Annotated in this window: 149 protein-coding genes and 3 tRNA genes (1 of these 152 running past the window's edge); 61 read left to right on the forward strand and 91 right to left on the reverse strand. The window is 65.1% G+C overall.

The genetic code is table 11. The features are described 5' to 3' along the window. A protein-coding gene (locus LR961_RS06065) for a ferritin-like domain-containing protein (RefSeq protein WP_232147520.1) crosses the window boundary here: on the reverse strand, window positions 1-116 show its 5' portion. Its footprint begins 463 nt before the window's first position; 116 of the gene's 579 nt are visible here — the first part of the coding sequence; its start codon is at window positions 114-116; its stop codon lies beyond the left edge, outside the window. Between the two features lie 26 nt (window positions 117-142). Then, complete coding sequence (locus LR961_RS06070) at window positions 143-625, reverse strand: peroxiredoxin (RefSeq protein WP_232147521.1); 483 nt, start codon at window positions 623-625, stop codon at window positions 143-145. Between the two features lie 152 nt (window positions 626-777). Here LR961_RS06070 and LR961_RS06075 point away from each other — a divergent pair, with 152 nt between their 5' ends. Both LR961_RS06075 and LR961_RS06080 read left to right on the forward strand, forming a co-directional pair. Then, window positions 778-1,206 carry an Hsp20/alpha crystallin family protein gene (locus LR961_RS06075; RefSeq protein WP_232147522.1) on the forward strand — a complete coding sequence of 143 codons (429 nt, stop codon included), beginning with the start codon at window positions 778-780 and terminating at the stop codon, window positions 1,204-1,206. Between the two features lie 128 nt (window positions 1,207-1,334). Next, window positions 1,335-2,216, forward strand: a complete 882-nt coding sequence (locus tag LR961_RS06080; RefSeq protein ID WP_232147523.1) for a DnaJ C-terminal domain-containing protein — start codon at window positions 1,335-1,337, stop codon at window positions 2,214-2,216. Between the two features lie 150 nt (window positions 2,217-2,366). Here LR961_RS06080 and LR961_RS06085 read toward each other — a convergent pair whose 3' ends face one another. The 3 genes from LR961_RS06085 to LR961_RS06095 all read right to left on the reverse strand — a co-directional run bounded on the left by LR961_RS06085 (window position 2,367) and on the right by LR961_RS06095 (window position 5,909). Continuing rightward, window positions 2,367-3,617, reverse strand: a complete 1,251-nt coding sequence (locus tag LR961_RS06085; protein WP_232147524.1) for an alkaline phosphatase family protein — start codon at window positions 3,615-3,617, stop codon at window positions 2,367-2,369. 316 nt (window positions 3,618-3,933) lie between these two features. Next, window positions 3,934-4,443: a methylated-DNA--[protein]-cysteine S-methyltransferase gene (locus LR961_RS06090; protein ID WP_232147525.1), complete on the reverse strand. Its 510-nt coding sequence runs from the start codon at window positions 4,441-4,443 to the stop codon at window positions 3,934-3,936. Between the two features lie 2 nt (window positions 4,444-4,445). Continuing rightward, window positions 4,446-5,909 carry a DNA-3-methyladenine glycosylase 2 gene (locus LR961_RS06095; protein WP_232147526.1) on the reverse strand — a complete coding sequence of 488 codons (1,464 nt, stop codon included), beginning with the start codon at window positions 5,907-5,909 and terminating at the stop codon, window positions 4,446-4,448. Between the two features lie 161 nt (window positions 5,910-6,070). Here LR961_RS06095 and LR961_RS06100 point away from each other — a divergent pair, with 161 nt between their 5' ends. The 3 genes from LR961_RS06100 to ubiM all read left to right on the forward strand — a co-directional run bounded on the left by LR961_RS06100 (window position 6,071) and on the right by ubiM (window position 9,195). Then, the gene (locus LR961_RS06100) at window positions 6,071-7,213 is read left to right on the forward strand and encodes a hypothetical protein (protein WP_232147527.1); all 1,143 of its coding nucleotides are present in this window, start codon (window positions 6,071-6,073) and stop codon (window positions 7,211-7,213) included. 103 nt (window positions 7,214-7,316) lie between these two features. Beyond that, a complete protein-coding gene (locus LR961_RS06105) occupies window positions 7,317-7,817 on the forward strand; it encodes a DUF4019 domain-containing protein (protein ID WP_232149232.1) in 501 nt (166 codons plus the stop codon). Window positions 7,818-8,016: 199 nt separating this feature from the next. Next, window positions 8,017-9,195, forward strand: coding sequence for a 5-demethoxyubiquinol-8 5-hydroxylase UbiM (gene ubiM, locus LR961_RS06110; RefSeq protein WP_232147528.1), 1,179 nt, complete (start codon window positions 8,017-8,019; stop codon window positions 9,193-9,195). A 145-nt stretch (window positions 9,196-9,340) separates the two neighbouring features. Here the strand turns inward: ubiM and LR961_RS06115 are convergent, their stop codons facing one another. Beyond that, window positions 9,341-9,565, reverse strand: a complete 225-nt coding sequence (locus tag LR961_RS06115; RefSeq protein ID WP_232147529.1) for an RNA-binding S4 domain-containing protein — start codon at window positions 9,563-9,565, stop codon at window positions 9,341-9,343. 184 nt (window positions 9,566-9,749) lie between these two features. Here LR961_RS06115 and LR961_RS06120 point away from each other — a divergent pair, with 184 nt between their 5' ends. From LR961_RS06120 to LR961_RS06135, 4 genes are all read left to right on the forward strand, one after another. Next, a complete protein-coding gene (locus LR961_RS06120) occupies window positions 9,750-11,705 on the forward strand; it encodes a DEAD/DEAH box helicase (RefSeq protein WP_232147530.1) in 1,956 nt (651 codons plus the stop codon). A gap of 396 nt (window positions 11,706-12,101) precedes the next feature. Continuing rightward, window positions 12,102-13,775 carry a diguanylate cyclase gene (locus tag LR961_RS06125; RefSeq protein ID WP_232147531.1) on the forward strand — a complete coding sequence of 558 codons (1,674 nt, stop codon included), beginning with the start codon at window positions 12,102-12,104 and terminating at the stop codon, window positions 13,773-13,775. Window positions 13,776-13,821: 46 nt separating this feature from the next. Beyond that, on the forward strand, window positions 13,822-14,544 hold the full coding sequence (locus LR961_RS06130) for a pseudouridine synthase (RefSeq protein ID WP_232147532.1): 723 nt from the start codon (window positions 13,822-13,824) through the stop codon (window positions 14,542-14,544). A gap of 92 nt (window positions 14,545-14,636) precedes the next feature. After that, window positions 14,637-15,701 (forward strand): diguanylate cyclase, encoded by a 1,065-nt coding sequence (locus LR961_RS06135; protein WP_232147533.1) that lies wholly within the window; start codon window positions 14,637-14,639, stop codon window positions 15,699-15,701. Between the two features lie 69 nt (window positions 15,702-15,770). Here the strand turns inward: LR961_RS06135 and LR961_RS06140 are convergent, their stop codons facing one another. The 3 genes from LR961_RS06140 to LR961_RS06150 form a co-directional block, all read right to left on the reverse strand. Beyond that, complete coding sequence (locus LR961_RS06140; protein ID WP_232147534.1) at window positions 15,771-16,706, reverse strand: DMT family transporter; 936 nt, start codon at window positions 16,704-16,706, stop codon at window positions 15,771-15,773. A 47-nt stretch (window positions 16,707-16,753) separates the two neighbouring features. Continuing rightward, window positions 16,754-17,581, reverse strand: coding sequence for a DUF72 domain-containing protein (locus LR961_RS06145; RefSeq protein ID WP_232147535.1), 828 nt, complete (start codon window positions 17,579-17,581; stop codon window positions 16,754-16,756). A gap of 226 nt (window positions 17,582-17,807) precedes the next feature. Next, entirely contained in the window at window positions 17,808-18,242 is a 435-nt protein-coding gene (locus LR961_RS06150) for a VOC family protein (protein WP_232147536.1), read from the reverse strand. Window positions 18,243-18,387: 145 nt separating this feature from the next. Between LR961_RS06150 and LR961_RS06155 the strand changes: the two genes are divergently transcribed. Beyond that, window positions 18,388-19,932 (forward strand): serine hydrolase, encoded by a 1,545-nt coding sequence (locus LR961_RS06155; protein ID WP_232149233.1) that lies wholly within the window; start codon window positions 18,388-18,390, stop codon window positions 19,930-19,932. 325 nt (window positions 19,933-20,257) lie between these two features. Further along, window positions 20,258-22,090: an ABC transporter ATP-binding protein gene (locus tag LR961_RS06160; protein ID WP_232147537.1), complete on the forward strand. Its 1,833-nt coding sequence runs from the start codon at window positions 20,258-20,260 to the stop codon at window positions 22,088-22,090. 138 nt (window positions 22,091-22,228) lie between these two features. On the opposite strand, the gene LR961_RS06165 is transcribed toward LR961_RS06160, so the two are convergent. The 9 genes from LR961_RS06165 to LR961_RS06205 form a co-directional block, all read right to left on the reverse strand. Continuing rightward, complete coding sequence (locus tag LR961_RS06165; protein ID WP_232147538.1) at window positions 22,229-22,741, reverse strand: DUF1993 domain-containing protein; 513 nt, start codon at window positions 22,739-22,741, stop codon at window positions 22,229-22,231. A 168-nt stretch (window positions 22,742-22,909) separates the two neighbouring features. Beyond that, window positions 22,910-23,341 carry a DUF1801 domain-containing protein gene (locus LR961_RS06170; protein ID WP_232147539.1) on the reverse strand — a complete coding sequence of 144 codons (432 nt, stop codon included), beginning with the start codon at window positions 23,339-23,341 and terminating at the stop codon, window positions 22,910-22,912. Between the two features lie 74 nt (window positions 23,342-23,415). Beyond that, entirely contained in the window at window positions 23,416-23,685 is a 270-nt protein-coding gene (locus LR961_RS06175; RefSeq protein WP_232147540.1) for a hypothetical protein, read from the reverse strand. A 56-nt stretch (window positions 23,686-23,741) separates the two neighbouring features. After that, entirely contained in the window at window positions 23,742-24,080 is a 339-nt protein-coding gene (locus tag LR961_RS06180) for a tRNA-binding protein (protein WP_232147541.1), read from the reverse strand. 68 nt (window positions 24,081-24,148) lie between these two features. After that, on the reverse strand, window positions 24,149-24,532 hold the full coding sequence (locus LR961_RS06185; protein ID WP_232147542.1) for a hypothetical protein: 384 nt from the start codon (window positions 24,530-24,532) through the stop codon (window positions 24,149-24,151). A 58-nt stretch (window positions 24,533-24,590) separates the two neighbouring features. Next, window positions 24,591-25,013, reverse strand: coding sequence for a GNAT family N-acetyltransferase (locus LR961_RS06190; RefSeq protein WP_232147543.1), 423 nt, complete (start codon window positions 25,011-25,013; stop codon window positions 24,591-24,593). A 37-nt stretch (window positions 25,014-25,050) separates the two neighbouring features. Continuing rightward, on the reverse strand, window positions 25,051-25,449 hold the full coding sequence (locus LR961_RS06195; protein WP_232147544.1) for a nuclear transport factor 2 family protein: 399 nt from the start codon (window positions 25,447-25,449) through the stop codon (window positions 25,051-25,053). A gap of 189 nt (window positions 25,450-25,638) precedes the next feature. Next, the gene (locus tag LR961_RS06200; RefSeq protein WP_232147545.1) at window positions 25,639-26,070 is read right to left on the reverse strand and encodes a PH domain-containing protein; all 432 of its coding nucleotides are present in this window, start codon (window positions 26,068-26,070) and stop codon (window positions 25,639-25,641) included. Window positions 26,071-26,296: 226 nt separating this feature from the next. Then, window positions 26,297-26,551, reverse strand: a complete 255-nt coding sequence (locus tag LR961_RS06205; protein ID WP_232147546.1) for a hypothetical protein — start codon at window positions 26,549-26,551, stop codon at window positions 26,297-26,299. A gap of 325 nt (window positions 26,552-26,876) precedes the next feature. Here LR961_RS06205 and LR961_RS06210 point away from each other — a divergent pair, with 325 nt between their 5' ends. The 3 genes from LR961_RS06210 to LR961_RS06220 are packed head-to-tail and all read left to right on the forward strand — an operon-like array spanning window position 26,877 to window position 30,023. Continuing rightward, window positions 26,877-27,566: an HAD family hydrolase gene (locus LR961_RS06210; RefSeq protein ID WP_232147547.1), complete on the forward strand. Its 690-nt coding sequence runs from the start codon at window positions 26,877-26,879 to the stop codon at window positions 27,564-27,566. Next, window positions 27,563-28,858, forward strand: a complete 1,296-nt coding sequence (locus LR961_RS06215; RefSeq protein WP_232147548.1) for a DUF5690 family protein — start codon at window positions 27,563-27,565, stop codon at window positions 28,856-28,858. The genes LR961_RS06210 and LR961_RS06215 overlap by 4 nt, the downstream gene beginning before the upstream one ends. Before the next feature lie 10 nt (window positions 28,859-28,868). Beyond that, window positions 28,869-30,023, forward strand: a complete 1,155-nt coding sequence (locus LR961_RS06220; protein ID WP_232147549.1) for a TIGR03364 family FAD-dependent oxidoreductase — start codon at window positions 28,869-28,871, stop codon at window positions 30,021-30,023. 33 nt (window positions 30,024-30,056) lie between these two features. Here the strand turns inward: LR961_RS06220 and phnF are convergent, their stop codons facing one another. Beyond that, on the reverse strand, window positions 30,057-30,806 hold the full coding sequence (gene phnF, locus LR961_RS06225; RefSeq protein WP_232147550.1) for a phosphonate metabolism transcriptional regulator PhnF: 750 nt from the start codon (window positions 30,804-30,806) through the stop codon (window positions 30,057-30,059). Window positions 30,807-30,903: 97 nt separating this feature from the next. On the opposite strand from phnF, the gene LR961_RS06230 reads away from it, so the two are divergent. Together LR961_RS06230 and LR961_RS06235 are read left to right on the forward strand one after the other, a co-directional pair. Beyond that, window positions 30,904-32,046, forward strand: coding sequence for an alpha-D-ribose 1-methylphosphonate 5-triphosphate diphosphatase (locus LR961_RS06230; RefSeq protein ID WP_232147551.1), 1,143 nt, complete (start codon window positions 30,904-30,906; stop codon window positions 32,044-32,046). Between the two features lie 129 nt (window positions 32,047-32,175). Beyond that, window positions 32,176-34,794, forward strand: coding sequence for a TonB-dependent receptor (locus LR961_RS06235; protein ID WP_232147552.1), 2,619 nt, complete (start codon window positions 32,176-32,178; stop codon window positions 34,792-34,794). A 166-nt stretch (window positions 34,795-34,960) separates the two neighbouring features. On the opposite strand, the gene LR961_RS06240 is transcribed toward LR961_RS06235, so the two are convergent. From LR961_RS06240 to LR961_RS06255, 4 genes are all read right to left on the reverse strand, one after another. Then, window positions 34,961-35,584 carry a GyrI-like domain-containing protein gene (locus LR961_RS06240; protein ID WP_232147553.1) on the reverse strand — a complete coding sequence of 208 codons (624 nt, stop codon included), beginning with the start codon at window positions 35,582-35,584 and terminating at the stop codon, window positions 34,961-34,963. A gap of 32 nt (window positions 35,585-35,616) precedes the next feature. Beyond that, a complete protein-coding gene (locus LR961_RS06245) occupies window positions 35,617-36,108 on the reverse strand; it encodes a hypothetical protein (protein WP_232147554.1) in 492 nt (163 codons plus the stop codon). A gap of 57 nt (window positions 36,109-36,165) precedes the next feature. Further along, window positions 36,166-36,969 carry a hypothetical protein gene (locus LR961_RS06250; RefSeq protein WP_232147555.1) on the reverse strand — a complete coding sequence of 268 codons (804 nt, stop codon included), beginning with the start codon at window positions 36,967-36,969 and terminating at the stop codon, window positions 36,166-36,168. 149 nt (window positions 36,970-37,118) lie between these two features. Continuing rightward, entirely contained in the window at window positions 37,119-38,918 is a 1,800-nt protein-coding gene (locus LR961_RS06255; RefSeq protein WP_232147556.1) for a DUF885 domain-containing protein, read from the reverse strand. A 245-nt stretch (window positions 38,919-39,163) separates the two neighbouring features. On the opposite strand from LR961_RS06255, the gene LR961_RS06260 reads away from it, so the two are divergent. Further along, window positions 39,164-39,970 carry a DUF4349 domain-containing protein gene (locus tag LR961_RS06260; protein ID WP_232147557.1) on the forward strand — a complete coding sequence of 269 codons (807 nt, stop codon included), beginning with the start codon at window positions 39,164-39,166 and terminating at the stop codon, window positions 39,968-39,970. A 186-nt stretch (window positions 39,971-40,156) separates the two neighbouring features. Here LR961_RS06260 and LR961_RS06265 read toward each other — a convergent pair whose 3' ends face one another. The 3 genes from LR961_RS06265 to LR961_RS06275 form a co-directional block, all read right to left on the reverse strand. Next, window positions 40,157-40,405 carry a hypothetical protein gene (locus LR961_RS06265; RefSeq protein ID WP_232147558.1) on the reverse strand — a complete coding sequence of 83 codons (249 nt, stop codon included), beginning with the start codon at window positions 40,403-40,405 and terminating at the stop codon, window positions 40,157-40,159. A 14-nt stretch (window positions 40,406-40,419) separates the two neighbouring features. Then, the gene (locus LR961_RS06270; RefSeq protein WP_232147559.1) at window positions 40,420-40,812 is read right to left on the reverse strand and encodes an OsmC family protein; all 393 of its coding nucleotides are present in this window, start codon (window positions 40,810-40,812) and stop codon (window positions 40,420-40,422) included. Window positions 40,813-41,053: 241 nt separating this feature from the next. Next, window positions 41,054-41,923 carry a peptidylprolyl isomerase gene (locus LR961_RS06275; RefSeq protein WP_232149234.1) on the reverse strand — a complete coding sequence of 290 codons (870 nt, stop codon included), beginning with the start codon at window positions 41,921-41,923 and terminating at the stop codon, window positions 41,054-41,056. 189 nt (window positions 41,924-42,112) lie between these two features. On the opposite strand from LR961_RS06275, the gene LR961_RS06280 reads away from it, so the two are divergent. The 5 genes from LR961_RS06280 (at window position 42,113) to LR961_RS06300 (ending at window position 45,075) form a co-directional block, all read left to right on the forward strand. Then, window positions 42,113-42,475, forward strand: a complete 363-nt coding sequence (locus tag LR961_RS06280; RefSeq protein WP_232147560.1) for a PadR family transcriptional regulator — start codon at window positions 42,113-42,115, stop codon at window positions 42,473-42,475. Continuing rightward, the gene (locus LR961_RS06285; RefSeq protein WP_232147561.1) at window positions 42,475-43,458 is read left to right on the forward strand and encodes a sensor domain-containing protein; all 984 of its coding nucleotides are present in this window, start codon (window positions 42,475-42,477) and stop codon (window positions 43,456-43,458) included. Before LR961_RS06280 ends, LR961_RS06285 begins: the two co-directional genes overlap by 1 nt. Before the next feature lie 323 nt (window positions 43,459-43,781). Further along, the gene (locus LR961_RS06290; protein WP_232147562.1) at window positions 43,782-44,351 is read left to right on the forward strand and encodes a TetR family transcriptional regulator; all 570 of its coding nucleotides are present in this window, start codon (window positions 43,782-43,784) and stop codon (window positions 44,349-44,351) included. Between the two features lie 51 nt (window positions 44,352-44,402). Beyond that, window positions 44,403-44,759 carry an SMR family transporter gene (locus LR961_RS06295; RefSeq protein ID WP_232147563.1) on the forward strand — a complete coding sequence of 119 codons (357 nt, stop codon included), beginning with the start codon at window positions 44,403-44,405 and terminating at the stop codon, window positions 44,757-44,759. 1 nt (window position 44,760) lies between these two features. Continuing rightward, window positions 44,761-45,075 (forward strand): multidrug efflux SMR transporter, encoded by a 315-nt coding sequence (locus tag LR961_RS06300; RefSeq protein ID WP_232147564.1) that lies wholly within the window; start codon window positions 44,761-44,763, stop codon window positions 45,073-45,075. Between the two features lie 157 nt (window positions 45,076-45,232). Here the strand turns inward: LR961_RS06300 and phaZ are convergent, their stop codons facing one another. Together phaZ and LR961_RS06310 are read right to left on the reverse strand one after the other, a co-directional pair. Next, entirely contained in the window at window positions 45,233-46,549 is a 1,317-nt protein-coding gene (gene phaZ / locus LR961_RS06305; protein WP_232147565.1) for a polyhydroxyalkanoate depolymerase, read from the reverse strand. A 97-nt stretch (window positions 46,550-46,646) separates the two neighbouring features. Beyond that, window positions 46,647-47,243 carry a class I SAM-dependent methyltransferase gene (locus LR961_RS06310; protein WP_232147566.1) on the reverse strand — a complete coding sequence of 199 codons (597 nt, stop codon included), beginning with the start codon at window positions 47,241-47,243 and terminating at the stop codon, window positions 46,647-46,649. A 63-nt stretch (window positions 47,244-47,306) separates the two neighbouring features. On the opposite strand from LR961_RS06310, the gene LR961_RS06315 reads away from it, so the two are divergent. After that, on the forward strand, window positions 47,307-47,762 hold the full coding sequence (locus tag LR961_RS06315; RefSeq protein WP_232147567.1) for a CopD family protein: 456 nt from the start codon (window positions 47,307-47,309) through the stop codon (window positions 47,760-47,762). Window positions 47,763-48,021: 259 nt separating this feature from the next. Here the strand turns inward: LR961_RS06315 and LR961_RS06320 are convergent, their stop codons facing one another. The 3 genes from LR961_RS06320 to LR961_RS06330 form a co-directional block, all read right to left on the reverse strand. Beyond that, the gene (locus LR961_RS06320; protein ID WP_232147568.1) at window positions 48,022-48,981 is read right to left on the reverse strand and encodes an acetyl-CoA carboxylase carboxyltransferase subunit alpha; all 960 of its coding nucleotides are present in this window, start codon (window positions 48,979-48,981) and stop codon (window positions 48,022-48,024) included. A 72-nt stretch (window positions 48,982-49,053) separates the two neighbouring features. Continuing rightward, a complete protein-coding gene (gene dnaE, locus LR961_RS06325; protein WP_232147569.1) occupies window positions 49,054-52,647 on the reverse strand; it encodes a DNA polymerase III subunit alpha in 3,594 nt (1,197 codons plus the stop codon). 301 nt (window positions 52,648-52,948) lie between these two features. Further along, window positions 52,949-53,596, reverse strand: a complete 648-nt coding sequence (locus LR961_RS06330; RefSeq protein ID WP_232147570.1) for a hypothetical protein — start codon at window positions 53,594-53,596, stop codon at window positions 52,949-52,951. A 150-nt stretch (window positions 53,597-53,746) separates the two neighbouring features. Between LR961_RS06330 and LR961_RS06335 the strand changes: the two genes are divergently transcribed. Next, a complete protein-coding gene (locus LR961_RS06335) occupies window positions 53,747-55,951 on the forward strand; it encodes a winged helix-turn-helix domain-containing protein (protein ID WP_232147571.1) in 2,205 nt (734 codons plus the stop codon). Window positions 55,952-56,001: 50 nt separating this feature from the next. Further along, window positions 56,002-56,460, forward strand: coding sequence for a hypothetical protein (locus tag LR961_RS06340; protein ID WP_232147572.1), 459 nt, complete (start codon window positions 56,002-56,004; stop codon window positions 56,458-56,460). A gap of 18 nt (window positions 56,461-56,478) precedes the next feature. On the opposite strand, the gene LR961_RS06345 is transcribed toward LR961_RS06340, so the two are convergent. The 19 genes from LR961_RS06345 to LR961_RS06435 form a co-directional block, all read right to left on the reverse strand. Further along, a complete protein-coding gene (locus tag LR961_RS06345) occupies window positions 56,479-57,096 on the reverse strand; it encodes a ribonuclease HII (RefSeq protein WP_232149235.1) in 618 nt (205 codons plus the stop codon). 38 nt (window positions 57,097-57,134) lie between these two features. Then, entirely contained in the window at window positions 57,135-58,352 is a 1,218-nt protein-coding gene (gene lpxB, locus LR961_RS06350; RefSeq protein ID WP_232149236.1) for a lipid-A-disaccharide synthase, read from the reverse strand. A 50-nt stretch (window positions 58,353-58,402) separates the two neighbouring features. After that, window positions 58,403-59,194 (reverse strand): acyl-ACP--UDP-N-acetylglucosamine O-acyltransferase, encoded by a 792-nt coding sequence (gene lpxA / locus LR961_RS06355; RefSeq protein WP_232147573.1) that lies wholly within the window; start codon window positions 59,192-59,194, stop codon window positions 58,403-58,405. Between the two features lie 18 nt (window positions 59,195-59,212). Next, entirely contained in the window at window positions 59,213-59,671 is a 459-nt protein-coding gene (gene fabZ, locus LR961_RS06360; RefSeq protein ID WP_232147574.1) for a 3-hydroxyacyl-ACP dehydratase FabZ, read from the reverse strand. After that, window positions 59,668-60,690, reverse strand: coding sequence for a UDP-3-O-(3-hydroxymyristoyl)glucosamine N-acyltransferase (gene lpxD, locus LR961_RS06365; protein WP_232147575.1), 1,023 nt, complete (start codon window positions 60,688-60,690; stop codon window positions 59,668-59,670). The genes fabZ and lpxD overlap by 4 nt, the downstream gene beginning before the upstream one ends. 328 nt (window positions 60,691-61,018) lie before the next feature. Continuing rightward, a complete protein-coding gene (gene bamA / locus LR961_RS06370; protein ID WP_232147576.1) occupies window positions 61,019-63,448 on the reverse strand; it encodes an outer membrane protein assembly factor BamA in 2,430 nt (809 codons plus the stop codon). Between the two features lie 71 nt (window positions 63,449-63,519). Further along, a complete protein-coding gene (gene rseP, locus LR961_RS06375; RefSeq protein WP_232147577.1) occupies window positions 63,520-64,878 on the reverse strand; it encodes an RIP metalloprotease RseP in 1,359 nt (452 codons plus the stop codon). 26 nt (window positions 64,879-64,904) lie between these two features. Continuing rightward, window positions 64,905-66,101, reverse strand: a complete 1,197-nt coding sequence (locus tag LR961_RS06380; protein ID WP_232147578.1) for a 1-deoxy-D-xylulose-5-phosphate reductoisomerase — start codon at window positions 66,099-66,101, stop codon at window positions 64,905-64,907. Window position 66,102: 1 nt separating this feature from the next. Further along, complete coding sequence (locus LR961_RS06385) at window positions 66,103-66,924, reverse strand: phosphatidate cytidylyltransferase (protein WP_232147579.1); 822 nt, start codon at window positions 66,922-66,924, stop codon at window positions 66,103-66,105. Continuing rightward, the gene (gene uppS, locus LR961_RS06390; RefSeq protein WP_269670650.1) at window positions 66,921-67,655 is read right to left on the reverse strand and encodes a polyprenyl diphosphate synthase; all 735 of its coding nucleotides are present in this window, start codon (window positions 67,653-67,655) and stop codon (window positions 66,921-66,923) included. The genes LR961_RS06385 and uppS overlap by 4 nt, the downstream gene beginning before the upstream one ends. A gap of 42 nt (window positions 67,656-67,697) precedes the next feature. Beyond that, entirely contained in the window at window positions 67,698-68,255 is a 558-nt protein-coding gene (frr, locus tag LR961_RS06395; protein ID WP_232147580.1) for a ribosome recycling factor, read from the reverse strand. A gap of 76 nt (window positions 68,256-68,331) precedes the next feature. Beyond that, entirely contained in the window at window positions 68,332-69,060 is a 729-nt protein-coding gene (gene pyrH, locus LR961_RS06400; RefSeq protein WP_232147581.1) for a UMP kinase, read from the reverse strand. A gap of 108 nt (window positions 69,061-69,168) precedes the next feature. Further along, a complete protein-coding gene (locus LR961_RS06405) occupies window positions 69,169-70,674 on the reverse strand; it encodes a GGDEF domain-containing protein (RefSeq protein ID WP_232147582.1) in 1,506 nt (501 codons plus the stop codon). A 247-nt stretch (window positions 70,675-70,921) separates the two neighbouring features. Beyond that, window positions 70,922-71,800: a translation elongation factor Ts gene (gene tsf / locus LR961_RS06410; RefSeq protein WP_232147583.1), complete on the reverse strand. Its 879-nt coding sequence runs from the start codon at window positions 71,798-71,800 to the stop codon at window positions 70,922-70,924. Between the two features lie 133 nt (window positions 71,801-71,933). Continuing rightward, complete coding sequence (gene rpsB, locus LR961_RS06415) at window positions 71,934-72,743, reverse strand: 30S ribosomal protein S2 (RefSeq protein ID WP_232147584.1); 810 nt, start codon at window positions 72,741-72,743, stop codon at window positions 71,934-71,936. A 313-nt stretch (window positions 72,744-73,056) separates the two neighbouring features. Continuing rightward, window positions 73,057-74,058: a spore coat protein U domain-containing protein gene (locus LR961_RS06420; protein ID WP_232147585.1), complete on the reverse strand. Its 1,002-nt coding sequence runs from the start codon at window positions 74,056-74,058 to the stop codon at window positions 73,057-73,059. Then, window positions 74,055-76,367 (reverse strand): fimbria/pilus outer membrane usher protein, encoded by a 2,313-nt coding sequence (locus tag LR961_RS06425; RefSeq protein ID WP_232147586.1) that lies wholly within the window; start codon window positions 76,365-76,367, stop codon window positions 74,055-74,057. Before LR961_RS06425 ends, LR961_RS06420 begins: the two co-directional genes overlap by 4 nt. Before the next feature lie 37 nt (window positions 76,368-76,404). Further along, window positions 76,405-77,202 carry a molecular chaperone gene (locus tag LR961_RS06430; RefSeq protein WP_232147587.1) on the reverse strand — a complete coding sequence of 266 codons (798 nt, stop codon included), beginning with the start codon at window positions 77,200-77,202 and terminating at the stop codon, window positions 76,405-76,407. A 15-nt stretch (window positions 77,203-77,217) separates the two neighbouring features. Continuing rightward, on the reverse strand, window positions 77,218-77,724 hold the full coding sequence (locus tag LR961_RS06435; protein WP_232147588.1) for a spore coat U domain-containing protein: 507 nt from the start codon (window positions 77,722-77,724) through the stop codon (window positions 77,218-77,220). Between the two features lie 369 nt (window positions 77,725-78,093). Between LR961_RS06435 and map the strand changes: the two genes are divergently transcribed. The 5 genes from map (at window position 78,094) to dapE (ending at window position 84,337) form a co-directional block, all read left to right on the forward strand. Beyond that, window positions 78,094-78,870, forward strand: a complete 777-nt coding sequence (gene map, locus LR961_RS06440) for a type I methionyl aminopeptidase (RefSeq protein WP_232147589.1) — start codon at window positions 78,094-78,096, stop codon at window positions 78,868-78,870. After that, window positions 78,867-81,515 carry a [protein-PII] uridylyltransferase gene (locus LR961_RS06445; protein WP_232147590.1) on the forward strand — a complete coding sequence of 883 codons (2,649 nt, stop codon included), beginning with the start codon at window positions 78,867-78,869 and terminating at the stop codon, window positions 81,513-81,515. The genes map and LR961_RS06445 overlap by 4 nt, the downstream gene beginning before the upstream one ends. Further along, entirely contained in the window at window positions 81,515-82,588 is a 1,074-nt protein-coding gene (dapD, locus tag LR961_RS06450; protein ID WP_232147591.1) for a 2,3,4,5-tetrahydropyridine-2,6-dicarboxylate N-succinyltransferase, read from the forward strand. Before LR961_RS06445 ends, dapD begins: the two co-directional genes overlap by 1 nt. A 169-nt stretch (window positions 82,589-82,757) precedes the next feature. Further along, the gene (locus LR961_RS06455) at window positions 82,758-83,114 is read left to right on the forward strand and encodes a Spx/MgsR family RNA polymerase-binding regulatory protein (protein WP_232147592.1); all 357 of its coding nucleotides are present in this window, start codon (window positions 82,758-82,760) and stop codon (window positions 83,112-83,114) included. 95 nt (window positions 83,115-83,209) lie between these two features. Next, a complete protein-coding gene (gene dapE / locus LR961_RS06460; protein WP_232147593.1) occupies window positions 83,210-84,337 on the forward strand; it encodes a succinyl-diaminopimelate desuccinylase in 1,128 nt (375 codons plus the stop codon). On the opposite strand, the gene LR961_RS06465 is transcribed toward dapE, so the two are convergent. Further along, a complete protein-coding gene (locus tag LR961_RS06465) occupies window positions 84,334-85,017 on the reverse strand; it encodes a pentapeptide repeat-containing protein (RefSeq protein WP_232147594.1) in 684 nt (227 codons plus the stop codon). The genes dapE and LR961_RS06465 overlap by 4 nt on opposite strands. Before the next feature lie 104 nt (window positions 85,018-85,121). Beyond that, window positions 85,122-86,006, reverse strand: a complete 885-nt coding sequence (locus LR961_RS06470) for a tetratricopeptide repeat protein (RefSeq protein ID WP_232147595.1) — start codon at window positions 86,004-86,006, stop codon at window positions 85,122-85,124. A 371-nt stretch (window positions 86,007-86,377) separates the two neighbouring features. Here LR961_RS06470 and asnB point away from each other — a divergent pair, with 371 nt between their 5' ends. Together asnB and LR961_RS06480 are read left to right on the forward strand one after the other, a co-directional pair. Then, window positions 86,378-88,063, forward strand: a complete 1,686-nt coding sequence (gene asnB / locus LR961_RS06475; RefSeq protein WP_232147596.1) for an asparagine synthase B — start codon at window positions 86,378-86,380, stop codon at window positions 88,061-88,063. A gap of 87 nt (window positions 88,064-88,150) precedes the next feature. Continuing rightward, window positions 88,151-88,582 carry a RidA family protein gene (locus tag LR961_RS06480; RefSeq protein WP_232149241.1) on the forward strand — a complete coding sequence of 144 codons (432 nt, stop codon included), beginning with the start codon at window positions 88,151-88,153 and terminating at the stop codon, window positions 88,580-88,582. A 79-nt stretch (window positions 88,583-88,661) separates the two neighbouring features. Here the strand turns inward: LR961_RS06480 and LR961_RS06485 are convergent, their stop codons facing one another. After that, the gene (locus LR961_RS06485; protein WP_232149242.1) at window positions 88,662-91,043 is read right to left on the reverse strand and encodes a penicillin acylase family protein; all 2,382 of its coding nucleotides are present in this window, start codon (window positions 91,041-91,043) and stop codon (window positions 88,662-88,664) included. Window positions 91,044-91,313: 270 nt separating this feature from the next. Here LR961_RS06485 and bfr point away from each other — a divergent pair, with 270 nt between their 5' ends. Beyond that, on the forward strand, window positions 91,314-91,802 hold the full coding sequence (gene bfr / locus LR961_RS06490) for a bacterioferritin (protein ID WP_232147597.1): 489 nt from the start codon (window positions 91,314-91,316) through the stop codon (window positions 91,800-91,802). A gap of 136 nt (window positions 91,803-91,938) precedes the next feature. Here bfr and LR961_RS06495 read toward each other — a convergent pair whose 3' ends face one another. Then, complete coding sequence (locus tag LR961_RS06495; RefSeq protein ID WP_232147598.1) at window positions 91,939-92,595, reverse strand: thiopurine S-methyltransferase; 657 nt, start codon at window positions 92,593-92,595, stop codon at window positions 91,939-91,941. A 45-nt stretch (window positions 92,596-92,640) separates the two neighbouring features. Between LR961_RS06495 and LR961_RS06500 the strand changes: the two genes are divergently transcribed. After that, on the forward strand, window positions 92,641-93,009 hold the full coding sequence (locus LR961_RS06500) for a hypothetical protein (protein WP_232147599.1): 369 nt from the start codon (window positions 92,641-92,643) through the stop codon (window positions 93,007-93,009). A 6-nt stretch (window positions 93,010-93,015) separates the two neighbouring features. Here the strand turns inward: LR961_RS06500 and parC are convergent, their stop codons facing one another. Next, on the reverse strand, window positions 93,016-95,259 hold the full coding sequence (gene parC, locus LR961_RS06505; RefSeq protein ID WP_232147600.1) for a DNA topoisomerase IV subunit A: 2,244 nt from the start codon (window positions 95,257-95,259) through the stop codon (window positions 93,016-93,018). Window positions 95,260-95,457: 198 nt separating this feature from the next. Here parC and LR961_RS06510 point away from each other — a divergent pair, with 198 nt between their 5' ends. The 4 genes from LR961_RS06510 to LR961_RS06525 are packed head-to-tail and all read left to right on the forward strand — an operon-like array spanning window position 95,458 to window position 100,130. Further along, on the forward strand, window positions 95,458-95,901 hold the full coding sequence (locus LR961_RS06510) for a MarR family transcriptional regulator (protein ID WP_232147601.1): 444 nt from the start codon (window positions 95,458-95,460) through the stop codon (window positions 95,899-95,901). Next, the gene (locus LR961_RS06515) at window positions 95,898-97,373 is read left to right on the forward strand and encodes an efflux transporter outer membrane subunit (protein WP_232147602.1); all 1,476 of its coding nucleotides are present in this window, start codon (window positions 95,898-95,900) and stop codon (window positions 97,371-97,373) included. Before LR961_RS06510 ends, LR961_RS06515 begins: the two co-directional genes overlap by 4 nt. 8 nt (window positions 97,374-97,381) lie before the next feature. After that, window positions 97,382-98,563, forward strand: coding sequence for an HlyD family efflux transporter periplasmic adaptor subunit (locus tag LR961_RS06520; protein ID WP_232147603.1), 1,182 nt, complete (start codon window positions 97,382-97,384; stop codon window positions 98,561-98,563). Window positions 98,564-98,570: 7 nt separating this feature from the next. Continuing rightward, the gene (locus LR961_RS06525; protein ID WP_232147604.1) at window positions 98,571-100,130 is read left to right on the forward strand and encodes a DHA2 family efflux MFS transporter permease subunit; all 1,560 of its coding nucleotides are present in this window, start codon (window positions 98,571-98,573) and stop codon (window positions 100,128-100,130) included. Window positions 100,131-100,351: 221 nt separating this feature from the next. Here the strand turns inward: LR961_RS06525 and LR961_RS06530 are convergent. Further along, a tRNA-Leu gene (locus LR961_RS06530) sits at window positions 100,352-100,438 on the reverse strand. Window positions 100,439-100,618: 180 nt separating this feature from the next. Here LR961_RS06530 and LR961_RS06535 point away from each other — a divergent pair. Beyond that, window positions 100,619-100,948 carry a hypothetical protein gene (locus LR961_RS06535; RefSeq protein ID WP_232147605.1) on the forward strand — a complete coding sequence of 110 codons (330 nt, stop codon included), beginning with the start codon at window positions 100,619-100,621 and terminating at the stop codon, window positions 100,946-100,948. Between the two features lie 4 nt (window positions 100,949-100,952). Here LR961_RS06535 and LR961_RS06540 read toward each other — a convergent pair. After that, window positions 100,953-101,039, reverse strand: a tRNA-Leu gene (locus tag LR961_RS06540). A gap of 142 nt (window positions 101,040-101,181) precedes the next feature. Then, a tRNA-Leu gene (locus LR961_RS06545) sits at window positions 101,182-101,268 on the reverse strand. Between the two features lie 114 nt (window positions 101,269-101,382). Here LR961_RS06545 and rnr point away from each other — a divergent pair. The 3 genes from rnr to LR961_RS06560 all read left to right on the forward strand — a co-directional run bounded on the left by rnr (window position 101,383) and on the right by LR961_RS06560 (window position 105,986). Further along, window positions 101,383-103,833, forward strand: coding sequence for a ribonuclease R (rnr, locus tag LR961_RS06550; RefSeq protein WP_232147606.1), 2,451 nt, complete (start codon window positions 101,383-101,385; stop codon window positions 103,831-103,833). Window positions 103,834-104,044: 211 nt separating this feature from the next. Further along, window positions 104,045-104,788 (forward strand): 23S rRNA (guanosine(2251)-2'-O)-methyltransferase RlmB, encoded by a 744-nt coding sequence (rlmB, locus tag LR961_RS06555; protein WP_232147607.1) that lies wholly within the window; start codon window positions 104,045-104,047, stop codon window positions 104,786-104,788. Window positions 104,789-104,798: 10 nt separating this feature from the next. Continuing rightward, the gene (locus LR961_RS06560) at window positions 104,799-105,986 is read left to right on the forward strand and encodes a P1 family peptidase (RefSeq protein ID WP_232147608.1); all 1,188 of its coding nucleotides are present in this window, start codon (window positions 104,799-104,801) and stop codon (window positions 105,984-105,986) included. A gap of 470 nt (window positions 105,987-106,456) precedes the next feature. On the opposite strand, the gene LR961_RS06565 is transcribed toward LR961_RS06560, so the two are convergent. Genes LR961_RS06565 through LR961_RS06575 form a run of 3 tightly spaced genes read right to left on the reverse strand, consistent with a single transcriptional unit; the run spans window position 106,457 to window position 111,182 of the window. Further along, window positions 106,457-107,896 carry a TolC family protein gene (locus LR961_RS06565; protein WP_332311018.1) on the reverse strand — a complete coding sequence of 480 codons (1,440 nt, stop codon included), beginning with the start codon at window positions 107,894-107,896 and terminating at the stop codon, window positions 106,457-106,459. Beyond that, window positions 107,893-109,845, reverse strand: a complete 1,953-nt coding sequence (locus tag LR961_RS06570; RefSeq protein WP_232147610.1) for a MacB family efflux pump subunit — start codon at window positions 109,843-109,845, stop codon at window positions 107,893-107,895. Before LR961_RS06570 ends, LR961_RS06565 begins: the two co-directional genes overlap by 4 nt. Beyond that, window positions 109,842-111,182 (reverse strand): efflux RND transporter periplasmic adaptor subunit, encoded by a 1,341-nt coding sequence (locus LR961_RS06575; protein ID WP_232147611.1) that lies wholly within the window; start codon window positions 111,180-111,182, stop codon window positions 109,842-109,844. Before LR961_RS06575 ends, LR961_RS06570 begins: the two co-directional genes overlap by 4 nt. A gap of 222 nt (window positions 111,183-111,404) precedes the next feature. On the opposite strand from LR961_RS06575, the gene LR961_RS06580 reads away from it, so the two are divergent. The 3 genes from LR961_RS06580 (at window position 111,405) to LR961_RS06590 (ending at window position 114,559) form a co-directional block, all read left to right on the forward strand. Continuing rightward, a complete protein-coding gene (locus LR961_RS06580) occupies window positions 111,405-112,115 on the forward strand; it encodes a response regulator transcription factor (protein ID WP_232149243.1) in 711 nt (236 codons plus the stop codon). Further along, the gene (locus LR961_RS06585; protein ID WP_232147612.1) at window positions 112,112-113,524 is read left to right on the forward strand and encodes an ATP-binding protein; all 1,413 of its coding nucleotides are present in this window, start codon (window positions 112,112-112,114) and stop codon (window positions 113,522-113,524) included. The genes LR961_RS06580 and LR961_RS06585 overlap by 4 nt, the downstream gene beginning before the upstream one ends. Before the next feature lie 261 nt (window positions 113,525-113,785). Continuing rightward, on the forward strand, window positions 113,786-114,559 hold the full coding sequence (locus LR961_RS06590) for a GGDEF domain-containing protein (protein WP_232147613.1): 774 nt from the start codon (window positions 113,786-113,788) through the stop codon (window positions 114,557-114,559). 15 nt (window positions 114,560-114,574) lie between these two features. Here the strand turns inward: LR961_RS06590 and rnt are convergent, their stop codons facing one another. From rnt to LR961_RS06670, 16 genes are all read right to left on the reverse strand, one after another. Beyond that, on the reverse strand, window positions 114,575-115,219 hold the full coding sequence (gene rnt / locus LR961_RS06595; RefSeq protein ID WP_232147614.1) for a ribonuclease T: 645 nt from the start codon (window positions 115,217-115,219) through the stop codon (window positions 114,575-114,577). Between the two features lie 273 nt (window positions 115,220-115,492). Then, window positions 115,493-116,242: a putative DNA-binding domain-containing protein gene (locus LR961_RS06600; RefSeq protein WP_232147615.1), complete on the reverse strand. Its 750-nt coding sequence runs from the start codon at window positions 116,240-116,242 to the stop codon at window positions 115,493-115,495. Further along, window positions 116,235-117,080, reverse strand: a complete 846-nt coding sequence (locus LR961_RS06605) for a DUF692 domain-containing protein (protein WP_232149244.1) — start codon at window positions 117,078-117,080, stop codon at window positions 116,235-116,237. The genes LR961_RS06600 and LR961_RS06605 overlap by 8 nt, the downstream gene beginning before the upstream one ends. Before the next feature lie 16 nt (window positions 117,081-117,096). Continuing rightward, window positions 117,097-117,450, reverse strand: coding sequence for a hypothetical protein (locus LR961_RS06610; protein WP_232147616.1), 354 nt, complete (start codon window positions 117,448-117,450; stop codon window positions 117,097-117,099). 346 nt (window positions 117,451-117,796) lie between these two features. Next, a complete protein-coding gene (locus LR961_RS06615) occupies window positions 117,797-118,153 on the reverse strand; it encodes an RcnB family protein (protein ID WP_232147617.1) in 357 nt (118 codons plus the stop codon). Window positions 118,154-118,310: 157 nt separating this feature from the next. Then, window positions 118,311-119,018 (reverse strand): phosphate signaling complex protein PhoU, encoded by a 708-nt coding sequence (gene phoU, locus LR961_RS06620; protein WP_232147618.1) that lies wholly within the window; start codon window positions 119,016-119,018, stop codon window positions 118,311-118,313. 87 nt (window positions 119,019-119,105) lie between these two features. After that, entirely contained in the window at window positions 119,106-119,936 is an 831-nt protein-coding gene (pstB, locus tag LR961_RS06625; protein WP_232147619.1) for a phosphate ABC transporter ATP-binding protein PstB, read from the reverse strand. A 17-nt stretch (window positions 119,937-119,953) separates the two neighbouring features. Further along, window positions 119,954-120,832, reverse strand: coding sequence for a phosphate ABC transporter permease PstA (gene pstA, locus LR961_RS06630; protein ID WP_232147620.1), 879 nt, complete (start codon window positions 120,830-120,832; stop codon window positions 119,954-119,956). Next, the gene (gene pstC, locus LR961_RS06635; RefSeq protein ID WP_232147621.1) at window positions 120,832-121,800 is read right to left on the reverse strand and encodes a phosphate ABC transporter permease subunit PstC; all 969 of its coding nucleotides are present in this window, start codon (window positions 121,798-121,800) and stop codon (window positions 120,832-120,834) included. The genes pstA and pstC overlap by 1 nt, the downstream gene beginning before the upstream one ends. Before the next feature lie 205 nt (window positions 121,801-122,005). Then, window positions 122,006-123,094: a phosphate ABC transporter substrate-binding protein PstS gene (gene pstS / locus LR961_RS06640; protein ID WP_232147622.1), complete on the reverse strand. Its 1,089-nt coding sequence runs from the start codon at window positions 123,092-123,094 to the stop codon at window positions 122,006-122,008. Between the two features lie 317 nt (window positions 123,095-123,411). Further along, complete coding sequence (gene pstS / locus LR961_RS06645; protein WP_232147623.1) at window positions 123,412-124,431, reverse strand: phosphate ABC transporter substrate-binding protein PstS; 1,020 nt, start codon at window positions 124,429-124,431, stop codon at window positions 123,412-123,414. A gap of 113 nt (window positions 124,432-124,544) precedes the next feature. Further along, entirely contained in the window at window positions 124,545-125,321 is a 777-nt protein-coding gene (locus LR961_RS06650; protein WP_232147624.1) for a hypothetical protein, read from the reverse strand. 374 nt (window positions 125,322-125,695) lie between these two features. Continuing rightward, window positions 125,696-126,904, reverse strand: coding sequence for an OprO/OprP family phosphate-selective porin (locus tag LR961_RS06655; protein ID WP_232147625.1), 1,209 nt, complete (start codon window positions 126,902-126,904; stop codon window positions 125,696-125,698). A gap of 169 nt (window positions 126,905-127,073) precedes the next feature. Next, window positions 127,074-127,712 (reverse strand): endonuclease III, encoded by a 639-nt coding sequence (gene nth, locus LR961_RS06660; protein WP_232147626.1) that lies wholly within the window; start codon window positions 127,710-127,712, stop codon window positions 127,074-127,076. Window positions 127,713-127,807: 95 nt separating this feature from the next. Continuing rightward, on the reverse strand, window positions 127,808-128,158 hold the full coding sequence (locus tag LR961_RS06665) for a hypothetical protein (RefSeq protein ID WP_232147627.1): 351 nt from the start codon (window positions 128,156-128,158) through the stop codon (window positions 127,808-127,810). A 10-nt stretch (window positions 128,159-128,168) separates the two neighbouring features. Further along, the gene (locus LR961_RS06670; protein ID WP_232147628.1) at window positions 128,169-128,951 is read right to left on the reverse strand and encodes an enoyl-CoA hydratase-related protein; all 783 of its coding nucleotides are present in this window, start codon (window positions 128,949-128,951) and stop codon (window positions 128,169-128,171) included. A gap of 168 nt (window positions 128,952-129,119) precedes the next feature. On the opposite strand from LR961_RS06670, the gene LR961_RS06675 reads away from it, so the two are divergent. The 4 genes from LR961_RS06675 to LR961_RS06690 all read left to right on the forward strand — a co-directional run bounded on the left by LR961_RS06675 (window position 129,120) and on the right by LR961_RS06690 (window position 132,698). Then, entirely contained in the window at window positions 129,120-129,821 is a 702-nt protein-coding gene (locus tag LR961_RS06675) for an FKBP-type peptidyl-prolyl cis-trans isomerase N-terminal domain-containing protein (RefSeq protein WP_232147629.1), read from the forward strand. 197 nt (window positions 129,822-130,018) lie between these two features. Further along, window positions 130,019-130,834, forward strand: a complete 816-nt coding sequence (locus LR961_RS06680) for a CoA pyrophosphatase (protein ID WP_232149245.1) — start codon at window positions 130,019-130,021, stop codon at window positions 130,832-130,834. Then, window positions 130,831-131,730, forward strand: a complete 900-nt coding sequence (locus LR961_RS06685) for a sulfurtransferase (protein WP_232147630.1) — start codon at window positions 130,831-130,833, stop codon at window positions 131,728-131,730. The genes LR961_RS06680 and LR961_RS06685 overlap by 4 nt, the downstream gene beginning before the upstream one ends. A gap of 53 nt (window positions 131,731-131,783) precedes the next feature. After that, window positions 131,784-132,698 carry a DUF1684 domain-containing protein gene (locus tag LR961_RS06690; RefSeq protein ID WP_232147631.1) on the forward strand — a complete coding sequence of 305 codons (915 nt, stop codon included), beginning with the start codon at window positions 131,784-131,786 and terminating at the stop codon, window positions 132,696-132,698. A gap of 75 nt (window positions 132,699-132,773) precedes the next feature. Here the strand turns inward: LR961_RS06690 and LR961_RS06695 are convergent, their stop codons facing one another. Further along, on the reverse strand, window positions 132,774-133,358 hold the full coding sequence (locus LR961_RS06695) for an N-acetylmuramoyl-L-alanine amidase (protein ID WP_232147632.1): 585 nt from the start codon (window positions 133,356-133,358) through the stop codon (window positions 132,774-132,776). A gap of 51 nt (window positions 133,359-133,409) precedes the next feature. Here LR961_RS06695 and LR961_RS06700 point away from each other — a divergent pair, with 51 nt between their 5' ends. The 3 genes from LR961_RS06700 (at window position 133,410) to LR961_RS06710 (ending at window position 136,773) form a co-directional block, all read left to right on the forward strand. Beyond that, on the forward strand, window positions 133,410-133,937 hold the full coding sequence (locus LR961_RS06700) for a YqiA/YcfP family alpha/beta fold hydrolase (RefSeq protein ID WP_232147633.1): 528 nt from the start codon (window positions 133,410-133,412) through the stop codon (window positions 133,935-133,937). 138 nt (window positions 133,938-134,075) lie between these two features. After that, the gene (rlmKL, locus tag LR961_RS06705) at window positions 134,076-136,217 is read left to right on the forward strand and encodes a bifunctional 23S rRNA (guanine(2069)-N(7))-methyltransferase RlmK/23S rRNA (guanine(2445)-N(2))-methyltransferase RlmL (RefSeq protein WP_232147634.1); all 2,142 of its coding nucleotides are present in this window, start codon (window positions 134,076-134,078) and stop codon (window positions 136,215-136,217) included. A 31-nt stretch (window positions 136,218-136,248) separates the two neighbouring features. Beyond that, a complete protein-coding gene (locus tag LR961_RS06710; RefSeq protein WP_232147635.1) occupies window positions 136,249-136,773 on the forward strand; it encodes a GNAT family protein in 525 nt (174 codons plus the stop codon). Between the two features lie 162 nt (window positions 136,774-136,935). Here LR961_RS06710 and LR961_RS06715 read toward each other — a convergent pair whose 3' ends face one another. The 8 genes from LR961_RS06715 to LR961_RS06750 all read right to left on the reverse strand — a co-directional run bounded on the left by LR961_RS06715 (window position 136,936) and on the right by LR961_RS06750 (window position 145,506). Then, complete coding sequence (locus LR961_RS06715; protein ID WP_232147636.1) at window positions 136,936-137,271, reverse strand: DUF3325 domain-containing protein; 336 nt, start codon at window positions 137,269-137,271, stop codon at window positions 136,936-136,938. After that, complete coding sequence (locus LR961_RS06720; protein WP_232147637.1) at window positions 137,268-138,890, reverse strand: PepSY-associated TM helix domain-containing protein; 1,623 nt, start codon at window positions 138,888-138,890, stop codon at window positions 137,268-137,270. Before LR961_RS06720 ends, LR961_RS06715 begins: the two co-directional genes overlap by 4 nt. After that, a complete protein-coding gene (locus tag LR961_RS06725) occupies window positions 138,887-139,213 on the reverse strand; it encodes a DUF3649 domain-containing protein (RefSeq protein WP_232147638.1) in 327 nt (108 codons plus the stop codon). The genes LR961_RS06720 and LR961_RS06725 overlap by 4 nt, the downstream gene beginning before the upstream one ends. Before the next feature lie 107 nt (window positions 139,214-139,320). Continuing rightward, a complete protein-coding gene (locus tag LR961_RS06730; protein ID WP_232147639.1) occupies window positions 139,321-141,552 on the reverse strand; it encodes a TonB-dependent siderophore receptor in 2,232 nt (743 codons plus the stop codon). 654 nt (window positions 141,553-142,206) lie between these two features. Then, window positions 142,207-143,493 (reverse strand): DUF445 family protein, encoded by a 1,287-nt coding sequence (locus LR961_RS06735; protein WP_232147640.1) that lies wholly within the window; start codon window positions 143,491-143,493, stop codon window positions 142,207-142,209. Window positions 143,494-143,496: 3 nt separating this feature from the next. Then, window positions 143,497-143,934: a hypothetical protein gene (locus LR961_RS06740; protein WP_232147641.1), complete on the reverse strand. Its 438-nt coding sequence runs from the start codon at window positions 143,932-143,934 to the stop codon at window positions 143,497-143,499. Beyond that, a complete protein-coding gene (locus LR961_RS06745) occupies window positions 143,931-144,575 on the reverse strand; it encodes a DUF5671 domain-containing protein (protein ID WP_232147642.1) in 645 nt (214 codons plus the stop codon). The genes LR961_RS06740 and LR961_RS06745 overlap by 4 nt, the downstream gene beginning before the upstream one ends. A gap of 52 nt (window positions 144,576-144,627) precedes the next feature. Next, the gene (locus tag LR961_RS06750) at window positions 144,628-145,506 is read right to left on the reverse strand and encodes a plasmid replication/partition related protein (RefSeq protein ID WP_232147643.1); all 879 of its coding nucleotides are present in this window, start codon (window positions 145,504-145,506) and stop codon (window positions 144,628-144,630) included. Between the two features lie 155 nt (window positions 145,507-145,661). Between LR961_RS06750 and LR961_RS06755 the strand changes: the two genes are divergently transcribed. Continuing rightward, the gene (locus tag LR961_RS06755; protein WP_232147644.1) at window positions 145,662-147,164 is read left to right on the forward strand and encodes an aldehyde dehydrogenase; all 1,503 of its coding nucleotides are present in this window, start codon (window positions 145,662-145,664) and stop codon (window positions 147,162-147,164) included. 595 nt (window positions 147,165-147,759) lie between these two features. Here the strand turns inward: LR961_RS06755 and LR961_RS06760 are convergent. Together LR961_RS06760 and LR961_RS06765 are read right to left on the reverse strand one after the other, a co-directional pair. After that, window positions 147,760-148,191, reverse strand: coding sequence for a PepSY domain-containing protein (locus tag LR961_RS06760; protein WP_232147645.1), 432 nt, complete (start codon window positions 148,189-148,191; stop codon window positions 147,760-147,762). 355 nt (window positions 148,192-148,546) lie between these two features. Beyond that, window positions 148,547-150,514: an oleate hydratase gene (locus LR961_RS06765; RefSeq protein WP_232147646.1), complete on the reverse strand. Its 1,968-nt coding sequence runs from the start codon at window positions 150,512-150,514 to the stop codon at window positions 148,547-148,549. 215 nt (window positions 150,515-150,729) lie between these two features. Here LR961_RS06765 and LR961_RS06770 point away from each other — a divergent pair, with 215 nt between their 5' ends. Then, entirely contained in the window at window positions 150,730-152,019 is a 1,290-nt protein-coding gene (locus LR961_RS06770) for an MFS transporter (protein WP_232147647.1), read from the forward strand. 390 nt (window positions 152,020-152,409) lie between these two features. On the opposite strand, the gene LR961_RS06775 is transcribed toward LR961_RS06770, so the two are convergent. The 3 genes from LR961_RS06775 to LR961_RS06785 all read right to left on the reverse strand — a co-directional run bounded on the left by LR961_RS06775 (window position 152,410) and on the right by LR961_RS06785 (window position 155,804). Beyond that, window positions 152,410-152,871: a bacteriohemerythrin gene (locus LR961_RS06775; protein WP_232147648.1), complete on the reverse strand. Its 462-nt coding sequence runs from the start codon at window positions 152,869-152,871 to the stop codon at window positions 152,410-152,412. A 138-nt stretch (window positions 152,872-153,009) separates the two neighbouring features. After that, window positions 153,010-154,356, reverse strand: coding sequence for a diguanylate cyclase (locus LR961_RS06780; protein WP_232149246.1), 1,347 nt, complete (start codon window positions 154,354-154,356; stop codon window positions 153,010-153,012). 155 nt (window positions 154,357-154,511) lie between these two features. After that, window positions 154,512-155,804 (reverse strand): FAD-binding oxidoreductase, encoded by a 1,293-nt coding sequence (locus LR961_RS06785; protein WP_232147649.1) that lies wholly within the window; start codon window positions 155,802-155,804, stop codon window positions 154,512-154,514. Between the two features lie 314 nt (window positions 155,805-156,118). Between LR961_RS06785 and LR961_RS06790 the strand changes: the two genes are divergently transcribed. From LR961_RS06790 to LR961_RS06820, 7 genes are all read left to right on the forward strand, one after another. Next, a complete protein-coding gene (locus LR961_RS06790) occupies window positions 156,119-156,877 on the forward strand; it encodes a gamma-glutamyl-gamma-aminobutyrate hydrolase family protein (protein ID WP_232147650.1) in 759 nt (252 codons plus the stop codon). A 6-nt stretch (window positions 156,878-156,883) separates the two neighbouring features. Then, entirely contained in the window at window positions 156,884-158,272 is a 1,389-nt protein-coding gene (locus LR961_RS06795) for a glutamine synthetase family protein (RefSeq protein ID WP_232147651.1), read from the forward strand. 182 nt (window positions 158,273-158,454) lie between these two features. Further along, on the forward strand, window positions 158,455-159,579 hold the full coding sequence (locus LR961_RS06800) for a polyamine ABC transporter substrate-binding protein (RefSeq protein ID WP_232147652.1): 1,125 nt from the start codon (window positions 158,455-158,457) through the stop codon (window positions 159,577-159,579). A 495-nt stretch (window positions 159,580-160,074) separates the two neighbouring features. Continuing rightward, window positions 160,075-161,217, forward strand: a complete 1,143-nt coding sequence (gene potA / locus LR961_RS06805) for a polyamine ABC transporter ATP-binding protein (protein ID WP_232147653.1) — start codon at window positions 160,075-160,077, stop codon at window positions 161,215-161,217. Continuing rightward, on the forward strand, window positions 161,214-162,140 hold the full coding sequence (locus tag LR961_RS06810; protein ID WP_232147654.1) for an ABC transporter permease subunit: 927 nt from the start codon (window positions 161,214-161,216) through the stop codon (window positions 162,138-162,140). The genes potA and LR961_RS06810 overlap by 4 nt, the downstream gene beginning before the upstream one ends. Next, window positions 162,137-162,982: an ABC transporter permease subunit gene (locus LR961_RS06815; RefSeq protein ID WP_232147655.1), complete on the forward strand. Its 846-nt coding sequence runs from the start codon at window positions 162,137-162,139 to the stop codon at window positions 162,980-162,982. Before LR961_RS06810 ends, LR961_RS06815 begins: the two co-directional genes overlap by 4 nt. Before the next feature lie 200 nt (window positions 162,983-163,182). Next, the gene (locus LR961_RS06820; protein ID WP_232147656.1) at window positions 163,183-164,550 is read left to right on the forward strand and encodes an NAD-dependent succinate-semialdehyde dehydrogenase; all 1,368 of its coding nucleotides are present in this window, start codon (window positions 163,183-163,185) and stop codon (window positions 164,548-164,550) included. Window positions 164,551-165,040: the final 490 nt, after the last annotated feature.

The following is a 165,040-nucleotide window of genomic DNA, read 5'->3' on the forward strand; positions in this document are numbered from 1 at the left end:
GTGACCGCGCCGTCCTCGATGCGCTTGCGTGCGTTGGTACGCAGGATCTTGCGATCGGTGATGCCGGCGGGCGGCGTGCTGGGTGACTTCGATCGGGTGGCGGGCTGTTTGCTCATGGCTGGCCATTCCTGTGGTTGGGATATCAGCTGGGCAGATGCTCCAGCACGTATTGGGCCGAGGAGACCTCGAACTGGCCGGGCTCCTCGATGTAACAACCGCGCACGATGCCGTCTTCGACATACAGCGCGAAACGACGCGAACGGATGCCCATGCCGGAGCTGGTTGCATCCAGTTCCAGGCCCAGCGCACGGGTCAGGTCGCCATTGCCGTCGGACAGCATCTGCAGGCCATCGGGTACCGATTGCGTTTTGGCCCAGGCCTGCATCACGAACGGATCATTGACCGCCACGCAGAACACTTCGATGCCACGGCTGCGGAACTGGTCGAACAGCTCAACGTAACCGGGCAGGTGGCGCGCCGAACAGGTTGGAGTGAATGCGCCGGGCACGGCGAACATCACCGCCTTGCGCCCGTCGAACAGCGTGTAGGTGTCAACCGTTTCCAGTCCCTCACGCAGACGCTTGAGGGTTACTTCCGGAATGCGGTCGCCAACTTTGATGGACATGCGGAACTCCTGAGCCTGAATTGCAGTTTAGTGATGGGGTGGAAGGGCAGCGTCAACGGCTTGAAAAGGCCACCTTCACACAACACCTCGTGGGCATGGGAACGGCAACGCCATTCCGGCCTGCCACTCCCGCAACCTTGCAGGAGGACATGATGAGCATCGTACGTTACCGCCAGTGGCCGACGCAGTCCGAGATCCGCCATCTGCTGGCACCGTTGCTGGAGACGCAGCCGTTGGCACGCGATGGCTGGGTGCCGGCGGTGGATATCCGCGAAGAACCCACGCAGTTCGTGCTGCTGGCCGATCTGCCCGGCGTGGAGCCGTCCAGTATTGACGTCCAGATGGACAAGGGTGTGCTATCGATCAAGGGCGAGCGCGCGGCGGCTGCCACGGCCGAGAATGGCTTGTTTGCCCGCAGCGAGCGTGGCCATGGCGCGTTCAACCGTCGTTTCACACTGCCCGATACCGCCGATGCCGAGGGCATCGTGGCGCGCAGTCACAACGGCGTGCTGGAAATCCGCATTCCCAAGCGCAGCGAGGCCGCGCCCCGGCGCATCCAGGTGGAGCAGGCCACCGCCTGAGCAGCGTGAGCATCTTTCCACCAGCGTGACCGTCGTGGCCCGTTAGAATGGCGCCACGGCGGTTGCCGGTTGCATGACGGCCCGTTGCCGAAAGGTGGCGGGCCTGACTTTTTTGCAGAGGTGTATGGATGGAATTCAAGGATTACTACGCAACGCTGGGCGTGGAACCCAGTGCCGGCGATGCCGAGATCAAGACCGCTTACCGGCGGCTGGCGCGCAAGTACCACCCGGACGTGAGCAAGGAGGCCGGGGCCGAGGACAAGTTCAAGGCCATCAACGAGGCCTACGAGGCGCTGCGTGACCCGGCCAAGCGCCAGGCCTACGACCAGCTGCGCGCGCAGGGCTACCGGCCAGGCGAGGAGTTCCACGCACCGCCCAACTTCGGTGGCGGCCAGGGCTTCGACTTCGAGGAAGTGTTTGGCGGCGGTGGCGCCGGTGGTGGCTTCAGCGATTTCTTCGAAAGCCTGTTCGCACGCCAGCGCGGTGGGCGCCCGCAGGGCGGCTTTGGTGGTGGTCCGCAGCCGATGCGCGATACCCGCGCCAAGCTCTCGGTACCGCTGGAAGCGGCCTACAACGGCGACAACCTGCGCATCACCGTCGACGGCAAGCAGCTGGACGTGCGCGTGCCCAAGGGCATCCGCCCGGGCCAGGTGATCCGCCTGGTCGGGCAGGGCAACGGCGGCGGCAACCTGATGCTGGAAGTGGAATACGCCGCGCATCCGCGTTTTGAAGTGGATGGCCGCAACATCCTGTACACCTTGCAGGTGACGCCATGGCAGGCGGCATTGGGCACCACCATCAGCGTGCCGACGCTGGGCGGTGCGGTGGAACTGAAGGTGCCGGCCGATTCGGACAGTGGCCGCAAGCTGCGCCTGCGCGGGCGCGGACTGCCTGGCAAGCCCGATGGCGACCAGATCGTCGAACTGGAAGTGGTTGCACCGGTGCCGAGCAACGAGGAGCAGCACGCGGCGTATCGCGAGCTGGCAAAGGCGTTCGGCGAGCAGATCTGAAGCTTCACGCGTAGTGCCGAGTCATGCTCGGCACGATTTGCCGGTAATGCCCCAGCGGAGCACGGCTCCGCTCTACAGGGGCGGGATGTAGTGCCGAGCAACGCTCGGCACGGGTTTATCTAACCTGCCCCCGCGGAGCATGGCTCCGCTCTACTTGGCGTTGGCGCGCAAGGCCGGTTGTAGGGTCTGCGGGTTGCCATCGTTCGGGCGCGGGGTTACCCCGAGCAGTTGGGTCAGCAGCGGGTAGACGTCGACGTTGTCGAACACCGGCAGCTGTTTGCCTTGCACGAACGACGGGCCGCGGGCCACAAACACCGCCTGCATCGATGGCAGCGCCGGGTCGTAGCCGTGCGAACCACGGTCGCCGGGCGGACGCTTGGCCAGGTTCGCGCGGCTGATCGCATCCCAACCTTCCTGCATCTGGCAGACGATGGCCGGCACGCGCGGGTTGCTGCCGTAGTGCCAGCGCGTTGGCAGGTTGGCCTTGTTCCAGCATTGGTAGTGCGCATGCTCGCCGAGCAGCGCTTTTTCTGCTTCGGCCTGCTTGCCGGGCAGGGGCGCAAAACCCACCGACTGACCGTACGAAACCACCTGCGCGATTTCCGGCGCCACCATGTCCTCGGTGGCGACGGCCTGGCCCTGCTTGACCGTGGCCATGCCGTGGTCGGAAACCACCACGATGTTGGTGCGGTCGAGCAGCCCGTCGCTGGCCAGCCCGTCGATCAACTGGCCGATGGCGGTATCAACTTCGCGCAGTGCCGCGGCGTATTCCGGTGAATCCGGGCCGTGTGCATGACCGGCCTGGTCCACGTGTTCCATGTAGGTGGCGACCAGGCGTGGCTGCACGCCATCGGGTGCGCCGTTCAACCACGAACGCACCAGCTGCACGCGCTCGCTCATCGGTGCGCCTTCCTGATACGGGCGCCACTGGCTGGCGTGGTGTCCCTGGATCGGCGCTTCGCTGCCGGGCCAGGACCAGGTGGCGCTCTTGTAACCGGCTTTTTCGACCGTCACCCAGATCGGTTCGCCGCCTTCCCACCAGGCCGCGTTGGTGACCGCGTGGCGGTCGCTGAGACGGAAATCGCCCAGGTTCTCGACACTCATCGCGTTGTGGATCAAACCGTGGTGATCTGGGCGCAGGCCGGTGACCAACGTGTAGTGATTGGGAAAGGTGAGCGAAGGATAGGACGGCCGCATGCCCGCCGCGCGCACGCCTTCGCGAGCCAGACGCAGCAGGTTCGGGCTGTTGCCACGGTCGAGCATGTCCGCGCGCAGGCCGTCGATGGACAGCAGCAGCACCGTCGGCGGTGCCGGCGGAGGGGTTTGTGGGGCGGGTGAGGAAGCGCAGGCGGCGAGCAGGGCAGTGGCCAGTGCTGCCGCAGGGAAGCGTAAGGAATTCATCGCGACATGATAAATCCGCCGCATGACGTGACGAATACGACTTTGGGTCCGCAGCCGTGCTGGGGCCGGTGGCTGGCTTTGCCGGAAGTTGTCGATCGGGTGGTTGCGGGGATGCTGAAGCAAGAAGCAGAAGCAACGGCACCCCTCCCCAGCCCTCCCCTGCGCCTGTGGCGCAAGGGAGGGGGGTGGTACGTGCAGGCTGTTGCTGGTTGCTGGTTGCTCTTGCTGTTGCCCCCTCCCTTGCGCCACAGGCGCAGGGGAGGGTTGGGGAGGGGTAAGGCACTGACTTCCGCGCTCAGTCACTCAATCCGAGAACTCAACCAAACAGATCCGCCTCCGGCTCCTCGTCCACCTGCACACCTTCCAGCTTCAACAGCGCGACCTTGGTCGGCAGGCCGCCGCCGAAGCCGGTGAGTGCACCGTTGTTGCCGATCACCCGATGGCAGGGCAGCACGATGGGCAGCGGATTGCGGCCGTTGGCCGCGCCAACGGCGCGCGTGGCGGTGGGCTTGCCGATGCGTTCGGCCAGCTCCTTGTAGCTCCAGGTCGCGCCGAACGGAATCTGCGCCAGCATCTGCCAGACATCGAGCTGGAAGTCGGTGCCGGCCGGCGCCAGGATCAGGTCGAAATGGCGGCGTTTGCCCTGCAGATACCCCAGCAGTTGTCGGCGCGGCTCGGCGACCGCGTCCGGATCGTGCTGCCAATGCTCGCGGCCCTTGGCGTCATGCCGGTTTTCGGCGAACAGGATATGGCGCACGCCGTTTTCATCGGCGGCGACGGTGAGCGGGCCAATGGGCGTGTCGAAGCGGTCGTAGTAGATGCTCATGGTCAGGACTCCTTGGGGGTCGCAGCGGCCAGATGCCACAGATGCAGTACGGCGTAGGCGCGCCACGGGCGCCATGCCTGCGAGCGGGCCTCGGTCTGTTTTTCGCTCAGGCGCTGGCCCTGGCCCAGCACCTGCTGCAATACCAGGTCGCCGGCAGGGAACGCGTCGGGCATGCCCATCGCACGCAGCGCCATGTAGTGCGCAGTCCATGGGCCGATGCCGGGCAGGGCAACGGCGCGTTGAACGAAATGCTCCAGGGTCTGCGCGCGGCTGAAATCCAGGCGGCCTTCGGCACAGGCGCGGGCCACCGCGCGCAGCGTCGCCGCACGGCTGCGCGGCAGGCCGATCGTTTCCAGCGGTGCTTCCATCAACACTTCTGGCGTCGGGAACTGGCGGTCCAGTCCTTCGGGCATGCCCGGCAGGTGCTGGCCGAAACTGTCGACCAGCCGTCGTGCCAGGGTGGTGGCCGCAGCCACGCTGACCTGCTGGCCGAGCACTGCGCGCGCGGCCACTTCAAAGCCGTCCCAGCCACCGGGAATGCGTAGGCCGGGGCGCTCGGCGATACCGCGCGCCAGCAACGGCTCCTGGGCCAGGCTGGCGTGGACCACCGACAGGTCCGCGTCCAGGTCGAACACGCGGCGTACGCGCGCGACGATGGCCGGGATGGCGCGCGGGTCGGTGGTGCCCAGTTGCAGGCGCAGTTCCAGGCGGCGCGGATCGGCGCTGACCCGGATCAGGCTGGCCGCACCATTGCTGACGATCACCCGCTGGTAGCTGTCCTCGGTGATCTGCTCGATCCCCGGCAGCGAGCGCTTGCGCAGGAACGCCAGCATCGCGCGGAAATCCAGTGGCGGCCGGTATGCCAGGCGCAGCACCGGCTCGCCGCCCTGCACCGTGCCGTGCTGCCGGCGCAGCGCACTGGGCGGCATGCCGCAGCCGGCCAAGAACGCACTGTTGAAACGGCGCAGGCTGTTGAAGCCGGCCGCCAGCGCCACCTGGGTAACCGGCAGGGCGGTTTCGGTCAGCAGCTGCTTGGCCAGCAGCAGCCGGCGCGTGGCATGCAGCTGGGCCGGGGTGGCCCCCAGCCGGGCCACGAACAGCCGCTGCAGCTGGCGCGCGCTCAGCCCCATCGCCTCGGCCAGCGCTGAAGCGGCCTGCTCCTGCAGGATGCCTTCGTTGAGCAGGGTCAGGGCGCGGTGCAGGGTGTGGTCCTGCAACAGGCTGGCGTCATCCGGGGACAGTTCCGGCCGGCAGCGCAGGCAGGGCCGGAAGCCGGCCGCGGTGGCCGCGGCGGCGCTGGGGAAGTAGCTGACATTGCGCGGGCGCGGCGGCGGCGCCGGGCACACCGGCCGGCAGTAGATGCCGGTGCTGCGCACGGCGGTGAAAAACAGCCCGTCAAAGCGCGCGTCGCGGGCCAGTCGCGCCTGTTCGCATTGCTCGTAGCTGGGGAGGGAAGGGTTGTGCATGGCGCCAGTCTAGGCCCGTCGGCGGCCCGGTACTGGCCAAATCCGGACATCAATGCTCATGGCGATCGGTTGTTTAGCAACGATTGCGGTGAACGTGGGCTTGGGCACTAGACTGTGGCCTTTCCGGCGCGTGCGCCGTTGTACGGATTTGATTGCTGCCCATGTTGCCCAGATTCTGGTGGTCGCCGCTGTTGTGTCTCGGGCTGTTGGCCTGCAATAAGGTCGAGCCCGGCAAGGCGCCTGCCACCGAAGCGGTCGTTGGCCCAGCCGCCGATGGCGACCACATGGTGTCGATCAACGTCGCTGACGCACCGCGGCCGACCCCGGCGACCGTGCCGGCCAAGGATCGCCCATGGGCGGATGTACAGCTGGAGAACGGCAAGGCCTGGATCAGCTGTGGCACCGACTACGCCGGCGAACACGGCGATGGCCTGGCGCTGGAATCGCTGGATCGTGACACCCTCAATGCCGCGCTGGAGCCCTGCACGGAGCGCGGCCTGATGCGCGTGCGCTACGTGGGCAAGATCAACCCGTCCTTCGCCGAGATGATGACGCGGCTGGCGATCGTGGCCGACACGAAGAAGATCGCTCGCCGCATCCTTGACCTGGACTCCAGCGGCGGCCAGGTGGAAGCGGCCATCGTGGCCGGCGACAGCATCGGTGAATCGGGCTGGACCATGTGGGTGCGCGAAGGCTCCATCTGCCACAGCGCCTGCGTGTTCGTGCTGGCGGCCGGCGACAACCGGCTGATCTCCGGCAAGGTCGGCATCCACCGCATGATGCGCATCAGCTCCACCGCCACTTCGCGCGCGGAGTTGAACAAGGAGCTGCACGAGGTCTACGACAACGTGAAGGACTACCTGCAACGCAATGGCGTGGCGGTGGGCGTGGCCGACCTGATGATGACCGTGCCCAACCGCAGCCTGCGCCTGCTGACCAGCGAGGAACTCAAGCAGTTCGGTCTGGACGGCACCAACGCCGTGCAGGACGACCTGGAGCGGATCAAGCAGATGCGCAAGTGCGGCGACGATTTCGTACGCCGCAAGGATGCCTTCCTGGTGGCCTTCGACCGCGAGTGCAAGGTGGAAGGGGTCGACCTGGAAACGGTGAACAGCTGCGGACAGGCCTTGAAGGAGCGCTTCGGTTTCCCGGATGAAGTCTGTCCGGACGAAAGCCCGCTGTCGGAAACCGACATCGCCCTGCTCACGCCGGAACCGGCCGCCACCCCGGCGCCGGAAGCTGCCGCAGCCACGGCTGCGCCGGCTGCGGTCGTACCGCCGGTCGTACCCGCCCAGCGCCACTGAGAGCGCTTGTGCTGCACGCGGCGCCGAATCGTGTTGGGATGGCGCCTCCTGATCCACAGCAAGTGCCAAGGAGAGAGCCATGCGTAGGTTGCCTGTATTGCTGATGTTGTCATTGGGCCTGTCCACCAGCGCGGTCCTCGCGCAAACGGCGCCGGCAGCAGCGCCGCCGGCTGCAACGCCGGGTGCGCGTGCGCCGGCAACCCCTGCCATCGCCCCGGCCCAGCAGGCGCAGCTGGCAAAGCAGGATGCGGACATGACCCGCGCGGCGCAGCAGGTGGCGCAGCTGGTGGATGCCCAGCAGGCCGGACAGGTCTGGGATGGCGCCTCGGCGGTCGCGCGCAAGGCGGTGACCCGCGAGGCCTTCGCCAATTCGGTCAACGGCGACCGCAGCAAGCTAGGCGCGCTGGTATCGCGTGGCAAGCCATCGATCACCCGCGTGCAGTACCCGGCCGGCGCCGCCGTGCCGGAGGGCATCTACCTCAACGTCAGCTTCCCGACCCGCTTTGCCAACAACGCCCAGCCGGTGCGCGAACTGGTGTCCTTCCGGCTGGATGAGGACAAGGTGTGGCGTGCATCCGGGTACAGCGTGCGCGCGGCCAACTGACAGCCCGACGGTAGAGCGGAGCCATGCTCCGCTGCGGCTGTGCCGATGAAGTCCCTGCCGAGCACATGGCTCGGCACTACCGTTCGCCGGGCTGCGCGGCGGTTTTTGTCCGGCCGGAACGCCTCGCGCCTGATCCAGATCAATGTTTCCTTACAACGCGTTGACTAGGCTTGAGCGCCATCGGCATCGCGGAGTGGACATGCACAAGGTGGACGTAGTGGTGGTGGGCGCAGGTCCGGCCGGATTGAGCCTGACCCGCAGCCTGGCAGGCAGCGGTCTGTCGATTGCGCTGGTGGAGCTGCAGTTGGCCAGCACCCTGGCCGAGCCGGCCTTCGACGGGCGCGAGATCGCGCTGACCCACGCCTCGCGCCAGATCATGCAGGCCATGGGCATGTGGCAGCGCATTGATCCTGCCGAAATCTCGCCGCTGCGCAGCGCCAAGGTGATGAACGGCAACTCGCCGTTCGCGCTGGGCTTTGCCGCCGAGCGCGAGAACGTGAGCGAGCTGGGCTGGCTGGTTCCCAATCACCTGATCCGCCGCGCCGCCTGGGAGGCGGTGCAGGGCCAGGCGGGGCTGGAGCTGTTGGACGGCGTTTCAGTCACCGCCATCGAAACCGGCGATGACGCCAACCTGATCACCCTGTCCGATGGCCGGCGTCTCGCCGCGCGGCTGGTGGTGTCGGCCGACAGCCGCTTCTCCAGCACCCGGCGGATGATGGGCATCGGTGCGCAGATGCGGGACTTCGGCAAGTCGATGATGGTTTGCCGCCTGCACTGCGAGCGCCCGCACCGGCACGAAGCCTGGGAGTGGTTCGGCTACGACCGCACCCTGGCGATGCTGCCGCTGCCAGGCAACCAGGCCTCGGCGGTGATCACCCTGCCGCCACAGCAGATGCAGGAACTGGTGGCAATGGACGATGCCCGCTTCGGGCAGACGACCACCGGTTTCTTTGAACGCCGGCTGGGTGCGATGGAGCCGGTGGGGACGCGCCACGTCTATCCGTTGGTGGGCGTGTACGCGCACCGCTTTGCCGGCCCGCGCTACGCGCTGGTGGGTGATGCAGCGGTGGGCATGCACCCGGTCACCGCGCACGGCTTCAACTTCGGTCTGCAGAGTCAGGAGCGGCTGGCGCGGCTGGTCAACGAGGTGGCCGAGCAGGGTGGCGATATCGGCAAGGCGTCGATGCTGGCCCGTTATGAGCGTGGCCACCGGCTGGCAACGCGCCCGTTGTACGAGGCCACCAATGCCATCGCCGCGCTGTACAACGACAACCGCCTGCCGGCACGGGTGCTGCGCGGCGCGGCGCTGAGGGCCGCCCATGGCGTGGCTCCATTCAGGAAGATGATTGCCGGGCACCTGACCCAGCGGATGGCGTGACCGCATTCACTGCTGGATCGGCGGGAGACGCGGGCCGGGGATGACTCCGGCCCGGGACGGTCAGCGTTAGCAGGTGGCAACAGGACCGATGCGCTTCCTGCTTGGCGGCTCGAACCGCTGCTGCGGAGCCGGCCGGGGCGCCGGCTTACTCGGCGGCTGCCAGGACGCGGATCTGCACCTCGCCCAGCACCACCTGTTGGCCGGCGCGGATCTTGCACGCCTTGCGCAGTTCGACCTCGCCGTCGACGGTCACATGGCCTTCACCGATGATCATCTTGGCCTCGCCGCCGCTGGAGACCAGGTCGGTCAGCTTGAGCAGCTGTTTCAGTTCCACGTACTCGCGGTCCAGTTCAAAATCGATGGTCTGCATGGGATTCACAGGAAAAATGCGGGCATTATTGTGCGCCAATGGCCGCCGGGAAGGGAGCCGGGCGGGCGCTCGTGTAGTCGCCAGCTGAACGGACATTCGCAGCCACGCGACAGCAAGGGGGTTCAGGGCGCACAATATGCGTCTTTTCGCCCGCCCGTTCGCGGCGGTGCCCCCGGAGTTCCCCATGTCCCAAGAATCCCCCGCGCCGCTGCTGTTCGCAGATCTCGGCCTCTCAGAGCCTGTGATGAAGGCGGTGGCCGACGTCGGTTACGAAACCCCGTCGCCCATTCAGGCTGCAACCATTCCGGCGATGCTGGAAGGCCGTGACGTGCTTGGCCAGGCGCAGACCGGTACCGGCAAGACCGGTGCCTTCGCGCTGCCGGTGCTGTCCAACATCGATCTTTCCGCCACCAAACCGCAGGTGCTGGTGCTGGCTCCGACCCGCGAACTGGCCATCCAGGTCGCCGAGGCGTTCCAGACCTACTCCGCCTCGATGCCGGGCTTCCGCGTGCTGCCGGTGTACGGCGGCCAGCCGTACGGCCAGCAGCTGTCGGCGCTGCGCCGTGGCGTTCACGTGGTGGTCGGTACCCCCGGCCGCGTGATCGATCACCTGGATCGCGGCACCCTGGACCTGTCCCAGCTCAAGACCCTGGTGCTGGACGAAGCCGACGAAATGCTGCGCATGGGCTTCATCGACGACGTCGAAGCCGTGCTCAAGAAGCTGCCGGAAACCCGTCAGGTTGCGCTGTTCTCGGCCACCATGCCGCAGCAGATCCGCCGCATCGCGCAGACCTACCTGCGTGACCCGGTGGAAGTGACCATCGCCTCCAAGACCACCACCTCGGCCAACATCCGCCAGCGTTACTGGTGGGTGAGCGGCATGCACAAGCTTGATGCGCTGACCCGCATCCTTGAAGTCGAGCCGTTCGACGCGATGATCATCTTCGCCCGGACCAAGGCCGGCACCGAGGAACTGGCCGGCAAGCTGCAGGCGCGTGGCATGGCGGCAGCCGCCATCAATGGCGACATGCAGCAGGCCCAGCGCGAGCGCACCATCGCCCAGCTCAAGGAAGGCAAGCTCGACATCCTGGTCGCCACCGACGTGGCTGCCCGTGGCCTGGACGTGGAGCGCATCAGCCACGTGCTGAACTACGACATCCCGTACGACACCGAAAGCTACGTGCACCGCATCGGCCGTACCGGCCGTGCCGGCCGCAGCGGCGAGGCGATCCTGTTCGTCACCCCGCGCGAGAAGGGCATGCTGCGCCAGATCGAGCGCGCTACCCGCCAGCCGATCGAAGAAATGCAGCTGCCGAGCGTGGATGCGGTCAACGACCACCGCGTCAACAAGTTCATGGAGCGCATCGGCCAGGCGCTCAACAGCGGCGACACCGATTTCTACCGCGATCTTGTGCAGCGTTACGAGAACGAGAACAACGTGCCGGCCGTGGATATTGCCGCCGCGTTGGCCAAGCTGCTGCAGGGTGATGCCCCGTTCCTGCTGAGCACGCAGCCGCGTGAGCGTCATGAATCGCGCGGTGACCGCCCGGAACGTTCGGAGCGTCCGCAGCGTGATGGCGGCTTCCCGCGCCATCGCGAGGACCGTGGTGATCGTGGTGATCGCCCGGCACGCTTCGAGCCGCGCTTCGAGCGTGGCCCGCGTCAGGACGATGGCGAGCGCGCACCGCGTCCGCCGCGTGGTGAAGGCGAGTTTGGTGAGCGTCCGCGTCGTGAAATGCCGCCGCGCAGCGCGCCGGAGTTCGGCATGGAGACCTACCGCATTGAAGTGGGCCACCAGCATGGCGTGAAGCCGGCCAACATCGTCGGCGCCATCGCCAACGAGGCGGGCCTGGAAAGCCGTTACATCGGCCGCATCGACATCCACGACGGACATTCGGTGCTGGACCTGCCGGCGGACATGCCCACCGATGTGCTGCAGCACCTGAAGAAGGTGTGGGTGTCCGGCCAGCAGTTGCAGATGCGCCGGCTTGAGCCGGGTGAAGACCAGGGCAGCAGCCCGGCAGCGCCTGCGTCCAAGCCGCGCTTCAGCAAGGGCGGCCCCAAGCCGGCCGGTCGTCCGGGTGGCCCGGGTGGCCCGCGTCGTGACGGCTTCAAGCCGCGCGGTCCGCGCAACTTCTGATCCCGCACCGGATCAGGCCTGAAAACAGCCCCGCATTGCGGGGCTGTTTTTCTTTGTACGGACAGGCGGCGAACGACCACGGTTTTTGTAGGAGCGGCCTCGGCCGCGAAGCTGGTAAAGCCAGCAGGCCCGGCAGAATCTGGAATTGCAGGCATTGCCCGGGCGAAGCGGATGTCAGCCTCGCGGCTGACGCCGCTCCTACAACAGCCCGGCACCGGCACACCTGCGTTGCACACCCTCCTTGCAGACACCGCTGTCACATCGCGGGGCTGTTTTATCTGCGTTGGCGGTCGATAACGAGAGAAGCGCAGCCGGTCCATGTCTGTTTTCACATGCGGTTGCGGGTGGGTTGTTGCGATAATTCACGGCAGAACGCCAGGGGGCGCGAGGGAAGTCATGGCAGAGGCTGGGGGGGCGGTGCTTGCGGGCAGCGGCAGATGGGCGGCGCGGATGGTGTTTGCGCTGTTGGCCATGCTGTGGTCCGGGCTGAGCGTCGCGAGCACACCCCGGGTCGATCAGGATTTCCTGCTGGTGGGCGCGGCCACCGACCAACAGGCACCGCTGCGTGCCTGTACGCCGCATGCGACCGCCCGGCTGTTGAACCGGGTTGAAGTGATGCCACCACAGGGCGGCTGGTCGGGAGCACCACAGGCACTGGACGTATTCAACGTGTTTGCCGGCGAAGTGATGATTTCGCATGGCGAGCGCGAAGTGTGCGGGCACATGCAGGACGCGCGTACACGTGATTCCCGCTTCCGTGCCGGCGTCGGCATGGTGGTGGTGCCCCAGAAAGGCAATCTGGACCCGATCCTGGTGGCCTGGGAGCCACCGTTGAAGCCGCGCTGGATTCCGACCATCCGCCTGGGCGCGCCCAGTCCGGTGCAGCAGATCGATACCGCCCGGCTGCTGGTGCGTACCGCCTGCGTGGCCATTGCGCTGGCGCTGGCGGTGTCGGCGTTGATGGGGTTCGTCACCACGCGCGGCCGGGACTTCCTGACCTACGTGCTGGTCTGCGCGCTGCTGGTGGTCTGGCAATCGGTGCTCAGCGGGCTCAGCGGTTATCCCGAACCCTGGCTGCCGGTGGGCCGCGATGCCCCGGTGCTGATGGTGAGCATCACCGCGCTCAGCTACGCGGTGATGACCTGGGTGATGTGGCGCCTGTGCGGTGGCCGTGAAGTGCTCAGTGGGTCGCGCCGCTGGATGATGTGGCTGGCGCTGGGCCTGTGTGCGGTGGCGATCCTGGCGCCGTGGTTGCCGTGGCATCTGCTGGCACTGACCGCCGTTGCGATGGACAACGTATTCGCGGTGGCCTGCGTGCTGGCCCTGGTGGCCGGGCTGGTGTCGCTGCGCCGTGGCGATTACCAGGTGCTCGATGGCATGGTCGCGGTGGTGCCGTTGCTGCTGCTGACCCTGGCCGACATCTTCGACAGCCGCCTGCTGGTGGAATACCGGGTTGAAGCGGTGCAGCTGTCGGTGACCTGGTTCCTGATGATGGCGGCCTATTCGCTCAACCGCAGCCTGGGCCACCTGCGCCAGCAGCGCGATGAAATGCGCCAGCTGGCCGATACCGACACACTCACTGGCCTGTCCAACCGGCGCGCCGGGCTGCGCCAGCTGGAGCAGTACCTGCAGCAGGCCAAGCTGGCCGGGCAGCCGCTGTCCATCGGCTTCCTGGACATCGACCTGTTCAAGCAGATCAACGATCGCTACGGTCACGACGTGGGCGATCAGGTCCTGGTGTCGGTGGCAAACACGCTGGAAGCGGGAGTGCGCAGCCGCAGCGACGTGATCCGCATGGGCGGCGAGGAGTTTCTGATCCTGCTGCCGGGCAGCAGTGCCGACGCGGCCCTGCCGCGCCTGGAACAGTTGCGCGAGCGCGTCACCGTGAACGCCAGCGGGCTGGAGCACGACGGCCTGCATGTCACCGCCAGCATCGGCCTGGCCGAACTGCAGCCCAGCGATACCGACATGGCGGCCCTGCTGCGTCGCGCAGACAACGCCATGTACCGGGCCAAGCGCAACGGACGCAATTGCGTGGTCGATGCGCGCGACGAGCTGGAAGTGGTCTGAACCACGCGCGCTGTTCCGGCTGTGGGCAATGGCGGATAATTCGCCGATGACGAATCGACTCAACAAACACATCGCCGAAACCGGCTTCTGCTCCCGCCGCGAGGCCGACCGGCTGATCGGCGCCCGCCGCGTCACCGTGAACGGCGTGGTGGCCGGTACCGGCGCGGTGGTCGGCGAGGGTGACGAAGTACGCGTGGATGGCCAGCCGCTGCGCGCACGCGCGGTGCAGAAGAGCACCGGCCGCAAGCATGTCTACATCGCACTGAACAAGCCGGTGGGCATCACCTGCACCACCGAAAGCGCGGTCAAGGACAACATCGTCGACTTCGTCGGCCATGAGCAGCGCATTTTCCCGATCGGCCGCCTGGACAAGGAATCCGAAGGCCTGATCCTGATGACCAGCAATGGCGACATCGTCAACCAGATCCTGCGCGCCGAGAACGGTCACCAGAAGGAGTACCTGGTGGCGGTGAACAAGCCGGTCACCGACGAATTCCTGCGTGGCATGGCACGTGGTGTGCGCATCCACAACCAGATGACGCTGCCGTGCCGCGCCAGCCGCATTGCCAAGTTCGGCTTCCGCATCATCCTGGAGCAGGGCTTGAACCGGCAGATCCGCCTGATGGCGGCCGAGTTCGGTTATCGGGTGACCCAGCTGCGCCGCGTGCGCATCGACAACATCAAGATCGGCGCACTCAAGCCCGGTCAATGGCGCAACCTCACCGAGCAGGAATTGCGCGGCCTGCTGCCACAGCAGCGCGAGTGGTGAAATGTGATGGCCTCACCGCGCGTTGCGCGTGGTGAGGCTAGACTCTTCCGCGTTCAAACGGTGCCCACCCCCGCCTGATCCGGAAACTGCACATGATCAAACCGCCGATGCCCGTCAACGAAAGCGAGCGCGTGGCTGCCCTGCAGCGCTACCGCATTCTCGACACGGACCGCGAGCAGGAGTTTGATGACCTGGTGACCATCGCCCGCACCCTGTGCGGTACCCGCATGGGGGCGGTGACGCTGATCGACCGGGACCGGCAATGGTTCAAGGCGCTGCAGGGGCTGGAGGGCGTGCAGACGCCCCGCGACGAAGCCTTCTGCGCCCACACCATCCTCAAGCCCAAAGAGCTGACCGTGGTGGAGGATGCGCGCCATGACCCGCGTTTCAGTGGCAATCCTTCAGTGCTGGGCGATCCACACATCCGCTTCTACGCCGGTGCGCCGCTGTTGAGCAGCGACGGCCATGCGCTGGGTTCGCTGTGCGTGTTCGACTCGACTCCCAGGGTGCTGGATGACCTGCGGGCCGAGGCGCTGCGCGCGCTGTCGCGGCAGGTCGGCAAGCTGCTGGAAATGCGTGTGCTGCGGCGCGAGATCGACCACCACCAGTCCGAACACGACTGGTACGAGGCGCGGCTGGCCGAGTATTACCAGCAGCTGGAACAGATGAACCTGGAACTGTCCGAGCAGACCCGTACCGATCCGCTGACCGGTTTGCCGAACCGACGCGCGTTGGCGGCGGCATTGTCCGAGGCGGTGGAGCGTGGTGGTGCGGTGATGCCGGCAGTGGCCATTGTCGATATCGATCACTTCAAGATGGTCAATGACATCCATGGCCACGGCGAGGGCGACCGCGTGCTCACCGAACTGGCAGCCGCGCTACGTGCACAGTTCGCCGGGCGTGGCATGGCCGCGCGCTTCGGCGGTGAGGAGTTCGTGATCCTGATGCCGGAGACACCGCTGGCGCAGGCGGAGCTGCAATGCCAGTACCTGCGCGAAACGGTGGCGATGCTGCCGGTGGGGTTGCCGGTCACGGTGAGCATCGGCCTGGCCGCGCACCGGCCCGGCGAAACCACGCAGCAGACCCTGCAGCGTGCCGACGCGGCGCTCTACCAGGCCAAGCACCAGGGTCGCGACCGGGTGGTGCTGTCGGGTTAGCCCCGGCCACCCCGGCGTGGCGGAGTGCCGTCAGCGGCGGTCAGCAGCGCGGGCGCGTCGCTGACGGGATCAGTGGCTGATGCGCGGGCCGTCGCCAGTGGCCGTATTGCCCGGGCGCACACGGTTGAGCAGCGGATGCAGGAACACGCCACCGATGATGATCGCCACGCCCAGGTAGAACTGGGTGGTCAGTTCGTGCTGTTCGCCCAGGAACAGCATCGCCAGCACGATCGCGTAGACCGGCTCCAGGTTGGTCACTAGCTGCACGGTGTAGGCGCTGAGGTGGTTCAGCGCGACCAGCGCCAAGGCGAACGGCAGCAGCGTGCACAGGCCGGACAGGGCCAGCAGCAACAAGCCGTCATGCAGGTTGGGCAGCACCCACAGATCGCTGGCCAGGGCCGGCAGCAACAGCGGTAGTGCCGGTGCCAGCAGGGTGAGCGTGAGCGTGCCGGCGCCCAGTTCCAGCGCGGTGACGGTCAGCGGGTCGGCATGGCTGACCAGCCGCTTGTTGAATGAACCGAACAAGGCCACCAGCAGCGCCGACGCTGCACCCACGGCCACGCCCAGACGCATGCCATCGGGTACGCCGCCAACCACCAGCGCCACGCCCGGCAGCACCACGATGCCCAATGCCAGTTCCTTGAGCTGGAACGGCCGGCGTGCGATCCACGGTTCGATGATGGAAGTGAACACCGGCGCCAGCGCGATGCAGGTGGCCGCCACCGAGGCGTTGGCCAGCTTCACCGCGCCATAGAAAGTGAGCCAATGCAGTGCCACCAGTGCGCCCACGCCGGCATAGCCGAGCACCAGCTTCAGGCTGAGCGTGGACAGGCCGCGCCAAACGCGCGGCAACAGTGCCAGCATCGCCACCACCAGCAACATGCGCCACCACACCAGCGGCAGGGCGGGCAGGGTGATGAGCTTGCCGAGGATGGCGGTGACGCCCCACAGCAGCACGCAGAAATGGATTTGAAGCAGGGCTTTGCGGGTTTCGGGCGTCGACATGGCGCGAATTGTCGCCGATATGAATACGTGTTGCCGCCCGCGTTGCTTCAGGTTTGTTCGAGCAGGCCGGACAGTTCGCGCGCGGCAGCCGGGTTGCGGTGTTTGGCGGCGCTGATGAAGTACAGATAGACCTCGCGGGGTGTCTGGGTGGCCGCGGCGGTCGATGCGTGCGGCAGGTCCTGCGGATCGTTGCCCTCGCGCCAGGTGCGCGCACGCGCCTTCCATTGCGTCAGTTCCGCAGAGGGATAACCGGTGAGGTGCTCATCGCGGCTGCGCATCAGGCGTGCATAGACGAAATCGCTGCACAGGTCGGCGGCGTTGGGGTACTCGGGTGAATCGGTGTAGCTCAGCGCCACGTTGTGCTGGCGGAGCAGGGCCACGGTTTCCGCGTCGAGAAAGGCCGGGTCGCGGATTTCCACGGCATGTCGCTGGCGGCGGCCGTTGACCTGCGCCGGCAGCAGGCCCAGGAAGCTGGCGACGTCATCGCGGTCCAGCGTGCGCCCGGCTTCGAACTGCCACAGCAGCGGCCCGAGCCGGTCGCCGAGGTGGCTGATGCCGTCGATGAAATCCTCGATCTGGCCACCGGTACCGGCCAGCCTGCGCGCGGTGACGATGCGCTTGGGCGCCTTGGCCGAGAACACGAAACCGTCCGGCGTGGCGTCACGCCAGCCGGCGTAGATGGCCGGCTTCTGGGTGCCGTAGTAGGTGCCGTTGATCTCGATGCTGGTCAGCTGGCGGCTGGCGAACTCCAGTTCACGACGCTGCACCAGCCCGACCGGATAGAACATGCCGCCGCGCCACGGCACATAGGTCCAGCCGCCGATGCCGATGTGGAAGCCTGAAGTGGTAGCGGTGCTGGCAAACAGGTCGTCCATGATCGTCGTCAGGATTGGGGCGGCCCTGGCCGCGAAGCCGACAATGTACTCGCCTCGGCACTGTTTGTAGGAGCGGCGTCAGCCGCGAAGCTGACCAGGCGGATGCCATCGTGATGCTTGAAATCGCGCGAACACCTGAACGGGTTTTCGGCTGCAACCGATAGGCCAGGATGGAGCAGCGCGCAGTTCTGGCGCCTCTCTGGGAAGGCCTGTTGCCCCGCCTGCATCAAGCAGTCGCGGTGTCCTTCCACGGGTCATAGGTGCCGAACCACCAGATGTGCCCTTCGATGTCGCGGCAGCCGTAGCCGCGTCCGCCGTACTCCTGGTCGGCGATGTCGATCAGGATTTCCGCGCCGGCAGCCTTGGCGCGGGCGTAATGCGCGTCGGCATCACTGATGATCACGCAGGCGCTCTGCGTCTCCATGCCGCCGACTTCGTCGGGCTGGATCATGTTGGTGCCCCAGGCGCTGGGCTGGACCGAGCTGAGCATCAACATGCCGTTGCCGAACACCAGCTGCGCGTGCTGGACGATATCGCCCTCCTGGTACACCGCCTGGCGCTGGAAGCCGAAGGCGTTGCACAGCCAGTCGATGGCGGCCGGGGCATCGCGGTAGCGCAGGCAGGGGATGACGGTGGCGGTGGTGTGGGCGGCGAGGTCCATGGCGGCCTCCGGGCAACGTTGGAAAAGCGAGCGTGGGCGCGCCCGCGTTACCATCGCGAGAAGGCCGCACCCGGGCATGGGGCGGCATCGAACCTGAGGGAGAGTGCATTTGAACAAGTGGTTTGGGGGCGGGCTGGTGCTCGCGATGGGCGTTGCGGCACCCGTGGCCAGCGCGCAGGAGACCGCCGTGCCGGCGGAGTTGCAGCAGCTTGACGCAACGGTCGAGCGCGTACGCCAGCAGTTCGACGTACCGGGTGTGGCCGTGGCCGTGGTCAAGGACGGCAAGGTGCTGCTGGAGCGCGGTTGGGGCGTGCGTGAATTGGGCAAGCCCGAACCGGTGCAGGCCGATACGCTGTTCGCCATCGCCTCCAATACCAAAGCGTTCACCGCTACCGCTCTGAATCTGCTGGCCGAGCAAGGCAAGCTGAAGATGGATGACCGGGTGATCGACCACCTGCCGTCATTCCGCATGTCCGACCCCTACGTCACTGGCGAGATGCGCATCCGCGACCTGCTCTCGCACCGCAGCGGCCTGAGCCTGGGTGCCGGCGACCTGCTGTTCTGGCCGACCACCACCTACAGCAACGCCGACGTGGTGGCGCGCCTGGCGCAGGTGCCGCTGAAGAACGGTTTCCGCGATCGTTATGCGTACGACAACATCCTGTATGCGGTGGCGCAGCAGGTGATCGAGAAGGTGTCCGGGCAGTCCTTCGCCGATTTCCTGCAGCAGCGCATCTTCGACAAGGTGGGCATGGGCGGCACGCGCTACAACGCCGATCACCTCAAGCCCGCTGACAAGGCCGCCGTTGGCCATGCCAAGTACGACTTCACCGACCTGCGCCCGGTGCCGCCGCTGACCTGGTCCAACAACGCCGGTGCCGGCGGCATCTACTCCAGTGTGCGTGACATGGCGCGCTGGATGAACGTGCAGCTGGCCGAGGGCAAGCTTGCTGACGGTACGCAGCTGTTCAGCGAGAAGACCCAGCAGCAGATGTGGCAGATGCAGATCCCGCAGGTGGTGCCCAAGCCGTCGGTGCCGGAGCTGGAAGCCGCGCGGCCGAACTTCGCCGGCTATGGTGAAGGCTGGAGCCTGAGCGACTACCGCGGGCAGAAGCTGGTGTGGCACACCGGTGGCTGGCCGGGCCAGGTGTCGCGGCTGACGCTGGTGCCGGGGCAGAACCTGGGCGTGGTGGTGCTGACCAACCAGGAATCCGGTGCCGCCTTCAATGCGATCACCCTGAGCGTGCTGGACGCGATGCTCGGTGCGCAGGGCAATGACTGGGTGGCCGCTTATGCCGCCAGCGTTGCCAAGGCACAGAGCAATGCCGACGAGGCTTGGGCCAAGCACCAGGCGGCACGCAGCGCGAAGTCCACGCCGTCGCTGCCGCTGTCCGGCTATGCAGGCACCTATCGCGACGCCTGGTACGGCGATGTGTTCGTTGAACACAAGGGCGGCAAGCTGCGCCTGCGCTTCGGCGCCACGGCCGACCTGGTCGGCACGATGGAGCATTGGCAGTACGACACCTTCATCGTGCGCTGGGACAACCGTTCGCTCAACGCCGATGCGTTCGTCAACTTCAGCCTGGACCCGGATGGCAAGGTGCGTGATGTGCGCATGCAGGCGGTGTCGTCGCTGACCGATTTCAGCTTCGATTTCCAGGACCTGTTGCTCAAGCCCAAGGCGGAGTGAAACACCGCTGTTTGTAGGAGCGGCGTAAGCCGTGAAGCCGGTGATGGTGAGAAGGGGGCATCATCGGCTGCTACAGATATTTGTCCAGGATTCTTTAGTTGGAATCACGAGCCCTTGTACGCTGCGGAACGTCAGCCTCGCGGCTTGCACAGCTCCTGCAGGTACAGAAATCCACAGACTGGGATGTCATCCCCCGCCTGGCGCTGCAGGGATTGTCAATGCAGGCGGTGAACTGAATCCCGGCGTGCAGCCCCGTTTGTAGACAGGCACAACACAGGCCGCGATGGGACAATCGCGGCCTGTTCTGTTTCTGCAGGCCGTTGCGATGCTTCGCTGGTTCGAGTCGTTGATTCCCGTGTTTCCACCGGTGGACGGGCGCACACCGCCGCGCGGTGTGGTGCGCTTCTATCTGTACTACCTCACGCCGGTATGGCCGGTGCTGCTGGCCACGCTGATTGCAGGCCTGCTGCTGGCGCTGGTGGAAGTGGCGATGTTCGACTTCCTCGGCCGCATCGTCGACATGCTGGCCGACAAGCCGGGGGCGGGTTTCTTCCAGCGCCATGCCAATGAGCTGCTGTGGATGGCGGCGATCACGCTGCTGGTGCGACCGGTGCTGGTGGCGCTGCACAACCTGCTGGTGAACCAGTCCATCGTGCCGGGCCTGAGCAACCGCTCGCGCTGGTTGATGCACAACTACGTGGTGCGGCAGAGCCTGACCTTCTTCCAGAACGACTTCGCCGGCAGCGTCGCCAACCGGGTGATGCAGACCGGTACCTCGTTGCGTGAGTCGGCGGTGCAGATGGTGGATTCGCTCTGGTACATCGTCGTCTACACCGGTACCGCGCTGTATCTGTTCGCGCAGGCCGACTGGCGGTTGATGCTGCCATTGGCGGTGTGGCTGGTGGCCTATGTCGGTATCGGCGTGTACTTCGTGCCGCGCATGAAGCACCGTGCATGGATTGCCTCCGATGCGCGCTCCAAGGCAATGGGACGCATCGTTGATGGCTATACCAACATCGCCACGCTCAAACTCTTCGCGCACAGCGGGCACGAGCAACGTTATGTGGCCGAGGCGATCCAGGAGCTGGCAGACAAACACCGCGCGCAGACCCGCATCACCACCAGTCTGGAAATGGTGATCGCTGTTCTCAATGGTTTCCTGATCGTCGGCACCTGCGGGCTGGCGTTGTGGCTGTGGAACGGCAGCCTGATCAGCGTGGGGGCGATCACGCTGGCCACTGGCCTGGTGATCCGCATACACAACATGTCCGGCTGGATCATGTGGACGATCAACGGCATCTTCGAGGACATCGGCACCGTGCAGGACGGCATGGAAACCATCGCGCAGCCGCTGACGGTGCAGGACCGCAGCGATGCCACACCACTGCAGGTGACGGCTGGCGCGGTTGACTTCCAGAACGTGCATTTCCACTACGGCAAGCGCGGCGGCGTGATGGCCGGGCTGAACCTGGCGGTGAAGCCTGGCGAGAAGATCGGCCTGGTTGGGCCATCAGGTGCAGGCAAGTCCACATTGGTCAACGTGCTGTTGCGGCTGTACGACCTGGAGAGCGGGCGCATCCTGATCGATGGCCAGGACATCGCGCATGTCACCCAGGAGAGCCTGCGTGCGCACATTGGCGTGGTGACGCAGGACACCTCGCTGCTGCACCGCTCGATCCGCGACAACCTGCTGTACGGCCGCCCGGATGCGACGGAGGCGCAGTTGCGCGCAGCAGTGGCCAAGGCACGTGCCGATGGCTTCATTGATGCATTGACTGATGGGCAGGGCCGGCAGGGTTACGACGCACATGTCGGCGAACGCGGGGTGAAGCTGTCCGGCGGCCAGCGTCAGCGAATCGCCATAGCCCGTGTGCTGCTCAAGGACGCACCTATCCTGATTCTGGATGAAGCGACATCTGCGTTGGATTCGGAAGTGGAAGCGGCGATCCAGGACAGCCTGGACGAACTGATGGGCGACAAGACAGTGATTGCGATTGCGCATCGCCTCTCCACCATTGCGCGGATGGACCGGTTGGTCGTGATGGATCAGGGGCGGATCGTGGAGACCGGCACGCATGCCGAACTGATTGCCGCAGGTGGCTTGTATGCACGGCTGTGGGCGCGGCAGACCGGTGGCTTCGTGGCGGTCGAAGGCTGACCTTGCCGGATGGGAAAAACCGGTGCGGCAATTCCGCACCGGTCTGTCTCTGATGGCAGCGGGCTGGATCACAACCGTGATCATTCAACGCCCAAGCCAGTGGACGCCGTTGCACGGCGTCCGGTATTGCACAAGGGCTCAGTAGCTGCCCATGTAATCGCGCTTGCCGATCTCAACGCCGTTGTGGCGCAGGATGGCGTAAACGGTGGTCACGTGGAAAAAGAACTGCGGCAAGCCGTACTGCAACAGGTAGACGTTGCCCTGCAGCTTCTTTTCCTTCGGGGTTCCGGCGCGCAGCACGATCTCGCGCGATTCGCTGCCATCGAACTGCTCCGGTGTGAACGCGCTTACATGGGCCAGCGCCTTGGCGATCAGTTCCTGCAGGTCGGTGAAGCCGGCATCGGCCTTGTCCGGCCACGACGGCACCTCGGCATTGGCCAGGCGCGAGCTGATGCCCTTGGCGAAATCAGCCGCGATCTGCACCTGACGCACCAGCGGGAACATGTCCGGGAACAGGCGTGCGCCGAGCAGCGCGTTCGGCTCGATGTTCTTCGCGGTGGCGTGGGCTTCGGCTTTGTTCAACACATCGGACAAGGCAGAGAGCATCTGCTTGAGAACGGGAACCGACGCGCTGTACATGGAAAGGGTCATGATGGAATTCCGTGTGAGTGGTGACCAGCGTGGCGGTTGCCACGCGAATGCTGAAACGTGGATAGCATAGGCGGTCTACGGTCGATGCGCCGCCGTTGAGACGCGCACGCCGCATCGCCGCGCGCGGCACCTGGGGCACGGCACGCGCAGATGCCGGGCAGGCTTGGTTCAATGCACTGCTTTTTTCACCAATGCCGCGATTTTCTTCTCGACGGCCGCTGTCAGGTTGACTACGGCAAACACCGTCGGCCACATGTCGCCATCATCCAGTGCGGCGCTGTCATTGAAGCCCAGCGTGGAATAGCGTGAGCCGAATTTGCTGGCGCCCTGGAAAAAAACCACCACCTTGCCGTCCGTGTTGGCATAGGCCGGCATGCCGTACCAGGTCTTGGGCGAAAGTGCAGGGGCGGTGGTGGTAATGATCTCGTGCAGCCGCTTGGCCATCTTGCCTTCGGCCGCTGGCATCTGTCCGATCTTGTCCATGATGTCGGCTTCGCCCTCAGCCTTGAGCTTGCCGGCCTTGGCTTCGGCTTTCAGCTCACGGGCGCGCTCTTTCATGGCGGCACGTTCTTCAGCGGTGAATCCGTCGGACTTGGCCATCGCGCTACCTGCACTCGCTGTTGGGAAGGCGGATTTATACCGCGGCGGCGGCCGTCACGTGTAAAGGCGTGCATTCAGCCGAACAGGCTGTTGAAGCCCCGGACGTGATACCAGACGGCACCGGCTATCACGGCAGCACACACCAGAACCGCCACGATCAGGCGTCGTGCTTCACGACGGCTGGCTTCAACCTGTGCTTGAGCCGCCGCGGCGATGCGCTGGTTGTGCTCGAAGGCCGCGGCAGCCTGCGCCATCGACTTCTCGTTCATCGCCACGATGTGCGCCATCAAACGGTTCTGCTCGATCAACAGATCGCGGACTTCACTCAGTACCTGGTCGTTCACCGGCTGTTTTCCTGGTTGTCGTTGTGATGAGGGAGCGAGCCTTGCGTGTCGGCGGATTACAGCAGTCGCGTGCCCAGCGGGACGTCGTGTTCGGGCATGCACAGGGTCACGTGGCCATCGCTGTTGTGGAAGCCGGTGACCAGGCATTCGGACATGATCGGGCCGATCTGCTTGGGCGGGAAGTTGACCACCGCCACCACCAGTTTCCCGAGCAGTTGCTCGGGCGTGTACAACGCGGTGATCTGCGCGCTGGACTTGCGCGTGCCCAGCTCCGGGCCGAAATCCACCAGCAGCTTGTACGCGGGCTTGCGTGCTTCAGCGAACGGCTCGGCGGCGATGACGCGGCCGACGCGCAGTTCCACCTTGGTGAAATCACTCCAGTCGATGGTTTGCATGTTGAATCCGTTGTACGAGGTTGCGAGGGGAATGCGTTGCTGCGGAGCGCGGGCCTGGCCTGGCCGCCTCAGTCATCGTAGGGAAGGTCATCCGGGTCCACGCCGGTGTAGTCCGGCGGCGGCAAGTCGCGCAAGCGATATGCCTGGACGTCGGTGGCCCCGGCCAGCAACGCCTTGATGATGCGATGCATGCCATCCATCACCCGGCCCTGTGGGCAGAGGATGACGGGGTAGGCGAGGTCGGCGTCGTTCACCAATTGCATGTGTGCGGCGATGGAACGGCAGGTGGGCCTATCGCCCTCGCTGTCGTACCAGTACGTTTCATCCAGCTCCCGGATGGCGGCCAGCGGCACGTGTTCGATGGGTAGTTCTGCGGTCAGCGCGATCAATCGATGCACGTCCCAGGCGCGCAGGCCGGCAGCGGAAGGGCGAAAGTGATATTGCTTGCGCATTGGGTTCTCCATCGGTGGAGCGCAGGCTGGGCGCCTTGATGCACGCAGGGCAGGTGAATCAGGGCGCCGGCTTCTTCAGCGCCATGCCGACACTGGCCGGTGCGGTAAGGGCGAAACCAAACTGCTGGTAGAGCCGGTACGCCTCGCCATCGGCCAGCAGACTGACGTAAGCCGACGGCGGCACTTCACGTTCGATGTAGGCGGAGATCTCGCGCATGACGGTCTTGCCCAGGCCGCGGCCCTGGTGCTCGGGGAGTACCGAGATGTCGACCACCTGGTAGAACGTGCCGCCATCACCGATCACGCGGCCCATCGCCACGGTCTCGCCCGCGCACAGTACCTGCACGGCGAACAGCGAGTTGGGCAGCCCCCGGCTCGCTGCCTCCAGCGTTTTCGGGCTCAGCCCGCTGGCCTGGCGCAGGTGCCGGTAGGTTTCGACCGTGGGGATGTCGTGGGTGATGGTGTACGTGGATTCAGTCATGGTCATTGGATGGAGCGGATGTGGATGGGTGCGTTGATCAGCCCGCAAGAGGCAGCGGCACATAGACCTCGTGCCACAGTGTGACCTTGCCGGCGTCATCGAAGCGCATCAGCAGCATTGCGCGGAAGCTTTCGACTCGACCATCGCTGTAGGCGATGCGGGCGCGCATGGAGAACACCACCGCCGCTGCGTCAACGATCGTGTGATCGACCTCGTAGGTGATGCCGTCCATGTCGGCTTTCATTCCGTTGAGGAACTCCAGGTAGTTCGCATGGTTGGCCTCGTAGTGGCGGCCATTGGGCTCGACGATGAAATGCTCGGCAAAGCATTCGCCTATCAGTGCCTCGGTGAGCGTGGAGTTCCTGTTGAGGTGCCGCCGGTTCCAGTCGAGCACGGCATGGGCCAGCTGAAGGTGGTGGTCGCGTTGGCTTGTCATGGGGTGCTCCGGGTGTTGGGTGTTGCCTGGCGCGGCCTCGTTACGGGACGACGCAGGGCTGCGTCGTCCCGGTTGCAACGGGCAATAACTACCCAGTCGGGCTGTAGGGCCTGACATTGCCGCAGGTGGGAACGTCAGGCCCTGCGCAGGGTGATCCGTCCTTCTGGATGAGGAGTTGCCCTTGTCCGGTTACGGCAACGGCGGTGGGTTGTTGGGCGTGGTCTGCCTGGTGTCGGCGACCGGCGCTGCGGCGCTGCCCAGCACAGCCTGGGCGATCAGGTTGTCCAGGCGGCGCACGTCCAACCCCTTGTTGAGGTTGACCTTGATGTGGCCAGCCTTGGTCCACAGCTCGATCTCGGAGTTGAAGTTGAACAGGCCGTGGCCGTTCTCCGAGGACCACATGTAGATCGACGAATACGGCAGCGAATAGATCTCCACCTTCTTGCCGGTGATGCCTTGCGCATCGCGCACGATCAACCGCTTGTTGGTGAACACGGCCGAGTCGCGGAACGTCTTGTAGGCGGCCACAGCGGTTTCGCCGGGAACCAGGATGTTGTTTACGTCCGGGGGGATCGGGCACTCCGACACCAGCGTCCAAGCCAGGATTGCATTGGTTTCCATCTTGAAGCCATCTCCATTTCAGGCAGGTGCATCGTTTGATGCGGTTTGGGGTAATGAGCGGGCTGCCATTCTTACCGGAATCGGGCGGCGAAGGGAGGGGGATGAGGGCAGTTTGATGCGCCCGCAGCGGGGCGACGACCGGCGTTGTGATCACCCGCCGCGTGCACGCGATTCCGGTTGCGTGAGCGGCCTTGCCGGCGGCATCACGCCCGCAACGATGCACGGCTCAAAGACGCGTGTGGATGCGGGTGGCGTTGAGCTGCGGGAAGCGATCGATGATCTGCACCGCTTCATCCCAGCGGACGTGGTTGTCTACCGGAAGAAACACGGCAGGCAGGTCCTTGAAACGGAATTCCACGCCGCTGTCGGGCGTGAGCTGACGCGTGATGAGAGTGGGCATGCGCCCATTGCGCAGGTGCCAGACCAGTTCATCGATCACGTCGTTCCAGGTTTCCTTCTCCAGATCATCGATCCATTCCATCAGTGCACGACGCCCGGTTGAACCGGGTCTGGAAAGCACCCCGGCTTGGAGAAGGTTGGGCGACGTCTGGCGGTATACCGATCCTGTGCCGAAGCCGCTCGATGGGTACTGCGCAATGCCGGCCGATCATGCCACAGCTTCCGGTGGCGGGCCTGTGCCGCAGGCGTGGGGCGCGGCCCGGTGCCATTGGCATGGCCGGGCCTTTCTCGGCAGGAGCGGGCCGGGGCCCGCTAGACAGGTCTGTTCGCCTGTCCGGCTCCTGTCATCAGCCTTTGGTGCGGGGCAGGGATGCTGTAAGCCCCTTGGTTACCTACCGCTTGCCGCCATGCGCTACCGCCTCGTTGTCCTTGATATCGCCGGCACCACGGTTGCCGATCCCGGGCTGGTTGCCCGCGCCTTTGTCGAGGCGATGGCCGCGGCGGGGTGTCGCATCGAAGAGGCGGCGGTGCGGCCGCTGATGGGGTATCGCAAGCCCCAGGCCATCGCCCAGCTGCTGGGGCGCAGCGAGGACGATGCGCTGGTTGAGCAGGTGCATGCCGACTTCGTTGCACGCATGCTCGAGTGCTACCGCAGCGGGCCGGGCATCGAACCGCTGCCCGGCGCCGAGGCCCTGTTCGAGCAGCTACGTGCGCAGGGCCTGCGGATTGGTCTGGATACGGGTTTTTCGCGTGACATCGCCGAGGTCATCATCCAGCGGCTCGGTTGGCAGGGGCGGATCGATGCATTCGTGGCCAGTGACGAAGTGCCTGCCGGTCGCCCTGCGCCGTACATGATCCAACGGCTGATGCAGCTGCTGGACGTCACCGACGCCGGACAGGTGGTGAAAGTCGGTGACACCGAGGTGGACGTCAATGAAGGCCGCAATGCCGGGGTCGGCCTCACCGTGGCGGTCACCACAGGTGCCTTCAGCCGCGCCGAGCTGTTGCCGTATCAACCGGACCACATCATCGACCACCTGCAGCAGTTGCCGGCATTGCTTGGCCTGCCCATCGCCGTTGAGGAGACCGCAGCATGAAACGCGCCTGGTCGCGGTCGTCGCTGCAGGGTCATCCCTGGGCATTGACCGTGTTTGCCGGCGCCGCGGCATTGTCCACGTATGCGTGCATGTATGCGTTCCGCAAGCCGTTCGCCGCCGCCTCGTTCGATGGGCAGCAATGGTGGGGCGCGGACTACAAGGTCTGGCTGGTGGTGGCGCAGGTGCTGGGCTACATGTGCAGCAAGTTCATCGGCATGCGGGTGATCGGCGAACTGCGCATGGAACGCCGTCAGCACCTGCTGCTGGGCCTGATCGGAGTGGCGTGGTTGGCGCTGCTGGGCTTTGCGCTGGTGCCGGCGCCATGGAACATCCCGTTCCTGTTCCTCAATGGCTTGCCGCTGGGCATGGTGTGGGGCCTGGTCTTCAGTTACCTGGAAGGGCGGCGCACCACCGAGGCGATGGGAGCGATCCTGGCATCGAGCTTCATCATGGCCTCCGGGTTGGTGAAAACGGTCGGCAAGTGGCTGCTGTTGCAAGGTGTCAGCGAGTACTGGATGCCGTTCCTGTGCGGGCTGGCGTTCCTGCCGCTGCTGGTGCTGTCGGTACGCATGCTCGAGCGCATCCCGCCGCCGGATGCCGACGACCTGCGTGAGCGCTCACCGCGCCAGCCGATGGAACGGGAAGAGCGTCGCGCGTTCGTGCGCCGCTTCCTGCCTGGCCTTGCGTTGATGATCCTGTGCTACGTGTGCCTGACCGTGGTGCGCGATTTCCGCGACAGTTTCGAAGCCGAGTTGTTCCGTGACCTGGGCTACGGCAATTCGGCGGGCGTGTTTGCCGCGATCGAAACCCCGGTGGCAATCGCGGTGCTGGCATTGACGGCGGGCCTGACCTGGTTCCGCAGCAACCTCAAGGGGCTGATGGCCCTGCATCTGCTGATGCTTGCCGGCCTGGTCACCGCCGGTTTGAGCACGTTGGCTTTCCAAGAGGGCGCGCTGCACCCGCTGGTCTGGCTGGGCCTGGTGGGCTTTGGCCTGTACCTGGCCTACGTGCCGTTCAACTGCGTGTTCTTCGAGCGTCTGATCGCCACGTTCAAGGTAGCCGGCAATGTCGGCTTCGTGATGTATCTGTCCGATGCATTCGGTTACCTGGGCAGCGTGCTGGTGCTGCTGGCCCGCGAGTTCTCCGGGCTGCAGTTGTCCTGGGTGAATTTCTTCTCCAGCGCGGTGGTTGCGCTGTCGCTGCTCGGTGGTGGCTGCGTGCTGCTGTCGGCGTTCTATTTCCATTACAAGGCGATGCGCCAGGCCCGTGTGCCGGCCTTTGCCTCTGCCTGAGTCCTCCATCATGAAAAATGAAACAGCGCTGGTCGTGGGTGCCGGCATCGTCGGTCTGGCCGTGGCCCGTGCCCTGGTCGCGCGTGGTTGCAAGGTGCGCGTATTGGAGCGTTACGACCGTGCGGTCGGTGCATCGGTGCGCAACTTCGGCATGGTCTGGCCGATCGGTGTGCCCAACGGGCCGTTGTACGAACGCGCATTGCGCTCCCGTCAGTTGTGGCAGGAGCTGCTGGATGCCACCGGCGCCTGGCATGACCCGAGCGGCTCGCTGCATGTGGCCCATGCCGATGATGAGTGGGCCGTGTTGCAGCAGTACGCGGCCGCCAATGCGGCGCTGCGGCCCTGCCGCGTGCTCGATGCGGATGCCACGCGGGCGATGTCGCCGGCCGTGGTGGCCAAGGATTTGCGCGGCGCGCTGTTCAATGCCGATGAACTGGTGGTGGACCCGCGCGAAGTGATCGGCGTGCTGCCGGCCTATCTGAGTGAGCGTCACGGCGTGGAGTTTCATTGGCGCACCCCGGTGACCTGCGTGGAAAGTGGCAAGGTGTGGTCGGGCAGCCGTTGCTTCGAGGCGGACCAGATATTCGTGTGCAGCGGGCCGGAGTTCGAGCAGTTGTATCCGGAGTTGTATGCGGCTGCTCCGTTGACCCGCTGCAAGTTGCAGATGCAGCGCCTGGTCGCGCAACCGCAGGGTTTCCGCCTGGGTGCGGCGCTGTGCGGCGGCCTGTCGCTGGTGCATTACGCCGGCTTCCGCGAGGCGGCGGACGTGGCGCCGTTGCAGGCGCGTTATCAGGCCCAGCATGCGGACCTGATCGAGCTCGGCATCCACGTCATGGCCACGCAGAATGGCCTGGGCGAAATCACGATCGGCGATTCGCATGCCTATGCGCATACGCATGACCCGTTCGACGAACAGCTGATCAACCGAAAGGTGCGCGACTATCTGTCCGGTTTCATGCAGGTGCCGGACAACACCATCGCCCAGACCTGGCACGGCATCTATCCCAAGCTCACCGACGGCAGTACCGAGTTCATCGCTGAGCCGGAGGCGGGTGTGACCATCGTCAATGCAGTGGGCGGTGGCGGTCTGGGAATGACTTTGAGTTTCGGCCTGGCAGAAGAACTGGTCGAAGGCCGTTACACGCACGTGCGCCACGCGGCGTGAGGTCAGCCGCCTGAGCGGCGGCTTGGTCGCCGCTCAGGGATCGCTGCTGACCATCAACTGCACCCAGTCACCTGCAAAGCAGGTGATGCCGAACTGCACCGGCACGCCTTGCGGATCCACGTTGAGCGAGTGCACACACAGCACCGGACGGCGGGTTGACTGCGCCAGCACCTGGGCCACGTCGGCATCTGGCAGGCGTGCCATCACCGTGGTGTAGCGGCGCAGGTAATCGGTCACGCCGAATTCGGCCAGGGTGCGGGTCACTGAAGGATGGCGGCGGAACACCTCGCCAAGATCGGGGAAACGCTGCGCCGGAAAATAAGCCTGGCTGTGGTCCACCGTGCGGCCTTCCACCTGGCTGGAATACACCAGCCGATGCACCCGCTCACCGGCACCGAGCCCCAGCGCCCTTGCCACCTGGCGGCTTGGCACCTGCACCCGTGCGTCGAGCAGGGTGTAGCGGCTTTCCACGTTCAGATCATTCATCGCACGGCCAAAGCGTGTGCGACGGCTGATCGGGTAGTGGTAGGGGTGTTCCTGCACGAAGCTGCCGCGACCGGTTTCGGTGCGGACATAACCGCGGTCTTCCAGCGCCTCGATGGCCCGGCGCACGGTGTGCCGGTTCACCCCGAATCGCTGCGCCAGCACCTGTGCCGATGGCAACGGGTCGCCTTCGACCAGCACGCGCTCCTGGATCTGCCGAAGCAGGCTCTGTTCGATCTGCTGCCACAGCGGCAGCGCGGCGTAACGCTGGCGTTCCAGCGGGGGCATGGATTCGGTCATGAAACCTCCATCTACGGCTGCTGGACTAGACAGGTGCACTGCTGAGGCAGGCATATCAACGCGTGATGGTTGCAATGACATGACAGGACACTCCGCAATGACCGAATGCATCCTTTCCAACCTGCGGCTGGTGCTTGCCGAGGAAGTCATCCACGGCCACATCGTGCTGGACGGGGATCGGATACGCGCGATCGGTAGCGGGCCGGTGCGCAGCCCGGCCGCGCAGGACTGTGCCGGTGACTGGTTGTTGCCCGGCTTCGTCGAGGTGCATACCGACAACCTTGAAAAGCACCTGCTGCCGCGTCCCGGGGTGAGTTTTCCCGCCGCGGCGGCGGTGCAGGCGCACGACGCCCAGTTGTTGGCCGCTGGCATCACCACCGCCTGTGACGCGTTGGCCGTGGGCGACGTGGAGCCGGGCAGCGTGCGGATACGCACGGTGCAGGCCGCCTATGCCGCCCTGCGCGAGGCAAGGGAGGCCGGCGTGTTGCGCTGTGCGCATTACCTGCATCTGCGCGCCGAGTTGCCGTGTCCGGAGCTGCTGCAGATGTTGCAGTCACTGATGGATGACCCGACGCTGCGGCTGGTGTCGCTGACCGACCACACGCCAGGCCAGCGTCAGTTCCGCGACATGCAGCGCTATCTCACCTATTACGGGCAGGACGCAGCCAACTTTCCCGGTGGCGTACCGGCGCTGCTGGCTGCACGCCGCGCGCAGCAGACGAGGTATCGACACGCCCATCGCGATGCGGTGCTGCGCATGGCGCAGGCACGTGCAGTGCCGGTGGCCAGCCACGATGACACCGAGCCGGCGGATATCGAGGAGGCATTGGCCTGCGGCGCAGGCACCAGCGAATTTCCCACCACGCTGGAAGCGGCACGCGCGGCGCGCGATGCCGGCCTGTGCATCGTGGCCGGCGCGCCCAACCTGGTGCTGGGCGGCTCGCATTCGGGCAATGTCGCCGCGCTGGACCTGGCGCGGGCCGGATGCCTGGACGTGCTGTCCTCGGACTACGTGCCGGCCAGCCTGCTGCCGGCGCTGACGGTATTGAACGAACACGTCGGCTGGACCTGGCCGCAGGCTGTGGCGGCGGTCAGTCGTGCACCGGCACGGGCGCTGGGCCTGCATGACCGTGGCGTCGTCGCGGAGGGAATGCGCGCGGACCTGCTGCGCGTGCGTGGCGCCACCCCTTCCCACATCAGCGAAGTGTGGATCGCTGGCCGCAGGCTGTTGGCGCACTGATCCAACGATGACCTAGACAACCCACATCACCTGCCTAGCGCTTGCCGCCGCCGCTTCACCCTGCATCGCGAAAGTGGTCGTCATGCCCGTCCTGCCGGATGGCCCTCTTTCCTTCAGCTGCGACCGCCAATGTCCATTCAACCCAAGCGCCACCCTTTGACCCTGGGCCTGCTCCTGTTGCTGCATGCCCCCCTCGCTGCGCACGCGGCTGACGTTTCGCCGGCTCCAGCGCCCGCGCCGAATGCCACGCCTGACCCGGTGCAGCTGGACACGATCACCGTGACCGGCGCCATCGTCAGCGGGGAGCGACAGGCACTTCAGGCCCAGCGTGAAGCCGTCAACCTGCTCAACGTGGTCAGCGCGGACGGCATGGGCAAGTTGCCCGACCACAATGCGGCCGAGGCCGTGCAGCGCGTGCCCGGCGTGTCGATCGAGCGCGACCAGGGCGAAGGCCGGTTCGTCGCGGTGCGTGGCCTGCCTGCGCAGTGGAGTTCAACCACGCTCAATGGCGACCGCCTGCCCACCGCCGAAGAGGAGACCACCAGTCGCGCCACGGCGTTCGACTTCTTTCCCACCGAGCTGATCGAACGCATCGAAGTCAGCAAGACGCTGACGCCGGACCGCGAAGGCGACGCCATCGGCGGCCAGGTCAACTTCGTCACGCGCACCGCGCCGTCCGAGCGCACTGTCTCGGCCAGCTTTGCTCCGAACTACAACGACAAGGCCGGCGACACCGGTTACAACGCGAACCTGCTCTACGGTGACCGCAGCGAAGACGGCCGTTTCGGTTTCATGATCAACGGCATGTACTGGAAGCGGCCGTGGGCAACGGACAACTTCGAGCCGCGTCGTGGTGCCGATGGCAAGGGCGTGTATCGACTGGAGTTGCGCGATTACACCGGTGAGCGCATCACGCGCGGCGTCAATGGCGGCATGGAGTTCCAGCCTTCGCCGGGGAATACGCTGTATCTGCGCGGGCAGTACGGCGAGCTCAGCGATGACGAGACCCACTATAAGCATCGCTACCGTTTCGACCGCGATCGTGTCGAGGTGCAGAACATCCACAACGAGCTGATCACCGAGTTCAAGAACTTCGAGATCGGTGGCCGGCACACGCTGGGTCAGGGCGAGTTGGGTTGGAAGCTGGCGCAGGCCGAGAACCAGTTCAGCTACGGCTGCATTCCCACCTGCCAGGACAACGCCTACTTCGTGGTCCAGTTCAACCAGGGCGGCGTGGGTTACCAGGGCCTGGAGAACCGTGGTTCCGGCGCGAACTCGTACAACGAGATCGATGGCGGAAGCACGCCGGGCAACAGCCCGGACACGCATCTGCCCGATGGCTTCCGCATGGACCCGAGCAAGACCAAGCTCAGCACCGTGGAGCTGTACCGGGTGTTCGTCGATGAAAAGGACAAGGCGGTCGCACAGCTGGACTACGACTTCGATGCCAGCAGCAGCCTGCGACTGAAGTTTGGTGCCAAGTACCGCGACAAGGAGCGTCGTGCGCGCTTCAGCGACGAGTTCTACGCATGGAATACCAGCACCGGTGGCCCGGTGCCGACGCTGGCCGATTTCGCCCTGATCGACCAACCGGGCCGCAATGGCTACGACATCGGCGGCAGCGGCGATTACAGCACCGATTTTTCCAAGGTCGTACCGGTAGACGTGCTGTCGGAGTGGTACCGCAAGAACAAGGGCAATCTGGTGCTGGTGCCGGGCGATTCAGCACTGATTTCCAACGGTGCGGCGCTGGGCCGCAATTTCGACGTGGCCGAGAAGCAGTACGCCGCCTATGGCATGGGAACCTGGCAACCGGACGCGCTATGGACCGTGGTCGGTGGCGTGCGTGTGGAGCGCACCGAGACCGACGTGCGCGGGCAGGTGCTGGAGGAGGGCGCCGATGGCCAGAGCGAGCTGCGCCCCAGTCTGGGCCGCAAGCGCTACACCTCGGTACTGCCACAGCTCAACGTGCGCTGGTCGATCCAGCCGGATCTGAACCTGCGTCTGGGTTTGACCCGCAGCTTCGCGCGGCCGGATTTTGGCGACATCAATCCGGGCGGTTCGTACATGGAGGCGGACGGCACCTTCACCTCGGGCAACGCCGACCTCGATCCCACCTATTCCGACAACCTCGACCTGATGGTGGAATGGTATGCGGGCCCGCTGGGGCTGATCTCCGCTGGCGCGTTCTACAAGAGCATCAGCAACCCGGTGTTCGAAAGCAGCAGTACCGGCACCTTCAACGGCAACAGCAACGTTACTTTCTACCGGCCTGAGAACGGCGATGACGCCAAGCTGTGGGGCGCGGAGCTTGCCTTCGTGCGTCGCTTCGACTTCCTGCCGGGTTGGCTGGGCAACTTCGGCGTCAATGCCAACCTGACGCTGATGGATTCACGCATGCGCATTCCGGGCCGTGCCGATGATGTGCAGATTACCGGCCAGGCTGATCGCCTGTACAACGTCACCCTGTACTACGACGATGGCGCGTTCGCTGCGCGGCTGGCGACCAATCACAAGGGTGCCTACATCGAGTCGCACGGAAGCAGCCCGGATAGTGACGCGTGGTATGGAAAGAACACCACGGTGGACTTCAGCACCTCCTATACGTTTGACCGCTGGACGGTGTTTGCCGAGCTGAGCAACCTTACCGACGAGCCGCTGACGTACTACCAGGGCAGCCCGCAGCGGCCGTTGCAGGTGGAGTACTACGGCCGTCGCGCACAGATCGGTCTGAAGTATCAGTTCTGATCCAGACCGCGCCTGGGCGCAGGAGTTTGGCGGCGTCCAGGTCCGGCGCCGTCGCTTTGGAGTTCAGAGGGCTCGTCAGCAGGCTGGGAGAAATCCCGGCCTGCGTGTTTGTGGCTCGATCAGCAGTGAATCCGGTAGGCGAGCATGTTGCTCGTGCTGCCGCGCTTCATCCATCTCCGTGAGGCTGCAACGGCTGCCGGATGATGGTCTTCCAGCGTTCCGGCGCCGCGCGGCGGATGTCGCTCAGATAGATTTCGTGGTGCTTGCCACGCAGCGTTCCCTGCGTGGCGATGAAGTCGTGCAGGCGCTGGATCGTCGGGCCTTCCTCGCTGAAGGGGCCGACATGCAGCAGCTGCGCGCAGCTGCCTTCGGTAAACGTGTCCAGGCGCAGCGCATCGATGGCGGGCAGCGCTTTCTTCCGTCTCACATCGGCGATGGCCTGCATGAGCGTGGCGTCGTCGGCGATGTCCGGCTGCATGATCATCATCGTCCACTGCCAGCGCGAGCGGTCGTTGCGTTCGAAAGCGGACAAGTCATCGGACCACCACAAGCCTTCCAGCGGCATCACCGCGTAATCGATGGCCCGTGGCCCCTTCTTGAGCAGGAACCTGGCGGTGTAGGAAACGCTGAACAGTGCTTCCACGGCCTGCGCGTAAGCTGGCGTGGTGTTGGGGTCGCCTTGGCCGTCGATCATCAGGTAGCGCAAGGACGGCACGTCCAGCGGCGTGGGCGTTCTGCTCGAAGCCTGATAAAGGTGCTTGTAGTCCTTCTTCGTGTCGATCTTGAGCATGGCGGTGCCTTGTGGAGTGGTGCGCCCGTGGCCTATCCGAATACCAGTATTGCCAGGCCGCCGAACGCAAACAGGCTCACGACTCCGGCCTTGATCCACAACAACGCAAGCAGGATGCTATTCCCGGCGCTGCGGGTGTGTCGGCTGTGTGCCAGCAGCCGTCGCACGAGAATGGACAGATAGACGAGGAAGGTGGCGAACACCGCGATGCTCGCGATCCGCGGACCAGTGCTGCCAACCAGCATTGTGTACAGCGCCGTGCCGAAAACGCCGCAGCCGAACGGCAGCAGCATGCCGTACACCACGAAGGTATCCCTGATCGAAAGCGGCTTTGGCAATGGCGGCGCCTGCCTCAGTTGGCTCGCTTTCTGCAACGCTTCGTCGTCGATGCCACGGGCCTGCAATTCGCCCTGCAATACGGCTTCAGCCCATGGCTCAAGTGCCTGCTCACGCCATATCTGCATCAATGCTTCGGTATCCATCGCGCTGAAACGGGAGCGCAATGCTGCATGCGGTTGTTCCATCATTTCGTCCTTGTTGTGAAGCGGTGCTGCCTTCCATGTCTTTCCTGCAGCGCGTTGTCAGTATGCGCACAGGCCTGTGCAATCGGGCGTGCTCATTGCCTTGATGATAGCCTCGATATCCGCGCGGCTTTCGGCCGGTGCGTCGTGAATCAGGTTGGTGGCGATCTGGGCAATCTGTTGCCGGGTCGGCCGCTGCAGCGCGGATGCGAACGCCGGCGAACTTTCCGCCATTGCCCGCAACACCTGCCTGCGGTAACTCGGACGCAGGGCTGGGTTGCCGGCGCTTATCAGGTGCCCGCTGTAGCTGTTCAGCAGGCCGCCGCGGAATTGGTTCAGCCCCGCCAATCGCGTGGGCGTCAATTCCTGCGGCGGTAGTGTTGCCATGAATGCGGTCAGCGGCTGGACCTCCTTGGCCAGGCAGCGCAGCAGGAAGGGATGCAACTGCTCAAGCTCCGGCTGGAACGACAGGACGTTCTCCTCCATCAGCATGGTCATCTGTCGCGCAATGTCGTCCGTGGTTCGCTGCGTGGCGATGCGTTCCTTCAGTCCGGACAGTGCATAGGCCATCGACACGCGGTTGGCCTGGCCGCAGATCTCCATCAGCTCGCCCATGTTGTCCACGGTGTAGGTCCGTGACTCCAGGAACTGATGACTGTCGGAGAGGACATCAATCAGTGCGCTGGTCTCCGGCTCGGTGATGCGGGGCATGCCGCCTTCGGCTGAACGCTGTGCAATGCGCTGATCCATCTTCGCAGCCGCCTCCATGTACGCCGCCGGGGAGTTGGCGGGGGGGTGTCCATGGGCCTGCATCGAGGCAAGCGCAATCCAGGCGGCGGCAAGGCAGGTGAGCAGCGACTTCATGTCAGATGGGTCCAGGTGGCAGGAACAGCAGGTATCGACAATCGTTGTCGGCCGGGCGGAGATGATAGTTGAGCGGTACGCGATGCTGCGAAAGCAGAAGCCCGGGATTTCCCGGGCTTCCGTGGTGAAACGTCAACGCTGGCCGAGCATTACTCGATCGGCTGCTCCAGCATCAGCTGGCGTGCGAAACGCACCGGCGGTGCGCCGTAGGACAGGATCTGGTCGTGGTAGGCCTTCAGGTTGAAGTTGGCGCCTTGCTTCTCTTCCACGGCCTTGCGGGTGTCGAAGTGTTCCTGCGCACCGACGAAGTAGGTCGGCAGCTGTGCCGACGTCAGCTGCGCGCGCACCCACTTGCCGGACGCTTCGCTTTCCTGCTGGAACGCGTCGTGGGTCATCAGGTGCATGGCCTGCTCACGGCTCCAGTTGTCCACATGCACGCCCTGGTCGAGGATGGCATTGGCAATCGTACGTAGGTAGAACTTCAGCTGCACCAGGTGGAACAGCGGGTCCTTATCCAGGTAGCCCTGTTCCTGCATCATGCGCTCGGTGTAGACCGCCCAGCCTTCGGCAAACAGGCCCGAACGCAGCACGGCGCGCAGCGTCGACGGGAACTTGCCCGAGTGCCAGCCTTCCAGGTAGTGGCCCGGCGTGCCTTCGTGGATCGACAGCAGGTGGATCATGCGGCTGTTGTATTCGCGCAGGAACGAATCGACCTGCTTGTCGTCCCAGTCTTCAGGGATCGGCGAGACCGCGTAGAAGGTCTTCAGGTTCTTGTCCAGCGGGCCCGGCGAATCGCAGTAGGCCACGGCCACGCCGCGCTGGAACTCCGGCATCAGGATGATGTCCACCGGCGCATCGGGCAGGGTCATCAGGTCATGCTTGCGCACGAACTCGGTGGACTGTTCCAGCGACACCTTGGCGTCGTCGACCACCTTGTCGCGTGCCGGCTTGTCGGCATAGGCCAGTTCCAGTGCGGCCTCGATGGCCTTCTGCTGCTGGTCGTCGGTGGGGTTTGCCGGCATTTCCGGTGCACCCGGCTTGTCCTTCAGCACCACCTGGGCGATGCCGTACATGTCGGTGCGCACGCGGGCCAGCTCGGCGCGGGCACGCTCGCCGATCTCGGCGCGCGAGAGCGAGGAGTTGAGCGAGAACTTCAGCTTCTGGTCGTACTTTTCCGCACCAACGCGGAACTCACCCTTGGCGTTGGGCACCAGGGTCTTGTCCAGCCAGTCCTGCTGCTCGGCCACGGCCTTCTTCAGGTTGTCGATGGCGGTGTTCAGGCGCTGCTGGTCGGCCGCTTCCAGCTGGCCGATGTTCGGCGTGATGAAGGTGTCGACCAGGCTGAGAATGCCCTTGTTCTGCTTGGACACGGTTTCGGCGTGGATCTTCGGCACGCGTGCCGGGTCAAGATTGGTGCGCGCGGCGGCGAAGATCTGCGGGATCAGTTCGATGCGCGCGGTGGCCGACTTCAGGCGCTCGGGCAGCGGTGCGAACTCACGTGCCATCAGGCCGTAGATGGCACTGCCGGCCAGACCGTTGTAGACCTGCGGATCCCACTTCCACGACTGCAGGGTTTCGTTGTTCCAGATGTCGGACTGCAGCTGGTTGCGCAGGATGGCGGCATCCACCTGGTTCTCGCGGCCCAGCTTGCTGACGTCGATCTTCTCCAGTTCGGCGAGCAACGCCTTGCTGGCTTCCAGGCTCTTTGCCTGGCCGGCGGCGCTGAGGTCGTCGAGCTGGCTGTCGTAGCGGTGGTCGCCGATCTGGGTGGCGCTGACCGGGGACAGCTGCATCCAGGTGTCCAGTGCCTTCTTCGACAGCTCTGCGAACTGTGCGTCGGCCTGACCTTGGCCAGCCTGCTCGGTGGCGGCGGAAGGCGTGGTGGGTGCTTCGCTGTTGCAGCCGGCAAGGCTGGCCAACAGGGCGGCGGCGAGCAGGTGCTTGCGCATCGGTAATCCTGGGGCTTCGGGGAAACCCTGAGCATAGGTGGGCGTGCGATAGGGCGCACCTGCCGTTGGTTGGGCGCAGGCCTTGCCGGATCAGGCCGTTGGCGCGAGCCGAAGCCGCTGTTGCCCCGAGATGCCGGGCTGGAGGGCCGTTACAGCGCAGGGGAGTTGCCCACAAATTCTTAGCGCTCGTATTCAGGCATGTCGCTATGCTGCCGGCAGTACCCAGGCGCGGAGAACACGGAAGCATGAAGGCTTTGCAGGGAAACATCTGGATGGTGGGGGTGGCGGCGCTGCTGGTACTGGGCGGCTGCGCCAAACATGAAATGGCTGCAGATGCCGGCGCAGTAGCGGCTGCGGCGGTGGAGTCTCCGGAAGGCGCATTCCTGGCCTATGAGCACACCGTGCAGCTGCAATTGCCGGGCGAGGCGATCGCAGCGCGGGTCAAGGCAGTGGCCGATGCCTGCCAGAGCGCGAAGTTCGGTGATTGCTCGGTGCTCAACGTGTCGCAGCAGGCCGGCGACATGCCCAGCGGTTCGGTGCAGGTGCGCATTGCGCCGAAAGGCGTGGAGCCGATCATTGCGTTGGCTGCCGACAAGGGCGAGGTGACCACGCGCAATACCCAGGCCGAAGACCTGGCGCAGCAGGTAGCCGATACCCGGCTGATGCAGGCGCGCTTGAAGAACGAACACGAACGCCTGCTCGAGTACCAGCAGCGGCGTGACCTGGCGGTGGCGGACCTGTTGACGATTTCGCAGCGCATGTCGGAAATCGAAGCGGGGTTGGAACAGGCCAATCGGGATGCAGCCCAGCAACACCGGCGCATCGACACGCAGTTGGTCACCATCAACATTGAATCGACCAGCAGCCAGCGCAGCCGCAGCGAAATCGGGCGTGCGTTCGGTGACTTCGGCGACATCTTCACCACCAGTCTGGCCTACCTGATCCGTGTTGCCGCGGGCCTGTTGCCGGTGCTGATCGTCGGTGGTCTCGCGCTGTGGGGCGTTCGCGTCTGGTGGCGTCGCCGACGTCGGAATAAGGTCGGCAATGCGTGATGCATGAAACAACGGCGCCGAAAGGCGCCGTTGTCTTTTACCGTCCGTAGGAGCGGCTTCAGCCGCGAAGCTGGTTGCTGATTCCGGTCCTCCTGCAACCTGCCATCACGCGTTCTGCGGTTGCGGAGTTCCCGATCTCAGATGAACCGTCAGCTTCGCGGCTGAAACCGCTCCTGCGAAAACCGATCAGGAATGCAGGTTCAACTCGGGAACATGCTTGCGGTGCACGTCGAACAGTTCCTGGAATTCCTCTTCGGTCAGTTCGTCAGGCAGATACACCGCCACCTGGCTGGCAACGCCATGGTCATCCACGCGCTCGCGAGGGCCGGCACGCAGCGATATCTCACGGTCCTTCAAGGTGGTGACCATGGGCACGTCGTCCCACTGCACCACTTCGGCGTTGTTGCTGTCCCACAGGATCACGATCGTATACATGCGGTTCCCTGTTTTCAGTTGCGGCGTTCGCTGGTGATGGTGGCACCCTCGCGCATCACCAATGTGACGGGCGTGCGGGCGACCACGTCGAGCAGGCGTTCCCACTGAGCGTCGGTCAACGGGCCGCTGGCCGAGAGCACGCGGTGCACCTGCAGCTTACCGGCTTCATCGCGGCTGGAGGTCAGCTCGGCGCTGAACTTGCCCAGCTCCCAGCCTTTCTTCTGCGCATACATGCGCAGCGTGATCGCGGTACAGGAGGCCAGTGATGCCAGATAAAGATCGAACGGCGCCATTCCCGCGTCCTGGCCACCGAGCGAGGGCGGTTCATCGGCAATCAGCTGGTGCTTGCCGTTGCTGACGCTGTGTGCGTAATCGGTATCGGTCGATTCAATGATGACGTGGGCCATAAGGCGACTCCGGCGGTGCAGGTGCAGCCACGTTAGCGGCTATGCCGGCACGCCGGTAGTGCGTGGCGATGGCCGCACCGTTCCGTGGGGTGAACGATGCAGCTGTTGCGCTGTTGTAGGAGCGGCGTAAGCCGCGAAGCTGATACCCGTTCCCTGAAGCCCGTGCCTGCAATTGCAGAATTCTCCGATCACGGCCCCATCTCCAGCTTCGCGGCTTACGCCGCTCCTACAAACGCTGTGGTTACTTGCCGATGCGCACCGGCAACGGGATGTTGCACAGGTCGATATGCCCGGCCGCGCGCTTGTAGAAACCGTCCACGCGGTTGCGACGTGCTTCCACCGTGTCGGCGAAGGTCTTGGAGTCGGTGCGCAGCACCTGCAAGGCAACGCGCTGATCGGCCGGCAGCTCGCTGGCCAACTGGATGGAGGTGATCGGCGTGCGCTCGGCAGCGTTTGCATAGAAGCCCATCGGCTCCGGGCCACGCTTGATGCTGCTGAGCAGTTCCATGCCCTTGAGCACGCGTCCGACCAGGGTGATGTTGCGGTCGAGCTGGCGCGGTGACTGGCCGGTCACCACATACAACTCGGCGCCCAGGCTGCTGTCCTCGTCATTGTTGCGGCCTGCGCCCAGCGCGCCGTAGCAGTGCGCCAGCCAGGTGTGTTCGCCATCGCTGCCAACGGCGAAGTCACCGACGAAGCCGGTCTTCGGCGCCCAGCCGTCGCGGTCGGGCAGGGCGGTGAATGCCAAACCCTGTGTCGGGCGCTGGAACTCGGCCGGCAGATGCGTCTTGGCGCTGCCCATCGATTTGGCCTTGGCCTTGTCGTCAGCATCGGCGTCACCGAACTGCACGACGAAGTTGTCCTGCGAACGATAGATCGCCAGCCCATCCCAGAAGTGCTCGCGCGCCATCGTGCGGATGTTGCCGACGTGTTCCGGCGCGAACACCGGCGCCAGCTCGATGATGACGCGGCCGCCTTCCAGGTTCATGTACAGGGTGTTTTCCGGCGCGGGCGTGTGCCAGTCGCTGGCCGGCGAGGCGTCGATGATCTCCTGCGCGCTGCGGTACTTGGCGGGTGCATCGGCGGCCAGCAGCGGCAGCGGGGACAGCATCAGGGCCAGAGCCAACAGCGAAGGGCGAAGCGTCATCGGGCGCATTCCAGATTGGGTGTGGGCCGATTCTGAACGATTGTCAGGTTCACCGACCAGCGTCGTGACCAGAGGGGGGATGACTACCGGCACATTCGCTATAGCGAACTGAGTAATAGTGTTGGCTTCAGGCTAGTCCACGGGAGTGAGGTCATGAGCGACTTGGATGCCCATCTGCGCAAGTTCCAGAAGGAGTTGAGTACCGGCACGGTGTCGCTGGCATTGCTGGCGGTGCTGGCCAAGGCGCCGGAGCCGCTGTACGGCTACCTGATCGCCAAGGAGCTGGAGAGGACCGGTGAGGGTGTTCTCAGTGGCAAGCAGAGTGCGTTGTACCCGGTGCTGCGCAACCTGGAAGGCGCCGGCCTGCTGGAAAGCCACGTGGAGCCATCGGTAGCCGGACCGCCGCGGCGCTACTACCGCATCAACGAGGACGGTCGGGCCGCGCTGCGGCAATGGATCGCAGCCTGGACTGCCACCCGGGACTCGCTGGAGTCCGTACTGGAGGGAATCAACTGATGAACGCCGAACACACCCCAAGAGCGCTGCCGACCACGATTCCCGAATATCTCGAGCAGCTGCGTGCCGCATTGAGTGGCGCCGACCCGGCGATGATCCAGGACGCGCTGTACGACGCCGAGGAATACCTGCGTTCGGAACTGGCCGAGCAGGTCGGCAAGAGCGAGGCCGAGGTGATTGCCGGTGTGGCCGGCAGCTACGGCGCACCGGAGGAGGTGGCCGAGATCTACCGCGAAACCGAAGTGACGGTGAATCGCGCGCTGCGTGCACCGGGCATGCGGTTGACGCCTGCGGCGGTGGCTTCGGCTGCTGCCGCGTCGGTGGGCACCGCCATTCCGCTGCCCCCGGCAGCGGACAAGCCGCGCTCGTTGCTGGCGCGCTTCTTCGGCGTGGCCCTGGACCCGCATACCTACGGCTCGCTGTTCTACATGCTGCTGGCATTGGCCACCGGTACGTTCTTCTTCACCTGGGTGGTCACCGGCGTGTCGTTGTCGGTATCGCTGCTGATCCTGATCATCGGCATCCCGATCCTGCTGCTGTTCCTGGGTTCGGTACGGGTGCTGTCGCTGGTGGAAGGACGCATCATCGAAACCATGCTTGGTGTGCGCATGCCGCGTCGTCCGGCCTACACGGACAAGAGCCAGGGTTGGCTGGCCCGCATCGGTGCGATGTTCGCGGACGTGCATACCTGGCTGACGATGCTGTATTTCCTGCTGATGCTGCCGCTGGGCATCGCATACTTCACGATTGCCACGACGCTGCTGTCGCTGTCGTTGGCGCTGGTGTTCGCCCCGCTGGGTGAGCTGCTGTTCGATCACCCGGCCGGTATCTGGATCGATGGGGTGAACGTGGCCAGCGCGTTCTGGTTGTGGCCGGTATCGGTGACCGTGGGCGTGCTGCTGCTGTTTGGCACGATGCATCTGGCCCGTGGCATCGGCAAGCTGCACGGTGCGATGGCCAAGCACCTGCTGGTGCGGCTGTAACGGTCCAGGCAATCGGATGAAGCGAGCGGGGCGCCCAATGGGCGCCTCGTTTGTTTTGGGACGTTGAGGTGGGTTCGTTGCTGGGTGGGCCTTTATGGTGGCTTTGCAGGAGCGGCGTCAGCCGTGAAGCTGGCAATGCAACCGCAACCGGATGAACCGCAATCGCAGGTATCTCCATGGCTGGTGCTACATCAGCTTCGCGGCTGACGCCGCTCCTACAGACCCTTTCCGTTCCTAAACCCCCAATTACCCGCAACCAGCCTTCGGCTTGACCCGGCAGTGCCAACTCCTAAAATGACTGACAGTCAGTCAGTGGTGATCCCATGGACAAGCGCGCCGCCATCATCGAGGCCGCCATCGCCGTGTTCGGCGAAAAGGGCGTGGAGAAAACCACGGTCTCGGACATCGTCAGCCGCGCCGGTATCGCCCAGGGCACGTACTACCTGTACTTCCCGTCGCGGCTTTCGGTGATGGGCGGGATTGCCGAACAGGTGGTAGCGCGCTTGCTGCAACGCCTGCATGAGCGGCTGGACGGGCTGCCGGCGGCAACGCAGTTGGACAGCCTGGCCGAGGCGATCTTCGCGGTGGTCGAGGAACAGCACCAGGTGGTGGCGCTGCTGTACAGCGGCATGACCCAGACCGACGAGATGCGCCGTTGGGAAGTCATCTACACGCCGCTGTATGACTGGTTGCAGCAAGTGCTGGAACAGGCGCGTGCCGAAGGCGCGGTGGCGGCGGTGGTGCAGCCGCGTTATGCCGCGCGGGTGCTGGTCGGCGCCATCGAGGCAGCCGCAGAGCAGGTGCATCTGTACGCATCGACACCTGCTGACGAGGCACAGGCCCACCGCGCGGAGCTGGAGCGTTTCATCCGCGCCGGACTGGGCCGCAATTGATCTGCCGCGCCAAGGCGCGGTGCACATTCGTAATGCGTAAAGGAGAACGACATGGCCGGGAAAGGCTGGTTGTATGTTGCCCTGACCTGTTTGTTCGAGCTGGTCTGGGTGTATGGCTTCAACGTGGCATCGGCATGGTGGCACTGGATACCGATCATCGCGGTGATCGTGATCGACTTCCAATGGCTGGCCCGAGCCTGTGAATCACTGCCGACCGGCACCGTGTATGCGGTGTTTGCAGCGGTGGGCACGGTGGGCGCGGCGTTGATGGATATCTTCCTGTTCGATGGCAGCTTCAATGCCGCCAAGGGCGGCTTCATGGCGCTGCTGGTGGCCGGCGTGATCGCGCTCAAGCTGGCCGACGGCAAGGAAGCCAAGGACGCCGGCGCGACCGGCCAGGGAGGTTGATATGGGGTGGTTCCTGGTAGTGGCCGCAGCCCTGATGGAAACACTGGGCGTGGTCGGCCTGAAGCGTTACAGCCAGAACAAGAACGCGCTCAACGGGCTGCTGTTCTTCGGCGGTTTTGGCGCATCGTTCGTGCTGTTGTACCAGTCGTTCCGCTATCTGCAGTTGAGCGTTGCCTACGCGGTGTGGATCGGCCTGGGCACGGCGGCGGCGGTGCTGGTGAACATGGCGTTCTTCGGCGAATCGCGCAGCATTGCGCGCCTGTTGAGCCTGGGTGTGATCGTGGCTGGCGTGGTCGGATTGAAGGCAGTGTCGTAAGCGCAGAAGGCCCCGGTGATTGTCGGGGCCTTTGGCTTTTGATTTCCCTTCTCCCACCGGGAGAAGGTGCCCCGTAGGGGCGGATGAGGGTGTGCTACGCAAGAGGCTGACCCTCACCCCAACCCCTCTCCCGGAGGGAGAGGGGCTTCAAGCGTACTCAGCGCTGCGCGCGGCGACGCAGCGGCGTGACGTTGCTGGTCGCAGCCTTGCGGCTCTTCTTTGCAGCAGCCGGCTGCGATTGCGCGATGAAGAAATCGCGCATGGTCGGGTACACCACTTCGCGCCAGCGACGGCCACTGAAGATGCCGTAATGACCGGCGCCTTCAACAATGAAGTGGCTGCGGCGCGAGGCCGGAATGCCGGTGCACAGCGCCTGCGCCGCTTCGGTCTGACCGAGGCCGGCGATGTCGTCCAGCTCGCCTTCGATGCTCAGCAGCGCGGTGTCGCGGATGGCCGAGGGGTCCACGCGCTCACCACGCACGTACCACTCGCCACGCGGCAACAGGAACTCCTGGAACACCACGCGGATGGTGTCCAGATAGAACTGCGCCGGCATGTCCAGCACCGCGTTGTATTCGTCGTAGAAATGGCGATGCGCGTTGGCATCGTCCATGTCGCCCTTGACCAGGTCGGTATAGAAATCCCAGTGCGACATCAGGTGGCGGCTGGGGTTCATCGCCACGAAGCCGGCGTGCTGCAGGAAGCCCGGATAGACGCGACGCCCCTGGCCCGGATACGGCGCCGGGATGGTGTGGATGACGTTGTTCTCGAACCACGACAGCGGGTTGCGCGTGGCCAGGTTGTTGACCGCGGTGGGGCTGTGGCGGGCATCGATCGGGCCGCCCATCATCACCAGCGAGCGCGGCGTGGTTTCGCCCCGGCTGGCCATCAGCGACACCGCTGCCAGCACCGGTACGGTCGGCTGGCAGACGCTGACGACGTGCACGTTCTCGGCGCCGAGATGGCGGATGAACTCCTGCACGTACTCGATGTAATCGTCCAGGCCGAACTCACCCTGTTCCACCGGCACCATGCGCGCATCGACCCAGTCGGTGACATACACACGGTGATCGCGCAGCAGCGTGCGCACGGTATCGCGCAGCAGCGTGGCGTGGTGGCCAGACAGCGGCGCTACGACCAGCACGATCGGCTGCGCGAGCAGGGCTTCGACCTTGGAGGTTTCGTTGCTGTGGCGTTTGAAGCGCAGCAGCTTGCAGAACGGCTTTTCCATTTCCGTGAGCTGGGCGATGGGGACGATCTCGCCGTCCAGCTCCAACTCATGGATGCCCCATTCGGGCTTTTCGTAATCCTTGCCGAGGCGATGGAACAACTCGTTCATCGCCGCGAAGCGATCGGCACCCGGCATGGTCGACCACCAATGCCCCGGTTTGTTGAAGAACGCCGCATTGGCTTGCGCCTGGTGAACCCAGGGCGCGAGCAGGTTGCGGGTCAACTCATGCAGTTGATAGAGCATGGGATCCGAATATGTATGGTCATATGGTGCTGCGCAGCATAGCGCACTCGGTCAATAGTGACGTTAAACGCGGCCGCTGCGTATTCAGTGAGCAGGTTCAGCCCGCGTGTTCAAGGGCTGAAACGTCCTCACCCAGGCTTGGGCCGAGCCAGCAATGCGAGCCCACCGACTGGAAGCCGGCACTCTGCAGTTGGCGGCGATACCAGCGGGCCGGGCGGTTCTGGAAGCCCTCGTGATCGCCCTGGAAATCATCCTCGGCCGCAAAGGTCTCCAGGAAGGCAACGCCGCCGCACAGTTCGGCCAGGCCTTCCAGGCCAGCCTTCAGCTCGCGGCTGGGCACGTAGTGCATCACGTCCGAGCAGATCAGCAGGTCAACCGGCGCGCACGGGCGCAGCCACTGGAAATCACCGAAGCTTGCCAGGTGCATGTTGCGGGTGCGGCCATAGCGGCGCACCGCGTACTCGCTGCTGTCAAAGCCCATGTACTGCAGCTTGGGGCGCAGCTTGAGCAAGGGCGCGCGCCAGGCGGCTTCGCCACAGCCGACATCCAGCACGCTGCGGATCGGGCGTTCGAGGTAGTACTCGGCGCTGGCAACGGCCAGTTGCACCTTGCGCGCCAGGCGCGCGGCGCCGCCGATATCACCGCGCCGGTACCAGCGCTGGAAGTAGGCGGCGTCGTATTGCTTGTCCTGCATGTGCGTGTCTTGTGCGGATGGGTGAAAATGGCGCTCATCCTACGCCGCCGCTGGAGCCCGTGCATGCAGTCATATTTCTGGGTCAAGACCTTCCATCTTGTGTTCGTGGTGGCATGGATGGCGTCGGTGTTCTACCTGCCACGCATCCTGGTCAACATCGCCGAGGCGGCCGGACAGCCGGCGGTGGTGGAACGGCTGCAGTTGATGGGCAAGCGTCTGTACGGTTTTGGCCACAGCATGTTCGGCATCGCGTTCCTGCTGGGGCTGGTGTTGTGGCTCGGTTACAAGGTGCTGCCGGAGTTCCCGACCATGGTCGCGCCCGGTGCTGCGGGCTGGCTGCATGCCAAGCTCGGATTGGTGGTGCTGCTGCTGGTGTACTTCATCTTCACCGGGCGCTGGTTGGAGGGGACGATCAAGGGCAGGTCGCTGCCGTCCTCGCGCGCGCTGCGCTGGTTCAATGAGCTGCCGCTGGTGTTGTTCATCGCCATTGTTTACCTGGTGCTGGCCAAGCCGTTCTAAGCCGGAATGTAGATATGTGAAATGAAGAAGGCCGGCTATGCCGGCCTTCTTCATTTACGGGCTTTCCCCCTCTCCCCAACCCCTCTCCCGCGCGGGGAGAGGGGCTTTAAAGCTGCAGTCTCTGGAATAGCCTCAACTTGACGTAAGCCGAGCCCCTCTCCCCTCGCGGGAGAGGGGTTGGGGAGAGGGGGCTGGGTGTTTTTCAGCCAAACAAAAGGCCGGCAATGCCGGCCCCTTGTTCAAGCACCTTGCAGCAGCCTTACGCCGCTTCGTACGCACCGTAGCTGCGCAGGCGCTTGTAACGCTGCTCCAGCAGTTCTTCGACGCTCAGCTTTTCCAGCGCATCCAGCTCGTTGAGCAGCACGGCCTTCAGGCGCTTGCCCATCTGCGTCGGGTTGCGATGTGCGCCGCCGATCGGCTCGCGGATCACCTTGTCGATCAGGCCCAGGCCCTTCAGGCGCGGGGCGGTCATGCCCAGCTGCTCGGCGGCGTCCTTGGCCTTGCCAGCGTCCTTCCACAGGATCGAGGCGCAGCCTTCCGGGCTGATGGTCGAGTAGACGCTGTACTCCAGCATCAGGGTGCGGTCGCCCACGCCCAGCGCCAGTGCGCCACCAGAACCGCCTTCGCCGATCACGGTGCAGATCACCGGCACCTTCAGTTCGGCCATTTCCATCAGGTTGCGGGCGATGGCTTCGGACTGGCCGCGCTCTTCGGCGTCGATGCCCGGCCAGGCGCCAGCGGTGTCGATCAGGGTCAGCACCGGCAGCTTGAAGCGCTCGGCCATCTTCATCAGGCGCAGCGCCTTTCGGTAACCCTCAGGCTTGGGCATGCCGAAGTTGCGGCGCACCTTTTCCTTGGTGTCGCGGCCTTTCTGGTGGCCGATCAGCATCACCGGGCGGCCGCCGATACGGGCCAGGCCACCGACAATGGCCTTGTCGTCGGCGAAGGCGCGGTCACCGGCCAACTCCTGGAACTCGTCACAGAAGATGCGGATGTAATCCAGCGGGTACGGACGCGAGGGGTGGCGTGCGACCTGCAGCACCTGCCAGGAGGAGAGGTTGCGGAAGATCTGCGCGGTACGCAGGCGCAGCTTGCCTTCCAGCGCCTTCACCTCGGCATCGACATTGACCGCCGGCCCCGCGCTGGCACTGCGCAGGTCCTTGATCTTGGCCTCCAGATCAGCGATGGGTTGCTCGAAGTCGAGGTAATTCGGATTCATCGGAAACCGTCATGAATTAAAGAGGGGAAGTGTAGCCGAACGCGCCCGGGCAACCCGTACGCGTCCGTCCGGTCAGTTGGCCCAGGGCGGGCTGTACTTGACCTTGACCCGGCGCACGGCGGGGTCTTCGCGCAGGGCGTCGAGCAGTTGCGTGCTGACCCGCACCGCACCGCTGCCGCCCAGGTCGAGCATGCCGGCGATACTGCCGTCGGGCTTGCCGTTGAGCAGCAGGTCCAGCCGCAGCGGGGTGCGGCCGGGGCGGGCGGTGGCAAGCAGGGCATCGATGCGCTGCCAGGTCGGGCCACCGCGGCCGTCCACGCGCAGCGACAGGCGCAGTGCATGGTCGGCGCACAATTGCTCGTAATCCCAGCACTGGCGGATGCGCAACGCATAGCCGCCGTTGAATTCGTCTTCGCGCAGGCCGCCCTTGACCACCAGGATGCGGTCCTTGGTCATCAGGTGCCCGAACTCGGCCAGGCCATCGGTGAAGGCGCTGCATTCCACGCGGCCCTTGCCGTCTTCCAACTGCATGAAGACCTGGCTGTCGCCCTTGCGGCGCACGCCCACCACCATGCCGGCGAGAATCACCGGTGACTCCTGGCGCCAGGCGCGCTTTTCGCCGTCCTTGGACGGGAAGGCGGGCGCGATCAGCTTGTCCAGCGCGCCCAGATCGGTACCGACCAGTTCCTTGACGTCCTCGGCATACGGGTCGAACGGATGGCCACTGAGATAGAAGCCCAGCGTTTCGCGTTCGCCATTGAGCAGTTGTGCCAGCGGCCATTCCTTGCTTTCAGGAAGGTCCAGCTGACGCGCGGTGCTGACCGGGTCGGGCGCGCCGAACAGCGAGTTCTGCCCGGAGGCCTTCTCGCGCGCCATCTGATCGGTGGCCTTGAGCACTTCCGGTAATTGCAGCATCAGCGTGGCGCGGTTCTTGCCCAGGCCGTCGAGCGCGCCGCAGTTGATCATCGCTTCGAGCGTGCGACGGTTGAGCTTGCCCGATTCGATGCGCACGCAGAAATCCAGCAGCGTGCTGTACTCGCCGCTGCGTTGGCGTTCTTCGACCACCGCTTCACACGCACCCTGACCAACGCCCTTGATGGCGCCCAGCCCGTAGCGGATGGTGTCGGCGTTGGCCGCTTCGAACATGTACGCCGAATCGTTCACGCGCGGCGGCAGCACGGTCAGGCCGAGATTGCGCACCTCGGCCAGGAAGCCCACCACCTTGTCGGTGTTGTCCATGTCCGAGGACAGCGTCGCGGCCATGAACTCGGCCGGGTAATGACGCTTCAGCCATGCGGTCTGGTAGCTGACCAGCGCATACGCGGCGGCGTGCGATTTGTTGAAGCCGTAGCCGGCGAACTTTTCCATCAGGTCGAAGATGGCATCGGCCTTGGCTTCGTTCACGCCGTCCTTGGCGGCGCCCTCGCGGAAGATTTCGCGGTGCTTGGCCATTTCGGCCGGCACCTTCTTGCCCATCGCACGACGCAGCAGGTCGGCGCCGCCCAGCGAGTAGCCGCCGACGATCTGCGCCATCTGCATCACCTGCTCCTGATACACCATGATGCCGTAGGTGTCTTTCAGGATCGCTTCGGTGCGTGGATCGGGATAGATGATTTCTTCCTGGCCGTGCTTACGCGCGTTGAAGGAAGGAATCAGGTCCATCGGGCCGGGGCGGTACAGCGACACCAGCGCGATCAGGTCTTCGAAACGGTCAGGGCGTGCGTCCTTCAACAACCGGCGCATGCCCGAGGATTCGAACTGGAACACCGCACCGGTGTTGCCGTTGGCGAAGATGTCCTTGTAGGTCGGTGCGTCGTCGAGCGGGATGGCAGAGATGTCGACCGGCGGAATGCCCGCGCGCTCATGGCGCTTGTTGATCGCCTTCACCGCCCAGTCGATGATCGTCAGGGTACGCAGGCCGAGGAAGTCGAACTTCACCAGGCCCACTTCTTCCACGTCGTTCTTGTCGAACTGGGTGACCGGATTCTTGCCGAGCCCACCTTCGTCATGTTCGGCGTACAGCGGGCAGAACTCGCTCAGCGGCTCGGGGCCGATCACCACGCCACCGGCATGCTTGCCGGCGTTGCGGGTGAGGTCTTCCAACTGCAGCGCCAGGTCGATCAGGTCGCGGACGTCGTCTTCGGTTTCATAGCGCGAGATCAGCTCGGCCGAGGCCATTTCCGAATTGGCGCCTTCCTTGCCCATGCCCAGCGCATCCTTCAGATGGATGCCCAGGATGTTGGGGATCAACTTGGAAACGCCATCCACCAGGCCGTACGGGAAACCGAGCACGCGGCCGGTATCGCGTACCACTGCCTTGGCCGCCATGGTGCCGTAGGTGATGATCTGGCTGACGCGCTCGCGCCCGTACTTGCGCGCGACGTAGTCGATCACTTCATCGCGGCGGTCCATGCAGAAGTCGATGTCGAAGTCGGGCATCGACACGCGTTCGGGGTTGAGGAATCGCTCGAACAGCAGGTTGTACGGCAGCGGATCCAGATCGGTGATCTTCAGCGCCCATGCCACCAGCGAACCGGCACCCGAACCACGGCCTGGGCCGATCGGAATGCCCTGGTTCTTACCCCACTGGATGAAGTCGGCCACGATCAGGAAGTAGCCGGGGAAGCCCATCTTGATGATGGTGTTGAGTTCGAATTCGAGCCGCTCGAAATAATCCTCGCGGCTCATGCCCGGCGCCAGCGGATTCTTCTGCAGGCGTTCTTCCAGGCCGTCGCGCGAGATCTTCTGGATCCAGGTGTCCAGGGTTTCGTCGTCGGGCACCGGATAGTTGGGCAGGAAGTAGGTGCCCAGCCGCATCTCGACGTTGCAGCGCTGTGCCAGCGCCAGCGTGTTGTCGATCGCATCGGGGATGTCGGCGAACAGTTCGCACATCTGTTCGGGCGACTTGAGGTACTGCTCGCGGCTGTATTCGCGTGGACGCTTGGGGTCGTCAAGCACGCGGCCGGTGGAAATGCATACGCGCGCCTCGTGCGCGTCGAAGTCTTCCGGCGCGAGGAAGCGCACGTCGTTGGTCGCCACCACCGGCAGGCCACGTTGGCCGGCGGCCATCAGGGCGAACTGGTTGAACGGCTCTTCGCCTTCGCGGCCGGTGCGGGTCAACTCCAGGTGCAGGCCGTCACCGAACACGTGCTGCCAATCGGCCAGCTGCTGCTCGGCCAGATCATGGCGGCCTTCGGACGCCAGACGCCCGGCCAGGCTGTGGCGCCCGGCCAGCGCGAACAGGTTCTTGCAGCCGTCCTTGAGCCATTGCGGATGCACGGCCACGCCACCTTCGTTGCGATGGCCTTCCATCCAGGCGCGGGTCAGCAGCCGTGACAGGCTCAGATAGCCTTCACGGTCGCGGCACAACAAGGTCATGCGCCACGGATCGTGGCCTTCCTCGGCGATCAGCAGGTCGGCGCCGGCGATCGGCTTGATGCCCACGCCTTCGGCAGCCTTGTAGAACTTCACCAGCGCGAACATGTTGTTCAGGTCGGTGACGGCCAGGGCTGGGGCCTTCATCTCCACCGAGCGGCTGAGCAGGTTGGCCTGCTTGGCCTTCTTGGGATCGGCCTGATCCGGTTTGGCGGGCACGCGGATGGTGGAGTCCACCATCGAGAATTCGGTGTGGACGTGAAGATGGACGAAGCGGGAAGAAATAGACATGCCGGGCCAGAAGTGTGCCGACGCAGGGTAGCGACGGGGGCGGGGATGGACAAGGCTTGACATGAAAGCCCGTGGTTGCCGGCCCGGGGAACTCGGCAAGGTGCTCCATCCTGACAGGAACCGGGCACGGCTGGGGTAACGGAGAAGCTGCGACGGGCATGCCAGCGCTGCAACCGCCGCCACATCGACCGCAGGCACCTTCTGCGAGGTGGCATTCCATCCGTCTGGCCGGCGGGGCTGCGCCTGAGGCAGCCCCGGGGTGAACAGGTTGATCCGGGCAAGGTTCTGGCGGTGTTGCCTGTCAGTGGATGCGGAAGTAGCTGGGCGTTTCAGGCGCGTAGCTGCTTTCGCGGACCCGCTGCTGGTGCTCATGCAGGCGGGCTTCGATTTCCCGCAGTTCCATCCAGATCTGGCGGTTGAAGGCGATATCCGCATAGCCACGGCCCTGGCGATCAGCCTCAAGCTGACGCAGGCGCTGGTAATCGATGAAGTTGATCACTTCGTAGACCAGCTTCGGCCAGGCGGTGTCGATCACGATGGCCTGGTCCAGGTGGCCGACGCCGGGCACCGAGTCGGGAATCAGCTGCCGGCTTTCGTGCAGATAGCCGACCACTTGCCGGGCTTCGGAGAGCACGTCGTCGGCGGGCTCCCAGTCAGCGTCCTGAAGCATCTGTTCCAGGACCCGCGCGTGCTGCAGGCGCTGCTGGATGCACGGCGACGGGGCCGCGTCCGGCGCCTGGTCGTTCAGGCTTCGGGCGGCGGTGGCCAACTGGTCGGTCTGCAGTGGCGGGCGGGTGCGGCCGAGGCGGGCGAGCAGCTGGTTGAACAGTTCCACCTCGCGATGAACCAGCACGAAGTCGTTCACATGACTGCGGCGATGGGGGATGCCGGCCGGGTACTGATCCAGGACCTGCGGCAGCGGAAGGCGGGTGTCGAAGAAGGTGTTCATGGTGCTGCTCCTGGCGTGACTGGGGGAGGCGTCCGTGAAGGTCAGGACGCAGCGTCAGCATCCGCTTGGGCGTAGCATGTGTCCTGATGGCAGGCGGAGCCTTCAGACAGTCATTGCGCTGGTTTCTGAGGTTTTCGTGAGGGCTTGCCGATGGGTTCAACCGAAGACCCTGGTGACACTGGCCAAGTGGTCGAACGGTACCGTTTCGACGGGATCGTGGTGGATGCCGTGGCACATACGCTCTGCCGCGACGGCCAGTTTCATTCTGTGGAACCCAAGGCGTTTGCCGTGCTGTTGCTGCTGCTGCGGCACGCCGATGAATTGCTGGTGCGGGACCTGCTGCTCGATGCGGTCTGGGGCCACCGGCATGTGACTCCGGGGGTGCTGACCCGCGCCATCGCCCAGCTGCGCTCGGCACTGGACGACCATTCACATGAGCCTCGCTACATCCAGACCCAGCACGGGCTGGGTTACCGCTTCATTGGCAAGCTGCTGCCCCCGGAGCAGGCGGAAGCGCCGGTCAGCTTGCCCCCGGAGTCGGAGCCCGTTGCCAGCCCGGCATCGGCGCTGCCACATGCTGAAGCCGGCGATGAGGAAATCCCGGTGCCGACGCTGAAACCGGCATCGCGATTCTGGCGGGGGCGACAGGCAGCCAACGTGCCGCTGCCACTGTGGTTGCGTTCGCGCACGTGGCTGATCGGGCTGGGCCTGGCGTTGCTGGCGCTGGGCGGTGGCGCGTGGTGGTGGGCGCATGCGCCTGCGATACGTCCAGCGGTGGAAACACCATCGATTGCGGTGATGCCGTTCAGCAGTCTCAGCGGCAACGCTGACGACCGCTACTTCGCCGACGGCCTGGCGGTGGAAATGCACGATGCCCTGGCCAACGTGCCGGGGCTGAAGGTGGCCGCGCGGCAGGTGGCTGCGGTGAGTGATGCCGACAGTGACGTGCGCCGGATCGGGCGCCGGCTCGGGGTGGCCACGCTTCTGGATGCCAGCGTCCGTCGTGAGGGTGGCCGGGTACGGATCAGTGCGCGCCTGTCGGATGCGACCACCGGATTCACCTTGTGGTCGGAGACCTACGATCGGGAAATCACCGATGTGTTCGCATTGCAGGGCGAGATCGCCAGCAAGGTCGTTCAGGCCTTGCTGGGACACCTGCCCGGCGATGGCGCGATGGTGGCGAGGCGGCTGACGCCGACCACGGACGTCAACGCCTACGACGCCTACCTGCGCGGATTGGCGTTGTTGCAACGCCCGATTGGTGAGACCGGCAACGATCGGGCCATGGCCAGTTTTCGCCAGGCCCTGGAAATCGACCCTCAATTCACCCGCGCGCAGGCCGGGATCTGTCGGGCGCAGATCGCCCGGTTGGAGGGCGTCAGTGACGCCGAAGCATTTGAGCGTGCACGGCAGGCGTGCGCGCAGGCGCAGGCGATGGATCCGGAACTGCGCGAGGTGAGCCTGGCGCTGGCAGAAATCGCGCGTGTCAGTGGGCAGAACGAACAGGCGCTCACGCTTTACCAGCAGGTTCTCGACGAGCCGGCGCTGCGTGCCGATGGCCTGGTCGGGCTGGCGCGCAGCTACGGTGCATTGGGCCAGGAGGAGCGGGCGCAGGATTACTTCCAGCAGGCCATCGCCGCACGCCCCAGCGATGCGCAGATCTACCGCTTGCTCGGTTACCACCAGTGGCTGCGCGGCGACCTGCCCAAGGCGATCGAAGCTTTTGTCACCGCCACCATCCTGCAACCGGAGGACAGCCGTTTGTGGAGCAGCCTGGGCGGCTTGTATCTGGCGCAGGGCGACAGTGCCCAGGCCGGGCGAGCCTTCAGCATGTCGTTGTCGATCGAACCCAATGCCGGTGCGCTGACCAACCTTGGCACGATGAAATTCGATGACGGCGAGTACGCGGTGGCGGCAGGCTTGTTCCGACAGGCAACGGTGCTTGAACCGGGCGATTACCTGCACTGGGGCAATCTGGGCGACGCGCTGTCCGCCTCGGCCGAAACCGCCGCGCAGGCGCAGGCGCCGTACCGGCGTGCGGCGCAGTTGGCGCAGCAATACGTTGATGTGCGCCGCGACGACGCCTATGCGCTGGCGCTGTTGTCCTGGTATCGCGCCAACCTGGGAGAACGCCAACGTGCGCGGCAGGACCTGCAGGCTGCGCAGAAGCTTGGCACGCAACAGGCTGAGGTCGCGCTGTGGTGCGCGCAGACGCTGACCTTGATCGAGGATCAGGCCGGCGCGCGTCGCTGCATTGCCGATGCGGTGCAGCAGGGCATTCCGCAGCAGCGCATCGATGCACTGCTCGCGTTGCAACGCCATGCGGTTGCGGCAGGGGCCGCGCGGCAGAAGTAGGTGGGGGTTTCCCTGTCCGAGGCGGCGGACCTCATCGAGGAGTGGTCGTCATGATCAACAACATGTGGTTCAACGCAGCGCTGCTGGGTTGCCTTGTGGGTGGTATCGCGCCGTCGTCATCGCTGGCGGCACCGGGCGTGGTGACGCAGTGCACGGGGCAGGTGCCGCCGCGCATCGTGAAGCTGGTTTATGTCGAGGTGACGCAGGGCGCGTCCGGGCCGGTCGTCACCCCGGAGGAATGCGTGGTGCGCAGTGGAACGCAGGTGGTGTGGCGTACCGCGGAAGATGCGCTGCTGCCGTTCGAGCTGACCTTCGCTCAATCACCCGGTGTGCCCGCAGGTGAGGTGTCCGGGCCGGCCGATCCGAAGGAGTTTGCGTCGCGGCGCATGGGCAAGCGGCAGGAGGTGCAGATCGTCGCCAAGAACGTGACCGTTGCCAGCGACATCCGTTACGACGTGCGCATTGGTGCTGTGCAGATCGACCCGGGGATCAAGATCATGCCGCGTTGAGGAAAGCCAGGTTGTCGCTCAGGCCGGAGCCAGGCAGGCGCGGACCGGGGCGAAGCTGCGCCGGTGTTGCGGGCAGGGGCCATGGGCCCGCAACGCTGCCAGATGCAACGGCGTGCCGTAGCCCTTGTGCTGGTCGAAACCGTATTCGGGATGCTGCGCGTGCAGTTCCAGCATGTAGCGGTCGCGGGTGACCTTGGCCAGGATCGAGGCAGCCATGATCGCGCGGTCAAGCGCATCGCCACCGACCAGTGCCTCAGCCGGGCAGGGCAGGCCCTTGGGAATCTTGTTGCCGTCGATGCGCGCGAACTGCGCAACGTGGCCAACACCTTCTACTGCACGACGCATGCCCTGCATGGTGGCCTGGAAGATGTTGAGGCTGTCGATCTCGTCCACATCGACCATGACGATGCTGTAGGCCAGTGCGCGCTCGATGATGCGGTCGTACAGCAGCTCGCGCTTGGCGGCGGTGAGTGCCTTGGAATCATCCAGGCCGTTGAGGCGCGGACGATCGGGGCAGAACACCACCGCGGCAACCGCCACCGGCCCGGCCAGCGGACCACGACCGGCTTCATCCACGCCGGCGATCATGCGCGGGCCTTGCCGTTCGGTCAGAACGGCATCGTTGAACAGCGACAGCGAAAGGTCCGCTGCCTTGGCGAGGGAACGACGAGCGGTCACGGCTGGCCTTGCTTGGCCGCTGTGTCCAGCAGCCCGGCAACCGCATCTGCGGCACGGGCGGAGGCATCCTGGCGCAGCTGCTGGTGCAGGCGCACGTAGTCGCCCTGCAGGGCGGCTACGCGTTCGGGATGCTCAAACCATTGCGATACTGCAGCGGACAGGTTGTCCGGGGTGCAGTCATGCTGCATAAGTTCCGGTGCCAGATCCTTGCCGGCCAGCACGTTGGGCAGCGCGTAGCGGTTGACCTTGATCAGGCCCAGCGTGCTGACGATGCGGTAAGTGAGTTCGGCCACGCGGTAGCCAACCACCATAGGCCGTTTGACCAGCATGGTTTCCAGCGTGGCGGTGCCCGAGGCCAGCATCACCACGTCGGCGGCGATCATCGCTTCGCGGGCGCGGCCATCGAGCAGATGCACGCGCGCGCTGGGCAGTGCTGCGGTGCGGATCTGCTCGATGATCATCGCCTTGCATTTGGCATTGGCCGCAGGCACCACGATATGCAGGTGGCGCATCTGCTCGCACAACTGCCACGCAGCGGCGAAGAACGGCGGGCCGAGGCGGCTGACTTCGCCCAGGCGGCTGCCGGGCAACACGGCCAGTACCGGCACGTTGTCGGGAATGTTCAGCGCGGCGCGCGCTTGCGCGCGATCGTTCTCCAGCGGAATCTCGTCGGCCATCGGGTGGCCGACGAAGCGCGCATCGATGCCGTGCCTGGCGTAGATCGGCGGCTCCATCGGGAACAGGCACAGCACCAGGTCGGCGCTGGCACCAATCTTCTCGGCACGTTTCTCGCGCCAGGCCCACACCGACGGGCTGACGTAATGCACGGTGCGCAGGCCACGTTGCTTGAGCCACTTTTCCACGCCCAGATTGAAGTCCGGTGCGTCGATGCCGATGAATACGTCCGGCTTCCAGTCCAGCACGCGCTGGCGGAACTCCTTGCGCAGCTTCAACAGGCGCGGCAGGTGGCGGAGGATTTCGGCCAGCCCCATCAGCGCCAGTTCGCTGGCATCGAACCAGGTCTCGCAGCCGGCATTGCGCATGGCATCGCCGCCGATGCCGGCAAATTCGGCATCCGGATAGCGCGCGCGCAGCGCCTTGATCAGGCCGGCGCCAAGTCCATCGCCGGAGGCTTCACCGGCGACCAGCGCGATGCGGAGCTTGCGGCGGGGAACAGGCAGCGGGGAGGGTGAAGCAGCCGATGACGCACGCAGCGTATCCGGCTTCGCATCCACGCCCAATCCTGGTTCCGCGCGCTCGGTGCTCATCGCTGCAACGGACGCTCGCCGCTTTCGATGAACTCCAGCAGATGCTTCACGTCGTCGCTGTCACGCGCCTGTTCGGCCAGCTGCTGCTTGGCTTCGGCCAGTGGCAGGCCAGCAACGAAGATGGTGCGGTAGGCACGCTTGATGGCGCTGATGCGCTCGGCGTCGAAGCCGCGGCGCTTCAGGCCTTCGCTGTTGATGCCGCGCGGGCGGCCGTGGCCGTCGATGCCGACCATGGTGAACGGCGGGATGTCGCCGGTGACCAGCGCGCCCATGCCAAGGAAAGCGTGGTCGCCGATGCGGCAGAACTGGTGGGCACCAGCGAAGCCGCTGATGATCACCCAGTTGCCGACGCTCACATGCCCGGCCAGCGTGGTGTTGTTGGAGAACACGCAATGGTCGGCGACATGGCAGTCGTGCGCGACGTGCGTATAGGCCAGCATCCAGTTGTCATTGCCGATGGTGGTGATGCCACCGCCGCCGGCAGTGCCACGGCTGAGCGTGACGAATTCGCGGAACACGTTGCGATCGCCGATCACCAGTTCGGTGCGTTCGCCGGCGAACTTCTTGTCCTGCGGTTCGCCGCCGACGGCGACATGGCCGATGAAGCGGTTGTCGCGGCCGATGCGGGTCGGGCCGTGGATGCTGCAATGCGGCCCGATCTCGGTGCCGGCGCCAATTTCGACATCCGCACCAATCAGGGTGAACGCGCCCACACGCACGCCTTCGCCCAGCTTGGCCGACGGGTCGATGACCGCAGTGGGGTGAATCAGGGGGGCGCTGTCACTCATTCGTGTTGCTCCAGCCGGTTATTCGCGGGTGCCGGCGCACAGCACTTCGGCATGTGCGACCACTTCACCGTCCACCTTGGCTTCGCCGTAGTAGACGGCCATGTTGCGGATCACACGCTTGACCTGCACATGCAGTTCCAGCACATCACCCGGCACCACCTGCTTCATGAAGCGCACGTTGTCCACCTTGACCAGGTAGAACAGCTTGGACTGCGCGTCGCGGCCCAGGCTCAGCTGGGTCAGCACGCCGCCGGCCTGTGCCAGCGCTTCGATGATCAGCACGCCCGGCATGATCGGCTGGCCCGGGAAGTGACCCTGGAAGAACGGCTCGTTGATGGTGACGTTCTTGTGCGCAATGATGCGCTTGCCTTCCACATCAAGCTCGACGACCTTGTCGACCAGCAGGAATGGATAGCGGTGCGGGATCAGCGTCTGGATCGTGTTGACGTCGATGGGCAGCTGCAGCGGTGCGTTCATTCTTTCTCCTTGCTCACAGCCAGGATGCGTCGTGCCAGCGCATCAAGCTGCTTGAAGCGCGCGGCGTTCTTGCGCCACGTGCGGTTGTCGGTCAAAGGGGTGCCGGAGGAGTACTCGCCCGGTTCGGTAATTGAATTGCGTACCACCGATTTGCCGGTGATGACCACGTGGTCGCAGATTTCCAGATGGCCGACCACGCCGACGGCGCCGCCGAGCAGGCAGTAGCGGCCGATCTTGGCGCTGCCGGCGATGCCGGTGGAGCCGGCGATGGCGCTGTGCGCGCCGATCTGCACGTTGTGCGCGATCTGCACCAGGTTGTCCACGCGCACGTCTTCATCGAGCACGGTGTCTTCCAGCGCGCCGCGATCCACGCAGCTGTTGCAGCCAATCTCGCAATCGTCGCCAATGCGCACGCCGCCCAGCTGCGGCACCTTGATCCAGCGTCCGCCATCCATCGCCAGGCCAAAGCCTTCGCCGCCAAGCACGGCGCCGGGGTGGATGCGCACGCGCTTGCCCAGCTTGACGCGGGCAACCAGGGTGACGCGTGCCAGCAGTTCGCAGGCCGAATCGAGCGTGCAGTCGTCACCGATGATGCTGCCGGGGCCGATGATGCAGCTTTCGCCGATCACCGTGCGCGCGCCGATGCAGACATGCGGGCCGATATGCGCGCTGGCAGCAATCGTCGCGCTTGGGTCGATGACCGCGCTGGGGTGGATGCCGGGCTCGCGCACGGGCACGGTTTCAAATAGCGCGCCGATCCGGGCGAAGGTGGTGTAAGGGTCCTTGGCCACCAGCGCGGTGCCGGGGGCACCCTCGGCATCGTCGGCACGCAGCACGATGATGGAGGCCTGACTGTCGGCCAGCTGCGTGCGATAACGCGGATTGGCCAGGAAGGTCAGCTGGCCGGGGCCGGCATGTGCGAGCGTGGCCACGCCATGGATGGCGGCGGCGGGATCACCCTGCACCTGCAAGCCGAAGCGGTCAGCAAGTTCCTGTGCGGTATAGGTAGGAGTATTCACGCGGCGAGTTTACCGTGAGCGTAGGTGACGGTCATGCGGGCAGGCCTGATCGGGCGGGGATGGCTGGAACGACAGTGGCTGGATATTGCCGTCCAATGACAGCCAGAGGCGGGCAGGGCCACAACGGCAGAAGCGACAGCCCCGAAGCATCCTGAAAAGCGGCCTGATCACGCGGATCAGCGCCGTTTGCATTCTGGACAAGAGCCCATTTGGCAAAGGGGCGCGCCGACTGGCGTGGGACTCGCAGGGCTTGAGCGCGACCCCGCAGTTCCGTCACGACGGAACTGCGGGTGGCCGGGGCAGGGCCCCGGTCAAACGGGCCAATTCGTCAGAACTGGCCGCCGAAGGTGAACTGCAACCGCTCGATCTCGTCGCCGTCTTCCTTCTTCAGCGGGAAGGCATAGCTGATCGAGATCGGGCCGACCGGGGCGCGCCACAGCAGGGCGACACCGGCCGAAGCACGCAGCTCGTTGGCCTTGAAGTTGTCGATGCCGCTGTAGACGTTGCCGAAGTCGAAGAACGCCGAAACACGGGCCGACGGGCTGTCGAACAGTTTCGGGAAGTAGGCTTCGATCGAGCCGACCGTCTTCACCGAGCCACCCAGCGGCTGGCCGTTGTAGTAGCCGCCGATCGCTTCCGAACGTGGGCCGAGGGTGTTGTCTTCGAAGCCGCGCACCGAGTTGGTGCCGCCGGCGTAGAAGTTCTCGAAGAACGGCAGGCCCGACGCCGTCACCTGGCGGTGCTTGGCGGTTGGGTTGGTGGCGCAGTCGACCACCGTGGTGGTGGCGGCCGACGTGTCGGTGGCCGGAACGTCGTTCCAGCAGATGTCACGCACCTTGTCGCTGCCGTAGGAATCGCCGTAGCCCAGTTCCAGGCGGGTGTTGATCACCAGCGAGGGGATGATCGGCCAGTACTTGGAGAACTGGTAGCTGAGCTTGTAGTACTCCACGGTCGAGCCCGGCAACGTGGTTTCCAGGCCCAGGCGCTGGTAGGTACCACGCGTGGGCATGAAGTAATCGTTACGGGTGTCGCGTGCCCAGCCCAGCTCGGTACGCCAGGAGTGGAAGGTCTTGCTACCGACGGCATCGATGTAATCGATGATCGACTGCGGCGTGTAGCCGGGGTAGGTGGTGATCTGGTTGCTGTCGATGCCGAACATCAGCGAGAACGCGTCGTTCTCGGTGATCGGAATGCCGAACACCATCTGCGCCGAACCGTTGGTGCTGTTGTACTGCGCGGTGTTGAAGTCGGAGTAGTCCAGCTCGCGCCAGGACAGGTTGTAACCCAGCGACACGCCGTCATCGGTGAAGTACGGGTTGGTGTAGGAGAAGCCGTAACGCTGCAGATAGCTGCTGCGCGAAGCCTCCACCGACACGCGGTTGCCGCCGCCCAGGAAGTTGTTCTGCGACAACTGCACCGAGGTGGTCATGCCGTAGGACTGCGAATAGCCCAGGCCGAACACGAAGCTGCCCGAGGTGGTTTCCTTGACGTTGTAGACCACGTCCACCAGGTCGTTGCTGCCGGTGACCGGGGTGGTTTCCACGTCCACCGATTCAAAGTAGCCCAGGCGCTGCAGGCGGATCTTGGAACGGTCGATGGCGGCCTGCGAGTACCAGCTGTTCTCGAACTGGCGCATTTCACGGCGCAACACTTCGTCGGCGGTGCGCGAGTTGCCCTGGAATACGATGCGGCGCACCGACACGCGCGGACCCGGAACCACCTGCATGTTCACCGCGACGGTACGTTCGGCGCGGTTGCTGGTCGGAATCGGGTTCACCTTGGCAAAGGCGTAACCGATGTTGGACAAGGTATTGGTGATGCCGTCGGCGCTCAGTTCCAGCAGGGCACGCGAGAACGTGTCGTCCTTGCGCTGGATCAGCATCTTCTCGACATCTTCCTGCGGCAGGATGGTGTCGCCGGTGACCTTGATCTCGGAAATCTTGTACTGCTCGCCCTCGGTCACGCCGGCGGTGACGAACATGTCGCGCTTGTCCGGGCTGATCGAGACCTGGGTGGAGTCGATGCTGAAATCGACATAGCCACGGTCCAGGTACCAGGAATTGAGCTTTTCCAGGTCGCCGGACAGCTTTTCCTTGGAGTACTGGTCATCGCGGCGGTACCACGAGGCCCAGTTGTGTTCCTTCGACTCCCACTGCTCGAGGATGTCCTCGGCCGGGAATTTCTCGGTGCCGACCAGGTTGACGTGGCGGATCTTGGCCGCCTTGCCTTCCTTCACGGCAATGGCCACGTCCACGCGGTTGCGGTCCAGCGGGCTGACGGTCGGGGTGATCTCGACGTTGTACTTGCCACGGTCGTTGTACTGGCGACGCAGTTCCTGGGTCACGCGGTCCAGGCTCAGGCGGTCGAACGTGCCGCCTTCGCTCAGGCCGATGTCGCTCAGGCCCTTGAGCAGCTGCTCGCTCTTGATGTCCTTGTTGCCGGTGACGGTCAGCTTGTTGATCGCCGGACGTTCCTTGACGGTGACCACGAGGATATCGCCCTGGCGGTCCAGCTGCACGTCCTCGAAGAAGCCGGTCTTGTACAGCGCACGGATGGTGTCGCCGACCTTGCTGTCGTCGACCACATCGCCGCGTTCCACCGGCAGGTAGGTGAATACGGTGCCGGAGGAGATGCGCTGCAGGCCGTCCACGCGGATGTCGCTGGCGGTGAACGGCTCGGCCGCCTGTGCGAGCGCAGGCAGTGCCAGGCCGGCAGCAAGGGCAAGGGCTAGCAGGCGGCGATTGGGGAGTCGCGTCATATCACGTCCGGTTGGAGTCGATTTCAGAGTTGCGTGGGTGCCGGCGTATGACGACGTCAGCGGGAAAAAGTTCATCGCGGGACAAGGCCAAGGATGTCGTTGTAGAACGCCAACCCCATCAGCCCCGCCAGCAGTGCCAGACCGATGTACTGGCCAGTTGCCATGGCTCGCTCGCTGAGCGGGCTGCCCTTGACCAACTCAATAAGGTAATACAGCAGGTGGCCGCCGTCCAAGACAGGGATCGGCAGCAGGTTGATGATGCACAGGCTCAGCGACAACAAGGCCAGGAAATACAGGAACCAATCCACGCCGCGTTCAGCCGAGGCATTGGCCACGCGGGCGATGGTGATCGGGCCGGAAATGTTCTTGACCGAGGCGTGCCCGGTCAGCATGCGCCGCATCATGCCCAGCGAATCGGAGGCCAGTTTGCCGGTTTCGCGCACGGCGGCCGGCAAAGCGGCGAGCACGCCGTACTGCTGGCGGGCGTCGTAGGGGGCGGTCTGGTCGGTGACGAAGTTCACGCCGATCAACCAGCGCGGCTTGCCATCGGGTGCCTGGCTGGGTTGCGGGGTCAGCTCCAGCGCCAGCCGTTCTCCGGCGCGCTCGACTTCGACCATGCCTGGGCCGCCACGTTCGCCCAATTGCTGAATCAGCGGCATGACCTGGTCGGCGCTGTCCACGCGCTGGCCGTCCACCGCCAGGATCAGGTCGCCGGATTGCAACTGCCCGGTGGCAGCAGAGTCCGGAGCCACGCTCTCAACCCGTGCCGGCTGCAACCAGAACTGCCAGATCAGGCCCGCTTGCACGGCGACCTGGCGTTCATCGAAACCGGCCGGCAGCCGCGACAGCGGCAGGACCCGGGTTTGTTCGTTTTCCAGCACATCGCGAACGCGGACCTGCGCATCCTGCCGGTCCATCGCGGCGGTGGTCAGGCCCATGCTGGCTTCGGCCCAGGTGCCGATCGGGCGTCCATCCACCGAAAGTACCTGGTCGCCCGCAGCAAAGCCGGCTTCTGCGGCCATGCCGCTGGTGCGGCCAAGGGTGGCCGAGTAGTCCTGGCGACCGATCACGAACATCGCCCATAGCAGGGCAATGCACAGCACCAGATTGGCGATGGGACCAGCGGCGACGATGGCTATGCGCTGCCAGACGCTCTTGTTGTTGAACGCTTCGGCGCGCTCGCCGGCGGCCACTTCGGCCTCGCGCTCGTCCAGCATCTTGACGTAGCCACCCAGCGGAATGGCGGCGATGGCGAACTCGGTGCCGTTGCGGTTACGGCGGCTCCACAGCGGTTTGCCGAAGCCCACCGAGAAGCGCAGCACCTTTACGCCGCAACGTCGGGCCACCCAGTAGTGGCCGAATTCATGGAAGGTCACCAGCACGCCAAGGCTGACGATCATCCACCACACGGACCCCAGGAAATCAGCCATGGGCGCAGCTCGATTGGAAAGTGGGTTCAGGCATTCGGCAGGCGGGCGATGGCGGTTTCGGTGATCTGGCGTGCCTGGGAATCGGCGGCCAACAAGACGTCCAGTGTATCGGCCGCCTCGTGGGGCAGGGTGGAAAGGGTGTGCTCGACCAAGGCAGGAATCGACAGGAAGCCTACGCGGCCCTGAAGAAACGCTGAAACGGCCACTTCATTGGCGGCATTCAGGATGGCCGGGGCGCTGCCGCCGGCGTCCATCGCCTGCCAGGCCAGGCGCAGGCAGGGGAATGCGTCCAGGTCCGGCGCTTCGAAATCCAGCCGGCCCTGGGTGAGCAGGTCCAGGCCGGAAACGCCCGATTCGATGCGTTGCGGCCAGCCCAGGCCAACGGCAAGGGTGGTGCGCATGTCCGGCAGGCCAAGCTGGGCCAGGGTCGAACCGTCGATGAATTCGACCAGGGAATGCACCAGGCTCTGCGGATGCACCAGCACATCGATGCGCGAACCTGGGACGTTGAACAGGTGATGGGCCTCGATGACTTCCAACCCCTTGTTCATCAACGTCGCCGAATCGACCGAGATCTTCGGGCCCATCGACCATTTCGGGTGGGCAACGGCCTGGGCCGGCGTAACCGCCGCCAGGTCGCTGCGGCTGCGACCCCGGAAAGGGCCGCCGGAAGCGGTGAGGATGATGCGGCGAACCCCGGCCTCGAGGCTGGCGTCGCGCGAACGCAGGCACTGGAAGATGGCGTTGTGCTCGCTGTCGATCGGGATGATCTCAGCGCCTGCGGCAGCAGCCTCGCGGGTCAGCAGCTCACCGGCCAGTACCAGCGACTCCTTGTTGGCCAGCAGCAGCCGTTTCCCGGCGCGGGCGGCGGCAAGTGTGGAAGACAGCCCGGCCGCGCCGACGATGGCGGCCACCACGGTGTCGCAGTTGTTGCTGGCGGCCAGTGCGTCGATCGCTTCCTGGCCCGCGTGTGCTTCCGTGGCCAGGCCTGCGTCGAGCAGACCATCGCGCAGACGCACGAACAGCGCCGGGTCGGCGATGGCAGCGTGATCCGGGCGGTGCGTGCGGCAAAGCGCGATCAGCGCATCGACGTTGCCGCCGGCAGCCAGCACGCTGGCGCGCATCTGCTGCGGATGACGGGCGATGACATCCAGTGCCGAGGTGCCGATCGAGCCGGTGGCACCCAGGATCGCGACCTGGCGCTGACGAGAAGAGGTGGGCATGTCAGAAACCGAAGAATTCCTTGCCCAGCGCGAACACCGGCAGCGCGGCGAGCACACCGTCGATGCGGTCGAGCACGCCGCCGTGGCCCGGGATCACGTTGCCCGAGTCCTTGGCGCCGGCATGACGCTTGAGCAGGCTCTCGAACAGATCGCCCAGCACCGAGGCCAGGACGGTCACCGCGGCAACCAGCATCAGCCAGCCGAATCCGGCCAGCTGCACGCCGGCCAGCCAGCCGAACACACCGGCAACGATCAAACCGGCCACCAGACCGCCGATCACGCCTTCGATGGTCTTGTTGGGGCTCACGCGTGGGGCCAGCTTGTGCTTGCCGAACGTGCGGCCGGCAAAGTAGGCGCCGGAATCGGCGGCCCACACGGTGGCCAGTGCGGTCAGCAGCCAGATGTGGCCGTTCGGCTCGCTGTCGTGGATCAGCACCAGCGCCGCCCAGGCCGGGACGATGGCCAAGGTGCCGGCGGCGAGCTTGAGCATGCGCGAGCCGCTTTCCTCGTGCGCGCCATAGTTGAAGTAACGCAGCCACACCAGCGCCAGCAGCCAGAAGCCGACGCCGACCAGGATGGTGAGCAGGAACAGCACGTTGCTGCCGGCCGATGCCCAGACCAGCAACACCATCAGCAGCAGGTTTAGGACCAGCAGCACGGTGCGCGGCAGGCCATCGACGCCGGTGAGCTTGAGCCATTCCCACAGGCCGATCAGGAACACCAGCGCGGCCGCGGCAGCCAGCCATTGGGTGGGCAGGAACAGGATCGCGCAGATCGCCACGGGGGCCATGATCAGCGCGGCGATCACACGGGTTTTGGTCATGGCAGTGCGCCCTGTGCCGCGTCGGCGGCGATCTGGGCGCTGGTCAGGCCGAAGCGGCGTTCGCGCCCGGCATAGTCATCCAGCGCCTGTTGAAGGATGGTCGCATCGAAGTCCGGCCACAGTACGTCGCTGAACCACAGCTCGGTGTAGGCCAGCTGCCACAGCAGGAAATTGCTGATGCGGGTATCGCCGCCGGTGCGGATGAACAGGTCCGGTGCAGGCAAGTCGGCCAATGCGACGTGACGACCAAGCAGTTGTTCGTCGATCTGTTCCGGCAGCAGGGTGCCGGCGGCAACCTGTTGGGCCAGGGCGCGGGCGGCCAGGGCGATGTCCTGGCGACCACCGTAACTGGCGGCGATGTTCAGGGTCATCGCAGCATTGGCCAGGGTGCGCTGCTCGGCCTTGTCCATGCGCTGCACGATGCCGGCCGAAAAGCGCGAGCGGTCGCCGATGAAGCGCACGCGCACGCCGCGACGGTGGAGTTCGTCCACTTCGCGGTCGAGTGCGCCGAGGAACAGCTTCATCAGCGAATCCACCTCCTCCTGCGGACGGCCCCAGTTCTCGCTGGAAAACGCAAACAGGGTAAGCGCGGCAATGCCGCGCTCAAGGCAGAACTCAATGGTGCGGTTGACCGCGCGGGCACCGGCACGGTGGCCGATCATGCGCGGCCGCCGGCGCTGCTGCGCCCAACGGCCATTGCCATCCATGATGATGGCAATGTGCCCCGGCAGACGCGGTGCGGGCGTGCCGCTGGGCAGGATGGACGGCACGGGTCAGACCGCCATCAGTTCCTGTTCTTTGAGCTTGACGATGTCGTCGACGTCCTTGATCGCCTTGTCGGTCAGCTTCTGGATCTCGTCCTGCGCACGACGGTCGTCATCCTCGGTGATGGCCTTGTCCTTGAGCAGCTTGGCCACTTCCTGGTTGGCATCACGACGGATGTTGCGGATGGCGACCTTGCTCTCTTCGCCTTCCTTGCTCACCGACTTGGCCAGTTCGCGACGACGCTCTTCAGTGAGCGGCGGCAGGTTCAGGCGGATCACGGTGCCCATGGTGGTGGGGGTGATGCCGATGTCGGAGGCGTAAATCGCCTTTTCGACGTCCTTGATCATGTTCTTGTCGAACAGGGTGATGACCAGCGAGCGCCCTTCGGACACGCTGATGCTGGCCACCTGGTTCAGCGGCGTGTCAGTGCCGTAGGCCTTGACCTTGATGCCGTCCAGCAGCGCCGGAGAAGCGCGGCCGGTACGAATGGTGGTGAGGGTATGGCGCAGAGCGTCGAGGCTCTTGGCCATGCGCGTCTGTGCATCTTGCTTGATGTCGTTGATCATCGCCCGAATCCTTGATGGTGCTGGAACCGGCCGATTATAGGTCAATACCCATGTCGGCCGGACTCCAGCGGCTGGCTCAGTTGCCGTCGCGGCCGTGGACGAGGGTGCCGATGTTCTCGCCGTGCAGGATTTTCAGCAGTTCGCCCGGCTGGCCCATGTCGAACACGCGCATCGGCAGGTCGCTGTCACGGGCCAGTGCGAAGGCGGCCGTGTCCATCACTTCCAGGCCCTGCTTGATGACCTGGTCGTAAGTGAGGCTGTCGTAGCGCACCGCATCGGCGTGCTTGTTCGGGTCCTTGTCATAGACGCCGTCGACCTTGGTGGCCTTGAGCAGCAGGTCAGCGCCGATTTCGATGGCGCGCAGTGCCGCGCCCGAATCGGTGGTGAAGAACGGGCTGCCAACGCCGGCAGCGAAGATCACCAGACGGCCCTTTTCCAGATGACGGATGGCGCGGCGGCGGATGTAGTCCTCGCACACGTCGTTGATCTTGATGGCGCTCATCACCCGCGCCTTGGCGCCGAGCTTCTCCAGTGCGTCCTGCATGGCCAGGGCGTTGATGACCGTGGCCAGCATGCCCATCTGGTCGCCGGTGACGCGGTCCATGCCGCCTGCGGCCAGGCCGGCGCCGCGGAAGATGTTGCCGCCGCCGATCACCAGTGCCACTTCGGCACCGGCCTGCTGGGCCTCGATGACTTCACGGGCCAGGCGGTTGATGATCTTGGGGTCGATGCCGTAGTCCTCATCTCCCATCAGCGCCTCCCCGGAAAGTTTCAGAAGGATGCGTTGGTAGGCGAGTTTGGACATGGTGACCTCAGGTGGCTGGAAAACGCGGGAATTCTAACGGATGCCGCGCTCCCCGGTCAGACGTTGTGCTGCATTGCGGCAGCATTGCGTCATTTGCCGGCCACCGGTTCAGCAGGCGGTCGGTTGCGGGTCCGGTGCGCGCGCGATCACCCGGTTGCGGCCAAGGTTCTTGGAACGGTAAAGCACGTCATCGGCGGCCTTGAGCAGGTCGCGCATGTCGGTGAAACGCTCATATACGCCGTGCGTGGCCACACCTGCGGAGAAGGTGATGTGCAGCGGGGCGTCGGCCACGGTGACCATCGGGGTCTGGGTGATGATGCTCAACACCCGGCGGATCACTTCCACCGCGGTCTGCTCGCTGGTGCCGGGGAACAGCACCACGAACTCCTCGCCGCCGAAGCGGGCCACCGTATCGGAGCCGCGCAGCTGCGATTGCAGGCGGCTGGCAAAGGCCTGCAGTACCTGGTCGCCGACCAGGTGGCCATGCTGGTCGTTGATCTTCTTGAAGTCGTCCAGGTCGATGAAGGCCACCGACAGTGGGTGGTCGGCACGGCTGGCGCGGCTGAATTCCCGCTCCAGCACCACTTCCAGCTGGCGCCGGTTGAGCACGCCGGTCAGCGCGTCCAGATGTGCCTGTTCGGCCAGCCGCCGCGCCTGTTGTTCGTAGTGGTCGGCACGTTGCTGCGAGGCCGCGGCGTCCTGCAGCTCGCGCAGGCTGCGCAGGGCCATCAGCTCACTGGCGTGGTCCAGCAGGTAGGTGACGCGGGCTGGCGAGGGCACCGGTATGTCGAACAGCGCGCTGATTTCCGGCAGCATCTGGCTGACCTGCTGCAGCACCTGCTCAAACGTGGTGCTGTCCATGTCCAGCGCTTCGTGGGCCAGACGCAGGGCGTGGTTGCGGGCCGTGTCGACGTCGTCGGCAAGCCAGATGTCGGCCACGTGCCCGGACAGCGCCACGCACCGTTCGAACAGGTTGGCGGGCTCCGCCGGCGGCTCGCTGTGGGTGATGGCTTCGACCAGGTAACGCGGCAGGCCCCATTGCTCGCACAGGTGGGCGCCGACATCGGCGTGGCTGCATTCCAGGATGCTGCGCTCGCGGGCCAGTAGTTCGTCATTGCTTGATGCGCTGGCCAGCAGCCCGGGGTAACTGTCGGGCTGGACCTGAAGCAGCGCCAGGATGCCGATCTCCTGCAGCAGGCCGGCCAGCATCAGTTCCTCGGCCCGGCGTACCCCGCAGGACAGGCCCAGGTAGCGGGCGGCCAGCGCGCTGAGAATGCTGCGGCGCCAGACCGCGTCCAGCAGCTGCGCATGGCGCTGGTCCTCGCGCAGGGCGCGCGACAGGCTGAAGCCCAGCGCCAGCTGCAAGGTGGCATTGAGGCCGAGCATGGTCAGTGCCTGGCCCAGGTTCTCGATGCGGCGGCGGCTGGCATACAGCGGCGAGTTGGCGATGCGCATCATGCGTGCGCTCAGGCCCATGTCCAGGGCGATGGTGTCGGCGGCGCTGGCGATGTCGGTTTCCGGGTCCTGCGCCAGTTCGATCAGGCGCACGGCGATGGCCGGCGGCGAGGGCAGGTTGCGGCAGAGGGACAGGGCTGCGGTGAGCTCGGGGGACATGTCATGGAAGCGGGCGGCAGTGGCCCAAGAATACATGCACGTTGCCACTTGAAAAATGCCGTCACAGTTTGATGGCGAAATGCTTGCATCCATCCGCGCATGCGGTGCAGGCCGGGCAGGGCGCGCAAAGTGGCTGCTGGCGGTGCTTTCGCCGTGTTGGCGCGGCGCGATCGCTGGGCTGGAACGGAAAACGAAGAAGCCGCGGATTGCCGCGGCTTCTTCGGGTGTTGCGCGGATCAGGCTGAAATCAGACCTGCATCGCCTTGGCAACTTCGGCGGCGTAGTCTTCCACCACCTTCTCGATGCCTTCGCCAACCACCAGGCGCTGGAAGCCGACAACGTCGCCACCAGCGGCCTTGACGGCCTGCTCGACGGTCTTGTCGCTGTCCAGCACGTAGGCCTGGCCGTACAGGGTCACTTCGCTGATGATCTTGTTGATCTTGCCGCTGATGATCTTTTCCAGGATTTCAGCCGGCTTGGCCTTGTCCTTGTCGGTCATCTTGGCCAGCTCGATTTCCTTTTCCTTGGCAACGAACTCGGCCGGCACGTCGGCGGCCTTGTTGTGCGGCGGGTTCATCGCAGCTACGTGCATGGCCAGGCCGTTGGCCAGCTCGGCGTTGCCGCCGGCCAGGTCGACCAGCACGCCGATCTTGCCGTTGGAGTGCACGTAGGCGCCGACGGTGTTGTTGCCGTCAACCTTGACCAGGCGACGGATCTGGATGTTCTCACCCAGCTTCTGGATCGCGGTGGCGCGGGTTTCTTCGACGGTCGCGCCGTTTTCCAGCTTGGCCGACTTCAGTGCTTCCACATCGGCAGCGCCGGAAGCCAGGGCGGCAGCGGCGACGCTGTCCACGAAGGCCTTGAAGTTGACGTCGTTGGCGACGAAGTCGGTTTCCGAGTTCACTTCGACCAGCACGGCCTTGCCGCCATTCTGGGCGACGCCGATGCGGCCTTCAGCGGTGACGCGGTCGGCCTTCTTGTCGGCCTTGGCAGCGCCGGACTTGCGCAGGGCTTCAGCTGCTGCGTCGATGTCGCCGTTGGTTTCCGACAGAGCCTTCTTGCACTCCATCATGCCGGCGCCGGTGCGCTCACGCAGTTCCTTGACCAGGGAAGCAGTGATTTCCATGGAATTTCCTCACGAATAGAAAGGGGTAGGCCGGCAATGATTGCCGGCCGTTGTTACGTAGCCCTGTCAATGGCCGGCGCTTGTGGGGCCGGTGCAGGGGAGACGGGCGCAGTGGCTGCGCCCGTCGGGTGGATCAGGCCGAAGCCTCGTCGCCCTTCTTGGCCGGAGCCTTCTTGGCCGGAGCGCGGCGGGCCGGCTTGGCTTCTTCGGCAACAGCGGCGTCGGCGAACTCTTCTTCGCGCACGGTGGCAGCGTTCGGAGCGGCAGCCTTGCCTTCCAGCACGGCGTCAGCGGCGGCGCGGGCGTACAGCTGCACGGCGCGGATGGCGTCGTCGTTGCCCGGGATGGCGTAATCGACCAGTTCCGGGTTGTAGTTGGTGTCAACCACGGCGATCACCGGGATGCCGAGCTTCTTGGCTTCCTTGATGGCGATGTCTTCGTGACCGATGTCGATGACGAAGATGGCGTCCGGCAGACGGTTCATTTCCTTGATGCCGCCCAGCGAGGCTTCCAGCTTGTCGCGCTCGCGACGCAGGCCCAGCACTTCGTGCTTGACCAGACGCTCGAAGGTGCCGTCGGTTTCACCGGCTTCCAGTTCCTTCAGGCGGGCCACCGACTTCTTCACCGTGGCGAAGTTGGTCAGGGTGCCGCCCAGCCAACGCTGGTTCATGAACGGCATGCCGCAACGCTCGGCTTCTTCCTTGATGGAATCGCGGGCGCTGCGCTTGGTGCCCAGGAACAGGATGGTGCCGCGCTTCTGGGCAACGGACGAGATGAAGTTCATCGCATCGTTGAACAGCGGGACGGTCTTTTCCAGGTTGATGATGTGGATCTTGCCGCGGGCGCCGAAGATGTACGGAGCCATCTTGGGGTTCCAGTAACGGGTCTGGTGACCGAAGTGGACGCCGGCTTCCAACATCTGACGCATGGTGATCTGGGGCATTGCAAAACTCCTGGCAGGGAACCGATCGCCACGAAATGAAGGGCGACCCGCATAAGTGCGGTAGGTTCCGGGGTTGGGCTTCCCCTGCGCCTCCGTGGCCGAACCCTGACTGGCAGGGCACCCCGGCACGGATGGGGGCGTAGGGTGTGGATTCACCGGTGACGCCCGGTGTGGGCGGGTTTTGACAGGGCTGGGCCCAGCAAAGCCGGCGAAGTATAGCCGTAGCGGGCATTGGCCGCAAATTGCCAGGCCGGTTGGCGTCAGTGGTTGTGTGAATGCGCGGCGGCCGGCGTGCGGGTTGGGGCGAGGACGATCAGTAGGTCAGGGTCACGGTCACGGTGTCCATGTAGTTGCCGGCGCGGGTACCGGGCTGGGCGGGGACGCGCCCGTAGACGGTCAGGATGCTGGGATTGCCGCTGCCTGTGCCGGCAACGCCGGTGGCTGCGGTGTTGCCCCAGCGTTCCAGCCGGTTTGCATCCCGGTACAGCTCGTAGCTGATGCGGTTGCCTGCCGAGGCCATGCGGCGGGTGCTGCCGACGGCATTGCTGCCATCGTTGAGCGTGACGCTCCACGGTGCGCCGGTCGGGCATTGCAGGCTGATGGTGGAGGTCTGTTCGTGGGAACTGGCCAGGCCGTCGCTGCGGCCGAAATCCATGTCGCTGGCAGCATTGATGCGGCAGCTGTTGGCGTAGCTGGCATTTACGCCGGCCCAGGTGAAGGTCGCCTGGCCAGCACCCCCCAAGGTGCCGGCCACCCCGTTGCGGCATTCATCGACGGTCGGGGTGAACACGTAGCCGTAGCTGTAGCGCACCATCGAGGCGTTCGGGATGCCCTGGTACGGGAAGGTGGCCGGCAGGATTTGTCCCGCAGGTACGCGGCCGTACAGCGGGATGCTGACCTGGCGCGACTGACGCACGCCCACGTCGAAACTGAGGCTGTAAACGGCATAGGCGCTACCCAGCGGGCCGATCAACTGGGTGCGCGCAGGGTCGGCGTACAGGTCGTAGTTCATGAAAGCCCCGTTGCCGTTGCTCATGCGTCGTGGGGCGATGCCGGTGGGCGTGCCCTCGCCGACGAATACGCAGACGCTGAACTGCGCCGGCAGAGCAGCCAGCAAGTCGCTGGGCCCCTGGCAGGTGAGTTGGAGGGTGGTCTGCGCGTCGCTGGCTGCTGCGGTGACGGTGCCGAAATTCAGCTGGAGTGGGCTGGTGGCGCTACAGCTCTGGGCAAGCGTGGGCAGCGGCAGCCCCGTCAGCAGCAAGGCAGGCAGCACGAACGCCCGGCGCGGCAGCTGGCGGGGCGGTTGGGCGCTCATCGGCACGTTACGTCGGCAAGTTCGAAGTGGCCCTCGCGGGCCGGAGCGGCCGGCACTGCGGCACTGCAGGCGGACTGGCCGGTGCCGAAGTGGAGTCGGGCCTGTGCGGGGGGATCCAGCAGGTAGACCTTGCCTTCGTGGCCCACGCTGAGCGGGGTTGGTGTGCTGTCGTTCGCGTGCAGGGTCATGTGGCTGCCTGCGGGCAGCCATTTGCCGTGGCGGTCGCGCACGCCGAACTGGAGTGCCAGCGTGCGGTGCAACGCAAAGTTCACCTTGATCCCGCTGTTGGATGTGGGAACGACGTCGATGCTGGTCAGGTTGATCTGCATGTCGGCAGGCAGGTGTTGCGGGTCGATCGAGAGCTGGTTGCGCTGCCACGCGTTCAGTGGTGTGACCAGCAGGTAGCCGCGTGCATCGGTGACCCCGACCGGGCGGTTTTCCAGCTGGATCGGGACATTGCTGATGCCATTGGTGGAGACCAGGGCGAAAGCATCGTCGACCCGTCGCAGCGCCTGCAGGTATCCGCCCAGCCACGCCACGCCGCCGCTGGCGCTGGCGTAAAGCAGGGCGGAATCGTCGGCGTCGTTGTTGTTGGTGCGCTCCACGCCTGCGCTCCATTGCCCGTGCTCGCCGAGCCGGGTGACTTCGGCGCGTGTGCTGCGGTATTCGCCCGCGCTGGCCTGGGCACGCCATCCCCAGCCGCCAAGGTCGCTGGAAACGCCACGGCTGGCTTCCATGGACAGGCTGTTGCCATCCAGCCCATGGCGGGCCGAGGCGGCGATGCTGGTGTGGCGGTCAAGCGGCAGTGACCAGTAAACGAAGGCGCTGTCGCTGCGGCTGCTTTCCAGGTTGCGGTTGTAGCTCAGGCTCAGCAGGGTGTTGCCACGGAAGCTGCGCGACCAGTTGAGGCTGGCGTAGCGGCTGGGGGTGGCGTCGGGCAACTGCTGGGCTACGTAACTCAAGCCGAACTGACCGGCACGTGTGCTGATGCCGGCATAGGCCTGGTCGGTGCGACGAGGAAGCGCCGCCTGTTCAAGAACGGCCGGTACATCACGGAAGCCCCGGCTGCGGCGCAGTGTGCTGGCGGCCAGGGTGAGCCACGAAGCGGCCCATTGGTAGCCCAGTCCGTACTGGTTGCCCTTGAACGAGCCGGCCTCGCTGGCCGCCAGCGAGGTGCTGAGCACGCCGCCGCGCTGGCCCAGCAACATCTGCATGCCGGCACCGGCCTGGGCGATACCGGCGCTGGCTTCAGCGTGGGCCTCCACGGTGAGCTGGTCATTCAGGCCGTGGCGGAGACTGGCGCTGGCTATCGGCCTGTCGCCGTAGGCGAATGAACGCTGGCCATAGTCGCGGCGCAATGTGCCCAGTTCCAGTGACCAGTCCGACAATCCCGCCTGCAGCAGGCGTGGGCTGGCGTACAGCGAAAACCCCATTGCCCGGCTCTGGCCATTGATGTCGGTGACCACCAGTTGCGCCTGGCCGGCACCGTTGATCGAAGGTGCGGCGTCAAGTTGGAAGCGCCCGGGCAGCACCTGTTGGCTGGATTGACGGATGCCATCGATGTACAGGTCCACGGTGGACGGCAGGACCGCTTCGCCGGCGAAGGAAGCCAGTGGCGTGGTGATCCGATAGGGCTGCAAGGCGAAATTGCGCGACAGGCGGATGCCGCCGATGCGCGTGGCACGCGACCAGTCCAGTGCGCCGCTGATGGTGTCGCCGATGCTCAGCGTGAGCATGTTGTCGGGGAAGTCCAGCTGCCAGCGGCTGTCCAGGCGGGTGTTGCGGATGCTGGTGCCGGCGTTGCCGGTCTGGAGCTCGCTCGACATCGTATTGCTCCACTGGCCGGGGCCAATGCCGAACAGGAGCAGTTCGTTGAACGCGCTGTAGCTGCCTGCACCGGCGAAGCGCTGGCCGTACAGGTCGTAGTTGAGCAGTACCCCAGGGCTGCGTTGGGCCGGGTCGGAGCGGGGCACGGGCTGCCGCGCCAGGTCGATGTGGGTGAGTGGACGGTCGAGCATCTCCACCGGAACCTGCAGGTCCAGGCGTTGGAGCGAAGCGTCGTAGTCGACGCTGATTCCGGCCACTGCATGCAGCGCGATCAACCCCGACGCATCGGGCATGACGGCCGGGCGCACGCCTAGTTCATGCAGGCTGGGCAGGCTGGTCAGCAACGCGCCATCACGTGCGATGAAACGTGCCAGCCGGGTATGCGGTTCATGGTTGATCCGCGTTTCAAGGATCAACACCTGTCCGGCAGGGGCCGTCCGGTTGGCAGGTGTAGTGGCGGTGCTGTCTGCAGGAGCGTTCACAGGCGCAGCTTTCCCGGTGCACGTTGCAAGCACGACGCTAACGATCAGTACCGGCCAGCTGCAGGATCTGCGCGATGGCGTCGTCGTTGAGCTTGGCGTGGAGGGTGCCATGGGTGGCAAGGGCCTCGGGCAGGGAAAGGGTCCATCGCATCTGCTGTCCGGCCAGTACGTAGCCCAGCAGGCCCGGGGTGATGTCGACGCGGTGCCCATTGGCCGAAAGCCACGACAACTGACTGATGCGGATGCGGCTGGCGCCGTTGTTGTGCAGGGTCAAGCGGGCATTGCGGCCCTGTGTCTGCCAACTGCCCTGCAGCAGGCTGACGTCGGTGTCGGCCACCTTGTCGGCCCGTGACAGCTGCGCCTGTACGCCGGCCGGCAATACGAATACCGGAATCGAATGCCGCAGTAGGAATTGCAGCCCGTCGCTGGAATCGGGCTGCCGGGTGTCGGGAAGTTCATCGACGATCAGTCGGAACGCCTGCTCGTGCGTGGGAGCTGCCGTCTGTTCGCGCACGATCCGTACCAGTTGACGCTGGCCGGGGCCGATCTCGCTCATCGGTGGGCTGGCCAGCAGTGCGGTGCTCGATTGCAGCTGTTCCTGGCCGTCGACCTGTTGCCATTGCTGGACCCGCACCTGCGCGCGCAGCGGGTGCGGGCCACTGTTGCTCAGCCACAGCGTGTGCGCGACCTGGGCCTGTTCGAATTCCAGCATGATCGGCGCGACCTGGAGGGTGCCGGCAGCGGCCATGGGGGTGGTGCCACCGGCAATAACGATCGCAGTGCTGATCAATCGCAGGCCGGTGGTGATCCGTTTCCGCAGCGGCGGATTGTGCATGGGCCGCCCCGGAGCTCAGTAGGTGACGGTGGCGATGACGGTGTCCACATAACTGCCGGCCGCCGCGTCGGTGGAAGGGACACGGCCGAACACCGGAATCAACTGGTCAGTGGCGGTGCCGGTGCCGGCCAGGGTGTTGCTGCCAAGCACGTCGCCCCAGAAGTCCTGGCGGCCGGCGTCGCGGTACAGGCCATAGGCCACATACCGGTTGTTGGCGTCGGCCATGCGCCGGTTGTCACCTGCAGCGGTGGGGCTGCTGGCATTGGCGCCGGAATTCAGGCCGATGGCATATGGCGTGCCCAGGGTGCAGTTCACCTGCAACGTGCCCTGTGCATCGACCGGGATGCCGGTGGAGCGGGCATGGCTGGCAAAGTCGATGTCGCTGGCGGTCACTGATTGGATGAGGCACGACTCGGTGATCACGATCCGCACCTGGAACTGGGTGGTGGCCGTCTGTGCGTGGCTGGAGAAGCTGGCAGCAACCAGCGTGATTGCGATCAGGAATGCTTTGAGGGAGGACATGACGGTCTCCATGCAGATTGGGCCGCGTTGGCATAGCTGGAGTCGTCGCGTTGGCCGGGGCCCAGCGCTGGAAGCGGGCACAGCCTTGGCGTACACGGCAGATGGCCGGAATGATGTCGCGTGCGTCAATCGCAGGGAAACAAGGGCATGCCGGATGCCTGTCGTTGGCGGAAAAACCAGCAATATCAATGTGGTCGCTACCGGCGAAGGCAGCTTTTCCGGGTACAGTCGGCACCCGTGATCCACATGTGGGCCGCCAGGGCCGAGGGGCGGGTCACTCTCCTGCGCGCCCCTGAACGAGGTGGTCGCAACCTGTTCAATAATGTGAAAAAGTTCAGCCTCGCAACCCAAATGCGCGATAATCGGCAGATGGCAATCCAACTGAAAACCCCTGAAGAAATCGAGAAGATGCGCATCGCCGGTCGTCTGGCGGCTGAGGTGCTCGACATCGTCGCCCCTCACGTCAAGCCCGGTGTGACCACCGAAGAGCTGGACCGCATCTGCCACGACCACATCATCAACGTGCAGGGCGCGATCCCGGCCAACGTGGGCTACCGTGGGTTCCCCAAGACCGTGTGCACCTCGGTCAACAACGTCATCTGCCACGGCATTCCGAGCGAAGCTAAGGTGCTGAAGGACGGGGACATCGTCAACATCGACGTGACCGTCATCAAGGATGGCTGGCACGGTGACACCAGCCGCATGTACTACGTCGGCACGCCTTCGGTGATGGCCAAGCGCCTGGTGGAAACCACCAAGGAAGCGATGTGGCGCGGTATCCGCGCGGTCAAGCCGGGCGCAACGCTGGGCGACGTGGGCAATGCGATCCAGGAATACGCCGAATCCGAGCGCTTCAGCGTGGTTCGCGAGTACTGCGGTCACGGCATCGGCAAGGTCTACCACGACGAACCGCAGGTGCTGCATTACGGCCGTCCGGGCCAGGGCCTGGTGCTCAAGGCCGGCATGACCTTCACCATCGAACCGATGATCAACGAAGGCACCCGCTACACCAAGGTGCTGCCTGATGGCTGGACCGTGGTGACCAAGGACCGCAAGCTCTCGGCGCAGTGGGAACACATGATCGCGGTGACCGAAGACGGCGTGGAAGTGCTGACGCTGTCGCCAGCCGAATCCGCGCAGGCATGAGTCAACTGCCGGCGGGCCTGGACGGGAACGTACCGGACGCGCCGGCAGAACCTGCCGGTGATGCACAGTGGGCCGCGCAGGCGCGACAATCGCTGGCCAATACCGATGCCCGCCTGGGCAAACGCTTCGAGCAGGGCGACAACGTCGAACGCCTGCTCGGCCTGCGCGCGCGCGCTGCCGATCAACTGATCCGCGCCGCGTGGCAGCGTTGCATTCCGGCCGACGCCGGGCTGGCGCTGTTTGCAGTGGGTGGTTACGGCCGCGGCGAACTGTTCCCGCGTTCGGATATCGACCTGCTGGTGCTTGGCGAGAACGATCTGCAGAAGCGCCATGAGGCCGCACTGGCGCGCCTGTTCGCGCTGCTGTGGGATGCCGGTCTTCCGGCCAGCCATGCGGTGCGTTCGGCCGCGCAATGCGCGCAGGCCGCAGCGGATCAGACGGTGTTGACCGCGTTGATCGAAGCGCGGCCGTTGTGCGCCGATGCAACGGCGCAGCACGGTCTGGCCCGTGCGATCTCGCCGAGCCTGATCTGGCCGCCGCGCGAATTTTTCCTGGCCAAGCGTGAGGAGCTGCTGCAGCGGCACCAGCGTTTTGGCGACACCGCAGACAACCTGGAACCGGACATCAAGGATGGTCCGGGTGGTCTGCGCGATCTGAACACGCTGGGCTGGATGGCGCTGCGCGCCTTCGGCGTCAGCAATATCGATGCGCTGGTCGGGCTGGGCCATCTGGGCCTGGACGAAGCAGCCGCACTCAAGCGCGAGCGGCTGGTGCTGGCGCGGCTGCGCTTCGGCCTGCATCTGGTGGCGCAACGCGCCGAGGAGCGGCTGCGCTTCGACTACCAGAAGACATTGGCCGCGCGCATGGGCTTTGGCGATGACGCCGAAAGCCTGGGCGTGGAAAAGATGATGCAGGGCTTCTATCGCAGTGCGGCGGTGATCCGTCGTATCAGCGACCGTCTGCTGCAGCGGTTTGAAGAACAGTTTGATGGCGAGGCGACGCCGGAGCCGGTGGGCGATGGTTTCTCGCTGCGTCGCGGTTATCTGTCCGCTGACGACCCGCTTTGGCCGCATGGCGATGTCCGCCGCATCTTCGCGTTGTTCGCCTGCTGGGCGCGCACTGCCGACGTGCGTGGCCTGCATTCGATGACCGCGCGCGGCCTGGCGGAAATGCTGGACGAAATTCCCGCGTACACGCAGGTCGATGAAGCGGTGCGGGAGCAGTTCATGGCGCTGCTGCGCGGCCCGCGCGCGGTCGATACGCTGGCGCGCATGGCGCGGTTGGGCGTGCTCGGGCAGTGGATTCCTGCCTTTGCGCAGGTGTCCGGGCGCATGCAGTTCGACCTGTTCCACGTCTACACCGTCGACCAGCACACGCTGATGGTGTTGCGGAACATCGGCCTGTTCGCCGCTGCTCGTGCCGACGAGCGTTTCTCCATCGCCCATGAAGTGTGGCCGCGGCTGCGCAAGCCCGAACTGCTGCTGCTGGCCGGCCTGTTCCATGACATCGCCAAGGGCCGCGGTGGGGATCATTCCGAACTCGGCGCGGTGGACGCGCGTGATTTCTGCAGCGCCAACGGCCTGAGCAGTTCCGATACCGAACTGGTGGCATGGTTGGTGGAGCAGCATCTGCGCATGTCGGTGACCGCGCAGAAGCAGGACATCACCGACCCGGGCGTGATCCACCGTTTCGCCGCACTGGTTGGCGACCGCGAGCGGCTCGATTATCTCTACCTGCTGACTTGTGCCGATATCGCCGGTACCAGCCCCAAGCTGTGGAACGCGTGGAAGGACCGGCTGCTGGCCGATCTGTATTTCGCCACCCGCCGCGCGCTGCGCGAGGGCATCGAGCATGTCTTGCCCGAAGCCGAGCGGGTGATCGAAGCGCGCGACAACGTGCGCGAGCAGATGAACCTGCTCGGTTACAGCGATGCGGTGATCGACCGCCAGTTCGCGGTGATGCCGGACGAGAGCTTCGTGCGCTTCCGCCCCGAGCAACTGGTGTGGCAGGCCGCATCGCTGGTGGAAATCCGCAAGGGCGGCACGCTGGTCAAGGTGCGCCGGATCACGCCGGAAAGCGATGCGCTGGAAGTGTTCGTGCATTCGCCTGATCGCGATGGCCTGTTCGCGGCCATCGTGATGACCCTGGACCGTGCCGGTTACGGCATCCATCGCGCCCGCGTGCTGGACGGCCCGGACCACACCATCTTCGATACGTTCGAAGTCACGCCTGCGGTCAGCTTTGCCGACGGCGACACCGCGCGCCTGGAAGCAGCGCTGCGCAAGGCATTGGCCGGCAATATCCAGATCCTGCGCCCGGCGCGGCGGGTGATGCCGCGCCAGCTCAAGCATTTCCGTTTTGCCCCGCGCATCGAGTTCCTCGAAACCGCGCATGCCGACCGCACCGTGCTGAACCTGGTGGCGCCGGACCGCCCCGGCCTGCTCGCCGATGTGGCGCACGTGCTGCGTGATCAGCGCCTGCGTGTGCAGGATGCGCGCATCGCCACTTTCGGCGAGCGCGCAGAAGATCAGTTCCAGCTGACCGATCGTCACGATCAACCCCTTACCGAAACCTCCCGGCAGGCACTGCGCGAAGCGTTGCTGAACTGCCTGGACCCCGATAGAACGCCAGGAGACCCCCACTGATGGCCACCAAGAAGCCTGCGACCAAGAAGCCCGCCCCGAACAAGGTCGCTCCCGCCAAGCCCGCAACCACCAAGCCGGTGGCCAGCAAGGCTGCTGCGAAGAAAACCGCAGCGCCGAAGAAGGCAGCGGTGAAGGCACCGGCCAAGCCGGTCAAGGCACCGCTGAAGAAGGTGGCCGCCGCCAAGCCGAAGACCGTGCAGTCGGTGGGTCCGCGCAGCCTGCGCAAGCCGCCGGCACCGGGCGTGGCCGAGTTGAAGTTCGGAATCGAGAGCGCGTTCGAACGCCGCACGATGCTGACCGTCGATGAGATCGAAGGCTCCACCCGCGCGCTGGTCAATCGTGCGATCGACGGCCTTGAAAGCGGCGAGTTCCGCGTCGCCGAGCCCGATGGCAACGGTGGCTGGAAGGTCAACGAGTGGTTGAAAAAGGCGGTGCTGCTGTACTTCCGCGTCAATGACATGACCGTGATGGACGGCCGCCCGGCGCCGTTCTGGGACAAGGTCGAGTCGCGCTTTGAAGGCTATGACGAAACCCGTTTCCGCCAGGCCGGCGTGCGCGTGGTGCCCGGTGCGATCGCCCGTCGCGGCACGCATTTCGGCAAGGACGTGGTGCTGATGCCGAGCTTCACCAACATCGGTGCGCATGTGGGCGAGGGCACCATGGTCGATACCTGGGCCACGGTGGGTTCGTGCGCGCAGATCGGCAAGCATTGCCACCTGTCCGGCGGTGCCGGCATCGGCGGCGTGCTGGAGCCGCTGCAGGCCAGCCCGACCATCATCGAGGACCATTGCTTCATCGGTGCGCGTTCGGAAGTGGTGGAAGGCGTGGTCGTGGGCCATCACAGCGTGATCGGCATGGGCGTGTTCCTGAGCCAGAGCACCCGCATCTACAACCGTGCCACCGGCGAGGTGACGTATGGCTACATTCCGCCGTACAGCGTGGTGGTCAGCGGCTCGCTGCCGTCCAAGGACGGCACCCATTCGCTGTACTGCGCGGTGATCGTCAAGCAGGTTGATGCGCGCACGCGCAGCAAGACCAGCGTCAACGAACTGCTGCGTGGTCTGGCCGACTGACGCTGGAGCCCCGGAAGTTCCCTTCTCCCGCGAGCGGGAGAAGGTGGTGCGAAGCACCGGATGAGGGCGCTTCTGTGCTGTTGATGCACGTAAACCTGGAGCTTGCCCTCGCCCCCAACCCCTCTCCCGTACACGGGAGAGGGGAACAGATCATCGCGAGCATTGAACAATGACCACCGTTTTCGGTTTGAAGAACTGCGACACCTGCAAGAAAGCCACCAAATGGCTGGACCGCTTCAACGTCGCCCACACCTTCGTCGATTACCGCGACAACAAGCCCAGCCCTGAAACACTGCTGGAATGGGCCGGCAAGGCCGGCGGCTTCGAGGCGATGATCAACAAGTCCTCGACCACCTGGCGGCAGCTCCCGGACAACCGCAGGGCAGCCGCTTCGGATGCCGAATGGAAGCTGCTGCTGCGCGAGTACCCGCAGCTGATCAAGCGCCCGGTGGTGATCACCGAGGACGGCGAGTTCAGCCAGGGCTTCAGCGACAACGGTTTCAAGAAGCGCTTCAACATCGATTGAAGCCGGCTGCATTTGTAGGAGCGGCGTGAGCCGCGAAGCCAGCGCCAATAAAACCACCGGGCTGTGCTTGTCCAGGCACGCCCCACGAGGCCCCAATGAGCGACGTATTCGACCTGACCTGCGAGCTGATCGCACGCCCCTCGGTAACCCCGGAAGACGCCGGCTGCCAGCAGCTGATCGGCAACCGCCTGGCCGCTGCCGGTTTCAACTGCGAGCACCTGCGCCTGGGTGAAGTGGACAATCTATGGGCCACCCACGGCAGCGGCGCGCCGGTGCTGGTGCTGCTTGGCCATACCGATGTCGTGCCCACCGGGCCTGCCGAAAACTGGGCCAGCGATCCGTTCAAGCCTGAAGTGCGCGATGGCATGTTGTACGGCCGCGGCACCGCCGACATGAAGGGCAGCGTGGCTGCGTTCGTGGTGGCGGCCGAACAGTTTGTTGCTGCGCATCCGGAACATCCGGGCACGCTGGCGGTGTTGCTGACCAGCGATGAAGAAGGCGATGCCATCGATGGCGTGCGCCATGTCGCCAGATTGTTCAGCGAACGCGGGCAGGGCATTGATTGGTGCATCACCGGCGAGCCTTCTTCGACCGCCACGCTGGGCGACCTGCTGCGCGTGGGCCGTCGCGGCAGCCTCTCGGCGAAGCTGCGGGTCAAGGGAGTGCAGGGTCATGTGGCCTATCCGGACAAGGCGCGCAACCCGATTCATCTCGCCGCCGCGGCGCTGGCCGAACTGACCGCGCGGCATTGGGACGACGGTTACGAAAGTTTCCCGCCGACCAGCCTGCAGGTGTCCAACATCAATGCCGGCACCGGCGCCAACAATGTGATTCCCGGCGAGCTGCAGGTGATGTTCAACCTGCGCTACAACCCGCACTGGAACGCAGCGCAGCTGGAGACCGAGATCGGCGCGTTGCTGGATCGCCACGGTCTGGATTACGAACTGAACTGGCACCGCAGCGGTGAGCCGTTCTACACGCCGGAAGGCCGCCTGCGCAGCGTGGCCCGTGAGGTGTTGGCCGAGTTTGCCGGTGCGGCACCGGAAGAGAGCACCGGCGGTGGTACTTCCGATGCGCGCTTCATTGCTCCGCTGGGTGCGCAGTGCATCGAAGTCGGGCCGGTGAATGCCAGCATCCACCAGGTGGACGAGAACGTGCGCGTGGCCGACCTGGAAGCCTTGCCGGCGTTGTACCGCAGGTTGGTGGAACGGCTGCTGGCCTAAGCGACGATCAGGCCGAACGCGGCCAGTGCCGCGGCGGCCTGGCGGTGCGATATCACCGTCTTGCGGAAGTGCTTGGCGTCCATCACGTTGAGCCCGCTGATATCGGCATCGCGCAGGTCCGCACCTTCAAAGCGGGTGAGCCGGGTCTGGGCATTGCGCAGGCTGCCGCCGGTGAAAACCGCATCGCGGAAATCGCAGCCGGAGAGGTCGGCGTCGGAGAAATCCATGCCCTCCAACTGCGCCTTGCGGAACGACAGCCCGCGCAGATCGGCGCTGACCAGCAGGCACTCACTGAACTCCAGCGCCCAACCGCTCACTTCCTGCAGGTGGGCGCCGGTCAGCTTGCAGCTTTGGAACTGCACCGAAGAAAGCGTGGCGCGCCGCCAGTAGCTGTTGTTGAGGTCGCAGTGGTCAAAGCGCGAATCGCTGAGCTGCGCCGAGCTGAAATCACATTGGCCGCCCCGGCACTTGTGCCAGTGGCTCTCCTCCAGCGACGCGGCAAGCCAGTTCGTGCCGGCCAGCGAGCAGTGTTCGAACCGGAAGCCATCCATGTCCAGTCGTGAAAAATCGCCGCCATCCAGGATGCAGGATTCAAACACCGCCACACGTGGATGCGCTGCGGTGATGGCCAGCATGCGCTCACGGGAGATGTTTTCATCACGGAAGATCGGGGCGGTCATGGTGCTCGAACATTGCGGGGCGTGAAGCATCATTCTGGTCCACATCACCAAAGCGATGCAGTCTTGCTGACGCAGGCGTTGTGTGCACCGCGATAACGACGGTGCTACTCGAAAATGAAGAACGGCGGCGCGATGGCCTTGCGCCAATACGACTCCTCGGCCAGATAGAACTGCTGCGCATTGGCACGGGCAAACCATGCCGCCGCCGCGTCCACATCCGCCTTCATGTCCTTGCCGCCGCGCCCCAGCACCAGGCCGCTGAAGTACTGCCCGTACACGTTGCCCTGTTCGCCGGCCTGCTGATACCAGCGCAATGCTTCGGCCCTGCTTTCGACCACGCCGAGGCCCGTTTCATGTAGGGTGCCCAGATCAACCTGTGCTTCGGCATCGCCGCGTGCGGCACGATGCTGGATGCGTGCGATCACTGAATTCAATGTGGCCCCATCCATGCGGGTACTTCCCACGACGACCGGTTCGGCCGGCGCGGCACGCAATGGATCAAGCCGGTACAGCTCGCGCATGTAGACCGCATGGCGCAGGCGCCAGCGCAGGGCAAGGGCCATCTCGTCGTGGGTGGCATACCAGCGTTCGAGGTCGCGCATGGCATACGGTGAGCCGTGGTACGCGGCGCTGTGGAACCAGCGGAACGCCTTGCGCGGTGACGGCTTGAGCACCACGGCTTCGGGCTTCTGCGGGGTGTCGGCGCTGTCCAGACGGCCGCGTTCCAGGATCGTTCCCAGCCGTTCTTCGGCGCTGGTGCTTTGGTGGGTGCGCGGTGGAATGGCTGCCGCGCGTGCGTACCAGTCCAGCGCACGGGGGTCGTTCCAGGCCTGGTACATCTTGGCCACGCGCAGCGCCGAGTCGAACTGCCCATCGGCGGTGGCGGCCAATGCCTCGCGTTCGGTGTCGCTGACGGGGCGGCTCGGGCGGGGGGCGGTGCAACCGGCCAATATGAACAGGGGCAGTGCGATCAGAAGTACGCGGGACACGAAAGGGTTCATCCATGAGGTCCGGGCGAGGGGCGGTGATTATCCGGGACAGCGCCGGCCCGGCCGCTGAATCGGTTGCCGCAGCAACAGTTGCGCGGTCGTCAAAACCGGGATACGGTCGGCGCCATGTCCTCGTTCCTGGCCACCGCCGTCAACAATAACAACCGCAATAATCTGCGCGCGAATAGTCGTGCGCGGCCGATGCGGGACTGCGACCAGAGCTAGAACAGGCAACACGCTCAGGACTCCAGAAAACCCGCATCGGTCGATGCGGGTTTTTTTTTGTGGCCGGGCGGGAACACCAAGTGGCTGCAGTGTCTTCAAGCCGTTGCTTCGAATGTTTGTCCCCACAAAAACCCAGGAGCTTTCCCATGTGTTCCATCTTCGGCATTTTCGGCCTGCAACCCGGCGACGACCTGCAGGCACTGCGTCGCCAGGCACTTGATCAATCCCAGCGTCAGCGCCATCGCGGCCCGGACTGGAGCGGTGTGTATGTGGACGACGGCGCGATCCTGGTGCATGAGCGCCTGGCCATCGTCGACCCGGCCGGCGGCTCGCAGCCGCTGCTGTCCGATGACGGTGAACTGGCACTGGCAGTCAACGGCGAGATCTACAACCACCAGGAACTGAAGAAGGAACTCACCCAGCCCTACGCCTTCCAGACCGGCTCGGACTGCGAGGTGATCAACGCGCTGTATCGCGAAGACGAGCCGGCGTCGTACCTCAACCGCCTCAACGGCATCTTTGCCTTTGCGCTGTGGGACAAGGCCAAGGGCCGTGTGATCATCGCCCGTGATCCGATCGGCGTGGTGCCGCTGTACTGGGGCCATGACAAGCACGGTCGCCTGTGTGTGGCGTCGGAAATGAAATCACTGTCCGACACCTGCGCCGATGTCGCGCAGTTCCCGCCCGGCCATTGGTACGACAGCAGCACCGATACGCTGACCAAGTACTACGAGCGCCCGTGGCGCGAGTACGACGCCGTGCAGGGCGTGGATGTCTCGCTTGTCGAACTGCGCGAAGCCTTCGAGCGCGCAGTGCATCGCCAGCTGATGACCGACGTGCCGTACGGCGTGCTGTTGTCCGGCGGTCTGGATTCGTCGCTGGTGGCCGCAGTTGCCGCGCGTTACGCACGACACCGCATCGAGGACGGCGGGCAGAGCGAAGCCTGGTGGCCGCGCCTGCACAGCTTCGCCATTGGCCTGAAGGGTTCGCCGGACCTGGCCGCGGCCAAGATCGCCGCCGAGGCCTTGGGCACCGTGCACCACGGTTTCGAGTACACCTTCGAGGAAGGGCTGGATGCGTTGCCGGAAGTGATCCGGCATGTCGAAACCTACGATGTCACCACCATCCGTGCCTCCACGCCGATGTTCCTGCTGGCGCGCCGCATCAAGGCGATGGGCGTGAAGATGGTGCTGTCCGGCGAAGGCAGTGACGAGATCTTTGGTGGCTACCTGTATTTCCACAAGGCGCCCAACGCCCTGGAGTTCCACGAAGAGCTGGTGCGCAAGCTCGATGCACTGAACAACTACGACTGCCTGCGTGCGAACAAGTCGATGATGGCGTGGGGCGTGGAGCCGCGCGTACCGTTCCTGGATCGCGAGTTCCTGGACGTGGCGATGAAGATGGATGCGCGCCACAAGATGGTGGACAAGGCCAATGGTCGTATCGAGAAGGCGGTGCTGCGTGAAGCTTTCGAGGGTTATCTGCCCAAGGAGATCCTGTGGCGGCAGAAGGAGCAGTTCAGTGACGGCGTCGGTTACGGCTGGATTGACGGGCTGAAGGCGCACGCCGAAGCGCAGGTCAGTGATCGCGTACTGGCTGCTGCCGACAAGCGCTTTCCGTACAACCCGCCGCAGACCAAGGAGGCGTACTACTATCGCCACCTGTTCGAGCAGTTCTTCCCCAGCCGCGCGGCGTCGGAGACGGTGCCGGGCGGCAAGTCCATCGCCTGCTCCTCGCCGGCGGCCATCGCCTGGGACGCCAGCTTCGCCAACATGGCAGATCCATCCGGGCGTGCGGTGGCCGGCGTGCATGAGCAGGCCCTGGCCGGTTGAGTGTTCAGACATGGCCCGCAGTGATGCGGGCCATGTCGTATCCAGGGCCGGGAAGGCCCTCCAGAGTTCCCATTCAAAGGAGATGTGATGCGAGCGTTCTATTTGGGCTTACTGGGTACTTTCTTCTGCTCATCTGCATATGCTGCCGACGTGCCGCTGGAGCGGCATTCGCTGGGCAGTTGGGAGGCGGATATCGGTTACAGCGGTGTTGTTCGCGACGGCAACACGCTGCATATCTCCGGCGTACCGTGCAAAGGCAAGGACATGCATGAAGCCGTTCGCGCCTGCTATGGGCGCCTGACAGAAATTCTGCGGCACTACGGTGCCGACAGCAGCCAGGTGGTGAAGGAGACCGCTTTCACCACCGACATGGAAGCGCTGAAGAAGGCGATTCCGGATCGCAAGGCCTTCTTCACCGATGGCAAATACCCGGCGGCAAGCTGGGTGCAGGTCAGCCGTCTGTTCGACAGTGAATACATGCTGGAAGTCGAATGGACAGTGCGGCTGGCCGACCGCTAGAGCGCAGCCATGCTGCGCCGGGGCTTTGCCGCTGAAGCTGCTGCCGAGCATGGCTCGGCACTACCGCCGGTTTTTTGCTTCAGCGCGGGCGCAGGGTGAGCGTGTGCTTCGTTTCACCCGGCAGGAATGGGGTGGGCTTGCCCTGTACCCAGTCGTCATGGCCGCTGCCCCAGAACGGCGACAGCGGATGACCACTCTGGCCGCCGGGTATGTGCACGATGCCATCGGCTTCGTGGCCCGGTGAAACCACCATGCGTTCGGAGGCGCCGAATGCAGGGCCCTGCACGCGCGGCATGTTGTCATCTCCGGGCAGGGGTTGGGGTTTCATGCACAGCCAGCGCTTGAACAACGCCGGCAGGGCGCGTGATATCGGGTGGCAGATGGCGCTGGTGTTGCGCTCGCCCCAGGTTCGGCCAGCCAGGTCCGGCCCCTGTGCTGCCAGGTCGGTTTCCAGTTTGCGTGCGCTGTCGGCCAGCAGTTCGTCCCAGCTCTTGAATGGCGGTGGCAGCAGGTGGTCGGGTCGCTGTTCAAGCAGGGGCCAGATCACGCCCTCGAACTGCGACAGCTTCGGAGCCTGATAACGTTCGCCCAGTTGCGCTTTGGCCGGTGCCAACAATGCTCCCTGCACGGTGTCCAGGGTGATGCCACGGAAAGCGCGCGCCATCCGGTAACTCACCGAATCGACGCTGGCGTGGCCTTCCCATTGGCGGCTGGCTGCTTCAATCCGCTTCAGCGCGGGGTCGTCGCTGTGTTCAACGGTTTGCCGTAGCAGCTTCCACCAGGGTTCCATCAGCAGCGCGCGGTCATCGAGCTGGATCGCCAGCAGGTCGCGCTCGCGGAACTGATCACGGGCGTGCAGGCCGTCGCGGATCTGCTTGGCACGCGCACCGAGGTCGTAGCCGCCGTCGCCAGCAATGGCCAATGCGGCGCCATCGAGTACGCGCGTGTTGGCGGTCCACAGGCGGTGTTCGGGTGGGTCGATCAGCGCAGGCGCATGGTCACTGCGTACCGCCCATGGCAGGCAGCTGGCGCTGGCAATGCCGCCGGCCGGACAATTGGCGCCGCGGTCGGGGCGTGCGCCGATCAGGCGCCAGGCAATGCGGCCCCTTCGGTCACCCATCAGCAGATTCTGTGCGGGGACGCCGGAGCGGTCGGCCACGGCAAGGGCGGCGTCCAGGTCGGAGGCCTTGGCCATGTCGGCAAAATCCAGGCGCACGGCGCCGGGCAGATGTGCGGTCCAGCGCAAGGCGAGCAGGCTGCCATCCGGGTTCTCGTGCAGCACCGGGCCCCAGTCGCTTTCGCGCACCTTGAAGGTCTCTGCCGGCTTGCCGGCCACGGCGATGACTTCACTGTAGCTGCGCAACGCCGTACTGGCGGGAAGCTGCGCGTAGTCAGCGGTGTCGATGTAACTGTTGGTGAAGGCCCAGGCCACGCGTGTGTTGCTGCCGACGATCACGGCCGGCAGGCCGGGCAGGCTGAAGCCGGTTACGTCGACCTTGCCGTCTGGCGCGGTGGGATCTTCGTAGCGCAGGCGGGCACGGAACCAGATGTTGGGTGCACGCAGGCCCAGGTGCATGTCGTCGGCGATGATCGCGCGGCCGTCAGCGGTGAGCGCGCCGGCCACTGCGAAGTTGTTGCTGCCCGGAAAGTAACTGGCCGCCGCAGGCGGCTCGCCGATGCCTCTCTCCCGCGGCGCGGGAGAGAGGGGGACCCTCTGCAAAGCAGAGGGTGGAGTGAGGGCGAGAGCAGCGCCGGTAATGTCAGACCCAATCCGTGCGGTTTGCAGATCGGATGAAGCAGGCTCAGCGGCACCGGGCTCCACCTTCAACGTGCGCAGATCCAGTACATCGGCACCCGGCAGCACGGCATCGCCGCGCGGTGCGCCAAACAGCGGTGCATCCCAGCGGCTGCCGTCATGGCTGAGCAGTGCATACAGCGCGGGCGGGCTGACTTCGCGGATGCGGGCCAGGGCCAGTTCGCGGCCGTTGTTGGGGTCCTGCAGGTCGGCGTACATGGCCAGCCCGGTGAGCACCGAATCCTCCAGCGCCCATGCGCGCGGTTGCTGGCGCAGCAGCAGGTAAGGCCAGGGCCGCACCGGCAGCGCCGCCAGGCCGGCATTGACGCCATCGCGATAGGCTTCCACCACCGCGCGTTTGCCGCCCAGTGCCACGGCCAGGTTGTCGTGGGTACGCGCGCGCAGGCGGTGCACGCGCATCTTGCGGTCCAGGGGCAGGGCGCTTTCACCGAACAGTTCGGACAGCTCGCCGGCGGCCGAGCGCCGCATCAGGTCCATCTCGAAGAAGCGCTCCTGCGCGTGCACATAGCCCAGCGCCCGGGCCATGTCGGCCTCGTTGGCGGCTTGGACGGTAAGCATGCCGTTGCTGTCGCGGTCCACGCTGACCGGGGCCGACAGGCCCGGCAGGGCCAGCTCCCCGTCCAACTGCGCCAGGCTGCCGCGCATCAGTAGCCAGACCACCAACAGCAGCAAAACCAGCAAGCCCAGCACGATCCCCAGTACACGCAGCAACCAACGCAGCACAGGCCTACCCCCGGTTGTGGTTTCGTCGGGATTGTAGACAGCTTGTGAAGACATTGTGTTGCCGGGCCCGTACCGCTCGTCGGAAGCGGCACGGGGCAAGGAGCGCAACGCAAGTGCAAGTGATTCCGATTAGATCATTGCCGCGCCGGATCGGGCACCCTATGCGCATTCCGAACCATCAGGAGCACCCCCATGAAGGGCAACCCCGAAGTCATCGAATGCCTGAAAGAGCTGCTGCGCGGCGAACTGGCTGCGCGTGACCAGTACTTCATCCATTCCCGTCGTTACGAAGACCAGGGGCTGCACGCGCTGTACGAGCGCATCGGCCACGAAATGGAAGAGGAAACCGAGCACGCCGACGCGCTGCTGCGTCGCATCCTGTTCCTGGGCGGCAACCCGGACATGCGCCCGCACTTCCTTGAGCCGGGCATCACCGTGATGGAGATGTTGGAGAAGGACCTGCAGGTCGAATACCAGGTGCGTGCCAATCTGGCCGCTGGCGTGAAGCTGTGCGAAGCACACGGTGACTATGTCAGCCGCGACATCCTGATCGCGCAGCTGCGCGATACCGAGGAAGACCACGCCTGGTGGCTGGAGCAGCAGTTGAGCCTGATCAAGCGCATCGGCCTGGAGCTTTACCAGACCAGCAAGATGGACGCCAAGGGCACATCCGCGCATTGATTGGTTTGATGCAGGAAGGGCGGCGAAAGCCGCCCTTTTTTGTTGAGCGCTGTTCCTGATGACTGCTTGAAGAGCGGGCCCTCACTCCATCCCCTCTCCCGCACACGGGAGAGGGGATGGAGTGAGGGCAGCTTTCTCAGTCGCGCTGCAGGCGATACACCGCTGTAGACAACGCGCTGACGCCTTGCGCGCGGAAGTCCGGTTGCTGGTCGAGGATGTCGCGGCGCTCCAGCAGTGCGCTCCGCCAGGGCGTGGCGAACAAGCGCTCCACTTCCGGTTGTTCGACCGAGAATGGCGGGCCCTGTTTCTCATCCTGCGGATATTCCAGGGTGATCAACACACCACGGCAGCCGCTGGGCAGTTGTGCATACAGCGTGTCGCGATACCGCTGGCGCAGGTGCGGTGGCAGCGCGATCAGTGCGGCACGGTCGTAGACGCCAGCGATGTCGGCCAGCAGAGTCTTGTCCAGAGCGAACGCATCGCCGCAGATGATTTCGATCGGGCCCGCGCTGTAGTGCTCGCAGAACGGGCTTTGATGGCGCTGCGGGGTGATGCCGGCCTCGGCGAAGAACTGTTCCACCGCCAACGATGAAAGCTCCACGCCCAGCACGCGATGGCCTTGGGCGGCCAGCCAGTGCATGTCCAACGTCTTGCCGCACAGCGGCACCAGTACGCGGCTGCCGGTTGGCAGTTCAAGTGATGGCCAGTGCTTCTGCAGCAATGGCATCACCTCATTGCGATGGAAGCCGATCTGGCCGTCATGCCAGCGTTGCAGCCAGAAGTCGGGTTGCATGCAGTGTTCTCCGGTTGCGGGTTGAACGCCATTGTAGGAGCGGCCTTGGTCGCGAAGCTGACAATCCGCACTGATCGGTGCCGGCATGTGATCGAGCTGTTTGCGGTTGCCGGAGGCGGGATGGTCCTGACTCCTGGCGAGAAGCACCCCTCCCCAACCCTCCCCTTCGCCTTTGGCGAAAGGGAGGGAGCAAAAGCAAAGAGGCCGGGCTTTCGCCCGGCCTTCTCTGTAATTACTGGACTTCCAGCCCTTCAACTTTCTGCCGCGCCACGCACACATCCGGCAATCGCATTGCCGAACGCGCCGCCGCGCGCCAGTGAAGTGAATTACTGGACTTCCAGTCCTTCGACCTTCTGCCGCGCCATGCACACATCCGGCAATCGCACTGCCGAACGCGCCGCCGCGCGCCAGTGAAGTGAATTACTGGACTTCCAGTCCTTCAACCTTCTGCCACCCGCGCGGCAACAGATGCCCGCGCGTGGCCCGCGTCCCCAGGTAGGTTTCCAGCTCCTTGAACGACAGGTTCATGGTGCGCTGGCCGCTGCGGACCTGCAGGGTGTTGCCCGGGCTTACCGCGACCACCGCGACCACGCGCTCGGTGGCGAGCTTGGCCTTGGGGATCTCGATGATCTTGTTGCCCTTGCCCTTGTCCAGCTCGGGCAGTTCGCTGGCCGGGATGGCGAGCATGTTGCCGGCGCTGGTCACTGCCACGATTCGGTCGGTCTCGACGTTGGCCACCACCGCCGGTGACAGCACCGACGAGCCGGCGGACAGGTTGAGCATCGCCTTGCCGGCCTTGTTGCGGCCGGTGAGGTTCTCGAAGCGGGTGACGAAACCGTACCCGTGCGAGGACGCCAGCACGAAGCGGGTGTTGTTGTCGCCGCTGGCCAGGGTGACGAACGAACTGCCGGCAGCCGGCGAGAAGCGGCCGGTCAGCGGTTCGCCGTTGCCACGGGCAGAGGGCAGGGTGTGCACCGGCGTGGAGTAGGCGCGGCCTTCGGTGTCGAGGAAGGCCACCTGCTGGGTGCTGCGCGTGCGCGTGGCGGCGAGCAGGCTGTCGCCGTCGCGGTAGGACATCGTGGCGCCATCGACATCATGGCCCTTGGCCGCACGTACCCAACCCTTCTCCGACAACACCACGGTCATCGGTTCGCTGGCAACCAGTTCGGTCTCATCGATGGCCTGCGCGGCACCGCGCTGCACCAGCGGTGAGCGGCGCTCGTCGCCGAACTTCTTGGCATCGGCCAGCAGTTCGTCCTTGACCAGCTTCTTCAGCTTGGCGTTGCTCTGCAGGATCGAGAGGATCTTGTCGCGCTCCTTGGCCAGCTCGTCCTGCTCGCCGCGGATCTTCATTTCTTCCAGGCGGGCCAGCTGCTTGAGCTTGGTTTCCAGGATGTACTCGGCCTGGTCTTCGCTCAGTTCAAAGCGGGCGATCAGCGCGGCCTTGGCATCGTCCTCGGTACGGATGATGCGGATGACTTCATCCAGGTTGAGGAACGCAACCAGCAAACCGTCCAACAGGTGCAGGCGGCGCTCGACCTTCTGCAGGCGATGGGTCAGGCGACGGGTGACGGTGTCCTGGCGGAAGCGCAGCCATTCGCTCAGCAGCTGCTTGAGGTTCTTGACCTGCGGGCGGCCGTCCAGGCCGATGACGTTGATGTTGACGCGGAAGCTGCGTTCCAGGTCGGTGGTGGCGAACAGGTGGCCCATCAGCTGTTCGGCATCAACACGGTTGGAACGCGGCATCAGCACCACGCGCACCGGGTTGGCGTGGTCGGATTCGTCGCGGATGTCTTCCAGCCATGGCAGCTTCTTGGCACGCATCTGCGCGGCGATCTGCTCGATCACCTTGGACGGCGACACCTGGTGCGGCAGCGCCGTGACCACGATGTTGCTGCCTTCCTTGGTGAAGGTGGCGCGCGCGCGCACGCTGCCGTAGCCGGTTTCGTAGATGTTCCGCAGGTCCGCTGCCGGGGTGATGATCTCGGCGGTGGTCGGGTAGTCCGGGCCCTTCACGTGCTCGCACAGCTCGGCGATGGTGGTGTCGGGCTCGTCGATCAGGCGTACCAGCGCGCTGACGATCTCATTGAGATTGTGCGGCGGCACGTCGGTGGCCATGCCCACGGCGATGCCGGTGGTGCCGTTGAGCAGCAGGTGCGGCAGGCGCGCCGGCATCCAGCTGGGTTCTTCCAGGGTGCCATCGAAGTTGGGCGTCCAGTCCACGGTGCCCTGGCCCAGCTCGCCGAGCAGCACTTCGGCGATCGGGGTGAGCTTGGATTCGGTGTAACGCATGGCAGCGAACGACTTGGGGTCGTCGCTGGAGCCGAAGTTGCCCTGGCCTTCGATCAGCGGATAGCGGTAGGAGAACGGCTGGGCCATCAGCACCAGCGCCTCGTAGCAGGCGCTGTCGCCATGCGGGTGGTACTTACCGATGACGTCACCGACGGTGCGCGCGGACTTCTTCGGCTTGGCCGAGGCGTTGAGGCCCAGTTCGGTCATCGAATAGATGATGCGGCGCTGCACCGGCTTGAGCCCGTCGCCGATGAACGGCAGGGCGCGATCCAGAACCACGTACATGGAGTAGTCGAGATAGGCGCGTTCGGCGTACTCGCGCAGCGGCTGCTGTTCGAAGCCGTGGAAGGCAGGGCGTGCAAGATCAGTCATTGCGGGTGGTGCTACCTGTAAACGTGAAGCCGCGGCGTGGCTGCCGGCTTCCAGACCGGTCGATTATCCGGATGGCGGCGGGGATGCCAAGCAGGACGGAATGGGGGAGGGAATTGTTCCATATGTGTAATTCAGAATTCACTTCCAGATGGGAATATTCCATTGAGAATATTTCCAGTTGGAATAAAATGCCGGCCCATGACTGATCCCACGCCCATGCCGCCGAGCTTTGGACTGCTGTTGCGGCAGGTCCGCGATGGCCTGGTCCGGCAGCTGGACCTGACCATGGCCGAAGAGGGGCTGGGGATCGGCTTCACCCATTACATCGGCCTGAAAGCCTTGGCCTGCAAGGCGCCATGCACGGCGGCCGAGCTGGGCCACGCCATCGACCAGGTGCCCAGCGCCGTCACCCGCCTGCTCGACCGGCTGGAAGAGTTGGGCTGTATCCGCCGGCAACCGCACGAGCAGGACCGCCGTGCCCTGCAGATCATGCTGACCGACGAAGGCCGTGCGCTGTGGCTGCGGCTCAAGGCGCGCGGTGACCAGGTGATCGACCTGGCCATGCACGACCTGGCCCCGGCCGAGCGCGATCAGTTGTTCTCCCTGCTCACCCGCGTACGCGACGCACTCTCTCCCCCATGAAAATCTCTCCCCCACGTTTCTCCCGCCCTTTGCTGGTGGGTGTTTTGGTGTTGGCGCTCGCCGCCTGCGCCAGCAGCCGAGGGCTGCAACCGCAAGGACGCCTGCTCGACATGGATGGCCTGCAGGCCGGCCACACACTGGCTGGCGGCGGACTCAGTGCGTCCGGCTTTCCCGCCGCCGACTGGTGGCGCGCGTTGGGCGACCCGCAGCTTGATGCGTTGGTCGCCGAGGGGCTGCGCAACAGCCCGTCGCTGGACATCGCCGATGCGCGCCTGCGCCAGGCCCAGGCGCAGGTCGCCGGTGCCCACGCCGAGCGCCTGCCGAGCCTGTCGGTGTCGCCGGGCTACACCGGCATGCGCCTGCCCGAATCGATGGCCGGCGACGCTGGTGGCGACTACGCCGGCAGCGTGCAGGCAGTGCTGAACTTCAGTTACGGCATCGACCTTTGGGGCGGCAAGCGCGCCACCTGGGAAGCTGCGGTGGATAGCAACCACGCCGCCGCCGTGGATGCACAGGCGGCGCGCCTGGATATCTCCACCGGCATCGTCCAGGCCTATCTGGAACTGGCCCATGCCTGGGAAACGCAGCAGGTTGCCGACGAGGAGCTGGCGCGCGCCGAGAAGACCCTGGCGCTGACCCGGCAGCGTCGCAGCGCCGGTATCGACAGTGACCTGCAGGTGCGTCAGGCCCAAGCGCGTCTGCCGTTGGCTCACCAGCAACAACTGGCCGCGCAGCAGCAGATCGATGCCGCCCGCAACGCGCTGGCCGCATTGCTCGGGCAAGGCCCGGATCGCGGCCTGCAGATCGCCCGGCCGCAGTCGTTGAATCCGCTGGCGCTGCAACTGCCGGGCGTGCTGCCCAGCGAACTGCTGGGGCGGCGCCCGGACATCGTCGCCGCGCGCTGGCGCGTGGAAGCGGCCGGCCGGCAGATCGATGCAGCCAAGGCGCGCTTCTATCCCAGCCTCAACCTGACCGCGTTGGGTGGTGTGGTGTCCAAGGACATCGGCAGCCTGCTGGAAGGCGGTTCCACCTTCGGCATTCTGGCGCCGGCCTTGAGCCTGCCGATCTTTGACGGTGGCCGGCTGCGCGCCGGCCTTGCCGGCCGTGATGCCGATTACGACCTGGCCGTGGCCAGTTACAACCACGCCGTGGTCGATGCGCTGCGCGATGTGGCCGACCAGGTCAACGCGGTGCGCTCGCTGGCCACGCAGGTGGATACCCAGCAACAGGCGGTGAGCATTGCGCAGGCCGCCAATGATCTGGCCCTGCAGCGCTATCGCGCCGGCATCGGCAATTACCTGGATGTGCTCAGCACCCAGGACCTGTTGCTGCAGGCCCAGCAGCGCCTGACCAATCTGCAATCGCAGCGGTTGCTGTCGAGCGTGCGCCTGAGCGCGGCGCTCGGCGGTGGTTTCGCGCCTGCCGAAAACGCGCTGCCGGTGGCCGCTGTTTCCGATAACAAGAATTCCTGAGAACCCCCATGAGCCAGACTTCCTCCCCCGATGCGGCCAGTGCCGTACCCAGCCGCCGTGGCAAATTGCTGCGCGGCCTTTTCCTGATCGTGGTGCTGCTGCTTGCCGCATTTGCCGCGTGGTATTTCCTGCTGGGCCGCTGGGCCGAAGAAACCGATGACGCCTACGTGGGCGGCAACCAGGTGCAGATCACGCCGCTGGTGGCTGGCACCGTGGTGGCCATCGCCGCCGATGACGGCATGAAGGTGGAGCAGGGACAACTGCTGGTGCAGCTTGACCCGGCCGATACCGAAGTGGCGATGCAGCAGGCGCAGGCCAACCTGGCCAGCACCGTGCGTCAGGTACGCGGTCTGTACCGCAACGTGGAAAGCGCACAGGCCGACTTGAATGCACGCCAGGTCACGCTCAAGCGTGCCCGTGACGACTATGCACGGCGCAGGAACCTGGCCGCCACCGGCGCCATCTCCAATGAAGAACTGGCGCATGCCGGTGATGAGCTGGCTGCGGCCGAGGCAGCCATGGCCGGTTCGCGCGAGGCGGTGGCCCGTTCGCGCGCACTGGTCGATGACACCGTCATCGCAACCCAGCCGGACGTGCAGGCCGCCGCTGCGCAGCTGCGTCAGGCGTACTTGAACAATGCCCGCTCCGGCATCGTCTCGCCGGTAACCGGCTACGTTGCACGTCGTTCGGTGCAGCTGGGCCAGCGCGTGCAACCGGGCACCGCATTGATGGCGGTGGTGCCAACCGAGCAGATGTGGGTGGACGCCAACTTCAAGGAAACCCAGCTGCGGCACATGCGGCTGGGCCAGGAAGTGGAACTGCGCTCGGACCTGTACGGCGGCGGGGTGACCTACAAGGGCCACATCACCAGCCTGGGCATGGGCACCGGTTCGGCGTTCTCGCTGCTGCCGGCGCAGAACGCCAGCGGCAACTGGATCAAGATCGTGCAGCGCGTGCCGGTGCGGGTGGCCATCGACGCCAAGCAGCTGGCCGAGCATCCGTTGCGCATCGGCCTGTCGATGAAGGCCGAGGTGAACCTGCATGACCAGAAGGGCGGCGTGCTACCCACCGAGGCGGCCAAGGGCGCGGTGTACGACACCGGGGTCTACGCACGGCAGCTGCACGATGCCGACGCGCTGATCCACACCATCATCCAGGGCAACCTGTCGCCGTCGGCACGCGCCGGCTGAGGTCACCATGTCCGCTCAAGCTCCCGCCGCGCCCCTCGGCGCGGTCGGCACCGGGCCGGCCAACGTTGCCTTGTGCACGGCCGGCCTGGCGCTGGCCTCGTTCATGCAGGTGCTCGACACCACCATCGCCAACGTCTCGCTGCCGACCATCGCCGGCAATCTCGGCGCAAGTTCGCAGCAGGCGACGTGGGTCATTACCTCGTTCGCGGTCAGCACCGCAATCGCGCTGCCGCTGACCGGCTGGCTCAGCCGCCGCTTCGGCGAGGTCAAGCTGTTCATCTGGGCGACCATTGCGTTCTCCATCGCCTCGCTGCTGTGCGGCATCGCGCAGAGCATGGGCATGCTGGTGGTGTCGCGCGCGCTGCAGGGTTTCGTCGCCGGCCCGATGTACCCGATCACCCAGTCGCTGCTGGTGTCGATCTACCCGCGCGAAAAACGCGGGCAGGCGCTGGCGCTGCTGGCGATGATCACCGTGGTCGCGCCAATTGCCGGGCCGATTCTCGGTGGCTGGATCACCGACAACTACAGCTGGGAATGGATCTTCCTGATCAACGTGCCGCTGGGCGTGATTGCTGCGGTGATCGTCGGTGGCCAGTTGCGGCACCGGGTGGAGCAGGTCGAGAAGCCTAAGATGGATTACGTCGGCCTGGTCACCCTGGTGATCGGCGTCGGCTGCCTGCAGCTGCTGCTGGATCTGGGCAACGAGGAAGACTGGTTCGCCTCGACCAAGATCGTGGTGCTGGCCTGCGTGGCGGTGGTGTCGCTGGCGGTGTTCCTGATCTGGGAACTGACCGACAAGGACCCCATCGTCGACCTGCGCCTGCTGCGGCATCGCAACTTCCGCGCCGGCACGCTGGCGATGATCGTGGGCTACGCGGCGTTCTTCTCGGTGGCGTTGATGATCCCGCAGTGGTTGCAGCGCGACATGGGCTACACCGCGATCTGGGCGGGCCTGGCGACGGCGCCATTGGGGCTGCTGCCGATCGTGCTGGCACCGATGCTGGGGAAGTTCGGCCACAAGTTCGACATGCGCATGCTGGCGACCATCGCCTTCTTCGTGTTGTCGATGACCTGCTTCCTGCGCTCGGGCTTCAACCTGCAGGTCAACTTCGAGCATGTGGCCGGTGTGCAGCTGCTGATGGGTCTGGGCCTGGCGTTGTTCTTCATGCCGGTGTTGCAGATCCTGTTGTCGGACCTGGACGGGCGTGAAGTGGCAGCCGGCTCCGGCCTTGCCACCTTCCTGCGGACGCTGGGCGGCAGCTTCGCCGCGTCATTGACGACATGGCTGTGGGCACGCCGTACCCAACAGCACCATGCCGACCTGACCGAGCACGTTTCGCTGTACGACCCGGGCATGCATGCGCAGATCACGGCGATGGGGCAGGGCGACCTGCAACACGGCGCAGCGGTGCTGGACAACATGATCGTGCACCAGGCATCGCAGATGGGCTTCAACGACATCTTCCTGCTGCTGGGCTGGGTGTTCCTGGCGATCATCGCGTTCGTCTGGCTGGCCAAGCCGCCGTTCGGGGCAGGTGCCGGCGCAGCCTCCGCGGGCGGGCACTGACAAGCCGGTAGAGCGCAGCCGTGCTGCGCCGGGGCGTTACCAGTGAAGCCCAATGCCGAACGTGGCTCGGCACGAGCAGGGCTCGCCGCATTCGGTAGAGCGGAGTCATGCTCCGCTGGTACGTTCCCGGCAACGTCTGGTGCCGAGCACGGCTCGGCACTGCGGGACTTTATTGCAGGCATGAAAAAACCCGCTTTCGCGGGTTTTTTGTTCTTGAGTCATGGTGCCCAGGAGAGGACTCGAACCTCCACGGAGTTGCCCCCGCTAGCACCTGAAGCTAGTGCGTCTACCAATTCCGCCACCTGGGCGACTCAGGACGCGAATTTTGTTTGAGAACGAAGAATGTGTCAACAGTTTTTGTGCGTCCTTCGCATGCATTCTGCGGCGCACGGATGTGTGGCGTTGATGGCGGTCCTTCCGCTGGTGTTGCATCGAGGTGCAGACGCGGGTCGTGGGCGTCGACTTCCGATGTGCGGGCACCGCTTGGATTGCATCCGGGCATCACGCAGCGCGGTGCAATCGTGGCGATGCTGGCGCAGCGCATGCGCGTGGACATGTTCCCGCAGAAGGTTGCCATCGGCCGAAGCGACGAACGGCTCGCCGGATGTGTTGGCTGGGTTGACGCGGATCAGTGTCAGATGTTCGTTCGCCACCGGTTGCCGCTGTATCGGCCAGCCTGGCTCACCGCGATTGGTAGCGCGGAGCAATGCTCCGTTGAGGCGTCACCAGTGAAGCCCGATGCCGAGCATGGCTCGGCACTACCAGTGCTTTATTGCGGGCATGAAAAAACCCGCTTTCGCGGGTTTCTTCGTTCTTGAGTCATGGTGCCCAGGAGAGGACTCGAACCTCCACGGAGTTGCCCCCGCTAGCACCTGAAGCTAGTGCGTCTACCAATTCCGCCACCTGGGCGACTCAGGAGCGAGATTATGCAGATCGAATTTCACCGCGTCAACACTTTTGTGAAGGTGCGGGATTGGGGAGGGGGTGGCCCGCATTTCGGATTCCGAACCCCGGAAACGAAAAACCCGCTTTCGCGGGTTGATTCTTGAAGTGGTGCCCAGGAGAGGACTCGAACCTCCACGGAGTTGCCCCCGCTAGCACCTGAAGCTAGTGCGTCTACCAATTCCGCCACCTGGGCACTTCAGGCCGGCGATTCTGGCCAGCGCGGCTGACTTTGTCAACGCCTTTTAACATTGCCCAGGTGGCTGGCATGCGCGCCGCGTACACGGTCCAGCGGGTACCATGGCGATCGATGAAAAACAAAAAGACCACTGGGGCCGGAAAGGCCCGCAAGTCCGCCGCCGGCGCCAAGCCGGACAAGGCGCCGGGCAAAGCCCGCAAATCCGCCAAGTTGCCGCCCTGGATGCCGGAGAGCATGGCCGCTCCCGCCAAGCCAGGCCGGGGCAAGCCCAAGGACAACGCCGCGCCGCAGAGTTTCGTGCGTGGCCGCCGCAAGCAGGCACCCGCGCAGGCGTTCGATGATCCGTATGCCTCCCGCGAAGCCGAGCGCTATGCCCAGCCCATTGCCAGCCGCGAGGCGATCCTGCAATTGCTGGAGCGTTGCGAAGGCCCGCAGAACGCTGACGAAATCGGCCGCCAGCTGGGCCTGACCGAACCGGACCGCGCCGACGCGCTGGCCAAGCGCCTGGGTGCGATGGTGCGCGACGGCCAACTGGTGCAGAACCGCCGTGGCGGCTTCGCCCCGGTGCTGGCGCTGAGCTTGATTCCCGGCGTGGTGATCGCCAACCCGGAAGGCTTTGGCTTCCTGCGCCCGGACGAAGGCGGCGACGACCTGTTCCTGTCACCGTATGAAATGCGCAAGGTCATGCACGGTGACCGCGCGCTGGCCAATGTCACCGGCATCGACCGTCGTGGCCGTCGCGAGGGTGCCATCGCCCGCGTGCTGGAGCGCGGCGTCAATCGCCTGATCGGCCATTTCAGCGTGGAAGCGGGCATCAGCTACGTGGTGCCCGACGACAAGCGCATCCAGCGCAACATCCAGATTCCCGGTGACGCCACCGGTGGTGCGAAGGATGGCCAGCTGGTGGTGTGCGAACTGACCCACGCCCCGGATTCGCGACGCCCGCCGATCGGCAAGATCATCGCCGTGCTCGGCGACAAGCTGACCCCGTCGCTGGTGGTGGAAACCGCCATCCACGGCCACGAGCTGCCGTATGAATTCCCGCCGGAAGTGCTCGACGAAGCCACCGCCATCCCGATGACGGTGGAAGCGGGGATGATCGGCAAGCGCGTCGATCTGCGTTCGATGCCGCTGGTGACCATCGACGGCGAGGACGCCAAGGACTTCGACGACGCGGTCTATTGCGAAGCCAACCACGACGGTTTCCGTCTGGTGGTGGCCATCGCCGACGTGTCCAACTACGTGCGTCCCGGCACCCCGCTGGATGACGAGGCACAGCGCCGCGCGACCTCGGTGTACTTCCCGGGCTTCGTCGTGCCGATGCTGCCGGAGACGCTCTCCAACGGCATCTGTTCGCTGCGGCCGAAGGAAGACCGCATGTGCTTTGTCTGCGACATGCAGGTGGGGCGCGACGGGCAGGTAACCGGCTCGAAGTTCTACGAAGCGGTGATGAACTCGCACGCGCGGCTGACCTATACGCAGGTCTGGGACGCGGTGGGTGAGGACGATGCCGATGCCAAGGCCTTCATCGGCCCGCTGTTGCCGCAGATCCAGAGCCTGCACCAGCTGTACCGCATCCTGGCCAAGGCACGCGAACGCCGTGGCGCGATCGAGTTTGAATCCTCCGAAGTACGCTTCGTGCTGGACAACCGCGGTGAAGTCACCCAGGCCGGCATGATGGTGCGCAATGACGCGCACAAGCTGATCGAGGAATGCATGATCGCGGCCAACGTCGAGGCCGCGCGTTACCTGCTGTCCACGCACATCCCGGCACCGTTCCGTGTGCATGAGCGGCCGCCGGAATCCAAGTTTGTCGACCTGCTGGAGTTCCTCAAGGAATTCAAGCTGAGCCTGCCGGCTTGGAGCAAGGTGCAGCCGGGTGATTACACCAAGCTGCTGAAGAAGGTGCGCGAGCGCCCGGACGCGGCGCTGCTGGAGTCGGTGCTGCTGCGCAGCCAGTCGCTGGCGGTGTATTCGCCGGACAACAACGGCCACTTCGGTCTGGCGCTGGAAGCGTACGCGCACTTCACCTCGCCGATCCGCCGTTACCCGGACCTGCTGGTGCACCGCGCGATCAAGTACGCGCTCAGCGGCGCACCGCGCGAGAAGTACACCTACACGCCGCGTGAAATGGCGGCGCTGTCGTTGCAGTGCTCCGAGCGTGAGCGTCGTGCCGATGAGGCCGAGCGCGAGGTCGATGAGCGCTTCCGCGCGGCCTGGATGGAGAAGCACGTTGGTGGCCAGTTCGATGGTGTGATCAGCGGCGTGACCAGCTTTGGCCTGTTCGTGGAGCTGGACGAATCCAAGGTCAACGGCCTGGTCCACGTGACCCAGCTGCCGCACGACTATTACCAGTTCGACCCGATCCGCAAGACGCTCAGCGGCGACCGCCGGGGCAATGAGTTCCGCCTGGGTGACCGGGTGCGGATTCTGGTGCTCAAGGCCAGCATGGAGGAGCGCAAGATCGACTTCCGTCTGGTGGAGAAGGACGGCGAAGCGGGCAGTCCGCCGCCGTTGCCCGAGCGCGGCAAGCCGGCCAAGCGGGTCAAGAAGAAGTACTGATGGGCGAGGAGTGAGTGGGGAGGAGTGAGGAGTGAGTAAGGGCCGCCGCGCTTGACGAGATGCGGTGGTTTTCGCTCCTGCATACCCTTTGCGCCAGGGGCATCGGCTTACCGTACGCTGCGTTGGCCTTGCTTCCACTCACTCCTTTTTCCTCTTCACTCGTCCCTCGGTAGTACCATTGCCACCCCCCGTTTTTCCCCATGTGACGCCCATGAGCAAGCAGAACCAGTGGATCGTCGGCGTCAATGCCGTGGCTTCTTCGATCGAGAAGGACCCGGAGAACGTTCGCGAAGTGTTGATCGAGGCCGGTGCCAAGAACCCGCGCCTGGTCGAAATTGAAGAAGAAGCCCTGCGCAAGGGCATCGACGTGCGCAAGGTCAACGCGCAGGCGCTGGGCGGCGTGGCCGGCCAGGTGCGCCACCAGGGCGTGGTCGCGCGTTATGCCGCGCCCAAGCTGTGGGAAGAGAGCGAACTGCAGGGCCTGATCGAAGCGGCCGAAGGCAAGGCACTGGTGCTGGTGCTGGACGAGGTGCAGGACCCGCACAATCTGGGCGCCTGCCTGCGCAGTGCCGCCGCCGCCGGCGTTACCGCCGTGGTGATCCCCAAGGACAAGAGCGCGCCGGTCAACGCCACCGTGCGCAAGGTCAGCGCCGGCGCAGCCGACAGCATTCCGGTGGTGTCGGTGACCAACCTGGTCCGCTGCATCAAGGACATGCAGAAGCTGGGTGTGTGGGTGTACGGCCTGGCCGGTGAATCGGATACGACCATCCACAAGCTCGACCTGCGCGGCAACGTGGCGCTGGTGATGGGCGGTGAAGCCGATGGCATGCGCCGCCTGACCCGCGAAACCTGCGACCAGCTGGTGCGTATCCCGATGCCGGGTGACATCGAGAGCCTCAACGTTTCCGTCGCCACCGGCGTGGCCCTGTTCGAAGCCGTCCGCCAACGCCTGTAAAGGAATCTGCATGCTCCACGCGCCGCATCGTCTTTCCCTTCGACTGACAGCGGCGTTGCTGGGGCTGTGCGCCCTGGCGGCTTCCGCACAGGAAGCGCCACGTGCCCGCGCCCGTGATCTGGGCGTGGCGCCCGGAATCTTCGCGCCGGGCCAATACAACGCGATCACCGATGTGCCCGGCGTACGCGTGGGCCAGGTGACGCTGATCGAAGGTGACACGGTGCGTACCGGCGTCACCGCGATCCTGCCGCATGCCGGCAATGTCTATCGCTCGCGGGTGCCGGCGGCGCTGCATGTGGGCAACGGCTTCGGCAAGTTCATCGGCAGCACCCAGGTCAACGAACTGGGCGAGCTGGAAACCCCGATCCTGCTGACCTGCACGCTGTGCGTGTGGAAGGCCGCCGACGCCATGGCCGAGTGGATGCTGGCCAAGCCGGACATGCAGCAGGTGCGTTCACTGAATGTCGTGGTCGGCGAGACCAACGATGGCGGACTCAATGACATTCGCGCCAGGCCGATCACGGCCGAGGCAGTGCGGAATGCGCTGGAAAGCGCCAAGAGCGGGCCGGTGCAGGAAGGCAGCGTGGGTGCCGGCACGGGGACCGTGGCATTCGGCTGGAAGGGCGGGATTGGCACTTCTTCGCGCAAGCTGCCGGACAGCCTGGGCGGCTGGACGGTGGGCGTGCTGGTACAGGCCAACTACGGCGGCGTGTTGCAGGTGGAGGGCGCGCCGGTCGGACGGGAGCTGGATCGTTACGCGTTCCAGAACGCGGTGGCGATGCAGGGTGATAGGCGAGGTCTGGCTGATGACCGCGGCGATGGTTCGGTGATTATCGTCATTGCCACCGATGCGCCGTTGTCGGATCGCAATCTGAAGCGATTGGCTTCGCGCGGAATGATGGGGCTGGGACGGACCGGCAGTTCCGCGTCCAACGGCAGCGGTGATTACGTGCTGGCGTTTTCAACGGCCGAGTCGGTGCGCCGCGCGTTCGATGCACAGCGGTTGCAGACCGCCGAACTGGCCAATGAATCGATGAGTGCGGTATTCCAGGCCAGCGTGGATGCGGTGGAAGAATCGCTCTACAACGCCTTGTTCATGGCGACCACGATCAAAGGCAATGGTCAGACGGTGGAGGCGATTCCGTTGGATCGGGTGCGCGAGGTGTTGCGGACGCATGGGCTCGCGCCGAAGCAGTAGGCCCGCACCCAGGCTGGGATGAAGACGTAGGTTGGGATGAATTACAGCGAAATCCCAGCAGACTCAAGCAATGCCTGATTCCTCCCTTCTCCCGCGCGCGGGAGAAGGTGCCCGAAGGGCGGATGAGGGGGCTTCTGCTCTGCTTGCTTCAAGAGCGGCCCTCACCCCAACCCCCGCTCCGCGCTCCGGCCCTCGCGATGGCGCAAGGGCGTTCGATGAGCAGCGAACCTGCGGTTCCCAAGCTGCTCACCTCACCCCGCAGGCGGGAGAGGGGCCTTGATCGCGAGTGGTGATGCTGGACTGCTCGCAGGTTGAAGCGATGGATGGCGCAGTGCCTTCTCCCGCTTGCGGGGGAAGGTGGTGCGAAGCACCGGATGGGGGGCTTTGGGCATTTCCTGCCAGAAGCTGGCCCTCACCCCAACCCCTCTCCCGTATACGGGAGAGGGCTTCAAGCAGCATCACTGCGTCTGTTACGCCCCACCGCCCAACGCCTTGTACAGCGTCACATCGTTGACCAGCTGGCTGCGCTTGACCTGCGCCAGCGACAACTCGGAACTGCGACGGGTCTGCTCGGCTTCCAGCCAGGTGCGCAGGTCGGTGGCGCCGGCGCGATAGCGCACTTCATACAGGCGTGCGATCTCCACCGCTTCGTCATACGAAGCCTGCGCCGCCGCGACCTGCTCGGCCAATCGGGTGCGTGCCGACAGTGCGTTGTCCACTTCCGACAGTGCGGTGTACAGCGTCCTGCGGAAATCATTGGCGGCGATCTGATAGGACAGGTCGGCCGAATCGATGTCCAGTTGCATCTGCCGGAACTTGAGGAACGGCAAACTCAGGCCGGCGCCCAGCGTCGCCACCGGGTTGGTCAATACATCGCCCAACGAGGAACTGGCGCTGCCCAGCGAACCGCTCAAGCTCAGACTCGGGTAGTAGCTGGTGGCGGTGACCTTGATGCTGGCCAGTGACTGGCGCAGGCGCAATTCGGCCGCGCGCAGGTCCGGGCGGCGTGCCAGCAGTTCGGCCGGCAGGCCTTCGCCGATGTCAGGGCTGTGGGCGACATCCAGGTTCTGCGGCTCGTCCGCCTGCGGCCACGGTTGGCCGTCGAGCAGCACGGTCAACGCGTTGCGGGTTTCCACCCGTTGCTGTTCCAGCTGGGCCTGCGCGGCGCGTTGGCTTTCGATGTTCTGTTGCGCCTGGCGCACCTCCAGCCGCGAGACCGCGCCGGCCTTGAACTGGCTTTGCACCAGCGCGGCGGTGCGTTCCAACCGGTCCAGGTTGGCCTGGCCGGTGGCGATGGCCTGGTTGAGGTAGCCCAGCTGCCAGTACAGCTCGCAGCTCTGGCCGATCAGGCTCAACACGGTGTTCTGCAGATCCTGCGCGGTGGCCTGCGCTTCCCAGCGGGTGATGTCGCGTTGGCCGCGCAGCTTGCCCCACAGGTCCAACTCCCAGCCCAGCGACACGCTGGCACTGTGATTGCGTGACCAGTCGTCGCTGCTGTCGGTGCTGCGGCTGCCGCTGGCATTGACCGAGCCGGAAGCCTGCGGCCACAGATCCAGGCCGGCCAGGCCGGCCTGTACGCGGGCACGTTCGAGTTTCAATCCGGCCGAGGCCATGTCGGTGTTGCGGTCGAGCACGTTTTCGATCAACCGATCCAGGCGCGGGTCGGCAAAGCCCTGCCACCACGCATCGGCACGCACATCGGCCGGAGGTGCGGTGAGGTCGCGTTCGATCGCCTGCACCGGGGCATTGGCCACGGCATCGCCACGGCCGTACTGCGCGGCGACCGGCAGGTTGGCGGCCGGGTCGGCGCTGGGCGTGGTGGCGCAGCCGGCCAGCAGCGCCGTCAGCGCGGTGGAAAGCAGCAAGGGGCGAAGCATCGGGACGGAAGTGCGGGTCATGGTCATCTTCATTCGCGGGCCAATGCCTCCACCGGGTCGAGCTGGGCGGCATTGCGGGCCGGCAGGAAGCCGAACGCCACGCCGATCAGGGTCGAGCAGGCGAAGGCGGCAACAATCGAGCCGGTGGAGAACAACAGGGTGAAGCTGGCGCCGAAGGTCTTGAACGCCCAGCCGATGGACAACGCCAGCACGATGCCGAGGATGCCGCCGAGCAGGCACACCAGCACCGCTTCGATCAGGAACTGCTGGCGGATGTCGCTTTGCCGCGCACCGACGGCCATGCGCACGCCGATCTCGCGGGTACGCTCGGTCACCGACACCAGCATGATGTTCATCACGCCGATGCCGCCGACCACCAGCGCGATCGCGGCGATCGCACCGATCAGCAGGGTCATGGTCTTGGTGGTGGACTCGATGGTTTCGCGGATTTCAGCGGTGTTGCTGAGGAAGAAATCCTCGGTGCCATGGCGCAGCGTCAACAGCTTGGTGATGGCCGATTGCGCGGCATCCATCGGCGTGTCGTCCTTGACCCGCACGGTGATGCCGTTGATGTAGCTCTGCCCGAGCATGCGCGACATCACCGTGGTGTAGGGCGCCCAGACGTTGAGGTTGGTGCTGCCGCCAAAGCCCATCGACTGGCGCTTGGCGATGCCGATCACGCGCGCGGGTACGTTGCCGAGCAGCACCACCTTGCCCAGTGGGTCGTCGCTGCCGAACAGCTGGGTCTGGGTGTTCTCATCAATCACCACCACCTGCGCCAAACCCTTCACTTCGCTTTCGTCGAAGTAACGGCCGGAGATCAGGGTCATGCCCTTGACCCGGAAGTACTGCTCGCCAATGCCACTGACCTGCGCCGATGCCGCCTTGTTGGCCACACGTGCGGTCACCGAGCTGGATACGCTGGGTGTGGCGCTGTCGATGTAACTCTGCGTGGCCAGTGCATCGGCATCGGTGGCCTTGAGCGTCTGCACGCGGCCCGAGCGCATGTCGCCGAAACCCTTGCCCGGGTACACGTCGATGGTGTTGGTGCCCAATGCGGAGATGTTCTTCAGGATCTCCTGCTGTGAACCATTGCCCATCGCCACCACCGATACCACCGAGGCGATGCCGATGATGATGCCGAGCATGGTCAGGAAGGTGCGCAGGCGGTGTGCGTTCATCGCCAGCAGCGCCATGCGGAATGCTTCAAGGAAACGGTCGCGCGCTGCCTGGAACGCACTGCCGCCGGTCTTCACCGGTGCCGGTCGCTCCTGTTTGGTCAGCGCCGGCACCTTGTCGTTGCGGCGGTCGGCGATGATCTCGCCGTCGCGGATCTCGATGATGCGTTGCGCGTGTTCGGCCACGTGCATGTCGTGGGTGACGATGATGATGGTGTGGCCTTCGGCATGCAGCTCGCCGAGGATGTTCATCACTTCCTCGCCCGAGGCACTGTCCAACGCACCGGAGGGTTCGTCGGCCAGGATCACCTCGCCACCGTTCATCAGCGCACGTGCGATCGACACACGCTGCTGCTGGCCACCGGACAACTGGCCGGGCTTGTGACCCATGCGGTCGGATAGCCCCAGCCGCGCCAGCAGCGCTTCGGCACGGGTGCGGCGGGCATCGGATGGCGTGCCGGCGTAGATGGCCGGCACTTCCACATTGCCGCGCGCATCCAGATCACCAAGCAGGTGGTAACGCTGGAAGATGAAACCGAAGTGCTCGCGGCGCAGCTGCGCCAGTTCGTCCGGCTGCATCTGCCCGGCTTCGCGGCCGGCTACCTTGTAGGAGCCAATGGTGGGGCGGTCCAGGCAGCCAAGGATGTTCATCAGCGTCGACTTGCCCGAGCCGGACTGGCCGACGATGGCGACCATCTCGCCGGCATGGATGTCGAGGTTGACGTCCTTCAGCACGGCGATGGTTTCTTCGCCGGCCGGAAACTCGCGACGCAGTTCGCGCAGTTGCAGCAGCGGTTGGCTCATCGACGCGGCCCACCCATCATCGGTGCCATGGGGCTGCGCTGGTTGCCGCGTGCGTTGACCTTGTCGGCGGCGCTGACTTCGCCTACCACCACCAGTTCGCCTTCGCTCAGGCCTTCCAGCACTTCAACGTTGGAACCATTGTTCAGGCCAACCTTGATCCGGCGCGGCTCCGGCTGCCCGTCCTGGCCGACCACGCGCACCATGTAGCTGTTGCTCTTGGCCAGTTCGGCGGCATCGGGCTGACGGCGCTGCTGGCGTTGACCCTCCTGCTTGCTGCGCGCCGCACGTGCTTCGCCATTGCCGTTGCTGGCACCGGGGCCACGGCCTTCGGGCACCTTCGGGCCAAGTGCGACGGTGGGAATCAGCAACGCATCCTTGGCCTGGGCCAGCAGCACCGAAACCTGCGCGGTCATGTCGATGCGCAGCGTGCCGTCCGGGTTCTCCACGTCAAACAGCGCGTTGTAGTACACCGCCGTGCTGGAGCTGGACGAGGACGAACTGCTGGAGCTGGTGGTGTCGGTGCTGATCGAGGCCGGCGCCGGGTTCACCGTGCGCAGCTTGGCCTGGTACTTGTGGTCCGGGTTGCCGAGGATGGTGAAGTACACCGGCATGTCCGGTTTGACCTTGACCACGTCGGCTTCGGAAATCTCGGCGTTGACCGTGACCAGGTCCAGGCGCGCCAGTTTGACGATGGTCGGCGCCGACTGGTTGGCGTTCACGGTGCGGCCTTCTTCGGCCACCACCGCCACCACGGTGCCATCGATGGGCGCGGTGATGCGGGTATAGCCGAGGTTGGCCTGGGCGGTGCCCAGTTCGGTTTCGCGCTGGCGGATCTGCGCATCCAACGCGCGGATCTGCGCGCGGGTGCTGTCCAGGTTGGCTTCTGCCGATTCGTACTCCGCACGCGAAGTGGCTTCGGCGGCCAGCATTTCCTTCTGCCGGGCGAAGGCCAGTTCCGATTCCTTCAGCGAGGCGGTCTGCACGGCGCGCTGGGCGCGGATGTTCTCCAGCGCGGCTTCGGCATTCTTCAGGCTGTTCTGCTGGGTCACCGAATCGATCTCGGCAATCAGGTCGCCCTGCTTGACCACATCGCCCAGCTGCACCTTCAGCACCTTGATCTGGCCCGATGCCTGCGCACCGACGCTGACCAGCTTGTAGGCATCGATCACGCCGGTGGCATCGACGGTCTGTTCCAGGTCACCGCGGGTGACCGGCGAGGTGGCCATCGACGGTGCGGCGGGTTTGCGCATGGCCCAGGCGGCGCCTGCTGCGATCAGTACGGCGATGGCGGTGGCAAGCAGGATGCGATTGCGACGGGAAGAGGGCAGCAGCTTCACGGGGGGCGGGTACTCAGAGCGGGCCGCACGTCGCGGCGTCCATGCCAGTGTGGCCAGCGGGTGATGGCGGCTCAATGCTCGTTGTGTGTCGGTTTGTGTCCGCTCGACGAGGCCGTGTGTCGCCATGTATCGGTCGTCGTGGTTGATACATGGCGATACATGCGCGATCACGCATGTTCATCCGCTAGCATGGATCATGGCGCCATGACGGACGTACAGACCATGCACCGCCTGTTGGTGGTAGACGACGACAGTGATATCCGCAGCCTGCTGGCCGAACAGCTGGGACGGGCCGGCTATGCCGTGAGCACGGCCGGCGACGGCAACCAGATGCGGCAGGTACTGCTGCGCGAGCACATAGACCTGATCGTGCTCGATCTCAACCTGCCGCGCGAGGACGGGCTGTCGCTGTGCCGCGAGATCCGCGCGCGCTCCAGCACGCCGGTGATCATGCTCACCGCGCGCAGCGAGCCGATCGATCGCGTGCTCGGCCTTGAAATGGGTGCCGACGATTACCTGGCCAAGCCATTCGAGCCGCGTGAACTGTTGGCACGCATCCGCAACGTGCTGCGCCGGACCGAGGCGTTGCCGGCCAATCTGGAGCCGCTGGCGATGCGCCGGGCGACATTCTCCGGCTGGGTGTTCGATCTGGAGCACCGCCACCTGGTCGATCCGGCCGGGTGCGTGGTGATGCTGTCCGGTGCCGAGTTCCGGCTGCTGCGGGTGTTCGTGGCCCATGCCAACAAGGTGCTTTCGCGTGAGCAACTGGTGGCGTTGAGTACTGGCCGCAACTACGAGTCGCAGGACCGTGCGATCGATCTGCAGGTCAGCCGCCTGCGCCAGAAACTGGGCGATGCCGGTGGCAGCGATGGACTGGTCAAGACCGTGCGCAACGAAGGCTATGTGTTTGCCAGTGCGGTGACGCTGGAATGAGGCGGCTGCGTCGGTTCCTGTCGTCAATGACCGGGCGGCTGTTCGTGATCCTGCTGGTCGGCATGATGGTGGCCGCCATTGGCGCGACCCTGCTGGCCGAGTCGCGTCGTCAACAGGAATTCGAACGGCAGAATCTTGCGCGCACCGCCGATCGCCTGCAGGGCTTCGTCAATCTGCTCGACGACAATCCGGAGCTGCGCTCGCGCCTGCTTGCGGTGGGCGGGCGCAGCGTGCGCGAGGTCAAGGGGCAGTTCCGCACCGGCGAGGCCGATGTCGCGCTGGAGGAAGCACTGGCTGCACGTGGCGGAGTGCTGGCCAACACGCAGGTACGGGCCACCAGTTTCCGTGCCTGCCTGCCGCCGCTGCCGGAGTTCCTGCCGCCACCGGAGCGCAGTCCGCGCACCCGCCACGTGCATTCGCGTGACCCCGCTTTCACTCCGCCGCGCTGCCGTCTGGTCGAACTGAGGCTGACCGACGGCACTCCGCTGCGGCTGGCGCTGGAATATCCGTCGATGGCGCGGCGCGGCGCCTCCGCATTCGATCCGTGGTTCCTGTCGCTGATGGTGCTGGCCATCGGTGTACTGGCGTACGTTGTCGCGCGCATCGCCAGTTCGCCGCTGCAACGGTTGGCAAAGCACGCTGCCGAGCTGGGCCAGGACCTGCAACGCGAGCCTTTGCCGGTCACCGGCCCGTTGGAAGTCAAGCGCGCCGCCGAAGCCTTCAATGCGATGCAGAAGCGTCTGCAGCGCCATCTGGGGGAGCGCACGCAGATGCTGGCGGCCATCACCCACGATCTGCAGACCCCGCTGACCCGCCTGCGCCTGCGCCTGGAAAACGTGACCGACGAGCAGCTGCGCGAGCGGCTGGTCGGTGATCTGGCGGCGATGCAGGCGCTTATCCGCGAAGGACTGGAACTGGCACGCAGCGCCGAAAGCGCCGAGCAACGTGCAGCGCTGGATCTGGATTCCTTGTTGGAAAGCGTGGTCGAGGATGCAGCAGAGTCCGGCCATGACGCCACGCTGGAGCAGGGCAGTGGCGCGGTGTTGATGTTGCGGCCGCTGGCCATGCGCCGGTTGTTCTCCAACCTGGTGGACAACGCGGTCAAGTACGGCCGGCACGCGCAGGTCCGGGCCAGCCACGATGGCAGTGCGGTGGAAGTGCGTATCCGCGACAGCGGGCCGGGCCTGAGCGAGGAGGAACTGGAAGCGGTATTCACTCCGTTCCTGCGTCTGGAGACGTCACGCTCGCGTGAAACCGGCGGTGCCGGGTTGGGCCTGACCATCGCCCGCGCATTGGCCGAGAAGGATGGCGCCACCTTGCACCTGCGCAATCACCCCGAAGGCGGACTGGAAGCCATCGTGCGCTGGGATGCTCCGCAATGGGCGTCGGCATTGCGTGACCGGCACTGAGAATGTGACGCACGACCGGCTTGTTCGAATATCCGGCGGTTGATTTCACGCCGCCTTGATGTGATCTGTCGGCTTGTCGATGTAATAGCGAAAATCAGCTTGAAAACAGTGCGTTCTTGCTAGTATCGGGCCACCAACCGGGGGCGCGGAGCGATGCGGGAAAACACGTTTGCGACAGGTGATGCAGGTGTTCCTGCACATGCCGGCAAGGCCGGCAGCGCAAGTGTGGCCTGGCGGATTCCGAATGCCGTTTTCTTGTACATGGCCACGTCCTCTGCATGGGCGAGGACGCAGGCCAGCAGCGCTGGCGTAAGCAGCAATGTTGGCTGGATCGTTGCCTGCGTGCTGCTGTTGCTGGGCTTGCTGCTGTGTCTGTGGCTGCTGTGGCGGCAACGAGCCAGGAGCCGGCAACTGTCCTTGCACGCGCAGGAACAGACGCGGCTGGCGCAACGCCAGGCAGAGGTGCTGGAAGCGGTGTCGCGGGAAAGCGCCACCCTGGAACAGCAATTGCGTGAACAGGTGCAGGCCTTCGAACGACTGGCCAACGAGGACGATCTGAGCGGACTGCCCAATCGCCGCGCGTTCGATGATGCGCTGGCGCGCAACATGGCTGCCGCACACCGCGACGGCCGTCCGCTGAGCCTGATCGTGTTGAGCATCGATCATCTCAAGCAGATCAATGCCAGCTGGTCACGCGCCGTCGGTGATCTGGTGCTGTGCGAAACCGGCGAGTTGTTGCGACGTGGCCTGCGCGCTTCGGACATGCCGGCGCGGCTGGGCAACAAGGAATTCGCGGTGCTGCTGAGCAATGCCACGCTGGCTGATGCCGAGCGAGTCGGCGAGCGCCTGCAACTGCTGTTCGCCCAGTTCGGCCAGTGGGGTGGCCGCAGCGAAGGCGGAGTCACGGTGACCTTCAGCGCCGGTGCGGTGCAGATGGACCTGGAAGACTTGGCGCCGGTGCAGTTCTACCAGCGGGCCAAGAGCGCGCTGGCACGTGCCAAGCACGAAGGTCGCGCACGTACCTGCACCGGTTGAGTGCCGCTTGCCGGGTCAGTTGCCCGGTGCCGACGGCCAGGCGTTGACGATCTTGCAGAACAGGCGGGCGGTCTGCTCGGTGTCGTAGACAGCGCTGTGTGCCTCGTTGGCATCCCATTCGAAACCGGCGGCCTGCACCGCACGCGCCAGCACGGTCTGGCCGTAGGCCACGCCGGCCAGGGTGACCGTGTCGAATACGCTGAACGGATGGAACGGGTTGCGCTTGTGACCGCTGCGGGTGACGGTCGCGTTGAGGAAGTTCAGGTCGAAATGAGCGTTGTGCCCGACCAGGATCGCGCGCTGGCAGTTGTACTTCTTCATCGCCGCGCGCACCGGCGCGAACACATGCTCCAGCGCTTCGCGCTCGGGCTTGGCCAGGCGGAACGGGTGGTCCAGCACGATGCCGGTCACTTCCAGCGATTTCGGATCGATTTCGGTGCCTTCGGCGGGGATCACATGCGCACTGGCGGTCTGCCCGGGGTAGAGCAGGCCGTTCTCGTCCATCTCCACCGGTACGGCGGCGATTTCCAGCAGGGCGTGGCGGTTCCAGTCGAAGCCGCCGGTTTCCACGTCCACCACCACCGGCAGGAAGCCGCGGAAGCGCTGCGCCATCGGCGTGTAAGTGGGTCGCTGGAGGGGGATTTCAGCGTGTTCGTTCATCGCAATAGGGTAGCAGAGGCCACCAAGGCGCCGTGTTGCGACAGAACTACTGAGCGTCCCTTCTCCCACCGGGAGAAGGTGCCCCGCAGGGGCGGATGAGGGTAAGGGCGAAGCTGATGGATGCCGTTGGTCGGCATTCCTTGGTCCGGACGCGTTGTCCTTGCGGACGGACCCTCACCCCAACCCCTCTCCCGGTGGGAGAGGGGCTTGCTCATCTCCTTCTCCCGTTGGGAGAAGGTGCACCGGAGGGGCGGATGAGGGTGAGGTACCCGTTTATCGCTGTGGTGCTGCACCGATCAGGCAGCCACGTGTGCGCAGTTGATCCAGCATCAGCGCACCATTGGCCAGGAAATCCGCATCGGGGGCAACCCCGGCCTCCGTGGCCAAGGCCTGCAACTGCTGCCGTCCACTGAGATCAGGGTGCTGCTCCAGCCGCTCCAGCAGCCGGTACAGCAATGGCGACAGTTCGGAGAATGCGATGCTGCCATCGCTCTGCCGCCGGGCCAGCAACAAGGTCGGCTCCAGCGGCTGGGCAGGTTGGTACTCCGGGCCAATGCGATGCACCGGCCAGTGATAGGCCAGAGCGCGGCACCAGGGCGAGAGCACCGGCATGCCGTCCAGCAGGTCGCCGGCCGGATCGTGTGCGGGCAACGGATCGTCGGCGAGTTGCAGGGCCAGTTCGATCCATTCGTAATGCGCCAGTTCCAGCAGCCAGGTTTCGTCGGCCTGCACGGCGTGGCTGTCGAGGAAGTGGATGAACTCCTGGCCGATCTCGGTGAACAGCGGCGTGTGGGCGCGGTGCTCACGACAGAACGCTCGGACCAGCTCAAGCCAGCGCGCTTGCCCCAGCGTGCGTCGTATCACCGGGAAGTTCGCCGCCAGCAGGCTCTGGATGTTGTTGAAGTACAGCTCGCGGTAGACCTGCATCCGCTCGTCAGCCATGCCGCTGGGCGCAGGCTGCCGGTCCGGATCACGCAGGTGTGCGGCAAAACGCATCTGCAACTGCTGCAGAGACTCAGCCATGGGCTGCAACCGTGTCGACTTCAGCGGCTTGCTGCAAGCGGCGGATGTGGGCAACTTCATCCAGCAGCTCGGCCAGCGGCGGGAAGTTGAAGTCGCGTTCCAGCAGGGTGGGGCGTACGCCATGCAGTGCATGCGCGGCGTTGAGCAAGGCCCATACATCGTCCTTGACCGGCATGCCATGGGTGTCGATCTTCAGGTCATCGGCTTCGTCGTGATGGCCTGCGATGTGGTAACTGGCGATGCGCTGCGAAGGGAACCGCGTGAGGAATGCCTGCGCGTCGTACGCGTGGTTGATGGCGTTGACGTAGACGTTGTTGATGTCCAGCAGCAGATCGCAGTCGGCCTCTTCCAGTACCGCGTTGATGAAGCTGGCTTCATCCATGTCGGCACCGGGCACGGCGTAGTAGGACGCGTTTTCCACCGCGATGCGTCGGCCGAGGATGTCCTGCGTCTGGCGGATGCGCGCGGCCACGTGATGCACCGCCTCTGCGGTGAAGGGCAGCGGCAGCAGTTCGTAGAGATGACCGTCATCGCTGCACCAGCTCAGGTGCTCGCTGTACAGCGCGACCTGGTGCTGGTCGAGGAAGCGGCGGGTGCGTTGAAGGAAATCCACGTCCAGCGGTGAGGGGCCACCCAACGACAAGGACAGGCCGTGGCAGGTCAGCGGGTGCCTGCGTGAGAGTTCAAGCAGCGCTTCGCCCAGTGCGCCACCGACGCCGAGCCAGTTGTCCGGTGCGCATTCGAGGAAGTCGAAGGCACCGGCAGGTGCTGCCAGCAGTGCGTCGAGCAGCGAGCGTCGGACGCCGAGGCCTGCGCTTGCCGGAGGCGGCAGGCGCAGGCCATTACTGCGAGAGTCAGTGGTTGCCGCCACACTTGCCCTCACCGCACTTGCCTTCGGCGCGCGACTTGGCTGCTCCAGCGGCTTCGTCGGCAGCCTTTGCATCGTCGGCCTTGGCCGGCTCGTGCTTGTGGTCGTTGCCGCACTTGCCCTCGCCACACTTGCCTTCGGCCTTCTGCTTGGCTTCGGCTTCGGCGGTCTGGGTGGTGGCGGTGGTGGCCTGCTTTTCAGCGGTGGGCGGCGTCTGGGTGCTGGCACCCAGTGCGTAACCCTGGGCCAGGTCGGTCATGGCGAAGGCGGGGGCGGCCATGCCACCGATCAAGGCAGCGCCAAGGGCGAGGGAAACGGGTTTGCGGATGCTGTTGACCATGGGTGTTTCTCCGGAGCATGAAGGGGCCGGGGGGAGGCTGGAGCTTAGCAAGCGGCGCTTCTGGAAGATGTACCCGGGGCAACGAAATGGTCGGGAAGCGTGAATGGGAGTCTGGTGGGAGATGAGGCAAAGGCCACTCCCCAAGCCTCACCTTGGCTGCGCCAAAGGGAGGGGGCAAAGCAAAGGCGATGCTCTCCCAACGCTCCCGCGAGCTGCTCCCTCCCTTTCGCCGTAGGCGAAGGGGAGGGTTGGGGAGGGGTAACGGCTTGATCTTCGCGCGCCAAACCACCACCACAACGACGACAGGCCCCTTGCGGGGCCTGTCGTCGTATCGCGCGGCGGGAACTCAGCGGCTGCCGCTGATGATGTCCACCACGATGCCGGTGGCGATGGTCATCAACACATAGCGGTCATCAACCTTGCGCCATTCGTTGCCTTTTCCCGGCTTGCGCAGGCCATGGCGGCCGTAGTCGGAAACGCGTGCGCCGCGCTGGTTCTGCGGCAGCCGCTCGCCTTTGCGGGGGCCGTGCTGGGCGGAGTGGGAAGGCGGATGAGGGGCGCCGTTGGACGGATGCTGGTCGTGGTGCCGAGCGTCGCTGGCGGTTGGGCGGTCGCGATGGTCACGCTCCTGCGGCGGGCCAGCGAGGGCGGCGCCGGAGGCCAGCAGGGACAGGCAAAGGAGGGAGGCGGCGGTGCGCTTCATGGATATTCCTGGGAGCACGGCGGGAGTGCCGAGAGCAACTCCACGCTAGGGAAATTTCCATGAATGCGTAATTAAATTCGCCGCTCCATTGGTGTCGTTTTGTATCGGCTTGTATCGGCCCGCCGTGATCGTGCGGTGGCGGGCCGAAGGCACGGGCTCAGGCGTGATCGACCGTGCTGGTTTCGTCGCGCTTCTCACGCGGCGGCAGCGGTTCTTCGCCCTTGACCAGGAACCACACGTTCTCGGCGATGTTGGTGGCGTGGTCGCCGATGCGTTCCAGGTTCTTGGCCATGAACAGCAGGTGCGTGCACGGGGTGATGTTGCGCGGGTCTTCCATCATGTAGGTGAGCAGCTCGCGGAACAGCGCGGTGTACTGCGCGTCCAGGCGGGCATCGTCCTGGCGCAGCTTGAGCGCGGCTTCCACATCATTGTTGCGGTAAGCCTCCATCGCGCCACGCACCTGGATGGCGGCCAGACGGCCCAGTGCGCGCAGGCCCTGGATCTGCGGCAGCGGCGGCACCGACACCAGCGCGATCGAACGCTTGGCGACGTTGGCGGCGTAGTCGCCAATGCGCTCGATGTCGGCCGGGATGCGCAGGCCGGCGAGGATCTCGCGCAGGTCGCGTGCCATCGGGCCGCGCAGTGCCAGGCGCATCACGTCATGGCTGATCTGTTGTTCGAGCTGGTCGATGGCGTCGTCGTTGGCGACGATGCGCTGTGCGGCCTTCTCGTCGCGTCGTTCGATCACATCCAGCGCCGCTTCCAGCTGGGCCACGGACATTTCGCCCATGCGCAGGATTTCGGCCACCAGACGCTGCTGCTCTTCGTCATAGCTCTTGACGATGTGGTCGTTGGGGAGATTCATGGAATGCTCACTGGATGGTGTAGTGGAAACGTGCCTTGAAACAGAATCAGAAAGCGCAGCCTGTGTTGGCCGCGGCTTCGCCGCACATCAACCGAAGCGACCGGTGATGTAATCCTCGGTCTGCTTCTTGGAGGGGTTGGAGAAGATCACTTCGGTGCGGTCGTGTTCGATCAGGTCGCCCAGGTACATGAAGGCGGTGTAGTCGGACACGCGCGCTGCCTGCTGCATGTTGTGGGTGACGATGGCGATGGTGTAATCGCTCTTCAGCTCCTCGACCAGCTGCTCGATGCGGCTGGTGGAGATCGGGTCCAGCGCCGAGGTCGGCTCGTCGAGCAGCAGCACGTCCGGGCGCAGCGCCACGGCACGGGCGATGCACAGGCGCTGCTGCTGGCCACCGGACAGGCCAAGCGCGCTCTGGTTGAGCTTGTCCTTAACTTCGTCCCACAACGCGCCCTGGCGCAGCGCGTGTTCGACGCGCACGTTCATCTCGGCCTTGGACAGCTTCTCGTGGTGGCGGATGCCATAGGCCACGTTCTCGAAGATGGTCATCGGGAACGGCACCGGCTTCTGGAACACCATGCCGACCTTCGAACGCAGGCGGTTCAACGGGTACTTCGAGGACAGGATGTTCTCGCCGTCCAGCAACACTTCACCGCGCGCTTCCAGCTTGGGATACAGCGCGTACATGCGGTTGAAGATGCGCAGCAGGGTGGACTTGCCGCAACCGGAGGGGCCGATCAGCGCGGTGACGCGCTTTTCCGGGATCTCCAGGTTGATGCTCTTCAACGCATGGAACTTGTCGTAGTAGAAGTCCAAGCCGCGTGCAGCCAGCTTCACCGGCGCCGGCGCATGCAACTCCTGGTTGGAGGCAGGCACGCTGATGCGCTGCATGGGCACGGCATTGTTGAGGTCGTTCATGGGAAGGTCCATGGCAATCAGTCGTTTGAGATTCGGTTGCGCAGCAGCAGGCCGCGAGCAGAGAGGCTGACCAGCAGTACGAACAGGGTCAGAACCAGGGCGCCGGCCCAGGCCAGCACCTGCCATGTTTCATAAGGACTGCCGGCAAACTGGTTCATCACCACCGGCACCGAGGCCATCGGCTGGAACACGTTGGAGTTCCAGTACTGGTTGCCGAAGGCGGTGAACAGCAGCGGCGCGGTTTCACCGGAGATGCGCGCCAGCGAAAGCAGGATGCCGGTGACGATGCCGGCCAGGGCGCTGCGGTACAGCACCTGCATGATCACCTTCCACTGCGGCACGCCCAGCGCCAGTGCGGCTTCGCGCATCTGCACCGGAACCAGCCGCAGCATTTCGTCGGTGGTGCGGATCACCACCGGCAGCACGATGAAGGCCAGCGACAGCGCGCCGGCGAAGGCCGAGAACTGGCCGCCGGTCTGCATCACGTACAGCGTGTAGACGAACAGGCCCAGCACGATCGACGGAGCCGACAGCAGGATGTCATTGACGAAGCGCACCACCGTGCCGGCCTTGCGTGCGTTGCCGTACTCGGCCAGCCAGGTGCCGGCGGCCACGCCCAGCGGCGTACCGATGCCGATGGCCATGGCGCACATCACCGCCGAGCCGAAGAACGCATTGAGCAGGCCGCCCTGCTGCATCGGCGGCGGCGTCATCTTGGTGAAAAGATCAAGATTGATGCCCGGCAGGCCCTTGGACAGCAGCGTCCACAGGATCCAGCCGAGGAAGAACAGGCCAAACAGTGCCGTGGCACAGCCCAGCAGCAGCGCCACGCCGTTGACGATGCGGCGACGCAGGTACAGCGCGTCGGCGGTCTTGTTGATAGCGACGGTGGACATCAGTTGCCCTCCTTGCGGGACAGACGCATCAGCATCAGGCGGGCGATGGCCAGCACCACGAAGGTGACGATGAACAGCACAAAGCCGAGCAGCAGCAGCGCCGAGCGGTAGGTTTCAGTGGCTTCGCCGAAGTCGTTGGCGATCAGCGCGGCGATGGTGGTGCCGGGTTCCAGCAGCGACGGGGTCAGGCGCACGCTGTTGCCGATGACGAAGGCCACCGCCATGGTTTCGCCCAGGGCGCGGCCCAGGCCGAGGAAGATGCCGCCGATCACCGCAGAGCGGGTGTAGGGCAGGACGATGTCCCAGCTCACTTCCCACTTGGTCGAACCCAGTGCGTAGGCCGATTCCTTCAGGCGGGTCGGAACGGTGAGGAATACCTCACGCATCACCGAGGAGATGAACGGGATCACCATGATCGCCAGCACGAAGCCGGCGGTGAGCATGCCGATACCCAGCGGCGGGCCCTGGAACAGGACGCCGATGATCGGCAAGCCGCCGAGGTTTTCATTGAGGAACGGGGTGACGTATTCGGTCATCACCGGTACCAGCACGAACAGGCCCCACATGCCGTAGATGATCGACGGGATGCCGGCCAGCAGTTCGATGGCGGTGCCGACCGGGCCACGCAGCCAGCGCGGTGCGACCTCGGTCAGGAAGAAGGCGATGCCGAAGCTCACCGGTACGGCAATCAGCATCGCGATGACGGCGGTGACCACCGTGCCGTAGATCGGTGCCAGCGCACCGAACTTGTTCTCGACCGGGTTCCAGTCGGAGGAGTAGAAGAAGCTCAGGCCCTGCTCCTGCAGGGCGTGGCGACCTCCCCACAGCATCGACAGCGCGGCACTGGCCAGGGCGACCAGCACGAAGATCACGGTGGCGATCAGGAACCAGCGGAACAGCCGGTCGTTGCGGGCATCGCGCAGATCACGCGAGCTGGGCGAAACAAGAGACGGTGCGATGGCATTCATGGCAGCGGCGTAGGCCCAAGGGGGAGGCGGGGATGCGTCAGTCACGCGTCAGGGGAGGAGACCGTCATTCCCGCGACGGCGGGAATCGCTCTTGCCTTTACCCCGGCATAGCAACAGCAGAGAAGCAGCCGAAGCGATCCCCGCCAGCGCGGGGGTGTCGCCAGGACAAAGGCAGGTGCGCTGGCGGCGCACCCGCCTGATGACATCACTTGAACTCAGCGGCCCAGTAGCTTTCGATCTGGGCGACCAGTTCGGCCGGCAGCGGCACGTAGTGCAGTTCGTTGGCCTGTGCCTGGCCGTTCTCGAACGCCCACTTGAAGAAGGCGCGGGTATCGGCGCTGCGCTTGGCATCCTTGGGCTGCTTGTGCATCAGCATGAAGTTGGTGGCGGTGATCGGCCACGCATTGGCGCCCGGGGCGTTGGTGATGACCAGGTTGAAGTCCTTGGCGTTGGCCCAGTCGGCGCTGGCGGCAGCGGCGGCAAAGGTCTCGGCGGTCGGCTGCACCCAGGTGCCGGCGGCGTTCTGCATCGAGGCGTACGGCATCTGGTTCTGCAGTGCGTAGGCCAGTTCGACGTAGCCGATCGAACCCTTGATCTGCTTCACGTACGAAGCCACGCCTTCATTGCCCTTGCCACCCACGCCGTCCGGCCACTGCACCGAGGTGCCTTCACCGACCTTGTCCTTCCATTCGGTGCTGACCTTGGACAGGTAGTTGGAGAAGTTGAAGGTGGTGCCCGAACCGTCGGAGCGGTGCACCAGGGTGATCTTGGCATCAGGCAGCGGCACGCCCGGATTGGCGTCGGCGATGGCCTTGTCATTCCACTTGGTGACCTTGCCCAGGAAGATATCCGCGAGCAGCGGGCCGCTCAGGCGCAACTGGCCCGGCTGCAGGCCTTCCAGGTTGACCACCGGGACCACGCCGCCAATGGCCGACGGGAACTGGCCCAGGCCAGCCTGCGCCAGCTCTTCGCTGGACAGCGGCTTGTCGGAGGAACCGAAGTCCACGGTGCCGGCCTTGATCTGGGCGATACCGCCGCCCGAGCCGATGGACTGGTAATTGATCTTGGCGCCGGTGGCGGCGTTGTAGTCAGCCGACCACTTGGACACCAGCGGGAAGATGAACGAAGCGCCGGCGCCGGAGATTTCGGCGGTCAGCTTGTCAGCGGCGCCCGGTGCGCCGGCAGCGGCATTTTCCGGGGTCGAAGCGGCCTGGTTGCCAGCGCCACCGCAGGCCGACAGGCCTAGGGCGATGGCCAGCGAAAGGGCGGCAAGACCGGTTGTGTGCAACTTCATGGGGCACTCCATAGCGGGAGAAATGCCGGCAGGGCCAGCGGATGAGGCTATGAAATGATGTTTTTGTTACAGCCTCATTACATCGTGAAGGGAATCTGAAAATCCCCGCCACGTCAGGGGCTTGGGTGGTGGAGGCGGGGCCGTCGGGGAGACATGAAATCCGGGTCTGGAAGGATTTGCGTCACCGCTGCCGGGGTGACTCATGCTGCGCCTGCCGGCGCTGGTTGGGCGTGAATGCGGGTGCCCCAAAAAAAGAGGCGCGGATCGCTTGATCCGCGCCTGAGACGACGAGGGAGAGGGTCCCGCCGGCTCTTTACTCAGTAACGCAGGTTCTGCTGCCAGTAGGTTTCGATCTGGCGCACCAGCGCATCCGGCAGCGGCACGTAGTCCAGCTGGCGGGCCTGCGCATCACCGTTGGCGTAGATCCAGCGGAAGTACTCGACTGCGGCCTTGGCGCCTTCAGCGGTCTTGGGCTGCTTGCGCATCAGGATGAAGTTGGTGGCGGTGATCGGCCAGGACTGCTCGCCCGGGGCGTTGGTCATCACCAGGTAGAAGTCGCGGGCGTTGGCCCAGTCGGCGCTGGCCGCAGCTGCCGAGAAGGTCTCGTCACGCGGCTGCACGAAGTTGCCGGCGGCATTCTTCATGCGCGAGAAGGTCAGGCGGTTCTGCAGCGCGTAGGAGAACTCGACATAGCCGATCGAACCCTTGATCTGCTTGACGTAGGCGGCGACGCCCTCGTTGCCCTTGCCGCCGATGCCGACCGGCCACTGGACGCTGGTGCCTTCGCCGACGCCGTTCTTCCAGTCAGCGTTGACCTTGGACAGGTAGTTGACGAAGTTGAAGGTGGTGCCCGAACCATCGGAGCGGTGCACGACGGTGATCTTGGTGTCCGGCAGGGCCAGGCCAGCGTTGAGCGCGACGATGGCCGGGTCATTCCACTTGGTGATCTTGCCCAGGAAGATGTTGGCCAGGGTCGGGCCGTCGAGTTTCATCGCACCGGGTTCGACGCCGGCCACGTTGAGCACCGGCACCACGCCGCCGATCACCGACGGGAACTGCACCAGGCCCGAGGAGGCCAGTTCTTCCGGCTTCAGCGGCGCATCGGACGAGCCGAAGTCCACGGTGTTGGCCTTGATCTGGGCGATGCCGCCGCCGGAACCGATCGACTGGTAGTTCACCCGCTTGCTGGTGGCGGTGCTGTAGTCGGCCGACCACTTGGACATGACCGGGTAGATGAAGGAGGCGCCGGCGCCGGTGACATCGGAGGCGTTGACGGCGAACACGGACGACGCGGCGAGGATGGCAACGACGGCGCGCGATTTGATGGCGTGGATCACGAATGGCTCCTGGGAGGTAGAGGTGCGGTGGTTCCGCCCGGCGCCTATTCCATAACCATTTGATGACAATGCAGCGTCTGTCATATGACGCTGCAATGACAGCTGAAATCCACTCAGAAGTCGGCTTCGATCGCCTTCGGCAACGGGTAATGACGGCCTTGTGGGCGCAGGAGATAGCGTTGTTCAGGCAGGTTGCGGCGCTCCTCGACGCATTCGCCGGCGGCATCCTCGTGATTGAGAATGGCTGCGCTGCGTTCGCGCACCCGCAGCTCGGCCAAGCCGTGCGCGGGAATGGGCCCGATCTCCACGGTGCGGCTGAGCTCATGGAACTCGCCCGCGCAGCGGGTATCCCACTCGCCGCCAAAACGAGCGACCACGATCTGCCCGGTGACCGGCTCGATCCTGTCCTTGTCCAGCACGAAAAGCTGCAGGCGGGTGTCGTTGAACGGGTTGGGCTGCGAGGAGCCGCTGCGGCCAATACGCACGCCGAACGCGCGCACGTCGGCCGAAAGCCGATAGCGCGCGGTGTCCAGGCTTACCTCCTCACTGCGGATGGCGTCGCTGCTCATCATGCCGGGCAGGCGCAGGGTGGCACGTGGACGCAGCGTGGCCGTATCCACCACCAGCAGATCCAGGTCGCCGTCCTGGTAGGCGCCGCTTTCCTCTTCCGGGCCAAGCACGGGCACGGCCATCAGGGTCAGTGTCGTGTCCGCCGGCCACACACGGCAGATGCCCTGCTCGGCATTGAGTGGCGTGCCTTGCGGTAGCGGGAGTGCACCCGCCGGCAGTTGTGCATAGGCCTGGCGGATGCGCCCGGCACTGTCGGCGCCACAGTCCTGGGCCAGGGCGGTGACAGGTAGGGCGAGCAACATCAGCAGCGCCAGGCGCATGGATCAATCCTTTGAAGAGCGGAGTGGAGGATAGCCTGCCGCTGGGGCCGTCGGCCTGTGGGCAGGAGCCGCGTGTGCGGATTGTCTGAAACGCCTGCACCGGACATTGCATTGCACAGCCTGCTTGCGGCGCGGGGTTGCACAAAGGATTGTCGTGCAGGGTGGTCCGTGCGGGGATGCCGGGGCGCGCCGTGCCCTGGCCCGCGAAATCGAATGACAGCCGGGGCAGCAAGACCTGCGGCGACGATGCCGGGCTGGGAGCAGCGGCGGGTACGGCGCCCGGTTGGTGGCTCTGCCCGCGCCAGCGAAGCGGGCAGGGCACAAACAACGAACGCCCCTTGCGGGGCGTTCGTTGTATTGCTTGCAACCAAGGCTTACCAGAAGAACTGCAGACGCGCTTCCAGGATGTTCGGCTTGTCGCTCACATAGCTGCGTGCGCTGGAGCTGTACTTCTTGCTGTCGACCATCACGTAGTTCAGCGAGGCCTTGAAGTTGGAACGCCAGTACCAGTTGGCGCCGACGGTCCAGATGTCCATCTTGCCGCCCAGCACGCCATCCACGATCGGCGGACGACCGGCCACCGGGTTGGCGTTCAGGCCACCGTCGTTGAGGTCGATATGGTCAAAGCGTGCAGCCAGCTGCCACATGCCACGGCCCGGCTCGTCCGGCAGGCCCAGGCTCGGGGTGCCGCCCTTGTAGCCCCAGGTCTCGCCGGTGACATTCCACACGCCGCTGACATAGAAACCGTCGGTGCTGTAGTTGTCATGGTCGTAACGCTTGACCTTGGAGGTGTAGTACTCGCCCTGTGCCTTGAACGGGCCGCGCACGTACATGGCTTCGGCGCCAATGGTGCTGATGCGGTCGCTGTCCTTCAGGTCGCCGCTGTCGACCAGGCGCACGGTGGCCAGGTCGGCGTTCGGGCGGGCGCGCCAGCGCAGGGTATCTGCGTCGGTGTCATAGTCGACGTAGCTCAGACCCAGGTGCAGGATGTTGCCCTTGTCATTGATCGGGGCGAAGGTGCCGCGCAGGCCGTAGCCGCTGCCGTGGGCCAGGTCGCGGGTCAGCTCGCGGCCGAAGGCCGAAGCGTTGATCGACCAGTTGCTGTCACCGACGCCATAGCCGACGCCGAGGCGACGTGCCACTGCATAGGTGTTGGTAACGGTGGCCTTGGAGATGAAGTCGTTGTTCTTGGTGCTGGACAGTTCTTCCAGGCTGTTGGGCTGCTTGTACTGGCCCACCTGCAGGAAGTGGTTGCTGTTGCCGCCGAGCTTGTACTTGGCGTTGGTGTCCAGGAACTTGTCGGCCTTGGCGTCGTAACCCACTACCCATTCGATGTTGCCCGGGCCCTTGCCCTTGAGCACCAGCTCGGCGCGGCGCAGTTCGAACTCGCTGTCCTTGCCGTTCTTGGCAACGCCGTTGAGGTCGGCCTTGTCGTTGTCGAACCAGTTGCCGTCAGCCTGCACCAGGCCTTCAAAGGTGATTTCGGAACCGCCAATGACGTCGATGGCGACTTCGGCGTGTGCGGCTGGCACAAACAGCGCCGCCGCAACGGCTGCAGTGAGGAGTTGGCGATGCAGTTTCATGGATGGATAGCCTTGCAGGCAGGTTGAGGATGCTGCGAAGGCTAGAAGGTAAAGATTGCGTAAATGTGACAGTCCAGCGACTTGCTGTGCCCCGCGCGGCGTCGACGTCCACGTAGTGGACAGGTGGGCTGTTACCGGCAGGTGTCGCGCAGATGGCAGTCGGCCGCGTTCAGGCGGCGGCCGTTTTGTCCTTGAAGTGGCACAGATCGCGGATCACACATTGCGGGCAATCGGGTTTACGCGCCTTGCACACGTAACGGCCGTGAAGGATCAGCCAGTGATGTGCGTCCAGCAGGAATTCTTCCGGGATGACCTTGAGCAGGCCATCTTCCACCGCGCGCACATCCTTGCCCGGGGCCAGGCCGGTGCGGTTGGCAACGCGGAAGATGTGCGTATCCACCGCCATCGTCGGTTGCCCGAAGGCGGTGTTGAGCACCACGTTGGCGGTCTTGCGGCCGACGCCGGGCAGGGCTTCCAGGGCGGCACGGTCAGCGGGGACTTCGCCGCCGTATTTTTCCACCAGGATCGCGCAGGCGGCGATCACGTTCTTGGCCTTGGCATTGAACAGGCCGATGGTGGCGATGTATCGCTTCAGCCCTTCCTCGCCCAGGGCAATGATGGCCTGGGCGGTGTTGGCCACCGGGAACAACTTGCGTGTGGCCTTGTTGACGCCGACATCGGTGGCCTGCGCCGACAGCGTGACTGCCACCAGCAACTCGAATGGTGTGCTGTATTCCAGTTCGGTCTTCGGGTGCGGGTTGAGCTCGCGCAGGCGCGTGAACATTTCGCGCACCTGATCGCGGTTCATGCGCTTGCTGCCACGTGGCGTTGATGGCTTCTTCACTTGTGTTGCGACTTTGCTCGCGGCCTTTTTCACAGCAACTTTCTTCATGACAACCGTGCTCATGCCTGCGCCTTCCCGGCAGCGCGAGCCTTGGCGCGCGCAAGAATCGCCGCCGCTGCCGAGGGCAGGGCAGGCTTGCTGTCCAGCGCCGGCGGTGGCGCGCGCCGGGCGTCGCGCTCGGCCGCACGCTTGGCCAGCCGCGCATCGCGGGCGCGGTGGCGCTCGCGTGCGGCCCAGGCGAACTGCAGGCGCTGCTGTGCATCGAGCAGCGTTCGCGATTGCGCCGGGGTGAGCGTGCCCTCACCCGGTTGCAGGATGTAATCCATCAACCCGGCTTGCACGGCGGCGTCCAGGTTGTCGTCAAGAACGAACTGCAACAGCTGTTGCGGTGTGGCGGGGACGGCGGACATCGATGGTGGCTCAGCGGTTCTTGAATTCCGGCTTGCGACGCTCGAGGAACGCAGTGGTGCCTTCGCGCATGTCTTCAGTGGAGAACGCCAGGCCGAACTGCGCGCTTTCGTATTCCAGGCCCTCTTCAATGCCGCACTCACCGCCGACGTTGATCGCATCGAGGATGCCGCGCAGCGCCAGCGGCGCCGCGTTGGCCAACTGGGTGGCGATCTTCAGGGTTTCCGCTTCCAGCTCTGCGGCTGGCACCACACGGTTGACCAGCCCCAGTTGTTCGGCACGGGCGGCGTCGATCGGCGCGCCCAGCAGGCACAACTCCAGCGCTGCCGAACGGCCGGCCAGACGTAAGAGCCGCTGGGTGCCGCCGAAGCCCGGCAGCAGGCCGAGGTTGATTTCCGGCTGGCCTACCTTGGCGCTGTCGGCGGCGATGCGCAGGTGGCAGGCCATGGCCAGCTCCATGCCGCCGCCGAGCGCGAAGCCGTTGACCATGGCGATCACCGGCTTGTTCAGGCGCTCGATCCTGCGCATCAGGCGCTGGCCGATCAGCGAGAAGTCACGACCCTGAACCGGGCTGAGCGCGTTCATTTCAGCAATATCGGCCCCTGCGACAAAGGCCTTGGGACCGGCACCGGTGAGGACCACCACCCGTACATCATCGGCCTGGCTGGCCTCGGCGAAGGCCGCATCGAGGGCTTCCAATGTCTGCCGATTCAATGCGTTGAGCTTTTCCGGGCGCTGCACGGTGATGGTGCGAATGCCGTCGCGGGTGCTGATCGAAACCGGTACATCGGACATGCAACTAAGCTCCTGAAACGTTAAAAAAAAGTGAGCAAGGAACTATCGGCGGCCGGTGTTTGTCACAGCATGCGACGTCAGTGGCGGCCGAGCTTTGTGACGGCTATCCTAACCCGTCGCCTCATGCGGCATGGTTGCCCTGAGACACCTTTCCTGGAGAACTGTTTGATGAAGTTGCGTTCTATCGCGGTCGCCGTGGCCGCACTGGCCCTGACCGGCACTGCATTCGCCCAGGACGTCTCGTCCGAGAAGGGCAAGCTGAGCTATTACTTCGGTTACGACTACGGCAACAACCTGGCCGAACTCACCGGCCGTGGCGAGCAGCTGGATATCGCTTCGGTGGTCAAGGGTCTGCAGGATGCCTACGCCAAGAAGCAGCCGGCAATCACCGCCGACCAGCTCAAGCCGGCCGTCGAAGCCTTCCAGCGTCGTGAGCAGGGTCGTGCCCAGGCTGCCAAGGCCGAGTACGAAAAGGCTGCCGCTGAAAACAAGACGCGCAGCGACCAGTTCCTGGCCGCCAACAAGGCCAAGGCCGGCGTGCAGAGCCTGGCCAGCGGCGTGCAGTACCGCGTGATCGAAGCCGGTAGCGGCGCCAAGCCGACCCAGGCCAGCACCGTCGCGCTGGAAGTGGCCGGTCCGTTCCCGTACGGCCAGCGTCCGACCGAAGCCCGCCCGGCCCAGTCGATTCCGTCGATCAAGCTCAGCGAAGTCGAAATGGCTGCCATGCGCGAAACCCTGCTGCAGATGCCGGCTGGCGCCAAGTGGGAAGTCACCCTGCCGCCGGACAAGGCCTACGGTGCAGACCCGCGCACCCCGTTCCCGCCGAACGTGGCTGTGCAGTTCGAAATCAAGCTGGTCAGCGTCAAGTAATTCACGCGCGCCAGTTGCGTTGAAAGGAAGCGCCGATGCGGAAGCATCGGCGCTTTTTTATTTGCTGGAGTTCAGCGACCCCAGGCGGCAGTCCCGAAGCATCGCGTGACACGCCCGAGCTTGAACTTTCGGTCAGAATCGCGCTTTGTCATCTGCTTGCCCTGTCCGCTGGCAGGTCCCCGCGCTACGCTACGCCGATGGTTGAACTATCGGATTCAAAGGCGCCTGTCGTAGCCAGTCCCTGCATCGGTATCTGTGCCCTGGATAGTGCGGGTTATTGCCGCGGTTGTTGGCGCACTGGCAACGAGATCGGGAGTTGGTTGCGGATGAGCGAAGCAGAGCGTGATCGATTGATTCACAAGGTGCTGCCCGCCCGGGCAGAGGAAGCCCTGGGCTTTGCCACGCAACTGGTCGGGCGTGAGCGTCTTGCGCATGCGTTGCTGCCGCTGGCTGCTGCGCCGATCGGTCGCGGCTGGAATCACGATGAGCTGGAAGACCTGTTGCCGCCGGGCCCGCCCATCGAGGCGGCGGTGTTGGCGGGCCTGGTACCAAGGCCGCAGGGCACGCAGGTGCTGCTGACACGGCGGACGGAAACGCTGCGCAATCACGGCGGCCAGGTGGGATTTCCCGGCGGACGCGTGGACAAGCTTGACCGCAATGTCCTGGCCACCGCGCTACGCGAGAGCAACGAGGAAATCGCGCTGGGCGCAGGGCAGGTGCAGGCGCTCGGCTATCTGGAGCCGTTCGTCACCATCACCGGTTTTCGGGTGACCCCGGTCGTGGCGGTGATCGACCCGGCCTTCATTGCGCGGCCGCAGCCGTCCGAGGTGGCCGAGGTGTTTGAAGTCCCGTTGGATTACCTGATGGACCCGGTCAACCTGCGCGAGGTTGCCTTCGAACACGGTGGCCGGCCGCGCCATGTGCTCGAGTACAGTTGGCCGGGGCAGCGCATATGGGGCGCCACGGCTGCCATTCTCTACAATCTGCGGCGGCGACTGGAGCAAGTGAGATGAATCGGATCGAGCGACCGTGGACCACCCTTGTCGATGTCCCCAGCCTGGCGGCGCTGGATGACCAGCGTTTGCGCGTGGTCGATGCGCGCGCCACCGCCAGTACCGCGGTGCGGGTGATGGATGCGCGGTTCTCGTTGGCCGATGCGCAGTCCGGTGCCGCGCAGCATGCCGCCGGGCATATTCCCGGCGCGTTGTATGCCGACTTGAACCGCGATCTTTCGGATCTGTCGCGGCAGGGACATGGCCGTCATCCGCTGCCGGACAGCGCGGCGTTTGCGGCCACGCTTGGGCGATGGGGCATCACTCCGGACACGCAGGTGGTGGTTTACGACGCAGCCGATGGCAGCATGGCTGCCGCGCGCCTGTGGTGGCTGCTGCGCCTGATCGGCCATCAACAGGTTGCCGTGCTCGATGGCGGGTTGGCCGCATGGCAGGCGGCAGGCCATGCGCTGGAGACGGAGATGGCGGGCGTGGAGCCGGCACCGGCCTATCCCGGCCAGTTCGATCTGAGCCAGGTGGTCAGCGCCGATCAGCTGCAGGCGCGTTTGTCGCAGCCCCCGGGCTGGTTGCTGGATGCACGCGCCGGAGAACGTTATCGCGGTGAAGTGGAACCACTGGATCGGGTGGCCGGGCATGTGCCCGGTGCGCTCAACCGGCCGTTCGGCATGAACCTGCGTGATGGCCGTTTCCGTCCCGCGCAGGAATTGCGCGCCGAGTTGCAGCCGCTGCTGTCAGGTTACGAACCTGGGCAGGCGGTGCTGATGTGCGGTTCGGGCGTGACTGCCTGTCATCTGCTGCTGGCGTTGGAACATGCCGGCCTGCAGGGCGCGAAGGTGTTTGCCGATTCGTGGAGTGGCTGGTCCAGCGACTCCGCGCGTCCGGTGGCGGTTGGCTGATGCGTTGGCGCGTGCGTGGGGGCACGCGGCCGGCTTCTTTCACGGGGGAAAGCATGCGTCCAGCAAAATGGATTGGCACGGTGGTCCTGCTGCTTGCGCTGGGGGCGTGCAAGCAACAGGGGAATCCGTTCGTGGTCGACGCGCGGCAATATCACCGCGAGATCGAGCAATGGCGTTCACAGCGTCTGGCGCAGCTGCGCGCGGCCGATGGCTGGCTCAGCTATACCGGTTCGGGAAAGCTCAAGCCCGGTCATTATCTGGTGGGCAGCGCGCCTGACAACGACATCCAACTGCCGGGAGGGCCGCCCCAGTTGGGGGCGTTGGAGGTCAGCAGCGAAGGCGTGGTGCAGATCGAGGGCAACGCCGGTACTGGTGCCACGTTGAATGGACAGCCGCTGCGGCAGGCCAAGCTGCGTACTGCGGTGAGCGGCGTGCAGGGTGCCAGCCGTGTCCAGCTGGGCGGGGCGGAGTTCTACCTGGTGCGCTTCGGCAAGGTGCTGGGCTGGCGCTATCGTGATGCCGATTCGCCGCGTCGCCGCAACTTTCGCGGTATCGATCATTTTCCGGTGGATCAGCACTGGCGCGTAGTGGCACGTTGGCAACCGTTTCCCGAACCCCGCCAGACGGTGCTGTTGACCTCGATCGGCACGCCGGTATCGACGGTTGTGCCGGGCGAGCTGGTGTTCGAGGTGGACGGCCGCAGCTATCGCCTGTTGCCGACGTTGAACCAGAACGGGCCGGTGTCGCAGCGGTTGTTCATTCCGTTCTCCGACCGTACCAGTGGCCGCGAAACCTACGGCGGCGCGCGCTATCTGTACGCGGCACTGCCGCAGCAGGACGGCAAGGTGGTGCTGGATTTCAACCGTGCTGAGAACCCGCCGTGTGCGCTTACGCCGCATGTGGTCTGCCCGATCGCTCCGGCCGTCAACCGGCTTGAGCTGGCCGTGACCGCTGGCGAACGGTTCTAGAGCACCGGTTGCTGGCCGCATTGGAAACGGCATTCCGGTACGCGTTGCTGCCGGGTGCCTCGACCTGCCCGGAGGCTAGACCCCGCCGTTACTGCCTGCCGCATCAAACGGCTTCAGTGCAACGGCATGGAGCACCACGTCCCACGGGAACATCGGGCCGGGGTCCAGCTTGCGTCGCACACGCTGGCTGGCGTCATCGCTGGCCGCTTCGGTGGCGGTATCCAGCTGCTCATGGCCGGCGATCCAGCGCAGTGACGGCAGCGCATCAGGCAGCCACTGCAGCAGACGCACCAGCGCGGCGATCTGCGCTTCGGTGTAGGGCTCGCGCATGTGCTGGTTGTCTGAATCGAACCAGTTCGGCCAGCGGCCGGTGTTGACCAGTTCGATGCCGACCGAGCGTGGGTTGATGCCGCGCACGTGATGGGCGATGCGGTCCAGTGCCACGTATTGCAGGATGCTGCCGTCGCGATCGATGTAGTAATGACCGCTGTTGCCGGTACCGCTGTCGTAGAGGGCGCGTTCGCCGTATTCACGGGCGGTGGCCAGGTCCGGCAGCTCGGTGCAGTGGATCACCACCAGGTCGATGTCGGACAGGGGGCGACTGACCAGCAGGCTTTCGTAGGGCAGCGGCGCGGCGGTGATCGGAGGCGGCAGTGGCATGGGGGGATGCTAGCATTCGCGCATGAAATTCGATCATTGCGAGCGGTTGCCATGAGCCGCGGCCATTGCATTCTTTCCCACGGTTTCGAGAGCGGCCCGGAGGCGACCAAGGTCACCGCGCTGGCGGACGTGGCGCAGCGGCTGGGCTGGAGCCATGAGCGCCCGGATTACACCGACCTGGATGCGCGTCGTGAAATCAGCTCTGTTGGCGATGTGCCGGCGCGCCTGCAACGCTTGATCGAGCGGGCCAGCGACATGGCTGCCCGCGGACCGCTGGTGCTGGCCGGGTCCAGCCTGGGTGCCTATATTTCGGCGATCACTTCGCTGCAGGTGCCGGTCAAGGGCCTGTTCCTGATGGTGCCGCCCACCACCATGGGGCCGATGCCGGCGCTGGACGCCGCGGCGGTGCCGATCAGCGTGGTGCATGCCTGGGGCGATGAGCTGATTCCGGCGGCCGAGGTCATCCGCTGGGCCGGCGAGCGCTCTGCGCGGCTGCTGATGGTCGATGACGAACACCGCTTGAGCCGCCATGTCGAGGCCTCGGCGCAGGCCTTCGAGGCCCTGCTGCGCTCGCTCTGAGGGCGTTTCCCGCCCCGGCGGCGGGGCTTTCCCAGCGCCGTGACCGGCAACTGCCTACAATGGCGCCCCTGGATGCCCTCCGGGGCCGGCCACCGTGCCCGCCCGCATCCCTTCCTTTCTGACAGCTGATCCGATCCCGTGAAATTCTTTGTTTCCTGTGCCAAGGGCCTTGAGTACCTGCTCGCCGACGAACTGCTGGCGATGGGCCTGCCCAAGGCCACCGCCACCATTGCCGGTGTCAACGCCGAAGGCGAGCTGCGTGACGCCCAGCGCGTGGTGCTGTGGTCGCGCGTGGCCAGCCGCGTGCTGTGGCCGCTGCAGGAATTTGATTGCCCGGACGAGGCTTCGCTCTACCAGGGCGTGGTGACGATGCCGTGGGAGCAGCACCTGGATGCGGAACTGACCCTGTCGGTGGACGCGCATGTGTCCGGCACCGCCATCACCCATGCGCGCTTCGCCGCCCAGCGGGTCAAGGACGCGGTGGTTGACCGTCTGCGCGGTGAAGGCATGGAGCGCCCGTCGGTGAACGTGGAACTGCCGGATGTGCGCATCAACATGTCGCTGCGCAAGGGCCGGGCGACGATTTCGATCGATCTGGGCGGTGGTCCGATGCACCGCCGTGGCTGGCGCATGGCGCAGAACGACGCGCCGCTGAAGGAAAACCTGGCAGCGGCGGTACTGATGCGTGCCGGCTGGCCGAAGATCCACGCCGAAGGCGGTGGCCTGCTGGATCCGATGTGCGGCAGCGGCACCTTGCTGATCGAAGGCGCGCTGATGGCGGCCGACGTCGCACCGGGCCTGCAGCGCCACGGCAGCCTGCCGCCGAGCCGCTGGCGCGGATTCGATCAGGCGCAGTGGAAGGAGCTGATGGCCGAAGCGCGCGAGCGCGAAACGGTCGGACGCGCGGCGCTGAAGCAGGTCATCCACGGCAGCGACATCGATCCGAAGGCGATCAGTGCGGCCAAGGAAAATGCTGCTGTGGCCGGCGTCGGCGAAGCCATCTGGTTCGGCGTGCGTGATGTGGCCGACATGCAGGTGCCGCCGCAGGAATACGGCTGCGTGGTCTGCAATCCGCCGTATGACGAACGTCTGGCCGCTGACGCAGCGCTTTATCGCCGCATCGGCGATGCGCTCAAGCGTGCGGTGCCGCAATGGCGGGCCAGCCTGTTGTGCGGCAGTTCCGAGCTGGCATTCGCCACCGGCCTGCGTGCGCGCAAGACCTACCAGCTGTTCAATGGCGCCATCGAATGCGCGCTGATCATCTGCGATCCGATCGCCGTACCGGCGCGCGAGAACGATGGCCAGCCGCGTGAACTCAGCGAAGGCGCGCAGATGGTGGCCAACCGCCTGCGCAAGAACCTGAAGAAGTTCAAGACCTGGTTGTCGCGCGAGGGCATCAGCTGCTTCCGTGCCTATGACGCGGATCTGCCCGAGTACGCGGCGGCCATCGACGTTTACCGTGAGGACGGTGGCAAGGGCCGCACCTTCCTGCACGTGCAGGAGTACGCCGCGCCGGCCACCATTCCGGATGTGGACGTGCGCCGTCGTCGCAACGAATTGCTCGCCGCCGCCCGTGAGGTGTTCCAGGTGCCGGCCGAACAGGTGGCACTGAAATCGCGTGAGCGCGGCAAGGGCGGCAGCAAGTACGGCCGTTTCGAGCAGCGCGGCGAGTTCATCCTGGTACGCGAGAACAACGCGCTGTTGCGGGTGAACCTGTTCGATTACCTGGATACCGGCCTGTTCCTCGACCACCGTCCGCTGCGCCGGCACATGGCCGAAGAATCGCAGGGCAAGCGTTTCCTCAATCTGTTCTGCTACACCGGCGTGGCCAGCGTGCAGGCGGCGGTGGCTGGTGCCAGTTCGACCACCAGCGTGGATCTGTCCGGTACCTACCTGCAGTGGTGCGCCGACAACCTGGCGCTCAATGGCAAGGGCGGCAGCCAGCACACGCTGGTGCAGGCCGATGCCGTCACCTGGTTGGAGTCGGAGAAGAATCGTTACGACGTGATCTTCTGTGACCCGCCGACGTTCTCCAACTCCGCGCGTGCTGAGGATTTCGACATCCAGCGCGAGCACGTGCGGCTGTTGCGTGCGGCGGTGGACCGTTTGACCTCGGACGGCGTGGTGTACTTCTCCAACAACTTCCGTCGCTTCAAGTTGGATGAGGCCGCGATTGCGGAATTCTCCGAATGCCGGGAGATCTCCGCGCAGACCATCGGCCCGGATTTCGAACGCAACGCGCGCATCCACCGTGCCTGGGAACTGCGGCGACTCGGCTGACGTGACGAGCGCAGATGGCAGGGCGTCGTTGGTGATCGTGTCTGACGGCCTGCTGCTGCGGCCGTTCGAGGACAGCGACGCCACCGTCTTCGCCGAAGCGGTGCGCGAGTCGGTCGAAAGCGTCAGCCGATGGATGCCGTGGGCGTCGCATGACTACAGCACCGTGCACGCACTGGAATGGTTTGCCGCCTGCCGTGCCCAGCGTGATGCTGGGACGGCATTGGAGTTCGGCATCTTCTGCCAGGACAGCGGCGCGTTTCTTGGCGGTGCGGGCTTGAACGAAATCCGCCGCGAGCATCGCTTCTGCAACCTGGGCTACTGGGTGCGGCAATCCCGGCAGGGACAAGGCATCGCGCCTCGCTGCGTGCGTGCGCTTGCCGCGCATGCGTTCGCCAATGAAGGGCTGCGTCGCGTTGAGATCGTGGTGGCCGTGGGCAACACCGCCAGCGAGAAGGTGGCGGTGAAGTCCGGTGCCCTGCATGAGGGAATCGCGCGCAACCGACTGGTGATCAACGATGCGTCGGTACCTGCGCATGTTTTCTCGCTGATTCCCTGACGTCGCTTGCTTGAGGCTCGCGACGCTGCATTCGGCCAGCGGCGTTGGTTTTCTCCAGGAACGGCATACGCCGGCAAGCAGCTACGGCGATTGCCGGCATGGCAGGTGCAGTTGCGCGCAGCCTGCCAACGGGGGGCACCGGCTTCGCGGCTGAAGCCGCGCCTACAGTGGCAATGACGCTGCGGCCAGCCCGGCCACCGGCAATGCCCACGCCAGCGGCGCGATCCAACGCGGTCGATACGGATACAGGCCAAAGGCCAGCAGCAGGCCGGCCACGGTCAGTGCACCCAGCCAGACCACCGGGCCCAGCGCCCAGCCATGATTCCAGACGCACAGGCCGAACACTACGGTCAGCAGGGTCCAACCCAGCCAGCGCCAGATGCGTCTGCGCGCGGCGTCGGCCTGCGCCTTGCCGTGAAGTTCCTGCTGGTGCTTCTCCATCGCCAACGACAACGTGGTGAAGGCGGAGAACGACAGGCCGATCGAAAGCAGCATCATGCCGAAGCCTCCGCTGCCAGGCTGGCCTGCTGACGGCGCTTCTTCTCCGCCGCGCTCAACGGTGGCTGCCAGTGCTGCATGCGCTTGCCGCAGTACGCCAGCACGATGCCGAACGCGACCATGAAGAGATCGAAACCGGCCAGCACCCAATCCCCATCCAGCAACGTCACGCCCAGATGCGTATGCGTGGTGAGGGCGTTGAGCAGCGGGATCAGGGCGAACATGGCCGCAGCCACGTACAGCTGCCAGGCCCACATCATCCGTTTGGGCCAGATGAAGGCCGCGAGCAGTGCGGCGGCCCAGGCGTAGAAGAAAACGTTGGCCTCGGCGTCGCTGCGTTCGGCCAGCCCGGTCGGCAACAAGCGGTTGCCCCAGAAGTAGGCGGCGAAGGCGATCGGCAGGCCAGCGACCGCGCCGATGTTCAGCGCATCCACCAGACGCAGGCCGAAGCCGATCCTGCCGGACTTGGCGTGCTTGGGCCGTTCTTTCACCGCCCATAGCACGACACCGCTGGCCACCATCAGGCAGCCGATCAATCCGGAGATGAAGAACAGGCCACGCAGACCCCAGTCGGCGAAACGCGCCAGGTGCAGGCCGTACATCACGCCGCGGGTGCTGGTCGCTCCGCCCGGTGTCGGGCTTGCCTCCAGCAGCGCACCGCTCACTGCGTCGTAGCGCAGCGATGGCGTGTCCACCGTCAGCCGTTTGCCATCGCGCTGCTGGATGTCGATGACCGCGTTGGCCGCACCTGGGCGATACAACGTAAAGCCGCTGATCTCGGCGCCATTCCATTGCGCGCGCGCGCTGTCCAGCAACTGCTGGATCGGCATCGCGACGGCGCGTCCTTCGGCCGGAGATTCGACCTCGGCCATGCGCGCGAAGGCTTCGCTGAAGAATGCATCCCCGTCCTTCGGGTAGGCCGCGTTCACGCCCCACGGCAGGTACATGAACATCAGGGTGACGATGCCGGTGTAGGTGATCATGGCGTGGTACGGCAGCGCCATCACCGCGCTGACGTTGTGGAAGTCCAGCCACGAACGCAGGCCCTTCTGCGGACGGAAGGTGAAGAAGTCCTTGAAGATTTTCTTGTGGGTGATGACGCCGGTGATGATCGCCACCAGCATGAACATCGCGCAGAAGCCCACCAGATAACGCGCCCATACAACCGGGATGTAATGCAGGTCGAAATGCAGGCGATAGAAGAAATCACCGCCGCGGGTTTCGCGGGCGGTCACTTCCTGCCCGGTGTTCGGGTCCACCGTGGCATCGCCGAAGCGGCCGCCACCCCGGCGTCGGCGCTTCTCGCCTTCCGCAGGCGGTTTGACCATTGATTCGGGGTTGCGCCAGAACATGCGCATTGCCGGGTTGCGAACGTCGGGCAGGGTCACGCTCCAGCTTTCGGCATGGGGTGCCTTGTGTTGCAGGAAGGTGATCGCGCGCGCGGCGGCATCATCGGCGCTGACCGTGCTGCGTGGCAGCTCCGGGCGCATCCAGCGGCTGATCTCGTCGCGGTAGTAACTGGCGGTGCCGGCCATGAAGATCAGCAACAGCAGCCAGCCGACCAGCAGGCCGGTCCAGGTGTGCAGCCAGGCCATGGATTGGCGGAATCCGTTCTTCATGCGCGTGCTCCGATCCACATGGCGCCCAGCCAGAACAGCGCGGTGGGAATGAGGATGCCAACCCATGCACGCAGTGCGGTGCGGGTGGCGAACGCCCACAATGCCGCGCATGCGCACAACGCAATGCCCATCAGCATGCCGGTCAGTACCGCCTGGCTGCGCGCGATGGGCAGGGCCAGGGCGAGGAACATCGAACACGTTGCCGCCAGCGCGTAGCCGCCGCCGATGGCGGCCAGCGTGCGTGACAGCACGCCCAACCACGGACGCGAGAAGAAACTGCCAAGACGGGTGTGCCAGAAGCTGGCGGAAGGCGTGCTGTCCACAGAAACCTGCAATGTCGAATCAATACGGACGCCGCCGGCACCTGCCGGCGGCGTGGAAAAGTGGCCGTCCCTGGCCGGCGCCGCGTGCGGCGCGTTCCCCTGGGCGGTTAGAGCTTCCAGCGCAGGGTCAGCTGCACATTGCGCGGCTCGCCCCAGTACACGCCGTTGTAGAAGCCGACGTTGCTGAAGTACTTCTTGTCGAGCAGGTTGTTGATGTTGAGCTGCGCGCTGAAGTTCTCGTTGAAGCGGTAGCCGCCGGACAGGTTGAGCAGGTAGAACGCTTCCTGGGTGATGCGTGTCCTTTCGGTGCGGCCGGTGGTCAGGTAGTCGGCCGCCGGCTTGGTGCTGGCGCGCCAGATCTCGCTCTGCCAGGTGGCGCCGCCGCCGAGCCAGAAGCGGCCGTCAATTCCACCTGGGCGCCAGTTTGCGGTGAGGCGGAAGGTGTTCACCGGCGTGGTGGTGTTCTGGCGCACGCCCTGCTGGTTGTGGATGGTGGTGTGGGCGTAGCCGGCTGACAGGTTCCAGTGTTCGCCGAGGCTGCCCTGTGCTTCCACTTCCCAGCCCTTGACCTTGTTGCCCTTGCCGGTGGAGCGGTAAGCGCTGGAGCCGTCTGGCAACGAGTTGGGCGGCACGCTGTCGTCGAGTTCGGCGACGTTATCCTTGACGCCCTTGAACACGGCCGCCGAGGTGTTGAGCAGGCCGTTGAAGAACTCGGCCTTGACGCCGGCTTCCCACATGTCGCCGACCACCGGTTCGAGGTAGCTGTTGTTCTTGTCGCGGTAGTTTTGTGGCTGGAAGATGTCGGTGTAGCTGGCGTAGGCGCTGAAGTACTTGTTGATGTCGTAGATCAGGCCCAGATAGGGGCTGAGTGTGTTGTCCGGCTTGTAACCGTCACGGACGGTGGGAATGAGGTTGCCGTCATTGTCGGTGTAACGCCAGCTCTTGGTCTGCCAGGTGCTGTAGCGCGCGCCCAGCACCGCCAGCAACGGGTCGGCCAGTTGCAGGCGGGCGGCAAGATAGGCGCCGCGCTGGCGCAGTTGGTCTTCCGAGGTGAGGTAGCCGCGACGGGAGATCGGCAGTTCGGGCACATTGCCGGTCCAGTTGCGCCAATCCGGGACCTGCGCATAGCTGTTCGGATACTCCGGTATGTCGATGGACGGGGCCTTGCCTTCGCGGACCGATTCGCCATAACCGAATACCAGCTCATGCTCGCGACCGAACAACTGGAACGGGCCGCCGACGTTCACGTCGAACACATTCATCGTGCTGTTCTCGGCGAAGTGCGAGATGTAGGCGGTGACGCCCGTGCCGTCCGGGCGCGGGTAGCCGGCGGCGCCGTACCAGACGCTGCCATCGGTATCGCGCTTGGCGTGGGTGAAGCTGCCCTTGATCGCCCAGCCATTGCCCAACTGCTGCTCGATGCGCGCGAAGCTGGTCTTCTCCACGATCGGCCACTGGCTCCATTCGGCCGACAGGTTGGTCGAGCGCGGCAGGTTGGCCGGCTTGCCGTCCACACCCCAGTACGGCACCACGCCCCAGGTCACGCCGGAGGTCTGCGGTGACTGGTATTCGTAGCCCACTTCCAGCAGCGTGCTGTCGGTGACGTCGGCCTGCACGATGCCGTAGAAGATGTCCTTGTCCAGCTTGTAGACGTCGCGGAACGAATCGCTCTGCTGCTTGGCCGCGACCGCGCGTGCGCGGATGCGCCCGTCCCAGGCCACCGGGCCGCCGATGTCGAATTCCAGACGCTGGTTGTTCCAGCGGCCCAGGGTGAGGTTGGCGCCCATCTGCACGGTATCGGTGGGGCGCTTGCGCACGAAGCTGATGGTGCCGGACGGATCGCCCGCGCCGGTGGTCAGGCCAGTGGCGCCGCGGACCACTTCGATGCGGTCGTAGATGACGTTGTCGGTATTGGTCTTGATCGACCCACCGAACGTGTTGAGCATGCCATCGACCTGGAAATTGGTGATGTTGTAGCCACGCGATACGTAATTGATGCGCTCGCTGTCGGTCACCGACACATGCACGCCGGTGACTTGGCCCATTACGTCGGACAGCGAGAACAGGCCCATGTCATCCAGTCGCTGGCGGGTGATGACGGTCACCGACTGCGGGGTCTGGCGCAACGAGAGGTCCAGCTTGGTCGCGGTGCTGGCATGTTTGACCGTGTAGGAATTGGGAAGCTCGCCGTCAGCGACGACCTTCACCGTATCCAACGTGGTGGCGCTATCGGCAGGGGCGGTGTCGGCATTGGCCGGCGCGGCGTGGGCAGCCAGGGCGACGGCCAGGGCGCTGGCCAGCAGCGAGACGTGCAGTGGGGTGGGGGCAGGGCGTTGCATCATGGTTTTCCTGGTTGGCGAATGGATCGGCCAACGTGGAACTCGCCCATGGCGCAGCCTCACGCCATGCGTGAGCAATGCTGCGGGTGGTGTTCCCGGAAGTCAGCCGCGTGCACGACGCACCGACGATGGCGGCGCGTGGCAAGAGTTGTGTTTGGGGGTACACGGGGCTGGCGGATGACGCGCGGGGCGTCCATGCCGCGGGAGGCTGTGCGTACTGCCTATAAACGAAACGATAACGATTCCTATTACTAATGGCAAGCATTGCTGTCATCCAGCTGCAACGACGGCCAACTGCATTGCCTGGAAGACGTGTCCGCGCAGGAGCGGCGGTGAGTGCGATGCGATCCGGCCAAGGCGCCTTCCGCCAGCGAACGATGGGTCGGTTCGGCATCTGCAGCCACTACGGTCCCGGAATGGTCGCAAGCGACGCCTGCAATGGTTTCGTGGCCTGGACGCCACTCCTACAGGGAGCGGTCTTCGCGGGACCGGAAGACCAGCCGCGGAGCAGCGGACTCGCGATGCGTCATGCGCGTGAACGCCGTGGCTGCATAGGGAGCGGCGCTCAGCGTTGCGCTTGGAACATCTCGGCCCGGCACCGCATCGATCTCGCGGCCAAGGCCGCTCCTGCGGGATGCCGATGATGCGGTGCGGTCAGAAATGCAGCCAACCGGTGATGGCGTGCAGCAGCAGGCCGATCAGGCCGCCGACCAGCGTGCCGTTGAAGCGGATGTATTGCAGGTCGCGGCCGACGCTCAGTTCTAGCTGCTCGACCAGCTTCTTCTCGTCCCAGCCTTTCACCGTCTGCGCGATATGCGTGGTGACGCCGCTGCGCAGGCGGTTGGTGAGCTTCTCCGCGCCGGCCAGCATGTGCTGGTTGAGCGCCTGGCGTAGTGCGGGGTCTTCACCGATGGCGGCGCCGAGCTTGCCCAGGCTGCGTTCCAGATGGCCGGCCAGCACCGAGTCCTCGCGCGAGAGATCCTCGCGCAGGTAGTCATGCACGCGCTGCCACAAGCCCTGCACGTATTCCTGCACGGCAGGGTGGTCGATGACCTGTTGCTTGAGTGCATCCACCTTGTTTGCCAGCGCGGGATCGTTGCGCAGGCGCTGCATGTAGTCTCCAAGCCAGCGTGCATAGTCCTGGCGCAGTGGATGTTCCGGCTGCGACAGGATGGCCTGCAGTTCTTCCAACCCGGCACGGGCCAAGCGGTCGGCCAGGGTGTCACCAATCTCGTCGATCGGCTTGACCCAATCCACGGTACTGGCCAGCTTCGGCCATTCCTTGCGGATGTAGCGCACGATCAGCGTCGAGGCGTGCTGGCGCACGCTGTCCTTGTCCAGCCAGTGCGCGACGCGCGTCAGGCCTTCGTCGAGCACGCGCTGGTGACGGTTGTCGGCAGTGAGCAGGCCGAGCAGTTCACCGGCGGTGGCCGCGGCATTCCACTGCCGCAACTGTTCGACCACGAAACCCTGGATGGCACGCCGCACCGCTGCTTCATCCAGCAGGTCCAGCGCCTGCACCGCCCAGCCACGCGCCATGCCGGCGAGCATGCGCGCCTGCTCGGGTTGCGCCAGCCATTGGCCCAGTCGCGTGGCCGGGTCGAACACGTTGAGTTTGGCCAGCAGCGCTTCCGGTTCCAGGAAGTGATCGCGCACGAACACCGCCAGACTGTCGGCGATGCGTTCCTTGTTGCGCGGGATGATCGCCGTGTGCGGAATCGGCAGGTTCAACGGGCGTCGAAACAAGGCAACCACCGCGAACCAGTCGGCCAGTGCGCCAACCGTGGCGGCTTCGCAGAACGCGCCGACCCAAGCCCAGATGCCGCGCTCGCCGTTGAGGTGACTGACGATGAAGCCGGCCAGCATTGCCAGCAGCATCGCCACCGCATAGAGCTTCAGTCGCCGCAGCTGTGCGCGACGTGGGTCGTCAAGGCTGTTCACGACTCAACCTGGGTCTTTGTCGTCCAGCGTGCGGCGGAAGCAATGGTCGCCCACCGGATGCGCCCATTCGTCGGCGATGGTGGCCAGCCTCAGGCCACGGTTGTCGGCACTGTTGGTGGCAAAGCGGGCGCACAGCTCGAAATGCGTGGCATCGAGCGGGCGATAGCGGTAATCGGGGCCGCCGTCGACATCGTGTACGACCTGCTCGGCACCGGGCCGGGAGGCCAGCGTGGCGATGTCCGGCGGTAGCGCGTCGTGCTCCTTCCAATACGCGCGCGCGGCGATGTCCAGCATGCGCAGCTGCTGGGTACGGGCTTCATCCAGGCGTTTGAGCCGTTCCTGTGCCGGCGAGTCGATGATCCAGAGGCCGGCAGCCACCGCCAATGCGGTGACGATGCCGGCCGTCCACAGCACGCGGGCGCCCCAGTTGCCGGTACTCATGCGTCCACCTCTTCCTTGCGCAGATCCCACAGGTAGTAAGCGAATACCGTGCCGGCAATCAGGCCGACCACCAGTACCTTCAGCACGAAACGCAGGCTCAGTTCGCCACTGAGCAGGTTGAACACCAACGTGGTGAGATCGCCGATCAGCACAACAGCGGCGACGAACAAGGTCAGATAGGTAAGCCAGCGCCGCACCGGTGACAGGCGCTTGATCGGGTGTCGCGCTACATCATTGCTGACGTGGCGGGCGACGAACACGAACACCGGGAACACGATGATCAGCATGGAGATCGACCAGCGGATCGAGGAACCCATCGAATTGCCGCGCCATTGCGCGACGGCGGCATCGGCCAGGGTGTACTCGATCAGCTTGAACAACAGGCTGCCCAGGTTCCAGGCGAACAGATACAGCGTGCTGAACAGCACCAGATACAGGAACGCTTCACGCGCGGACAATGACGCGCGCGGGCGCGGAACCGGCAGGGCGAAGTCCACCTCGGCCCAGCCGTCCAGCACGCCGCGTATCTGCTCATCGCTCCAGCCGGCCGCCAACAGGGCTTGTTGCACCTGCGGGCGGCTGTGGCCGCGCATCAGGGCTTCGCGGACGAACAGTTCCAGTTCCGGGGACGCAGATGCCATCGCAGGTTCCTTGCAGGGCGTGGTCGCAGCCTAGGCGCCCGGAGCGGGGCGATCAAGCGTCGGCGTGCTCACCCAGCTCAGTGGGAACCGATCGGGCACGCAGTGCATCCAGTTCCATGCGCAGGGCCTGGTTCTCGGCGGTCAGCGAGGCCACGCGCTGGCGCAGGGCTTCCACTTCCGGATGCACGGCGGCGGTATCGGTCGTGGCGGCTGCCGAATCGTCGTCCTGGAATTCGAACTCCTTGGCCGGCTTGGGCTTGCGGCGCGATTCGCGCACACGCTTGGCGGCATCCTTCAGCTCGCTCTTGCCGCCCTGGGCAGCGGCGCGCTGCTCTTCCGCGGGAAGGCTGGCAACCTCGGCTGCAGCGCTGAGCGAGATCGCGCCGGCTTTGACCGCCTCGATCACTTCCTGCGCGGCATGCGCGCTGATCTTCTCGATCAGGGTCACCTGGCTGGCGCTGAGCTTGGCCTCGCGTGCCAGGTCGGCCTTGGACAGCTTCGGTGCCGGCTCCCACGGCGGGGAGTCGGCATCGCCGCCGGCTTCGGCAGCGGCCAGTGCGGCTTCGCCTTCGCTCTCGCGGCGCAGCTGCTCCTGTTCGACGCGGTGGCGGGCTTCAACGATGGCGCGCTTGCGCAGCGCCAGCACGCCACGCTGGAAGTCGGAGACGCTGCGGCGGCCCAGGTGTTGCTCGATCATCCACAGGTGGACGTCGTCCATGGACTGGAAGCGGGTGTTCTGCACCGTGTTGAACGGGATGCCGTGCTTGCTGCAGATGCCGTAGCGGTTGTGGCCGTCGATCAGGACGTTGCCCCACAGCACCAGCGCGTCGCGGCAGCCCTCGGCCAGCAGACTGCGCTCAAGCGCGTCATGCTCGTCCTGCGTGAGCGGATCGATGTAGGCCTTGAGTTCTTCGTTGACGATGATGTCCATGCAGATGCCGGTTGAAACGTGGGCGGGCATTGTAGTGACCCGGAGCCGGGCTGGGTGAATCCGTCGACCCTGTGACCATGGCCGGGCGTCATGACACCGGATACGGCAGCCGGCGTACCATGCCAACAGCCTTGCGTCACAACAGGATTGCCGCCATGAACACTCCCCATCTCCGCGAACAATGGCAGACGCGGGCCAACGAGCTCACCCTGCGCAGCCGCGCATTCATCGACGGCCGGCAGGTGGACGCCGTGTCCGGGGCCACCTTCGACTGCATCAGCCCGATCGATGGCCGCGTGCTGACCCGGGTGGCCGATTGCGGCCAGTTGGATATCGACCACGCGGTGGCAGCGGCGCGGCGCAGCTTCCAGGCCGGGCACTGGTCGAGCCTGAAGCCGGTCAGGCGCAAGCAGGTTCTGCTGCGCTTGGCGGCGTTGGTGGAGCAGCATGCCGACGAACTGGCGCTGCTGGAGACGCTGGACATGGGCAAGCCGGTCGGGGAGGCGCGCAACGTCGATATCGCGGGGGTGATCCGCTGCATCCAGTGGACTGCCGAGGCGGTGGACAAGCTCTACGGCGAAGTGGCGCCCACCGGCAGCAACGAGCTGGGCCTGATCACCCGCGAGCCGCTGGGCGTGGTCGCGGCCATTGTGCCGTGGAACTTCCCGTTGCTGATGGCGGCGTGGAAGATCGCACCGGCGTTGGCCGCCGGCAACTCGGTGGTGCTCAAGCCGTCGGAGAAATCACCGCTGAGCGCACTGCGTTTTGCCGAGCTGGTCGCCGAGGCTGGCTTGCCCGAAGGCGTGTTCAACGTGGTGCCGGGCAGTGGCAAGGGTGCGGGCGAACCGCTGGCGCTGCACATGGATGTGGACGGGCTGGTGTTCACCGGTTCCACTGCCGTGGGCAAGCGACTGCTGCAATGCGCCGGCCTGTCCAACATGAAACGCGCCTACATGGAATGTGGCGGCAAGAGCCCGAACATCGTGTTTGCCGACGCGCCCAATCTGGACAGGGCGGCCAAGGCGGCGGCCAGCGGCATTTTCTACAACCAGGGCGAGGTCTGTACCGCTGCCTCGCGGTTGTTGGTGGAGCGCTCGATCAAGGATGAGTTCGTCGCGCGCGTGATCGAACATGGGCGGCACATGCAGCCCCGGCACCCGTTCGAGCCGGATGCGCCGATGGGTGCGCTGGTGGACGAGGCGCAGACCGCGCGCGTGCTGGGCTATATCGAGGAAGGCGCCGCCGAAGGTGCGCGGCTGCTGCTTGGCGGCAAGCGAGCGCAGGTGGTCGCTGGCGGCTGCTACATCGAACCAACCGTGTTCGACGAGGTATCGCCACAGCAGCGAATCGCGCGCGAGGAAATCTTCGGGCCAGTGTTGTCGGTGATCACCTTTGATGGTGAGCAGCAGGCATTGCAACTGGCCAACGACAGCGAGTACGGCCTGGCGGCGGGCGTATGGACCCGCGATATTTCACGCGCACACCGCGTGGCGCGTGGGCTGCGCGCAGGCAGCGTGTGGGTGAATCATTGGGACGGCGGCGACATGACCGCGCCGTTCGGGGGCTACAAGCAATCGGGCAATGGCCGTGACAAGTCATTGCATGCCTTCGACAAGTACACCGAGATGAAGGCGACCTGGATCAATCTTGTGGATTGATTCTGTGTTGCCAATCGTCCGTGTGGTTGCTGCGTTCGACTCTGCTTTCTGATCAAGCCAAGTCCCTCTCCCAACCCTGCTCCGTACCGCAAGGGGCGAGGGACTGGAAGCACCCGTTTGCAGGCTGGGCTTTCTCTTCTCCCGCAGGTGGGAGGAGGTGCCCGAAGGGCGGATGAGGGGAGGTGCGAAGCGCGCTTGAGCTACTTCGGCGGGCGTGGTGGTTGTTCTGGTTTTTGGCTTCGTTGTTGCCCTCTCCCCAACCCCTCTCCCACAAGGGGAGAGGGGCTATAAGCGACCAGCTCGCAGGCTGGGCTTTCTCTTCTCCCGCAGGGCGGGAGAAGGTGCCCGAAGGGCGGATGAGGGGAGGTGCGAAGCGCGCTTGAGCTGCTTCGGCGGGCGTGGTGGTTGTTCTGGTTTTTGGCTTCGTTGTTGCCCTCTCCCGCAAGGGGAGAGGGGCTACAAGCGGCCAGCTCGCAGATTGGACTTTCCTTTCTCCCGCGGGCGGGAGAAGGTGCCCAACGGGCGGATGAGGGGAGGCGCGAGGCGTGCTTTTAAAAGCCGCACGACGCTCAACACCGCAACATGCGGCTATGCCTCAATCCCGCTTTTCGGCGATCACATCGCCGTTCGTCGGATCGAGGCGGACTTCCACGTTCCTGCCGTTCGGGGACTTGCCGTCGGCCTTCCACATGCCGTCATCGAACTTCACATCATGCACATTGCTGTAGCCGGCGGTGGACAACTTGGCGCGGACATCGGCCTCGCTCAGCTGCGAAACCGCTGTATCCGGATAAACGGTGCCGGTGCGCGGATCAAGCCGCAGCTCCGTGCGCTTGCCATCGGCGCTGGTGGCATCGGCCTCCCACATGCCGTTGTCGAACTTCACGTCATGGACGTTGGTGAAGCCCTGGGCTTCCAACTGTGCGCGGACCTGTGGTGCGGTCAGCGTGTCCTGCGCCTGGACCATTCCTGCTGCGCCAAAGACGGTGGCCATGGCCAGCAGGGCGGTACGGAATTGTCGTTGCATCATCGGTACTACTCCTCTTGCGGAAGGGCGGTGCATGCCTTGCACGATTACCCTAACCGCCGTGATGGAGGCAGCTGCGTGAAAAGGTCGTGTCTGGCGTACACGCACCGGTGTTTGATTCATCGATGTGCATGCGTGCTGAAGTCGATGTAACGAAGATGTTCAGTTTCTGCCGTGGCTGGCTGAACGTCTGGTCGCAGGAGTGAGGTGCGAGGCTGGAAACACATCCGGGCTGTGCTTGTCCACTATCGCAACATCGACCCGCAAGGGCCGATGTTGGGAAGGGCCGGCATCACCATGTTTCGGTTCTCAGCCGCTTCGAGGCTGAAGCCGCTCCTGCGGTGCGACGTTGGCCTTACTCCTTGCCGCCCTTGCGCAGGTGACTGCCGAGCCGCTCGATCCAGCTGGCGACGCTCTGCAAGGCCGAGCCACTCATCTCACGCAGATTGGCCAACTCCGCTTCCAGGCGTTCGCGGCGGGTGGCTTCGCCCTCGTTCTTCGGCAACGGCGGCAGGATGTGGGCGAAGTAGGTGTCACCCAGCAGCTTGTGCAACAGCCGCTCGCCAATGAATGGCTCGCCGTTGTTGAGTGCGCGCGCGCCCTTGAGCAGGTTGCGGATGTCGTACTGGGTGGGGCTCAGGTCCGGCACCTGCTTGGGCAGATCCAGCAGCGAGTACACCGCGATGCGTGCGGTGCGCACTGAGCTTTCCATCGTGAACACCACATCGTTGGCGGTTTCCACGAACTGGCCGACCAGCGCCAGGTTGGTGCAGCCGGCAGGTACCACGCGGGGGCGGTCGCCGGCCGCACGTGGCATGAACTGCGCGGTGATGTAGGGCATCAGCGCCAGGCGCACCTTGGTGTGCGGGATGATCGTGTCCAACTGGTCGGCGATGCCCAGGTGATGGCATAGCTCGGCCACGATCTCGCGGCCGGTACATTCGGGCATGGGCTTCTTGACGAAGTTGCCGGGCTGGTCCATCAGCAGTGCGTACACCCACATCACCACCGTGTCCTTGGGTTGGCCGGGGAAATGCGGCTGGCGGTTGATGGTGACGCTGAGCACCCAGTTGGAGTCGGTGAAGGTGATGATGCCGCCGGTGACGGTGCGCCCGGAATCGGGTGCGTTGACTGAAAGCGCGGTCAGCTTGTCCACCAGCGGCGAGGGCTTGCAGGTGAGCGTGGCCGATTCCCACATCGAGCGGTCGATGTCGCCGCAGAACTTGTCCGGCTTGCCGAACACTGGCGAGTGCTTGGCCAGGTTCTGCCACAGCCCCCAGCTGCTGCCTTCGGCCGGGCCGCCGTGGCGCTTCTTCAGCACCGGTACGGTTTCCAGGTCGCCGTAGGCGGTGTCTTCGGTCATCGAGCCGGTCAGGGCGATGACCAGGTCGCGCGGGGCCACGTCAATGCGGCCATCGCCCTCCTTGGTGCGGGTGTGCAGGGCGGTGACGGTGCGCTGTTCGCCCTGGACGGCGAAATCCATGTCCAGCACCTGCGTGGCCAGCTTCACCTGCACGCCTTTCTCGCGCAGCAGGCGGATCAGCGGGGTGACGAAGGTGTCGTACTGGTTGAACTTGGGGAACACCAGCGTGGACATGTCGCCGAAGCCGTCGATCGCATCGAGGAAACGGTGCATGTACAGCTTCATTTCGAGCAGGCTGTGCCAGTTCTCGAAGGCGAACATGGAGCGGAACAGGAACCAGAAATTGCTGGCCAGGAAACCTTCGCTGAAATGGTCCTGGATGGTCAGGTCGTCCAGTTCGTCCTTGCGCTTGAGCAGCAGGCTCACCACTTCCCATTGCTGCTTGCGGGTCAGCCCGAAGCGGGTGAAGTCCGGCAGCACCTGGCCCTGCTTGTGCATCAGCCGCGACTTGGACCAGTTGGGGTCGGCGTCGTTGGCAAGGCGGTACTCGTCGAGCACGCTGTAGCCTTCGGGCAGCTCCAGCGCCGGCACGTCCTGGAACATGTCCCAGAGATTGTCGTAGTTCCAGTTCATCTCCCGGCCACCGCGCACCAGATAGCCATCTTCCGGATTGCCGGAGCCATCCAGCGAGCCGCCTTCGATGCCCAGGCCTTCGATGATGGTGATGTTCTGCGCCGGCATGTGGCCATCGCGGATCAGGTAGAACGCAGCGGCCATGCCGGCGATGCCGCCGCCGACGATCCACGCCTTGCGTGATGCGATGCCTTCGGTGGGCAGCGGCTTGAAGCGCTGGTAGTTGCCGACCATGTCCGGCGGCGGCAGCGTGTTCAGCGGCGTGTTGTGCCAGTAGCGGGCGGTGGCGTCGGCTTCGTGCTCAAAGCGCGGGGCGGGTTCGTTCACGCGGTATCTCCTGCGGGGGGATCAGAACGGATTGGCGTTGGCGCGGCCGATGTGGCGCTGCGCCGGATGCAACAACATGCCGGATCGGGTGTGGCAACGCGGTGACGGGAGGGCTCGCAGGCAGCCGCCGGGCGACGGTCACCGCTGCAACCAGCGGCCGTCACGGGCCGGGCGCGTGGCAGACTTGGGGCCACCTTCACCGTGAATGCCCGCCGATGTCCGCCGCCCCCGTTTCTGTGAATTCCCCGCGCCGTGTACTGGCCGCCAGCCTGGTGGGCACCACCATCGAATTCTTCGATTTCTACATCTACGCCACGGCAGCGGTGCTAGTGTTTCCGAAGTTGTTCTTCCCAGACAGCAGTGCCAACGCGGCCTTGTTGCAGTCGCTGGCCACGTTCGCGGTGGCGTTCATCGCCCGGCCGGTGGGTTCGGCGGTATTCGGCCATTACGGTGACCGCATCGGGCGCAAGGCCACGCTGGTGGCGGCGCTGTTGACGATGGGCCTGTCCACCGTGGCGATCGGCCTGTTGCCCACCTACGCCGATATCGGGCTGGTGGCGCCGGTGCTGCTGGCGTTGTGCCGGTTCGGGCAAGGCCTGGGCTTGGGCGGAGAGTGGGGCGGTGCGGTGCTGCTGGCCACCGAGAACGCGCCGCCCGGCAAACGCGCGTGGTATGGAATGTTTCCGCAGCTGGGCGCGCCGTTGGGCTTCCTGTTGTCGGCCGGTACGTTCCTGTTGCTGGGTAGGGTGATGAACGACGCGGACTTCCTGTCGTGGGGCTGGCGCGTGCCTTTCGTCGCCAGCGCGCTGCTGGTGATCGTGGGCTTGTGGGTGCGGCTGAACATCCATGAGACACCGGATTTCCAGAAGGCACTGGACAGCGGCAAGCGGGTGCGCCTGCCGATGCGCGAAGTGCTGGTGGATCACGGTTTCGCGGTGGTGATGGGCACGCTGGCGGCATTTGCGACTTTCGTGCTGTTCTACCTGATGACGGTGTTCACGCTGGGCCATGGCACTTCAGTGCTTGCCTACGCACGCGACGATTTCCTGCTGTTGCAGATGGTCGGCATCCTGTTCTTCGCGGCGGGCATCCCGTTGGCCGCGTTGTATGGCGACCGACGTGGCACAGTTAAGGCGATGCTGTGGGCGACGGTGGCGATCTTCGCGTTCGGCCTGTTGTTCCAGCCGTTGTTCCAGGCCGGGCATCCGTGGCAGGTGCTGCTGTTCCTGTCGCTGGGCTTGTTCCTGATGGGCCTGACCTACGGCCCCTGCGGCACCATGCTGGCCAGCCTGTACCCGGTGCAGGTGCGCTATACCGGCTCGTCGTTGTCGTTCAACCTGGCCGGCATTCTCGGTGCTGCACCGGCGCCGTATGCGGCGACGTGGTTGGCGGGGAAATTCGGCATCGCTGCGGTGGGTGGCTACCTGTGCGTTACCGCAGTGGTCACCGGGCTGGCATTGTTGGCCATCGGCCGCCGCCAGAAGCGCAACCCGCAGCTGCCGTAGGAGTGGCTTCAGCTGCGAAGCCACGAATGATTCGAGCGTGCAGGCGGCATGCCATCGCACCTTTCGTGATTGCGGGCTCTTTGAAGGCGCGGGCATTTCGAGTTTCGCGGCTTACGCCGCTCCTACAAGGAGGGCTTGCGGTGCTGATGCAGGAGCGGCGTAAGCCGCGAAGCCACTGCTGGTTACGGTGTGCGGGTATCACGCGATCCCGCATTCTGCGATTGCGATCTCCATGAATACGGAACGGCCGCAAGCTTCGCGGCTGAAGCCGCTCCTACGCTGAAATCACGCCTGCGTTGGTGCGGCTGCACGCGGTGAGGAAGGCAGGAACGACGCGGCCACGATACTTCTGGAGGAGGGCGCGTGCCCACGTCGTTCCTGCGCAACCGTTCAGCGGAACAGCCGCTTGAGCGTGCGCCCAAGCCAACCACCCTGCTCATGTTCCTTGGCGAACTTGTTGAGGTGACGCTTGACGTGTTCGGCGTAGGCCTTGTCATCGCCACGGATGTGGTTGAACAACCACCGCGAGAGCATGTTGCGCAGCTCGTCGGTGATTTCCTCACCCGCCTCGAATCGCAACCGGTATTCCGACACGCGCTTGCCGAACACCTCATGCACGCGCTTGTGGGCGGCGCAGAACGGGTAGCCGGCTTCTTCCATCAGCTCTTCCTCGAAGGCGAAGTGCGACATGGTGTAGTCCACCAGTTCGTCGATCACCTCGGCCACCGCCACGCGCTCAAGGCTCTTCTGCGCGATGTGCAGATGATTGAGCATTTCCACGATGCGCATGTGTTGATGGTCGATGACCTCCACGCCCGTGTTCAGGTCGTCCTGCCAAACCAGTAGTGCCATCGTCCATCCCCGTAGTCCGTGAGGCGGCACTGTAGGAGCGATGCGTCTGATCGGCGTTGATCTGGATCAAAACGTGACGGGCGACGCATGTGCGTCAGCCGGAGGTGGGCCGCTGCAGGCGGCGCACCTCCGCGCATTTCAGGCCGGCTGGGGCTTCAGTGCAGCGGCGGAGTGGACGGAGGGCGTATGCGGGTGGGCGGTGCAGACCTGGTTGCGCCCGGCGGCCTTGGCCAGATAGAGCTGGCGATCGGCCTCGGTGATGAGCTGATGCAGGTTGCCGCTGCGTGCGGGCATGCGGCACACGCCGATGCTGACCGTCACGGTCAGGGTGCTGTCGCCGAACTGCAGGCGCAGGGCCTGCACGGCCAGGCGCAGCTGTTCGAAATGCAATGCGCTGGCGGCTTCGTCCAGATCATTGACCAGCAGGCAGAATTCTTCGCCGCCGAAGCGGGCGCTGATGTCCTGCGGGCGGGTATGTGCCTGCAACACGCTGGCAACCGCACGGATGGCCTGGTCACCGGCTTCGTGGCCGAGGCTGTCGTTGATGTGTTTGAAATGGTCGATATCGACCATCGCCACGGTGATGTCGCCGCTGTTGCCGGGTTGCGCCAGCTGCCGCTGGCTGTGTTCCAGGAAACTGCGGCGGTTGGGCAGGCCGGTAAGGAAGTCGCGCGTGGCCAGGTCCTGCAGCGTGCCGATAAGCTCCAGCTGGTCCACGTTCTGCGAGACGCGGCAGAAGAACTCCTCGCGCGAGAACGGCTTGCGCAGGAAGTCGTTGGCACCGTTCTTGAGGAAGCGCGGAATCAGCGAAGGATCGGAATTACCGGAAATACCTATCACCGCCACCTTGTCGCGCGCGCGCAGGGCGCGCAGGCGCCGAGTCAGCTCCACGCCCTCCATGCCGGGCATTTCCTGATCCACGATCACCAGCCGGATCGCGGGGTCGGCCTCCAGTGCGCACAGCGCGGCGTTGCCATCGGCCGCCTGGGTGACGTGGTAGCCGTACATGGCCAGCAGCGCGGCGGCATAACCCCGCGCGGAAGGCGAGTCGTCCACCACCAGCGCGGCTATGCGGCGGTTGCGCTCCATGCGCTGTACCAGCCACACCAGGTAGTCGATGCTGCCGGGGGTGTTCTTCAGGACGTAATCGATGATCTGCTGCTGCAATACACGCTTGCGCAGGTCCTCGTCATAGACGCTGCTAACCACGATGGTCGGCAATCCACGGTTGACGAAGTAGGCCACGACTTCATCACGGTCGCCGTCGGCCAGCACCAGGCCGGTCAACACCAGGAACCAACCCTGCTCGCGGTCCAGCAGCTCACCGGCCTCGGCCAGGCTGGTGGCGACGCTGACCGGCAGCTCCAGCCGTTGCTCGATGGCTTCACGCAGCAGGGTGGTGAAGGTACGGGAGTTCTCCACCAGCAGGATGCGTTGCGGCAGGGGCGTGATTGGCGGGTGGCTGTAGCCGGCCTGTTGCAGCATGACCATCGGGGAGACTCAGGGGCATCTGGGGTGAAGAGCGGCCGGAGTCGCAGGAACTTTAGAGGTGGAAAGGTGGGGGCCGGGGGCCGGCAAGGGCGGCAGTTGGCGCGATGAACCGCTACGCCTTGGTTTCGTTGATGCCCCGGTGCTTCAACTCACCACAGCAGATCACGCAGCTTGTACCAGGACATCGCCGCCACCAGCAGCGGCATGCGCAGTGCCCTGCCACCGGGGAATACGCCATGCGGGATCTTGCCGAATACATCCAGCCGTGCCGATTGGCCGGCAATGGCGGCGGCAATCACTTCACCGGCCAGGCCGGTGCTGGCCACGCCGTGCCCGGAGAAACCCTGCGCGAAGTAGATGGAGGGCGAGAGCCTGCCCCAGTGCGGGGCACGGTTGCGGGTGATGTCGATGTAGCCGCCCCACACATACTCCAGCTCCACATCGGCCAACTGCGGGAACACACGGCGCATGCGCTGGGTCATGCTGGCGTGCAGGCGCGGCGGTGGCAGTGCCGAATAGCTGGCCTGGCCACCGAACAGCAGGCGGTGATCGCGGCTGAGGCGGAAGTAATCCAGCGCCCAGTTGACGTCGGCCACGGCCATGTCATTGCCGATAAGCGCCTTGGCGCGTTCGGCGCCCAGCCGTTGGGTGGCGCCGATGTAGGTGCCGACCGGCATCATCCGCGTTTCCAGTTCAGGCGCGATGTCCTGCAACCAGGCGTTGCCGGCCAGCACGACGAAATCGGCATCAACCCGGCCGTGTGCGGTCAGCAATGCGGGCTTGGGGCCGCGTTCAAGCCGAACCACCGGCGAATGTTCGTGGATGACGACGCCCGCCGCCTCGGCGGCCTTCGCCAGGCCCTGTGCATAGGCCAGCGGATGCAGGTGGCCGCTGGCCGGGTCATACATCGCGCCGAGATAACGGTCGCTGGCCAGCTGCTGACGCAGGCGGCTGCGGTCCCACCATTCCAGCGGGTAGTCGTAGCGCTGCGCCATCGTGATGATGTCCGCACGCAGCGCACGTTCCTGGCGCGGGTGGATCGGCACGCTGGCATGGCCGTCGCGCCAATCGCAGTCGATGCCGTGGCGGGCAATGCGCTGCTTGAGCATGTGCATGCCGTCACGCGAGAAGTCGAACAGCAGGCGTGCATCGGCATTGCCGACCAGGTGCTCGAGCGTGCTCTGGTCGCAGCCGTAACCGACGATGGCCTGGCCACCATTGCGGCCGGACGCTCCCCAGCCCACGCGCTCGGCTTCCAGTACGGTGACCCTGTAACCCTTCTCGGCCAGTGCCAGGGCGGCGGTCAAGCCGGTGTAGCCGGCACCCAGTACCGCCACATCGGCACGGGCCTGCCCGCTCAACGGCGCGCGTGCCGGCAACTGGGGCTGGCTGGCGGCATACCAACTCGGGGGGTAATCAGCGGCAGTGGAAACCACGGACATCAGGCGGGCAGGGCCGTAACGGGGGCGGGGAGTGTAACCAGAGCAATGTATGCGTCATGCGCAGGCATTGGCTCGGGATGGCAATTGTGGCCCGTTCCACTTGAATGGCAGATGCCCGGCGGGACAGAAGCGTAGGAGCGGCGTTCGCCGCGAAGCTGATGCAACAAGCCGCTGCGGGATGTCCCGCGATTGCTGGTGCCTGGGCGGTTGTCGCATTGCCAGCTTCGCGGCGAACGCCGCTGCTACGCGCCTGCATCGGTTGCCTATTGGACGGGGCAGCGGTAGCGTGCCAGCACGTTTACGGAGCCCCACCCATGGCCAGTCTGCCGCTGGTCGGCTTGCCCACCGACAGCAAACCGATCGGATCGCACCCCTTTCTGGTGGTCGGTGAGAAATACGTCCGCGCCGTGGTTGATGGCGCGCAGGCAACGCCGCTGGTGTTGCCGCTGCTGCAACCGCCGCTGCCGGCCGATGCGTGGCTGCGGCAACTGGATGGCCTGCTGTTGACCGGGGCGACCAGCAACATCGAGCCGCACCATTACGACGGTAGCCCTAGTTGGGAAGGTAATCCGCATGATCCGGCCCGTGACGCCAACGTGTTCGGGTTGATTCCGCAGGCCTTGGCGATGCGCCTGCCGATACTGGCGATCTGCCGGGGCTTTCAGGAAATCAACGTTGCCTTTGGCGGCAGCCTGCACCCGAAAGTGCATGAAGTGCCGGGCCTGGCCGACCACCGTGAAGACCCGGATTCACCCACCGACGTGCAATATGGTCCGGCCCATGCGCTGGAACTGGTGCCGGGCGGGTTGCTGGCCGGCATTGCCGCGGGCCAGCCGGTGCGGGTCAACACCGTGCATGGGCAGGGTGTCGCGCGGCTCGGCAACGGCCTGCAGGCCGAGGCCCACGCGCCGGACGGGTTGATCGAGGCATTCCGCGGCCCGGGGCCGGGTTTCCTGCTCGGCGTGCAGTTCCATCCGGAGTGGCGGGTGCTCGAAAACCCGTTCTACCTGGGCATATTCCAAGCCTTCGGCGAGGCCTGTCGCCGCTACCAGATGCAGAAACAAAGAAGCTGATCCGCCATGACTTCGCGCCCACGTACCCGCAAGACCGCTGCCAGCGTGCAGGAAGAAAGCTCCCTGCTGCGTTGGCTCAAGGAACGGCACATCACCGAGGTCGAATGCCTGGTGCCGGACATCACCGGCAATGCGCGCGGCAAGATCATCCCGGCCGACAAATTCCGCCACGATTACGGCACGCGGCTGCCTGAAGGCATCTTCGCCACCACCGTCACCGGCGATTTCCCGGACGACTACTACGAACTGACCTCGCCGGCCGATGCGGACATGATCCTGCGCCCGGACCCGGACACCGTGCGCATGGTGCCGTGGGCCACAGACCCCACCGCGCAGATCATCCACGACTGCTACACCAAGAGCGGCCAGCCGCACGAACTGGCGCCGCGCAACGTGTTGCGGCGGGTGTTGAACGCCTATGACGAGCTGGGACTCAAGCCGGTGGTCGCGCCGGAGGTGGAGTTCTTCCTGGTGCAGAAGAACACCGACCCGGATTTCCCGCTGCTGCCGCCAGCCGGTCGCTCCGGTCGACCGGAAACCGCGCGGCAGTCCTACTCGATCGATGCGGTCAACGAATTCGACCCCATTCTCGACCTGATGTACGACTACTGCGACGCGATGAAGCTGGACGTGGACACGCTGATCCACGAATCCGGCGCCGCCCAGCTCGAAGTCAACTTCACCCACGCCGATGCGATGTCACTGGCCGACCAGGTGTTCCTGTTCAAGCGCACCATGCGTGAATCGGCGATGCGCCATGGCGTGTACGCCACCTTCCTGGCCAAGCCGATGGAAACCGAGCCCGGCAGCGCCATGCACATCCACCAGAGCCTGCTGAACAAGGCCACCGGCAGCAACGTGTTTGCTGGTGCTTCGGAAGGCCAGTACAGCGAAACCTTCGACCACTACCTGGCCGGCCTGCAGAAGTACGTGCCGATGGCGATGGGCTTTTTCGCCCCGAACGTGAATTCCTATCGCCGGCTGGTGTTCGGCGAGGTGTCGCCGAGCAACGTGGAGTGGGGCTTCGACAACCGCACCTGCGGCCTGCGCGTGCCGATCGACAGCCTGGAGAACAGCCGCGTGGAGAGCCGCTTTGCCGGCTCCGACGCCAATCCCTATCTGGCGATGGCCGCGACCCTGGCCTGCGGCCTGCTGGGTATCCGCGAACAGCTGCGCCCAACCCCGCCCATCACCGGCAATGCCAAGGAGCTGGGCTACGAACTGCCGCGTTCGCTGGGCGAATCGCTGGATGGCCTGGAAACCTGCGAGGCGTTGCAGGAACTGCTGGGCCGGCGTTTCTGCCGTGCCTACATCTCGGTCAAGCGCAAGGAATACGAGACCTTCTTCCGCGTGATCAGCTCCTGGGAGCGTGAGTTCCTGCTGCTCAATGTCTGAGAACCGGCGTAGGAGCGGCTTCAGGCGCGATGCCGGCGATCCGGTTGGCTACACGGGCTTCGCGCCTGAAGGCGCTCCTGGGTGTTGCTGATTGGCGTGATGCCGCCCACAGGTGGGACAATAGGCCACCCGCCGGCTTGGCCGGTTCCCCCTCCCGCTCCCGGATCACAACTGGAGAACACATGAATCTGCGCATTCTCACCGTTGGTGTCGCCATTTCCCTGCTTGCTGCCTGCGGTGGCAAGGACGACGGCGGCAAGACGCCTGCAGGCGGCGAGGCCAAGGTCCTCAACGTCTACAACTATTCGGACTACATCGCCGAAGACACCATCCCGAACTTCGACAAGGCGACCGGCATCAAGGTCACCTACGACGTGTTCGACAGCGATGAAATGGTCGAGACCAAGCTGCTGACCGGCAACAGCGGTTACGACATCGTGGTGCCGACGCTGAACTTCTTCGGCCGCCAGATCCAGGCCGGCGTGTTCCTGCCGCTGGACAAGAGCAAGATCCCGAACCTGGCCAATCTTGATCCGGCCGTGATGGCCCGCATCGCCGGGCAGGACCCGGACAACAAGTACGGCGTGCCGTACATGATGGGCACCACCGGCATCGGCTACAACGTGGCCAAGCTCAAGGAACGCTTCGGTGGCAGCACCGATGTGGCCAACAGCTGGGACCTGATCTTCAAGCCGGAGAACATCTCCAAGATGAAGGACTGCGGCGTGACCCTGCTGGACACGCCGGCCGACCTGATCCCGATCGCACTGCATTACCTGGGCGAAGACCCGCACAGCGCCGATCCAGCGGTGATCCAGAAGGCGGCCGACCTGCTCAAGTCGATCCGTCCGTACGTGCAGAACTTCCATTCCTCGCAGCTGGTGGGCGCGCTGGCCAATGGCAGCACCTGCCTGGTGGTGGGCTGGTCGGGTGACATCATCCAGGCCCGCGACCGTGCCGAGGAAGCCAAGAACGGCGTGGAAGTGGCCTATTCGATTCCGAAGGAAGGCGCGCCGCAGTGGTTCGACATGCTGGCCATCCCGAAGGATGCCAAGCACCCGGAGAACGCCTATGCGTTCATCAACTACCTGCTGGAGCCGCAGGTGGCTGCCAACAACACCAACGTGACCCACTACGCCAACCCGGTGAAGTCGGCCACGCCGTTGGTGGATGCCGCCATCCGCGACGACAAGACCATCTACCCGCCGGAAGACGTGGCGGCCAAGATGTTCACCTACGCGATCAACACGCCGGAGACGGACAAGCTCTATACCCGTCTGTGGACCGAGATCAAGACCGGCCGTTGAGCTGAGGCAGCCCTCACCCCAACCCCTCTCCCGTACACGGGAGAGGGGCTTAAGCGAAGCCTGATGCTTCCTTCTCCCTTTGGGAGAAGGTGCCCGCAGGGTGGATGAGGGTTCGGGCCAAGCCCGATGCAATCCAACTGCCTTGGGCTTTATGACGTGCCCTCACCGCAACCCCTCTCCCGTAAACGGGAGAGGGGCTTTTAGTCCGCAGCCATGCAGGATCGCTCCCTTCTCCCGCCTGCGGGAGAAGGTGCCCGGAGGGCGGATGAGGGCAGCTTCTGCTCCTGCGGCAAACAGCAAAGCCCCCTTGCCAAACAAGGGGGCTTTGCCGTTGCAGCGGCCTCGGATACGCGTCCTGTCCGGCTTTCACCTGCTCTCACCCGCACGCCCCGTACTGTCCAATCAGGGACAACCCGCCAGAAACAGCGGTGTCGTCCACAAAACACGGGGGCTAAACTACGCCCGTTTTCCACCTGCCCGCTCCCGGAGCCCTGCATGCCCGTTGATGCCAAGCCAGACACCAGGACCGATGCCATCGCTTTGAACAGCGAACCCGGCTATCTGTCCATCCGCGATCTGCGCAAGGAGTTTGATGGCTTTGTCGCCGTCGATGACGTCAACCTGGACGTGCGCAAGGGCGAGATCTTCGCCTTGCTGGGTGGGTCGGGCAGTGGCAAGTCCACGTTGCTGCGCTGCCTGGCCGGCTTTGAAACGCCCACCAAGGGCAGGATCCTGCTCGACGGCCAGCCGATCACCACGCTGCCGCCCTACGAGCGGCCGATCAACATGATGTTCCAGTCCTACGCGCTGTTCCCGCACATGACGGTCGAGCAGAACATCGCCTTCGGCCTGAAGCAGGACGGCATGGCCAAGGATGCGGTCACCCGCCGTGTCGGCGAGATGCTGGAACTGGTGCAGCTGGACAAGCTGGGCAAGCGCAAGCCGCACCAGCTGTCCGGCGGCCAGCAGCAGCGTGTGGCGCTGGCTCGTTCGCTGGCCAAGAGCCCCAAGCTGCTGTTGCTGGACGAGCCGATGGGCGCGCTCGACAAGAAGCTGCGCTCGAAGATGCAGCTGGAGCTGGTCAACATCATCGAGCAGCTCGGCGTGACCTGCGTGATGGTCACCCACGACCAGGAAGAGGCCATGACCATGGCCACCCGCATCGCGGTGATGGACCAGGGCTGGATCCAGCAGATCGGCAAGCCCGATGACATCTACGAACAGCCGGCCAATCGCTTCGTCGCCGGCTTCATCGGTTCGGTCAACCTCATCGAAGGCGTTATCGACGAAGACCTGCCCGAGTACGTCACCGTGCGCACCGCCGACTTCCCCGCACCGATCTACGTCGGCCACGGCATCACCGGCTACGAAGGTCAGCCGGTGGCGTTCGCGCTGCGCCCGGAAAAAATCCATATCGGCAAGGACGAGCCGGAAGGCGAGACCAACAAGGCGCAGGGCGTGGTCGAGGACATTGCCTATTTCGGCAGTCATTCGGTCTACCACGTGCGGCTGCCCAGCGGGGCCAAGATCCTCTCCAACTTCGCCAACATGAAGCGCTGGGACAGTGACGGCATCACCTGGAATGACGAAGTCTGGGTGTCCTGGGACGACAACGACGGCGTGGTGCTGACCTCATGAGCGCCGCCCACCCGAACGCAACCGGATGGCGGCGTTGGCTGCCCGGCATCCGCGCCGGGGTGATCGGCGTGCCGTACCTGTGGCTGCTGCTGTTCTTCGCGATCCCGTTCCTGATCGTGCTGAAGATATCGTTCGCGAAGATGGCCGTGGCGATACCGCCGTACACGTCCATCGTCGCTTACGTGGACAACGCGTTCACGGTGAACCTCAATCTGGGCAACTACGCGGCGCTGTTCGCCGACAGCCAGTACGTGGTGGCTTACCTGAGTTCGATCAAGATCGCGGTCATCTCGACCTTGCTGACCTTGTTGATCGGCTACCCGATGGCCTATGTGATCTCGCGGATGTCGCCGTCGGCACGCAACATCGCGATGATGCTGGTAGTGCTGCCGTCATGGACCTCGTTCCTGATCCGCGTCTATGCCTGGATCGGCATCCTCGACAGCAACGGCCTGATCAACCGCACGTTGATGAACCTGGGCGTGATCGACGAGCCGCTGCGCATCCTCTACACGCCCACTGCCGCCTACATCGGCATCGTCTACTGCTACCTGCCGTTCATGGTGCTGCCGCTGTACGCCAACCTGGTCAAGCTCGACAACCGCCTGCTGGAAGCAGCCTACGATCTGGGCGCGCGCCCGTGGCAGGCGTTTCTCAAGATCACGCTGCCGCTGTCGCGCAGCGGCATCATCGCCGGCTGCATGCTGGTGATGATCCCGGCGGTGGGCGAGTTCGTGATCCCGGAAATGCTCGGTGGCCCGGATACATTGATGATCGGGCGCGTGCTGTGGGGCGAGTTCTTCAACAACCGTGACTGGCCGCTGGCCTCGGCGGTGGCGATCGTGATGCTGCTGCTGTTGCTGGTGCCTATCATCATCTTCAACCGCTCCCAACAGCGTGAGCTGGAAGGGAGGCTGGCATGAGCATGAGCCGGCGTAGCTCCTGGTTGGGTTGGAGCATCCTGCTGCTGGGCTTCGGTTTCCTGTACCTGCCGATCCTGTTGTTGATGGTCTATTCGTTCAACTCTTCGCGGCTGGCGACGGTGTGGGCCGGCTTCTCCACGCAGTGGTACGGCGCGCTGTTTCGCGACCGGCAGTTGCTGGAAGCGGCGTGGATCAGCCTGAAGATCGCGTTCTGGACCGCTACCGCGTCGATGGTGATCGGCACCATGGCGGCGATGGCGATGACCCGCTTCAAACGCTTCCCCAGCAAGACCCTGTTTGGTGCGCTGGTGACGGCGCCGCTGGTGATGCCGGAGGTGATCATCGGCCTGTCGATCCTGCTGATGCTGGTATCGATGGGCGGCCTGTTCGGCCTGCCGTCCAAGGGCGTGGTGGCGATCTGGATCGCGCATGTCACCTTCACCATCTCGTTCGTGACGGTGGTGGTGTCCTCGCGGCTGCAGGAGCTGGACCGCTCGCTGGAAGAAGCTGCGATGGACCTGGGCGCCAACCGGCTGAAAGTGTTCTTCCTGATCACCTTGCCAATCATCGCCCCGGCACTGGTGTCGGGCTGGCTGCTGGCCTTCACCTTGTCGCTGGACGATGTGGTGATCGCAAGCTTCGTCGCCGGCCCCAGTTCAACCACGCTGCCGATGAAGATCTTCGCCTCGGTGCGTATGGGCGTAAGCCCGAAGATCAACGCGCTGGCCACGCTGATGGTGCTGGCAGTGTCGGCGGTTGCGGTGCTCGGCTGGTGGATTTCGGCCCGTTCGGACAAGCGCCGTCAGCGCGACATGCAGCTGGCGTTGCAGGAAAACGGATAGGCGAAACCGGTAGCGTCGAGCCACGCTCGGCGCGGGCCTTCACCGGCAAAGCTGTGATGCCGAGCCATGCTCGGCAGCGGACTTCACCAGTAAAGCCCCAGCGGAGCATGGCTCCGCTCTACCGGTAATCGCCTGCTTTACCTGCGCGCAACACTCGCGGCGCTACCATTCACGCATTCGTTGAATGCAGGTGTGTCGCCATGGCTTCGTATCAGACCATCAACCCCTTCGACGGCCGCGCAGAGCGCACGGTCGAGCAGATGAGCGCTGCCGCCGTCGAGCAGCGGCTTGCCGCAGCCGAGTCGGCATTCCCGGCCTGGTCGGCGCTGACGCTGGAACAGCGCGGGGGATTGCTGCGCAAGGTTGCCGCAGGGCTGCGCGACCGACGTGATGACATCCAGCGCACGATGACCCGCGAGATGGGCAAGCTGCGCCGCGAGGCGCTGGCCGAGATCGAGAAGAGCGCGGCGGCCTGCGAGTATTACGCCGATCACGCGGTCGAGTACCTCATGCCGCAGTCGATCCAGACCGAGGCACAAAGCAGCTACGTCATCTACCAGCCGATCGGCTGCGTGCTGGCGGTGATGCCGTGGAATTTCCCGTTCTGGCAGGTGATCCGCTTTCTCGCGCCCGGCTTGATGGCCGGCAACGTGGCCTTGCTCAAACATGCCAGCAACGTCCCGGGCTGCGCCGACCTGCTGCGCGAAGTTGTGGCGGGCGCCGGCATTCCCGAGGGCGTGTTCGACGTACTGCATATCGACAACGATCAGGCCGCCGACGTGCTGCGCGACCGCCGGGTGAAAGCGGTGACGCTGACCGGCAGTGAACGGGCAGGGCGCTCCATCGCCGCCAATGCCGGCGATCAGCTGAAGAAATGCGTGATGGAACTGGGCGGCAGCGATGCGTTCGTGGTGCTTGAGGACGCCGACCTGGGGCTGACCATTGCCGCGGCGGTGAAGTCGCGTTTCGACAATGCCGGCCAGACCTGCATTGCCGCCAAGCGCTTCGTGCTGGTGGAGTCCATTGCCGATGCGTTCGTGCAGCGTTTCGTCGAAGCCGCGAAGTCGCGTGTGTATGGCGATCCGCAGGACGAGGCGACGACCCTGGCACCGATGGCGCGCGCTGACCTGCGTGATGAGCTGCACCGGCAGGTGCAGGAGAGCATCGCCAAGGGCGCGAAGGTGTTGCTGGGTTGTGAGCCGTTGGCGGAGAGCCATGCCGGCTACCCGGCTTCCATCCTCGACAACGTGCAGCCCGGCATGCCGGCCTACGATCAGGAACTGTTCGGGCCGGTGGCGGCGATCCTGCGGGTGAAGGACGAGGCCGAAGCCGTGCGCGTGGCCAACGACACCACGTTCGGGCTGGGTGGCAGCGTGTGGGGCAAGGACAGCGCACGCGCCGAGAAGGTTGCCGTGCAGTTGCAGTGCGGTGCGGCGTTCGTCAATTCAGTGGTCAGGAGCGATGCGCGTCTGCCTTTCGGCGGCACCAAGCGCTCGGGCTTTGGCCGCGAGCTGGCCGAGCACGGCATCCATGAGTTCATGAACATCAAGACGGTCTACGTGGCGTGATTGCCGACGCCGCTCCGCAGGCTGGCTCGGTGTTGTAGGAGCGGCGTGGGCCGCGAAGCTGGCCAAGCTTCCGATGCCGCATCTCTCTGCAATTGCATGGAAACCGGCAGCTGCATTTTTGCCAGCTTCGCGGCTGGAGCCGCTCCTGCAATTGCAGCGGTCACCCCTCCCCAACCCTCCCCTTGGCCTACGGCCAAGGGGAGGGAGGCAAGAACGGGTTTCGCTGCAATCTGACCGGCCATGCAATTCCACTCCCTCCCTTTGGCGCAGCCAAGGGGAGGGAGGCAAGAACGGGTTTCGCTGCAATCTGACCGGCCGTGCAATTCCACTCCCTCCCGTTGGCGCAGCCAAGGGGAGGGGGGCAAGAGCGGGTTTCGCTGCAATCTGACCGGCCGTGCAATTCCACTCTCACCTTTGGCGCAGCCAAGGGGAGGGAGGCAAGAACGGGTTTCGCTGCAATCTGACCGGCCGTGCAATTCCACTCCCTCCC

Source organism: Stenotrophomonas sp. SY1 (assembly GCF_021202945.1).
GTDB lineage: Bacteria > Pseudomonadota > Gammaproteobacteria > Xanthomonadales > Xanthomonadaceae > Stenotrophomonas.

What these genes read in the sequence shown, in the direction of transcription:
- LR961_RS06070 (WP_232147521.1), bottom strand. Translation starts at nt 625, where the DNA reads ATGTCCATCAAAGTTGGCGACCGCATTCCGGAAGTAACCCTCAAGCGT.
- LR961_RS06075 (WP_232147522.1), top strand. Translation starts at nt 778, where the DNA reads ATGAGCATCGTACGTTACCGCCAGTGGCCGACGCAGTCCGAGATCCGC.
- LR961_RS06080 (WP_232147523.1), top strand. Translation starts at nt 1,335, where the DNA reads ATGGAATTCAAGGATTACTACGCAACGCTGGGCGTGGAACCCAGTGCC.
- LR961_RS06085 (WP_232147524.1), bottom strand. Translation starts at nt 3,617, where the DNA reads ATGAATTCCTTACGCTTCCCTGCGGCAGCACTGGCCACTGCCCTGCTC.
- LR961_RS06090 (WP_232147525.1), bottom strand. Translation starts at nt 4,443, where the DNA reads ATGAGCATCTACTACGACCGCTTCGACACGCCCATTGGCCCGCTCACC.
- LR961_RS06095 (WP_232147526.1), bottom strand. Translation starts at nt 5,909, where the DNA reads ATGCACAACCCTTCCCTCCCCAGCTACGAGCAATGCGAACAGGCGCGA.
- LR961_RS06100 (WP_232147527.1), top strand. Translation starts at nt 6,071, where the DNA reads ATGTTGCCCAGATTCTGGTGGTCGCCGCTGTTGTGTCTCGGGCTGTTG.
- LR961_RS06105 (WP_232149232.1), top strand. Translation starts at nt 7,317, where the DNA reads ATGTTGTCATTGGGCCTGTCCACCAGCGCGGTCCTCGCGCAAACGGCG.
- ubiM (WP_232147528.1), top strand. Translation starts at nt 8,017, where the DNA reads ATGCACAAGGTGGACGTAGTGGTGGTGGGCGCAGGTCCGGCCGGATTG.
- LR961_RS06115 (WP_232147529.1), bottom strand. Translation starts at nt 9,565, where the DNA reads ATGCAGACCATCGATTTTGAACTGGACCGCGAGTACGTGGAACTGAAA.
- LR961_RS06120 (WP_232147530.1), top strand. Translation starts at nt 9,750, where the DNA reads ATGTCCCAAGAATCCCCCGCGCCGCTGCTGTTCGCAGATCTCGGCCTC.
- LR961_RS06125 (WP_232147531.1), top strand. Translation starts at nt 12,102, where the DNA reads ATGGCAGAGGCTGGGGGGGCGGTGCTTGCGGGCAGCGGCAGATGGGCG.
- LR961_RS06130 (WP_232147532.1), top strand. Translation starts at nt 13,822, where the DNA reads ATGACGAATCGACTCAACAAACACATCGCCGAAACCGGCTTCTGCTCC.
- LR961_RS06135 (WP_232147533.1), top strand. Translation starts at nt 14,637, where the DNA reads ATGATCAAACCGCCGATGCCCGTCAACGAAAGCGAGCGCGTGGCTGCC.
- LR961_RS06140 (WP_232147534.1), bottom strand. Translation starts at nt 16,706, where the DNA reads ATGTCGACGCCCGAAACCCGCAAAGCCCTGCTTCAAATCCATTTCTGC.
- LR961_RS06145 (WP_232147535.1), bottom strand. Translation starts at nt 17,581, where the DNA reads ATGGACGACCTGTTTGCCAGCACCGCTACCACTTCAGGCTTCCACATC.
- LR961_RS06150 (WP_232147536.1), bottom strand. Translation starts at nt 18,242, where the DNA reads ATGGACCTCGCCGCCCACACCACCGCCACCGTCATCCCCTGCCTGCGC.
- LR961_RS06155 (WP_232149233.1), top strand. Translation starts at nt 18,388, where the DNA reads ATGGGCGTTGCGGCACCCGTGGCCAGCGCGCAGGAGACCGCCGTGCCG.
- LR961_RS06160 (WP_232147537.1), top strand. Translation starts at nt 20,258, where the DNA reads ATGCTTCGCTGGTTCGAGTCGTTGATTCCCGTGTTTCCACCGGTGGAC.
- LR961_RS06165 (WP_232147538.1), bottom strand. Translation starts at nt 22,741, where the DNA reads ATGACCCTTTCCATGTACAGCGCGTCGGTTCCCGTTCTCAAGCAGATG.
- LR961_RS06170 (WP_232147539.1), bottom strand. Translation starts at nt 23,341, where the DNA reads ATGGCCAAGTCCGACGGATTCACCGCTGAAGAACGTGCCGCCATGAAA.
- LR961_RS06180 (WP_232147541.1), bottom strand. Translation starts at nt 24,080, where the DNA reads ATGCAAACCATCGACTGGAGTGATTTCACCAAGGTGGAACTGCGCGTC.
- LR961_RS06185 (WP_232147542.1), bottom strand. Translation starts at nt 24,532, where the DNA reads ATGCGCAAGCAATATCACTTTCGCCCTTCCGCTGCCGGCCTGCGCGCC.
- LR961_RS06190 (WP_232147543.1), bottom strand. Translation starts at nt 25,013, where the DNA reads ATGACTGAATCCACGTACACCATCACCCACGACATCCCCACGGTCGAA.
- LR961_RS06195 (WP_232147544.1), bottom strand. Translation starts at nt 25,449, where the DNA reads ATGACAAGCCAACGCGACCACCACCTTCAGCTGGCCCATGCCGTGCTC.
- LR961_RS06200 (WP_232147545.1), bottom strand. Translation starts at nt 26,070, where the DNA reads ATGGAAACCAATGCAATCCTGGCTTGGACGCTGGTGTCGGAGTGCCCG.
- LR961_RS06205 (WP_232147546.1), bottom strand. Translation starts at nt 26,551, where the DNA reads ATGGAATGGATCGATGATCTGGAGAAGGAAACCTGGAACGACGTGATC.
- LR961_RS06210 (WP_232147547.1), top strand. Translation starts at nt 26,877, where the DNA reads ATGCGCTACCGCCTCGTTGTCCTTGATATCGCCGGCACCACGGTTGCC.
- LR961_RS06215 (WP_232147548.1), top strand. Translation starts at nt 27,563, where the DNA reads ATGAAACGCGCCTGGTCGCGGTCGTCGCTGCAGGGTCATCCCTGGGCA.
- LR961_RS06220 (WP_232147549.1), top strand. Translation starts at nt 28,869, where the DNA reads ATGAAAAATGAAACAGCGCTGGTCGTGGGTGCCGGCATCGTCGGTCTG.
- phnF (WP_232147550.1), bottom strand. Translation starts at nt 30,806, where the DNA reads ATGACCGAATCCATGCCCCCGCTGGAACGCCAGCGTTACGCCGCGCTG.
- LR961_RS06230 (WP_232147551.1), top strand. Translation starts at nt 30,904, where the DNA reads ATGACCGAATGCATCCTTTCCAACCTGCGGCTGGTGCTTGCCGAGGAA.
- LR961_RS06235 (WP_232147552.1), top strand. Translation starts at nt 32,176, where the DNA reads ATGTCCATTCAACCCAAGCGCCACCCTTTGACCCTGGGCCTGCTCCTG.
- LR961_RS06240 (WP_232147553.1), bottom strand. Translation starts at nt 35,584, where the DNA reads ATGCTCAAGATCGACACGAAGAAGGACTACAAGCACCTTTATCAGGCT.
- LR961_RS06245 (WP_232147554.1), bottom strand. Translation starts at nt 36,108, where the DNA reads ATGGAACAACCGCATGCAGCATTGCGCTCCCGTTTCAGCGCGATGGAT.
- LR961_RS06250 (WP_232147555.1), bottom strand. Translation starts at nt 36,969, where the DNA reads ATGAAGTCGCTGCTCACCTGCCTTGCCGCCGCCTGGATTGCGCTTGCC.
- LR961_RS06255 (WP_232147556.1), bottom strand. Translation starts at nt 38,918, where the DNA reads ATGCGCAAGCACCTGCTCGCCGCCGCCCTGTTGGCCAGCCTTGCCGGC.
- LR961_RS06260 (WP_232147557.1), top strand. Translation starts at nt 39,164, where the DNA reads ATGAAGGCTTTGCAGGGAAACATCTGGATGGTGGGGGTGGCGGCGCTG.
- LR961_RS06265 (WP_232147558.1), bottom strand. Translation starts at nt 40,405, where the DNA reads ATGTATACGATCGTGATCCTGTGGGACAGCAACAACGCCGAAGTGGTG.
- LR961_RS06270 (WP_232147559.1), bottom strand. Translation starts at nt 40,812, where the DNA reads ATGGCCCACGTCATCATTGAATCGACCGATACCGATTACGCACACAGC.
- LR961_RS06275 (WP_232149234.1), bottom strand. Translation starts at nt 41,923, where the DNA reads ATGCTGTCCCCGCTGCCGCTGCTGGCCGCCGATGCACCCGCCAAGTAC.
- LR961_RS06280 (WP_232147560.1), top strand. Translation starts at nt 42,113, where the DNA reads ATGAGCGACTTGGATGCCCATCTGCGCAAGTTCCAGAAGGAGTTGAGT.
- LR961_RS06285 (WP_232147561.1), top strand. Translation starts at nt 42,475, where the DNA reads ATGAACGCCGAACACACCCCAAGAGCGCTGCCGACCACGATTCCCGAA.
- LR961_RS06290 (WP_232147562.1), top strand. Translation starts at nt 43,782, where the DNA reads ATGGACAAGCGCGCCGCCATCATCGAGGCCGCCATCGCCGTGTTCGGC.
- LR961_RS06295 (WP_232147563.1), top strand. Translation starts at nt 44,403, where the DNA reads ATGGCCGGGAAAGGCTGGTTGTATGTTGCCCTGACCTGTTTGTTCGAG.
- LR961_RS06300 (WP_232147564.1), top strand. Translation starts at nt 44,761, where the DNA reads ATGGGGTGGTTCCTGGTAGTGGCCGCAGCCCTGATGGAAACACTGGGC.
- phaZ (WP_232147565.1), bottom strand. Translation starts at nt 46,549, where the DNA reads ATGCTCTATCAACTGCATGAGTTGACCCGCAACCTGCTCGCGCCCTGG.
- LR961_RS06310 (WP_232147566.1), bottom strand. Translation starts at nt 47,243, where the DNA reads ATGCAGGACAAGCAATACGACGCCGCCTACTTCCAGCGCTGGTACCGG.
- LR961_RS06315 (WP_232147567.1), top strand. Translation starts at nt 47,307, where the DNA reads ATGCAGTCATATTTCTGGGTCAAGACCTTCCATCTTGTGTTCGTGGTG.
- LR961_RS06320 (WP_232147568.1), bottom strand. Translation starts at nt 48,981, where the DNA reads ATGAATCCGAATTACCTCGACTTCGAGCAACCCATCGCTGATCTGGAG.
- dnaE (WP_232147569.1), bottom strand. Translation starts at nt 52,647, where the DNA reads ATGTCTATTTCTTCCCGCTTCGTCCATCTTCACGTCCACACCGAATTC.
- LR961_RS06330 (WP_232147570.1), bottom strand. Translation starts at nt 53,596, where the DNA reads ATGAACACCTTCTTCGACACCCGCCTTCCGCTGCCGCAGGTCCTGGAT.
- LR961_RS06335 (WP_232147571.1), top strand. Translation starts at nt 53,747, where the DNA reads ATGGGTTCAACCGAAGACCCTGGTGACACTGGCCAAGTGGTCGAACGG.
- LR961_RS06340 (WP_232147572.1), top strand. Translation starts at nt 56,002, where the DNA reads ATGATCAACAACATGTGGTTCAACGCAGCGCTGCTGGGTTGCCTTGTG.
- lpxA (WP_232147573.1), bottom strand. Translation starts at nt 59,194, where the DNA reads ATGAGTGACAGCGCCCCCCTGATTCACCCCACTGCGGTCATCGACCCG.
- fabZ (WP_232147574.1), bottom strand. Translation starts at nt 59,671, where the DNA reads ATGAACGCACCGCTGCAGCTGCCCATCGACGTCAACACGATCCAGACG.
- bamA (WP_232147576.1), bottom strand. Translation starts at nt 63,448, where the DNA reads ATGACGCGACTCCCCAATCGCCGCCTGCTAGCCCTTGCCCTTGCTGCC.
- rseP (WP_232147577.1), bottom strand. Translation starts at nt 64,878, where the DNA reads ATGGCTGATTTCCTGGGGTCCGTGTGGTGGATGATCGTCAGCCTTGGC.
- LR961_RS06380 (WP_232147578.1), bottom strand. Translation starts at nt 66,101, where the DNA reads ATGCCCACCTCTTCTCGTCAGCGCCAGGTCGCGATCCTGGGTGCCACC.
- LR961_RS06385 (WP_232147579.1), bottom strand. Translation starts at nt 66,924, where the DNA reads ATGACCAAAACCCGTGTGATCGCCGCGCTGATCATGGCCCCCGTGGCG.
- frr (WP_232147580.1), bottom strand. Translation starts at nt 68,255, where the DNA reads ATGATCAACGACATCAAGCAAGATGCACAGACGCGCATGGCCAAGAGC.
- pyrH (WP_232147581.1), bottom strand. Translation starts at nt 69,060, where the DNA reads ATGTCCAAACTCGCCTACCAACGCATCCTTCTGAAACTTTCCGGGGAG.
- LR961_RS06405 (WP_232147582.1), bottom strand. Translation starts at nt 70,674, where the DNA reads ATGTCCCCCGAGCTCACCGCAGCCCTGTCCCTCTGCCGCAACCTGCCC.
- tsf (WP_232147583.1), bottom strand. Translation starts at nt 71,800, where the DNA reads ATGGAAATCACTGCTTCCCTGGTCAAGGAACTGCGTGAGCGCACCGGC.
- rpsB (WP_232147584.1), bottom strand. Translation starts at nt 72,743, where the DNA reads ATGCCCCAGATCACCATGCGTCAGATGTTGGAAGCCGGCGTCCACTTC.
- LR961_RS06420 (WP_232147585.1), bottom strand. Translation starts at nt 74,058, where the DNA reads ATGAGCGCCCAACCGCCCCGCCAGCTGCCGCGCCGGGCGTTCGTGCTG.
- LR961_RS06430 (WP_232147587.1), bottom strand. Translation starts at nt 77,202, where the DNA reads ATGCACAATCCGCCGCTGCGGAAACGGATCACCACCGGCCTGCGATTG.
- LR961_RS06435 (WP_232147588.1), bottom strand. Translation starts at nt 77,724, where the DNA reads ATGTCCTCCCTCAAAGCATTCCTGATCGCAATCACGCTGGTTGCTGCC.
- map (WP_232147589.1), top strand. Translation starts at nt 78,094, where the DNA reads ATGGCAATCCAACTGAAAACCCCTGAAGAAATCGAGAAGATGCGCATC.
- LR961_RS06445 (WP_232147590.1), top strand. Translation starts at nt 78,867, where the DNA reads ATGAGTCAACTGCCGGCGGGCCTGGACGGGAACGTACCGGACGCGCCG.
- dapD (WP_232147591.1), top strand. Translation starts at nt 81,515, where the DNA reads ATGGCCACCAAGAAGCCTGCGACCAAGAAGCCCGCCCCGAACAAGGTC.
- LR961_RS06455 (WP_232147592.1), top strand. Translation starts at nt 82,758, where the DNA reads ATGACCACCGTTTTCGGTTTGAAGAACTGCGACACCTGCAAGAAAGCC.
- dapE (WP_232147593.1), top strand. Translation starts at nt 83,210, where the DNA reads ATGAGCGACGTATTCGACCTGACCTGCGAGCTGATCGCACGCCCCTCG.
- LR961_RS06465 (WP_232147594.1), bottom strand. Translation starts at nt 85,017, where the DNA reads ATGACCGCCCCGATCTTCCGTGATGAAAACATCTCCCGTGAGCGCATG.
- asnB (WP_232147596.1), top strand. Translation starts at nt 86,378, where the DNA reads ATGTGTTCCATCTTCGGCATTTTCGGCCTGCAACCCGGCGACGACCTG.
- LR961_RS06480 (WP_232149241.1), top strand. Translation starts at nt 88,151, where the DNA reads ATGCGAGCGTTCTATTTGGGCTTACTGGGTACTTTCTTCTGCTCATCT.
- LR961_RS06485 (WP_232149242.1), bottom strand. Translation starts at nt 91,043, where the DNA reads ATGCGCGGCAGCCTGGCGCAGTTGGACGGGGAGCTGGCCCTGCCGGGC.
- bfr (WP_232147597.1), top strand. Translation starts at nt 91,314, where the DNA reads ATGAAGGGCAACCCCGAAGTCATCGAATGCCTGAAAGAGCTGCTGCGC.
- LR961_RS06495 (WP_232147598.1), bottom strand. Translation starts at nt 92,595, where the DNA reads ATGCAACCCGACTTCTGGCTGCAACGCTGGCATGACGGCCAGATCGGC.
- parC (WP_232147600.1), bottom strand. Translation starts at nt 95,259, where the DNA reads ATGACTGATCTTGCACGCCCTGCCTTCCACGGCTTCGAACAGCAGCCG.
- LR961_RS06510 (WP_232147601.1), top strand. Translation starts at nt 95,458, where the DNA reads ATGACTGATCCCACGCCCATGCCGCCGAGCTTTGGACTGCTGTTGCGG.
- LR961_RS06515 (WP_232147602.1), top strand. Translation starts at nt 95,898, where the DNA reads ATGAAAATCTCTCCCCCACGTTTCTCCCGCCCTTTGCTGGTGGGTGTT.
- LR961_RS06520 (WP_232147603.1), top strand. Translation starts at nt 97,382, where the DNA reads ATGAGCCAGACTTCCTCCCCCGATGCGGCCAGTGCCGTACCCAGCCGC.
- LR961_RS06525 (WP_232147604.1), top strand. Translation starts at nt 98,571, where the DNA reads ATGTCCGCTCAAGCTCCCGCCGCGCCCCTCGGCGCGGTCGGCACCGGG.
- rnr (WP_232147606.1), top strand. Translation starts at nt 101,383, where the DNA reads ATGAAAAACAAAAAGACCACTGGGGCCGGAAAGGCCCGCAAGTCCGCC.
- rlmB (WP_232147607.1), top strand. Translation starts at nt 104,045, where the DNA reads ATGAGCAAGCAGAACCAGTGGATCGTCGGCGTCAATGCCGTGGCTTCT.
- LR961_RS06560 (WP_232147608.1), top strand. Translation starts at nt 104,799, where the DNA reads ATGCTCCACGCGCCGCATCGTCTTTCCCTTCGACTGACAGCGGCGTTG.
- LR961_RS06565 (WP_332311018.1), bottom strand. Translation starts at nt 107,896, where the DNA reads ATGAAGATGACCATGACCCGCACTTCCGTCCCGATGCTTCGCCCCTTG.
- LR961_RS06570 (WP_232147610.1), bottom strand. Translation starts at nt 109,845, where the DNA reads ATGAGCCAACCGCTGCTGCAACTGCGCGAACTGCGTCGCGAGTTTCCG.
- LR961_RS06580 (WP_232149243.1), top strand. Translation starts at nt 111,405, where the DNA reads ATGCACCGCCTGTTGGTGGTAGACGACGACAGTGATATCCGCAGCCTG.
- LR961_RS06585 (WP_232147612.1), top strand. Translation starts at nt 112,112, where the DNA reads ATGAGGCGGCTGCGTCGGTTCCTGTCGTCAATGACCGGGCGGCTGTTC.
- LR961_RS06590 (WP_232147613.1), top strand. Translation starts at nt 113,786, where the DNA reads ATGGCCACGTCCTCTGCATGGGCGAGGACGCAGGCCAGCAGCGCTGGC.
- rnt (WP_232147614.1), bottom strand. Translation starts at nt 115,219, where the DNA reads ATGAACGAACACGCTGAAATCCCCCTCCAGCGACCCACTTACACGCCG.
- LR961_RS06600 (WP_232147615.1), bottom strand. Translation starts at nt 116,242, where the DNA reads ATGGCTGAGTCTCTGCAGCAGTTGCAGATGCGTTTTGCCGCACACCTG.
- LR961_RS06610 (WP_232147616.1), bottom strand. Translation starts at nt 117,450, where the DNA reads ATGGTCAACAGCATCCGCAAACCCGTTTCCCTCGCCCTTGGCGCTGCC.
- LR961_RS06615 (WP_232147617.1), bottom strand. Translation starts at nt 118,153, where the DNA reads ATGAAGCGCACCGCCGCCTCCCTCCTTTGCCTGTCCCTGCTGGCCTCC.
- phoU (WP_232147618.1), bottom strand. Translation starts at nt 119,018, where the DNA reads ATGAATCTCCCCAACGACCACATCGTCAAGAGCTATGACGAAGAGCAG.
- pstB (WP_232147619.1), bottom strand. Translation starts at nt 119,936, where the DNA reads ATGAACGACCTCAACAATGCCGTGCCCATGCAGCGCATCAGCGTGCCT.
- pstA (WP_232147620.1), bottom strand. Translation starts at nt 120,832, where the DNA reads ATGTCCACCGTCGCTATCAACAAGACCGCCGACGCGCTGTACCTGCGT.
- pstC (WP_232147621.1), bottom strand. Translation starts at nt 121,800, where the DNA reads ATGAATGCCATCGCACCGTCTCTTGTTTCGCCCAGCTCGCGTGATCTG.
- pstS (WP_232147622.1), bottom strand. Translation starts at nt 123,094, where the DNA reads ATGAAGTTGCACACAACCGGTCTTGCCGCCCTTTCGCTGGCCATCGCC.
- LR961_RS06650 (WP_232147624.1), bottom strand. Translation starts at nt 125,321, where the DNA reads ATGCGCCTGGCGCTGCTGATGTTGCTCGCCCTACCTGTCACCGCCCTG.
- LR961_RS06655 (WP_232147625.1), bottom strand. Translation starts at nt 126,904, where the DNA reads ATGAAACTGCATCGCCAACTCCTCACTGCAGCCGTTGCGGCGGCGCTG.
- nth (WP_232147626.1), bottom strand. Translation starts at nt 127,712, where the DNA reads ATGAACCGCGATCAGGTGCGCGAAATGTTCACGCGCCTGCGCGAGCTC.
- LR961_RS06665 (WP_232147627.1), bottom strand. Translation starts at nt 128,158, where the DNA reads ATGTCCGCCGTCCCCGCCACACCGCAACAGCTGTTGCAGTTCGTTCTT.
- LR961_RS06670 (WP_232147628.1), bottom strand. Translation starts at nt 128,951, where the DNA reads ATGTCCGATGTACCGGTTTCGATCAGCACCCGCGACGGCATTCGCACC.
- LR961_RS06675 (WP_232147629.1), top strand. Translation starts at nt 129,120, where the DNA reads ATGAAGTTGCGTTCTATCGCGGTCGCCGTGGCCGCACTGGCCCTGACC.
- LR961_RS06680 (WP_232149245.1), top strand. Translation starts at nt 130,019, where the DNA reads ATGGTTGAACTATCGGATTCAAAGGCGCCTGTCGTAGCCAGTCCCTGC.
- LR961_RS06685 (WP_232147630.1), top strand. Translation starts at nt 130,831, where the DNA reads ATGAATCGGATCGAGCGACCGTGGACCACCCTTGTCGATGTCCCCAGC.
- LR961_RS06690 (WP_232147631.1), top strand. Translation starts at nt 131,784, where the DNA reads ATGCGTCCAGCAAAATGGATTGGCACGGTGGTCCTGCTGCTTGCGCTG.
- LR961_RS06695 (WP_232147632.1), bottom strand. Translation starts at nt 133,358, where the DNA reads ATGCCACTGCCGCCTCCGATCACCGCCGCGCCGCTGCCCTACGAAAGC.
- LR961_RS06700 (WP_232147633.1), top strand. Translation starts at nt 133,410, where the DNA reads ATGAGCCGCGGCCATTGCATTCTTTCCCACGGTTTCGAGAGCGGCCCG.
- LR961_RS06715 (WP_232147636.1), bottom strand. Translation starts at nt 137,271, where the DNA reads ATGATGCTGCTTTCGATCGGCCTGTCGTTCTCCGCCTTCACCACGTTG.
- LR961_RS06720 (WP_232147637.1), bottom strand. Translation starts at nt 138,890, where the DNA reads ATGAAGAACGGATTCCGCCAATCCATGGCCTGGCTGCACACCTGGACC.
- LR961_RS06730 (WP_232147639.1), bottom strand. Translation starts at nt 141,552, where the DNA reads ATGCAACGCCCTGCCCCCACCCCACTGCACGTCTCGCTGCTGGCCAGC.
- LR961_RS06740 (WP_232147641.1), bottom strand. Translation starts at nt 143,934, where the DNA reads ATGAGTACCGGCAACTGGGGCGCCCGCGTGCTGTGGACGGCCGGCATC.
- LR961_RS06745 (WP_232147642.1), bottom strand. Translation starts at nt 144,575, where the DNA reads ATGGCATCTGCGTCCCCGGAACTGGAACTGTTCGTCCGCGAAGCCCTG.
- LR961_RS06750 (WP_232147643.1), bottom strand. Translation starts at nt 145,506, where the DNA reads ATGGACATCATCGTCAACGAAGAACTCAAGGCCTACATCGATCCGCTC.
- LR961_RS06755 (WP_232147644.1), top strand. Translation starts at nt 145,662, where the DNA reads ATGAACACTCCCCATCTCCGCGAACAATGGCAGACGCGGGCCAACGAG.
- LR961_RS06760 (WP_232147645.1), bottom strand. Translation starts at nt 148,191, where the DNA reads ATGCAACGACAATTCCGTACCGCCCTGCTGGCCATGGCCACCGTCTTT.
- LR961_RS06770 (WP_232147647.1), top strand. Translation starts at nt 150,730, where the DNA reads ATGTCCGCCGCCCCCGTTTCTGTGAATTCCCCGCGCCGTGTACTGGCC.
- LR961_RS06775 (WP_232147648.1), bottom strand. Translation starts at nt 152,871, where the DNA reads ATGGCACTACTGGTTTGGCAGGACGACCTGAACACGGGCGTGGAGGTC.
- LR961_RS06780 (WP_232149246.1), bottom strand. Translation starts at nt 154,356, where the DNA reads ATGCTGCAACAGGCCGGCTACAGCCACCCGCCAATCACGCCCCTGCCG.
- LR961_RS06785 (WP_232147649.1), bottom strand. Translation starts at nt 155,804, where the DNA reads ATGTCCGTGGTTTCCACTGCCGCTGATTACCCCCCGAGTTGGTATGCC.
- LR961_RS06790 (WP_232147650.1), top strand. Translation starts at nt 156,119, where the DNA reads ATGGCCAGTCTGCCGCTGGTCGGCTTGCCCACCGACAGCAAACCGATC.
- LR961_RS06795 (WP_232147651.1), top strand. Translation starts at nt 156,884, where the DNA reads ATGACTTCGCGCCCACGTACCCGCAAGACCGCTGCCAGCGTGCAGGAA.
- LR961_RS06800 (WP_232147652.1), top strand. Translation starts at nt 158,455, where the DNA reads ATGAATCTGCGCATTCTCACCGTTGGTGTCGCCATTTCCCTGCTTGCT.
- potA (WP_232147653.1), top strand. Translation starts at nt 160,075, where the DNA reads ATGCCCGTTGATGCCAAGCCAGACACCAGGACCGATGCCATCGCTTTG.
- LR961_RS06810 (WP_232147654.1), top strand. Translation starts at nt 161,214, where the DNA reads ATGAGCGCCGCCCACCCGAACGCAACCGGATGGCGGCGTTGGCTGCCC.
- LR961_RS06815 (WP_232147655.1), top strand. Translation starts at nt 162,137, where the DNA reads ATGAGCATGAGCCGGCGTAGCTCCTGGTTGGGTTGGAGCATCCTGCTG.
- LR961_RS06820 (WP_232147656.1), top strand. Translation starts at nt 163,183, where the DNA reads ATGGCTTCGTATCAGACCATCAACCCCTTCGACGGCCGCGCAGAGCGC.